Source organism: Ruegeria sp. CDSB136, assembly GCF_059610965.1.
Genome location: NZ_JBXWOP010000012.1, coordinates 1 through 174,074, shown reverse-complemented (window position 1 = coordinate 174,074; position 174,074 = coordinate 1). Strand labels below are relative to the sequence as shown.

145 protein-coding genes, 1 tRNA gene and 2 pseudogenes are annotated in these 174,074 nt (G+C 57.6%); 72 read left to right on the top strand and 76 right to left on the bottom strand.

The genetic code is table 11. The features are described from left to right. Positions 1-31: 31 nt before the first annotated feature. The 3 genes from AC2FIR_RS14365 to AC2FIR_RS14355 form a co-directional block, all read right to left on the bottom strand. Positions 32-394: a hypothetical protein gene (locus tag AC2FIR_RS14365; protein ID WP_496762591.1), complete on the bottom strand. Its 363-nt coding sequence runs from the start codon at positions 392-394 to the stop codon at positions 32-34. A 66-nt stretch (positions 395-460) separates the two neighbouring features. Continuing rightward, on the bottom strand, positions 461-760 hold the full coding sequence (locus tag AC2FIR_RS14360) for a helix-turn-helix transcriptional regulator (RefSeq protein WP_496762589.1): 300 nt from the start codon (positions 758-760) through the stop codon (positions 461-463). Then, complete coding sequence (locus AC2FIR_RS14355) at positions 753-1,082, bottom strand: type II toxin-antitoxin system RelE/ParE family toxin (protein ID WP_496762587.1); 330 nt, start codon at positions 1,080-1,082, stop codon at positions 753-755. The genes AC2FIR_RS14360 and AC2FIR_RS14355 overlap by 8 nt, the downstream gene beginning before the upstream one ends. 96 nt (positions 1,083-1,178) lie before the next feature. On the opposite strand from AC2FIR_RS14355, the gene AC2FIR_RS14350 reads away from it, so the two are divergent. Next, positions 1,179-2,036, top strand: a complete 858-nt coding sequence (locus tag AC2FIR_RS14350; RefSeq protein WP_496762585.1) for a site-specific integrase — start codon at positions 1,179-1,181, stop codon at positions 2,034-2,036. 114 nt (positions 2,037-2,150) lie between these two features. On the opposite strand, the gene AC2FIR_RS14345 is transcribed toward AC2FIR_RS14350, so the two are convergent. Continuing rightward, a tRNA-Leu gene (locus tag AC2FIR_RS14345) sits at positions 2,151-2,235 on the bottom strand. A gap of 422 nt (positions 2,236-2,657) precedes the next feature. Then, positions 2,658-4,154 (bottom strand): trimethylamine methyltransferase family protein, encoded by a 1,497-nt coding sequence (locus AC2FIR_RS14340; RefSeq protein WP_496746339.1) that lies wholly within the window; start codon positions 4,152-4,154, stop codon positions 2,658-2,660. A 303-nt stretch (positions 4,155-4,457) separates the two neighbouring features. On the opposite strand from AC2FIR_RS14340, the gene AC2FIR_RS14335 reads away from it, so the two are divergent. From AC2FIR_RS14335 to AC2FIR_RS14280, 12 genes are all read left to right on the top strand, one after another. Next, complete coding sequence (locus AC2FIR_RS14335) at positions 4,458-4,949, top strand: hypothetical protein (protein WP_480441549.1); 492 nt, start codon at positions 4,458-4,460, stop codon at positions 4,947-4,949. Between the two features lie 3 nt (positions 4,950-4,952). Next, the gene (locus tag AC2FIR_RS14330) at positions 4,953-6,965 is read left to right on the top strand and encodes a dynamin family protein (protein ID WP_480912942.1); all 2,013 of its coding nucleotides are present in this window, start codon (positions 4,953-4,955) and stop codon (positions 6,963-6,965) included. 8 nt (positions 6,966-6,973) lie between these two features. Next, positions 6,974-8,701, top strand: coding sequence for a dynamin family protein (locus AC2FIR_RS14325; RefSeq protein WP_496746337.1), 1,728 nt, complete (start codon positions 6,974-6,976; stop codon positions 8,699-8,701). A 52-nt stretch (positions 8,702-8,753) separates the two neighbouring features. After that, the gene (locus AC2FIR_RS14320) at positions 8,754-9,155 is read left to right on the top strand and encodes a hypothetical protein (protein WP_496746335.1); all 402 of its coding nucleotides are present in this window, start codon (positions 8,754-8,756) and stop codon (positions 9,153-9,155) included. Positions 9,156-9,177: 22 nt separating this feature from the next. Next, positions 9,178-10,032 carry a hypothetical protein gene (locus AC2FIR_RS14315; RefSeq protein WP_170611161.1) on the top strand — a complete coding sequence of 285 codons (855 nt, stop codon included), beginning with the start codon at positions 9,178-9,180 and terminating at the stop codon, positions 10,030-10,032. 67 nt (positions 10,033-10,099) lie between these two features. After that, the gene (locus tag AC2FIR_RS14310) at positions 10,100-12,142 is read left to right on the top strand and encodes a dynamin family protein (RefSeq protein WP_496746333.1); all 2,043 of its coding nucleotides are present in this window, start codon (positions 10,100-10,102) and stop codon (positions 12,140-12,142) included. Further along, complete coding sequence (locus AC2FIR_RS14305) at positions 12,139-13,431, top strand: dynamin family protein (protein WP_170681371.1); 1,293 nt, start codon at positions 12,139-12,141, stop codon at positions 13,429-13,431. The genes AC2FIR_RS14310 and AC2FIR_RS14305 overlap by 4 nt, the downstream gene beginning before the upstream one ends. Positions 13,432-13,769: 338 nt before the next feature. After that, positions 13,770-15,989 carry a protein kinase domain-containing protein gene (locus AC2FIR_RS14300; RefSeq protein WP_496746332.1) on the top strand — a complete coding sequence of 740 codons (2,220 nt, stop codon included), beginning with the start codon at positions 13,770-13,772 and terminating at the stop codon, positions 15,987-15,989. A 209-nt stretch (positions 15,990-16,198) separates the two neighbouring features. Continuing rightward, positions 16,199-17,248, top strand: a complete 1,050-nt coding sequence (locus AC2FIR_RS14295) for an FHA domain-containing protein (RefSeq protein WP_496746330.1) — start codon at positions 16,199-16,201, stop codon at positions 17,246-17,248. A gap of 3 nt (positions 17,249-17,251) precedes the next feature. After that, positions 17,252-18,037, top strand: a complete 786-nt coding sequence (locus AC2FIR_RS14290; RefSeq protein WP_170611173.1) for a PP2C family protein-serine/threonine phosphatase — start codon at positions 17,252-17,254, stop codon at positions 18,035-18,037. Between the two features lie 22 nt (positions 18,038-18,059). Beyond that, positions 18,060-19,322, top strand: a complete 1,263-nt coding sequence (locus AC2FIR_RS14285; RefSeq protein WP_496746328.1) for a type 2 periplasmic-binding domain-containing protein — start codon at positions 18,060-18,062, stop codon at positions 19,320-19,322. A gap of 45 nt (positions 19,323-19,367) precedes the next feature. Continuing rightward, the gene (locus tag AC2FIR_RS14280) at positions 19,368-20,477 is read left to right on the top strand and encodes a transporter substrate-binding domain-containing protein (RefSeq protein ID WP_170611179.1); all 1,110 of its coding nucleotides are present in this window, start codon (positions 19,368-19,370) and stop codon (positions 20,475-20,477) included. A 470-nt stretch (positions 20,478-20,947) separates the two neighbouring features. Here AC2FIR_RS14280 and AC2FIR_RS14275 read toward each other — a convergent pair whose 3' ends face one another. From AC2FIR_RS14275 to AC2FIR_RS14245, 7 genes are all read right to left on the bottom strand, one after another. Beyond that, entirely contained in the window at positions 20,948-23,161 is a 2,214-nt protein-coding gene (locus tag AC2FIR_RS14275; protein WP_496746326.1) for an NADP-dependent isocitrate dehydrogenase, read from the bottom strand. Between the two features lie 231 nt (positions 23,162-23,392). Further along, on the bottom strand, positions 23,393-24,418 hold the full coding sequence (locus AC2FIR_RS14270; protein WP_496762583.1) for a trans-3-hydroxy-L-proline dehydratase: 1,026 nt from the start codon (positions 24,416-24,418) through the stop codon (positions 23,393-23,395). 9 nt (positions 24,419-24,427) lie between these two features. After that, positions 24,428-25,669 carry an NAD(P)/FAD-dependent oxidoreductase gene (locus AC2FIR_RS14265; RefSeq protein WP_496746322.1) on the bottom strand — a complete coding sequence of 414 codons (1,242 nt, stop codon included), beginning with the start codon at positions 25,667-25,669 and terminating at the stop codon, positions 24,428-24,430. Beyond that, positions 25,666-26,598, bottom strand: a complete 933-nt coding sequence (locus AC2FIR_RS14260) for a 4-hydroxyproline epimerase (RefSeq protein ID WP_170807606.1) — start codon at positions 26,596-26,598, stop codon at positions 25,666-25,668. The genes AC2FIR_RS14265 and AC2FIR_RS14260 overlap by 4 nt, the downstream gene beginning before the upstream one ends. Then, the gene (locus AC2FIR_RS14255; RefSeq protein WP_170807605.1) at positions 26,589-27,548 is read right to left on the bottom strand and encodes a dihydrodipicolinate synthase family protein; all 960 of its coding nucleotides are present in this window, start codon (positions 27,546-27,548) and stop codon (positions 26,589-26,591) included. Before AC2FIR_RS14255 ends, AC2FIR_RS14260 begins: the two co-directional genes overlap by 10 nt. Positions 27,549-27,721: 173 nt before the next feature. Next, on the bottom strand, positions 27,722-28,780 hold the full coding sequence (locus AC2FIR_RS14250) for an ABC transporter ATP-binding protein (protein ID WP_496746319.1): 1,059 nt from the start codon (positions 28,778-28,780) through the stop codon (positions 27,722-27,724). After that, on the bottom strand, positions 28,777-29,583 hold the full coding sequence (locus AC2FIR_RS14245; protein WP_170611200.1) for an IclR family transcriptional regulator: 807 nt from the start codon (positions 29,581-29,583) through the stop codon (positions 28,777-28,779). Before AC2FIR_RS14245 ends, AC2FIR_RS14250 begins: the two co-directional genes overlap by 4 nt. A gap of 140 nt (positions 29,584-29,723) precedes the next feature. Between AC2FIR_RS14245 and AC2FIR_RS14240 the strand changes: the two genes are divergently transcribed. The 10 genes from AC2FIR_RS14240 to AC2FIR_RS14195 all read left to right on the top strand — a co-directional run bounded on the left by AC2FIR_RS14240 (position 29,724) and on the right by AC2FIR_RS14195 (position 40,999). Beyond that, a complete protein-coding gene (locus tag AC2FIR_RS14240) occupies positions 29,724-30,983 on the top strand; it encodes an ABC transporter substrate-binding protein (protein ID WP_170611203.1) in 1,260 nt (419 codons plus the stop codon). A 100-nt stretch (positions 30,984-31,083) separates the two neighbouring features. Next, positions 31,084-32,007 (top strand): carbohydrate ABC transporter permease, encoded by a 924-nt coding sequence (locus AC2FIR_RS14235; RefSeq protein WP_170611206.1) that lies wholly within the window; start codon positions 31,084-31,086, stop codon positions 32,005-32,007. A 1-nt stretch (position 32,008) separates the two neighbouring features. After that, positions 32,009-32,857 carry a carbohydrate ABC transporter permease gene (locus AC2FIR_RS14230; RefSeq protein WP_170619379.1) on the top strand — a complete coding sequence of 283 codons (849 nt, stop codon included), beginning with the start codon at positions 32,009-32,011 and terminating at the stop codon, positions 32,855-32,857. After that, entirely contained in the window at positions 32,854-34,194 is a 1,341-nt protein-coding gene (locus AC2FIR_RS14225; protein WP_496746317.1) for an alpha-glucosidase/alpha-galactosidase, read from the top strand. The genes AC2FIR_RS14230 and AC2FIR_RS14225 overlap by 4 nt, the downstream gene beginning before the upstream one ends. A 58-nt stretch (positions 34,195-34,252) precedes the next feature. Next, on the top strand, positions 34,253-35,959 hold the full coding sequence (locus AC2FIR_RS14220; RefSeq protein WP_496762578.1) for an IlvD/Edd family dehydratase: 1,707 nt from the start codon (positions 34,253-34,255) through the stop codon (positions 35,957-35,959). After that, on the top strand, positions 35,959-36,726 hold the full coding sequence (locus tag AC2FIR_RS14215; RefSeq protein ID WP_496746314.1) for an SDR family NAD(P)-dependent oxidoreductase: 768 nt from the start codon (positions 35,959-35,961) through the stop codon (positions 36,724-36,726). The genes AC2FIR_RS14220 and AC2FIR_RS14215 overlap by 1 nt, the downstream gene beginning before the upstream one ends. 4 nt (positions 36,727-36,730) lie before the next feature. After that, a complete protein-coding gene (locus tag AC2FIR_RS14210) occupies positions 36,731-37,624 on the top strand; it encodes a 2-dehydro-3-deoxygalactonokinase (protein ID WP_496746312.1) in 894 nt (297 codons plus the stop codon). After that, positions 37,621-38,226 (top strand): 2-dehydro-3-deoxy-6-phosphogalactonate aldolase, encoded by a 606-nt coding sequence (locus AC2FIR_RS14205; RefSeq protein WP_170681339.1) that lies wholly within the window; start codon positions 37,621-37,623, stop codon positions 38,224-38,226. The genes AC2FIR_RS14210 and AC2FIR_RS14205 overlap by 4 nt, the downstream gene beginning before the upstream one ends. Further along, entirely contained in the window at positions 38,223-39,083 is an 861-nt protein-coding gene (locus AC2FIR_RS14200; protein ID WP_496746311.1) for an SMP-30/gluconolactonase/LRE family protein, read from the top strand. Before AC2FIR_RS14205 ends, AC2FIR_RS14200 begins: the two co-directional genes overlap by 4 nt. Then, on the top strand, positions 39,080-40,999 hold the full coding sequence (locus tag AC2FIR_RS14195) for a beta-galactosidase (protein WP_496746309.1): 1,920 nt from the start codon (positions 39,080-39,082) through the stop codon (positions 40,997-40,999). Before AC2FIR_RS14200 ends, AC2FIR_RS14195 begins: the two co-directional genes overlap by 4 nt. A gap of 38 nt (positions 41,000-41,037) precedes the next feature. Here the strand turns inward: AC2FIR_RS14195 and AC2FIR_RS14190 are convergent, their stop codons facing one another. From AC2FIR_RS14190 to AC2FIR_RS14150, 9 genes are all read right to left on the bottom strand, one after another. Further along, a complete protein-coding gene (locus AC2FIR_RS14190; RefSeq protein WP_496746308.1) occupies positions 41,038-42,315 on the bottom strand; it encodes an ABC transporter permease in 1,278 nt (425 codons plus the stop codon). After that, entirely contained in the window at positions 42,312-43,232 is a 921-nt protein-coding gene (locus AC2FIR_RS14185; protein ID WP_170611235.1) for an ABC transporter permease, read from the bottom strand. Before AC2FIR_RS14185 ends, AC2FIR_RS14190 begins: the two co-directional genes overlap by 4 nt. A 12-nt stretch (positions 43,233-43,244) precedes the next feature. After that, entirely contained in the window at positions 43,245-44,357 is a 1,113-nt protein-coding gene (locus AC2FIR_RS14180) for an ABC transporter ATP-binding protein (RefSeq protein WP_170611238.1), read from the bottom strand. Between the two features lie 116 nt (positions 44,358-44,473). After that, a complete protein-coding gene (locus AC2FIR_RS14175) occupies positions 44,474-45,598 on the bottom strand; it encodes an extracellular solute-binding protein (RefSeq protein WP_170611241.1) in 1,125 nt (374 codons plus the stop codon). A 142-nt stretch (positions 45,599-45,740) separates the two neighbouring features. Next, the gene (locus AC2FIR_RS14170; RefSeq protein ID WP_496762576.1) at positions 45,741-47,714 is read right to left on the bottom strand and encodes a beta-galactosidase; all 1,974 of its coding nucleotides are present in this window, start codon (positions 47,712-47,714) and stop codon (positions 45,741-45,743) included. Next, positions 47,711-49,357 (bottom strand): amino acid ABC transporter permease, encoded by a 1,647-nt coding sequence (locus AC2FIR_RS14165; protein ID WP_496746304.1) that lies wholly within the window; start codon positions 49,355-49,357, stop codon positions 47,711-47,713. Before AC2FIR_RS14165 ends, AC2FIR_RS14170 begins: the two co-directional genes overlap by 4 nt. A 74-nt stretch (positions 49,358-49,431) precedes the next feature. Beyond that, positions 49,432-50,181 carry a basic amino acid ABC transporter substrate-binding protein gene (locus tag AC2FIR_RS14160; RefSeq protein WP_170611251.1) on the bottom strand — a complete coding sequence of 250 codons (750 nt, stop codon included), beginning with the start codon at positions 50,179-50,181 and terminating at the stop codon, positions 49,432-49,434. Positions 50,182-50,203: 22 nt separating this feature from the next. Next, entirely contained in the window at positions 50,204-51,250 is a 1,047-nt protein-coding gene (locus AC2FIR_RS14155) for a LacI family DNA-binding transcriptional regulator (RefSeq protein ID WP_170611254.1), read from the bottom strand. Next, complete coding sequence (locus AC2FIR_RS14150; RefSeq protein WP_496762574.1) at positions 51,250-52,002, bottom strand: sugar phosphate isomerase/epimerase family protein; 753 nt, start codon at positions 52,000-52,002, stop codon at positions 51,250-51,252. The genes AC2FIR_RS14155 and AC2FIR_RS14150 overlap by 1 nt, the downstream gene beginning before the upstream one ends. Positions 52,003-52,215: 213 nt before the next feature. Between AC2FIR_RS14150 and AC2FIR_RS14145 the strand changes: the two genes are divergently transcribed. Genes AC2FIR_RS14145 through AC2FIR_RS14135 form a run of 3 tightly spaced genes read left to right on the top strand, consistent with a single transcriptional unit; the run spans position 52,216 to position 56,049 of the window. Then, positions 52,216-54,414, top strand: a complete 2,199-nt coding sequence (locus AC2FIR_RS14145; RefSeq protein ID WP_496746301.1) for a family 1 glycosylhydrolase — start codon at positions 52,216-52,218, stop codon at positions 54,412-54,414. A 25-nt stretch (positions 54,415-54,439) separates the two neighbouring features. Beyond that, positions 54,440-55,366, top strand: a complete 927-nt coding sequence (locus AC2FIR_RS14140) for a carbohydrate kinase family protein (RefSeq protein WP_480912914.1) — start codon at positions 54,440-54,442, stop codon at positions 55,364-55,366. A gap of 17 nt (positions 55,367-55,383) precedes the next feature. Beyond that, positions 55,384-56,049: a D-lyxose/D-mannose family sugar isomerase gene (locus tag AC2FIR_RS14135; RefSeq protein WP_480912913.1), complete on the top strand. Its 666-nt coding sequence runs from the start codon at positions 55,384-55,386 to the stop codon at positions 56,047-56,049. 1 nt (position 56,050) lies between these two features. On the opposite strand, the gene AC2FIR_RS14130 is transcribed toward AC2FIR_RS14135, so the two are convergent. Then, positions 56,051-56,599: a tetratricopeptide repeat protein gene (locus AC2FIR_RS14130; RefSeq protein ID WP_496746298.1), complete on the bottom strand. Its 549-nt coding sequence runs from the start codon at positions 56,597-56,599 to the stop codon at positions 56,051-56,053. A 54-nt stretch (positions 56,600-56,653) separates the two neighbouring features. Next, positions 56,654-57,751 (bottom strand): hypothetical protein, encoded by a 1,098-nt coding sequence (locus AC2FIR_RS14125; RefSeq protein ID WP_496746297.1) that lies wholly within the window; start codon positions 57,749-57,751, stop codon positions 56,654-56,656. A 261-nt stretch (positions 57,752-58,012) separates the two neighbouring features. Between AC2FIR_RS14125 and AC2FIR_RS14120 the strand changes: the two genes are divergently transcribed. Continuing rightward, positions 58,013-60,067, top strand: coding sequence for an alkyl/aryl-sulfatase (locus tag AC2FIR_RS14120; protein ID WP_496746296.1), 2,055 nt, complete (start codon positions 58,013-58,015; stop codon positions 60,065-60,067). 256 nt (positions 60,068-60,323) lie between these two features. Here the strand turns inward: AC2FIR_RS14120 and AC2FIR_RS14115 are convergent, their stop codons facing one another. Continuing rightward, positions 60,324-61,376, bottom strand: a complete 1,053-nt coding sequence (locus tag AC2FIR_RS14115; RefSeq protein ID WP_496746295.1) for a Hint domain-containing protein — start codon at positions 61,374-61,376, stop codon at positions 60,324-60,326. 216 nt (positions 61,377-61,592) lie between these two features. Between AC2FIR_RS14115 and AC2FIR_RS14110 the strand changes: the two genes are divergently transcribed. Next, a complete protein-coding gene (locus AC2FIR_RS14110; RefSeq protein WP_496746293.1) occupies positions 61,593-61,871 on the top strand; it encodes a hypothetical protein in 279 nt (92 codons plus the stop codon). Positions 61,872-61,880: 9 nt separating this feature from the next. After that, positions 61,881-62,357, top strand: a complete 477-nt coding sequence (locus AC2FIR_RS14105; RefSeq protein ID WP_480912907.1) for a phage holin family protein — start codon at positions 61,881-61,883, stop codon at positions 62,355-62,357. A 161-nt stretch (positions 62,358-62,518) separates the two neighbouring features. Here AC2FIR_RS14105 and AC2FIR_RS14100 read toward each other — a convergent pair whose 3' ends face one another. The 9 genes from AC2FIR_RS14100 to AC2FIR_RS14060 all read right to left on the bottom strand — a co-directional run bounded on the left by AC2FIR_RS14100 (position 62,519) and on the right by AC2FIR_RS14060 (position 73,012). Then, on the bottom strand, positions 62,519-63,766 hold the full coding sequence (locus AC2FIR_RS14100; protein ID WP_480912906.1) for a Tm-1-like ATP-binding domain-containing protein: 1,248 nt from the start codon (positions 63,764-63,766) through the stop codon (positions 62,519-62,521). A 78-nt stretch (positions 63,767-63,844) separates the two neighbouring features. Continuing rightward, positions 63,845-66,307 (bottom strand): FAD-dependent oxidoreductase, encoded by a 2,463-nt coding sequence (locus tag AC2FIR_RS14095; RefSeq protein ID WP_496762570.1) that lies wholly within the window; start codon positions 66,305-66,307, stop codon positions 63,845-63,847. A gap of 172 nt (positions 66,308-66,479) precedes the next feature. Next, on the bottom strand, positions 66,480-67,232 hold the full coding sequence (locus AC2FIR_RS14090) for an IclR family transcriptional regulator (RefSeq protein ID WP_480912904.1): 753 nt from the start codon (positions 67,230-67,232) through the stop codon (positions 66,480-66,482). Positions 67,233-67,313: 81 nt separating this feature from the next. Further along, positions 67,314-68,369, bottom strand: a complete 1,056-nt coding sequence (locus AC2FIR_RS14085; protein WP_480813550.1) for an aldolase/citrate lyase family protein — start codon at positions 68,367-68,369, stop codon at positions 67,314-67,316. A gap of 12 nt (positions 68,370-68,381) precedes the next feature. Next, a complete protein-coding gene (gene hpaH / locus AC2FIR_RS14080) occupies positions 68,382-69,182 on the bottom strand; it encodes a 2-oxo-hept-4-ene-1,7-dioate hydratase (protein WP_496762565.1) in 801 nt (266 codons plus the stop codon). Then, positions 69,179-70,033, bottom strand: a complete 855-nt coding sequence (locus AC2FIR_RS14075; RefSeq protein ID WP_496746288.1) for a fumarylacetoacetate hydrolase family protein — start codon at positions 70,031-70,033, stop codon at positions 69,179-69,181. Before AC2FIR_RS14075 ends, hpaH begins: the two co-directional genes overlap by 4 nt. A gap of 69 nt (positions 70,034-70,102) precedes the next feature. Beyond that, on the bottom strand, positions 70,103-70,945 hold the full coding sequence (hpaD, locus tag AC2FIR_RS14070; protein ID WP_170807578.1) for a 3,4-dihydroxyphenylacetate 2,3-dioxygenase: 843 nt from the start codon (positions 70,943-70,945) through the stop codon (positions 70,103-70,105). A gap of 141 nt (positions 70,946-71,086) precedes the next feature. Beyond that, positions 71,087-72,595: a 5-carboxymethyl-2-hydroxymuconate semialdehyde dehydrogenase gene (gene hpaE, locus AC2FIR_RS14065; RefSeq protein ID WP_496746286.1), complete on the bottom strand. Its 1,509-nt coding sequence runs from the start codon at positions 72,593-72,595 to the stop codon at positions 71,087-71,089. A gap of 3 nt (positions 72,596-72,598) precedes the next feature. Beyond that, a complete protein-coding gene (locus AC2FIR_RS14060) occupies positions 72,599-73,012 on the bottom strand; it encodes a 5-carboxymethyl-2-hydroxymuconate Delta-isomerase (protein WP_496746284.1) in 414 nt (137 codons plus the stop codon). A 109-nt stretch (positions 73,013-73,121) separates the two neighbouring features. On the opposite strand from AC2FIR_RS14060, the gene hpaR reads away from it, so the two are divergent. Beyond that, complete coding sequence (gene hpaR / locus AC2FIR_RS14055; RefSeq protein ID WP_170807576.1) at positions 73,122-73,562, top strand: homoprotocatechuate degradation operon regulator HpaR; 441 nt, start codon at positions 73,122-73,124, stop codon at positions 73,560-73,562. 33 nt (positions 73,563-73,595) lie between these two features. Here the strand turns inward: hpaR and AC2FIR_RS14050 are convergent, their stop codons facing one another. Together AC2FIR_RS14050 and AC2FIR_RS14045 are read right to left on the bottom strand one after the other, a co-directional pair. Continuing rightward, the gene (locus AC2FIR_RS14050) at positions 73,596-74,948 is read right to left on the bottom strand and encodes an aminotransferase class III-fold pyridoxal phosphate-dependent enzyme (protein ID WP_496762560.1); all 1,353 of its coding nucleotides are present in this window, start codon (positions 74,946-74,948) and stop codon (positions 73,596-73,598) included. Positions 74,949-74,983: 35 nt separating this feature from the next. Further along, a complete protein-coding gene (locus tag AC2FIR_RS14045) occupies positions 74,984-75,763 on the bottom strand; it encodes an IclR family transcriptional regulator (RefSeq protein WP_170807574.1) in 780 nt (259 codons plus the stop codon). A 106-nt stretch (positions 75,764-75,869) separates the two neighbouring features. On the opposite strand from AC2FIR_RS14045, the gene AC2FIR_RS14040 reads away from it, so the two are divergent. The 8 genes from AC2FIR_RS14040 to AC2FIR_RS14005 all read left to right on the top strand — a co-directional run bounded on the left by AC2FIR_RS14040 (position 75,870) and on the right by AC2FIR_RS14005 (position 84,643). Next, entirely contained in the window at positions 75,870-76,799 is a 930-nt protein-coding gene (locus tag AC2FIR_RS14040; protein WP_496746280.1) for a tripartite tricarboxylate transporter substrate binding protein, read from the top strand. 56 nt (positions 76,800-76,855) lie between these two features. Then, a complete protein-coding gene (locus AC2FIR_RS14035) occupies positions 76,856-77,395 on the top strand; it encodes a tripartite tricarboxylate transporter TctB family protein (protein ID WP_496746279.1) in 540 nt (179 codons plus the stop codon). Between the two features lie 7 nt (positions 77,396-77,402). After that, positions 77,403-78,923 (top strand): tripartite tricarboxylate transporter permease, encoded by a 1,521-nt coding sequence (locus tag AC2FIR_RS14030; protein ID WP_496746277.1) that lies wholly within the window; start codon positions 77,403-77,405, stop codon positions 78,921-78,923. Positions 78,924-78,928: 5 nt separating this feature from the next. Beyond that, positions 78,929-80,413, top strand: coding sequence for an aldehyde dehydrogenase (locus tag AC2FIR_RS14025; protein WP_480912895.1), 1,485 nt, complete (start codon positions 78,929-78,931; stop codon positions 80,411-80,413). Between the two features lies 1 nt (position 80,414). Further along, positions 80,415-81,707 (top strand): aspartate aminotransferase family protein, encoded by a 1,293-nt coding sequence (locus AC2FIR_RS14020; protein WP_480912894.1) that lies wholly within the window; start codon positions 80,415-80,417, stop codon positions 81,705-81,707. Continuing rightward, positions 81,704-82,645, top strand: coding sequence for a phosphotransferase enzyme family protein (locus AC2FIR_RS14015; protein ID WP_480492058.1), 942 nt, complete (start codon positions 81,704-81,706; stop codon positions 82,643-82,645). Before AC2FIR_RS14020 ends, AC2FIR_RS14015 begins: the two co-directional genes overlap by 4 nt. Before the next feature lie 271 nt (positions 82,646-82,916). Continuing rightward, positions 82,917-83,810: a tryptophan 2,3-dioxygenase gene (locus AC2FIR_RS14010; RefSeq protein WP_480492060.1), complete on the top strand. Its 894-nt coding sequence runs from the start codon at positions 82,917-82,919 to the stop codon at positions 83,808-83,810. Further along, complete coding sequence (locus AC2FIR_RS14005; protein ID WP_496746275.1) at positions 83,807-84,643, top strand: alpha/beta hydrolase; 837 nt, start codon at positions 83,807-83,809, stop codon at positions 84,641-84,643. The genes AC2FIR_RS14010 and AC2FIR_RS14005 overlap by 4 nt, the downstream gene beginning before the upstream one ends. Here AC2FIR_RS14005 and AC2FIR_RS14000 read toward each other — a convergent pair. The 4 genes from AC2FIR_RS14000 to AC2FIR_RS13985 form a co-directional block, all read right to left on the bottom strand. Then, a complete protein-coding gene (locus AC2FIR_RS14000) occupies positions 84,634-84,945 on the bottom strand; it encodes a hypothetical protein (RefSeq protein WP_480912891.1) in 312 nt (103 codons plus the stop codon). The two genes, AC2FIR_RS14005 and AC2FIR_RS14000, sit on opposite strands and share 10 nt — an antisense overlap. A gap of 485 nt (positions 84,946-85,430) precedes the next feature. Next, positions 85,431-87,113, bottom strand: a complete 1,683-nt coding sequence (gene dld / locus AC2FIR_RS13995) for a D-lactate dehydrogenase (RefSeq protein WP_496746274.1) — start codon at positions 87,111-87,113, stop codon at positions 85,431-85,433. Positions 87,114-87,123: 10 nt separating this feature from the next. After that, positions 87,124-89,190 carry a TRAP transporter large permease subunit gene (locus AC2FIR_RS13990; RefSeq protein WP_496746272.1) on the bottom strand — a complete coding sequence of 689 codons (2,067 nt, stop codon included), beginning with the start codon at positions 89,188-89,190 and terminating at the stop codon, positions 87,124-87,126. A 124-nt stretch (positions 89,191-89,314) separates the two neighbouring features. Next, positions 89,315-90,367 (bottom strand): TRAP transporter substrate-binding protein, encoded by a 1,053-nt coding sequence (locus AC2FIR_RS13985; protein WP_496746270.1) that lies wholly within the window; start codon positions 90,365-90,367, stop codon positions 89,315-89,317. Positions 90,368-90,695: 328 nt separating this feature from the next. Between AC2FIR_RS13985 and AC2FIR_RS13980 the strand changes: the two genes are divergently transcribed. The 4 genes from AC2FIR_RS13980 (at position 90,696) to AC2FIR_RS13965 (ending at position 93,633) form a co-directional block, all read left to right on the top strand. Continuing rightward, complete coding sequence (locus AC2FIR_RS13980) at positions 90,696-91,469, top strand: FadR/GntR family transcriptional regulator (RefSeq protein ID WP_480492070.1); 774 nt, start codon at positions 90,696-90,698, stop codon at positions 91,467-91,469. 21 nt (positions 91,470-91,490) lie between these two features. Then, on the top strand, positions 91,491-92,150 hold the full coding sequence (locus AC2FIR_RS13975) for a class II aldolase/adducin family protein (RefSeq protein ID WP_496762554.1): 660 nt from the start codon (positions 91,491-91,493) through the stop codon (positions 92,148-92,150). After that, entirely contained in the window at positions 92,147-92,773 is a 627-nt protein-coding gene (locus AC2FIR_RS13970; RefSeq protein WP_480492074.1) for a class II aldolase/adducin family protein, read from the top strand. Before AC2FIR_RS13975 ends, AC2FIR_RS13970 begins: the two co-directional genes overlap by 4 nt. Before the next feature lie 179 nt (positions 92,774-92,952). After that, positions 92,953-93,633 (top strand): GntR family transcriptional regulator, encoded by a 681-nt coding sequence (locus AC2FIR_RS13965; protein WP_496746266.1) that lies wholly within the window; start codon positions 92,953-92,955, stop codon positions 93,631-93,633. 4 nt (positions 93,634-93,637) lie between these two features. Here the strand turns inward: AC2FIR_RS13965 and AC2FIR_RS13960 are convergent, their stop codons facing one another. The 7 genes and pseudogenes from AC2FIR_RS13960 to AC2FIR_RS13930 all read right to left on the bottom strand — a co-directional run bounded on the left by AC2FIR_RS13960 (position 93,638) and on the right by AC2FIR_RS13930 (position 101,074). Beyond that, a complete protein-coding gene (locus AC2FIR_RS13960) occupies positions 93,638-94,594 on the bottom strand; it encodes a dipeptide ABC transporter ATP-binding protein (RefSeq protein WP_170807560.1) in 957 nt (318 codons plus the stop codon). After that, positions 94,591-95,568, bottom strand: coding sequence for an ABC transporter ATP-binding protein (locus tag AC2FIR_RS13955; protein WP_170807559.1), 978 nt, complete (start codon positions 95,566-95,568; stop codon positions 94,591-94,593). Before AC2FIR_RS13955 ends, AC2FIR_RS13960 begins: the two co-directional genes overlap by 4 nt. 4 nt (positions 95,569-95,572) lie before the next feature. Beyond that, entirely contained in the window at positions 95,573-96,475 is a 903-nt protein-coding gene (locus AC2FIR_RS13950) for an ABC transporter permease subunit (RefSeq protein ID WP_496746263.1), read from the bottom strand. After that, positions 96,475-97,421, bottom strand: a pseudogene (locus AC2FIR_RS13945) (ABC transporter permease subunit). The gene AC2FIR_RS13950 and the pseudogene AC2FIR_RS13945 overlap by 1 nt, the downstream one beginning before the upstream one ends. Then, complete coding sequence (locus AC2FIR_RS13940; protein ID WP_496746261.1) at positions 97,421-98,515, bottom strand: M24 family metallopeptidase; 1,095 nt, start codon at positions 98,513-98,515, stop codon at positions 97,421-97,423. The pseudogene AC2FIR_RS13945 and the gene AC2FIR_RS13940 overlap by 1 nt, the downstream one beginning before the upstream one ends. Positions 98,516-98,585: 70 nt before the next feature. Further along, complete coding sequence (locus AC2FIR_RS13935) at positions 98,586-100,169, bottom strand: ABC transporter substrate-binding protein (protein ID WP_496746259.1); 1,584 nt, start codon at positions 100,167-100,169, stop codon at positions 98,586-98,588. Between the two features lie 287 nt (positions 100,170-100,456). Further along, the gene (locus AC2FIR_RS13930) at positions 100,457-101,074 is read right to left on the bottom strand and encodes a TetR/AcrR family transcriptional regulator (RefSeq protein ID WP_170611340.1); all 618 of its coding nucleotides are present in this window, start codon (positions 101,072-101,074) and stop codon (positions 100,457-100,459) included. A 206-nt stretch (positions 101,075-101,280) separates the two neighbouring features. Here AC2FIR_RS13930 and AC2FIR_RS13925 point away from each other — a divergent pair, with 206 nt between their 5' ends. The 8 genes from AC2FIR_RS13925 to AC2FIR_RS13890 all read left to right on the top strand — a co-directional run bounded on the left by AC2FIR_RS13925 (position 101,281) and on the right by AC2FIR_RS13890 (position 109,172). Beyond that, positions 101,281-102,210: an AEC family transporter gene (locus AC2FIR_RS13925; protein ID WP_496746257.1), complete on the top strand. Its 930-nt coding sequence runs from the start codon at positions 101,281-101,283 to the stop codon at positions 102,208-102,210. Positions 102,211-102,313: 103 nt separating this feature from the next. Further along, positions 102,314-103,147, top strand: coding sequence for an S-formylglutathione hydrolase (gene fghA, locus AC2FIR_RS13920; RefSeq protein WP_496746256.1), 834 nt, complete (start codon positions 102,314-102,316; stop codon positions 103,145-103,147). Between the two features lie 3 nt (positions 103,148-103,150). Beyond that, on the top strand, positions 103,151-104,608 hold the full coding sequence (sthA, locus tag AC2FIR_RS13915; protein WP_170681244.1) for a Si-specific NAD(P)(+) transhydrogenase: 1,458 nt from the start codon (positions 103,151-103,153) through the stop codon (positions 104,606-104,608). Next, complete coding sequence (locus AC2FIR_RS13910; protein ID WP_170807551.1) at positions 104,605-105,060, top strand: YaiI/YqxD family protein; 456 nt, start codon at positions 104,605-104,607, stop codon at positions 105,058-105,060. The genes sthA and AC2FIR_RS13910 overlap by 4 nt, the downstream gene beginning before the upstream one ends. A 201-nt stretch (positions 105,061-105,261) precedes the next feature. Next, positions 105,262-106,386, top strand: coding sequence for an ABC transporter permease (locus AC2FIR_RS13905; protein ID WP_170681241.1), 1,125 nt, complete (start codon positions 105,262-105,264; stop codon positions 106,384-106,386). A gap of 1 nt (position 106,387) precedes the next feature. Beyond that, positions 106,388-107,203 carry an ABC transporter ATP-binding protein gene (locus tag AC2FIR_RS13900; protein WP_480912880.1) on the top strand — a complete coding sequence of 272 codons (816 nt, stop codon included), beginning with the start codon at positions 106,388-106,390 and terminating at the stop codon, positions 107,201-107,203. A 5-nt stretch (positions 107,204-107,208) separates the two neighbouring features. Next, on the top strand, positions 107,209-108,525 hold the full coding sequence (locus AC2FIR_RS13895) for an MlaD family protein (RefSeq protein ID WP_170611354.1): 1,317 nt from the start codon (positions 107,209-107,211) through the stop codon (positions 108,523-108,525). Next, positions 108,522-109,172 (top strand): ABC-type transport auxiliary lipoprotein family protein, encoded by a 651-nt coding sequence (locus tag AC2FIR_RS13890; RefSeq protein WP_170611356.1) that lies wholly within the window; start codon positions 108,522-108,524, stop codon positions 109,170-109,172. The genes AC2FIR_RS13895 and AC2FIR_RS13890 overlap by 4 nt, the downstream gene beginning before the upstream one ends. A gap of 14 nt (positions 109,173-109,186) precedes the next feature. On the opposite strand, the gene AC2FIR_RS13885 is transcribed toward AC2FIR_RS13890, so the two are convergent. From AC2FIR_RS13885 to AC2FIR_RS13875, 3 genes are read right to left on the bottom strand one after another with little or no spacing between them, the layout of a single operon-like run. Beyond that, positions 109,187-111,133, bottom strand: a complete 1,947-nt coding sequence (locus tag AC2FIR_RS13885) for a vWA domain-containing protein (RefSeq protein WP_496746250.1) — start codon at positions 111,131-111,133, stop codon at positions 109,187-109,189. Continuing rightward, positions 111,130-111,669, bottom strand: a complete 540-nt coding sequence (locus tag AC2FIR_RS13880; RefSeq protein ID WP_496746249.1) for an RNA polymerase sigma factor — start codon at positions 111,667-111,669, stop codon at positions 111,130-111,132. Before AC2FIR_RS13880 ends, AC2FIR_RS13885 begins: the two co-directional genes overlap by 4 nt. 60 nt (positions 111,670-111,729) lie before the next feature. Then, entirely contained in the window at positions 111,730-113,310 is a 1,581-nt protein-coding gene (locus AC2FIR_RS13875) for an FMN-binding glutamate synthase family protein (RefSeq protein ID WP_496746247.1), read from the bottom strand. Positions 113,311-113,391: 81 nt separating this feature from the next. Here AC2FIR_RS13875 and AC2FIR_RS13870 point away from each other — a divergent pair, with 81 nt between their 5' ends. Together AC2FIR_RS13870 and AC2FIR_RS13865 are read left to right on the top strand one after the other, a co-directional pair. Next, positions 113,392-113,919 (top strand): fluoride efflux transporter FluC, encoded by a 528-nt coding sequence (locus tag AC2FIR_RS13870; RefSeq protein ID WP_496746245.1) that lies wholly within the window; start codon positions 113,392-113,394, stop codon positions 113,917-113,919. Next, positions 113,916-114,278 (top strand): fluoride efflux transporter FluC, encoded by a 363-nt coding sequence (locus AC2FIR_RS13865; RefSeq protein WP_496746243.1) that lies wholly within the window; start codon positions 113,916-113,918, stop codon positions 114,276-114,278. Before AC2FIR_RS13870 ends, AC2FIR_RS13865 begins: the two co-directional genes overlap by 4 nt. Here AC2FIR_RS13865 and AC2FIR_RS13860 read toward each other — a convergent pair. From AC2FIR_RS13860 to AC2FIR_RS13835, 6 genes are read right to left on the bottom strand one after another with little or no spacing between them, the layout of a single operon-like run. Continuing rightward, positions 114,275-115,798 (bottom strand): DHA2 family efflux MFS transporter permease subunit, encoded by a 1,524-nt coding sequence (locus tag AC2FIR_RS13860; protein WP_496746241.1) that lies wholly within the window; start codon positions 115,796-115,798, stop codon positions 114,275-114,277. The two genes, AC2FIR_RS13865 and AC2FIR_RS13860, sit on opposite strands and share 4 nt — an antisense overlap. Then, entirely contained in the window at positions 115,795-116,778 is a 984-nt protein-coding gene (locus tag AC2FIR_RS13855; RefSeq protein WP_170611370.1) for an HlyD family secretion protein, read from the bottom strand. The genes AC2FIR_RS13860 and AC2FIR_RS13855 overlap by 4 nt, the downstream gene beginning before the upstream one ends. A 38-nt stretch (positions 116,779-116,816) precedes the next feature. Next, on the bottom strand, positions 116,817-117,143 hold the full coding sequence (locus AC2FIR_RS13850) for a cytochrome o ubiquinol oxidase subunit IV (protein ID WP_480441590.1): 327 nt from the start codon (positions 117,141-117,143) through the stop codon (positions 116,817-116,819). Beyond that, positions 117,136-117,768 carry a cytochrome c oxidase subunit 3 gene (locus AC2FIR_RS13845; protein WP_170611372.1) on the bottom strand — a complete coding sequence of 211 codons (633 nt, stop codon included), beginning with the start codon at positions 117,766-117,768 and terminating at the stop codon, positions 117,136-117,138. Before AC2FIR_RS13845 ends, AC2FIR_RS13850 begins: the two co-directional genes overlap by 8 nt. Next, a complete protein-coding gene (locus AC2FIR_RS13840; RefSeq protein ID WP_496746237.1) occupies positions 117,765-119,855 on the bottom strand; it encodes a cbb3-type cytochrome c oxidase subunit I in 2,091 nt (696 codons plus the stop codon). Before AC2FIR_RS13840 ends, AC2FIR_RS13845 begins: the two co-directional genes overlap by 4 nt. Beyond that, complete coding sequence (locus AC2FIR_RS13835) at positions 119,852-120,814, bottom strand: cytochrome ubiquinol oxidase subunit II family protein (RefSeq protein WP_496746235.1); 963 nt, start codon at positions 120,812-120,814, stop codon at positions 119,852-119,854. Before AC2FIR_RS13835 ends, AC2FIR_RS13840 begins: the two co-directional genes overlap by 4 nt. 177 nt (positions 120,815-120,991) lie before the next feature. Between AC2FIR_RS13835 and AC2FIR_RS13830 the strand changes: the two genes are divergently transcribed. From AC2FIR_RS13830 to AC2FIR_RS13795, 8 genes are all read left to right on the top strand, one after another. Next, a complete protein-coding gene (locus AC2FIR_RS13830; RefSeq protein WP_496746351.1) occupies positions 120,992-122,227 on the top strand; it encodes a lytic murein transglycosylase in 1,236 nt (411 codons plus the stop codon). A gap of 429 nt (positions 122,228-122,656) precedes the next feature. Continuing rightward, positions 122,657-124,285, top strand: a complete 1,629-nt coding sequence (locus AC2FIR_RS13825; protein WP_496762547.1) for a peptide ABC transporter substrate-binding protein — start codon at positions 122,657-122,659, stop codon at positions 124,283-124,285. A gap of 66 nt (positions 124,286-124,351) precedes the next feature. Beyond that, positions 124,352-125,275, top strand: a complete 924-nt coding sequence (gene oppB / locus AC2FIR_RS13820) for an oligopeptide ABC transporter permease OppB (protein ID WP_039543927.1) — start codon at positions 124,352-124,354, stop codon at positions 125,273-125,275. A 10-nt stretch (positions 125,276-125,285) separates the two neighbouring features. After that, positions 125,286-126,215 carry an ABC transporter permease subunit gene (locus tag AC2FIR_RS13815; protein ID WP_170611380.1) on the top strand — a complete coding sequence of 310 codons (930 nt, stop codon included), beginning with the start codon at positions 125,286-125,288 and terminating at the stop codon, positions 126,213-126,215. 1 nt (position 126,216) lies between these two features. After that, the gene (locus AC2FIR_RS13810; protein ID WP_170807537.1) at positions 126,217-128,022 is read left to right on the top strand and encodes an ABC transporter ATP-binding protein; all 1,806 of its coding nucleotides are present in this window, start codon (positions 126,217-126,219) and stop codon (positions 128,020-128,022) included. A gap of 215 nt (positions 128,023-128,237) precedes the next feature. Beyond that, positions 128,238-129,131: a UTP--glucose-1-phosphate uridylyltransferase GalU gene (galU, locus tag AC2FIR_RS13805; RefSeq protein ID WP_170611383.1), complete on the top strand. Its 894-nt coding sequence runs from the start codon at positions 128,238-128,240 to the stop codon at positions 129,129-129,131. A gap of 57 nt (positions 129,132-129,188) precedes the next feature. Further along, a complete protein-coding gene (locus AC2FIR_RS13800) occupies positions 129,189-130,622 on the top strand; it encodes a mannose-1-phosphate guanylyltransferase/mannose-6-phosphate isomerase (protein WP_496746231.1) in 1,434 nt (477 codons plus the stop codon). A gap of 163 nt (positions 130,623-130,785) precedes the next feature. Further along, entirely contained in the window at positions 130,786-131,862 is a 1,077-nt protein-coding gene (locus AC2FIR_RS13795) for a DUF2793 domain-containing protein (RefSeq protein WP_496762543.1), read from the top strand. 32 nt (positions 131,863-131,894) lie between these two features. Here AC2FIR_RS13795 and fcl read toward each other — a convergent pair whose 3' ends face one another. Both fcl and gmd read right to left on the bottom strand, forming a co-directional pair. After that, positions 131,895-132,872: a GDP-L-fucose synthase gene (gene fcl, locus AC2FIR_RS13790; protein WP_170825029.1), complete on the bottom strand. Its 978-nt coding sequence runs from the start codon at positions 132,870-132,872 to the stop codon at positions 131,895-131,897. Positions 132,873-132,883: 11 nt separating this feature from the next. Further along, on the bottom strand, positions 132,884-134,008 hold the full coding sequence (gene gmd / locus AC2FIR_RS13785; RefSeq protein ID WP_480523321.1) for a GDP-mannose 4,6-dehydratase: 1,125 nt from the start codon (positions 134,006-134,008) through the stop codon (positions 132,884-132,886). Positions 134,009-134,168: 160 nt separating this feature from the next. Here gmd and AC2FIR_RS13780 point away from each other — a divergent pair, with 160 nt between their 5' ends. Beyond that, the gene (locus AC2FIR_RS13780) at positions 134,169-135,473 is read left to right on the top strand and encodes a UDP-glucose dehydrogenase family protein (RefSeq protein ID WP_496762539.1); all 1,305 of its coding nucleotides are present in this window, start codon (positions 134,169-134,171) and stop codon (positions 135,471-135,473) included. An 18-nt stretch (positions 135,474-135,491) separates the two neighbouring features. Here AC2FIR_RS13780 and AC2FIR_RS13775 read toward each other — a convergent pair whose 3' ends face one another. Continuing rightward, positions 135,492-136,316 (bottom strand): 3-methyl-2-oxobutanoate hydroxymethyltransferase, encoded by an 825-nt coding sequence (locus tag AC2FIR_RS13775; RefSeq protein ID WP_170611395.1) that lies wholly within the window; start codon positions 136,314-136,316, stop codon positions 135,492-135,494. 69 nt (positions 136,317-136,385) lie between these two features. Beyond that, a complete protein-coding gene (locus tag AC2FIR_RS13770) occupies positions 136,386-137,387 on the bottom strand; it encodes a sterol desaturase family protein (RefSeq protein ID WP_496762533.1) in 1,002 nt (333 codons plus the stop codon). A gap of 108 nt (positions 137,388-137,495) precedes the next feature. On the opposite strand from AC2FIR_RS13770, the gene AC2FIR_RS13765 reads away from it, so the two are divergent. Then, entirely contained in the window at positions 137,496-138,386 is an 891-nt protein-coding gene (locus tag AC2FIR_RS13765; protein ID WP_496746222.1) for a LysR family transcriptional regulator, read from the top strand. Here AC2FIR_RS13765 and AC2FIR_RS13760 read toward each other — a convergent pair. Genes AC2FIR_RS13760 through AC2FIR_RS13750 form a run of 3 tightly spaced genes read right to left on the bottom strand, consistent with a single transcriptional unit; the run spans position 138,359 to position 140,804 of the window. After that, on the bottom strand, positions 138,359-139,438 hold the full coding sequence (locus AC2FIR_RS13760; RefSeq protein WP_496746220.1) for a helix-turn-helix domain-containing protein: 1,080 nt from the start codon (positions 139,436-139,438) through the stop codon (positions 138,359-138,361). The genes AC2FIR_RS13765 and AC2FIR_RS13760 overlap by 28 nt on opposite strands. Before the next feature lie 50 nt (positions 139,439-139,488). Beyond that, a complete protein-coding gene (locus tag AC2FIR_RS13755) occupies positions 139,489-140,235 on the bottom strand; it encodes an anti-sigma factor family protein (protein ID WP_496746218.1) in 747 nt (248 codons plus the stop codon). Then, positions 140,232-140,804, bottom strand: coding sequence for an RNA polymerase sigma factor (locus AC2FIR_RS13750; RefSeq protein WP_480714123.1), 573 nt, complete (start codon positions 140,802-140,804; stop codon positions 140,232-140,234). Before AC2FIR_RS13750 ends, AC2FIR_RS13755 begins: the two co-directional genes overlap by 4 nt. Before the next feature lie 48 nt (positions 140,805-140,852). Here AC2FIR_RS13750 and AC2FIR_RS13745 point away from each other — a divergent pair, with 48 nt between their 5' ends. The 3 genes from AC2FIR_RS13745 to AC2FIR_RS13735 all read left to right on the top strand — a co-directional run bounded on the left by AC2FIR_RS13745 (position 140,853) and on the right by AC2FIR_RS13735 (position 145,271). After that, positions 140,853-141,791, top strand: coding sequence for a c-type cytochrome (locus AC2FIR_RS13745; protein WP_496746216.1), 939 nt, complete (start codon positions 140,853-140,855; stop codon positions 141,789-141,791). 74 nt (positions 141,792-141,865) lie between these two features. Next, positions 141,866-142,879 carry an Ldh family oxidoreductase gene (locus AC2FIR_RS13740; RefSeq protein ID WP_496746215.1) on the top strand — a complete coding sequence of 338 codons (1,014 nt, stop codon included), beginning with the start codon at positions 141,866-141,868 and terminating at the stop codon, positions 142,877-142,879. Between the two features lie 85 nt (positions 142,880-142,964). Further along, the gene (locus AC2FIR_RS13735) at positions 142,965-145,271 is read left to right on the top strand and encodes a Tex family protein (RefSeq protein ID WP_496746213.1); all 2,307 of its coding nucleotides are present in this window, start codon (positions 142,965-142,967) and stop codon (positions 145,269-145,271) included. A gap of 378 nt (positions 145,272-145,649) precedes the next feature. Here the strand turns inward: AC2FIR_RS13735 and AC2FIR_RS13730 are convergent, their stop codons facing one another. The 10 genes from AC2FIR_RS13730 to AC2FIR_RS13685 form a co-directional block, all read right to left on the bottom strand. Further along, a complete protein-coding gene (locus AC2FIR_RS13730; protein WP_496746211.1) occupies positions 145,650-146,576 on the bottom strand; it encodes a 3-hydroxyacyl-CoA dehydrogenase NAD-binding domain-containing protein in 927 nt (308 codons plus the stop codon). Then, positions 146,576-147,349, bottom strand: coding sequence for an SDR family NAD(P)-dependent oxidoreductase (locus AC2FIR_RS13725; protein ID WP_496746209.1), 774 nt, complete (start codon positions 147,347-147,349; stop codon positions 146,576-146,578). The genes AC2FIR_RS13730 and AC2FIR_RS13725 overlap by 1 nt, the downstream gene beginning before the upstream one ends. Positions 147,350-147,503: 154 nt before the next feature. Next, positions 147,504-148,298 (bottom strand): SDR family NAD(P)-dependent oxidoreductase, encoded by a 795-nt coding sequence (locus AC2FIR_RS13720; protein ID WP_496746207.1) that lies wholly within the window; start codon positions 148,296-148,298, stop codon positions 147,504-147,506. Then, entirely contained in the window at positions 148,295-149,830 is a 1,536-nt protein-coding gene (gene betC, locus AC2FIR_RS13715; RefSeq protein WP_496762531.1) for a choline-sulfatase, read from the bottom strand. Before betC ends, AC2FIR_RS13720 begins: the two co-directional genes overlap by 4 nt. Continuing rightward, positions 149,827-150,966 (bottom strand): aromatic ring-hydroxylating oxygenase subunit alpha, encoded by a 1,140-nt coding sequence (locus AC2FIR_RS13710; protein WP_480813605.1) that lies wholly within the window; start codon positions 150,964-150,966, stop codon positions 149,827-149,829. The genes betC and AC2FIR_RS13710 overlap by 4 nt, the downstream gene beginning before the upstream one ends. Positions 150,967-151,101: 135 nt before the next feature. After that, the gene (locus AC2FIR_RS13705) at positions 151,102-152,109 is read right to left on the bottom strand and encodes a GlxA family transcriptional regulator (RefSeq protein WP_480813623.1); all 1,008 of its coding nucleotides are present in this window, start codon (positions 152,107-152,109) and stop codon (positions 151,102-151,104) included. Positions 152,110-152,273: 164 nt separating this feature from the next. Beyond that, entirely contained in the window at positions 152,274-155,321 is a 3,048-nt protein-coding gene (locus AC2FIR_RS13700) for an efflux RND transporter permease subunit (protein WP_170611420.1), read from the bottom strand. Between the two features lie 11 nt (positions 155,322-155,332). Further along, positions 155,333-156,370, bottom strand: a complete 1,038-nt coding sequence (locus tag AC2FIR_RS13695; protein WP_496746202.1) for an efflux RND transporter periplasmic adaptor subunit — start codon at positions 156,368-156,370, stop codon at positions 155,333-155,335. After that, on the bottom strand, positions 156,367-156,834 hold the full coding sequence (locus AC2FIR_RS13690) for a MarR family winged helix-turn-helix transcriptional regulator (protein WP_480441606.1): 468 nt from the start codon (positions 156,832-156,834) through the stop codon (positions 156,367-156,369). Before AC2FIR_RS13690 ends, AC2FIR_RS13695 begins: the two co-directional genes overlap by 4 nt. Positions 156,835-157,003: 169 nt before the next feature. Next, positions 157,004-158,599 (bottom strand): GMC family oxidoreductase, encoded by a 1,596-nt coding sequence (locus AC2FIR_RS13685; protein ID WP_496746200.1) that lies wholly within the window; start codon positions 158,597-158,599, stop codon positions 157,004-157,006. A 108-nt stretch (positions 158,600-158,707) separates the two neighbouring features. On the opposite strand from AC2FIR_RS13685, the gene AC2FIR_RS13680 reads away from it, so the two are divergent. The 7 genes and pseudogenes from AC2FIR_RS13680 to AC2FIR_RS13650 all read left to right on the top strand — a co-directional run bounded on the left by AC2FIR_RS13680 (position 158,708) and on the right by AC2FIR_RS13650 (position 167,927). Continuing rightward, a complete protein-coding gene (locus AC2FIR_RS13680; protein ID WP_170611426.1) occupies positions 158,708-159,946 on the top strand; it encodes a TRAP transporter substrate-binding protein in 1,239 nt (412 codons plus the stop codon). A gap of 65 nt (positions 159,947-160,011) precedes the next feature. Continuing rightward, positions 160,012-160,677, top strand: a complete 666-nt coding sequence (locus AC2FIR_RS13675) for a TRAP transporter small permease (RefSeq protein ID WP_170681178.1) — start codon at positions 160,012-160,014, stop codon at positions 160,675-160,677. Next, the gene (locus AC2FIR_RS13670) at positions 160,677-162,035 is read left to right on the top strand and encodes a TRAP transporter large permease (protein WP_170611430.1); all 1,359 of its coding nucleotides are present in this window, start codon (positions 160,677-160,679) and stop codon (positions 162,033-162,035) included. Before AC2FIR_RS13675 ends, AC2FIR_RS13670 begins: the two co-directional genes overlap by 1 nt. 11 nt (positions 162,036-162,046) lie before the next feature. Then, a complete protein-coding gene (locus AC2FIR_RS13665; RefSeq protein ID WP_170807516.1) occupies positions 162,047-162,826 on the top strand; it encodes an IclR family transcriptional regulator in 780 nt (259 codons plus the stop codon). Further along, a pseudogene (locus tag AC2FIR_RS13660) lies at positions 162,789-163,658 on the top strand (tetratricopeptide repeat protein); the annotation flags it as partial. The gene AC2FIR_RS13665 and the pseudogene AC2FIR_RS13660, both read left to right, overlap by 38 nt. Before the next feature lie 25 nt (positions 163,659-163,683). Further along, on the top strand, positions 163,684-165,825 hold the full coding sequence (locus tag AC2FIR_RS13655; RefSeq protein ID WP_496762526.1) for a GcvT family protein: 2,142 nt from the start codon (positions 163,684-163,686) through the stop codon (positions 165,823-165,825). A gap of 125 nt (positions 165,826-165,950) precedes the next feature. Then, complete coding sequence (locus AC2FIR_RS13650; RefSeq protein WP_496746186.1) at positions 165,951-167,927, top strand: CocE/NonD family hydrolase; 1,977 nt, start codon at positions 165,951-165,953, stop codon at positions 167,925-167,927. Between the two features lie 164 nt (positions 167,928-168,091). Here AC2FIR_RS13650 and AC2FIR_RS13645 read toward each other — a convergent pair whose 3' ends face one another. The 4 genes from AC2FIR_RS13645 to AC2FIR_RS13630 form a co-directional block, all read right to left on the bottom strand. Next, positions 168,092-169,333: a TylF/MycF/NovP-related O-methyltransferase gene (locus AC2FIR_RS13645; protein WP_170611457.1), complete on the bottom strand. Its 1,242-nt coding sequence runs from the start codon at positions 169,331-169,333 to the stop codon at positions 168,092-168,094. Positions 169,334-169,571: 238 nt separating this feature from the next. Next, on the bottom strand, positions 169,572-170,675 hold the full coding sequence (locus AC2FIR_RS13640; RefSeq protein WP_480912850.1) for an alginate O-acetyltransferase AlgX-related protein: 1,104 nt from the start codon (positions 170,673-170,675) through the stop codon (positions 169,572-169,574). 1 nt (position 170,676) lies between these two features. Then, positions 170,677-172,068, bottom strand: coding sequence for an MBOAT family O-acyltransferase (locus AC2FIR_RS13635; protein WP_496746184.1), 1,392 nt, complete (start codon positions 172,066-172,068; stop codon positions 170,677-170,679). 12 nt (positions 172,069-172,080) lie between these two features. Continuing rightward, entirely contained in the window at positions 172,081-173,940 is a 1,860-nt protein-coding gene (locus AC2FIR_RS13630; RefSeq protein ID WP_496746182.1) for a rhamnan synthesis F family protein, read from the bottom strand. Positions 173,941-174,074 lie beyond the last annotated feature (134 nt).

Genomic DNA, 174,074 nt, shown 5'->3' with positions numbered 1-174,074 from the left:
GGGCGGAAAAACGCTTGATCAGGTGGCGCAGTCAGGCGACCTTAACGTCAGAACCCAGGCCACTTGGGGAATGTCGGTTTAGATCGTACCAAGCGCTATTCTTCAGGAGTTGATCGGCGAAACCTATTAACGCTTGGGCGCGATCAGGCGTGAAGACCATTTGCGATCTAAGAACGCCAATAGCCCCTTCCGAATTCATAGTATCTCGCAAATTTCTAGTACGCACCTTCGGGACGTTGGCTTCAAAGACAAAGTCTTTTCCGATGCATATTGAGGCATGAGTGTAGGGGCTGTTCGATCTCTCGGAAATCTTCGCTTGGTGGATTTTTGGCTTTGTCGGTTGATGTAATAGTATGTCGCCGATCAGCAAATCTTCCAAATCAAGTTTTTTCATATTTGGATACTCAAGCTCGTTTAGGTTTGCTGCACCCTCACTCGACAAAATGAGAAATGAGGCACGCTATACGCGTGCAGGTTCAAAATCCACACGGATGGAATACCCCAGAACGCGCGCATAGTCCTCAATCGTTGCAAGGCGTGGTGAGTTACCCGAGTCCAAGCTTTCCAAACGAGAGATATTGCTGCGTTTCGTGCCCAGTTTTTCGGCCATCTGCTCTTGTGTGAGCCCCGCCTGCTTGCGCAGCGCAATCATCTGCCGTTTCATCTCGAAAGCAGACGACAACGCGTCATACTCAGCCTTTACCGCTGAGTCTTGCAGCGCCTTGTCACGCATGTTTTTCAAAGTTGGTCGCTCAGTCATTGTCCTGAACCTCCTTCATTCGTTTTTGTGCCGTTGCCATCTGTCGCTTCGGCAAGGTGTTTGTCTTCTTGATCACTGACAAGAGAATAATGATCTCCTGTCCCTTCACTGTGCAAAACACCGAGCGCGAAATCCCTTCTTTGCCTTTGGCGCGGATTTCAAACAGACCTTTGCCCAAAGGCGCGGTGTGAGGCCTGCCAAGGTCTGGGCCGAATTCTTCGATCAACTCGGTTATTCGCAAAAAATTGGCTAGGATGCCCGGCGGCAGTGCCAGCGTCTCCTTCTCAACCTTCTCGCTGTAAAACGTGATCTTCCAGTTCATTCACAATGTTATCAAATATGATACCTTTTTGTCAAGGCAGATCAAACAGATCGCCCTGTCTTGAGCGTTCAATGTGAGCTTTCCAGTGCTTCGAGCTTGCCTCCTCGTCCAGCCAAGCGCTCACTTGCCGCCGTACTCAGGCTGATCCAAAGCTATTACCAGACGCCCGAATACCTGACCAAGAAACCCGGCACCAAGGCAGAATACCGGCGCACATTAGAGTTGATCAGAGAGACAAACGGCAAGGCAGACTTCACAAAGCTGCGCCGTAAGAACGTCATCGCAGCCCGCGATAAATACGCCGACAAGTGGCGCAAGGCCAATTCCATGGTGGAAATGCTTTCCATACTTTCCCGCCATGCAATCGACCTTGAATGGATCACAGCCAACCCCGCCAGCGGGGTAAAGAAGCTGACTGGCGGGGAGTATGAGCCATGGCCAGACACAAAGCTACGCGCGTTTGAGAACTATTGCCGAAAGCACGACCTGGAATTGGAGTTGACCGCGTTCATGCTTTGCACCGGCACCGGCCAGAGGATCGGTGATGTCGTGAAAATGGAATGGGACCATTACGACAGAGAGTTCATAGCAGTTGTGCAGGACAAGACAGACAAGAGGCTGTGGGTCGCCTGCCCCACCTTCCTGAAATCCCACCTCGATTCCCTGCCGCGCAAGGGGAAGTTCATTATCGCGCAGTCACTTCACAAGGGCGTGGCCAAGAAAACGATACAAGAGCGGGTTCTAAAGGTCAGGCGAGCGAAAGAGGTGAACGGCGAGGACTACGTTATTCACGGTTGGCGATACAACGCAGCCGTTGCGCTGGCCGAGGCAGGATCGACGGACAGCGAGATTCAAGCCGTGACCGGACACAAGACTTTGGAGATGGTCCGGAAGTATCGCAGTCAGGCGAACCAGAAGCGGCTATCTAAGCGGGCGCAGGATCGGCGCAAATAGACCCCGGAACAGAACAAAAACGAAACAAGAAACCGGGAAACTAATTGGGAAACTTGAAAATGATCATCCAGAATACGCGAGGCGATGAGGGTGATTTATCTTTTAAAATCAAGCTGGTGCGGGTGGAGGGACTTGAACCCCCACGCCTTGCGGCGCCAGAACCTAAATCTGGTGCGTCTACCAATTTCGCCACACCCGCATTCCGGCATTTGCGCGCCGGATTGACGGGGTCAATATCAAAGCTTGAAACCAAGTGCGAGAGGGAATTGCAGGCGACGCCAAAGTTTATTCCCGTTCGCAATATTACGCCTGATCAAGGTACTGATCCAAATTCTTTCATGGCAACCGTCAGCTGAACGAACTCCTGTTCAATGTCGTGTAGAAACAATGACATAGCGATACAATTGAACAGGCCCTGCTGAGTTTATTCGTCTCTACTGAGATGATCGGCAATATAGGTGCGCAATCGGATGAGGTGTTCATGAAGTCATCTGCGCGAGCATTTCTGCTTCGCAAATTCCGCTGGGTCCAATCAATCAGAACTCTGCGCACCAAAGCAGAAAAACCAATGCGAGTCCGCCCACTACCGGCAATCCCGATTTCTGCTGACGCGTGGGGTGCTCAAATCTTCAGGCGAATAGGCAGCCGCGCACGCAAAGCCTCCTCGGCCTTAGCGGGCAGATGGTCGGGCGCGGGTTGTGCCTCGATCTGGGCAACGCGGGCGATGGCGCGATCCCATACTGTCTGTGCACCGCTTTCCAGCCAATCATTGACGCTTTGTCGATCACCCAGAGAGGGGTAGACATATTCGCGGGTCATCAGGTTCAGTGTTTGAGCGGTGCCAAGATAGTGCCCGTCGCCTGTGACGACCTCTTCGATCAGGTCAAGATCAATCGAGGTGTCACACATCTCGACCCCGCGAACCGACCGCAGGATCGCACCGCACATGTCGTTGTCGATTACCAGCGCCTCTTTACTGGCAGCCATGATCGATCCCAGCATGCCGACCGAAAGGTTGATCATGTCCGCCCCGGACTGCGCGGCCAGGGCGATGGTATAGCCCTTCTCGTATCCTGACTGCGCGTCAGCCGTCTTGGCGTCAGTCATCCCGGCGGAAACAGTCGATGGCAAGCCGAGATTCAGCAACAGCTGCGCGGCGGCGGCATTGGCGATTGCGGCTTCACCCGATCCACCGGTCATGGCCCCGGTGCGCAAATCCGAGATGAATGGCAGAAAGGCAAGGATGCAGGGAAAGCCGGACCTCATCATGTTGACTAGCACCAGACCCGCCATCGATTCTGCCAGACCTTGCGCCAGCGCTCCAGCAAGAGAGGCCGGGCTGGTTGCCCCCGCCTGAGCCGCCGAACAGATCTGGAGCGGCATCCCAAGACGCACGCATTCGCGCATGACACGACATGCTTCTTCGGCCAACGTCAACGGCGGCACCACATGACAAACCGAGGCAAAGCAAAACGGTTGCCTCCTGAAACCCCCTTCTGCCCCCAACGCTTGATCAAACATCTCGATCACTGGGGCGACGTGCGCCGGGTCAAAAAAGCTGGTGCCGATGGGCTTTGATGTCGCCTTCATTGCCGCAAAGGCGGTGTTGATATCCAACGTCAACGGGTCCTCCAGATCCCGCGCGACCACCGGGCGCAAAGAATAGTGAATCGCATCACAGGAATCGACGATCCGCATCAGACCATAAAGGTCCTTCAGCGTACTGTCGCGATATGTATTGGTTTCGGAATCAAGGATGTGTACGGCCGCGCCGCCAGTACCTATATGGACCTTTCCACCGCCTATCTCGATCCCACGATCCTTGATGAACCCGGGCAGTTCGACCCGCTTGCAGGCCTTAGAAATCACCTCTTCGACCAAAGCGCGGGGAAAGGTGATACGCCCGTCCACCCGCTGCAACGCACCGCTGTCAAGTGCAAGTTCACGAATATCACGGGACGCACCCGACACTCCTGTCCGTTCCAGAATATCAAACGCGGCGTTGGTAATTTGGGCAAGCTTGCCCTCGTCCAGCGGTCTGAACCGCCCACCGAAAGGTGGCGGCGTCACTTGGTGCGCAGAAAGTGCCAAGCCCCGACCGGATCGTGATCGCCGCATGTCTACATCCTATGTGGATCCCAGTGCGGAGGCATCTTAGGAAGCGCCACTTTCAAGCTCAATTCTATTAGTTGCATAATTTCGTGAAATTATTTCGCTCAAGGCAGGCCGGGCCCACCACCCGCCCTGAACGACGGGACGTCCTTTTTCTTGTTGCCGGGAAGGAAATCAAGCGAACTCTCCCATGGGTTGAGGCATTCTTATGCGCGCCTCACCACATTCGCGCCACAATTCAAACGTTAAAATATCTTATTCGCGTCAAAATAACACCGCCTTGAGGGTTCTTCTTGGGCACAGGAGTTAATGAGTCTTTTTGCGCATCTGCTGCGCTGTACCAGTGTTTCACTCAACTCCAGCACAAGGGTCTTTACCGTGACCGACATGATGAACTCCGCCGCTGCCGAGCAAGACGCTGTCGTTTTTGCACGTCAAAGTTTTCTTGGTGAACTCAAAACACTGAACCGCGATTACCCTGACACGGGATTTGGCATTGCGTTGCGAACCCATTCCGGCGACCACTATCTGCTTGCCAATGCTCGGATGCCTTTGCCTTCCGTCAAATCCGAAGGGTTTCCCACTGGACGCCAGGTTGCACGCCTGGAAAATGGTGATCATTTCAGTCTGATCGAAGTTCTGGCCGATGCCGGAGCATATGAAAACATTTCTCCGCGCGCCGAAGCCGAAATTCTGGGCAACGCTCTGGATTTGATTGCCCGGATCGACACCCTGACCCGCGCGCCTTCTGGCCGTATGCCGGAAACCCTGCAAATCGCCGCAACTGGAACCGGAGGCTGATCCATGGCGCGCAACGAACATCTTCTGTCCGTAGGTAATGAGGCCCTGTCACCTATGACGTCGGCCATGACGTCCCTGACGGCTCAGATCGACCAATTGACGGAAGTGGCCGATGCGCGCTCTTCGGCACGGCTGGCGACACTCAAGACGCGGATGGAGAACTTTACCGCGTCCGTGACGCTGGTCGGGCAGGTGAAGGCCGGTAAATCCTCGATCGTGAACATCCTTGCGGGCCGTCCAGCCCTGCTGCCGTCGGATGTGAACCCATGGACCTCGGTTGTCACCACCCTGAATATAAACACCCGTACGCAGGGCGGCACCAAGTCCAGGTTTACCTTCTTCGAGCAGGAGGAGTGGGACAATCTGATGGTTGGCGGCGGCCGGCTAGGCGAACTGGCCAACCGGGCTGGTGCGGACGACGAAATGGACGATATCCGGCGTCAGATCAATGAGATGAAGTCCAAGTCCGAAGCGCGGTTGGGAAAGCACTTCGACCTCATTCTCGGCCAGAGCCACCAGTATGACTATTTCGATGAGGAACTGATCCAGCGCTATGTGTGTCTGGGGGACGAAGACGACCCGGATATTAACCCAAAAACGGGGCGGTTCGCCGATGTCACCAAATCAGCGGAACTGTTCATGGATATTCCCCAGTATCCGATCTCGCTGAAGCTCTGCGACACGCCCGGTGTGAACGATACTTTCATGGTGCGCGAACAGATCACCTTGCGCAGCTTGCGCGGATCCGAGGTCTGTATTGTGGTTCTCGCGGCCAGCCAGGCGCTGACCACCATGGATATGGCGCTGATGCGGATCATCGCCCAGTTCGAACACCGTCAGATCATCCTGTTCGTGAACCGGATCGACGAGTTGGCCGATCCCGTCAATCAGGTTCCGGAAATCCGCGACCGGATTCAAGACACGCTGAAACAGAACAACATCGACACAAACACCAGCGTTGTATTTGGAAGCGCTTTGTGGGCCGAGGCCGCACTGACTGGCAACCCCGACATCCTGACAGAAGAATCTCGACAGGCGTTGAACACGTTCTATCTGGCGGCCGGATTTGGAGATCAGGCACCTTCGCTTGACAAAATCTGGGCGTTGTCCGGTCTGCCTGACCTTCTGCTGGCCATGAATGAACGCATTGCCGAAGGCGCGGGCACCCGTCTGCTGGATCGTGTGCGCCACCGGGCCCGAAACATTGCCAGCCAGATTCGGGCCACGGCCGTCGCCAAGACACTGTCTGGTGACGAAGGAGTGGTTCGGGATCTGGACGGAGTATCGCCAGAAGACGCCATTTCCACCGTAGCCGCCGAATACGAAAAGAAGGTCGCTGACCTGACCACGTCGCTGCGCGACAAGGTGCTTGAACGGTTGGCCTCGGCTGAGGCAAATTTTGTCAAACGGGCGACGGATTCCCTGATTTCCCATCTGGAACAGAACGGCGAACAAGGCACCTGGCAGTATGATCCGGCCGGGCTGCGCACCCTGCAGAAGGCCGCCTATTTCAGCTTCGCCCGAACCATGCGCAAGGAAGCCGGAGCGCTTTACGCAACCGCCGCAACGGACGTGGAGGCGCTGTATCACAGTTTGCTGGGCAACCATTTGGGTGAATTCAAGATCGAAGCCCCGATTGTACCGCGCGTCCCGCCGCCATTGGGCATCGGGCGAACCATTGCGCTTGATTTGCAAAGCACCTGGTGGCGCCGCTGGTGGAAACGCCGCAAAGGATTCGAGGCTTATGCGGCGGATTACACCCGCCTGATCGCCTCCGAAGCGAACTCGATCACCAAGGATATCGAAGAAAACCAGATCGCAGCCGTTCTGGAAAACGTCAGGGCTACTCTGTCCGATTTCATGCGTGAACAGAATGAGACCCTGCTGAACATCTCGGCTACGGCGGAGCAGGATCCCGGACGCAACACCGCATTGATGGCAGGCATCCAACTGCAGAAATCGCGGGACGAAATCCTGGGTAGCATCCTTAAAGATCTAAGTAACGAGGCAGCATAAGTAGAGATATGACAAAAGACTCACAAAACCGCTTCGTGTCACCTAAGGCCTGGGAACGCATCGAGCAGTGGTCCCGCCGCAAGCCGGTCTTTGCGCTAATGGGGGAATTCAGCGCCGGGAAATCGACGCTGATGAATTTTCTCCTGCGCACGCAGGCACTGCCGACACAGGTCACGGCGACGCAATTGCCGCCCATCTGGTTCAGTTGGGGCAACAAACCTGCCTTCGTAAAACGGCATGATGGCAGCACGGAAAGTATCACGCTGGATCAGCTTGAAAGTGTTGGCGTGAATGATGCGCAGTTCATTCGCATCTATCTCGAGGCCGACATTCTGGAAGCTGTCGACCTGATCGATACCCCGGGCATTTCGGATCCCAAGATTTCGACCGATGTGTGGCGGCGCGCAATCGGTCAGGCCAATGGCGTTCTGTGGTGTACCCATGCAACGCAGGCCTGGCGCGAGACTGAACGCGCAACCTGGGTATCCCTGCCCGAGCGTTTGCAGAACAACTCCCTGTTGCTGGTCACCCGCGTCGATGCACTTGATGTCAAAGACCGCCAGAAAGTGCTGCGACGGGTCAATCGGGAAGCCGGACATCTGTTCAACAGGTCGATCCTGTTTTCTGCGCGCGATGCCATTACGGCACGGGACAAAACCGGTGATGCCGAGCTTTGGTCGCGCAGTGGTGGCGGCAAGATGGTCGACAGCTTTCTGGAGATCACTGAGCACATTATGGACAACCGGGCAGAACAGCTGTCCCGTTATCAGATCGACAAGACGCTTTCCAACGAACCCAGGGTTCAGCCGCTGCGTCCGTCGCGTAAGGCTGATGGCGAGGGGGACAAACGGCCCGAAAGTGAAGCGGTGCCCCTCCAGCTGATAAACCCCCTTGCCGACGAAAGCGACGAACCCAAGGTCGTCACCAGCTTTCCAGTGCGTCCTGCACGTGTGGAGCGGCAAGGCGAGGATTCGGAACGACCGAGAATTGACGCGGCTGAAGCCGAGCGACTGCGGGCTGAGATGGTGCCCGATACCGTAGACTCGAGCAAAGACGGCGTAGACGACGACGATTTACGGACCTTTTTCCGCAAAACGTCGGAGGGCCCGCTGGACCTGACGGCACTGGCCAGATCCACTTCGGATGAAGACGAGTTCGATCTGCTGGACGAAGACGAACTGGATGAAGAGGCTCGCGATCCCGCGATTGCAACCAGTGAACCCGAAGATTGGGACGAGTCTGAAACCCTGATCGCGGCGACTGAAGACAATCCAGCGGATGCGCCTGAAGTCTCGGTCGAGGACGAGGCTGAAAAAGAAGAGGGAATTGAGGTTTCGGTCTCGTCGATCACCGCTTTGCTGGCCCAGCAATCGGACAAGTCAGACCAGGAATACGAACCCGAGCCTGAAGACCTTAGCCCGGCCGAAGCCGAGATTCTGTCCATGCCGGGCGGAAATGCCGAAGCGCAAAGCCGCGATTCCGAGAACATAGATGCGATAGCTGGTCAGATGTCGGCGCCTAAGGAAAGCTCGCTCAGCGCATCCGCCATGTGGCGCGAGGTTGCGAAGGACGAAGACCTGCCGGAAGATGTCGAAGGCTTAAAGAACGTATTTACGGCGTTTCTGGCTGAGTTTGACAAGATCGCCATTGAGCACAACGAGCAGCAGACCAAAGAGGCGTTGCGCCCAATGGCAAAAACCAGTGAAAACAGCAGGGCGGAATGGCATGTGCTTTAGCCCCGGAAACATTGTCCTGACGGACAGTTTCGACAGAATTGCCAGGTGTTAGATGTCGATCGAAGCTGCGTTGACCACTGCAATGGAATCAATACCCGACTGCATCGCAGCCGGGTATATCGATATGGAAACCGGGATGTTGCTGGGGACAAAAGTCGCTGACCCGGAAGGTGGCGACGCATTGGACACACTTGCAGTTGCTGTCGCCAACCTGTTTCAGGGCCGGGGAGTACGGGCCTTTGAGCAGCTTCTGCGGCAGGCAGAACCAGAAACCCCAAACGGTTCCAGCTTTGGCGAGATTGCAGTGTTTTCCAATGATCGGCTCAATATTTTTCTGCGGACCCGGGAATATCCCGATCATGTTGTCTGCTACGTCTGTCACAACAGCGCGAATGTCGGGTTGGCGCTGGCGAAATCACATCTCAGTCTGGGCTCGGTGGCGGCTGCAGTCTAGTTGGACCTGAGGGGGTCAAGGCATGATGGATACTGACATACTTGACATGCTCGAAGACATCGGGCGGTCATCAGTTGCTCGGCTTTCTCCGGCTGTGACGCTGGCGGGTGACACGCCCGTAACACGTCGCGCTGAAGTATTGCGCGCCATTCGCCGCACCGTGTTGCCGCGCCGCCTGGAATTTACGGCCGCCAATGGGGATTGCCTTGCAATTGAGGTCAACAGTTCAAGGGTCACGGATGTCTTTCGCGTCCGGTCCGGTTTGGTGCCGGATTTTGAAACCGAACCGCGGGATGCGTTGACTGACAGGCTGGCCCATCTGGTGTCGGACATTGCCGCTGCCCCTGCCCCGCTGGAACTGACGTCATTGCAGCCGGATACCGCGCTGGAAGCAGATGATGTCGGGATAACCCTCAGCGAAATCCAGGTTGCCTGCCAGAGTATAGAGTTTCCAACCGAACCAATTGTTTCGATTGTGCCCAATGTCGAACCGGACCTGCAACCGCCCGTACCCCAATCGGATACGCTGGCGGCAAGATACTTTGACGCGGCCGACAAATTTGCGCTGGGACGCATTCTGGCGGAAAGCTCAGATGGGCGCGAATTGCAATCCGATGGTATTTGCGCACCCGGCCAAAGCGCTGGGCCAGATCAGGAACTTCTTGCACAATTTGCGAAGGATTTGAGCGGTTGGAACGCCGATCTGGCTATCGATTCCGAAAAGCCGCAACTAATTGTCATGCGTCCGTCCGGCGGTAAAGGAGCCGGCCTGGCGGTACTGCAGCATGGTGATCAATTCGCGGTCGCCTTGCATGAGGCGCGCAAGCTGGGTTCAGCGGTCAATCTGTGGACCACTCTGAAGGGAACAGAGGAATGACTGCGCCCAAAACAATCAAATTTTCGAATAATTCAATCCGTGAGTACGAGTAAACAGGTAAAATGTTATGAGTGAAAATAATCGTCGCGAGTTAATTCGCATCGCAGAAGACATGAATGAAGTGAGCAATGACGAAACCCGTCAGTTCATTTCGCGCATTGTCAGAGACCTTACAAATCTGAGGCCCTCCATCGCTTTTGTCGGTCAGATCAAGGCCGGTAAGTCTCGTCTGATCAATGGCTTCACCGGGCAGGCCGAGTTCCTTCCGTCGGATGTAAACCCCTGGACCACCGTAATCACCGATATGCATTTCGGGCATCCTTCGGGCCGGACGGACGGGGCCGAGTTTCATTTCTTCGACAATCGCCAATGGCAGGCGCTGATCGCCGAAGGTGAAGAATTGCGCAACATGTTCCCCGACGACGAGGACAGCTATAAGCGCGAGATGATCGAGGAACAGGTCGAGGCGATGAAAACCCGCGCCCGGCTGCGTCTGGGCGAAAGCTATGAACAACTGCTGGGTCAGCACCACGATCTGGAGCATCTCAATACGGACGATCTGGCGCGCTATGTCTGCGCCGGGGATGATCCAACCGATACTGAAACGCACGACCCCGGTTCTGACCGGGGCCTCTACAGTGACATTACCCGCAAGGCCGAAGTCTATTTTGATATCGGCCACTTTCCGTTCCCGCTGACCGTCACGGACACACCCGGTGTCAACGACCCGCTGCTGATCCGCGAGGAAATCTCGCGCCAGTATCTGAAGGAATCCGACTTTTTTGTTGTGGTTCTGTCGGCGCATCAGGCCCTGTCCCGGGCTGACCTGAAACTCTTCCGTTTGATGCAGGCGTTGGAGTTGGGCCAGATCGTCGTGTTTATCAACCGCGTGGACGAACTGGGCGGTGGTGCCGAAGATGCCACGAAAGTGCGTGCGGATGTTCGCGACGGACTTGAGAAAGCCCTTGGAAACTCGGATATCGACGTTTTGATGGGCAGTGCCCAATGGGCACATTATGCCCTCACCGGAGATGACACCGGGATCAATCACGATCACGTTCTTGCCTGGTTGCGAGCCCATCCCGAACAGATGAAGCAATATCTGAAAGGTGTTGAGGAGATCAAACAGGGGCCCGGTCCCATCAGTCGCGAAGGTGTCCTGCGCTTTGCGGCCATGATCGCCTCGGGCCTTCCGGATCTGCGCCGGCATGTGACCCGCGCCCTCACCGAGGGCCCCCGGAACGAACAGATGCGCATGGCGTGGCAGCACCTGAACAGTTTCGCCAAGGGCGAGGTTGAACGCTCTGGCGCGCATCTTCGCGCTTTGGAAGCCGATTCCGGCAAAGACACTTCAAGTGCGGATGAAAACGACAAGACGCTGGGCGATCTTCGCGCCTTGGTGGTCGAAAAAACCAGCGAAATCGCAAATGATATGGACGACGTTCTGGCCAATCTGCGAGGTGTCATGGATGACACGGTGGCTGAATCCGTATCGGGCGTGGTGCGCGGACCGAACGGGCAATCGCCGCTGCTGATCAGGGGCGGCGATACCGAATTGAACTTTACCCCGCTGCGCGATCGGATGCGGGAGCTTGTTCAGGGGGCGACGCAGGTCGTCCGTCAACGGATGCTGAGCGAGCTTTACGCCATCGACATGCAATGCAACGCGGCACTGCGTACACTGGCAGGCTGGCATGATCCGGCTGACAACCGCATGAACACCAGTGCCGTGCGGTGGTACCGGCCGGACACAACCGCCCTGACACGCGGAATCACGGTAGAGTTGCGTGTGAACTGGCTCTCTCGCCTGATATCGCGTAATAGTGTGGTATCCAGGGCCGAACGAATGATCGTTCAGGAATTCGAGATGATCGGAGATGATCTGGTCGACACCGCGCGCGGGGATTTACTGGAACGTCTGAATACTGTTCTGGATCACTACATGGCTCTGTTGGCCGGACATCTTGAACATCGCGCCGGTAGCGGTGAGGCAAATGCGAGAACACAGGCGCAGACCGCATATGATCGCGCCCGGCGGATTGCCGATGAACTGGGTTCCGTTTTCGGACCGAATTTGGCGGAAAACACACAAGCAGAGGCTGCTGAATGATTGAATTTCCCGGAACCGAAAAGGAAGTGCGCCAGCTTGAGCGCTTTCTGACCGCGACGGAGGCATTGCCTTCCGATACGGCGCTGGACAAAATGCGCGAGCGTGCGCTGGCCCACGCCGAACGGTTGTCCAATGCTGTCAATATCGGTTTCGCGGGCGAGTTCGGGGCTGGCAAATCCAGTCTGGCCAACATGCTGGCCGGGGCCGACATACTGCCGACCGGGCCGCAACATCTGAAACTGCCTTTGGTGATTGTTGCCTATGCCGATACACCGGAAACAACCGTCGGATGGTGGGATAAAGAGCCAAGGGTGTACTCTGGCATAGCGCTTGAGAAGGCGGCTGCGGACAATCCAGATTTCATCTCAGTCGGGCTGAATACACCTGCACTCAAGGAAATCTCGCTGTTCGATCTGCCGGGGTCAGGTGCGCTTGACGATACGTACAAGCAAACGCTGGACCTTCTGAAGTTTGTCGACTGCGCGATCTGGTGCACAAACGGAACCAATGCTTGGCGCGAAACCGAACGCCATCTGTGGGCCCGGGTTCCGGAAGAACTGCGGGCAAACAGCCTGCTGGCCGTTACTCATACCGATCTGCCGCCGGTCCGCGATGCGCTGGATCGTGTTCTGGCTCGGTTGAACAAGGAAAAGGGCAACCTGTTCCGTGCGGTTGTCCCTATCGGCACACCGATAGCGGTCAAGGCAATGGCGCAAGAGCCCGAGCCCGATTTCGACCTATGGGAAACATGCGGCGGGCAAAATTTGGCGGAACAGGTATTGCAGGTCGCATCCGACCGACGCCTGAAGGATCTGGAGGCTGCTCGCACCGACCTGCGGCAACAATTTCTGCCCTATCTGGAAAGCCTGCCCGGTGAGGAACCGGCGCCGGAGCCAGAAAGCACCGATGCGTCGGCAATGCACACGGCGTTGGGGACTGCACTGCCCCCATTGGACAACCCCATCCTGGAAGACTGGCTGGCCGCAATCACCAGCATCTACGAGGACCTGCGGGAATCGTCCAGTATCGAACCCGCAGCCTTCCTTCAAAGCTGTCAGGATATTGTCGAAGACTTCGCCGAACGTCTGGAACAGGGGGATGAAATCGACCCCGAGGCAGACTGGATACCGGGTGAGTTCGAAAAGGCCACCGACCTGCTGCTGTTGCTTCAGTTCGAAAGTGGCGATGCGCCGCTCAAGGACGCGATCAGCATCTTGGCGCAACTGGGCGACAACCTGGCCTGGGCCGGAAGCAAGGTTTCCTCACCACAACCGAAAACCGGCACCTGACAATTTTCTCTTTAAAATTGATCTTGGATATCGCGAATCGAGCTCGGCAGAATCGGGCTTTTATTGTTTCTAATTCGTGGACCAAGAGCGTTTAGCGGACGATCAGTTCACACGCTTGACGAGCTGGAACACAACATATAGCTACAACACCCGCCTCTGTTACTGTATGTAGTTTTTGATCAAAAACGATCCTTAGTGAAGCCATCAGGTGGCCCCAATAAAGTCAAATTTGAAACGTCTAACCGTTCTCAAGTGTTCTGCGGTTGTTTCTGGTTGTGAGTTCGAGGGCCATTTGCCCGGTTGTCATTACGCCGCAAAGTTTAGAACGGGTGGAAAGAATGAGCCGCAACCAGGCAGTCGGTGCATCGCACGACGAACCGAAAATTGAAGGATTGGAACCGGGCGCAAAGCTGTTGCGCGGCCAGTATGAAATCCTTCGCTATCTCAGCAACGGCGGATTTGGGATTACCTATCTGGCGCGCGACAGCCTGGAGCGCGATGTGGTGATCAAGGAATGCTATCCCGGTGCCCTTTGCCGCCGGAATGGCGATCTGGTGGAACCCAACGACCCCTCGTATCAAGAAGACCTGCGCGCGATCATCGACCTGTTCATTCAGGAAGCCCGCAACCACGCGCGGCTTGTCCACCCCAATATCGTCGATGTGCATCAGGTGTTCGAAGACAATGACACCGCGTATATCGCCATGGACCTGATCCGGGGTTGCGACCTGCTGGATTACGTCGAGAACCCTGAAAATGATGGTGGGCCCGACTTCATCGTTCAGGTCACGGAAAAAATGCTGTCGGCCGTGTCCTTCATTCACCAAAGCGGCATGTTGCACCGTGACATCTCGCCCGACAACATTCTGATCGACGAAAATGGCGATCCTGTTCTGATCGATTTTGGTGCAGCCCGGGAACAGGCAGCACATCAGAGCGCGGCTCTTCTGACGCTTCGGGTGATCAAGGACGGCTATTCCCCCCACGAATTCTATGTGCGCGGGGCCGAGCAAGGCCCAAGCAGCGACCTGTATGTTCTTGCGGCGACCCTGTACCACGCGATCAGTGGCGAACGCCCCATAGATGGCCAGACCCGCCTGAACGCCTTCAACAGCAGCCAGGATGACCCTTACACTCCGTTGTCAGGGCAATTTGAAGGTTATCCCGAGGGATTTCTGGAAGCGATTGACAAGGCGATGGAAGTTCACGCCACGGACCGGTTGCAAAACGCGCTGGAGTGGTTGCGGATGTTCCGTGGCCCGAGCGTGATGTTCGACAGCTTTGCCTATCGCCCTGTGTCGGTCATCGTCGGCATGGACCGCAAAGATGACGAGGAAGAAAAAGCCCGCATCAAGGCCGAAAGCGAAAATGCCGAGGCGGTGGTTACCGCCCTGCTCGCGGGCAACCAGGACATCGTCATCGGCAATGACGATGACAAAGATCTGGCCAAATTCGCGCCCAAGGCCGACGAGCCGGTTGCGGTAGACACCGTTGTACAAAACCGGTCAGGCGGCAGCGGCAAAATGATTGCCGGCCTTGCCGTAGTCGCAGCACTTGCGGCAGGTGGTTACATCTTTATGGAGAGCAACAAAGGCACCGATATCTCCAGCACCACGGAAATAGCCACACCTGCGGCCGAAACGGCGGAACCTGCGGTAATTGCCGCGGAACCCGCCGAAGAAAAGACCGAAGTTGCAGCCGCCCCAGTCGAAGAACCCCCAGAGGTTGCGGCGCCGGTCAGTGCAGACACCACCGCAGTCGAGACCGTTCAGACCGAAACGGAAACAGCAGTTGTCACACCTGCCGAACCCGTCACCATACAGGAAGAAGACCCCCAGGAGCAGCCTGTCGAGCAGACACAGGCCAAACCGGCGGCCCTGAACGAGGCCGAAGCAAAGACCGCCGAGGGAACAGCGGAAACAGAAACACCCGCGGCCCCGGCGGCACCGGTTAACCTCGCTGAAACGCAAGTTGCATTCGCTCATTGGGACGTAGAAATTCCTTTTGCGACCGCCAAACGCCGCGCCTCAACCGGTAACGTGATCGCCGTTACCGAGGTTGATCCGTCGCTTGACATGGGCGTCATCGGTGAATGGGTCCAACGCGGTGCCGCGATTTTCACACTGAATGGCAATCCAGTGCGCTCGGATGTGACGTTTGCCGCCCAAGTTCTGGATGACCTAAAGGTCGATCCGGATGGCTATATCCGGGTATCTGCACGCTATCGCCCATTGGGCAAGACCCGCGCTCAGAACGGATTGCTGGCGTTGCCTGCTCATCGCAAGCTCGGGCTGGAGAATGGGTTTGCCTTTGATATCCGTCACAACGGTGACGGCTGGCAGACGGTTGTCACCAGTGCCCCTGCAGGTAAAGCAGGCGGCCTTCGGCAAGGGGATGTTCTGCGGAATGAAACGCATACCGGTCTGGCCATTGACGGCCCGGAAAGCCTGGATGCTGTACTGGCCGATCTGGTCTCGGAAAATCAGCCCCAGGCACGGCTGACTGTGTTGCGCAACGGTGCGGACACGTCTGCCACCATGCCTTTGGCGAGGGAGTGATCGGACAGTTTGAAATGTGATCTGCCAGTGTGTGTTTGCTGAGGGTCGCGGGTCAAACCCGCAACCCTGACGGGAACCGGCCCGTCGCGGAAAGTTAAGTTAGTTCTCTGGTTTCTCAAATCGTAGGTGCCGCTGCGCATGTTGCGCGGAGGTGAGTAGCAGCCGCGCGGGACAGTCGTCCTGTGCCCAAAGTCAAAGGTGTCGACACCATGTTCAAATATAAAAGCCCTCTCAGCCGGCTTCTCGAAGGTGCCGGCAAAGCAAGAGAAACCGAAACCGAAGACGTTGCCGCCCCGGCGGAAGAAAGCCCGGATAACAAGCAGCCGATCGCGGACTTCAACGCACTGCGCGCAGCGTTGGGCGGTGGAAACCTCTCGGCCGAAAGCTACGAAGAAGCCGACGAACTGATCCCTGAAGAAAAAATGCCAGACTTCGCTGAAGGCGAAACTGAAGTGGACTCCTCGGATGACGAAGCGCAGGTCGAAGTAGAAGACGCGGTCGCAGAACCGGAAGCCCCACAGCCCGAAGAGGCACAGGATGATCAAGTTGTAACTCTGCACTTGACGACTGAAGTTACCAAAGTTGAGGCGGTTGAAGAAACCCCTGAGGCCGACGAAGCCGCAGTTGAAGTAATCGAAGACCCTGAAGAGCCGGAAACTCAGCCGGAACCGGAAGCCGTGCAGTCACACGAACCTCAAGTGATGCAGGTCGCCGAACCGGAAATCGTCCAGGTGCCTGAAACGGAAGTTGCACAGGCCCCGGAGGTCGAGGAAACCCCGGCAGCGCCCGTTGCCGCCGATGATCGCCGCAGCCGCGTGAAGACAACCTTCCTGGGGTTTGAGCGTGCCGACACACATGTGCAGGATCTGATGGAAACGGCCGAACCGGTCGCCAAATCCGAAGCTGCACAGGAGACCTTTCCTGTTGGCTGGCTGGTTGTCACATCCGGCCCAGGTCGTGGTGCGTGCATCACGCTGACTGAAGGCCTGATGCAGATCGGCCGCAATGACGATCAGGCCATTCAGCTGGACTTCGGCGACACAGGTATTTCGCGCAGCAACCACGCCGTGATCGCCTATGACCCCGAAGATCGCAAATGCTACCTGGGGCACGGCGGCAAGGCCAATCTTGTGCGCCTGAACGGCAAGCCGGTGCTCAGCACTGTGGCTCTGTCCAGCGGCGACCTGATCCGGATCAGCGAAACTTCGATCCGTTTCGCTGCTTTCTGTGATGACGGCTTTGACTGGCGGGATTCCTGATAGATGCTGGCGACCCCGGCATATGATATTGCACTGATCCTGGATCAGGGTCAGCGCGACACGCAGGAAGATGCGATTGCATCGCGCATGTTTGACGCGTGCAACGCAGGTTACGTGATCGTGGCCGACGGAATGGGCGGTCACGCTGCAGGTGAAATAGCTTCGGAGTTGGTGATCGCCGCCTGGCGCGGGGCACTGGACGCCGAGCTTGAGGCGGACACTCCAAGCGAAGCTGACCTGATCGACGCCCTGCCTCTGGCCGCCATGCAGGCCAATGCCGCTATCGCCAACCACAGCGAAGAACAGGGCGACGGATTCAACATGGGCTCGACCCTGCTTGGTCTTCTGCTGCTGGGCCAACGCGCGTTCTGGATTTCGATCGGTGACAGTCCGCTTTATTTGTTCCGGAATGGCCAGCTGACCCAGATAAATGAAGATCACTCGATGGCGCCCGTGATTGACGCACAAGCTGCCGAAGGTGCTCTGACCCTGGCCGAAGCGCAGGCTCACCCTGACCGCAATCAACTGACTTCGGTGGTCATGGGCGCCGCTATTCCCAAAGTCGATTGCCCTGAACAGCCTTTGAAGCTGGAAGCCGCTGATATCCTGATATTGGGCAGCGATGGGCTGCAATACCTCAACGACGCGGAAATTCGGTCCATCGTGACCGACAATGCGCAGGCCTTGGCACAGGATCTGGCGGATGCGTTGCTTCGCGCCCTGCAAGCCAAAAACGACCCCGATCAGGACAACGTATCAATCGCCGTGGTGAAACCGGCAATACCCTAACACAGGCAAAGCAACAGGACCCATGAGAAACCATCTGATCATATCAAGTCTGGCTCTCGCAGCCGCGACGGGCGCGGCCTCGGCGCAAGAGGCGTGCAGTACCTATGAGATTCAGCGAGGCGACAGCCTGCGGGAACTAGCGATACAGGTCTATTCGACTGAAGACTATCGGTTTATCTACGACGCGAACCGGGATGTCATCGGCTCGAACCCGAACATCATTCGGGTCGGCGATATTCTGACTTTCCCCTGCCTTGAAGAGGTCGGACGCGAGGCAGCAGTGCCGGATACCGAAGCCGGACGCATCGCCGCGGAAATGGCTGCTGAGTTGGTGAAAGCCGCAGAAGAGCGGGCCGAAAAAGCCATTGCCGACGCCGAAGCCCGCGTTGCAGCAGCCGAAGCCGAGGCCAAGAAGGCCAGCGAAGACGCTGTGATCGAGGCCAAAGCAGCGGCCAAAGAAGAAATTGAAGCCGCTCGCGCCGAAGCTGCAGCGCTGATCCGCAACGCTGGCGACAATAAGCAGCCCGAGGTTCGGGATCGCCAGATTTTGCTGATCACCGGCGGAAATTATGCACCCTTCACGGATGAGGCGCTGCCGAACCGCGGGCTATATACCTATCTGGTCGAAACCGCGATGCTGCGGGCCGCGCCCGAGCAATCCTACAAGATCCAGTTCGTCAACGACTGGTCGTCGCATCTGGATCTGCTGATGCCGACGCTGGCGTTCGACGCGACATTCCCCTGGTCGCGCCCCAATTGCGAAGAGGCCGAAGCCCTTTCGGACAAGGACCGTTCGCGGTGTGAGACCTACAATTTTTCCAACCCATTCTACGAGGTTGTTGACACCTTCTTCGCCCGCGAAGGTTCGGGCTATGAACAGACACTGACCTACGCGGATTTCGCGGGCACCACGATCTGCCGCCCCGAAGGCTGGTCTCTGTCGCACATGGATACGGTCGGCCTTTACGAGCCGGCGATCAAGTTGATGCGTCCGGTTTCGCCGGATGACTGCTTTCACGCCGTCATGGAAGGCACCGCCGACATCGTCGCCATCGAGGCACACCTGGCGGTCGAGGCAATCGGTCGGCTGGGTTACGAACACCGCATCATCGAAAACCCCAATCTGGCGGCGATCAAGTCGCTTAACATCATGACCCACAAGGACAATCCTGACGGGGAGGCAATCCTTGAGACGCTGAACCAGGGTCTGGCAATCATGCAGCAATCGGGCGAATGGCGCGACATCGTGTCGACCGCCCTGCGTCACCAAATGGAAAATGGCTAAGGCCGCAATCGGCCTGACACACAAGAAAGTCTGGAGGAAGTGGACATGTTTAATATTGATCTGAAGAAAGTGGTAATGTCGGCCACCGCCGTCACAGCACTGAGCGCAACCGCGGCGGCGGCACAGGAAGCCTGTACCAACTACACCGTCGAGGATGGCGATACGATGGCAACCATCGCCATCGCGGCTTATGGAACGTCGAACTATCAGCCGATCTTCAACGCGAACCGCAACGTTATTACGAACCCGAACGCACTGGAGCCGGGCCTGGTTCTGGCCCTGCCCTGTGAGGACGGCAGCCTGCCCAACGGTCAGACCGCACAGGAAATCATCGCGGCGGAAGAACAGCGCGCGGCCAGCGTAAAGCGGTCGAGCGTCTACCAACCGCCGATCAAACTGGTCACCGGCAATGGCTGGGCACCGTTTGCCGATGAATCGCTGAACGGCGGCGGTGCAATCACCCGCCTGGGCACCACTGCCCTGCAGCGTGGCGGCAACGCCCGCGACTATTCGGTCAGCTTCGTGGACGACTGGAACTCGCACCTGGAAACGCTGCTGCCTTTGGGGGCGTTTGACGTATCCATGGCGTGGAACATGCCCGACTGCACCAACCGCACCTACGAATGGTCGTGGGAAACTGAAGTGCGCTGCACCCAGTTCGACTCGTCCGTTCCGGTTTATGACATCGTGGTCGGGTTCTACACCCTGCCGGAAAGCAGCTATGCAAGCGCGACAACTTTCGAAGAGCTGAAAGGGTCCACCATCTGCCGCATGGACGGCTGGTTCATCCACGATCTGGAACAGGAAGGCCTGCACAACGGCGAATCCATGACCCTGATGCAACCCATCACCGCGCGCGAATGCCTCGACGCTGTTCTGACAGGTACCGCCGACGTCGCGACGTTCGAAGTTCAGTTGTTCTCGGACACCATGGTCGAAATGGGCCTGAACCAGAACGACATGGTGGAAAACCCCTTCGTGACCTCGCTGTCTTCGCTGCGCTTCATCAGCCACCGGAGCAACCCGTTCGGCAAGCAGTATCTGGCGATGCTGAACAAGGGCCTGAACGAAATGCGTGAATCCGGCGAATGGTACGCCATCGTTTCTGACACGCTGCGCGAGCACAACGAGAAACTTATGGCAGCTTCGAACTGATCCCTCGGTTCAGCTGATACACTGGGGCCGGTTCCGCAACCGGCCCCTTTTTTGTTCGTGATAACCCAGTGCCCTGGCCTGGACATGGTGGTTGGGCGCCGCATCACGGAACTGAAAGAAGCCTAAGCTGATCGCCTTTTTGTCCTTTGTATCCGGGATTATTCTGGACACGGTGACCGTCGGACGGCGGGAAATGAAGCGGCTGCATTATCTCAGCCTGCCAGCGCCAATATCCAAATAACGGCACTCGGTCTGCTTTCGGACGGGCAAAAAACACCCCAACTACGGGAAACCCCCAATATCGGAAGCTGCCGGGTTTGATATTCTGACCCCAACAGCACCGGTGAGGCCTGAGCCTCTCCACTCACTTGAAAAGGGACTGACTTTGGGGGTCAGTCCCTTTTTACTTGGCTCATTGGATATTTACTATCCGTAAAGGGCCGCACAGGTACGCGCGGCCCTGGATAATTTTACCCGATAATGGCGTTCAACGTCGCGCTGGGGCGCATGACCGCGGCTGCCTTCGTCGGATCTGCGTGATAGTATCCACCCAGATCGGCGGGCGCGCCTTGCGCCGCAGCCAGTTCGGACAGGATTTGCTCTTCCTTGTCGGCAAGTTCTTTGGCAACCGGGGCAAATTCGGCGGCCAGATCGGCGTCATCGGATTGCGCAGCCAGCGCCTCGGCCCAATATCGTGCAAACCAGTAGTGGCTGTCGCGGTTGTCGGGCTGGCCAACCTTGCGGCTGGGCGATTTGTTGTTGTCCAGAATGCCTTGCGTCGCGGCTTCGGCTGCAGCACCCAGAACCCCGGCCTTAGTATTGCCCTTGCTGTCGGCCAGGAAGTTCAGCGATTCACCCAGCGCACAGAACTCACCCATCGAGTCCCAGCGCAGGTGGTTTTCCTCCACCAACTGCTGCACGTGTTTGGGCGCCGAGCCACCCGCACCGGTCTCAAACAGACCGCCGCCATTCATCAGTTTGACGATCGACAGCATCTTGGCCGACGTGCCCAGTTCAAGGATCGGGAACAGGTCGGTCAGGTAGTCACGCAGGACGTTGCCGGTGATCGCGATGCTATCCTTGCCTGCTGTAATGGTCTCCAGCGACTGACGGGTCGCCTCACGCGGGGCCATGATCAGGAACTTGTCCGCGACGCCAGCCGCCTCAAGCGCCGGTTTGACGTATTTGATCAGCTCTGCGTCATGGGCGCGGTTTGCGTCCAGCCAGAAGATCGCCTCGGAACCGGTCAGGCGCTGACGGTCCATCGCCAGCTCAATCCAGTTTTCGATCGGAGCCATTTTGACGGTGCAGGACCGCCATATATCGCCCTTTTCGACCTCATGCGAATGCAGCGTCTCACCATTGGCCAATACGATACGGATCGTGCCATCGGCGGGTGCTTGGAAGGTGGTCGGGTGCGAGCCGTATTCTTCCGCCTTCTGCGCCATCAAGCCCACATTGGCCACGGCACCGGCAGTTGCCGGGTTCAGCGCGCCGTTGGCTTGGAAGAAGTTGATGGCCTCATCATAGACGGGCGCATAACAGCGGTCGGGAATCACGCAGTTGGTGTCACCCTTCGCGCCGGTTTCGTCCCAGCCCTTGCCGCCTGCACGGATCACGGCGGGCATCGACGCGTCGATAATCACGTCCGACGGGACGTGCAAGTTGGTGATGCCCTTGTCGCTATCAACCATGTACATGGACGGACGATCCGCCTTGATCGCGTCGATCGCGGCCATGATGTCGGCATTGTCTTTCACGCGATCCAACAGATCACCCAGACCCGAGTTCGGGTTCACGCCCAATGCGTCCAGTTCCGCGCCAAACTTCTCGAACACCGGTGCCAGCCACGCTTTGACCGCATAGCCAAAGATGATCGGGTCACTGACCTTCATCATCGTCGCCTTCATGTGCAGCGAGAACATGGTGCCATCTTTTTTAGTGTCCTCGATGGCGTCCGCCAGGAACGAAGACAGCGCCTTGACCGACATGAAGGTCGCGTCGGCAACAGTGCCTTCGGCCAGAGGCCAGGCATCTTTCAGAACGATCACGCTGCCGTCCTTGCCAACAAATTCGATCTTGGCATCACCCGCCTGAGCAGCCGTGATAGTTGCCGATTTCTCATTCGCATAGAAATCGTTGCCAGACATGGAAGACACTTTGGTTTTGCTATCCGACACCCACTCACCCATCGAATGCGGGTTCTTCTGAGCGTAGTTCTTGACCGCACGGGCCGCGCGACGATCCGAGTTGCCCTCACGCAGAACCGGGTTAACAGCCGAACCTTTGATGGCATCATAACGTGCGCGGATCGCCTTTTCCTCGACAGTCGAAGGCTCTTCGGGGTAGTTCGGAATATTGTAGCCCTGCGATTGAAGCTCTTCGATGGCTGCAACCAACTGCGGGACCGACGCCGAGATATTCGGCAGCTTGATCACATTGGCATCCGGCGTCTTCACCAGCTCACCCAGAGCGGCCAGATCGTCTGTGATGCGCTGATCTTCGGTCAGGTTCTCGGGGAAGGTTGCCAGAATGCGGCCCGCCAGCGAAATATCCTTGGTGCCGACACTCACGCCAGCGGCCGAAGCGAACTTGCGAATGATGGGCAGGAACGATGCGCTCGCCAGCTCCGGCGCTTCGTCTACAATGGTATACAATATATCGAAGTTCGATTTTTCTGCCATATTCCCTTACCTTTTTTAAGCCTTTCAGGGGCGTGCGATCCAAGAGTTGATGCCACATCAACGTGGCGCGGCAGGGGCACGATCAGGATGCTGCCCCTTGGTTACTCTGATTTGACAGGGCCTCCCATAAAACAGGATGGCCCCGGGATCAATCACCGGAACGCGCGCAAATTGACACGGGGTTGGGTGAACCAGATGAAACGGCGCAGAAAAAGGGTCGACCTTGCTGCCTCAGACGCCCCAGGTGTCGCTCAGACGATAGCCGCCCGGCCAAGGGTCATCGGGATCCAGCATGTGTTGGTGAATGCCGGTAATCCAGCCCTGGCCGCTGATCTCCGGGACAATAGCCGCGCGATCGCCCAGCCGTGTTGCCTCGACGATTCGACCGGTAAAACGCGAACTGATGATGGAAATGGCTTCGAACGTTTGGCCGACCTGCATCTGTCCTTTGGCGGCCATCAACGCCATGCGTGCCGAGACCGCCGTGCCGGTGGGTGAGCGATCGACTTTACCCGGTTGAATGGCCACGGCGGACTTGCCGCGCACCCCTTCGGGAGTTTCCTCCAAGGGACCGCAGAAGGCACAGAAGGAGATGTGATCCCAATCCGGGTTTTCGGGATGGAAAAAACCAATCTGTTCATTCGCCGCATTTGTGATTGCAACACCCATACGCGCGATGTCACGCGCCTCGTCTTCGGTGATCTCAAAGCCCAGAGCGGCGGTATCGACGACAACGAAACTGTCGCCTCCAAAGGCCGTATCGACCTGCAACGTTCCGACGCCCGGAACTTCGAGTGGAACGCCGAGCTTGTCGGCAAAGCTGGGCAGGTTCTGCACAAAGATACGTCTGGCCTTGCCGCCCTCGCACTCGGCCCGGACACGGACCAGGCCGCCGGGCGCCTCCAGCGTCAGATGGGTTTCGGGCTCCTGCATCGGGATGATGCCGCCATCCAGCAACACGGTCGATACGCAGATCGAATTCGATCCGGACATCGGCGGCGTATCTTCAGGTTCCATGATGATAAAACCCGCATCAGCGTCAGGATGTTTGGGCGGCACCAGCAGGTTTACATGCCGAAATACTCCGCCCCGCGGTTCGTTCAGGACAAAATTTCGTAAGGTCTGATCATTTGCGATGAATGAACGCTGGTCCCACAGCGTGTCGCCCGGGGGCGGCGCGACACCGCCAACGATCACATCCCCGACCTCGCCTTCGGCATGGGCTGAAATCACATGAATTGTCTTCACGCTGCGCATGAGGGCTCCTTAAAACCGGGTGGCAGAAAAGGGATCAGGGGAAATCTCAGGAGTATTATCGACAAGGATGTCGGCAACCATTTCAGCGGTCCCTGCTGACTGGGTCAAACCCAGATGACCATGGCCAAACGCATAGATCACATTGCGTGAACGGCGTGCAGGGCCAATCACCGGAATACTGTCGGGCAGCGACGGGCGGAATCCCATCCATTGCGTACCACCTTCGGTCCTGAGCCCCGGCAGGAACTGCGTCGCCTTTTGCAAAAGGGTTTCCGCCCTCCGGTAATTCGGTGGCAGTTTCAGCCCACCAAGCTCGACAGCACCCCCGATGCGCACGCCGCCGTTGATGCGACTGGCCACGAATCCGTGGCGGGAAAAGGTCAGATGCATCCGCAGATCGAAGGTGCCCTCGGGCAGGGTCGTGTTATACCCGCGCTCGGTCTCCAGAGGGATGTGATCGCCCAGAGTGCGCGCCAGTTCATGCGACCACGCACCGGAAGCGACGACAACCTTGTCGGCCTCAACCGTTCCACCGGCATGGCTCAGTTGCACCGATGTGTCCCGGGGAGTAACGGCGCGAATCTCCATTTGCTCGATCCGGCCGCCGCGATCCAGAAACGCTTGCGCCAGATGGCCTACCCAAGTTTTTGGATCGACCGTGTTCATCCAACCCGGTGTGAAACCGGCATGAGTAAAGCGGGGGCTGAGACCAGGCTGCAACTCGGCAATGGCTTCACGGTTTTCCAGCAGTTCAAACGCGATCCCGTGACGGCGGCGTGTTTCCCATCCGGGCAGGCTGGCACGAAACTCTGCCTCGCCTTCGTAAAGCTGCATCTGACCATCCCGCTGAATCAGCGCCTCGCCATCGACGTCCGAAATCAGACGCTCCAGCGCAGCGCCCGACAGGCGCATGAGGCCCGCCTGTGCGGCCAGAAGCTCGTGATACCGGCGCGGACGGCTGGCCTGCCAGAACCGCATCATCCAAGGAATGATCTGCAGGGCATAGGCAGGGGGAATTGACAAAGGCCCCAGCGGATCCAGCAACCATTTAGGTGCCTTGCGCATGATGCCCGGCGTCGCCAGCGGCTCGACCTCGGTCAGGGCAAACGCTCCGGCATTGCCGGCAGAAGCCTGCGCCGCGACGCCTTCGCGGTCCAGCACGCGGACATTATGACCCCGACGCTGCAGCTCAAGCGCAGTTGTTATGCCGATGACACCGGCACCGATTATCACCACGTCCGAATGCGTCACGTCGCAATCCCGTCTTTGAACGGATCATTTTCGGCAAAGATCAGCTTCGCCTCGGCCATGACATGGGCCTGCCCGGTAATCGAGGGTATGACACCTCCATTCGGGCCCGGCTGATAAGACAGGCGATAGGTGCTTCCGATCACAGATTCCTGCACGATCTCCTCGCCCGGGGCCAGTTTTCCATCCGCCGCCAAACAGGCCAGCCGTGCCGAACTACCGGTGCCGCAGGGCGAGCGGTCGTAATTGTCATCCGGACACAGGACAAAGTTGCGGCTGTACACACCATCCGTCGAGGACGTTCCCTGAAAGATTACATGATCAACCGGTTCACCCCGTTCGCCGCCAATACCCTGCGCGATCGAAGCCTCGCGGATGGCGACGGCCATGTTCGTCAGCTTTGCGATATTCCCGACACAAACCGGAATTGGACTGGGATCGACAATGAAGAACCAGTTGCCACCATAAGCCAGATCGCCCGTCACTGGCCCGTTGTCCGGCACGTCCAGGGTGGCTGAGCGCTGTACCCGGCGGCTTTCGATGTTTGTGACGGTCACCGTGTTTGCGTCATGCAATTCGACCGTCACCACCCCCGCAGGAGTTTCGATGCGATGGGTGCCCTGCCCGATCCGACCCAAGTGGGCCAATGTCACGGTCAGACCAATGGTGCCATGACCACACATGCCAAGCACCGCGTCTACGTCAAAATAAATCACGCCGGTCACACAAGTCGGATCAACCGGTTCGACCAGCAATGCGCCAACCATGGCCGGTTGCCCGCGCGGCTCGAGCATGATGGAGCGGTAAAACTCCTCATGCTCGGTCGCCAGTCGCCGGGCTCGTTCGGCCATGGGGCCATTGCCCAGATCAGGTGCGCCATCCAGGATCACCCGCGTGGGCTCGCCCCCGGTATGGCTGTCGATCACATGCATTCAGCGATCACCCCGCCCTGCGCTGACCAGTCGGCGAACCAGCTTTTGAACAGTTCATACTGCTGTTCACAATAGTTGCGCTGTGCATCATTCAACTCATCGCTTTCGTTAAAGTGCAGGCGGTATTCCGGTTCACCGTTCAGCACTAACAGATGCTTGTAATAGAGCACCAGATCGGGGCCTTCGTCAAAGCTGGAAAGAACATGGAACGCCTCGGTCAATTCCTGAGCGCGCAAACGGGCCTCGGCGCTTCCGGTGGCGGCTTTTTGCGACAACGCCGCCAGCAACAGCGCCTCGCGCGGCAGCGCATTGCCGATTCCGGTAATCGAACCGGTCGCGCCACAGTTTACAAAGCCATGAAAGACTTCGGTATCGACGCCTACCATCAGGGTCACATTGTCATCCTGACTGGTGATGTTCTCTGCTGCGTAGCGCAGATCGTCCTTGCCACCGAATTCCTTGAACCCGATCAGATTGGAGTGTTCGGCCCGCAGCGCAAAGAACAACTCGGCGCGGGTGGCGAATCCGTAATAGGGGCTGTTGTAGATCACGGCAGGAATGTCGGGCGCCGCAGTAAGAATATCTCTAAAATGGTTCTTCTGCGCCGCCGGCGAACTGCCACGTGACAGAACGCGCGGGATCACCATCAGGCCGGCGGCGCCCACTTTTTGCGCGTGGGCGGCATGGGCCACGGCGGATTTTGTGTTAATGGCCCCGGTGCCCACGACAACCGGAAGTCCGGCGGCTACCAGACGCTCGACCCCCTCCATCCGCTGTTCATCGGTCAGCAGGGGCCAATCCCCCATCGAACCGCAATAGACAACCGCCGACATCCCTGCATCGATCATCTCCTGACCCTTGCGGACCAGTGCGTCATAATCCGGTTTGCGGTCCGGTGTACAGGGCGTCATGAGGGCGGGCATGGTGCCGGTGAAGACATTTTTTGGCATGGGGCAAATCCTTTGGAAGCAGCGTTTCGTACGGCAGGAGGAAATCAGGTCAGAGCCGTTTCGAATCGAAATAACGGATATTGGATACAAAATCCATAAAAATTCTGCACCAAAGCAAAACGCGCCGAACCGGTGGCTCGACGCGCTGTTTGATCAGGGTTCGGGTGTCAGATTCAGCGCAGGCGCTGCCCGGTTTCCGGGTCGAACAGTAATGCGCGGTCAGGTCGGACCGATATGCCAATTCGTTCGCCCTGCGTGCTGCGTTGATCGTCGCGTTCTTCGACAATCAACCGGTCGCCATTTGGCGTTTCCAGGTAAGAATACGACACCCCGCCAAGCGCTTCGGTCAGGTCAACGGTGCAGGTCTCGCTGCCGCGATCAATCTGGATATGCTCTGGCCGAATGCCCAGTGTGACCTTGTCGGCCCCCGAAGGCACGGACGCTGTAACCGGAATCGACTGATTGAGTGCAGGATGACTGACCTGACCATCAACGACATCGCATTCCAGAAAATTCATCGCAGGCGAGCCAATGAAACCGGCCACAAACCGATTGTCCGGATCACGGTACAAATCCATCGGAGCGCCGACCTGTTCGATCCGCCCGTCCCGCAGCACAACGATCTTGTCGGCCATGGTCATCGCTTCGACCTGATCGTGCGTGACATAAATCATCGTCGCGCCGATTTCGTTGTGCAGTCGCGCAATCTCGACCCGCATCTCGACCCGCAACTCGGCATCGAGGTTCGAAAGCGGCTCATCAAACAGGAACACTTCGGGCCCGCGAACAATGGCGCGCCCGATGGCCACCCTTTGCCGCTGGCCACCCGACAAAGCCTTCGGCTTGCGTTTCAGGTACTGGTCCAGCTTCAGAATTTCCGATGCTTCGTGCACCTTCTTGTCGATTTCGGTTTTCGAGACGCCATTCATGCGCAAACCGAAGCCCATGTTTTCCGCCACCGACATGTGCGGGTAGAGAGCATAGGTCTGAAACACCATTGCCACGCCACGTTTTGCCGGGTCCATATGGGTTACATCCCGCGAACCGATGTTGATTTGCCCTTCGGTCGTTTCCTCAAGCCCGGCGATCATGCGAAGAAGGGTGGACTTGCCGCAACCTGACGGACCCACAAATACGCAGAATTCACCATCTTCGATCTCAAGATCTATGCCGTGAATGACCTGTGTCTGGCCGTAGCGCTTGATCGCGCCGTTTAGAGTTACTCCGGTCATGTCGCATGCATCCTGTCTTTGCGGGTGGTCCTACGGGATTCTGGGAATTGCCATGCCTGAGCTTCCGCGCCGATCTGATCGGCCACATGGCGGACACGGGGAATCCAGGCTTCGAGCTGGGTGAAATCCATCCGTTCCGTGAAACCGGTTACGGAAATTGCGCCCAACATGCGCCCGCCCGAAGTCAGGATCGGGCATGCGATGCAGATGATGCCGGGCTCGTGCTCTTCATCGTCGATCGCATATCCGCGCTGCCGGATCAGTTCCAGATCCGCGCGCAGCGCCTGTTCCGAGGTCAGTGTCTTGTCGGTAAACCGGTGATAGCTTTGTTGCGACACCGCCTTGGTCAACGCCTCGTCATCCAGATGCGCCAACATCGCCTTGCCGACGCCTGTGCAGTATGCGGGGCCGACTTTGCCAGCTTGCGAGAACATTTCGACCGGCTGCGCTGCGTTACGTTTGTCGACATACAAAACCTGACTGGAATCAAGCTGTGCAAGGTGAACTGTTTCCCCTGTTTCCTGACTTAGCGCGTCGAGAAACGGGCGGGCAATCGGGGCCAGTGAGCTTTGGGTCCAGGCATCATGCGCCAACCGCACCAACCTCAGGCCAGGTGCATAGGTCTGACGGTCGGGATCGTAGGACAACATCCTTTGGTGGGTCAGCGATTGCAGAAACCGGTACAACGTCGCCTTGGGGAAACTGCTGTTGTCCAGCAGCTCCGCGAAACGGACCGGGCGTCCGAATGCAGCCACCTGATCCAGCACATCGCATGCTTTCCCAATTGTTCCTTCACCTGCCACGGGCGCTTTTCTCCTCCGTTTGCCCACGGCCGACAGCACGTGGGTCTTGACAAGACTAACCGAGTCGATGTGTAGTTTTCAATATATAAAACTAAGTTTCACTATGTGGAACCTAAATGTGGAAGCTAAGGGAGGAAACCATGCATTCCATCTACAAGCGCACAACGGCCGCGCTGGCCATGAGCGTTGCACTTGCCGTTCCGGCCTATGCCGAACTCACTGGTGAGCTGCGGATTTTCCTGGACACATCCAACCCGGCGCCGCGCGCGACGATGGAAGCGATGATCGGCCGCTTCGCTGAAAAGCACCCGGGGCTGGAAATCGAAACCACAGTGATCGACCGCGAGGCGTATAAGACGCAAATCCGCAACTTCCTGACCGCCGACACGCCGGACGTTGCCACGTGGTATGCCGCCAACCGCATGAAGCCTTACGTCGAAGCAGGCCTGTTCGAGGATGTTTCGGACCTATGGGCCGAGCCTGAGATTGCTGAAAACCTCGCCTCGACCAAGGGCGCGATGACCATCGATGACAAGCAATGGGGTGTACCCTACACCTACTACCAGTGGGGAGTTTATTACCGCAAAGACATCTTTGATGAGTTGGGCCTTAGCGAACCCACCACCTGGGAAGAGGAACTGGCCAACTGCCAGAAAATCGTCGACTCAGGCCGCGCCTGCTATACCATCGGCACCAAATTCCTGTGGACCGCAGGCGGCTGGTTCGACTACCTGAATATGCGCACCAACGGCTTCGACTTCCACAACCAGCTTGCCAATGGCGAAATCAGCTGGGAAGACGACCGGGTCAAGCAAACCTTCGCCAACTGGAAACAGTTGATCGACATGGGCGCGTTCATCGACAATCACCAGACCTACAGCTGGCAAGAGGCCCTGCCCTTCATGGTAAACGGCGAAGCGGCTGCATATCTGATGGGGAATTTCGCTGTCGCGCCGCTAAGGGATGGCGGCCTGACCGACGATCAGTTGGACTTCTACCAGTTCGTGTCCATCAACCCTGATGTCGAAATGGCTGAAGATGCCCCGACAGATACATTCCACATTCCTGCGAATGCATCGAACAAGGAAGCAGCGCGTGAGTTCCTGCGCTTTGTGGTCTCTGCGGAAGAGCAGACTGAAATCAACAATGGCTCGAACCTTGGGCAATTGCCGGTGAACGCACAATCCTCGGTGGATGATGACAAGTTCCTCCAGCAGGGCTTCCAGATGTTGTCGTCGAACAGCCCGGGCGGCGTGGCGCAATTCTGGGACCGGGATGCACCGGCGGAAATGGCAAAAGTGTCTATGGAAGGCTTCCAGGAATTCATGGTCAAACCGGACAATCTGGACCGTATCCTGGCCAAGCTGGAACGCGCACGTGAGCGCATTTACGAAAACTAATCCGGTCGTCGGGCCGGGCACACGCCCGGCCTGCACCTGAACCTGTGTAAGGCGGGTGCCAACTCGCCTTGCTCCTTCCACCTAAACCATGAGTATCCGCATGTCTGCCGTCGACGTCCCCGAACAGGAAAGCTGGTTTCACAGAAATCAGCAGCGCATCGCGCCCTGGCTGTTTCTGGCCCCCGGCCTGCTGTTCTTTATGGTCTATGTGATCATTCCGGTGTTTCAGTCCTTTAACCTGTCGCTTTATGAATGGGACGGTCTTGGTGCGGCTGAATATGTCGGGTTCCGCAACTACGAGGATTTGTACTGGGAATGGGTTGACCGGGATGCATTTTACATCTCTCTCAAAAACAACCTGATCTGGCTGATCCTGTATCTGGCTGCAATTCCCGCCGGCTTGTTCATTGCGCTGTTCCTGAACCAGACGGTCTGGGGCATTCGCCTCTACAAGTCGCTTTTCTTCTTCCCGTTCGTCATCTCTCAGGTAGTTGTGGGCCTCGTCTTTACATGGTTCTACGATCCGACTTTCGGACTTCTCAACGAGTTCCTGGGCTTTTTCGGCGCCGGACCCCTGAATGTCCTGGGAGACGAACGTTTTGTCACCTATGGCATCATCTTGGCGGGCCTCTGGCCTCAAACCGCGTATTGCATGATCTTGTACCTCACCGGCCTGAATGCCGTTGACCCCGAACAGATCGAAGCCGGGCGTCTTGATGGGGCCAAAGGCATGCGGATGCTCTGGCACATCATCCTGCCGCAACTGCGGCCCGCTACTTTCATCGCCTTCGTTGTCACCATCATCGGTGCTCTGCGCAGCTTTGACCTTATCTCAATCATGACTCAGGGCGGCCCCTTCGGCTCCTCCCGCGTCTTGGCTTACTACATGTTCGAGGTCGCCCTGTCCGAATATGGCTTCCGCATGGGGTACGGCGCGGCCATCGCGGTCATCCTGTTCCTGATCATGCTGTGCTTCATCGCTTATTTCCTCTGGTCAATGTACCGCGAAGAGAAGGGGCACTGAGATGTTTCCCAAACCCATCGAAAAACAACCCCGCTCGGCGCAGATTACCTATCAGGCCATGCTGCCACTGGCGCTACTTCTGTGGTTGGGACCATTGCTGGCCGTCGCGCTGTTCTCCGTCAAACCGGCAGCGGATTTCACCAACGCAAACTACTGGGGCATGCCCTCCAGCTTTGAAGGCGCGTTCAACTACGGTCAGGTATTCTTCAACTCGGACATGCCGCGCTATCTGCTGAACTCGTTCATGATCACCATCCCAACGGTGATCGGAGCGGTCGCGCTCAGCTGCATGACGGGGTTTGCGCTGGGGATCTACAAATTCAAGTCAAACATCTGGATCTTCTTCATGTTCGTTGCGGGCAACTTCGTGCCGTTCCAGATCCTGATGGTTCCCGTGCGCGACCTGACGCTGCAACTGGGTCTCTACAATACAAAAACGGGGCTGGTCCTGTTCCACATCGCCTTCCAGACCGGGTTCTGCACACTGTTCATGCGCAACTTCATCCGCGCCCTGCCCTTTGAACTGATCGAGGCCGCCCGTGTCGAAGGTATCAGCGAATGGCGCATCTTCTGGTACGTCGTCCTACCGCTGATGAAACCCGCTATCGCTGCCCTCAGCGTCCTTATCTTCACGTTCATCTGGAACGACTACTTCTGGGCCGTGGTACTGACCCAAGGCGCAGAAAGCCAGCCCGTGACAGCCGGTATCACAAGTTTCAACGCTCAGTTCCGGGCCGCCTACCAGTTGATGAGCGCAGGCTCGATCGTCGCCGCTTTGCCGCCTGTGGCCATGTTCTTCCTCATGCAGAAACACTTCATCGCGGGTCTGACCCTCGGAGCTGTCAAATGACCAAAATTACCTTTATCGGCGCGGGTTCCACGATCTTCATGCAAAACATCGTGGGCGACGCGCTGCTGACCCCCGCGCTTGCCGACAGCCATTTTGCACTGATGGATATCAACCCGGTGCGCCTGGCGGAAAGCGAGGCCGTAGCAAGGGCGATGATCCGTTCGGTTGGAACCGGCGCGACCGTTTCCACCCACACCGACCGCCGGTCGGCCCTGGATGGGGCGGATTTCGTGATCACCGCGTTCCAGGTCGGGGGATACCAGCCCTGCACTGTCACCGATTTCGAGATTCCCAAGCAATACGGCTTGCGTCAGACCATCGCCGACACGCTGGGGGTTGGCGGCATCATGCGCGGGTTACGGACCGTTCCGGTTCTCTTGGACGTGGCGCAGGACATGATGCAGCTTTGTCCCGACGCGACGCTGCTGCAATACGTCAACCCGATGGCGATCAATACATGGGCCCTGGCGGAAAGATTCCCGACGCTGAAACACGTTGGCCTCTGCCATTCGGTCCAGAACACGGTCGAGGAACTGGCCCACGATCTGGACTTGCCCAAAAGCGATATCCGCTACCGGGTGGCCGGCGTCAATCACGTCGCCTTCTTCCTGCGGCTCGAGTACGAGGGGCGCGATCTCTACCCAGCTCTGCGGCAAGGCTACGCCACCGGGAAGCTTCCCAAAGCCCCTCTTTTGATGCCGCGTTGCCCCAACAAGGTACGCTACGAGGTGATGGACCATTTGGGCTATTTCTGCACGGAAAGCTCCGAGCATCTGGCCGAATACGTTCCGTGGTTCATCAAGGACGGGCGCGACGATCTGATCGAGCAGTTCTCGATTCCGCTGGACGAATACCCGACCCGGTGCGAGGAACAGATCGCCGATTGGCAGCAGAAGGCAAAAACTCTGACTGATGGGGGCAACATAGACGTGATCCGCAGTCACGAATTCGCCGCCGACCTCATGAACGCCATCATCACAGACGAACCTTATACGGCCTACGGCAACCTGCCAAACACCGGCCAGATTCCGCAACTTCCATTGGGCGCGGCGGTGGAAACGCCATGTCTGGTGGACAGCAACGGTGTTCAGCCTTCGATTGTGGCTGATATTCCGCCACAACTGATCGCCATGATGCGCACTCAGATCAACGTGCAGGAATTGACCGTCCGCGCCCTGACCGAGCAGAACCCGGAACATATCTATCACGCGGCCATGATGGACCCACACACCGCAGCGGAACTGGACCTGCGGCAGATCCGCAGCCTGGTCACCGATCTGCTGACTGCCCATTCCGACTGGCTTCCCGAATGGTGCCGCCCGGCCCGCGCGGCCTGACCTTCATCTTTTCACAAATACTCAAACCCAACCCGAACCACGAAAAGCAAAACAAGAAATGAAAAAGCGCCGCTCACAACACTGGTACGGAAAACTCGACAAAGATGGGTTCATCCATCGCTCCTGGATGAAAAACCAGGGATTTCCTGATCATGCCTTTGACGGGCGCCCAATCATCGGCATTTGCAACACCTGGTCTGAATTGACACCCTGCAATTCAGGCCTGCGCGATCTGGCCGAGGGCGTGAAACGCGGCGTTTGGGAGGCCGGTGGCTTTCCCGTCGAATTCCCGGTGATGTCGCTGGGCGAAACCCAGATGAAGCCCACCGCCATGCTGTTCCGCAATCTGCTGGCGATGGATGTCGAGGAATCTATCCGCGCCTATGGCATCGACGGCGTCGTGTTGCTGGGCGGTTGCGACAAGACCACGCCGGGCCAGTTGATGGGTGCGGCCTCGGTTGATCTGCCCTCGATCGTCGTCAGTTCGGGCCCGATGCTGAACGGCAAGTATCGCGGGCAGGATATCGGTTCCGGCACCGACGTGTGGAAATTCTCCGAGGCTGTACGCGCGGGGGAAATGACCCTGCAGGATTTCATGAACGCAGAATCCGGCATGTCCCGCAGTGCCGGCGTCTGCATGACCATGGGCACGGCGTCGACCATGGCGTCTCTGGTCGAGGCTATGGGCATGTCGCTGCCCACCAACGCCGCCCTGCCCGCCGTGGATGCCCGCCGCATGGCGCTGGCGCATCTGACCGGCAAGCGGATCGTCGAGATGGTCGACGAAGACCTCAAACCCTCGGACATCCTGACCAAAGAGGCGTTCGAGAACGCCATTCTTGCCAATGCCGCCGTGGGCGGCTCGACCAACGCGGTGGTTCACCTGCTGGCGCTGGCGGGTCGCGTCGGTGTGGACCTGGGCCTTAAGGATTTCGAAATCGGATCCGAGATTCCGCTGTTGGTGAACTGTATGCCGTCGGGTAAATACCTGATGGAGGATTTCTGCTATGCGGGTGGCGTTCCCGTCGTTCTGTCCGAACTGAAACCCTTCCTCCGCCCGGCGAAAACGGTGCTGAACAAAGACATCTCAGCCCACTACGAAGGGGCCGAATGTTTCAACACAGACGTCATCCGCCCCTTTGACGATCCGGTGAAACCCGCCGCGGGCCTGCGCGTTCTGCGCGGCAACCTTGCGCCGAACGGGGCCATCGTGAAACCTTCGGCGGCGACCGATGCGCTGTTGGAAACCGAGGCCGAGGCATACGTTTTCGAAAATATCGAAGACCTGAAAGCCAATATTGACCGCGACGATCTGCCGGTGACGCTCGAAACTATTCTGGTCCTCAAAGGATGCGGCCCCAAAGGTTATCCGGGGATGCCCGAGGTCGGCAACATGCCGATCCCCGCCAGGCTGGTGAAAGAGGGCGTGCGCGACATGATCCGCATTTCCGACGCCCGCATGTCCGGCACCGCATATGGCACTGTCATCCTGCATGTCAGCCCCGAGGCGCAGGCCGGAGGCACGCTGGCCTTGGTCAAAACCGGTGATCGCATCCGGGTTTCCGCCAGCAAAGGCGAACTGGAACTGTTGGTCGATGAAAAGGAACTGGACGCCCGCCACGCCGCGTGGCAACCGGACGACCCCCAGTATTCCCGCGGCTACGCGAAACTCTATATCGACCACGTGCTACAGGCTGATCAGGGGGCAGACCTTGATTTCCTTGTCGGCAAAGACACCCGCCTTGTGACCCGAGAGAGCCACTGATGACCCAAGCCGCCACATTCCACGACCTCAACGGCGCGTCCGTTTTCATCACCGGCGGCGGATCGGGCGTCGGAGCATCCCTGACCGACGGATTCCTCGCACAGGGCGCAAATGTTGCCTTCATTGGCCGCTCGGACGCCAGCGCTTTTGTCGACGAGATGCACCAGAAGCACGGGCGCGCACCGCTGTTTTTGCAAGGTGACATCACCGATACAGAGTTGCTGCACGCGACCATGGCAAAAGCCGCCGAGGCTTACGGGCCGATCAAGGTGCTGGTCAATAACGCCGCGAACGACAAACGGCACGGACTGTCCGAAACCACCACGGAGTTCTGGGACTGGATGATCGAGGTGAACCTCAAGGCTTATTACTTCGCCTGTCAGGAGGCCGCGCGGCAAATGCAGGATGCCGGCGGGTCGATCATCAATTTCTCTTCAATCAGCTACATGATGGGCAACGCGGGATATCCGATCTACACAACATCGAACGCCGGGATCACCGGGATGACAAGGTCGCTTGCGCGCGAGTTGGGTCCGCAGAAAATCCGCGTGAACGCGCTGGCCCCCGGTTGGGTTCTGACGCAGAAACAGCTGGACATGTGGGCCACGCCCGAGGATTTGGCGGCACATATGGAGCGCCAATGTCTGAAAGAACACCTGACACCGGACGACATGATTGCGCCGACACTGTTTCTGGCTTCGGACGCCAGCCGCGCGATGACGGGGCAGTGCATGGTGGTCGATGGCGGCGTCGTTGTTACGGGGTGAGAACATGAACACAGAATGGATCGCGGTTGATTGGGGAACCTCCCATCTGCGCGCCTGGGCAATGCAAGGCGATTCCGTACTGGATCACGCCCAATCCGACCGGGGCATGTCACGTGTTGCGGGGCGCGATTTTCAGCAGGCCCTGCTGGACCTGATTGGAGGCTGGCTTGGCGCTGGTCCGACCGATGTGGTTGCCTGCGGCATGGTTGGCGCCAGGCAGGGTTGGGTCGAGGCCCCCTACTCTGCGGTTCCGTCCGCGCCGCTTCCGGAAATGCCAATCCGTGTGCCGGACACTGATCCGAGTATTCGCGCGTTTGTGGTGCCGGGACTAAAACAGAGCGATCCCGCCGATGTCATGCGCGGCGAAGAAACCCAGATCGCAGGATTTCTGGCAACACGTCCAAACTGGGACGGTGTGATTTGCTTGCCCGGGACACACACGAAATGGGTTCAGGTCAGCTCTGGCGAGGTCGTCAGTTTCCGCACGTTCATGACCGGCGAAATGTTTGATCTGCTTCAGGGGCAATCGGTCCTGCAACACTCGGTTGGCACCGGCTGGGATGAGGCCGCTTTTGCGGAAGCCTTATCAGACACCCTTTCAAAGCCGGAGCAGATGGCGGCCCGTCTATTCGGCCTGCGCGCGGCTGACCTACTGCATGGCCAGGGCAAGGACGGGGCGCGCGCGCGCCTTTCCGGTATTTTGATCGGTGCGGAACTTGCAGCCACGCGCCCCTACTGGCTGGGCCAACAACTGGCCATCATTGGCGCGGAAGGACCATCAGAGGTTTACGCCAAGGCGCTACAGCTACAAGGTGCGTTTGTGGAAACGGCGGACGCCACTTTAGTAACACTGGCAGGTCTGGCTCAAGCGCTTCAACTCACGAGGCAAACCGCATGAGCCGTCCGATCATAGCCATTTTGCGCGGATTGCGCCCGGATGAGGCAGTCCCAGTTGGTCAAGCGCTGCTTGAGGCCGGTATCGACCGGATCGAAGTCCCCCTGAACTCTCCTGACCCGCTGGAGAGCATCCGCATTTTGTCCGCCACCTTCGGCGGTCGCGCTCTTATCGGTGCAGGAACCGTGCTGACACCTGAACAGGCCGAGGCAGTTGCAGCCGCAGGCGGGAGACTGATCGTTTCCCCGAATTGCGATGTGGATGTCATCAGCAAATCCGTTGCGCTGAACATGCAAAGCTGGCCGGGCGTCTACACACCAACCGAGGCATTCGCTGCACTTCGCGCCGGCGCCACCGGGTTGAAACTGTTTCCCGGCATTCTTGCCGGTCCCACAGGACTGGCAGCGTTGCGCCCTGTCCTTCCCGACGGAACACTGGTATTTGCCGTCGGCGGAGCGGGCCCGGACAACTTCCGGGACTGGATCAGGGCAGGCGCGGACGGTTTCGGAATCGGATCAGCCCTGTTCAAACCCGGAATGAGCGTCACGGAGATTGCCGACCGCGCCGGAAAGATCGTGGCGGCGTATGATGAGGCCGTGGAATGACCGAAATCTATGACGAGCGTCCCTGCGCGTTGGGCGAAGGGCCGCTCTGGCATCCGGAACGGCAGCAGTTGTTCTGGTTTGACATCCTTAACCGATGCCTGATGACAAGGGATCAATCCGGGCAAAAAAGCTGGGATCTTGCCGAACATGTTTCTGCAGCTGGCTGGGTGGATCTTGACACGTTACTGATTGCGTCGGAAACGGGATTGTGGCGCTTTGGCCTGAGCAATGGCAGAAAGGAACTGGTCACACCGCTTGAAACCGATAACCCGGTGACACGTTCGAATGACGGGCGGGCTGACCCATGGGGCGGGTTCTGGATCGGGACCATGGGCAAAAACGCTGAACACGGCGCCGGGGCGATCTACAGATATTGGCGGGGTGAATTGCGGCAACTGGTCCCGGACGTGACAATCTCGAACGCGATTTGCTTCGCACCTGACAGGTCCTGCGCCTATTTCGCGGACACCGCTGCCGGGCAGGTGCGTCGTTGGAAACTGGAGGGCAAAACCGGTTGGCCCATTGGCGACAGCTCGGTGTTTCTGGACTTTCGCGAAGCCGGGCTGAACCCTGACGGAGCCGTAACGGATGCCGCAGGCAACATCTGGATCGCGCAATGGGGGGCTGGCCGTGTCGCTGTTTACAGTCCCGAGGGCAGTTTTCTCCGCGCGGTTTCCGTTCCGGCCGCCCACACCTCGTGCCCCGCATTCGGTGGTCAAGACCTGACCACTTTGTTCTGCACAACGGCCCGCCAGGGTCTGGATACGAACGCAATCGAAGCACAACCCACCAATGGCATGACCTTCGCCGCCCGCGGCGCTGGTCAGGGTAGGGCAGAATATCGGGTCATCCTATGAAGCCGGAATTGGGCGTTTGCTATTATCCCGAACATTGGCCCGAAGAGATGTGGCGAGAAGACGCCAGAAGCATGATCGAGGCCGGCCTGCATTGGGTTCGGATCGGGGAATTCGCCTGGAGTAGGATGGAACCCCGCCCGGGAGAATTGCAGTTCGACTGGCTGGACCGGGCGATTGAAACGCTTGGCTCGGCCGGTCTGAAGATTGTTCTGGGTACGCCAACGGCAACACCACCACGCTGGATGCTGGACCGTCATCCGGACATGCTGGCAGTGGACGCTGTGGGGAACCCTCGAAAGTTTGGATCAAGGCGTCACTATTGCTTCAGTCACAAGGGTTACGCGAACGAATGCGGCCGCATCGCCCGGATCATGGGTGAGCGGTACGGGCGCAATCCTCATGTCGTGGCCTGGCAAATCGACAACGAATACGGCTGTCATGACACCACAATCAGCTACAGTCCGGCGGCCTTGCAGGCGTTCCGCCTTTGGCTCGCCGCCGAATACACGAGCATAGACGCGCTGAATGAAGCCTGGGGTAACGTGTTCTGGTCAATGGAATACAGTGAATTCGACCAGATCGACCTTCCAAACCTGACGGTGACCGAGCCGAACCCGGCGCATGTGCTGGCCTTTCGTCGCTTCAGTTCTGATCAGGTCGCGGCTTTCAATAAGGTGCAGGTAGATGAACTGCGTCCGCTGACGGATGCACCATTGCTGCACAACTACATGGGCCGCGTGTTGGAGTTCGACCATTTCGCGGTGGGCAAAGACCTCGATATCGCCACGTGGGACAGCTATCCCATCGGTTTTCTGTCTGACAGGCTTGAAGCGGATGAGGATCATAAATCTGCGTTTCTGCAGCAGGGTGATCCGGACATGCAGGCCTTTCACCATGATCTTTATCGTGCCGTTGGGCGCGGGCGCTGGTGGGTGATGGAACAACAACCCGGACCGGTGAACTGGGCCCCCTATAATCCGGCCCCCCTGCCCGGAATGGTTCGGCTTTGGTCCCTTGAGGCCGTTGCCCATGGTGCCGAAGTTATCAGCTACTTTCGTTGGCGGCAGGCCCCCTTCGGGCAGGAACAGATGCATGCCGGTCTGTTGACACCTGACAATCGCCCCGCTCCTGCATTGGATGAAGTCAGGCGGACGGCAGACATTTTGGCCGGGTTGGGGGAAGTGCGGCAATCGCCTGCCCCAGTTGCAATCGTGTTCGACTACGCCTCGGACTGGGCTTGGAAAACACAGCCGCAAGGTGCCGGTTTCGATTACTTTCGGCTGGTTTTTTCGGCCTATTGCGCCCTTCGCCGTGCTGGGTTGTCTGTTGATTTCATATCTTCAGCGGACAAGGTCGCGGAAAAGTACAGGCTGATCCTTGCGCCCGGTCTGGCAGCGCTGGATGACGGGTTTGAAAGCAGGCTGTCGGAAAGCTGTGATCTTGCCATCCTCGGGCCCCGAACAGGGGCAATCACATCTGAATTTCAAATACCCCAGACAGGCCGTCCCGGCCTGAAGGCACTTAGTTGCAATGTTGACCTTGTGGAAACGCTACCCCCCAACGTTGACCGCGCGGTCGTCGGCGGCGGAGCTGCGAAACACTGGGTCGACCGCGTGTCAGGGGACGCCCCCAATCTGCTTCTGTTTCAGGACAAGTCCCCGGCGCTGAAAGGCGCTGATGGGCTTTGGTATCTGGCGGGGTTTCCGGACGAGGCCCTTTGGGACCGCGTGATTGCTTTGGCCGCTCAAGAGATTGGCCTGTCCTTGCAACCAATGCCACGTGGCCTGCGCCGCCGCCAAACTGCGGATCACGAGATCCTGATCAACTACAACGCTGATCCCGTGGATTGGAACGGCCATGTAATTGATGGATGCGATGTGATCATCCTAAATCGCAAACCGCCCGAACAAGACTGACTTGTCCGGGCGGCGGTCTGGTGTTGGGCGAGTTACGTCTAGTCGCCGCTGTTCAGGCTGTTGGGGTCAAACGCCCCGCCGAAACCCCCGCTTCCACCGTTCGAATCCGAGGGCTGTTCTTCGGGTTCCGAAGCACCGTCGCTCTCATCTCCGCCCAGTGCATTTGGCGCGAACACGTTTCCAAAGCCGCTGTTGTTCGACGGTTTCGGAGCCGATTGCTGGGCGTCGCCCTGTTCGGCCTGTTCCGCCTCGCGCTTTTTGCGCTGTTCTTCGCGCTGCTTGCGCAGCTCCTGAATCCGCTGTTCTGCCTCAAGGCGCTTCTCTTCTTTCACGTTGGCAATGCACTGCGCGGGGTTATATGCCGTAGCAGTACCCACAACGGTGATCGTTGCGACCGAGAATATAACAAGCAATACGGCGGCGGTGTTGCCGGAAAAGAAGCTGGGCAGTTTGATCTTGCCAGCCAATTCCTCAACCGTGGCCTGTTTGCGGGCCGCCGCGACCAGTTCCTGACGCTTCAGCTTTGCTTCGTTCAGCAAGGCAAAGAACACGGTCAGCGCCACGATGATGAAGGCCAGGGCCGAGATCGCAGGCGTGATACCATAGCGGACCTTCTGCGCCAGTTCGATTGTCAGGGTCGGGTATTCGCCGAAGGTGAAGGTGGTCGTGTTGTAGTTCTCGAACGAAGCGAGGAACGCCAACACTGCCGCCGACGCAATCGCGGGGCGCATGAAGGGCAACAGAATTTTGCGGAACGCCTGGGCATGGCTTGCCCCGAGATCCAGCGCCGCTTCGGTCAATGCCACATCATAGCGCTGCAAACGCGCCACCAGCACCAGCATGCAATAGCTGGCAATAAAGGTGGACTGGCCGATCACCGTCAGGAAGATACCGTTGGACAGGAAGCTGTCGGCCCCCAGGCCCAGAAACCGGTTGATCCTGTCCCAAAAAACCAGGGTCGAGATACCCAGAACAACACCGGGGATCAGGATCGGTGCGATGATGACAGTATAGTAGGTCGCCCGAAGCTTAGGCCAGATCTGGGTCAGCATCAGCGCCCCGGCCAGACCCATCGCCACCGACAGGACAACCGTTCCGGCACCGATGATCAGCGAGTTCTTGATGCCGTTCAGAATACGCTGATCCTGAAACAGCTCGCCGAACCACTGGAAGGTTAGGCATTCCCACGGACTCATCCTCGGGAACCCGGACGAGTTGAAAGCGGTGATCGACATGATCACCAGCGGGCCCAGCAGGTACAGGAAAAAGATGACCAGATAGACCCAGATGCTTATGCGGAGGAAGGAATTATTCATTTCCCGATGTCCCCCATGTTCACTTTGAACACACGCATCATCGCCAGAACGAACAGGATACAGGTCACCAGCAGCACGATGGCGTAGGCGGCCCCCTGCGGCCAGTCATTGTTGTCGTTGAACTGCTGATAGATCAGCTGCGTGAACCACAGCGACGATGGACCGCCCAGAATCTGTGGCGCGGCCAGCGCACCGGCGGACAGCATGAACACCATGGTACACCCAGAACTGATACCCGGCTTGGCATATGGAATGACCACGCGCCAGTGAATCCGCCACCAGGGCGCACCCAGATCCCGCGCCGCTTCGATCTGGTTTTTGTCCAGACTTTCAATGACGTTATACATCGGGAAGATCATCAGCAGGATGTAGGCATAGCCCAGACCCGCATAAAGCGCGATATCGTTGCGGATGAAGTCGAACGGCGTATCCCAGATCCCCAGTCCCACGAACAGCGTATTCAGAACACCGGTCTCGCCAAAGATAATCCGCAGGGCAAAGGCGCGCAGGATTTCATTGATCCAGTATGGAATGATCAACATGATCGCGAAAATACGGATTTGATTGCCCTCGGTCTGGCCGAGGTAATAGGCAATCGGATAACAGATGATCAGGTTGAAGATCGTCACACAGACCGCCGCGACAAGCGTTCGAAAGAACACCCGCAGATCGACCACGTTATAATCCTGACTACCACCTTCGGGGCCATAGATCAGGTATTTGTAGTTCTCCAGCGTATAAACGTCCTTGGGCCCGCCGATTTCAGGCGGCGGAAGGTTTGGACGGAAAGAGAAGTCCAACATCGACAGCTGAGGCAAAATGATCAGGCCAATGGTCCAGAAGACCACCAAACCCAAAATTGCCAGTCCCATGCCGGTGCCGTTGCGATTGAAAAATTCTTTCAGAAACCGGGGCATAAGTTCTTCCCCTTATTCCGCTGCCAGCTCACCAGCAGGAACCAGAACCGCGTTGCGGGTCTCGTATTCCAGCGTGATGTTCCGACCGGTGTGATCCTCGAAAGACTGTCCGTTGTTCGGGATCGACACTTTGATCTCTTTGCCGCCTTCACCTTCGGTGAAAATGTTAAAGACGTTGCCCTCGAATTCTTCGTGGTTGACGCGGGCAGTGACGAAATGATTGCCCGTTGCACTGTCCGGCGCTATGGCGAAGGCTTCGGGACGAATGAACATCATCGCGTCGTCGCCTTCCTTCATCTTGCCCTGATTGGCGGTCGAAATCCGTGCAACCAGCTCACCCGAGCGGTTGGTCGAAATCAGGGCCTCATTGCCCATCACCTGCTTGATCTTGCCGCGGAAGACGTTGTTTTCGCCCACGAAAGAGGCTGCAAAAGCCGTATTGGGATCGTTGTAAATGGTTTTACCGTCGGCGATCTGGTCGATGACACCTGCTCGCATCACGGCGATGTTGTCCGACATGGTCAGCGCCTCACCCTGATCGTGCGTGATGTAGATGAACGTGATGCCCACACGCTGTTGAATTTCTCGCAGTTCGGTCCGCATGTGCTGGCGCAGCTTGAGGTCCAGGGCGGACAGTGGTTCGTCCAGCAACAGCACATCGGGTTCGGCACACAGGGCACGTGCGATTGCCACACGCTGACGCTGACCGCCCGACAATTCGCTGGGCAGTTTGTCGCCCTGCCCCGGCAGCGCGATCATGTCCAGCAGTTCGTCCGCACGTTTGCGACGTTCGGCAGCGCTGGCGCCCTTGATTTCCATCGAGAAGGTGATGTTTTCCCAGACCTTCATCAGCGGAAACAGGGCCAGGTTTTGAAAGATCAGCGCAGTAGGACGCTTGTTGGGCCCGATCCCCCGCATATTGTTGCCGCCGATCAGGACGTTCCCTTCACTCGGCTCCAGAAAACCCGACACAGCGCGCAGGATGGTTGTCTTGCCGCAGCCCGAGGGGCCGAGGAACGAAAAGAAGTCGCCCCCGTTGATATTTACGTTTGCATCTCGCACGGCGACAAAATCACCGAAACGGATCCACAGGTTTTCCAGATCGACTCCGACCCCTGCACTCATTTTTGGTATCTCCCTGGAGCACGGCCCGCGACCGTGTCACATTTCAGTCCGTCGCACCGGGGCGGCGTACGGAAACAGCCCCCCGCGCCAGCGCGAGGGGCCAGATTTCAAGGCGATCAGGCGCTCTTGAACTTGTTGACGAACTCGGTCCGGGTTTCCGCGTACCAAGGTGCTTCGGCCGGCCACGGATTGAGGTTGGCCAGCGAGTCGCCTGGATAGGCCTCGGCGAAGTTCTTCTTGTAGGTGTCGCCCGAATATTGGTCGGCACCCAGCACCGGCGAGTTGTAGCCGTGGCTGTCAATTGCAACACCGGCAGGCTTGGCCTGATAGGCAAAGTCGATGAATGCATAGACCTGGTCGATATTCGCCGCACCTGACGGCATCGAAATACCGTCAACCCAGGCCATTGCGCCTTCGACAGGTGCCTGATAGTGCACAGGCTCACCTGCGGACTTGAGCGCCAGCGGCGGGCCGTCCCAGGTTTGGCCGACAACAACGCCTTCATTTAAAAGACCGTTCTTCTGTGTGTCCGCGTCGTTCCAGATCAGCTTGATCCGGTCCTTGCGCGCGATGCACCAGTCGGCGATCTGACCCCAGACTTTGCGCATGGTCTCTTCGTCGCCATATGCGGCCCAGACCGAACCCGGCTCCATCTCACCGGAACGTTCCATATAAAGACCCGCACCCAGCATCATCGAGTGCGCGCGGCCCATGGTCTTGCCGGCGTTTTCCTCGGACCAGACGTCGCCATAAGACGGTGCGTCACCTTCAGGCAGCCACAGATCAGTGCGATATGCGATGCCTTCGGTGCCCCAGATATGCGGCAGCCAGTGCGCGCCACTATCGCCGAAGTTCCAGGCATCCGTACCGATCTTCGCCATCGCCGGGTTCACCAGATCAATCGGAACCTTGTTCATGTCAAACGGCTGCAGCAGTTCCAGCGGCTCCCACTGGAGCGAGCGGTTGTTGGTGGGCGAGATGATGTCAAAGCCCTGGCCTTTGGTGGCCTTCATCTTGTTGATGATTTCTTCGTTCGACCCGATACCGGTGTAGTTGACCTTGATACCAGTCAGGGTCTCGAACTCTTCGATGAAGGACGGCGGCAGGTAATCCGACCACATCAGGATGTTGATCTCACCCGAAGATGCCAAAGCGGACTTGCTGTATAGTGGCGCTGCCAGCGCCGCTGCACCGGCCCCTTTAAGGACTGTACGACGTGTTACAGTTTTACGGTTTTCCATTGAGTGTACTCCCATTGTTGGAACGTCTTGTTTTTGTTTTGTAGTCGCAGGCTAGAACTTTGCGGCAAGCCTGTCAGGCCAAAAGTGACAGTTGACAAAAATAATAGGTCCAGATCGTCGGCCAACCGATTGGAAAACCTGGTTAAGCCACTGAGCCATCACGCCAGATGGCCAGGTCACACGGGCCAATACTGGCTTGTCCGACCAAAAATCGGCGGTTTTTGTCTTCAGGCAATGTTACTGCGACGTCACCAAAATTGAATGCGAATGTCAGGTCGCCACGGCGGGTGATGCGCACGTCAGGCCCAAGATCACTGCCAATTACTCCTGCCCAGTCCAAAGTTTCGGCGACAATCGCGTGCAGCAGCCCTTTTAGCGGAATCATCGCCAGGTAAGTGGCACGCGCCGAACGCACGGCCGCCGGGCTTCCATCGCGGTAGGGGCTTTCGAATCGCGCGATAACGTCCTGATCCGTCTCCACGATCTCGCGCCAGCCTGTGAACCCATGCGTCTCTCCATTAGTCAGGCGAACGCGTTCCGCCGCCAAATCCGGCAGCGACTCCACCCGCAGGACACGCAGTCCGGTCAAATTTGACAAAAGTCCGGGTGCCAGCCCCTCGGGGGTATGCATGTCGGGCGTTTTGCTGCCAGACCGTGCGCCGATCAGCAATTTTGCCGTGCAGTTCTTCAGCTTCTCGGCAAGATCGGGTGTGATGATCATGCTTTGCGGCAATGCAACCAGCGCATAGCCTGACAAATCGCTGTCCGGCCCCACGAAATCCAGATCCACCCCATACCGCCGGAATGCGGCATACCATTCACGCACGATCTGCGCGTTTGGAAACGCATCGTCATGCGGAAGGATGTCCGCAGCCCAAATCGACTCGTAGTCCAGCAGCATGGCGACCTGCGCCCGTTCACGGACTTGTTCCGGCAGGTTATCACGTTCCGCTGCAACCTGCGCCAGCTCGACCGATGCCTGATCAGGGCTGCCATCCGATCTCTGCAAAGCAGTGTGGAATTGTTCCTGAGCGAACCTGGCCTGGCGCCACCGAAAAAACATCACTGCCTGCGCGCCATGCGCATAGGCCGCCCACGTCCATAGCCGCACCATTCCATCCGCTGGCGAGGGGTTTTTCTCTGCCCAATCCACCGGACCTGGCTGCTGTTCCAGCACCCACATCCGGCCATTTCCCTGGCTTCGGTAAAGATCGCAGTGAAACCCCTGATAATCCGGTGCCCCGGTGCGTAGGTACCGGTGCTTTTCCTCGTCCGTCAGCGTCGAACCCAGCAAGTTTCCCAGCGGGTAACTGTCGAAACCCACGATATCCAGATCAGCACCAACGGCGTGATGATCAAACTCGAAACTGCCCGCCATAAAGTTATGCGTGATGTCCCGTCCCGGTGAAAACTGCCGCAGGATATCCACCTGGGTCCGATTGAACAGCCGCACCCGGTCCGAAGAATACCGCGCGAAATCAAGCGAGTGGGTCGGGTTGGGCATGGCAACCAACCCGTTCGGCAGCCCGATCTGCTCAAAGTCCGAATAGACCGTGCTCCAGAAAACCGTTCCCCAAGTCCGGTTCAGGTTTTCAATCGTCGCGTACCGCTCGGCCAGCCAGCGCTGAAAACCGCGGCGCGCCGCGTCCGAATAGCTGAGAACGGTATCGTGGTCATTGTATTCATTGTCGATCTGCCAGGCGTGAACACAGGGGTTTTGCCCGTAACGGCGGGCATATTCGGTGGCGATCCGCCTGACTTCGGCCAGGTAGATGTCACTGGAGAAACAGTAGTGCCTGCGCGATCCGAACCCGCGCACCCGGCCATCCGGACCCACAGGAAGGATCTCAGGATGCTGATCAATCAACCATTTCGGCGGCGCGGCAGTGGGCGTGGACATCATCACGCGCAAGCCAGCCTCGCCCAGAATGCCAATCACCTCGTCCAGCCAGCCCCATTTGAACCGCCCGCGCTCAGGCTCGATCAGACCCCACGTGAACTCGGCAATGCGCACCCAGTCCAGCCCCATGTCCGCCATCCGCGCAGCATCGTCACGCCACTGCGACGCGTCCCATTGTTCCGGGTAATAGCAGACCCCAAGTTCCAGTTTACTCATCTGTTTTCTCTTGCGGTCCGCCGCTCGATCCATTTCAGGAAGCTGGCGCAGCCAAGGGTAATGACCACGTACAAAATGGCCGCAGTGTTGAACGGAGCGAAAGGCAGAAAGCTGGCGGCCTGAAACTCGCGCATGCGCTGAGTCATGTCGCGCACCGACAGAATTGACAGCAATGACGTATCTTTGATCATGGCGATGAATTCATTGCCCAATGGGGGGGTCACGATCCGCAGCGCTTGTGGCAGAATGATCAGCCGCGCAGTCTGCCAGCGCGACAGGCCCAATGACCCGCCCGCCTCGATCTGTCCTCGTGGGATGGCCTCGATGCCGGACCGGAAGATTTCGGCCATATAAGCCGAATAGCCCACCGAAATGGCGATGATACCACGGGTCATATTGGTCATGTCGATGCCGCCGCCAGTGGCATCCTTTACCGCGCCCGCCAGCGGCAGACCGATGTAAAGGATGATCACCAGCATCGGTATGCCCCGGATCGTGTCCACAAAGAACTCGGCCCCGACCGCAAGAGGATGCAGTTTGTGCTGCGCCCCACCTATCGTCAGGGTCAGAAGCAGAAAGCCGAAAACCGCAAAGGCCAGCGCCGGGTTTCGGTATTTGTCGGGCAGGAACGTGGTCTGCCAGATCACCGGGTACCCTTTGGTATTTGTCCCGGCGGGAACAAAGGCACCCGACACGCTGTCCACGGACTCGATCTGATCCAGCGCGCTGACGGCATCCGGTGCACTGCGAATGCGATATTGCTGACCTTCGCCGCCCTCGAATTCGCCAAACCGAATGATGTCTGCCTGCGCCTGCGGCGTACCGCGCACAATGGCAATGCGGGCCTCGGTTGTACCGATCAGTTCATAGCTGACCTGCGGCTGCATGAAGAAAAAGGCCGAGGCTGCCAGCAGGGCCAGACTGATCGAGCCATAGACCATCGTTGTTCTGGCCTTGGGCTTGAAAGACTGCAATCCGACCCAGATCAGCCCCAGGATCGCGGCAAAGATATAGGCAAATATTGCCGCCCGGAAGGTGATTGCGACACCGGTCGCAAACTGCCAGTGCGCCATGAACATCAGATAAAACAGTGCGGCACCGGTAAGAATCTCTAACCCCAACCGGACATAACCGCGCATGGCAGGTGGCAGGTTTGGCGAAATCAGGATCACGGCCACCAAAGCCGCATAGACGCAAAGCAGTACCTGCAAACCGCTCTGAACCTGTTGAACCACTTCCGGGAACAGAACCCATGTCTGCTCTGATCGGTCAATAAGCGCTGACGTATTTTCGCTGAGCACGTGAAAGAACACGGATTCGGCAAATGGCATCAAAATTTGTGGGGCCACGAAGCCCAGAACCGCCAGCGCTGCGGCCGCTGGCAATGCCGCCAAGGCCGCACCGCGCAACCACAAGGGCGCGACCGTCTGAAACCGGGCGTTGCGGGCGCAAAGATAACCCAGCGCGGCCACTGTCAGGATCAGCAGGAACCCGACAAAGATCGCGCCTGCATTGTTGCCAATACCCAGAATGGCAATCAGGGATCGCAGATATTTTGAAGACGTTGCAAAGAGATAGATGATAAACGGAGCCGCGGCGAGCAATACAAGATTGCTCGGCCGGATCGAGCTGAGGCGGGACATGGGATTTCTTCGACCTCTCTGCTGGGGTTGGATCCGGCGGTCAGAACCGCCGGACCATCTGTTCGTTCAGAGGATCACTCGGTACTCCAGTACTTGCCGACCAGGGCATCCAGCGTGCCATCTTCCTTGATCGCCGCCAGCCCTTCGTTGATCGCGTCAACGGTGGCGTCACCTTCCTGAAACACGATGCCCAGCGGATCGGACTGCAGACCGGTGATACCCACGGTCAGTTCACCTGCAAACTCCTGCTCGTACGCCGCAGCAGAAGTTCCGTCGATGATGACGCCCTGCACATCGGCGTTCTGCAGCGCCAAAATAGCGGCCGAGAAATTATCATACAGGCTGACATTCTCACGCCCGACCAGTTCTTCGGCCAGCTGCGCATTGGTGGTACCGGTTTGCGCCGCCAGTTTCTGGCCGCCAGCCTTGAAGTCATCCAGTGTCATGTCAGAGTTATCGACCTGCAGCAGGATGGCCTGGCTGACCACGATATAGGGGTCCGAGAAATCCATAGTTTCTTCGCGTTCCGGAGTGATCGACACGCCCGAGATCACCAGATCGAATTCGCCCTGTTGAAGCGCCGCAAAGATGCCGTCCCAGGCGGTGTTCACGAAGTTCGGAACGCAATTCACCTTTTCACAGATCGCGTTCATCACATCCACGTCAAAACCCACGATCTGGCCCGTGGATTCATCAACGGTTTCCATCGGTGGATAGGTGGCATCGGTTCCGATTTTGAGCACGCGCCCTTCCAGATCGGCGGCCATGGCCACGGGTGCGGTCAGCGCGGTCAGCGCCGCTGCGGCAAACAAGTTCTTGAACATTTTCATCTACTCCTCTGTTGGTTCAATTTGTGTGCGCCGTTTGCGGCGCGGCAGTGTCAGGTTGCCGCTCGATCAATCTGGCCCTGATCTTTTTTTGTGTCCTTGTGGGGTCGGCCCCCTCCAGCGTTTTCAGCATGTACTCGCCCAGCAATTGGCTGGTCTCTTCGATCGGCACATAATAGGTGCTGGGTGGCGGCACGAAGTACCGACTGAGTTGCAGGTCATCGGTCGAGATGACGACAAGATCCCGTCCAACCTTTACACCGGCGCGATGCGCGCCGGACAATACACCAAGCGTCATCGCTTCGTTTGCGCATATGCAGGCGCTGGGTCGGTTCGGCAAGCGCATCAGATCATCGAAAACCCGCTGCCCCGTTTTTGCAGTGACCGGACCGTTGAAGATCAGTTCCGGCTCTACCGGCAAGCCCCCGGCCAACAGTGCGGTGGCATAGCCTTGCTGTCGTTGCGTCGCATAAATCAGGTTCTTTGGCGGGTTGGCCAAGGCGATACGTCGGTGCCCAAGCCGGATCAGGCGCGCCGTTGCATCATGCGCAGCGGCCTGACTGTCCAGATCGACGTAGGCATGTGGGGCTTTGCTTTCGCTCATGCCCATGGTGACGAAGGGAAAGTCTTTTTTCTGCAGGAACGCGATGCGCGGATCGTCGTGTAATGTACCGGAAAAGATCACACCATCGGCCAGACCGTCCTGAACAATCCGGCCCAGTTTCGCCATTGCATCTGTGACGTCCGAGACGCTGAACACACTCAACTCATACCGCGACCCCTGAAGGGCACTGGAGATTCCAGCCACGATACGGGTGAATTCCACCCCTTCCCACTCATCGGCCGTGTCCGGGGATACGCTGACCAAAACCGCAATGCGATAGGATTTGTTGGTGCGCAGTTTCAGCCCGTCCAGATTGACCCGATAGCCCATTTTAGCTGCTGCGGCCTGGATCACTTCGCGCGTTTCCGCCTTGACCGACGCCGCCCCGCGCAGCGCATTGGAAACAGTTCCCACCGAATAGCCGGTTTGTCTGGCTATCGACTTGATCGTCGCCCGCGCCATTACCCGACTCCGGCCAAAAACCGATCGCACAGGAAACGACGACCGGAGTTGAGTACTTCGGCATGGTTTTGCGTGTCGTCATGTTCGACAAAAATGTCAGTGCAGGCACTGTCGGCCAAGGCCTGCAATACTGGAGCCCAATCAACCAACCCCTGCCCCGGCGCACACCAGAGATCATCCTCCGGCCCGATTCGGGGCTTCACGTCCTTTGCGTGCGCCGACGTTATCCGGTTGGAATATCGGTGCAGTAAATGGTGGGGTTCCGAAACGGCAGATGCCAGCCATCCGATATCCGGCTGCCAATACAACGCCTTTCTGGACAATAAGATATCCAGCGGCGTTTCGCCCCTGAGGCCGACCAGTTCAAAGTCATGGTTGTGATACGCCAGACATATGCTGTGCTCAGCCAGACGCGCAGCCCAGCTTGCCAACTGGCCCGACACTACCCACCATCCCTGGGCAGTGTCGGGCCTGGCCTCGGGCGCCAGCCAAGGCATGACGGCCACTCGGCATTCCAAACCCTTCAGCAAGGTGATGATTTCTTCGAACCGGCTTTCGAAATCTTCCCATTCAAAATGTGCCGACCGAACCTTCAATCCGGATTGCCGCACCTGCTTTGTCATTTCCGATACAGAGAGACCGTGAAACCCGACCGTCTCAACATCGGCAAATCCGCAGTGCGCGACCAGATCAAGCTGAGATCGCAGATCGCCAAGCTGGCGCACGGTATATAGCTGGGCTGATATCCGCATTTACACCGGTTAAAGTTCATTGAAACGTTTCAAACATCGTGAAACAACCCGCCATTCTTTGTCAAGCACCGAAAAAAGCTTGTATCCCGACCGGATTCCAAGACGGGTATTTGAGCAGAAGAAGTCATTTTTGACTGCGCATACATCTGGATTGCCGCAAAAGGACCTGATAAATGATAGCGCAATCATTCCCGACCCCGGCAGGTTCCGAGCATGAATTTCAAACGCAGCGACTTTCCCAAAGATTTCCTCTTTGGCGTGGCGTCACCTGCCTGCCAGGGCGAGGAAGCCAACAGGGATGATCCGCGTCAGGTCGGGCGGGAAACACTTCCGGCTTCGACCGAAAACTTGGCTGGTTCGGCGTATGACCCCCTCAGCAAGCTGGAACAGTGGCTCGATCCGGTAAGCGAAGCCGGGTTTGACGGCTTGGCTTTCACGGTCAGCTGGACGCGGGTGATGCCCGAAGGCCGCGGCGCGGCCAGCCCGGATGGTCTTGATTATTATGACCGGCTGGCAGACGCTTTGCTGGACCGTGGCATACGCCCCTGCGCCACCCTTTTTCACCAGGGCTTGCCCACGGCGCTTGCGGACCTGGGGGGTTGGCGAAATCGCGACATTGCCGGTTGGTTCGCTGACTTTACGGAAATCATAATGGGCCGTGTCGGCGACAGGATGTACAGCGTCGCGCCAATTTGTTCGCCACTGGACGTTATTGAATCAAATCGCCAAATCCCTGGACAGCGCTTTACACGAACTACGGCGCGTACCATGCACCATCTGCTTTTGGCGCATGGGCAGTCGATCCAGTCCATGCGCGGACTGGGCATGACAAATCTTGGCGTCATGCTGGATATCGATCAGACTGAGATTACGACTACTGATGACCAAGGAGAGCGCACAGTCGGGAATGGCTCCCGATCACACGTGCGCTACGTCAACAACGCCCTGTTCCGCAAAACCTATCCCGTAGACGAACCGAACAAGTTGGAGCAACTTCTGCCACATGGTTGGCAGGATGATTTCGAAACGATTGGCGCGCCGATAGACTGGTGTGCCCTCAACTGTATTTCGAGCGAAATCGCCGATCCGCCAGGCCGGCCGGAACAGAAGATCAGTCCTGAACTTCCGAAGCTTCTGTTACACATACAACAGGAATACACCGGCGACCTGCCCATCTATGTCACTGATGGCATTCAGCGGAACCTCGGTCAGCGCACAGTTGAACAAGGGACCGAACGCCTGAACCAAGCTCTTGGAACGGTTCAAACTGCAATGGATCAAGGCGTGCCGGTCGAAGGGTTTTTCGCCCGATCCTTGCCTGGCGATGATAAGTTTGCAGAAAACGGATCGTTCGAGGCAATAAAGAACGCGTTGTCAAAAGTAGAGGTTCTGGCGCGTCCCATGGCGCAGCCTGCCGGTCGGATGCACGAACATTGGAACCTGGTTGCCGATATCGGTGGGACCAACACCCGGCTCGGAGTGATTTCGAACGGGCAACTGACTGAATTGCGAAAACACCCGACCGGCAATCTTTCCCAATTGCTCACGGCCTTCCACGAGATGAGGGACGACATCGGAACCGACCCGCGCGCGGTGGTCGCGGCCGGGGCCGGGCCGGTAAAAAATGGAACGATCCGGTTGACCAACGCCCATCTGGACCTTTCCGAAACAGACATCGGGCGGGCAACGGGCGCGAAGAATACATTCGTCATTAACGACTTCACGGCGGCCGCCTGGTCGGTAGCGGATATCTCATCAAGTGATGTCGATGTCCTGCAAGGATCCGAAACACCTCCGCCCGGAACCCGGCTGGTGGTTGGACCGGGCACTGGTCTTGGCGTTGGCGCCTTGCTCTACTCGGAAGAGCGCTACCATACCGTGTCGGGCGAAGGCGGCCATATCGGCCTCTCTCCGCGCCATGATGACGAGGTCGAGGTCTTCCGCGCTGCCCGAAGTATCGCGCCCGATTGTTTCTTTGACGACAGTCTGGTGTTGGAAGCCGAGATGTTTCTGAGCGGAACGGGCCTACCGGTTCTGTATCAGGCTATTGGCTTGGCCGCAGGTTATGCCGACACGCCAAAACGCAACGCCCGGGACATCCTACAGGATGCACGTGCGCAAACTGATCCGTTCGCGGTGAAGGCGGCGCAAATGTTCACCACGCATCTTGGCGCCATGATGGGCGATCTGACGGTGACCCTCATGCCAATAGGTGGCGTTTATCTGGTTGGTGGTGTGGCAGAAAAGAACCGCTGGCTGTTTCGTGACGCATTCTGTGCGGCCTTCAATGCAGGTGGCCGCTTCAGTGAGTTGCGCCGGTCGATGAACCTCTATGTTTCAGAGCAGGCTGAATTCGGCATAATCGGAGCAAACAACTTCTGCAAAAACGCCCTGCGCGACAAGGGCATCTGATCTCCAATCCGAAAGGACCCCTATCTTGATCCTGTGTTGTGGCGAAGCTTTGATTGATATGATTGCCTCTCCGACGCTGTCCGGGGAACAGGGGTTTGTGCCCCATTCCGGCGGTGCCGTTTTCAATACGGCCATTGCACTGGGTCGTCTTGGGGCGCCGGCCGCGATGCTGACAGGTTTGTCTACGGACATGTTTGGCCGACAACTGGAAAAGGCGCTCAACGACAGTCATGTCGATACCACGCATCTGATAACATCAGACCGCCCAACAACGCTGGCCTTTGTGCAATTGCAGAACGGGCAAGCCACATACAGTTTCGTTGACGAGAACACCGCAGGACGCATGCTGCGCCCCGAAGACATGCCAGAACAGCTGACAACGGTATCAGCAATGTATTTCGGCGGGATAAGTCTGGCGTGTGAGCCTTGTGCTGATGCGTATGCCGCGTTGCTTGACCGCCACGGATCGGATCGCGCTGTCATGCTGGATCCGAATATCCGCCCGGGCTTTATCAAGGAACCGACCAGATACCGCACCCGCCTGAACCGCATGATTTCGCAAACCGATATCCTCAAGGTTTCGGACGAAGATTTGAACTGGATCATACCGGGCCCGGAACCTTTGGAAGAAAAGGTTCCTTTGCTGCTGCAGGCCGGTCCTGCCGTGGTTTTGGTCACTCGGGGCAGCAACGGCGCTTCCGGGTATCTTGCTGATGGATCGAACGTCTCGGTGCCAGTGAAACCGGCAGAGGTTGTCGACACGGTAGGCGCCGGCGACACATTCAATGCAGGAGTGTTGGCCCAGTTGAACGGGTCGGGTCATCTGACCAAACCGGGCTTGCGTAATCTGTCCGGCACCCAGTTGCGCGCGGCCCTTGAGATGGGGGCCGAAGTAGCCGCCGTTACCGTATCCCGCGCCGGGGCAAACCCGCCGTGGCAGCATGAGCTATAAGAGAAGGAAGGTCTTTCGTGAAACGATCCGAAATCAATCGCATCAAGGCAGAAGCTCAGGCCTTCATCCAGTCTTTCGGGGCGGTTCTGCCACCCTTTGCGAACTGGTCGCCCGACGAAATCCGCAGCCCGCAAGCTGCAGGTATCCGCGAACGAGGGTTGGGCTGGGATATTACCGATTACGGACAAGGTCGGTTTGATGAACTGGGCTTGTTTCTGTTCACCCTGCGCAATGGCGACGTGACCCAACTAAATCAGGGGCGTGGCATGCTGTATGCCGAGAAACTGCTGATTTCGCGGGACAAACAGCTCTCGCCCATGCACCGGCATATCATCAAGGCTGAAGACATCATCAACCGTGGCGGTGGCGATCTGGTTATGGAAATCTATGGATCTGACGCCGGGGGCGGCATCGACCACGATAATGCCGTGACCGTACCCAGTGACAGTTGCCCCGTGACAATCCAACCGGGCGAGCATCTGCGGCTGAAACCGGGCCAGAGTGTCACGCTTATGCCGGGCATCTGGCATGCTTTCTGGGCGGAACAGGGCGATTGTCTGATTGGTGAGGTGTCCACGGTTAACGATGACCGTACCGACAACGTGTTCGAAGATCCCATTCCCCGCTTCGCCTCAATCGAGGAAGATGTGGCACCCGACTTTTTGCTGGTTGCGGACTATTAAATCAGGTGTCGCCGGGCAGTCCGGCGTCGCTGAGACTGCGCAGCAGTTTCTGCTTGAATGCTTCATCCAGTTGCCAGATGGAGAGTGTTTTCAACGCGTTGGCGGGAAAATCCGGCTGAAGTCTCAGCAGGTCGCGGATTGCAGCCCTGGCCCGATCCGGCTGACCGGCTTCGTGACTGAGGGCTGCGCGCCACAGATGCGTCCAGAAAAAATCCGGCATCTCGATCTGGTTCAGCTCCGCCAGGGCCTGTTCGAATTCACCCTGATCAAACAGGTAGAAGACACGCGGGAACCGATACCAATGGGGGTAAACCGGATTCAGCGCAATCGCGCGATCCACCAGTGCCAACCCCTCATCCCAGTCTCCGCTGAAGGCCAGGCGCATACCGTATTGCGCCAAGATGGCCGCGTCATTTGGATTTAGGTCAATCGCTACTGCACCCGACTTCCGGAAACCATCCATATCACCCATGACAAACCTCAGGTTCGCCAGCATCAGATGGGCCGTCGGCAGGTTGGGATCGATCTGCAACGCCCGGCGCGCAGCCACGTTTGCAGATTGCAGTACCTGGGTACGATCGCCACTCAGATTAAACCGGACCTGCTACAGATAAAGGTTCGACAGAACCGCCCATGCCTCGGCGTAGTCAGGATTTTGGTCAACCGCTTTCAGAATGCAGGATTTGACCTCGGCGTGGCGACTGAGGTTCATGCGGATCTGATAGGCGTAATACTCGAGAACGCAGTCATAGGCGTCCCGGTTTCTGGGCGGTGTGCGGGCTGCGGACCGCATCGCGTCATGGTTCAGCAATCCGTATTTGCCGGCCAACTGCCCGGTAACGTCCCGGATGATCTGATCCTGAGCACGATAGATCTCGGTCGGGGACCGCCCGACAGAATAACTGCGCACCCAGACATACCGCGCCTCGGCCAGATTGATCAGCCGTGCTGACAAGCGCAGGGAATCTCTGGTTTCCAGAACGCTGCCTTCAAGCGCGTAGTCCGCTTTGAATTCAGTCCGGAGCGTCTGCGGATCGGTGTCGCCGCCCCGAAAACGGCCAACAGTCCCCAGTGGCAGAACCCACAAATCGTTGAACCTGATCAGTTCGGTCGTCAGTTGTTGCGCAATGCCATCAGCCAGAACCAAGGACGCCTCGCCCATTGAATCAAACGGCAAGACCGCAATGATTGGCCCCTTGGGCAACCCCGGGTCTCGTTCCGAGGGCGGGTCATACAAGACAGACCATCCCGTCCATATCACTGCACATACCACCCCAAGGCACGCACCCAGAAATATTCTGGTGGATCGCGACCGGCTTTCCTTTTTCATAGGCTCTGATGCGGGTTGAACAGAACTGGGTTCGGCGGACGTCATCCGTTCGAACCGCGGCGCATAACCGCCCTTGGGAATGCTGAGACGTATCGGATCGTCGCGACCAGGACCGGCATAGTAACCATCGATGTCCTGACGCAGACGGCGCGCTTCAAGCCGGACAACCGGATCGGATTGCTGATCGAAACTGGCATCGCGATCAAAGACCGACATGGCAATCGACACGCCCTTGATATGGCCAGCCCGCCCGGCCAGATACTCGTCGACCACATAAGCCAAAAAGGTTCTGCGCTGGGGCGTCGCTGAAAACTCCGGGTGGTCAAGAAGGCGCTGCAACTGCGCGCGGATATCCTGCTCTGATATGGCCAAATCCGGCATCCAGTTCTGAAAAATGGTTTTGTTATCGGCTCTTATGGCAAATGTTTCACCGCTTTTACATCCACTACCGCCCAGGTAGCAACATGTTCGCACTTCACGAGCGCGCGCGAATGCATAACAGCCTTTGCTTCAACAGGAGTTGCAGCAGGTGATCGGTTTGTCTTTCCAAACTTCCAAGAAAGCGGAACGGAACATCTGAACACGCTCCTGAAAACCACGATCGAGCATTTATCAATTGGAGCTGCCCAACCTATGGCACGTCGACACATTCTGGCCCATTCCACCGCTTTGCCGACTGTCTCCGCCAGTCTTGTAGCCGCACAGGAGCATTTTGATCCCAAGGGCAAACTGCCCTCGGAGTTCACGGTCAAGTTTCAGGAAAAATTGCGCAACACCCTGCCGTTCGAGGATCAGCGGGATTTTGAAGAAAGCCGTAAAGGCCTGATCGCCCTTCCCGATTATCGCCAGATCACGACCGAGGACGGAACTGTGGCCTGGGATATCGGCAGCTATGACTTCCTGCTGGAAGACGGACAGGAGTTCGATTCGATCCACCCGTCGCTGCAACGTCAGGCAGTTTTGAACATGAACTACGGCCTGTTTGAAATTCTGGAAGGCCAGATCTATCAGGTGCGTGGCTTTGACCTGTCGAATATTTCCTTTATTCGCGGCGAAAACGGCTGGATCATCTTTGACCCGCTGGCGTCGAAGGAAACCGCCGCGGCCGCATTGAAACTGCTGAACGACACGGTGGGTGAGTTGCCGGTCAAAGCGGTGGTTTATTCACACTCTCACGCCGACCACTATGGCGGTGTGCGCGGTGTCATTACCGACGAAGATGTCGCCAATGGCGTTGAAGTCATCGCGCCTGCCGGTTTCATGGAACATGCTGTTTCCGAGAACGTTTACGCAGGCAATGTGATGAACCGCCGGCTGTTCTTCCAATACGGCGTTCTGCTGCCGCGAAATCCTTACGGCCATGTGGACCAGTCGATCGGCAAGAACATCTCGGCCGGAACCACCGGCCTGATTGAACCGACCCGTTATGTCTCGGATGACTATGAAGAGATCACCATCGACGGCGTGCGCATGATCTTCCAGAACACACCGGGCACCGAGGCCCCGGCGGAGATGAATACCTACTTCCCCGACCTCAAAGCGTTCTGGGCGGCTGAAAACATCACCGGCACCATCCATAACATCTACACTCTGCGCGGTGCGCTGGTCCGTGATGCGCTGAGCTGGTCCAAGCATATCAACGATGCGCTTTACGAATTCGGGCAGGATGCCGAACTGATGTTCGCCTCGCACTCATGGCCGCGTTTCGGCAATGATCGTATTCAGGAGGTGATGCGGGCACAGCGCGACACCTATGCCAACCTCAACAACGGGGTTCTGAACCTGGCCAACAAGGGCGTGACCATCAATCAGGTCCACAACGTCTATGAGGTGCCGCAGAGCCTTCAAGATCAATGGGCGGCACGCAGCTATCATGGCTCGGTCGAGCATAACAGCCGCGCAGTGATTAACCGCTATCTGGGTTATTGGGATGCCAACCCGACGACGCTGACGCCCCTTTCGCCCGAAGACAGCGCACCATTGTTTGTCGAGATGATGGGCGGCGCCGAGCTGATCATGGCAAAAGGTCAGGAACTGGTGGCTGCCAGGAGATATCTCGAAGCGACAGAGATCCTCAACAAACTTGTCTACGCCGAGCCACAGAACCAGACCGCCAAGGACTTGCTGGCCGATGCCTTCGAACAGATTGAATATCAGAAGGAAAGCCCCTCGGTCCGCAACTCGTTTCTGGGGGCGGCCTATGAACTGCGCAATGGTATCCCTCAGGGCGCCACCATCGAAACCACCGGCCCGGATACGATCAAGGCCACGCCGACAAGCATGTGGTTGGACTTTCTTGGCATCCGCGTCAACAGCGCCAAAGCGGCAGGGATGGAGTTCACGATCAATCTGACGATCCCCGATCGGGACGAAAACATCGTGGTCGAGATGAGCAACGCCACGCTGACCCACATCGTGGGCCAAAAAGCTGATGACGCCGACCTTTCGATTGCTCTGAACCGTACCGACCTGGAACAGGTCATGACCGGAAAGCGGAAGCTGACAGATATGCTGGCGGACGGAACGGCGAAGTCCGAAGGCAATGCGGATCTGGTGGCGCAACTGGCCTCAACTCTGGACCAGTTCGATCTGGGGTTTGAGCTGATGCCCGGGACCGGCGCGCAGGACCTGACGGCCCCTGCCAACGATTTTGCTCAGCCACCCCTTGCGAACTCCAACGGCGGCTGATTCCCCGATCAGCCAACCGGTTCCTTATCAAAACGAACCGGAAACGTTGTGGAGGGCAGGTTTGTCCTGCCGAAAGACGGGCTGCCCCAGCGGCCCGTCTTTTTCTCCTTTCTTGTGAGGCTAGAATGTCTTTTTTGCCGCCGAACCCCACCACTGGGACGTGCATGAAATCAGACCTCATCCGCAAAACAATGGCGCTTCGTGAGCCTTCAGGCCCCCGCAATCAACGATCTTCAGGTTGTTTCCAGTCCGGAAGTCAGCCCACCATGATGCTGGCTTCGTGTTTTTTCAGAACCCGCGCCGCCGTCGGGCCGTAGTTCCTACAAACGCCATCGGCAATCTCGGGAAAAATCTCGACGATCTCGTTCCAGGACTCCTCTGAGAAGCCTCGCGCGGCGATGTCACCGGGATAAAGGCTTTCAGAAAACGCGCCATTTGAATGCACGATTTCATGCCTGTCGAAGATGAAATGGAAATAGGTTACCTGCGACACGTCCGCCGCGACTGACACGCCGGGTAGGCCCAGCAAATGCTTGGCCGCGACCAGCACCGCCTTGTCACCAAAGTGGATTTCATTGAAAGGCTTCGTCACCAGCATCCGGTGGTTTGGCGATACCATCAGATCCGACGACGGAGAGTTCGGCGCGAGTGCCCCTTGCGCTATCCGGAGCGGTGTCAGATGCCGCTGCGCGGACAAATCCAGGGTGCGTGATCCGATCCATCGAATTTTCCTGGCCTGCCCGTCCGCTGTATCAACCAGATCTCCGGCCATCAGGCTTTCGACAGGCCTTGAACCGTCTGGTGTGCCGATCAGGGTACCTTTCACGAAACAGGGTACATCGACAATTGCGTCGGGGTCAGTGGTATCCGGCGCGTTTCCTGGCGTTACATTTGAGATTGAGAACGGGTAGTTGGTGCCCGGAACAAGCGGTTCGGACGTGATATAACCGGCCAAGGTGCCGTCGACCTCGACCCGGAACACGTCGATCGTTCCGCCGCCCGGTTTGAAAAGCTGATAGGATTCTTCGAGGTAGATATTGCCACTCAGGAACGTGACAGACCCGTCCAGACTGGTCACGTCGCCTGTCTGCGTCAGGTCATCGCCAACTTCGTTGTTGAATCTGTCACCGTTGAAATCCGTGCCATTGTCCGGCGCGCCATTGACCAGCGTCCCTCCGGCGCCGTCAACCACCGAAAACAACACCCGGTCCGCATTCGGGTCATACGTATTGGACAGCGTGACACCGCCGCCAAAAAACGAGACGGTTATTACGCTGGGATCATACCCGATATACGAATAATTCGCCATAAAGTGACCTCACACTCGCGAAACACGCTTCATTTGTTATACTGAGTTAAGTTGGGCTTAAATAAGGAACTTTTGTGCAGCGGAACCGATCACACATGTCCACGAAGTTGCTACCTTGCACGCCAATCGATTAATTCTTGATGAACAGAGACCCCGGACACCAACCGCGAGGCTCAGGTAGCCAAACAGAACACCGGGGCAGAAGGGTCCAAAGGGATGGTCACAAAAGCAGAGCTTGAACAGCAGGTTGCTGAGTTAAAGCGCCAATTGGCGGAGTATTCCCGCAACGATAAGCCGATTGAACATCGCGAAACCAATGACCCACAGACACCTGATCACGAGATAATATCAGAAGCTTGGGCCGAAAATCTGCGACATCTTCCCGGGCAGATCGAAGATGTGCTGACCGAACTGGAAGATTTGCCCCACAAAAAGCCGATCCTGTTTGCCCTTGGTGTCTTTGCCCTTGGGTATTTGATTGGCCGGTCCCGGTAGGAGCGTATCATGAGCCGTATTTCCAGAAACTTGTCGATCGTCCTACGTTCAGAACGGCTGATTGCCCAGCGGCAATTTACCATCGCGGCGCGCCGCACCGGGCTATATGCCGCGGCCGGTCTGGCCGTGGGGCTGGCTGTGATCATGCTGAATGTCGCAGGCTATTTCGCATTGTCAGATACACTATCGAAACCGCTGTCGGCGCTTCTGGTTGCCGCAGCGAACCTTGTGTTGGCGGTTTTGCTGGCCCTCTTTGCCAAATCAATGTCCTCGCAGTCCGACAGTGAAACAGTGACTGAATTGCGCGACATGGCGCTGGCAGACATCGAAGAAGAAATCCGCGACGGGCTGACACAGGCGCAGGACGCGATTACGCATGTCAAAAAGATGTCACGGGACCCTTTTGGGACAATCGCGCCCGAACTGGCCGCCGTAATTGTGAAGATACTGGCGCGACGCGCTTCCGATCGCTCAAAAACGGACTAGAAAGCCTAAGAGTCAAAGACTGACGCCTAATCTAACTAAACGAACGGCCACTACAGAAGTCGAAATGTCCTTCACCGATGCCCTCGCGCCTACAGGCTGTGCGAGGGTCACAGTCGACAGGCCAAAGGTTCCCAAGCGAACTCCGGACGGAAGCAGCGCGCTTAGGCAGTAGGTTCGCCGGTGGGAACAATGCCCTGCGCGACCCATTGATCGAATATCTCCAGGGCGATTATGCAGAATTCCGGGTCATTGATATGGGCGTCCAGTTCGGTTGCATGAACCGAAGGCGCGACAGTAGTTGTCAGAGCCTCAATAAACGCGCTCAGGCCATCTGGGTCGTGACAATCTCCACCCGGGCGGTCCCATTCCTCGATGCCGCCGCGCGGTATGATCAGATGGGTGGGCGCGGGACTTTCGCCAAGGCGCTTGTTTAGTTCGTGGGCAATCTCGCGCCGCTCGTCAGCAGTGTAGTAGGTGTTCTTGACCAATTTGTTGTGGGTGTGGATCGGACGGTTCAAAAACCGTTCCGGGATGTCTTGCCAGCCCGCAAAATCGATCAGGTCCATACATCCCGGGGCCACGATCTGCGGAATGCCGGCCCGCCCTGCCCCGCGATGCCTGTCCTTGCCTGCGTTCACGACGGAACCGGCCAGCAGATTGCCCAATTCGCACCCGGCAAAGTCCATAACGCAGACAAAACCGTTTTGGCCTGCGATCTGTTCGAAGGCCATGCCGCCCATGCCCATGGCATGAAATACGGCAACTTCATAACCGCGCTCTTCCAACGCAGGTTTGAGTGTCTTGATGTATTTGAGGCATGAGGTCCCCAACGAGGTGACACCCACCATCGGACGCCCGCTTTTGGCCGGTTCTGCCGCGCGTGCGGCCCCCAAAACGGCGCCTGCCGCCTGTGACAGCGACGATTTGCAGATCGCGTTCAACCCATACAGCCCCCCGGCCCAGAGGATCATCTGGATGTCCGGCGAAAGACGCTCGGCCGGGATCAGGGCCGAGAAGGACACGGTCGAGACGACGTATTTGGGCACCCCGATGGGCAACGATTGACAGACATCCAGCGCAAGATCGGTACCCATGGTGCCGCCCAAAATGATCACACCATCAATCAGGCCCTGATCGTGCAAGCGGCGGGTCAGATCACTGGCACCGGCGGACATGATCTGCATAGCCACATGTTCGCTGCCACTGTCTATGGCGGCCTGGATCGAGCTGCCACCCGCCTTGGCCACATCATGTTTCGAATAGTCGGTGGGATTGGCGGGGTCGCCCAGAACACTGACGTCTAGGGTCAACACACCACCGCCCAAGGAACGGATCTTTGCCGCCATGAACTCCAACTCGTCGTTTTTGGTGTCATATGTCCCAACGACAAGGATCGTCTTGTCCACCATGAGGTCCTCCGCTGAATTTTAATTAACATATTAAGAACTAGGCTGCGCGATTGTCAATTGAGCTTCCCTGGTCTGGTGTCAGCCCCGCATCAACTCTCCTTTGGGGTCGTAGTACGGCGCAAACTGAACCCTTAGCGGGTACATTTCCCCGGCGATTTGAACGTCAAAGCCGCCCTCGTCGATCCAGGCCTTCGAGACACCTTCCTCATGGTGCAGGCTGGCCAAACCGACCATCGCCTGCAACCGGAAGCCCCAGTCGCCCGAGGTGACATGCCCCACAATCCTGCCGTTCTTCCACACTGGTTCGTTGTGAATCAGATACGGACCGGTTTCAGCATCCAGGTCGTCAACTTTGCAGGATACGATGCGGTGCGCAGTCGCGGCACCGCCAGCCTTCTGTTCAGTCAGAACGTCCTTGCCGAGGAAGTCGCCAGCCTTATCCAGCTCTACTGCAAAACCCAGCCCGGTTTCATAAGGCGTGTCATCCTCGGCGATGTCATGCCCGAAATGTCGGAAGCCCTTCTCGAGCCTACACGCGTTCATGGCGAACATTCCCATATGGAGCATTCCGTGCGGTTTGCCCGCCGCAATCAGCGCTTCATAGACACCAGCGACGAACTCCGTGGGTATCATCAGCTCGTACCCGAGTTCACCAATGAACGAGCGCCGAATGGCCCACCCTCGGGCATAAGCCATGTCGATTTCTCGCGCCGCGCCAAAGGGGAAGGCCTCGTTCGACAGGTCATCGCCCGAGATGGCAGACAGAATGTCGCGCGATCTTGGACCGTGGATCGTGATCAGGCCATAGCCCGAGGTCGCGTCGAGCACCTCGAACCGCCAGCCCGGTTCGACGTGATCCTTGATCCATGCCTGATCGCGCATCTGGCTGGGATGGCCTGTAATCACCATGAAACAGTTCTGTGCAGTTCTGGTCACGGTCACATCGGCCTCGATCCCGCCGCGCGCGTTCAGGAACTGGGTGTAGACCGAGGTGCCGACCGCGACATCCATCTGCGCGCCGCAGACCTTGTTCAGCGCTTTGACCGCGTCCGGACCCTGCACCTGAATTTTCGAATACATTGATTGATCGATCAGCACAGCAGCATCCCGGGCGGCCAGACATTCGGCGCTGACGTGCGGTGCCCAGTCTTTGCGCCGCAGACTCGGTTCTTCGTTCCAACCCTTTTTTTCGGGGTCGTAGTACATCGGCACCTCCCAGCCGATCCGCTCGGCAAATGTCGCGCCTGCCTCTTTCAGCCGATCATGCAACGGCACCCGACGCACTCCGCGTGCCGAATGGACCTGCCGTCCGACCCAGTTGACGCCATAGTGGAAGCCCACTGACTCGGCGCTGCGGTCATGATTGTATTTGGTATTGCGCTGGAATGGGTGCGCCCGGCGGGCCAGCATCGGGCCCATGCCCCGCGACGGCGCGCCGTCGGTCATCCATTCCGCCATTGTCAGGCCAACACCACCCGAGTTCAGGATTCCGTTCGAGTTCATGCCGGCTGCCACAAACAGGCCCTCGATCTCGCTGGTCGGACCCAGATAGGGACGTCCATCGGGTGTAAAACTCTCAGGCCCGTTGAAAAAAGTCTGAATGCCCATCTCGCCCAGTGCAGGCATGCGTTCGAACATCTTCTCAAGATTCGGTTCGACATGTTCCATGTCAAACGGTAGTTCGTCGAATTCGAAGTCTTCGGGGATGCCGTTCCTGCCATAGGGCTTGCCATGCTTTTCGAATGACCCGATCAGCAGCTTGCCAGTGTCTTCTTTCCAATAGGTCCGCTCTTCGGCGATGTTCAAAATCGGCTGGGTCCTGAGCAGGCCGTCCACAGGTTCGGTGACAATATAGAAATGTTCAGTCGCGTGCAGCGGCACGGTTACTCCGTGTGCCTTGGCAAACAGGTGGCTCCACATGCCGCCCGCCAGCACCACCTTGTTGGTCGCGATCACGCCCCATTCTGTGTCGACACCAACCACCTTGCCATCCCGGATGACAAGACGATCAACCCTGGTGTTTTCGAACACCTGTGCCCCCATGGCCCGCGCGCCCTTGCTAAGCGCGACCGTGACGTCAAGCGGGTTCACCTGGCCATTCGACGGAACAAAGAATGCGGATTTCACGTCATCGGTTTCGATCCATGGCCATTTCTCTTTCAACTCGTCGCGGGACAGCATGAAGGTCTCGATCCCCATGCGGGCTGCGTGGTCGTGGCTGCGCAGCAGTTGTTCGTGACGCACATCGCCGATTGCCAGATTGATCGTGCCGTTTGGCTTGTAGCCGGTCGCCTGTCCGGTTTCGATTTCCAGATCGCTGAAAAGGCGCGCTGTATATTTGCCCAGCTCGGTCTGTGCCGTGCTGTCGCGTAACTGCCCGACGATCCCGGCTGCATGCCAGGTTGTTCCGCTGGCGATCTTCCGTCGCTCGACCAGAACTGCGGGAACGCCGCGCTTTGCCAGATGATACAGGGTCGAGATGCCGATGATACCACCACCGATGATCACCACAGGTGCTTGTTCAGGAAAAGAGACGGGCATCAAAACAATCCTTCAGTCTGCAAGGCAGCCGATCTTCGGGGTTTCGGATCACAAACGCCGTGGGGTCAAGCTGTGCCGGATCCACCCTGCGCTGTCGGGTCTTGTGTGCCAAAGAATGGTCAGAAATCACAATTGTTCGCACCGTTGGTGCGAATAACGCACCATTTCTTCATCAAGGCCTTGGTGCGCCAGTCAGTGCGATTTCAAGCTTTTCCACTGCGGTTTGAAGAAGCACTGCAAGTTCCTCTGTTCGGGCTTCATCCAAACTCGCATCGGGAACGGCAATGGCAACGGTACCCGCTGGATCCTTGCCATCGATGAAGAACGGTCTCGCCACGCTGGCAACGCCGATGTCAACCGCATTGCGACTGCAGGCAAACCCTCGGGCTCGGGTCTCCGAGATCAGCTTCCTGAGCGTCTCCAAATCCGTCACGGTGTACGGCGTCAGCTTTTCCCGTTTGAGTGCCAACAATTGCTCGCGCGTCTGATCCGAACAGAACGACAAATACGCAAGACCCGAAGACGACGAATGAAATGGGTAGGAATCCGCGGGCCGCAGGTTGATCACATTCCCACGCGGCGGCAATGTGAAGGCCGCGGTCGCCATCCCCTTGTCGCCGGGAATACCGACATGCACCGTTTCATTTGCCTGGGCGGACAACCATTGCGATACGATTTGCGTTGCTTTCACCATCGGAACGGTGGCCTCTCTCAACCTGGCCAGCGAGAGAAATCCGTGGCCCAAACGGTATTTTCGGTTCTCAGGGTTCTGTTCGATGAACCCATGACTGATGAGTGAGACCAGCAGCCTGCGCGTGACCGCCTTGTCCTGCCCTGTTGCCCGCGCCAGGTCGTTCAAACCGATCTCGAGGCTTTCCAACGAAAACTGGCGCAGCAGCATCATGGCTTTGTCGACAGTTTTCATTTCGATCTCCTCTCAAAGGCATAATCCAGAAATGACAAGACAATCATGCCACCGCACCCTCGTCTGCATGTCAGAACGTGACTAAGACGCCCAGTCGATGCTGAACTCCTCACGAAAAGCAAACCGCGTCAGGTGGGCTTCGATCACCTCTTGCCACCGGGCAAGGTCGCCCCGGGGTCCGGTTGCGGCCGAGATGGTCAGGCTGGTTTCGTCCGCCGTCAGCGTGACAGCATTGCCGTTCTCGAAGGCCACACTCGCTTGGGTGTCGTCAAAGAAAACTTCGGCCTTGTGGGACCAATGCTTGCACAGCTGCTGTAGATATTTGCTGCCAGCACTTGTCTGTGCAACGCCCGTGACACTTTGGTCCGGCAACAACGCCAGCGCCGCGTCGGCAGCGCCGCGCATAGCCGAGGCAAACAGGGTTACATCAATACTTGTCGCCAGAAAGGTCACGCCCAGATCCAGGCATTTGCGTTGCATTCCGGGGTCGAGTGTCAGGATACCCGCGGCCTTGCCAGCGGCGGTGATCCGCGTCAGGGCATCAAAAATCGCCTCGACCACATCGGGATGACTGGCGTTACCCAGGTGGCCCATATCCGCGGCAAGATCGGCAGGGCCAATAAAAACACCGTCCACATCCGTTGTCAGTATGTCATCCAGAGCGGCCATGCCCAGTCGGTTCTCAACCTGAACCAGCAGGCACACCTGTTCGTCCGCTGTTGTCAGGTAGTCCGGAATTGCGCCAAATCGCGAAGCCCGCGCCATTGAAGAACCAACCCCCCGGACACCTTGCGGTGGGTATTGCACAGCCCGAACCAGTTCCCTCGCCTGATCACCGCTTTCGACCATCGGCACAAGAATGGTCTGCACCCCGGCATCCAGATATTGCTTGATCATCCAGGTCTCGCCAATCGGCAATCGGGCCACCGGATGGCTGCCCGAACCGTCGATAACGCGCACTTGCTCCAAAACCGTGCGCAGGTCGTTGGGCGCGTGCTCACCATCCACCAACAGCCAGTCGAACCGTGATGTGGCCGCTATTTCAGCGGCATAGGCATCGGCCATACCCAACCAGCAACCGATCTGAGGTTGCCCGGCCTTCAGTGCGGCTTTGAACGGGTTCTGTGGCGCGGACATTCTGAGCCTCCTTTAAGCGAATTGTATGTCGATCGAGCCGAACGAGCCGAAATCGGCGTGGATTTCGGTGCCCGAAGGACATTCGACAGGGCGAATGAAGCTACCCGACAGGATCACCTGGCCCGGCTCGATGCTCTGACCATATTGTGCCATGCGCCGGGCAAGCCAGACAACGCTTTCGACAGGATCATTCAGAACACCTGCACCCAGGCCGGTTTCTTCGATTTCGCCATTGCGGAATGTCAGTGCGCCAACCCAGCGCAGATCGAAAGTGTCGATGGCGTGGCGTTCTGCACCCAGTACGATGCCGGCATTGGCGGCGTTGTCGCTGATCGTATCAAACACGGTGCGTGCCTTGCTGGTCTTTGGATCGACCCGCTGAATACGAGTGTCGAGGATTTCGATAGACGGCGCGACATAATCAGTCGCAGCAATGACATCCGCGCGGGTGACATGTTCCCCAGCCAAGGCGGTTTTCATGACAAAGGCGATCTCGGCCTCGATCCGAGGCTGGATGAAACGGCCCGCAGGCACTGTGCCACCATTTTCAAAGGCCATGTCATCGAACAGGATGCCACTGTCGGGAATGTCGATATTCAGCGCGTATTGCATCGCCTTCGAGGTCAGCCCGATCTTCCAGCCAATCACCTTGCGCCCTTCGGCCAGTTTGGCGCGATGGATGGCGTTCTGCACCGCATAGGCATCGTCCATTCCCATGTCGGGATGCCGCAGTGTCAGCAGACCGATCTGTTCGCGCGTCTGCTCGGCCCGCAACAGATCGGCGGCGGCGCGAGCGTGATCTTCAGGGGTCATACCTGTTCATCCTCGACGGTGTTGCGCAGTGTGCCGATGCCGTCGACCGAAACCTCGATCACATCGCCGGGGACCAGGTATTTCGGCGGGTCAAACCGTGCACCTGCGCCGGTTGGCGTCCCGGTGACAATGATATCGCCGGGCTGTAGCGTCATGAAGGTCGAGATGTACTCGATCTCGCGCCGGATCGGGAACATCATCCGACTCAACGTATCGTCCTGACGCAACTCGCCGTTGACATGCGTCTGAATGCGGGCGTCGTCCAACTGGGCCGCCTCGGTGAAAGGCACCAGCCAAGGGCCGATCGCGCCGGTTCTGTCCCAGTTCTTGCCCTGTGTGACGTTGAACTTGGCGTGGCGCACCCAGTCGCGGATCGTACCCTCATTGCAAAGCGTCAGTGCCGCGATGTGATCATAGGCGTCGTCTTGCGAAATCCTGCGGCCCGCCTTGCCAATCACGATGGCCACCTCGCCTTCGTAATCCAGCGTGTGGTTCTCCGGCGGGCGGATCAGAGGGCGGTCATGTCCCGTAAAGCCACTGGCAAAACGCGGGAACAAAGACATGTATTTCGGTTGCGCGCTGCCATCCTTGTATTCCGCGTTGCGGTCAGGGAAGTTCACGCCGACGCAGAGGATACGGCGGGCGTCGGGCATCACCATTTCATAGGTGAAATCTTCGTGAGTTTCGGGTTTGCCGTTCGCTTTTTCGACCAGTTGGTCGAACGCTCCGGCGGCGATAACTTCGTACAGACTGCTGTGGTTTGGAAATTCGCCATTCAGCGCAATTGCGCCGTCCTTGGTAATGGCACCGAAAAAGGTTTCGCCATTGGCGGTGTAAGTTGCAAAGCGCATCAGGCCTCCTCGGCGGCCTTGCTGCCACCCATGCAGAGAAAACATACCATACGAACCCGCGTCCCGACCTCAGACCGAGAAGCTGATGTTGGCCTGCCCCGTGCCGGAGCTTCCGAAATACGGTGTGTAAACATCGATCTGGCCCTTGTAGCTGCCCCAACCCAGCGCGCCGAACAGCAATGCGGTGTCGTTCATCGCGCACTCACCCGTGCATTTCCTGGCGTAGTCGGGAAGCATTTCAAGGAACTCTTCAAACCGACCCTGTTCCCAAAGCTCCAGTACACGCATATCCATCTGACGATTGAACTCGCCATTCACGGCGTTCAGACCCTCGACCGAGCGTTCGTTGGGCGTAAAGTCATGGCTCAGTGAACCCGATGCAAGAATTGACACATTGCGGTCGGAACGGCGGATACCTTCGGCGATGGCCTCGCCCCAGACACGGTTTTCGGCAATCGACGAGAACTGGTTGACCGCGACGGGTAGCACCCGCGCATTTACACCGTCATTGATGAAATGCATGGGCAAAAGGGTGCCGTATTCCATGCCCATATCGGGATGTGAATGGCCAAGGGCCCTCTCCCCCCGCTCACGCAAGACGTCTAGGATGGTTTCCCCCAATTCGTGATCCCCGCGATAGTCAAACTCCATGTCCGCCAGCATGTGCGGCAACTCGTGGCTGATGAAACGGCCTTTGTGGTGTTCTTTTGTGTTCAGATGGAAACCCTGATTGGTGATCCAGTGGGTGTCGAACACAACAAACGTATCTACCTTGCGGTCAATTGCATCCTGTCGCAGGCGCGCATATCCGTCGATGGCAGGTTGCCGGATGCCTTTGTATTTCGGCATCGTGTGGGACATCCAGATGCTGGGCACATGCGTGATTTTCGCGGCCTGTACAATCTTTCCCATGACGGTTCCTCCTTATGATCGTGACGTCAGGCCTGACTGCCAGAACGTCCTATGGTCCGAGCGTTTGATGGACCAATGATGCGCAATTCCTGATTCAACTATAGTCAGCCAACCCCTGCCAAGGGATCAGGTTGCACGATATTATTTTCCAAGTTGCATGATCTTGTGCTGACCGGTGGCAAAGCCAACATGCTTTTGTTCCATGTAGAATTCAAAACTCCAGTCGCCGCCGTCCCGGCCGATACCCGACGCCTTGACCCCGCCGAAGGGCGTGGGCAGGTGGCGCACATTTTCCGAGTTCACCCAGATCATCCCTGCTTCCAGTTTATCCGTGAACCGCAGGGCACGCGTCAGGTCGTTGGTCCAGACGTAACCGGTAAGGCCGTAAGGCGTGTCATTTGCGATCTGTAGCGCCTCTTCTTCGGTCGAGAACGGGATGGACGTCAGAACCGGACCAAATATTTCCTCGCGCGCGATGCGCATCTGGTTGTTGGCATTTGTAAACAAGGTTGGCCGCACGAAATACCCTTCGTCCCCCACTTTGACGCCGCCGGCTGCGATAGTCGCGCCATCGTCTTTGGCGATGTCGAAATACGAGGTGACTTTATTGTAGTGCTCTTCCGTTACCAGCGGGCCGATCTCGGTCGCCGGGTCCAGTGGGTGACCGACCTTGATGTTGTTCACGCGTTCTACCAGCTTGGCCTCGAACTCGTTTTTGATGGTGTCTTGGACCAGCAAACGCGAAGACGATGTGCAACGTTCCCCATTGATCGAGTAGATCATGAAAATCACAGCATCCAGCGCGCGGTCCAGGTCGGCGTCATCGAAGACAATCACCGGGTTCTTGCCGCCCAGTTCCAGGTGCATTCGCTTGAGCGTATCCGCGCCCTGCTTGGTAATGATGCTGCCGGTGCGGCTTTCTCCGACAAAAGCAATGGCCTTGATCAGCGGATGTTCGGTCAACGCCTTACCGGCATCCGGTCCAAACCCGTTCACGGTGTTCAGAACACCCTTGGGCAGACCGGCCTCTTCCGAAATTTCGACCAGCAAACGCGCCGACAGCGGTGAATCTTCGGCCGGTTTGTGAACGACGGTACAACCCGCTGCCAGTGCCGGCGCGATCTTCCAGGTCGACAGCATGAACGGCGTGTTCCACGGAGTAATGACACCAACCGGGCCAATTGGAACGCGGGTGGTGATGTTCATCAAGGTTGGTGACTTAAGATGCTGTCCGTCCCTTGCCTGCACCACCTGATCAGCGAAATAACGGAAGTTCTCGGCACCGCGCAGCGCCGCCTTGGACATGAAACGCAGGGTCTGACCGGTGTCCCAGCACTCACACAGGGCAATTTCCTCGGCACGCGCCTCGATCGCGTCGGCCACGTTCAGCAGGATACGGCGGCGTTCAGTAGCGGGCATATCGCGCCACGCGGCGAATGCCGAGTGGGCTGCCTTGGCCGCCGCATCGATGTCATCCGCCGTCCCATGGGCAACATTGCAGATCACGGACTTGTCCACTGGCGAAGTGGATTGAAACACTCCGGCCGCCCCGTCGCGATCTTCGCCCGCAATGCGGTTCTTGATGCCTGTATCTTTGAACCGGGCCAGAAACCCCGCCAATTTTTCGATATTGGTGTCCAAGGCGCTCATGGTTCAGGTCTCCTGCTGGGTTGCAGCCGATTGGTCCCGGCCCAGATGCTCTCTGATAGTGCCGGTCTTGGGCGAAAGGTCCGGATCGATTTCACGCATCTCAAGCGACAGAGCGATGGAGTGCTTCGAAAGGGCCGGTTCAAGATACGCCCTTATTGCTTCGAATATGCGCTGCGTTGCATCCTGCTTGACGTCTTCGGGGCGACCGGCGCGCAGTCGGATCGAGATATCGACAAAACCATGCGCCGGGTTGCCGTCGGCAATGGAATAGTGATCGACCCGCGTGGCGCGTACGCGAATACCTGCCACCGGAAACGTGTCAATTGCGGCGGCCGTTGCGCGCACACACTCGCACAAACCATCCATATCGACCCAGTCTTCAAGGTTGCCAGAGTAATCGATGTGGAAATGCGGCATGGTTCCCTTCCCCTTAATTAGTAAACATGTTTAGTATTTTCGTCACCATGTGTCAAGAACTTGACTTGTTAATCTTTGCAATTCCGGAAGCAGCGCTCTAGAAAACGGCATGACCACACAAAGCCACACCAAAAGCACTTCCCGCGCGCTTCCGATTGCGCTGCTGCGTGCCCGCGAAACAGTCATGGCGCCCATTCGGGACATGTTGAACAACATTCAGCTTACAGAACAGAAGTGGCGCATTCTTCGCGTTCTGGATGAGTTTGGTGAAATGGAACAAAGCGCCATCTCGAAAGAGGCCTGTCTTCTGTTGCCCAGCCTCACCCGCATTCTGCGCGCCATGGAAGCAGACGGCCAGATTACACGCCGCCAGGACAGTCAGGACAAGCGCCGGTCGATGGTGAAGATCACGGATGCAGGCCGTCGAATCCTGACCGAGAATCTTCCGACATCCCTTGCAATTTATGATCGCATTGAAGAACAGATGGGTCAGGACAAGCTGGACGACCTTCTGGACCTGCTTGAGGAGTTGCAGGCCGTCAAGGTCTGACCCCGCCCAAACAGGACGGGGCCAGCCACGCATCTAAAGTGTCGACAATCCGGTATCCAGTGCCGACAGGATCTTAGCCACATCATCGGACGTAATGACCAGCGGCGGCGACAGAATGATGTTGTTGCCCGACACACGGACCATCACACCATCTTCGTATGCCGCCTTCTGCACCTGCAAGGGCAGATGCTTGGCAATCGGCGCCTTGGTTGCACGATCAGATACCAGTTCCAGCGCACACATCAGGCCCTCGCCTCCGCGCACATCTCCGATTGCGTCGTGTTTTTCAGCCAATTTTTTCAATCCGGTAAAAAGTTCTTCACCGCGGGCCGCGGCGTTTTCCCAAACACGCAGACGATTGATTTCAGACAGAGCCGCCAGCGCAGCCGCTGCGCCGACCGGATGGCCGGAATAGGTATAGCCCTGATCGACTGACGCCATACCTGTGGTGTCGCTTTCAAAAACCTCGGCGACCGCGCCCGAAATCATTGCCGCACCGAATGGGAAATAACCGTTGGTGATCGCCTTGGCTGTCGTCATGATGTCGGGCTGCACACCCCAATGCCGCGCGCCGCTTTCGCTGCCGGTACGACCAAAAGCAGTGATGATCTCATCCGAGATAAGAAGAATACCGTTTTTCGAACAGACCTCGCGCACCATTGGCATGAAGCTTTTGTGTGGTGGGATCACGCCGCCTGCGCCCAGAACCGGCTCCATGATGAATGCGGCGACGGTATTTGCACCCTGAAACGCGATCTCGGCCTCCAGCGCCTTGACGCAAAGTTGCGCCAGACGCTCGGGGTCTGTTTCGTCGAACGGATTGCGGTAGGTCCACGGCGCAGGCACGTGGAAACAGCCTGGCATCATCGGCTCGTAAGCCGCGCGGAACTTCTGGTTGCCATTGACCGAAGCGGCCGCGAAATGGGTGCCGTGGTATCCTTGCTTGAGGCTGATGAACTTTGTCCGGCCGGCCTCGCCCCGCACTTTGTGATACTGTCGCGCAAGCTTCAGCGCGATTTCAACTGAATCCGATCCGCCCGAAGTGAAAAAAGCTCGGGTCAGACCATCAGGCTTGAAAAACTGCGCCAACTCATAGGACAGCTCAATCGCCTTGTCGTTGCTGGTGCCCCGGAAGGTCGAGTAATACGGCAGCGCATTCAACTGATCGGTAATGGCCTGCTTAACCGGATCACAGGAATAGCCAAGATTGACGTTCCACAACCCGCCAACCGCGTCGACGGCCTTGTGGCCGTCTATATCGATGATGCTGACCCCTTCCCCTCCGGTCAGGATGGTGGGCGGATTGTTTTGACTGTCGGCAGGATGTGCCATCGGGTGCCAGAAATGGTGCGCGTTGTTTTCCTTCAGGAAATTGGAGTCTTTCATATCACGGGTCTCCGAGGATCTTGTCCGCCCATCGGTCAGGGCTGGAACGCGGTTGGGAAGTTTCGCGGAAACTGACCACCGAAATTCGCAGTCAGTTCGAGCGAAAGGGAATGCAATGTCGTCAGGATCAAAGGCAGGTGATCGCCGTTTGCACGAATTTCAGGCACCGCAATTGCGATTGTGCCTATCGCCACCTGATCAATTCCAAAGACAGGCGCGGCGTATCCATAAACGCCTGCTTCAAACCCGCCTGCGCTGTTTGACCAGCCCTTGCGCCTGATCTCAGAAACCCGTTCACGTATCAGGTCAGGGGACACAAGGGTTTCCGCTGTGTAGGACGTCAAGGCTTGAGCATCCAGATCTTCAAGCAGGTGAGTGGGGCCAAAACTCAGCAGGCACAGTCCGGAAGCCGTTGCATTGATCGGCAGAATTTCCGCCGGATCAAGGCTGACCCGCACGGTGTACCGTGTGGTTTCCAGCGCCAGAGCGGTTTGCAATTTGCCTTGTTGCAGCAGCGAAAGGTGCATGCTTTCGCCGATTACCTGCATGGCGGACTGCATCCTTGCGCGCGCGCCTTCAAGCCCCGGATTTGCGATTTCCCGCAGCGCGGCAAGACGCACCACAGCCGGTCCGATCGCGTAGGACTTGGAGTGCGGGTTTTGTTCGATCAGGCCAAACTCTTCCAATGCGCGAAGGTGGCGGAGAGTCGTTGCCTTGTTCATACCGGACAGCCTGGCAAGGTTGCTCAGGCCGATCTCCGGCTGAGCACTTGAAAACAACTCGAGCAATTTCAAAGCATTAAGAGCGGTGCCCATGCGTTTTTCTCTCCTTCGCACGTAATACTTGACAGAAAGCATTTAACAAAGCAACATTATTGTTGTTACTTCGGTTCAAATATTGAACCAAGCCAGGGAGGCGTCAATGAAAAAATTTCTAACCGCTGCCGTTTTTGCAGCCTCTACAACAGCAGCACTTGCTGAATACCCGGAAAAGCCGGTGACCTTTGTGGTTCCGTGGCCTCCGGGCGATCTGGAAGACGTGTTAACCCGGATGATCGCAGATGAATTCCAGGCCATGTACGGCGTTCCGGCCGCGGTTGTGAACAAGCCTGGCGGCGGAGGCGGCCCCTTCCCCGGCGCGGTTGAGGTCGCAACGGCTCCGGCAGATGGCTACACCATCGGGTCCTTCGTTATTGGCGTTCCTGTCATCGGGCCAGAGATCGGAATCCCGGAGCTGAACCCGAATCCATTCGATCCCATCGGAATTTTCCTGACCTATCCGTTCGTGATCGCATCCAGCAAAGATGCGCCATTCTCGAATTGGGACGAACTTGTAGCGCACGGTAAGGAAAACGATGTGGCGCTTGGCCATTTCGGCTCGGTCCTGCCGCCCACGCAGGTTACGTTTGCGGCTGCGGTCAGCAGCGGCTTCGACTTTGCAAGCGAAGCGGCGTTCGACGCGCTGGACTGCAACACATTGGCGTCAGGTGACGTGGACGTCATCAATACCACGCTGCAACTCGTGCTGCCCTGCCTCGACAACGTGAACATCCTGGCCAGCATCGGTGGCGAACGTATTTCGCTTGTACCGGACACACCAACGGTTGTCGAAATGAACCCGGATCTGCCGCTTGCGTTGTGGAACGGATTGTTCGTGCACAAGGATACTCCGGCAGATGCCCGTGAAAAGATCACTGCCGCCGCGCAAAAGGCGTTGGAATCCGACAAGGCCAAAAAGCTGGCTGAAGAGACCGGTGCGTTGATCTATTGGCAGGACCCTGACGCGTCAAATGCGCAGATCGAACAGGACAAAGCGTCGTTCGCGAAAATCGAAGAGATTCTGGGCGAATAAGCACCTAACAGGGCGCGGGTGGAAAGCCCGCGCCTTGTTGCATGTCGGGGAGGGACATGATGATTGCAAAAACGCTTCAGGACATGTTCAGAAGGTATCGCCGACCTGGCGACATCATCTTTGCCGTCTTTTTCCTTGCCTTCTCGTTGTTCCTGCTCAGCCAGTTGGGCACCGAGACAAAGTTGGTAAAGCGCACCAAGTGGTTTGCGCAGCCGTCGCTGTGGCCGACCATCGCCATATGGGGCATGGTGATTTTCAGCGCCCTGCATCTGATCGGCTCAGCCGTTTCCCCCCGTATTCCCGGGCGCTGGAGAGAGCTTACTTTCTGGCTCATGTCTCTTGAATATGTTGTCTATTTCCTGATCTACGTGGTGGCTGTGCCGTGGCTGGGGTACTTGCCCTCAACCATGCTGTTCGCCGCTTTTCTGGCCGTGCGCACCGGTTTTCGAACGCCCGGCGCAATCGGGATTTCACTGCTGTTCGGCGCCATCGTCGCCATTCTTTTCAGAGCATTTCTTCAGGTGAATATCCCGGCAGGTCGGGTTTACGAGTTCCTTCCGGGCTCCGTCCGCGTCTTTGCCCTGACCTATCTGTGAGGCCGCTATGGACAATCTGATTTCCGGCTTTGCAATTCTGGCCCAATGGCAGGTTTTGATCGCACTGCTCATCGGGTCGGTTGGCGGAGTCATCATCGGGGCACTACCCGGCGTCGGGGCGGCCGTCGCCATCGCCATTCTGCTGCCTGCTACGTTCGCCTTCGAGCCTATTGTTGGTCTGACCCTGCTGCTGGGTATCTACGGCTCATCCATGTACGGCGGCGCAATCCCTGCAATTCTGATCAACACGCCGGGCACGGCAGTGAATGCGCTGACAACCTATGACGGTTATCCAATGACAAAGCGGGGCGAGGGCCATCGCGCGCTGTCGCTGGCTTATTCCGCGTCGTTCTTTGGCGGCATCTTCTCGATCCTCTGCCTGATCGTCCTATCCCCGGTTCTGGCATGGGTCGCCCCGCATTTCGGCAGCCGCGAGATCTTTCTGGCCGCGTTTCTGGGCATCCTTCTGGTGATCCTGGCCCATCGTGGCCAGACATTTTCGGCGGCAATGCTGGCCTTCTTCGGTATTTTCCTGAACACGGTCGGGCTGGAGCCCGTCAAATACACCAAGCGTTTTACGTTTGACCAAAGCTGGTTGTCTTCGGGGATCGACCTTATTGTCGTTGTGCTGGGTTTGTTTGCCATCAGCCAAGCCCTATTGCTTCTGGTCGACAAAGAACACGCGCCCGGTGAGGCGCATGTTCGAGGCAACATCTTCGCCGGACTCAAAGAACTGTTGGGCATCAAGCGCATCGCGACGGTGTCGTCTTTGTTAGGTGTCCTAATGGGCATGATCCCCGGAACCGGCGAATTCACTTCGCAATTCCTGTCCTACACCTATGCGCAAAAAAGCTCGAAGACTCCGGAAGCTTTCGGCAATGGCTCTCCAGAAGGTCTGGTTGCCTCTGAGGCTGCGAACAACGCGGTTCCGGGTGCCGCAATGATCCCCTTGCTGGCGCTGGGTATTCCGGGTGAGGCGCTGACGGCGATGATGCTGTCGGTCTTTTATGTCCACAACGTGGTCCCCGGGCCGCAACTGTTTGCCGAGCAGATGGATTTTGTTCTGGCTCTGTACATGTCGCTGATCCTGCTGAACGTGATCGTTCTGGTCTTTCTGTTGTTTTCGACAAATCTGCTGCTGAAGATCATTCAGATCCCGACCCGGTTCCTGGGCATCATGATCCTGACCTTGTCTTTTGTCGGGGTGTTCAGCCTGCGCAATTCGGTCACCGACTGCGCCATTGCGGCAGGGTTCGGAGTGTTTGGTTTGATCCTCAAACGTCTGAACCTGCCGATCGTGCCGATCATTCTGGGCATGGTTCTGGGCGGCATCATGGAGGTCAAGCTGCGCAGCGCCATGGCGCGGGTCAAAACGCCGCTCGATTTCATTGACAGGCCAATCGCAGCGATCCTGTTCATCATGATCCTGGGCATCATTCTGCTGCATATCCGCACGCTGGTGAAGGAACACAAGGAACGGATCAAACCGCAACCGATTGGCGACGAAGACTCGACACAGCAAGGATAACCCTCATGGACCAGTCCTCGATTGATGCGCTGCGCGCGCAGGAAATCTCCCCTCGTGGTCATTTCATCAATGGTGCTTATCAGGCCGCAGAGAACGGCGCGCAGCAGGAAGTGTTGTCGCCCATCGACGGTCAGCCCCTGGCACGCATTGCCGAGGGAACGCTTTCGGACGTTGACACGGCGGTGCACGCCGCGCGCCTGGCGTTCGAAGATGGCCGCTGGTCCCGTATGTCGCCTGCCGGCCGCAAGAAAGTGCTGCTGAAGCTGGCCGATCTCATCGAAAGCCACGCACTCGAGATCGCCGTTATGGGCGTGCGTGACAACGGAACCGAGATAAACATGGCCTATAAGGCCGAGGCGCTCTCGGCCGCCGGCACCTTTCGCTATTATGCCGAGGCGATTGACAAGGTCTACGGTCAGGTCGCCCCGACCGGACATAACGTACTGGGACTGATCCACCACGCTCCGGTGGGTGTCGTGGGTGCAATCGTGCCTTGGAACTTTCCGCTGATGATCGGAAGCTGGAAGATAGCACCTGCTCTGGCTGCGGGCAATTCCATTGTTCTGAAACCGGCAGAGAGCGCCTCTCTCAGCCTGCTGAAAATCGCCGAACTTGCGGCTGCGGCAGGCGTTCCGGACGGCGTGTTCAACGTTGTTACGGGGCGCGGATCAGTCGTGGGCGAGGCGCTGGCACTGTCGATGGACGTGGACATCATGGTGTTCACAGGATCAGGCGCAACAGGCCGCCGTCTGCTGGAATATTCCGCACGCTCGAACCTGAAACGCTGCTATCTGGAACTTGGCGGAAAATCCGCCAACATCGTCTTCAACGATGCCCCCGATCTGGCCGAGGCCGCGAAGGTTTCGGCAGCGGGTATCTTCCGCAACTCGGGACAGGTCTGCGTTGCGGGGTCTCGCCTGCTGGTGCAGGAAGACATCTATGAAGACTTCGTGGCCGAAATCTCGCGCCACGCCGAGAGTTTCCTCGTGGGTGATCCGCTGGATCTGAACAGCCAGATCGGCGCCGTTCACAGCCTGCCCGAGCTGGAAGCCAATCTGGACTTCGTCACCAGGGCCGAAGCTGAAGGTGCCGTACGCCGCACCGGCGGTTACCGTATCCTGACCGAATCCGGCGGCTACTATATGGCGCCGACGGTGATGGCGGGTGTGAAAGAGACCGATAACCTGTTTCAGAACGAAGTATTCGGCCCGGTTCTTGCGGTGACACCCTTCAAGGACGAGGAAGAAGCGATCCGCCTGGCCAATGCCACTGTATACGGGCTTGCTGGAGGCGTATGGACGTCAAACCTCAGCCGGGCGCACCGCATGGTGGCAGGCGTGCGGGCGGGTGTCGTGCATGTGAACACTTATGGCGGTTCCGATCTGACGGTGCCGCTGGGCGGGGTACGTCAATCGGGCAACGGGCACGACAAATCACTGCACGCTCTTGAAAAATATGTGGACTTGAAAACAGCCTGGATAAAGCTCTGAAATGTTGTCTGAACAATCCGCAGAACTGATCGAACGCAGAACCAGGCTGCTGGGTCCCAACGTCTCGACCTTTTATGACGAGCCTATTCATTTCGTGAAAGGCGAAGGCGTCTGGCTGTGGGACGCCGAAGGGCGCAGATACCTGGATTGCTACAACAACGTTCCACATGTGGGCCACTGCAACCCGCGCGTGGTCGAGGCGATCTGCCGACAGGCAAGCACGCTCAATACGCACACGCGATACCTGCATGGCGGTATTCTTGATTATGTAGAAAGGCTGACCGGAACAATGGATGTCTCGCTGGACACGGCGATCCTGACCTGTACCGGATCCGAAGCCAATGACATCGCCCTGCGCATGGCCGAGGGCATGACTGGCAGGCGCGGCATCATCGCTACCGATGCGACCTATCACGGCAACACCTCACTGGTCAGTCAGTTGAGCAAATCGAACACCCCTGCCGTGGGTTTTGGACTGGGCCAGTATTTCCGCTTTGTCGAAGCGCCCGACAGCTTTCGCAACCCGGACCCGGACGGCACCAGGTTCGCGGATGCGGTGGCCGAACAAATCGCCGAACATGAGAAGTCCGGTCTTGGGTTTGCGGCCCTGATTGTCTGCCCGTATTTCCTGAACGAAGGGTTCCCGGACCATCCCGATGGCTGGCTGGAACCCGCCGCCGATATTGTCCGCAAGGCCGGCGGGCTACTGATTTGCGACGAGGTACAATCCGGTTTTGGCCGCACCGGCACCCATATGTGGGCGCATCAGAAAATGGGCGCGGTGCCGGATATCATGACACTTGGCAAGCCGATGGCCAATGGTCACCCGGTGGGTGGTGTCGTCACACGCACCGAAATACTGACCAAATTCCGCAAGGGCTATCGCTATTTCAATACATTTGGCGGCAACCCGGTCTCGTGCGCAGCGGCCATGGCCGTGCTGGAAGAGATCGAAGACAAGCAATTGCTGGAAAACGCCAGAACGGTCGGGAAACACGCCCGATCGCGCATGGGGGCTTTGGCCCGGAAGTACGAGTTCATCGGCGACGTGCGCGGCTCGGGCCTGATCTTCGGAGCGGAGATGGTGCTGGATCGGGACAGCAAGGAACCGGCCAGCGCCTTCACCGACCGGGTGATCAACGAAATGCGGCAGCGTGGGATCATTCATTCCAAGCTGGGACGTCACAAGAACACTCTGAAAATCCGCCCGCCGATGCCTTTCTCGGTCGAGAATGCCGACTTGCTGTTTGACACGCTGGACGACGTTCTGGCCGAAACACCGATTTGCTCATGATAGACGCGGCAGAAAAGGCACTGGCGCTTTGGGGGTTTCAAGACGCAGTTTGCACGTTGGCAGCGGCCCGCGAAAACCACGTTTATCAGGTACAGCTGGATGGGCGCAGCTTTGCGCTGCGATTGCATCGTCCCGGCTATCGCACAGATGCCGAACTGTGGTCGGAACTGGAATGGATGGGTGTGTTGGCCGCAGAACATGTCGGGGTACCCGAACCCATTGCCAGCATCCGGGGCAACTTTCTCGAGGTCATTGAGAACATGCAAGTCGATGTTCTGACCTGGTTGCCGGGGCGGCCATTGGGGTCCACAACAACCGGGATCGACCACGAAGACCGCATCGGCCTTTTCCATTCCTTGGGCCGGGAAATGGCCCGCCTGCACTCCATCAGCGACGAGTGGGAGCGCCCTGCAGGGTTTTCGCGCTGGTCCTGGGACCGACCGGGATTGGTCGGTCAGGAACCCGTTTGGGGCCGGTTCTGGGAAAACCCGACGCTTGGCGACGAAGATCGAGCGCTGTTCATGCGCTTCCGTGAAAGGGCAGAGCGGGATTTGAAACGCATTGAATCGGAACTGGACTATGGCCTGATCCATGCGGATCTGGTCCGTGAGAACGTAATGATTGCGAATGGTCAGGTCTCATTGATCGATTTTGACGATTCCGGTTTCGGTTTTCGCCTTTTTGACATCGCCACCAGTATGATCAAAAACCTCGCGGAGCCCGATTGTGATCGACTGCAAGCTGCGCTTTTGGCCGGATACCGATCACAGCGTCCGATTGACACGGACCATCTTGATCTGTTTCTGGCAGTGAGATCGGCAACTTATGTAGGCTGGGTTTCGACCCGGTTGCACGAAGATGGCTCAGAAGATCGGAACAGCCGATTTGTGGAAAACACCAGAAAACTGGCGCGCCGATACCTCAGGTTAAACGTTTGACATGGAGCCTCAATTTCGAGGTCGTCCACGCTTGCCAGCCGACTCCCAACTTTGAAGTGGCACCGCAAAATTCAGGCCTAGCCCACGTTCGGGTTCCTGTTTCATTTAGGCTTCGGATTGGACCGTCCCGTATAGGTCGTAATGACGCGGCCCAATCACGTCAATTAGGCAACGGAGCCTGCATGTCGCGGTAGCCTCACAGCCCAAGTCGGCATAGAGAGGTTAAGAATAGAAAACGCATAGCGTTAACGCCGCTTTCAGGAGATCAAAAATGGTAAGTGACGAAAAGGACCAGCGGCTTTTGAAGCGCGGCATCGAGGACACTCTGGTTACCGATTTCGCAACCAAGCACCGCAGCAGCTATGGAGACTTTCTGGAACTCAAGACCCTGCTGAGCATTCAGAAGACTTTTCAGGACCCTGCGGAACCGGATGAGCTGTTGTTTGTGATCATTCACCAAGTCAGCGAGCTTTGGCTGAAACTGATGCATCACCAACTTGTGGAAGTCCGACGTTTTCTGCGCCAGGACGCCTTTGGTCCCGCTCTCAAGAACATTGATCGGATCAAGGCAATCCAGCGTCAGCTGATTGCGGCCTGGGAAACGCTGCTGACCATGACCCCGGCAGACTACATGACGTTCCGCGATGCGCTGGGAAGTTCATCGGGTTTCCAGAGTTATGGCTATCGCCAGATCGAGTTCATTCTGGGCAACAAGGACACCTCAACGCTCAAGGTTCATGCACACGACCCCGAGGTCATGGAGGAGTTGACCGCAGCGTTGACCAAGCCGTCTTTGTACGACGAGGTCATCATGATGCTGGCGCGTCAGGGCTTCGATGTTCCGCAGGACCTTGTCGAACGTGATTTTTCCCAGCCATATGCGGGTGATCCGCGCATTGTGAAAATCTGGGTCGAAGTTTACAGGAACAAAGACAAGTATTGGGACTTATATGCCCTGGCTGAAAAGCTGATGGATGTGGAAACACTGTTCCAAAGATGGCGCTTTGACCACGCAACAGCCGTTGAGCGGGTCATCGGAATGCAACCGGGCACAGGCGGGTCCAGCGGTGTCGCCTTCCTGAAAAAGGCGCTGGAGCTCAAGTTCTTCCACGACTTGTACGACATGCGTTCCGAGCTTTTCTATGCGGGCGGAGAAAAGAAGTGACCTATCACGGGTTTTCCCCGGACGAGCTGGAAAGACAATACTCGCCAAGTGTCATGGTTGGCGGAGATATCTCTCATTATCTGGCGGCCTATGCGGATATGAGTGCAGCCGCACGTGTCGAGCTGGAAGTGCTGGAATACCAGAAATATGGGGACCTCGAGTCCAATGTTTTAGATTTCTTTCCCGCAAGCAAAGCCAACGCACCGCTGCACGTTTTCATCCACGGCGGGTATTGGCAGGCGCTCAGCCAGCGTGAGTCAGCTTTGGTCGCGAAGCCGCTGGTTCGCGCGGGTCAGGCCTTTGCAACACTGAATTATACACTGGCCCCCAAAGCGCGTCTGGACGAGATGATCACGGAATGCGGCCGGGCGCTGTTGTGGCTTGCAGAACGGGCCGAGAAACTGGGGTTTGACCCCGGCCGGATCACTTTGTCCGGCCACAGTGCCGGGGCGCATCTGGCAGCAATGGCACTGAACCGCTTTGGCGAAGAAATGAAGCAGGCGGGTTTGGTGATCCGAGACCTGGTTCTGATCAGCGGCATCTATGATCTGGAGCCGATCGCGCAGACATCGGTCAACAACCCCCTGCAGTTGACCGACGACGATATCCTCAGCCTGTCACCGATCCATCACCTGCCACCGGCGGATGTTCGCACCCGCGTCACAGTCGCCGAACGTGATACACGCGAATTTATCCGGCAAAGCCGGGATTTTGCTGCGCTACTACGCAAGGCCGGTCGGGATGTATCATTTGACGTGCAAAAGGGGATGCACCATTTCGATATTATTATGCATCCAAACAGCTTCTTCCCGGCACCCAGAACTCAGGTATAGCAGCAGGATAAAGGCATCTTAATCTCATAGACACCCACTGCCGGGACCCGTGAATTGCGTGGCAGCACTTCCGGCATGCCCTCGCCAAACATCCGTTCCAGCACGTTTTCGTGGCGGTTTTCCGACAATATGACGGTGCCGAAAGGCGAAGCAAAACGTTGTGACACGGTTGACTCTCGCGGAGTTGGCTTGGTTTGCGAGATGGGAATACGCACGTCGTTGCGGCCTTCCGGTTCGTCGGTCGGATAGTCTTCTTTCCGCCGCTTTGTCAGCGACATGGTCATCAGGACCAGCACCACCATCAGGGGCAGCGACAGCTTCCGCGCACCTTCTGTACCGCCCCGAAATTGACAGGTGTAAGACCATATTGTGCGTCTTACAGATCGGGCATCAGTCCGAGGCCAACCACCGCGACGAGGAGGACTTAAATCACGAACAATTATCGTGCCACTTCAGTTTCCTCTCTAAAGTTCAATGTCTCAACAAGTGAATAGTGATGGGTTTGTCCAACTTGCCTAAACGTCAGAACGACGTCTATTGCCTCTGTTGCGCCAGCATTTCCCGGGATGCTGACTGTTTCCGTGCCTTGTGAACCGGCAATTCACGTCAGTTCCTCCAGCGGACCAAAGACCACATTAGGACCTAAATCTCTTTGAAAACCGAAACCTGAGATTGAAGTCGAGTTGTCCAGAAACGCTCAGGGTCTGGTTTGACAGGCTTTACAGCACAGAAAGGCTGATACCCGAAACATTTAAGGGCATCTGTGTGCAGAACATTGGAAACTGGATCAGGAATAGTGCTTGTTCCTGGACATCCTGCCGATCCCCGGATTCATGCTGTTCGTGGGATCCACAGATTTGTAAAAATCAGCCAGATCGGGTTTGGCGGGGTACAGATGGCCAACATTGTGCTCGGCCGGGTATTCGGCGCCGCGGCGGTCGAGGATCTTAAGCATCTCGGCTTTGATCGCTTTGGGATCAGCACCTTTCTTCACAATATAGTCCTGGTGCAGAACGTGGCACATGAAGTGACCATAATAAAGCTTGCCCACAAGTTGCTTTGCCAGTTCCGGCGGCAATTCTTCGAACCAGTCAGTGTCATTGCGGCGTAACGCTATGTCGAGCGCAATGATGTCTTCAACTTCATGCGCATGTACCTTCATGTAACGAATGGCGGCGCCAGCCGCTGCAAAACGGTGCAAGCCCGCGATTTTCGCTTCACGCGGATCACACTCAAAAAAGTTCAGCTTTTTCTTACCCACCATATCACTGAGCAGAACACGGGCCTCGTCGATACCGCCGTCGCGCATTTTCAGGATCAGGTGGTGCGGGTATCGCTTGCGAAACCCGCGCATCCGCTGCGGAAGGATATCCGGCCAGAATCGCATCGCGAACTGCATGAATCGGTCGGTGAAATTTGCCAGTCCGGGAATACCTTCAAGTCGCGCATCAACGGCACCCTTGATGGCAAAGAAAGTCGGCAGCCGGTCCGTTCCCAGCTTGTCGATCATAACCATGGTATCCTTGCCGTATCGGTCCGAGATATCGAAAACCTCATGGTGCATGTATTCAGCGCTGACCGGCAAGGTCTTGAAGTCTGACAGGATATGGCGTCGCAGTTCGGTCAGAACATCGGTTTCCTCTGCACCAACATAGAACGTGCGCTCAATTTCGTTCTTCGGGTAGGTGTCCAGCCGGACTGCAAAGACAGCCAGTTTCCCCGCGCAACCGGACGCTTCGTAGAGCCGCGATTTATCGGCATTGAAGCGCGCCGGTGTATCCGCGTCGACATTCCTTACGCGCCGGGCATAGTCTGTGTCCGAGGCTTTTCGGTTGTCGGTTTCGGTATCGCCTGGCCCGAAGTCGCCCTGTTGCAAGCGGGTCAGAATCTCTTCGACCCTGTCGCCCAGGTGGATGCCCAGATGATTGACCAGCTCCAGCGTTCCATCCTGCGCAATACGCGCATATAGCGACAGTTCAGTATAGGATGGCCCACGTTCGACCAGCGACCCACCCGAGTTGTTGCACACGCCCCCGACAACCGACGCACCGATACAGGACGACCCGATCACCGAATGCGGTTGCCGTCCGATCGGGTCCAGCAACTTTTCCAGTGCGAAAAGGGTCGAGCCGGGTAAACTGATAACCTGTTTGCCTTCGTTTATCAGATGCAGGCCGTCCATCCGGCGGGTGTTGATCAGCACAACATCGCGATCATAGCGCCCCTTTGGAGTGGAGCCTTCGGTCAGCCCGGTGTTGGCCGCCTGCATGATGACGATCTTGTCCGCCTCAACACAGGCCTCAAGCACCTTCCATTGTTCCAGCAACGTGGCGGGCCGCACCACCGCCAGCGCGTCCCCTTCCCCCGATCTGAATCCCCGGCGAAAGCGGCGGGTGCTGCGGGCGGTTGTCAGCACATGACGCCGCCCGCAAATGGCCTGAAAGCGCTTGATCAGATCGGTATCGGTCATCCGGAACTCCTCAGTAAGCCACCGAAGGCAGCCACGTGGCCAGTTGCGGCCAGAGGAACACGAAGAACAGGCCGGTCAACTGCAGGATCACAAAAGGAACGATGCCTTTGTAAATGTCGGTCAACTTGATTTCAGGCGGGCACACGCCTTTCAGGTAGAACAGTGCAAACCCCACGGGCGGCGTCAGGAACGAGGTTTGCAGCGTGACCGCGACAAGGATCACAAACCATACCAGCGCCGGTTCGTCGATGACGCCAAAGCCTTCGATATCCAGACCCAGCCCGTTCACAATGGGGCGCATCAGGGGCAGAACGATCAGGGTGATCTCGATCCAATCCAGAACAAAGCCCAGAAGAAAAACGATGAACAGGATCATGAAGACAGTGCCGTTGGGGCCAAGACCCGTGCCGTGGATCATGTCTTCGATCAGTGCATCGCCACCCAGTTCCCGCAGGACATAGGAAAACACCGTCGCACCCAGGAAGATCGCAAAGATATAAGCGGTGGTGTTGAACGTAGCTTTCAGAACATTGATCAGTTTTGCCAGCGTCAGTTTGCGATATCCCAGCGCCAGCAGCGTCGCACCCAATGCGCCCACGCCCGAGGCTTCGGTCGGTGTGGTCAGGCCCGCAAAGATTGAACCCAGAACGGCAAGGATCAGGGCAAGGGTCGGCAGTACAGCAATCAGCACATCCTTGACCGCCGCCCAATCCGGGCGGGTCGCTCCTTCGGGCACTGGAGCGACTTCGCGTTTGATCAGGGCGATCACAAAAATATAAGTCAGATACAACACTCCGATGATCACGCCGGGGAACACCGCGGCCATGAACAGGTCGCCAACTGACAGGGCCATCTGGTCCGCCATGATCACCAGCATGATCGAGGGCGGGATCAGGATACCCAGCGTGCCTGATGCGCTAACCACACCGGCGGCCAGCGAGGGGCTGTATTTCTGCTCCATCATCGACGGCAGAGACAGCACGCCCAGCAAAACTACGGAGGCACCGATGATGCCTGTTGAGGCGGCAAGAATGATACCAATCATCGTCACCGTGATCGCCAGCCCGCCGCGCACCGTGCCGAACAGGCGCTGCATCGAAGACATCAGCCGTTCGGCCACGCCGGATTCGTCCAGCATCAGGCCCATGAAAATGAACATCGGCAAGGCCACCAGAACCGCGTTCGACATAGTGGCGTAGACACGGTTTACCACAGCGCCCAACGTCAGGTAATCCAGTCCGGTCAGAGTTTCCTCAAGACCTGTCCAGTTCATCATTCCGTTGTCGAACAGATAGGCCAGTCCGCAATACGCGACCCCGACGCCAGCCAGCGTCCACGCCACCGGGAAACCGGTGAACAGCAGCGCGATGAAGGTCAGGAACATGGCGATGACCAGCTTTTCCTCAGTCGTCTCGACCAGGAAGGTCAGCGCGGTCGCCACGACGGCGAAGCCCAAGAGCGCCCAGATGATCAGACGCAGGCCCTTGCCCTGACGCTCTTCATCGAGATTCATGAACAGAGCGTGGATGTCGTGGATAAGCCGCGCGCCTGCTGCCAGAGCCAGCAGAATGAAACTAGCCGGGATCACGCCCTTCAAGACCCAACGCGCAGGCAGACCAGTCGGACTGTCCGACGACTCGTTTACACGCCAGCTTTCATAGAAATAGTCATAGCCCTGATCGATCATCAGCCAGATGAACGGCACCAGCAGCGCGAAGATCCCGATGATCTCGATAATCCGGCGGGCACGCTGGCTGAGTTGCATGTGCAGCAGGTCCACGCGCACATGGCTGTCCGTGACCAGCGCATAAGAGATGCCGATCATCGTGACCAGACCGTAAAAATGCCACTGGATTTCATCCAGCTTCGGGTAGTTCTGGTTCAGCAGATAGCGCAGGGCTACCTGCGAAACGATGGCGGCAACAAGCAACAGGTTGGCCCACATGACCACGTGACCCACGGTCTTGACCACATCGTCAACGGCGACTGCCAGTTTCTGACGGTCAGGCTCATCGTGTTCAAGAATGTCCTCGTAGATTTCGATCGGGTCGTGATGTGTCCGCTTGGTCTCAGCCATGGTCTCCTCCTAAAGATGCAGGCTTCGGGGCGGGAATTCGCCCGTATCAGTTTGGAAATGACGAAAGTCGGGAAAGGTGGGGGCGGCGAAATAAGCCGCCCCCAGGGAGGCGCAAGTGCTCAGGTCACTTGCGAGGGAGGAACGCGTTTTCTTTCCATACGGCATAGCCATCCCGGAATTCGTTCATATCGGTCAGAACCTTGTTGAAGAACTCGTCATTAGCGGCCTGTTCGGCGGCAACCTCTTCCCAGGTGGTGCGGAAGGTGGCCAGCATCTCGTCGTTCCACTGTTTGATCTGCACGTCGTTGTTTTCGACGTTGTCGATCAGTGCTGCGTGCTGGATCGCCTCGCCTTCGGCAAAACTGTCCGCCATCGACGCCTTACATGCGTTTTTGATGATCGCTTTGTGCTGATCGCTGGCTTCGCTCCACACATCCTTGTTGATCATCAGTTCAAACACGGTCGCCTGCTGGTGCCAGCCGGGGAAGTAGTTGTACTTGACCAGTTTGTGGAACCCCAGACGCGCGTCGATGGCAGGCATCGAGAATTCAGTCGCGTCAATCGCGCCTTTTTCCAGTGCCGGGAAGATCTCACCACCAGGCAGCAGCGACGTGGCAACGCCCAGCTTCTGCATGACTTCACCGCCCAGACCGAAGAAGCGCATCTTTAGGCCATTCAGGTCTTCGGGGCTGTTGATTTCATTTGCGAACCAGCCCGAGGTTTCCGGTGCAATGATCGCGCAGGGGATGACATGGACGTTGAATCCGGCCTGATCATACATCTCCTGATACAGGCTCAGCCCGTTGCCATAGTAAAGCCATGCCATGTATTCGCCGGCTTCCGGGCCGAAAGGCACGGCCGAGAACAGCGGAGCGGCGGGGATTTTGCCAGCCCAGTACCCGGCCGTGGTGTAGCCCGAATTGATCTTACCCGAGGATACGGCGTCCAGAATTTCAAACGGCGGAACCAGCTTTCCCGGCTCATAAACTTTCATTTTCAAAGTGCCGCCGGACATCAGGTCCAGTTGCTCGGCCACGCGCGGGATCGGCGAGCCAAGGCCCGGAAGCGCCGTGGAAAACGCAATCGGGGTTTTCAGCAACATCTTGTCAGCGGCCTGAACGGCGGGTGCGGCCAGAAGCGAGGCCGCAACGGCGAGCGAGGTCAGGGTGGTTTTCATGTGTACTCCTCCAAAGTGCAGGTCAGCCATCAGATCTGACCGGTCTCACCGCAGTGGCGGCATATGAGGTAAATATTGTTGACCACTTTATTCAGTCAACAATTTTATTTACCTCTTGGCGCCACATTCTCCGTTTTCGAGCTCAGGCGATTATTCGCTTTCGAAAAGCCGCAATTAATCAAGAAAGTTTATTTTCTAAATTTTACAGAGATATACGCCGCTCACACCCATCCGTATTATTGGGTATTTTTCCTTGCATTACAGACGTACAGTGGTAAATTTTAAAGACAACTGGAATTTTGTGATTTCCGGCAAGCGAGGAAAAGAATTGAGCACCAGCGGGCCTTTTGAACCTGTCGGCCACGAATCAATCGCCGACGCGGTGGTCGAACAAATCGAGACGATGATCGTCGACGGCATCCTCAAGGAAGGGCGCAGATTACCATCGGAACGGGACCTTGCAGAAGCGATGGGCGTATCGCGCCCAAAACTGCGGGAAGCGTTGCAAACTCTGGAGCAACAGGGGCTGGTAACTGTCCGTCACGGCGAAGGGACATTTATCGCGCCTCTGACCGGACGGGCGATGTCGCCCGCACTGCTGTCGCTTTACGCCCGTCATGGCGGCGCATTTTATGACTATCTTGAGTACCGACGCGAACAGGAAGCCTTTGCCAGCCGGCTTGCGGCGCAGCGCGCGACACAATCCGACAAGGAACGCATCTCGGACATTATCGCGGAAATGCAGAAAGCCTGGGAGGAAGATGATACCGACGCCAGCCAGGAAGCTGATTTTCGCCTGCACACCGCCGTGGTCGACGCCAGCCAGAACACGACCCTTATTCATATGATGGCCTCGATCTACGATCTGACGCGCCAGGGCGTATTCTACAATCGAAGGTTTTTGCGCACGATGGACGGGACCGGAGAAGTGCTGTTGCAACAGCACAAGGACATTGCGCAGGCTATTCTGGATGGCGACCCGGACAGGGCCGAGGCCGCCGCGCGAAACCATATGGACTTTGTGGAAACGTCGTTTCGGACAGGGCAGGAACAACAGGCCCGGGAAATCAGGGCCGCGAAGCGCCGTCAGTTTTCCTCCTGAGCCTGCCAGTGGAGAGCGGATATGGTTGAGTTCGAGCAGCAACGCCAATCGGTAATCAAAACCTGTTTGCACCTAACCGGTGAAGGGTATCTTGCGGGCACCGGCGGCAATGCCTCCTTGCGTCTGAGTGATGAACTATTTGCAATCACACCGTCCGCTACGGAATATCCGTCGCTGACACCGGAAGACATCGCGGTGCTGAGGCTGGATACTTTGGAACAAGTGGATGGAACCAAACCGGCCTCCATTGAAAAAGCGATGCACGCGCAATTGCACCATGCATTCCCCGGCCGCCGAGCCTGCATTCACACGCATCAACCAGTGGCAAGTGCCGTTGCACTGCTGCATCAGCGACTTGAGTGGCCAGAAGGCACGGAAACAGATCTGCACGGGGATCACGTCGGGCTCGCGGAATACCAGTTCTCCGGCACCAAAGAACTGGTAAACGCCTTGAAACAGGCTTTGCGCCCGAATGTGTTTTGTTACCTTCTTGCCAGCCATGGTGTCATCGCTTCGGCCTCATCTCTGGAAAAAGGCGCGGAATTGGTGGCTGCGATCGAATTTGCCGCCGCGCAATACCTTGCTGCTTTGATCCGGAATTCCAATGAATTGCCTGAGATGACTCGTCAGTTGGTATCTGAAACACTGAGCATGGTCCACGAACAAGGGCTCACGTCATGACCCGCAATGTGGACGTCGAACATCAATTGCAGTTGGCTGCGTCTCGCTTGGCGGCCAAAGGCTTGCTGCAATCCGGCGACATGATGTCGATGCGGGTACCTGACGAGAATGCGACGGTCAGCGTACATACGGACGGCTCGTTCAGTCGCAGCGAAATCGAAGCATCCGGAACCACGCATGCGCGTATCTACGCGGCGCGTCCCGATGTCGGCGCGGTGTTGCAGTTCGATCTGATCTGGACCCGCGCCATGCATGAGATGCGCGCCACAATGCCCTCAGTTTTCGATGAACAGATGATCCGATTGGGACGCTCTGTTCCTTGTCTCGGCATCTCAAGCGACGATAACCTTCTGATCCCTGCTATCGCAGGACAAAACAACGCCTTTGTCTGCAACGATACTACGTTTTGCTTCGGAACAGGCCTTGAAAGGTTGTTGCTGAACGCCGAGTTGCTGGAAAAATGCGCTAAAGCCTTTTTACTGGCGCGCGCTTCGGGCCAGCCGGTGCACGAGATCCCCATCGCCGAGCAAGACATGGCCGCAGGCCGCCTGAAGAACGAAGAAGACGCCGCAGCCGCGCGACACCGTCAAGGGCTCTATTCCATTCTGACCAAAGGTTACTGAACCACCGGCAGCCCGCCAGCAAAGGTGAGGGTTTCAACCTTGTTGTTTGTGACCATCTTATCGTCCACCTCCAGTGGCCAACCAGTTGGCACCGGAACAACGGGCCGCAAAACCTCTTTGAAATTCAGCGCCCGTTTTTGTATTTTGGATACAAAGCCACCCAAGCTCGAGATCACTCAATGCCCAACACGCGCGCAATTTCAAGACAAAGCCTGCCGGATGTCATCACCAACGACTTGCGCGAAAGAATACTGAACGGGGAAATGGCCGAGGGTGAAACCATCAGGCAGGAAGCGCTGGCGGAAGAATATGACGTATCCCGCATGCCCATTCGCGAAGCACTGAAACGGTTGGATGCCGAAGGGCTGGTGCAGTTGACCAACAACCGGGGCGCGTCCGTTACAACGCACTCCCTGTCCGAGATCGGTGAAATCTTCGACCTGCGCGTTTTGATGGAGGTCGATTTGTTCAAGCGCGCGATTCCACATTTGACCGACGCTGATTTTTCAAAATGCGAAAAACTGCTGGATGAGATGGAAAAGTCTTATGACGCTTATGATGTCGGGCGGTGGGGCAGCCTGAACTATCAATATCATATGGCCCTTTACGCCGCCGCGGGGCGTGGGTTGACGAACGAAATTCTGCAACGGGTCAATCGTCAGTCAGACCGTTATGTCCGCCTGCATTTGAGCGTCATGAAACAGCGCGAGCCCGCCAAAAAGGACCATCAGCAGCTGTTGTCTCTTGCACGCGAAGGTCGCGCAGACGAAGCATGCGATCTGCTGACCAGACATATTCAGCGCACCAAGGATCAGCTATTGGAAATGGTCGTGGCCAGACGTGCAGCCGAAGACCGCTGACAGATCAGGACAAAGGATAAAGACAGGCGACCTGATGGTCAGTACCGCGCAGACCCGGTGGAGCCGCTCGGCACTGGTCAGTTGCCAGCCAGCATCGCTGGGCAAATGCGCAACCTTTTGGAACGTTCATCGGTGACGGCAGTTCCCCCTCCAGCTTGATCCTTTCCTTGCGGGCATCCGGGTCGGCCCGGGGTGTCGTGGACAACAGCGCCTTGGAATAGGGATGACGCGGGGCGGCGAACAGCTGCTCTTTGGGGGCTTTTTCGACCGCACGGCCCAGATACATGACAATCACGTCATCAGCAAAATGCCTGACAACCGAAAGGTCGTGAGAAATGAACAGGTAAGCCAGGTTCAGCCTCTGCTGCAAATCCACCAGAAGGTTCAGGATTTGCGACTGAATGGAAACGTCCAGTGCCGAAACCGGCTCATCCAGCACCAGAACCTTGGGGTTCAGCATCAATGCGCGGGCAATGGCGATCCGCTGACGCTGACCACCCGAGAACATGTGAGGATAACGATCATAGTGCTCTGGTCGCAGGCCAACCATCTCGATCATTTTCCGCGCGCTGGCTTCGCGATCCGCAGCGGACATATCGGGCCGGTTGATGATCAATGGCTCCTGAAGGATCTGACCGATCCTCTGACGCGGATTCAAGGAGCCGTATGGATCCTGAAACACGATCTGCACCGTTTCGCGCATTTGCGCCCATTTCGACGGTGTTATGTCGATCCCATCAATTGTCAGACTTCCCGAAGTCGGCTCTTCGATCATCGTTACCAGCCGGGCCAGAGTTGACTTGCCGCATCCCGATTCGCCGACAACGGCCAGTGTTTTTCCGGGTTTCAGATCAAAATCGACCCCAGACAAGGCTTTGACCGTTGCCGGTCTGGACAACAGCCCGCCCTTGACGGTGTAGAAACGCGCAAGCGCGGTCGCCCGTACGATAGGTGCAGTCATGCGATTTCTCCGGCTGCAATCTTTTCGACATGATGGCATCTCGCCTTGCCGAATGCGTCACTATGCGGTGTCGGGGGTGTCTGGACACAGGTTTCGTCGGCGAAACGGCAACGCGGGCCGAAAAGGCAACCCTTGGGCCGGTCGAACTGCCCCGGCACCACGCCGGGAATTGTTGGCAGCGTTTTGGACGTCGCCCGTTCAGGCAGAGCGCTCAGCAAAGCCGAAGTATAGGGGTGGCGCGGCGTGCGGAACAGATCGCCCACCGGCTGTTCTTCGACCTTCTGCCCGGCATATTGAACCTGAACCCGCTCGGCGGTTTCTGCCACCACACCCATGTCGTGGGTGATCAGGACCAGCCCCATGTCCTGCTCGTCCCGCAACCGGACCAGCAGATCGAGGATCTGCGCCTGAATGGTCACGTCCAGCGCCGTGGTCGGCTCATCCGCAATCAGAAGCTTGGGCTTACAAGCGATGGCCATCGCGATCATGACACGCTGATTCATACCACCGGACATCTGGTGCGGAAACGTGTTCAGACGGCTGGCCGGAGCGGGAATACCCACCTGATCGAACAGTTCGATCGCGCGTTCGTGCCGTTCCTTGCGATTCAGTCCAAGATGGATGCGCAGCGCTTCTTTGATCTGGAAGCCGACCGTGAAACAAGGATTCAGCGATGACATTGGCTCCTGAAAAATCATCGCCATATCCTTGCCGATGATCTTGCGCCGTTCGCGGGCCGAAATACCGACAAGATCGCGCCCTTCAAAGCTCATCTCATCAGCCGTGATTGTCGCTGTCCACGGCAACAGGCCCATCAGCGCCAGCATCGACACCGATTTGCCAGAACCGCTTTCACCCACGATGGCCAGCAACTCGCCCTTGTTGACCGACAGGTCGACACCGTCGACGGCACGGAACTTGCCCGAGGCGGTAGCGAATTCCACTGTCAGATTGCGGATCTGCAAAAGGCTCATGCGATCAGCTCCGTTTCAGTTTCGGGTCCAGCGCGTCGCGCAGCCCATCGCCCATAAGGTTGATGGCAAGTACCGTGATCAGGATGGCCAGACCCGGAAAAGTTACCACCCACCAAGCGCGCAGAATGAATTCGCGCGCTTCGGCAAGCATGGTGCCCCATTCCGGTGTTGGCGGCTGTGCGCCCATGCCCAGAAAGCCAAGAGCGGCCGCATCCAGTATGGCCGTTGAAAACGACAGCGCCGCCTGCACGATGATCGGCGCAAGGCAATTGGGCAGCACCGTGATGAACATCAGCCGCGCTTTTCCCGCTCCGGCCACCCGGGCGGAAGTGACATAGTCTTTCTGGCGTTCCGCCAAAACCGAAGCCCGGGTCAACCGCACGTAATGCGGCTGGAACACGATGGCGATGGCGATCATCGCGTTGGTCAGCGAAGGCCCGAGGATGGCAACCAGAACCAGAGCCAACAGCAATGACGGGAAGGCCAGAATGATGTCCATCACCCGCATGATCAGAGTGTCCACCCATTTCGGTGCGAACTCTGACAGCAATCCGATCATCACCCCGCCCGACACTGCGACACAGACCACGACAATCCCCACAAAGAAGGAATAACGTGACCCCATGATCAACCGTGACAGCATGTCCCGGCCGAGTGGGTCTGTACCCAACGGGAAAGCCCAACTACCGCCCTCTTGCCAGGCGGGAGGTTGCAGGATGTGTTCGCGGAATTGCTCGGTCGGGTCATACGGGGCCAACAGGGGCGCGAACGCTGCACAAAAGACAAAGACGGCAAAGACCCACAAACCGATGACCGCGCCTCGGTTTTCGCTAAAATAATACCAGAACTCACGCAGTGCGCTGGGGCGGCTTTCGGATTTGGGTTGGGGTGCGGGAAGCTCGGCCATCACCGCCTCCGGATCTTGGGGTTGATGATGCCGTAAAGGACATCGACCAGCAGGTTCACAAGCATCACGATCACCGCAATCATCAGCAGACCGCCCTGCACCACCGGATAATCACGGCGGAAAATGCTGTCGACCATCCACTTGCCGATACCCGGCCAGCTAAAGATCGTCTCGGTCAGGATCGCACCGGCCAACAAAGTGCCGACGGACAGACCGATCACCGTAACCACCGGAATCAATGCGTTGCGCAAGGCATGCAGCCCGTTGATCCGAGCCGGAGACAGACCCTTGGCACGAGCCGTTCGGATATAGTCTTCGCCCAGAACTTCCAGCATCGCGGAACCTGTCTGCCGGGCAATCACCGCCAGGGGGATCGTACCCAGAACGATCGTCGGCAGGATCAGGTGTCGCACGGCTGATCCAAACGCACCCGACTGACCGGACAACAGACTGTCGATCAGCATGAACCCCGTGACACTTGGGAAGTAATACAGCAGATCAATCCGCCCCGAGACCGGTGTCCAGCCCAGATTGCCGGAAAAAACGATGATCAGCAGCAGCGCCCACCAGAAGATGGGCATTGAATAACCCACCAGAGCCGAGGACATCAGTGCCCGGTCAAAGAACTTGCCCCGGTTTACCGCCGCAATAACGCCCGCCGGCAGCCCAAGGACAACCGCAAATATCATCGCGCAGAGCGACAATTCCAGAGTTGCCGGGAACAGGGCAAAGAACTCATCCCAGACTGGTTTTTTGGTGACAAAGCTTTCGCCCAGCCCAGCTTCTCGACCATTTCCTGATAGCGTTCCTCGGTCATGCCGCGTTCACCTGCCATGACAATGATGGGATCGCCCGGAAGAACCCGGATGAACATGAAGGAAATCAGCGTCACACCCAGAAAGGTTGGGATGAACATACCCAGACGGGTGAGAAGATAGCCAAACATCAGCGACCTATGATTCTGAGATCCTTGGGAAAGCTGGTCAATGACCGGCAACCGTCATCCGTCACCAGTACGTCATCTTCAATGCGCACACCGAAATTGTCCAGTTCATAAAGCCCCGGCTCATTGGTCCACACCATGCCAGCACGGATCACCTGATCGTTGCCGCGCATGATATAGGGGGCCTCATGCACATCGCGACCCAGCCCGTGGCCTGTCTTTGTGCGGATACGGTCGGCAAATGGCGAAGCCTCAAGCACGCCTATTACCGCGTCATCTATGTCATGAGCGGTCACGCCTGGACGGCACATTTCGAAACCCTTCAGATTTGCACGCAGCACAGTGTCATAAACCGCCCTGCCCTCGTCCGAGACCTCACCCACAAAAAAAGTACGTGAGATATCCGCTGCGAAGCCGCGCTTGCGGGCCCCGAAGTCGAACAGCAGCGCATCTCCTGACTGTATCTTGTAATCCGCACGCGCCTTGCCATGCGGACGGGCCGAATTGTCCCCGGCTGCCACGATTGGGTTGAATGCCAGCGACTCTGCCCCTTCGGCGAACAATGCCTGTATCAGCGCCTGCTCAACCTGCTTTTCGGTCTGGCCTATGCGCACATTCGCGATGACCTGCTCCAACGCGCGTTCGGAAACATCAATGGCCGCCTGCAAAGCCGCGATATCATCGTCGGTCTTGACGATCCGCAACCCTGAAATCTCACGCTCGCCATCCACGATCTTCAGGTTCGGCATTGCGCGGGTCAGCGCTTTGGACACAAACACTCGCATGACCTGACCTTCCACCGCCACGGACGACAGCGGCATGTGATCGGCCAGCGCCGCAAAAGCACCATCATAACCGGTCTGATCGAACCAGTCGTACACAGCGCCATCAAATCCGACCAGTTCCCACGAACCAAGTTCAAGGTTGGGTACGATAGCTGCCGGTTCACCGTTTGCGGGGATCACAACCAGAAAGGGGCGTTCGTGACTCATGAAAGCCTTGCCCAGCGCGCGGGTGAAATTCGGGCCGGGCACCAGCGCCACGGCATCAACTGACATATCGCGTGCCAGTTGGCTGTATTCGGACAAATCCGGCATTCCGGCCAGTCTCCAATAGCAAGAAAGCCAGAGCCGCCAAATCGGGCGGCTCTGACAAGTGAGTGGTGGTTTATTCGACGCTCACACCATAGAAGATGTGGCCGCCCAGCGGGTGCACCTTGTAACCCTGCACCTTGTTGCTCATCGGCATGTAGACAACCGAATGTGCGATGGTTGCCCACGGCGCCTGATCCTTGAAGACCACCTGCGCGTCTTCGTACAGTTTGGAACGCTCGGCCTGATCAGTGCTTTGCTTGGCTTTCTGGATCAGTTCTTCGAAGGGCTCGTGGCACCATTGTGCGCGGTTGGACGCTTCGCGACCGTCACAGCCCAGCAGCACGGCCAGGAAATTGTCCGGGTCGCCATTGTCACCTGTCCAACCCAGCAGAACCGCGCCATCCCGGTTCAGCTCTTTCGAGCGCGACAGGTACTCGCCCCATTCGTAGGACACGATTTCGACGTCCACACCGACCTTGGAAAAGTCTTCTTGGATCAGCTCGGCCATACGACGTGCATTCGGGTTGTAGGGACGCTGCACAGGCATCGCCCAGACCTTCATCGACAGATCAGACACGCCTTCAGCTTCCAGCATCGCCTTGGCCGCTTCCGGGTCATAGGCGTCGTCTTCGATGGCATCGTTATAGCCCCACATGGTTGGCGGGATCGGGTTCTTGGCCGCTTGGCCCGAGCCCTGGAAGACCACGTCGATGATCGCCTGCTTGTCGATCGCCATGTTCAGCGCCTTGCGCACCTTCGGATTGTCGAACGGCGCCATGGTGGTGTTGTAGGCCAGATAACCAACGTTCAGACCTTCCTGCTCCATCATGTTGATGTCGGCGTCATCCTTCATCGCCTGAATATCGGCAGGGTTCGGATACGGCATCACGTGGCATTCGCCCGCTTTCAGTTTCTGATAGCTTACCGACGCGTCCGGAGTGATTGCGAAAATCAGGTTTTCGACCTGAGCCGGGTCTTTCCAGTAATCGGCATTCTGAGCATAACGGATCACCGCGTCCTTCTGATGGGCCACGAACGAGAACGGTCCGGTGCCGATGGGCGCTGTGTTCAGCTTTTCAGGTGTCCCGGCCGCCATCATCGCGTCCGCATATTCCGCCGACAGGATCGAGGCGAAATCCATCGCCATGTTGGCCACAAACGGCGCTTCAGGCTTGGAGAGTGTAAATTTCACCGTATAGTCGTCGATCTTTTCCACCGACTCGACCAGATCCGGCATACCCATACCCTGGAAATACTCCCAGGTGCCGCCCGAGACCTGATTATAGGGGTGGCTTTCTTCTTTCTGGCGCATGAACGAGAATATCACGTCATCCGCGTTGAAATCACGGGTCGGGGTGAACTCGTCATTGGAATGGAATTTCACGCCCTGACGCAGTTTGAATGTATAGACCAGACCATCATCGCTGGCCTCGACACTTTCGGCCAGACCGGGGATCACATTTGTCGTGCCGGTTTCAAACTCGAGCAGTCGGTTATAGATCGGGTGCGAAGAGGCATCAAAGGTTGTTCCGGCAGTAAACAGCGCCGGGTCGAACCCCTCAGGTGATCCCTCAGAGCAATAGACCAGAGTGTTAGCCTGCGCCACGGCACCCGTCAGGGCAATCGCCGTGGCTGCGGCCAGCAATTTGAGTTTCATGAATTTCTCCCAGAAATGGACTTCTCAAGACAATCGCAGGGCTCATTGTCGTCAGAGCATTCAGTGACAGCACAGGTCGATGCGATCTGTCTCAGCAATGTATCCAAAATACAATATCCATTGTCAACTGGCAGGCTGCTGCAAACTTGGTTTTCCGGAAATGCCTTCCGGTTATCCCTATCGAGGAGTCCGATGTCTTTGCGCGACATCAAATGCAGTTTCAGTAAATTGGATTGCGGAATACACCTCCGCGTCGGCATCAGAATCTTTGTGAAATTGTGTGTAAGTCAGGCCCCGTAGCGCGCCATGAACATGTCAACGGCCTGCTGCGCGACTTCATCGATCTCGGCCCGGGTGAAGCTTTTCTGAAAACCAAAAATCGCCCGGGTCCAGATCCGCACCTTGCACAACTCCGAAAATTGTTCGGCGGCGATAAGGACATCGTCGATGGCCAATTCTCCCTTGGACACCGCTTTCTCAAGATACTCCGCCAACTGGCACTGACCATTTCGGGGACCCGCATCATAAAACGCCCGAACCAACTCAGGGAACCTGTCACGTTCAGCAACACAGATCCGAAACATTTGCTGGGCAATATCCGAAACCAGAAATTCGGTTAGCTGCGTCGCTGCGATAGTCAGCACTTCCCTTGCCGGTTTGCTGTCGTCCACCATCGCAACCACACGATCAGCCATGCGGGTACATTCGGTTTGGGCGACCTCCATGAACAGCAGCCTTTTGTCCGGGAAGTAGCTGTACAACGTTGCCTTCGAAACCCCGGCCACCCGAGCTATGTCGTCGACACTTGCACCCTCGAACCCATCCGCCAAAAAAACCTCTCGGGCGCCGCGCAGAACCTGATCGAATTTCCGGCCTGTGCGCAGAATTGTGGCGGCTTGGGTCATGTCTTCTCCTGAAGTGGTGCCTGACCTGAATTTATAAACCGTTCAGTTCAGATACAACGATTCTCGTATTTCCAAGCGGTTCAAACCGACAATTGTAACGAACCGAGTGCCATTTCCCCGCTAAAAGCACAACAAGCCTTTCCGAAAATTCGATCTTCATACGCCGAAGGCTTGCGACGCGGAAAATCCGTGCTACCAGTCTGCCCATGGTCGATATTTTCCTGCGCACGCTGCCCTTCTTCGCGATTATCGGCCTGGGATACTGGGCCGGGCGCAGTCGGTTTTTTTCCGAGGAAGCGACCGCATATCTAACCAAGTTCGTTTTCTACTTCGCGCTGTCGGCCATGTTGTTCCGATTTGCGGCCACATTGCCCTTTGCCGAGATTTTCAACGGACGGCTGGTACTGGGATATCTGATCGGCACTGTCACCGTTTACTTGCTGGCCACGTTTGTGGCGTGGCTGCGTGGTCTGGATGTTCCGACCGCCGCGGTCGAGGCGCAATGCGCAGCCATCGGAAATGTGGGCTTTCTGGGTTTACCTATGCTGGCGATGATGTTCGGGCAGGCCGCGATCGGCCCTGTCATGCTGGTCCTGACGGTCGACCTTGTGGTGTTTTCGTCGCTGATCGTAATCCTGATCAATGGCGGACGGGACGGTGCGCTGAAACCCGCAACCCTTCGACTGATCGGCATGGGTCTTCTGAAAAACCCGATGATCGTGTCGATCTCTGCCGGTTTGATATGGTCAGCCCTGCAGGTCCCCGTGCCTGCGCCGTTGAATGACTTCCTGACAATCCTCGGAGGTGCGGCGACACCGGGTGCGTTGTTTGCCATCGGCGCATCTTTGGCGGGCAAATCGGCCGAACGCGTGCAAATCGCCGCCTGGCTGAGCTTTTGCAAACTGATTGCGCATCCGATCTGCGTGGCCATTGCCCTGATCTGGCTGATCCCTGTCGCCGCCTTCCCCGCTTCGGTTGCAATCGCCGCTGGCGCCCTTCCTGTTGCAGGCAACGTGTATATGCTGGCAGCCCATTATGGGGTCGCACCGCATCGGGCCTCGGCCGCGATTTTGTTGTCGACGATTACCAGCATCCTGACGATACCGCTTGTCATTGCCTGGGTGGGCACTCTCTGATCTTCACCTTTTCGAAAAATACTCTCGCCGAAGGCACCTGCACTTTACGGCAGGGCCTGTGACCGTTAGCCATGGGTCGAACCCAATACGAGGACAATACCTGATGGAAACCCTTTCCGAGAATGCCTGTTTCGGCGGCGTACAGGGCGTTTATCGCCATGCCTCAGCCGCGTGCAAATGTGACATGACCTTTGGGCTGTTTTTGCCGGCCGAGGCCAAGGACGGCCCGGTTCCTGTCCTGTGGTATCTGTCTGGCCTGACCTGCACCCACGAAAACGCCATGACCAAGGCCGGTGCGCAGGCCTGGGCCGCGGAACAGGGCATTGCCGTGGTATTTCCTGACACATCACCCCGGGGCGAAGGCGTCGCAGATCACGAAGACTATGATCTGGGCCAAGGCGCGGGTTTCTACGTGAACGCAACCCAGACCCCATGGGCACCGCATTTCAACATGTGGGACTACGTTGCCGAGGAACTACCCGCCCTGCTGGTTGAAAACTTCGCCATCGACAGCGGCCGGCAAGCCATCACCGGACACTCTATGGGCGGGCATGGCGCATTGACGCTGGCGATGAATCTGCCCGGCCGGTTCCGGTCGGTTTCGGCTTTTGCACCGATCTCCAACCCGACTGGCGCAGATTGGGGCCGCAAGCAGCTTGGCGCTTATCTGGGCGATGACGAAGCGGTATGGGCCAAACATGACGCGTCCTTGCTGATGAAGGAAAAGGGCTTTGACGGCCCAATCCTGATCGATACCGGAACCGATGATCAGTTCATCGATCTTCTGCGCCCGGAAACGCTGGCGCAAGCCATCGCCGAGCGCCGTCAACAGGCGATCTGCCGCCTGCAGCCTGGTTATGATCATTCGTATTTCTTCGTGTCCACATTCATGGAAGACCACATCACCTTCCATGCCGAGGCCCTGTACGGAGACTGAGGAATGAGCAAGTTTGACTATGACCTGATCATCATCGGGTCCGGCCCTTCGGGTCGTGCTGCGGCAATTCAGGCGGGCAAACTGCAACGCCGTGTTCTGGTGATCGACCGCAAGGACCGGTTGGGAGGTGTTTCCGTTCACACTGGAACAATCCCGTCAAAGACCTTGCGCGAAACTGTTCTGAACCTGTCCGGCTGGCGCGAGCGCAGCTTTTACGGGCGCTCCTACCGGGTCAAGGACCAGATCCGCGCCGAGGATCTGAAGGCGCGGCTGCACATGACACTGGACCACGAGGTCGATGTGCTGGAGCACCAGTTCAACCGCAATCACGTGGAGACCCTGAACGGTCTGGCGAAATTCATCGGCCCGCACGAGCTTGAAGTTGCGACCGACGCGGGTGAAACAACGCGACTGACCGCCGCAAAATTTCTGATTGCCACAGGCACCAAAACATATCGCCCCGATTACGTTCCCTTCAACGGCAGAACGGTTGTCGATGGCGACGAGTTTCTGGAGATGGCCGAAATTCCACGTTCACTCTGCGTGATCGGCGCCGGGGTGATCGGTGTGGAATACGCCACCATGTTTTCGGCTCTGGACGTGCGTGTCACGCTGATCGAACCGCGCGAGACGTTCCTCGACTTCATCGACAAGCGCCTGATTCACGACTTCACCCATCAGATTCGCGAAAACGGTGTCGATCTTCGTCTTGGTTCGGCGGTCGAAAAGATCGAGGATGCCGGCGGGCATGTCGAGATCACGCTGGACAATGGACGCCACGTCCGGGCCGAGATGCTGCTGTTTGCCGCCGGTCGCATGGGCGCGACCTCGGCCCTTAATCTGGACGCGGTTGGGCTGGCAACCGACCATCGCAACCGGATTGAAGTGGATCGGAAAACCTATCAGACCGCTGTGCCCCATATCTATGCCACCGGCGATGTGATCGGGCATCCGTCGCTGGCCTCAACCTCGTTGCAACAGGGCCGCGTCGCCGCCTGTCACGCACTCGAGACGCCCACACTGCCGGAAAGCCCCTGGTATCCTTACGGCATCTATTCTGTTCCCGAGATTTCCACCTGCGGCATGTCCGAGGAAGAGTTGCAGGAACGCGGTATTCCCTACGAAGTCGGCGTGGCCCGATTCCGAGAGACTTCGCGCGGGCATATCATGGGGCTCGAGCATGGCATGTTGAAAATGCTGTTCTCGTTGAAAACCCGCCGGGTTCTGGGGGTTCAGATCGTCGGGGAAGGTGCGACCGAACTGATCCACATCGCACAGGCGGTGCTGAACCTGAAAGGCACGGTGGACTACTTTGTTCAGAACACGTTCAACTATCCGACGCTGGCCGAGGCCTACAAGATCGCCGGTCTGGACGCGTTCAACCGGATGCCCATCCCCGAAGAGTTCAAGGTCCGTAAGAAATCTACTGAACCCTCCAAGAAAGAGGCAACAAAGGCGTGACGACCCTTTACGTCGATGGCGATGCCTGCCCCGTAAAGGCTGAGGCTGAACGAGTGGCCACGCGGCACAAGGTGCCCATGGCGCTGGTGTCGAACGGCGGACTTCGTCCATCGGCGAACCCCTTGGTGCAGATCGTCATCGTCGCCGAAGGGGCCGACGAGGCAGACAAGTGGATCGCCGAACGGTGCGGGCCGGGGGATGTGGTGATCACTTCAGACATTCCTTTGGCTGCGAAATGCGTTGAAGCAGGCGCACGGGTTCTGCGCCCCAATGGCGAAGCGCTCACTGCCGCCAATATCGGGCAGCAACTTGCCATGCGGGACCTGATGGCGGATCTGCGGGCCGCCAATCCCCTGGGTTCGGGAGGCGGCGGAAAACCGTTTGGAAAAGCGGACCGGTCGCGGTTTCTGGACGCGCTGGAACGTGAGTTGCGTGCAGCACTCAGGAGTTAGTGCCCTTGCTGGGTGCGGCCACGTTGCAAACGCGCTTCTCTCTGTGGTGTCAGGCGGCACGACGTGCTGGATTTGGGCGGACCGACTGCGTGACACAATGGAATCCCAAACTGTCACTCTGACGCAATTGCGCCGCGCGAAAACCGGAAGACCCTGCACATTGCCGTTGCAGCGACCGCGCAATTACAATCACATACGCCCATGACTCTGCCAACGATCACATCAGAGCAAAACGGCGACGGCCTGCGCATATCAGTGGCCGGTGATCTGGTGACTCAGTCGTTGGAACACATCGAGCGCGCCTTTGCCGCGATGCCCCCGTCAGGCAAAGACGTGACCTTGGACCTGTCAGCCGTTGACTCTCTGGATACCGGCGGCGCATGGCTGGTGGCCGATCTCGCGCGCCGATACAAGGCTGCGGGGGCTGAAACGCAGTTTTTGGGCGCTTCTCCCGCTCATTCCGCGCTGATCGATACCGTATCCCGAAACATGCCGGAAAAGTCCAGCACGGTGGAGGGGCGCCGCAGCTTTGTCGACTGGGTCGGTCATCTGGGCGAGAAAACCGTTGGCGCAGGAAGAGATGCCCTGTCGATTCTGGAATTCACGGGGCTGACTTTGCACCGCCTGACCCGGACACTGGTGAAACCATGGCGCCTGCGCCGCGCGGCGTTGGTCACCCATATGGAGGAGACCGGCTTCAAAGCCCTGCCAATTGTTGGATTGATGGGTTTCCTGATCGGCGTGGTTCTGGCGTTTCAGGGGGCGACGCAGCTCAAACAGTTCGGCGCCGAGATTTTTGTGGTCGAACTGATCTCGATCTCGGTTCTGCGGGAACTGGGCATCCTGCTGACGGCCATCATCGTTGCGGGCCGGTCCGGCTCGGCCTTTACCGCGTCTATCGGGTCAATGAAGGTACAGGAAGAAATCGACGCCATGCGCACGTTGGGCCTGGATCCGATTGAGGTACTCGTGGTACCGCGTGTGCTGGCGCTGTTGATCATGTTGCCGATCCTCGGCTTCGTCGCCGACATGGCCGGCCTGATCGGCGGCGCGTTGATGAGCTGGATCGACCTTGGTGTCAGCCCGGGAATGTTTCTGACGCGCCTGAAGGAAAACACAGGTGTCTGGCAACTGGCGGTCGGACTGATCAAGGCCCCGTTTTTCGCCTTTGTGATCGGCATCATTTCCTGCTGGCAGGCAATGCAGGTGAAAGGATCAGCCCAAAGCGTGGGCCAGAGAACAACCGCGTCCGTCGTGCAGTCCATTTTCTTGGTGATCGCCATCGACGCCCTGTTTTCGATCTTCTTCTCCGAGATCGGGGTCTGACATGGACGGTACGGCCCCTCAGAAATCCCAACAGACGAATACGCAGCGCGAAGCGGTAATCCGAGTGCGCGGATTGAGAAACCAGTTCGGACCGCAGGTTGTGCATGACGGCCTGGATCTTGATGTTTGGCGCGGTGAGGTACTGGGCATCGTCGGTGGTTCGGGCACCGGGAAATCGGTGCTGTTGCGAACCATTGTGGGGCTGAACAGACCCGCCGCTGGTAGTATCGAGGTTCTGGGTGTCGATGTACTGAACGCGCCCGATGAAGAACGTCAACGGATCGAAAAACGCTGGGGGGTGGCCTTTCAGGATGGGGCTTTGTTTTCGTCGCTCAGCGTGCTGCAGAATGTCATGACCCCGCTGCGTGAACACACCGGGATCAGCGAAAAGCTGATGGAAGCACTGGGAAGCCTGAAGATAAGTCTTGTCGGGTTGCCACAACTGAGCTGCGGCAAGTTTCCGTCCGAGTTATCAGGCGGTATGCGCAAACGCGCGGCTTTGGCACGGGCTCTGGCACTGGACCCCGAGATCGTGTTTCTGGATGAGCCGACCGCCGGGCTGGACCCGATCGGGGCTGCTGCCTATGACGATCTGATCGGTGAATTGCAGCAGGCGCTTGGGCTGACGGTCTTCATGGTAACGCATGATCTGGACAGCCTTTATGCGATTTGCGACCGCATTGCCGTGCTTGCAGAAAAACGCGTGCTGGTTGAAGGTCCGATTGAGGATATGGTCAAAGTAGATCATCCTTGGGTGCAGGAGTATTTCACAGGCCCCCGCGCGCGTGCAGCGCAACAGAAGGGGCAGGACAGGTAGAGGCGATGGAAACTCGGGCGAACTATATCCTGATCGGAGCGTTTACCCTGGCGGGCATACTGGGCGTGTTTGGGTTTTTCCTGTGGCTGGCCAAGTTCGAGGTCAATCGCCAATACGCCTATTACGACGTTCTGTTCGAAAACGTGTCAGGTCTGTCAGCAGCTGGCGGCGTCAGTTTCAATGGTCTGCCCGTTGGTCAGGTGGTTTCACTCAGGCTGGATGAGGGTGACCCCTCAAAAGTCCGCGTTAAGCTCGAGGTGGACGCCGACATTCCCGTAACATCGGAAACCGTCGCCCAGCTTCAGTCGCTTGGCGTCACGGGTGTTGGCTATGTCGAACTGACCGGGGGATCGGTCAATGCGCAGCGGCTGCCGGAAAACAGCGTCATCAAAAGCAAGCGCAGCACGATACAGTCACTGTTCGAAGGAGCCCCGAAGGTTCTGGATCAGGCGATCGTGCTTTTGGAAGACCTGAGCGCCGTGGTGGACGAAAAAAACCGCAAGGCAGTCTCGGATATTCTGAACAATCTGGCGTCAGCGTCCGGGCGGCTGGATAACACTTTGTCGGATTTCGAAAGCCTTTCAAAAGACATCAGCGGAGCCGCAAAGAACATCGGCGCGTTTACCGATCGGCTGGACCAGTTGGCAGACACCGCGGACACCACCCTGAAGGCGGGCACGGACACGCTGCAAAGCATAAAAACCGCCTCAGACTCAGCTGTCGGCGCATTGGATGAGGCCAAGACAACTCTGGCCACGGCCGATCAGGTGTTGAAGCAGGACATCAAGCCGTTCCTGGATCGTGGCTCACAACTGGCCGAACGTCTGATCGGCCTGTCTGACGAGGGCAGCGTGGCACTGGGCGTAATTTCGGAAACGGTGCTGAACGCAAATTCGACCTTGGCCACGATCTCATCGACAATGGACACGGCCAATGGGGCGCTCGCTTCGGCCGAGCGTGCTTTTGATTCAGCCAACCGTGTCATGGACGAAGATGTTTCGGTCGTCGTGGAAGACATTCGGAACGCAGCCAATCAGGTGGCGGAGACAGTTTCAAATGTCACGGAGCGGATCGACAAGATATCTGACGACATTCTCAATGCCTCGAAATCCGCATCCGAATTGCTGGAAACGATCGATGGCATCGTGCAGGACAACCGCCGGCAGGTCTCGGATTTCCTGCGGGTCGGATTGCCGCAATTCGTCCGCTTCATCGAGGAATCCCAGCGTCTGGTCATCAGTCTGGATCGCCTGGTCGACAAGGTCGAGCGTGACCCGGCGCGCTTCCTGCTGGGCACACAAGCTTCGGAGTTTCGCCAATGATTAAACGCCTCTCTCTGGCTCTGATGATCGGGGCGCTTGGCGGTTGCACGGGGTTGGGCACGCTGAAACAGGCGTCGAAGCCGAACGATCTGTATCTGCTGACGCCCAAAAGCACGTTTTCGTCATCGCTGCCGCGCATCAGCAAGCAGATCGTCGTCGAGGAGCCAACGGCAACGGCGGCCGTCAACACCGACCAGATTGCGGTGCAGCCTAACCCGTTGCAGGTCCAATACCTTCCACGTGCCAGATGGGTCGACCGTGCGCCGTTGATCGTTCAGGCCCTTTTGGTGGAGAGCTTTGAAAACAGCAACAAGGTAGCCGCAGTGGGTCGGTCCACAGTCGGTCTGCGCGCTGATTATGTGATTGTGCCTGATCTGCGCGAGTTTCAGGGGATCGTGGTCGCCGATACCGAAAACACCAAAACCGTGCGTGTCGAAGTGCGGATGAACATCAAGATCATCGATGATTTCGACGACAAGATCATCGCTTCGAACTCGTTCCAGGAATTTGTCGTCTCAGCCAGCGACCAGACGCCAGATCTGGTCGAGGCTTTTGACGTCGCACTGGGAAAAACCATGCGCGACGCCGTGGAATGGAGTGTCCGCAGGATCAACAATCACGCGGCCAGCAACCCCCGCGCATTCTGATCCTGCACCAAAGACTACTCGGACAGCGACTCGGACAGCCGCATCAGCGTCACGGCTTCCGCACGGTAGCCGAACGGGTCATCGCCTTTGGCTGCATTTGCCAGTGAAATGGCGTCGTCGTAGGACCAGGTGCCCAAATATTCACCGCCGCGCAACAACTGGCCAAACCCGGCAATCGCAGTTGAAAAGCGTGCATCATCGGTCGGCACCCCCTGCCCCGGCAGGATAGGTTGCTCGATCATCTGGCTTTGGCTGGCACCGGGGACCTTGTAACGCAACTTGAAGAACCCGATCTCATCCAAGCCGTCCGGTGCGGTTTCATTTGCATAGCGCAGCGGTCCGTTTCGAATGGCGTCCGAGCCTGTGGGCGTCACCTCGTAGATGGCGGTCACGCTATGGCCCGCACCGATATCTCCGGCGTCCACCTTATCGTTTGAAAAGTCCTCGCGCCGCAGGGCACGGGTTTCATAGCCGATCAGACGGTATTCAGCGATTTGTGCAGGATTGAACTCGACCTGTATCTTGACGTCATTGGCAATGGGGAACAGCGCCCCGGTCAGTTGATCGACCAGAACTTTACGCGCCTCGCCCAGCGTATCGATATAGGCCGCCTGGCCGTTTCCATATTGCGCCAGCGCCTGCATGGTCGCGTCATCCAGATTACCCCGGCCAAAACCAAGCACGCTGAGATAGGTTCCGCTGTCCCGTTTGCGGGCAATGAAATCCTTCAGCGCGTCCGGGTCGGACAAACCGACATTGAAATCCCCATCCGTCGCCAGGATCACGCGCGTGACGTCCCCGTCATCTGCCATGGCCTCGGCAACCTGATAAGCCTGCTGCAACCCCGCCTGACCGGCCGTCGATCCACCCGCCTGCAACTGATCAAGGGCGTTCATGATCTTGGTCCGATCCGCCGCTGTGGTCGGCTCCAGAACCTGACCCGCACTGCCGGCATATGTCACGATCGAGACCTGATCTTCGGGACGAAGCTCGGACAACAACAGGCGGAAGGATTGCTTGAGCAGTGGCAACTTGTTCGGCTGCTGCATGGACCCCGACGTATCGATCAGAAAAACAAGGTTCAGCGGCGGCCGATCTTCAATCTGCGGCAACGCGCCCTGAATACCGATATGCACAAGCTGAGTACCCTCGTTCCAGGGCGTCGGTGTCACCGTGATTGTCGGCCGGAAAGGCGCATCCCCTTCGGGAGCGGGATAAGTGTAGGGGAAATAGTTCACCATCTCTTCGACCCGCACCGCATCTTTGGACGGCAACCGACCGTTCATCAGAGAGGATCGGACAATGCCATAGGACGCAGTATCCACATCAATTGAGAACGTAGAGACCGGATCGTCGGTGGTGATCTTCAACGGGTTGGTTTCGGTGTTGGAAAAGGTTTCTGTGTTTTGTTCTTGTTCGGCAACCGGTGCAAGCATGCGTTTCGCAGAATGTTCGGACTCGCCGGTCGCATATCCCAGGACGACACCGCCAACGAGCGCCTCAGCCATGCCCCTCTCGGGTTTTGCAGGCGGCACGATAGCCTCTGCTGCAGGAACATCGGCAATCGGCTCCTCCAGCAGGGACTGGGGCACAGCATGGGCAATATCCGCCTCCGGTTTTGAACCCACTTGTGGAGATGACGCGTTGCTTTCGCTGCGGGACAATGGATTGACCACGAGGTCCTGCGCCTGCGGTACGATCAGGATCAGGGCAACAGCGGCTATCGCAGTGGTCGCGGTCAGCACGCCACGGTGGGAGAGGGCATTCAACATCGATTTCGCTCCTTCAGTCATGCGGGCCAAGAGGCCTCGCTTGACAGTGGGACGCGCCCCGTTGCCCGATCCTTGGGCGCGGGAGAAATTTTTTTGCGCCATGGCCAGGTTTTCAGCCCGGCGCCGGGCATCCGGTGCGGGGGTTGCCGCATCCATCAGCGCCTTGAGATCATCCAGATCGTCGGTCATTGCGCCAACTCCTCTTGCCGCATTGCCTTCAGGCGTTTGCGGACATCCGACATCCGCCAGGATATCGTACCTTCCGAGACACCCAGGACCTGAGCCGCCTCGGCATGGGTCATTTCATCCTCAAGCGTCAGTGCCAATGTGTCCTGCAGCTCCTGCGGCAGCGACCGCATAGCCCGTTGCAGCCAATCCATGGCTTTTGTGGTTTCTGCCGCCTCCGCGCGGCGCATTTGTTCGACATCGCCCCACCCCGCCGCGGCTTTTTCATGGCTTGCCCGGCGCCGTCGCGCATCTTCTGCCGCGTTGACCACGACGCGGTACAGCCACGTGGTGAACTTTGCCTGTGCCCGAAACCCCTTGATCTTGGCCGGTAGAGCGGCACAGATATCCTGCGTCAGATCCTCGGCCCTGTCCGCGTGACCGGTCAGCCGAAATGCCAATCGGAAGACGAGATCATAGTGGCGCGCCAACAAGGTGGCGAACGCGTTCGCGTCGCCTTTGGCTGCCGCCTTTGCCAGGTTTTCGTCAGACGTCGTCATCCGCATCACGTTGATAAGACGGATACCAGGCGTCAATCCTTGGCGCGTTCGGAAAAAGAATCAAAAATGATCGGCCGAGGCTGTTTTCCAGTCTTCTGCAAACATCTCGGGTATCGCTTCAGTCAGCAGAGCACCGTCGTCGATTAACGAATACAGTTCGGCATATGTCCGCTCGCACTCATCCGCCGTGCGGCGGTGAATATCCGACGGACGCAGGTCGGCAACCTTTTCTTTACCCATCGCGCCAAGCAATTCGCGAAAGCTTTCCAACGTGGCGTCGTGATACCGGTGAACGCGCTGACGCTTCTGCGGGACGTTCACGGCCCGACCCCGGACCGGATCCTGTGTCGCCACGCCCGAAGGACAGCGGTTGGTGTTGCAGTGCAAGGCCTGGATACAGCCCACCGCGAACATCATGGCCCGCGCCGCGTTACACATATCCGCCCCCAAAGCGAACTTCTCGATCATGTCATAGCCAGTCGCTACCTTGCCCGAGCAGATGACGCGTATCTGGTCGCGTAAACCTACGCCGCGCAGGCAGTTGTTCACAAAGATCAGAGCCTCATTCAGAGGCATGCCCAACCGGTTGGTAAACTCGACCGGGGCCGCCCCGGTGCCACCCTCCGCACCGTCAACGGTAATGAAATCGGGCAGAATACCGGTCTCCAGCATGGCCTTGCAGATCGCCATGAATTCGGACGGTTTGCCGATGCACAGCTTGAACCCCACCGGTTTGCCACCCGACATTTCCCGCAGGTGCTGAACGAAATGCATTAGGCCCGTCGGGCCTTCAAACGCAGAATGCGTGGGGGGTGAGATGACATCCTGGTGCACCGGCACACCACGAATCTCGGCAATCTCTTCATCAACCTTGGCCGCGGGCAGAACGCCACCATGCGAAGGCTTTGCCCCCTGTGACAGCTTGATTTCGATGGCCTTGACCACCTCCTTTTTTGCTTTTTCGGCAAAGAGATCCTTGTCAAAACCGCCCTCCGGGGTACGGCATCCGAAATAACCGGTCCCGATCTGCCAGATGATATCCCCACCTTCGGCCAGATGGTGCGGCGACAGCCCGCCTTCGCCTGTGTTGTGTGCAAACCCACCATCCTTGGCGCCGCCGTTCAGCGCCCGGATCGCGTTGGCGCTGAGGGCCCCAAAGCTCATGGCAGAAACATTCAGTCGGGACGCGCTGTAGGGTTGGTCACATTGCGGCCCGCCAAGCGTTACCCTTTCTTCGCTTTCGGGCACGTGTTTGGGTGCAAGTGAATGGGCAGCGCGTGTGTAGCCAACGGTGAGGATATCGTATTGTGTTCCGAAGGCCTGGGTATCCACATGTCCCTTGGCGCGGGAATAGACCAACGATCGGACGATCCGGTTGTAAGGCCGACCGCTTTCATTGGTTTCCACGAAATATTGGCGGATTTCTGGGCTTACAAATTCCAGCATATAGCGGAAGTGCCCAAGGACCGGATAGTTGTTCAGCACATTGTGCCGGGTTGTCATCAAGTCATATGCCCCAACCACGGCATAGGGCACCAGCAGGACCAGCAGCCAATGGATCGGACACCAGAAAAATCCCAGCAGCAGGGTCAACGGCAAAACGACGCAACTGAGCACGAAATAAAGCCTGCGAACGATCATTTTCGGTCTCCTTGCGCTTGGCCGGCCGGGGTTTTCTTGGCTTAACGAGAGGCTTTTTGGTTATGGATTGCAAGCCCTTGTATGTCCTGCATTCTGATCAGACGGAAATGTGATGATCTGCGATGGGTCCCGACTTTGGTTGATCCCACACCTGCCAGTCTGTATGCCAAACAGACACCAGAACAGGCCCGATCCTTGGCAGAGCGAGCAAAACAGGCAACTTACCGGCACCACGCGCTTATGTTCACTGCCGTATTCGTAGGCGGAGCGGCAGGGTCACTGCTGCGCGAGGTGTTTGCCGTCAACTTACCCGGGTTGCCCTACCTAACCTCGACCTTCGGGATCAACGTGGTCGCGTGCTTTGTTCTGGGCTGGCTGTATTCCGTCCGCCACCGTGTCCACGCGCATGTGCTGCATCTGGGTGCAGTCGGGTTTTGCGGGGGGCTTTCGACCTTTTCCTCCTTCGTCGCCGATCTTGAAGTCATGGCAATGTCCAGCGGCTGGATGGCCGCTGTCGCCGCCGTGGCGGAAATTGCTATCGGTCTGGGTGCCGCAATTCTGGGTGAGATGACGGGGCGGCGGTTCCAATCAGGTGGTTTCCGGACATGACCGACCTGTATCTGCACGCAATGTTTGGCCTGGGCGGGGGTCTTGGCGCCGTGATGCGACATTGGCTTGCGCTCAAAGTCACGCACCAACTGCCATTTTCCACACTGATCGTGAATATTCTGGGCAGTCTTTTTTTGGGCCTGTGGATAGGGTATCTGGGCGGCGCCGCAGACATGGGCGAAGAAGAAAAACGGCTGGTTTTTGGGTTTTGCGGCGGGTTCACGACCTTTTCCAGCTTCGCCTATCAGTCGCTGGAACTGCACCGCGAACGGACAATCGCTTTGGCAGCCGGGAATATCCTGCTCAGCCTTGTTTTGTGCTGGGCGAGCTTGTGGCTGGGTCTGACGGTCATGCGCTAATGTGCGTGAACACTGACTTCCGTTCCCGGTTTCGGCGCCCGACAAAAGAATACCAGTGGGATCGTCGCCAATGCCAGAAGCCCAAGGTTGTTGAACACAGTCAGATAAGAGATCATCTCAGCCTGCCGCGCGATCTCCTGCCCCAGAATTGCCGCCCCTTGCGGGCTGTCCGGTGTCAGGCCAAGCGGCTTCAGATATGCCTGTGCGGCGGGATTGTACGGCGTCACGTTCTGGCTGAGGGTCGCGGTATTCGTCTGCAGACCACGCACGACCCAAGTACCGACCAGCGATATGCCAACTGATGATCCCAACTGCCGGGTCACGTTGAACAGCCCCGAGGCTTCATCCTGGCGGGCCTTGCTGATGCTTTCGAAGGCAAGAATGGACATGGGTACAAAAACCAGTCCCATGCCCAATCCGCTGACCGCACCTGGCCAGGCCAATTGCCAGAAACCAGCATTCAGATTGAGCGCGCCCAGCATGAAGTTCCCGATGGCTGTCAGCAATAAGCCCAGACCGGTCAAAAGCCGGGGATCGAACCGTGTAACCAGCACGGAACCCGTCAACACCATCGAAAGTCCCGCCGCAATCCCGCGCGGGATGAACAAATGCCCGGACTCGATGACCGGAAAGTCCAGAAGGTTCTGGACAAAGGTCGGCAGGATCGCGATCCCTCCGAACAGGGAAATCGCAAAACCTGCGATGATCAGATTGCACAGCGCGAAATTGCGATCCGCAAACAGCCGCAGGTCGACAACCGCGTTTTTGGCGGACAGGGCATGAACAATAAAACCCAGCGCGCCCAGAACCGAGGCGATCAACGCGACCTGAATGACCCGAGAGGACAGCCAATCCTTGGTCTCGCCCTGATCGAGTATGAATTGAAGGCATCCGATCCCGACCGCCAGCAGCGCAAGACCTTTCCAGTCAATCCGGACGTCTTCGGTCTTGTCATCAGGCAGTTCCCCGGCCAGCAGCAACAGTGCCATGGCCGCCACGGGAAGGTTGACGAAGAACACCATGCGCCACGAGAAATACTCGGTCAGGATTGCACCGACTGTAGGCCCAAGAACCGGCGCGACGACCACACCCAACCCGAATACAGCCATTGCATTTCCGCGTTTTTCCTTTGGAAACGCATCAAACAGGATGGATTGCGATAGGGGGATCAGGAACGCTCCGAACATGCCTTGCGCCAGACGGAACGCGACAATGGTCTCAAGGCTCCAGGACAGGCCACACATCACCGACATGGTGGCGAACCCGGTAACAGCGGTCAGGATCAGGCGGCGGCGGCCCACTCGCCGCGCAACAAACCCGGTCAAGGGCATAACCACAACAGCCGAGACGATATAGCTGGTCAATATCCATGTCGCCTGATCGGTGGTCGCTCCGAATGCCGCCTGAATATGAGGCAGAGCGACGTTGACGATCGTGCTGTCCAGCACCTCAAGGATGGCGCTCAGCAATACGGCGATAACGATCACCGGATTCACATGGCTGGCGACCTTAGATGTCACTTTTCAGCCTGATCAGTCGTTGTGTCCACGGTCACTTTACTGCTGCCACCGACGCGCAAGGGTGCGTCGGTCGGATCCAGCGCGATGCGCACGGGAAATCGACGTGTAACCTTGACCCAGTTCCCGCTGGAATTCTCGGACGGCAATAGAGAGAATGTATCCCCCGACCCCCGACCGATCGAGGCGACCTTGCCGGTCAGCGACACGCCCGGCAACATATCGATCCTGACGGTCACGGGCTGACCCGGACGAATGCGCGGCAATTCAGTTTCCTTGAAATTGGCATCCACCCACCAATCAGAAGACTCGACAATAGAAAATTGCGGGGCGTTGGCAGATACAGCTGAGCCGGGCCGTAGGGTCAGATTGGCGATCCAGCCGTCTGCCGCAGCGTAAACTTTGGTCCAGTTCAGGTTCGCCTTCGCAATTTCAAGCTGCGCCTGTGCCGCCAGCACATCGTCCTTTTTCGCCGCCAATCCGCTGCGCAATGCCAGAAGGCTGGACTGGCTTGTCGTCAGCCGTGCCGAGGCCTGCGCGGCATCGGTCGTGGCCTGATCCAGCGAGACCTGCGCGACATCCCCGCTGGCGAACAACGCCTTTGAGCGCTCGAAATTCTTTTGTGCAGTATCAAATGCGGATTGCGCCGACTTCACTGATGCTTCGGCTGCCGCGATCTGGGTTGAATAGGACTGGGCCTGCTGCCTGGCACTGTCCAGATCGGCCTGGGCCTGATCGACCGACGCGCTAAATTGTGTGGCATCGATTTCAAACAAAAGATCGCCCGCTTTGACCTTTTGGTTTTCTACTACAGAAAGGCCGGACACCTGCCCTGTGACCTGCGCAGCAACATAAATGATGTTGGCACCGATATAGGCGTCCTTGGTCGACGGGTAACGCTCCTCATGGCGCCAGTACAGAAGAAGTCCGGCGGCAATCGTGCCCAGCATGGCAATTACAGCCACGGTCTTCAGGGATTTCATGTGATCCGTTCCAAATGAGTGTTGAAGTTAAGGATCCGTCACATCGGGATCGTGTGCATCCGCACAGACAGATTTCCCAGAATCCAGACAGTTCCAAGGATGATGATGAGCAGGACCAATGTCGAAAACAGGACCAGATCCAGATCCTCGCGGCTGCTGCGGCGACGGTCGATGTGCAGAAAATAGACCAGTTGAACAATCAACTGCACCAGACCCAGAAGGCCAATGGTCAGATAGACCCCGGGTGTTTCGATACCGTACCGATAGGCGATCATGAATACGGCCAGGGTCAGCACCAGCGACCCGCCATACCCTATCAGATATCGGCGCCGTTCGCGGCGGAACATCTCGGTCTGCTTATCCATAAGTCAGCCCTCCGAAGTAGACGATGGTGATGATGCCGATCCAGATCAGGTCAAGGAAATGCCAGAACAGCGCCAGCCTTATGACGCGCGAGATCACCTTGTCGGTCATCCCCATCACCCGAAGCTGAATGCCCAGCACGACGAGCCAGACACAGCCAGCGGCCACATGCAACCCGTGCAACGGGACCAACCCGAAGAAGGCAGACAGAAACCCGCTGCGCTGTGGCACCCCACCCTTTTCCGCCATGGCCATGAAGTCGCGAACCTCAAGCACCAGAAAGCTGATGCCCAGCAGCAATGTCAGGCAGAACCAGAATATGACACGCACGCGCGGCCGGTTGTATTTCAACGCCAGCATGGCCAGACCAACCGTCAGACTGCTGGTCAGCAGGATCATGGTCTGGGCGAAGATGCTGTAAAGGTCGAACAGTTCATGCGGTCCGGGGCCACCCGCCTGCGCGTCGATCATCGTGATATAGATCGCGAACATCAGGCCGAAATAGACCAGATCGCTCATCAGGAAGACCCAGAATCCGAATGTTACGACCTCGCTCGATTTATCGGCGCTGGCGTGGTTTTCACCCAGATTCAGACCCGGATAGCTGTGTGAGGGTGCGCGTCTCATGTCGCAGCCTCCAGATCGGGGCCGGCAAGACCGCGGTTTTCCGAGGCGGTTTCCAGATCACGGTTCACGGGTTGGGATTTGCGCACCAGATTCAGCCAGGCTTCGTGCTGTTTGCGGACCTCTTCGGCCGGGATCACCTCCTCGGTGTCGGTGTTAAAAGTCCAGATGACGACCGACAGGATCATCAGAACGGTCATCAGGATGGCCAGCCACCAGATCCACCAGACCAAAGCGAACATCCAAACACCGCTGAGCACGCAAAGCACAAAACCGATGGCTGTATTGCGGGGCATCTCGATGTCTTCATAGGCATCCGCGGACGGGTAGGCCGTTCCGTTTTCCTTGGCTGCGGCAAAGTCATCCCGGTCGGACACCTGCGGAATGATCGCAAAATTGTATGCCGGCGGCGGTGCCGGTGTCGCCCATTCCAGCGTTCGCGCGTCCCACGGGTCGCCAACCGGTACACGTGTCTTTTCGCGATCCCTGATACTGACCCAAAGTTGCACCAGCACCGACAGAAGCGCCATCAGAATGACGAGCGAGCCGACAACCGCGACGATCATGTAGGGGTGGAAGCTCGGATCCTCCCAACTGAAGGACCGGCGCGGCATACCCATCAGGCCAACAAAGTAAAGCGGCAGGAAAGTCAGCATGAAGCCAACGGTCCACAGGGCCACAGACACCCTGCCCCAAAACTCGCTTAGCCGAAAGCCAAACGCCTTGGGGAACCAGTAATTGTATCCGGCCAACAGGCCAAACAGCACACCCGGCAACAGCACGTTGTGGAAGTGAGCCACCAGAAACAGGGTGTTGTGTACCTGGTAATCCACGGTGGGATTGGCCAGTATCACGCCGCTAAGCCCGCCGATGACAAACAGCATCAGAAACGACAGGCCATACAGCATAGGCACCGAGAACCGGATACGGCCACGGTACAGAGTCGCCATCCAGTCATAGACCTTTACGCCGGTCGGGATGGCAATCAGCATGGTCGCGATGCCGAAAACCGCGTTGATCAGGGCGCTTTGGCCCATGGTGAAGAAGTGGTGCAACCAGACGGTAAAGGACAGCACCGCAATCGACATCGTGGCGATGACCAGTGAGTTATATCCATACAACCGTTTGGCCGAAAAGGTCGCGAAGATCTCGGAATAGATACCATAGGCGGGCAGAACCAAAAGGTAGACCTCGGGGTGGCCGAACAGCCAGAACAGGTTGGCATAGTTCATCATGTTGCCGCCAAGGTCGTTGGTGAAAAAGTGGAAGTCGAGATAGCGATCCGCCGCCAGCAACAGCGCGGCGACCCCAAGCGGCGGCATGGCGAAGATGATCAGGATCGAACTGCAGATGATCGTCCAGCAGTACATCGGAAGCCGCATGAACGTCATTCCGGGCGCGCGTAGTTTGTAAATCGTGACGGCGAAGTTGATGCCCGTCAGCGTTGTGCCGACGCCCGAGACGACAATGGCCCAGATCCAGTAATCCGGTCCAACGCCCGGATTGAAGGCCGCACCCGTATAGGGCGGATAGGCCGTCCAGCCGCCCGTCGAGAACTCACCCACGACCAACGACACCATTAGCATCATGCCAGCCGAAACGGTCAGTCCCAGCCCGATCTGGTTCATCACCGGAAACGCCACATCCCGCGCGCCAATCATCAACGGGACCAGATAATTTGCGACCCCAAAGACGAACGGAACGGCGACAAAAAACACCATGATCGTACCATGGGTGCTGAACAGTTCTGCGAAATGTTCAGCCTCAAGAAATCCGTCGCCCGGTCCCGCCGCTTGCTGGGCGCGCATGACCACACCCTCCAATACGCCGCGCGCCAACATGACGATGGCGAAGACGATATACATGATACCGATCTTCTTGTGATCCGCACTGGTCAGCCAGTCCCGCCACAACGGCCCCCAAAGGCGGAACCATGTCAGCAGGCCCAAAACCGCAATGGCTCCGACGATCACGATGCCCGCCGCCACATTGGCAACGATTTCATTGGCGTTGGGATCCCGGATCAGTCCGCTGATCGGAAAGGCATCCCAGTCGAGGCGGCCAAAGAACCCTGATCCGACCGTCGTCATTGACTGACCTCCTGCCCGAACTGCGCGGTTCCCGGCTGTTGATCCCGAGGCAACGGTTCGCCGCTGTGGTATAGGTGAAGAATGGACATGAACAGATCTTTGTCATCCAGAGTAAAATAGAGCGCGTTTTCCGGCATTTTCGCCGTGCCAAGCGCCGCCTGAACCTCATCCCGGTCAGTTCGCTTGGCCAAAGTCCGATAGGTTTCAGGGTCAAGCGGGATACCATTGGAACGCACACTTTCCACCCATGCATTGAAATCGTCAGGCTGCATCGCCAGCGTCTGAAACTTCTGTTTTGTAAAACCCCGACCATTGTACTGAGTGTTTTCCCCCTGCATCCGTTCAGGATGGTCAGCAACAAGGTGCAGTTTGGTTGTCATCCCCGGCATGGCATAGATCTGACCCGCCAAGGCCGGGATCATGAAGGACTGCATTACAGTGTCGGTTGTCAGCGTCATCGCCACCTGCTGCTTGACCGGGATGCCCAGCTCTCCGACACTTGCAATGCCCAGGTCGGGGTAGATGAACAGCCATTTCCAGTCGAGCCCGACAACCTGCACCTCCAACGCGGGCGCATCACCGAAAGGCGCGGCATAAGGGTCAAGACGATGGGTCGCCTTCCACAGGTAGAAGGACAGTATCGCCACTATGACAACAGGCACCCCCCACATCAGGAATTCCAGCCTGGACGAAAAGTCCCAGTTTGGTCGATACTCGGCAGTGCTGCCCTTGTGGCGGCGGTAACGCAGGGCGATCAAGGGAACCAGCACGAGGACAGGAATAACCGCGACCATGATCAATATTGTTGCGCGCAGCAGATGGGTTTTCTGAACCGCCGCAATTGGCCCTTGCGGGTTCATGAAACTGTCGCTTGCGCCAGCCAATTGGGCCGAGGCAAACAAAACCACCAATGCCGCCAGTATTGGAACTGGCGCAGGAGAGATCCTGAAACTGGTCACGCCTGCCCGTCCTCTCATGCCGTTGTTTTCCGCCCAACTATCGACACTGTCACAGATTTTCTCAAGGTTTTTTACCGTACCGGAGATTGATCGGCGCGCTGGCGGCTCAACCAAAGCCGACAGACGGAGGCCATGGCTGTTGACTTGGACTGCGCCAGAGTCGAAACCGGAGTGGTGATGAAACTGGTTGTTTTTGTTCTTTCCCTTCTATGCCTGCCAGCCGCAACGCTGGCGCAGGATCGTGCCACGGTTGAAAAACAGTTTCAAACCTGGCTGAACACCACGGTCTGGCCTCAGGCCCGCGCCAAGGGCGTTTCGCGTCGCACGATGGAAGCGGCTTTCGAGGGCGTGACCCTGAATTGGGACCTGCCCGACCTCGTCCCTCCCGGTACGAAGGCAAAAACCCCCAGACAGCAAAAACAGGCCGAGTTCGGGTCCCCGGGGCGTTACTTCAACGCTGGTTCCGTAAACGGCGCCACATCGGAAGGGCGAAGAATGGCGGCCCGCCATTCCACCACACTGGACCAGGTCGAAAGACAGACGGGTGTGCCCGGCCGGATCATTCTGGCGATATGGGGTCGTGAAAGCGGGTATGGGCAGGTGCCGATCCGGTACGACGTGTTCGAGGTTCTTGGCACCAAGGGGTTCATGAGCACACGCGCCGAGTACTTCACAGCCGAACTGGTCGCCGCCCTGCAGATCGCGCAGGCCGGCCACATGCCTGCGCGCACCATGAAAAGCAGTTGGGCCGGGGCGCTTGGGCAGCCACAATTCATGCCATCGAACTTCCTGACCTATGCAGCTGATGGAAACGGCGACGGACGCGCCGACATCTGGGGCTCGGCGGAAGACACCATAGCGTCAATCGGGAACTATCTGCACCGTCATGGCTGGATCTCTGGTCGGGACTGGGGGTTCGAGGTTGATGTTCCCGGGTCGGTCTCCTGTGCGCTTGAAGGCCCCGATCAGGGTCGCCCCATCCATGAATGGGAGGCGATGGGGATCACGCGCGTCTCCGGCAAACCGTTTCCGGCCCACGAAAGGGACGGCGTTGGGTATCTGATGATGCCGGCGGGACGGTTCGGGCCTGCCTTTGTCGTGACACCCAATTTCTATGTGCTCAAAGAGTACAACAAAAGCGACCTCTACGCCCTGTTCGTGGGCCACGTCGGCGACCGTATTCAATATGGTGTCGGCGATTTCACCGGGCGCTGGGGCAAGGTCGGCGGGCTTTATCGATCAGACGTTGCTACGATGCAAAGGGCGCTGGAGAAACAAGGGCACGATGTCGGGGGAGCGGACGGATTGCCGGGGTTCAAAACGCGCCGATCAATCGGGCGCTGGCAGTCTTCGACAGGTCAGTCCCCCACCTGCTTTCCGCAAGCGCACATGAAAGCGGACCTGAGGGGCTGAGCGTCATTCGATCGGCACCAAGGGTATAGCGATTCGCTGTCTCCCGGCCTTGGAAGCGCAGGTCTTGGCGGTTTTCCAAAGACACATTCTGGATGCAGGTTCACGAAAATGTCACGGACCCCCCGGGGTTCCTTCCTAAAATTTCCGACGCACCCACGGTTTAGGAAGTAGTCCACCTTTGGCTGTTCAAACGAACGACCAAGGCTTTAACCTTTTCGAAAACAATGTCACCTTCTGCCGCAGTGAAAGGCGACTTTCGCAAACAGTTCCCGACTGCATACCGAAAGACTGCGACGCGGTGTTCATTGCGATCAGTAACAAGACATATGGACCCCTCCCGGTTTTGTTCGGAGTCGGACAACCAAGGCAGGCGCGCGCCAACCCTATTTGGGTTTTGCGCCTTTGCTTCAAAAAACGGGAGTACATAACATGAAAAAGACTATTCGGATGTCGCTGGCGGGGCTGTTGTCCTCGACCATTATCGCAGGCGCGGCCTCTGCCGCCGGAACCCATCCTGTAACCGGTGAGGCACTGGCCGACGACCAGACCTTTACCTATCGCATTCTGGACGAACACAGCTCGGTCGATCCGCAGGTTGTCGAAGATGTCTCGGGCGCGGAAATCGTTCGCGACCTGTTCGAGGGTCTGATGAACCAGGACGAAGACGGCAACCTGGTGCCCGGTGTGGCTACGGAATTTTCCGTCAATGACACCAAGGACGTCTACACCTTCACACTGCGTGACAATGCAAAGTGGTCGAACGGCGATCCGGTCACGGCGGGTGATTTCGTTTATGCCTGGAAGCGCGCGGTCGATCCCGAACTGTCCTCGCCCTACGCCTGGTTCATGGAACTGATGTCGATCGAGAACGCCGCTGCAATTATTGCCGGTGAAAAGCCCGTGGATGAACTGGGCGTCAAGGCAATCGACGACAAGACTCTGGAAGTCCGCCTGAGCGCCCCACTGCCATATTTCCCGCAGATGACCACACATTCGACCACCTTCCCTGCCCCGCAGAAAGTGATCGAAGAGTTCGGCGATGCATGGACCAAACCCGGAAACATCGTATCGAACGGCGCTTATGTCCTGACCGAGCATTTGCCGCAGGAACGTTCGGTTCGCGAACGCAATGAAATGTACTGGGACAACGACAACACCATCATCGACAAGGTTGTGTCGCTGGTGATCAACGACGAAAACGTCGCCCTGACCCGGTATCTGGCTGGTGAACTTGACCGCACCGAAATTCCCGCCGGTCAGTACCCGCGCCTGAAAGAGGAACACCCTGAAGAAGCCATCAGCTTCCCGCGTCTTTGCAACTACTATTACACCTTCAACCTGTCCGAGGGTGGCCCTGAGGCATTCAAGGACCCCAACGTCCGTCAAGCCTTGTCTCTTGCCGTCGACCGCGCAATCATCACTGAAAAGGTCATGGCGGGCGGACAGCCGCAGGCATACACCTTTGCGCCCGAGGCAACTGCCGGCTTCACAGTCCCGGCTGTAGAAATGGCTTCGATGACCCAGCCAGAACGGGACGAGCTGGCCAAGGAACTGCTGGCCGAAGCAGGTTTTGGCCCCGACAATCCGCTGAGCTTCGAGATGGTCTACAACACCTCGGAAGACCACAAAAAGGTTGCCGTGGCACTGAGCCAGATGTGGAAACAGAAACTGGGTGTTCAGGTCGAACTCGCCAACATGGAGTGGAAAGTCTTCCTGGAAGAGCGCGGCAACCAGAACTTTGATCTGGCTCGTGGCGCATGGTGTGGCGACTATAACGAAGCGTCCACTTTCCTTGACCTGCTGCAATCCGATTCCGGTTATAACGACGGCAAGTACAATAACGCGCGCGTCGACGAGTTGCTGGCCGAGGCCAAAACCTCGAACGATCCGGCACCGCTTTACACGGAAGTCGAGCGCATTATCGCGCAGGAAACCCCTGTGATCCCGATCTACCACTACGCCGGTGTCTACATGATGGACAGCGACGTCGGGAACTGGCCGGTGAACAATGTCGAGCAGAACTGGTATTCAAGAAACCTCTACAAGCTCGCTGAATAATCGTTTTTGAACCGCGCCCTGTCCCGGTCACATCCGGGGCAGGGCCAATAAAAATGGGGGCATGAAATGCTTGCCTATAGTTTGCGGCGATTGCTCGTCGCCATTCCGACGATCCTGTTGCTGATCGTCGCCTGTTTCTTTCTGATGCACTTCGCGCCCGGCGGGCCCTTCACCTCGGAACGGCCGCTGCCGCCGCAGGTTCTGGCCAATATCGAGGCGCGGTACGGGTTGGACCAGCCGCTGTGGAAGCAGCTGTGGGACTACCTTTACAACATCGTCGTTCATTTTGACTTCGGCCCGTCCTTCAAGTTCAAGGACCGGGACGTCAACGACATCATCGCGCAGGGTTTCCCGATCTCGCTGACCTATGGTTCGCTGTCGTTTCTTGTGGCGACCGCAGTCGGTGTGAGCCTTGGGATTGCCGCCGCGATCAAGCACAATAGCTGGATCGATTATTTCGCGGTTGGTCTGGGTATCGCGGCGCAAGCGCTGCCCAACTTCATCATGGGCCCGATCCTTATCCTGACCTTTACCCTGTGGCTGGGCTGGCTGCCGGGCGGCGGCTGGAATGGCGGTCAGTGGCAGTACCTGATCATGCCGGTCATCGCGCTGGCGACGTCCTATATGGGCTCGATCGCGCGGATTACCCGGTCATCGATGCTGGAGGTTCTGAACTCGAACTTCATCCGAACCGCCCGCGCCAAGGGGCTGCCGACCAGAACCGTGATCTGGCGCCATGCGCTGAAACCCACGCTGCTGCCGGTCGTGTCCTATCTGGGACCGGTCTTCGTTTACGTGCTGACCGGCTCGGTCTTTGTCGACATCTATTTTTCGACCGGCGGTCTGGGTCAGGCCTATGTCGGCTCGGCCCTGTCGCGTGACTATGCCGTGCTGCTGGGGGTTACGATCCTGTACGGCGCGCTGACCGTTGTCGTGAACCTGCTTACCGACCTGGCCTATGCCTGGTTCGATCCGAAAATCCGTTACTGAGGGGCAGGCAATGCTTGGAAAATCTCAAAAAGCCGCCCATCTGGCCGAGGAAATCACCGATTACACGGTCATTCAGGGGCGCTCACTCTGGCAGGACGCGCGGATGCGTTTTGTCCGCAACAAGGCCGCGATGGCCAGTGTCTTCATTCTGGGGATGATCGTCCTGTTCACGATTATCGGACCCTATTTCGCAGCCTGGAACAACGAAGAGATCGACTGGAACGTCATGGGTGACGTGCGCGGCATGGGAATGCCGTCCATCGAGACCGGACACTATTTCGGCGTCGATGATCTGGGGCGCGATCTGTACAGCCGTGTCATTCAGGCAACCACGACGTCCCTGCTGGTGGGTCTGATCGGGGCGGCAACGGCGCTGATCGTGGGCACCTGCTACGGCATCGCTGCAGGTTATATCGGCGGCCGTACCGACAGTGTCATGATGCGCTTTGTCGACATCCTGCTGGCGATCCCGGCTACGCTGGTCATCATCCTTCTGCTTGTCGTGGCGGGACGGTCATTCTTCATGCTGTTCATCGCCCTTGGAGCGGTCGGTTGGCTGACCATGGCGCGGATCGTGCGGGGACAAACTCTGACTCTTAAAAACCGCGAGTTTATCGAGGCCGCCCGCGCCGCCGGGGTCAGTGAGTTTACCATCATGTACCGACACATCCTGCCCAACCTGCTGGGCGTGGTGATCGTCTATGCCTCGCTACTGGTGCCCGAGATGATCCTGACCGAAAGCTTCATCTCGTTCCTGGGTCTCGGGATTTCGGAACCTTACACCTCATTGGGCCGTCTGATTGCCGAAGGGGCCGGCACGATGAGCTATGGCACGCTGTGGCAGTTGATGTACCCCCTGACATTCTATGTCGCAATCATCATCACCATGTTCTTCATCGGTGACGGTCTGCGTGACGCTCTGGACCCGAAGGATCGCTGATATGAGCCTGTTTTCCGTAAAAGACCTGAGCGTCCGGTTCGACACTCCAGATGGCGTGGTCGAAGCCGTCAACGGCATCAGCTTCGACATAAATCCGGGTGAGTGCCTGGGCATTGTTGGCGAAAGTGGTTCGGGCAAAAGCCAGACCTTTATGGCCGCGATGGGGCTGTTGCCATCTGCAGGCCACGCGAGCGGGTCGGCAATGCTGAACGGCAAGGAAATCCTGAACCTGCCGGTACAAAAGCTCAATCAGATCCGTGGTGCCGATGTGGGAATGATCTTTCAGGATCCCCTTACGGCCCTGACGCCGCATTTGCGGGTCGGCCAGCAAATGCGCGAAGTGCTGCAGGTTCACGAAGGCTTGCAAGGTTCGGCTGCTCGTGCCCGGTGTCTGGACTGGCTGGACCGCGTGCGCATCCCCGAAGCCGCGCGCCGGTTGGATCAATACCCGCACGAGTTGTCCGGCGGGATGCGCCAGCGGGTCATGATCGCCATGTCGATGCTATGCAATCCCAAGCTGCTGATCGCGGACGAACCAACGACCGCCCTTGATGTAACGGTACAGGCCGACATTCTGGACCTGATGGTTCGACTGCAAAAGGACGAGGGTACGGCGATCGCGCTCATCACCCATGACATGGGCGTCGTGGCGCGGATGTGCGACCGCATTCAGGTCATGCGGCTTGGTCAATTCGTCGAGGCCGGTGACACCCGGGAAATTTTCCGCGCGCCTCAGCATGAATATACCCGCACATTGCTTGAGGCGATGCCGCGCATCGACGCCGGTGATGCCCCCAAAGCTTTGGCCAAGGTCGAAGAGCCGCTGCTCAAGGTCGATAACGTCAAGGTTCACTTCCCGATCCACGTCAAGGGCGGTTTGTTCGGGCGCAAGGTTCCACTAAAGGCGGTCGACGGTGTCAGCTTCGATATCCGCAAGGGTGAAACGCTGGGCGTTGTTGGCGAGTCGGGTTGCGGAAAATCCACGCTGGCACGGGCCGTACTTCAACTGATCGAGCCCAGTGCGGGCAATGTCAGCTGGCTGGGGCATCCGATCGTCGGACTGAGACGGGCAGAGCTGAACAAGTATCGCAAGGACCTGCAGATCGTGTTCCAGGATCCGCTGGCCAGTCTGGATCCGCGCATGACGATCTCGGCCTCGATTGCCGAGCCGCTGAAAACCTACCGCCCCGACTTGACCGAGCGGGAACGCAAGGAACTGGTCGCCGAGATGATGGAGCGGGTCGGCCTCAAGGCGAACATGATCAACCGTTATCCGCACGAATTGTCTGGCGGACAAAACCAGCGTGTGGGAATCGCCCGGGCGATGATCAACAAGCCAAAGCTGATCATCTGCGATGAAGCGGTTTCGGCTCTGGATGTGTCCATTCAAGCTCAGATCGTGGAATTGTTGCGAGAATTGCAACAGGAATTTGGCCTGTCGATGATCTTCATCAGCCATGATCTGTCCGTAGTGCGCGCGGTGTCGAACCGGATCATGGTCCTGTATCTTGGCCGTATCGTCGAACTGGGCGATGGCGAAGTGATTTGTTCCGATCCGGTTCACCCATACACAAAGTCGCTGATTTCGGCGGTACCGATACCAGACCCCGATGTGGAGCGGACACGCCAACGTCTGAAATTACCGGGAGAATTGCCGTCGCCCATGGATCCGAAGGCGGCCCTGCGGTTTCTGCCCAGTCGCCTGTCGGCCGGTCATTCGGACTATGTTCCGCAACTTAGCGAGATCGCACCCGATCACTACGTGGCCGAACATGATCCGCTGGAGATTATCATGAAGGCGTCCTGATACTGCTTCCGGCGCCTGATTGCAGGCGCCGGGGGTACGTTTTTCTGAACTGGGTTTGGACCGGATGTTTTGACTCCTCCGCATCGAGATGGCACCTTTCCGATCACTTCTAGCCTGGGAATCCGGGCGACGTTGATTGTTCAGGCATTGCAGCCTAAGAGGAGAGACCGGCCTCACCACACTCTGTCGGGCTCGTATTGAATTTGAGAGGTAACATGGCACGTAAGGTCACAAAGGCGATTTTCCCGGTTGCAGGGCTGGGTACGCGATTTTTGCCCGCAACAAAATCAGTTCCGAAAGAGATCATGACTTTGGTTGACCGGCCGCTGGTTCAATACGCCATCGACGAAGCCCGTGCCGCAGGAATTACCGAATTCATCTTTGTCACCTCGCGCGGGAAATCCGCGCTTGAGGATTATTTCGATCACAATCTCGTGCTCGAACAGGAACTCAAAGCCAAGGGCAAGGACGACCTGCTGGAAACCCTGAGCGCAACCAACATGGAAAGCGGCGCCATCGCCTATATCCGCCAGCACAAGGCACTGGGCCTTGGCCACGCGGTTTGGTGCGCCCGGCGTCTGATCGGGGACGAGCCCTTTGCCGTCATGCTGCCCGACGATGTGATCGCGGCGGACAAACCCTGCCTGCAGCAAATGGTCGAGGCCTATGAAGAAACCGGTGGCAACATGGTTGCCGCGATGGAAATTCCCAAGGACAAAACCAGTTCCTACGGTGTTCTCGATGTTGGCGAGAATATCGGTACGGTTGTCCGGACCAAGGGCATGGTCGAAAAGCCAGACCCCGATGATGCCCCGTCCAACCTGGCGGTGATCGGGCGTTATATTCTGGGGCCGTCGGTCCTGTATAACCTCAATCAGAAAAAGAAGGGCAGCGGCGGTGAGATCCAGCTGACTGACGCGATTGCCGAAGACATTGTGAACGGTGTCCCTGTTTTTGGATACAAGTTCAACGGTCAGAGGTTCGATTGCGGTTCCAAATCCGGGTTCCTGCAAGCCACAGTGGCCTTTGCGTTGGCACGCAAAGATTTGCGCGACGATCTGAGCCAGTATCTCCATGATGTCGTTGTTGCGGGAAAGGCGGCGCAATAGACCTTTGCGCAACCCGAACCCCTCTTTCAGGGCAACTGAAATCCAAAGGCAAACGTCATGACAACTGTCCATCCCGTCATTCTCTGCGGTGGCTCCGGGACCCGGCTGTGGCCCTTATCCCGCAAGAGCTATCCCAAGCAATTTGTGCCGCTGCTTGGCGAAACCAGCCTGTTGCAGGATTGTGCCGCGCGGATGTGCGGACCGTCTGACGCGCCTTATGCCAAACCGCTGATCCTGACCAATGAAGCGTTTCGGTTCGTTGTACCCGAGCAGCTAAACGGCATTGGCATCGATCCCGGCCCGGTCCTGATCGAACCCGAGGGCCGCAATACTGCCCCAGCCGTATTGGCGGCTGCGCTATACCTGGCTGCTGAAAACCCGGACGCCATCATGCTTGTCGCCCCTTCCGATCACGTGATCCCGGACAAAGCCGCGTTCCACGCGGCTGTTGCCAAAGGTGTCGAAGCCATCCACGAACGCGGTGATCTGGTGACCTTCGGCATCACTCCGGACCGGCCGGAAACGGGGTATGGGTATCTGAAACTCAGCCACGCCCCGAACGCAGACACTGCAGTTCCGCTGGACCGGTTTGTTGAAAAGCCCGATCTCGAAAACGCCCAGGCAATGGTCGCCGATGGCAGCTATCTCTGGAACTCGGGTATTTTCCTGTTTGCGGTGAAAGACATCATTGCAAGTTTCGAACAACACGCCCCGGACCTGATCCCGCCGGTGCAAAAAGCGGTTACCGATGCGCAGGCCGACCTTGGATTTCTGCGTCTCGATGTGACCGCTTGGAGCGAGGTCAACGATATCTCGATCGACTACGCGGTCATGGAAAAAGCAACTAACCTGAGCGTCGTGCCCTATGCCGCTGGCTGGTCTGACGTCGGAAGCTGGTCCGCCGTGCAGGAGTTGAGCAATCCTGACGCCGATGGCGTCGCCACAACCGGAGAAGTGACTGCAATCGATTGCCGCAATGTCCTGATCCGGTCGGAATCCCCGACGCAGGAAGTTGTGGCCATGGGGCTGGAAAACGTGATCACGGTTGCCATGCCCGATGCGGTACTTGTGGCCAGCATGGACAAGGCGCAGGACGTAAAACTGGCCGTCGCTGCACTTAAAGCGAAAGGCGCGAAGCAGGCGGAATCTCTGCCGGTGGATCATCGCCCGTGGGGCTGGTTCGAAAGCCTTGTGATCGGGGACCGGTTTCAGGTGAAGCGTATCCATGTCCATCCCGGTGCCGCGCTGAGCCTTCAGTCACACCACCATCGCTCGGAGCACTGGATCGTTGTGGAAGGCACGGCCAAAGTCACGATTGACGACGACGTGCGCCTCGTGTCCGAGAACCAGTCGGTCTACATCCCGCTGGGTGCCACGCACCGGATGGAAAACCCCGGAAAGGTGCCGATGGTTCTGATCGAGGTGCAGACCGGAACATATCTGGGTGAGGATGACATCATCCGTTACGAGGATATCTACGCGCGCGACTAGGCGACCGATTCTCGCACGCGGTTCCTGGCCCTGTGTCAGGCAACCAGCAGTTAATTAGCAAATCGTTTCGCGGGCGTTCGGCCCGGTCGGACAGGATTCATGTGTGCCACGGCAGGGTGGCGCGCAATGCAATTGTCGGACCGACAGCCACAGGAGGACGCCCGTGTCACAGACCTCACCCCGATTGGACCTGCCATTTCTTCAACCTTCGCAGGCCCAGAAACACGTCACCCATAACGAGGCCCTGCGCCGGCTGGATCTCGTGGTGCAGCTCAGCGTGGTGGCCACCAACGCGACCACGCCTCCCCCGGTTCCGGAGCAGGGCGAGGTTCATGCGCTGGGATCTGCGCCAACCGATGAATGGGCGGGTCAGGCAGGTAACCTTGCAGCCTGGCTGGACAACGCCTGGCACTTCCTTTCCCCCGGCATCGGATGGCGCGCCTGGGATCAGACCGCTGGCCAGATCAGGATTTGGGACGGATCTGCCTGGATTGATCCGCCGGTGGCGACACAGAATCTGAACGGTGTCGGCATCGCCACCAGCTATGACGACACAAATCACCTTTCAGTGCGCGGCCCTGCTACGCTGTTCAGCCATGATTGCGGCGGACATCAGGTCAAGATCAACAAGGCCGGTTCCGGTGATACCGCATCGCTTTTGTTCCAGTCCAACTGGACCGGCCATGCGGAAATGGGGTTGGCTGGAAACACAGGGTTTTCCATCAAGGTCTCTCCTGATGGGGGCAGCTGGACCGAAGCGCTGCGCCTTGATCCGACCACCGGTATCGTGGATGGCGCCGCCGTTCAGGCCAGTGCCGACGACACAACGACAGGCCGCCTGATGCGGGCGGATTACGGATATGGTCCAGGCAATTTGCTGGGGTCTGTATCCGAATCCGGCGGCGTTCCAACTGGTGCGGTGATCGAACGGGGCAGTACAGCAAATTGTGACTATGTTCGTTTTGCCGATGGAACGCAGATCTGCAACGCCGCATTGAATGCCGTTGCGTGTACCACCGCCGAAGGGACGATGTTTGCAAGCAATACAGACACCTGGACCTTCCCTGTAAGCTTCGCCCCGGGGTCGGCTCCAGTCATCAGTGGCTCAGGGGGTGCGGCATCCCGGTTTGTGGGCTTCGCTTCGCCTTCAAAAACGCAGGTGACCTACAAGGTATTGTCTGCATCCTCGGATGCAGCCACGCACGCGCCAACGGCCATTGCAATTGGTCGCTGGTTCTGAACATCAGGCTGCCCGGGCCTTAGTCCGGGCAATCACTTTGAACGCAGATCTGCGTCGTTCTGTTCAAGAAACCACGCATAAGTCTCGCGCAAACCATCCTCAAGCTCTACGCTTGCGCGCCAGCCCATATCCGCCAGGCGGGTCACATCCATTAGCTTGCGCATCGTGCCGTCGGGTTTGGACACATCCTGTGTGATCCGCCCCTCAAACCCGGTGACTTCAGCCACCAGCACCGCCAGTTCAGCAATCGAGATGTCCGAGCCGGTGCCAACATTGATGTGGCTCAGCATCGGTTGCGTGTTTGCCTCATATTTGTCGCGCGGCAGGTCGAGGACGAACAGCGACGCCTCGGCCATGTCATCCACATGCAGGAACTCGCGTCTCGGTTTTCCGGTTCCCCATATCACAACCTCGTCCAGCCCGTCGCGCTTTGCCTCGTGAAACCGCCGGATCAGGGCAGGCAGAACATGGCTGTTTTCGGGGTGGAAATTGTCCCCCGGACCATAGAGGTTCGTGGGCATGACCGAGCGGTAGTCGACACCGTGTTGACGGTTGTAGCTTTCGCACAGCTTGATCCCCGCGATCTTGGCAATCGCATACGGTTCGTTTGTCGGCTCTAACACGCCCGTCAGCAATGCATCTTCCCGCATCGGCTGCGGAACTGCGCGTGGATAGATGCAGGAACTGCCCAGTTGCAGCAGGCTTGTGACCCCGGCCGAAAAGGCTTGATGAATCACATTGCATTCAATCATCAGGTTTTCATAAATGAAATCAGCGGGGTACGTATTGTTGGCGTGAATGCCGCCAACCTTGGCCGCCGCCAAAATGACCACATCGGGTCGTTCAACCTGCATGAATTCCCGCACAGCTGTCTGGTCCGTCAGATTGAGCTCGGCTGACGTTCGGGTCACAAGCTCAATCGCTTCACCCCCAGCCTGACGATCCTGCAACCGGCGCAGGATGGCACCGCCGACCATGCCGCGATGCCCTGCTACGTAGATCTTGCGCATGGCGTCCCCCCTCAGCCGTTTTCCAGGCTGACCGGCAGCTCGAACCCGTGCTCTTTCAACAGCGCATGGCGTTTGGCTGTTTTCAGGTCTTCCAGAACCATCTCGGCGCACATTTCCTGCACAGTCAACTCCGGCTCCCACCCGAGCTTCTGTTTCGCCTTTGACGGATCACCCAACAGCGTCTCCACCTCGGCCGGGCGGAAATAACGGGGGTTGATCCGCAGGATGACATCACCGGGTTTCAAAGCCGGCGCATCGTTGCCTTCAATGGCGGTGACCGTAGCAACCTCATCCACCCCTTCGCCCGAAAACTTCAGCGAAATGCCGAGTTCAGCCGCTGACCATTCAACGAATTGACGCACAGAATACTGCTTGCCGGTTGCAATCACGAAATCCTCGGGATTGTCCTGTTGCAACATCATCCACTGCATACGGACATAATCCTTGGCATGTCCCCAGTCGCGCAAACTGTCGATGTTGCCCATATAAAGGCAATCCTCAAGCCCCTGCGCGATGTTGGCCAGACCGCGGGTGATCTTGCGCGTCACGAAGGTTTCGCCTCGGCGTGGGCTTTCATGATTGAACAGAATTCCGTTGCAGGCATAAAGACCATAAGCCTCGCGGTAGTTCACCGTGATCCAGTAGGAATACAGCTTGGCCACCGCATAGGGCGATCTGGGGTGAAACGGCGTCGTTTCCCGCTGCGGTGTTTCCTGAACCAGGCCATACAATTCCGACGTCGAGGCCTGATAGAACCGCGTCTTGTCCTCGAGCCCGAGAAACCGGATCGCTTCAAGCAGGCGCAGGGTGCCAATTGCATCCACATCGGCGGTGTATTCCGGAGCTTCAAAACTGACGGCAACATGAGACTGTGCACCAAGGTTGTAGACCTCGTCAGGCTGCACCTCCTGCATGATCCGGGTCAGATTCGAGGTGTCGCTCAGGTCCCCGTAATGCAAATGCAGCTTCGGGTTCGGTACATGCGGATCCTGATAAATGTGATCGATGCGCTGCGTGTTGAAGGACGAAGCCCGCCGTTTGATTCCGTGAACCTCATAGCCCTTTTCCAACAGAAACTCGGCCAGATACGACCCATCCTGGCCCGTGATACCGGTAATCAATGCCTTTTTGGTCATATCTGCGCCTCACAAATATCAATGTGTCAGTTTAGCGTCTCAAAAACAGCAAGAAACCATGGAATGCAAGCCAAGGTCACAGTCAGGCATTGAATCCGGCGGAAGATTCTTCGAATGTGCGGTCGCCAGACTTGGTAATTGGTAAGAAGGATTTTAACGAATGCGTATTGCAATGATCGGAGCTGGCTATGTCGGTTTGGTATCCGGTGTCTGTTTCTCGGATTTTGGCCATGACGTGATCTGCGTCGACAAGGCCCGGGAAAAAATCGAGATGCTGCAGGCCGGAAAGGTTCCGATTTATGAGCCGGGCCTTGATGTGCTTATGGCCAAGAACGTGGCGGCCGGCCGGCTGAGCTTTACCACTGATTTGACTTCAGCTGTCGATGGCGCGGATGCCGTTTTCATAGCTGTCGGGACACCCACCCGCCGGGGCGACGGACACGCGGACCTGACTTATGTGATGGCCGCCGCAGAAGAGATCGCACAGGCCATAACCGGCTACACCGTTGTTGTCACCAAATCGACCGTTCCGGTCGGAACCAATCGCCGGGTGCATCAGGTCGTTTCTGCCGCAAATCCCCAAGCCGATTTCGACGTCGCCTCGAACCCCGAGTTTTTGCGCGAGGGTGCCGCAATTGACGACTTCATGCGCCCCGACCGTGTGGTTGTCGGCGTCGAAAGCGACCGCGCGGCAGACGTGATGGCCGAAATCTACCGCCCGCTCTATTTGCGCGATTTCCCGATCCTGACCACCGATCTGGAAAGCGCCGAGATGATCAAATACGCGGCGAACGCCTTTCTTGCGACCAAAATCACCTTCATGAACGAAATCGCGGGCCTGTGTGAAAAGGCGGGGGGCGACGTCAAGGAAGTGGCGCGCGGCATTGGCCTGGATGGCCGGATCGGCAACAAGTTCCTGCACGCAGGCCCCGGCTATGGCGGTTCGTGTTTTCCCAAGGACACCGCTGCGCTGGCCCGGATCGGGCAGGAGCATGCGCACCCGATGCAGATCACCGAAACCGTCATTCGCGTGAACGACGAGGTCAAGAAACGCATGATCGGCAAGATCCGGGACGCCTGTGACGACAGTTTCAACGGCAAGACCATCGCCGTTCTGGGCGTGACGTTCAAACCAAATACCGACGACATGCGGGATGCTCCGTCACTGACCATTGTCCCTGCCCTGATCGGCGGTGGTGCAAAGGTCCGCGTTGTTGATCCTCAGGGCCGATCCGAGGGTGAAGCACTGTTGCCCGGCGTCGAATGGTCTGACGATCCGTATACCGCGGCAAAGGATGCGGATGCGGTGGTTATCCTGACGGAATGGAACGAATTTCGCGCACTGAACCTGACGGAACTGGCCGGGACCATGAAAACCGCAAGGATGGTCGATTTGCGCAACGTCTATTCCGGCAGCACCGCGTTGAAATCCGGTTTTGATACCTATGTAGGTGTCGGGCGCTGAACGCGCCCGACTTATCCATCAGACCTTATCCAACTGTTCCTGCAGTTTTGCCATCTCACCTTCGTGCATCCCAATGGACTGCGCCGGATATGGAAAGGCTTTGGCCTGCACCTCGGATTGAAATTCCTTCAGCGCCGCGACCCGCTCGTGATACATCTGCTTGTGCAGACGGCCCAGATTGCCAAAGGCATGGGCGTGACGCGGAGGATTTTCCGCTTCGCCGCAAATATCGGCCATGAACAGGAAAATCACGTCACCCGCATTGCCCGACCCCAATGAAACCGTGACGATCGAAGTTTTGTCGTTCAGCAGGTTCAACGTGTCTTCGGCGACACATTCGATTTCGCAGGCCATCGCGCCTGCGTCCTCATAGCGCTTGAAGGTCTTGTAGATCTGCATCGCCTCATCGGCGGTACGGCCAAAGGCTCGCAATCCCCCGGCCCAATGGCTGAGCGACGGAACCAGCCCCATATGAACCTGAACCGGAATGCTTTCACGCGCCAGCATTTCCACCACGTCGTACGAGCGGTTGGTGAAATACATGTCCGCGCCCTTTTCCATACACTCGATGGCATGGCGCATGATCTCGTCATTGGTGGCGAACTGGCCCCAGTTCATGGCAGTACCTGCAAAATGGTTCGGTGCAATCTCACGCGCCATGTCCAGGTGCACATCCCACAGCGTCAGCAGGTCGATCCCCGCATCGACGCAGGCCTGTATCTCGGCCTCGTTCGCCGGGTTGCACATCGTCAGGCGCCGGCCGGTTTTCTTCAGGTCCAGCAGATCCTTGACGGTATAGTTTCGCCGGGCCGGGCGGCGGCCGAAAGTATAGATGTTTTTCATGATCTTTCCTGTTTTCAGATAGCAGTTGCCGGGCCCAATAAGACCCGGCAATACCCGTTTTCGGTTGGCTTACTCGGCTGCCCAGATCTTACGGCGGCGTTCCTTGACCATCTCGTTGCCCTGGTCGGTTCCGTCATGGAAAGTATTGAACCACTCATCCCACGGCGTTTCCCAGGTGCCGTAATTGCAGTCAAAGAACCTGTGGTGCAGCTGATGAAAAAAGTCGCCGACCAGGAATTTACCCTTGTTGCCGAACTTCACGTGCTCGAACCCGGCATGAGAGGTCGGCGCGCCAATCCCGTGGTGAAACAGCAGAAAGATGGCGTGGATCGGGTGAGACGGCAGCAGGAAGAAAATCATCGTGTCGAACATGAGAAAGAAGCTTTCGACCGGATGCATCGCCAGACCTGACCATGGTCCGGTATTGATGTTGCGGTGATGCCAGGCGTGCACCTTGGTATAAAGCGGGCCGACATGCAGCAGCCGGTGCAGCCAGTAGAAATGGAAACCTGCCCAGATCGGAATGAACACAACCATGGCAATGAACCAGATCGGATTGCCATCAAGGGAAATCATCGTCACCCACCCATTGGCGTAGGCATACAGAATGAAGCATTCCCAGAACGTCCAGAATGTCAGCGCCGGACCCAGGGTCCAGAACATGTTGTCCCAGACCTGGTTTTTGAAGGTAAAGACCTTGGCGCCTTTCATCATCGGGCGCATGTCATATCGGTATTCGTCCTGCTGGGTGCGGAATTTCCACAAGGCCAAATGCAAGCCGCCCGCAACCACCATAAGGATGCAGAAATTGCGGAACCAGATCTCGGCCACCCAATCCCAGCTCAGCGTTTCGACCCGGGCCAGAGACGGGGTCAGATAGGTCCACGTGATGATCGCGAAGACCAAAAGCAACGCGCGCAGCGCCAAGGGATTCCAGCTTTGCAGCAGGTATCGCAAGGTGGCCAGAGGCTTCATCGGCCAGTCCCAATAGGGCGAGGTCTGAATTGGCAATTGCGGGGTATAGTTCCAGATCTTGCGCTTTGGGCGCGGCTGGAGTGATGAATCCGACATGATGTGGCTCGTCTGTTCAATTTGCTGATCGCCACCTTAGGATCTGTGAGGGAAAGCTCAGAACTTATTGTCTTGCCGGTCAGCCTAAGTTTTGCTTAGCCTGATTTCATGGCAACCCGAATTCCCTCGCTGAACTGGCTGCGCGTTTTCGAAGCAGCAGCACGCACCGAAAGCTTTTCCCGCGCGGCCGCACAGCTGAACATGTCCGCCGCCGCCGTCAGCCAGCAGGTCAAGGCGCTGGAAACCCGCCTTGGAACGCCACTGTTTCACCGCCACCCCCACGCAGTGACACTGACCGAGGCAGGCCGCGCCTATCTGCCATCGGTTCAGCAATCGCTGCTGATGTTGGAAACAGCAACGACGGGGCTGTTCGGGGAAACACGGGAACAACGGCTTTATGTTCAATCCGTTCTGCTGTTTGCACATGGGGTTCTTGCCAGTGGTCTGCCCGCCTTTCAGGCAGAGCAACCTCGCATCAACTTGTCACTGTCCACAGGCAACATGATCACGGATTTCGCAAACCAGTTTTCTGATCTGCAAATCGTGTTCGGCAATCCGGCCCTATTGAACACCGAATGGGACGAGTTGCTGAAAGAGCGCCTTTTCCCGATCGCTCCGCCAGAGACAGCCGCGCAGATCAGATCGCCCCAGGACCTGTTCAAGTTCACCTTGATCGAGGTCTCAACACACCGCGCAAGCTGGCCGCACCTGTTCGAGGCCTTGCGCCTGCCCGCCGGTCAAGCCCGCTATTTCTTCGCCGACAATTCCCTGATGGCGGCCGAGTTGTCGGCCAGTGGCGGCGGCATTGCGCTGGCCCGCGCGCCCGCATCGGACAGGATAATGCAACTGTCGGGACTTGTCCCCTGCCTGCCCGGTATCAGTGTTCCGGGACAGGAAGCCTATCATTTGATCTATCCATCGCGCACCGCGCTGCGTCCTCCGGCTCGTATGTTTCGCGATTGGCTGCTGGACTATAGTGCAGCCGTCCAGACGCGGTAACGTCCTTGCCCCGTGACCTCCCGGATCAGGCCGCGACGCGTGAAACGGTCGAGGTTTCTCTGAACCGCCGCACGCGAGGCTTGGGTCAGTTCCTCCGCCAAAGGTGCCGATATCATGGGCCAGGCCGTCAACGCGTCAAGCAATAGCGGAGGCGTCCGGCCGCTCAGATCCTGCGTGGCGTCACGCGCGCGCTGTTCCCACGCGCTGACACGATCCAGATGCAGCAGTGCGGCCAGAACCGCCTGCCCTGCTCCGCTCAGCCATGCCTCCAGTTTTTCTCTCGGCTCGCCAGTCCCGCGCAACGCGCCCGGGCCGGACAGCGCAAGTGGAAGAAACAGTGCCCCGCCCCGCCCCATCTTCGCGGCAAGGCGCGCGGCTATGATTGCCGCCTCGGTATCCTGTCCGATGCCCTGCGCCAGACTGCGCCATGCGTGAAACCCAACTGCTGCCTGCGTTATCGGGTGCAAACTGTCCGTGTTGCGCATGACGTCAGCCAGATCGGCCACTGCTTCGGGTACTTCTTCGACCCCCTGACCCATTCGGTCCAGAAACGCGGTCAATCCGGACTCCCACCCGCCTTCTGACGGGTCGGCACCTGTCGTCAGGCGGCGCACGGCCCAGCCCGCGCGAAACAGGGCCTGAATGTCATCGCCGGTCGAGCCCAGCCGCAAACCCGTCCACAGCGCCAGACGATCGGCGCTGATCCGGTCCCCCGTCCACCAACCCAGGTCAGACACTTCCATCAAGGCCAGACGATGGCCCCATCCTTTGGGCCCCGCCCGCAGACGCTCGTCCAACGCGCCGAAGGTGACCGCGACATCGGCCAGTTCATTGGACAACTCCGACTGCCCTTCATACCAGTCGCGTGGATCGAACAGCAGGCGTTCCTGCATCCGCGTTCCGGGCGGCAGATAGTCCGGAAGCGCTTCATCTTCGTCCGGAGGCAGGAACCAAAGGTCTTCGTCCTCGGACGGGTCCGCGTCATAGATACTTGGCGGGCCGAGCGGATCGGCCTCATCATCCGGGTCAGGAAGGACGGTTCGGGGCTTCATGCCCGCTATTCTTCGGGCAAATTCGCGGGTTCACAAGGCTATTTCGCGGCTCAGCCAGCAAACAGCGCAGTCAACGTGTCCAACTGCCCACCAAGGTCAGTTTGCGTGTCGCTGCCCAGCAGCATGTAACCATAGCCACCCTGCGCCCATGTGGCCGTGGCCAACCCGCTGAGAACCGCCTGTTTTACGTCCTTGTTCGGGGCCCCCGGGCCCTGCCGAATGACACAAAAGGCCAAAGGCTGCCCCTGCGCATCCGCAAATACAATCTGGATCAGAGGTTTGCCCTTGAACGACAGGACCTGCGCCCGCTTCAGATCAAGGCCCGGCAGCGCCTCGAGCGCATTACGGTTCAGGGACCGTCCAAGCTGTTCCTCGGCCTGTGCGAATTGCACATCCAGCGCGGCAGGAGAGTTGTCCAGCGTTGCAATCGTATCCGGCACGTATAGCGACTGATAGATCGCGGCCTGTTCCGCCCAGCCCATCTCGGCCGGGCGCGTTGCCCAGAACGTCGCCGACACCGCAATGACAGCAACCGAAGCCGCAACGGCAAGCAGACGCCATGAGCCAGCGACCGAGCTTGCAGATGTTGATGCGTAGGTATCCGGCAAATCGACGTGCGGCGTTTGGGCAGGCATCGCCTCGAACACCTGCTTCACCACCGGTGCAAACGGGTCCAGCGCCATCAGACGTTGTTCCAATGCAGGGTCATCCGCAACCGCTTCTTCGATCGCGCGGGCCTCACCCTCGTCCAGGGTGCCTTCCAGATACGCCATTAGCGTCTCGTCGGAAAACTTCATTTGCCACTCCGTCGAACGACATCCGCTGCGTCTTGCTGCATCACGTTTTTCAGTTTCTGCCGGGCATTGGAAAGCCGGCTCATGATTGTCCCTATCGGCACCTCCAGCAACGCGGCAGCCTCGCGGTAGCTATAGCCTTCGACAAACACAAGCATTACCGTCTCGCGCTGCGCTTCTGGCAGTTGCATCACCTGTGTAAACACTTCAGTGGCGAAAATATTCGTCTCAGAATCGTTTCCGGGTGCAATTAAATCCGCCTCAGGCGTGACGGACAGCGCCTGCGCCTTGCGGACCGAGCGCGCTCGTACCTCATTCAGCCAGATCGAGCGGCAGATCGTCATCAGCCAACTGTCCAGCCGGTCATGCGAGGTAACCTGATGGTGCCGTTCCAACGCGCGCAGACATGTGGATTGCAGAAGGTCGTCGGCCACGTCAGATGCACCGGACAACGCCAGACCAAACCGCCAGACACGTTTCGAATGTATCTGGATCGCGCCGCGCACAGCCTGTTCAGAACTGATCTCACCACTCATCGAATAATTTGCGACCTGTGTGTGTTTGTTTTTCACGGACCGGGCCCGCGGGGTCAGGATTGACACAGACTCAGGAGGAAAGAAATGAAACTTCTGCCTGCAGCAGTCACGATTGCGTCGGCAATTGTTGCAGGCCCGGCGCTGGCGGACAGCTGGACACTGGCCCCGGAAGGCTCGCACCTGGCATATGGCTCGATCAAGAAAGACACGGTGGGCGAGGTCAACAGCTTTACCCGTCTCAGCGGTCACGTCAGCCCCGATGGCAAGGCTGACATTAAGATCGACCTGTCTTCAGTCGAAACGAATATCGACATTCGAAATGAACGGATGATCGAATACGTGTTTCGCAAAGCCGGAAGCGCAACGCTGACGGCCCAGTTCGATATGGATGAGGTCTCGAGTCTTGGCGTGGGCGAAACCACCACCATCGATGCCGAGGCCATCTTGTCGCTGGCAGGCACGGACGTCGCGTTCGATGCCGAAATGTTCGTAGCGCGCCTGTCCGAAACTTCGGTCATGGTCTCAACCAACGATATGGTTTTCCTCAGCACGGAAGATGCAGGCGTCAACGCCGGGATCGATACGCTGATGGAACTGGCGGACCTGCCGGGCATTACCCGAACCGTGCCGATCACCGCGCGACTGATCTTCAACAAGGACGACAAAAAGGCCGAGGCAGGACCCTCGGCCCCGATCACCCTCGCCGCCATCGAGGGCGACATTAAGGCTGGCAAAAAGGTCTATCGCAAATGCAAGGCCTGTCATCAGTTGCAAGAGGGCCGCCACGGGGTCGGCCCCTCGCTGCACGGGATCATCGGCGCGACAGCGGGTCGGAGCGACGGTTTCAAATACTCCGGCCCCTTGCAGACCTCTGAAATTGTCTGGACGGCAGGCGCGCTCAGCGCGTTTCTGTCCGATCCGAAAAACACCGTTCCCGGCAACCGGATGCAGTTTCCCGGACTGAAGAACCAGACAGAGATCACCGATCTCATCGCCTATCTGCAATCTGAATCGCAGGGCTGAACCGAAATCCCGCTTTTCAATCGTTGGGTTGCCACGCTATCCCTTGTGCTGAACTACTGGCACAGGGGACAGGCATGAGCGATACGGTCAAACTAAATCTGGACGAAATCCGGCAGCTAAGCCTGAGCGTACTCATAAAATCCGGGTTTGGATCAGCCCACTCAGCGGCCATCGCAGACATGCTTACCACTTGCCAGATCGATGATTGCCAGTCACACGGACTGTTTCGCCTGTTCATGTGTACCGAGACAATGCAGGCGGGCAAGATCGATGGCCATGCCGCGCCGGTTTTGGTCCCGTCAGACAACGCGATCGTTCGCGTGGATGCCCAGGGCGGCATGTCGCTGCTGGCGTTTCAGCAGGCCTTGCCGGTTCTGTTTGAAAAGACCCGGACCCACGGTATCGCCGCGATGGCGATCAATCGGTGCTTTCACTTCTCTGCGCTCTGGCCCGAAGTAGAACGCCTGTCATCGGCCGGGCTTGCCGCGATGGCAATGGTTCCCAGCCATTCGTGGGTGGCCCCCGCAGGCGGAACACGCGGCAGTCTGGGCACCAACCCGCTCGCCTTCAGCTGGCCCCTGTCAGGAAAAGATCCGTTCACCTTCGATTTCGCCACCAGCGCCTTTGCCCGCGGTGAGATCGAACTCTATAGAAGGGCAGGAAAACCGCTGCCCGAGGGCGTTGCCATCGACAAAAACGGCAATCCGACTACTGATCCTAAGGCGGCCATGGACGGTGCCATGCTGACCTTCGGCAGCTACAAGGGGTCAGCCTTGTCGATCATGATCGAGTTGCTGGCCGGCCCCCTGATCGACGACCTGACCAGTCTGGAAAGCATGGCGTTTGCCGAGGGCGCGGGCGGTGCGCCCTATCACGGCGAGATCATTCTGGCATTTGACCCCGATCAGTTCAGCGGCGGCAAAACGCAGGAGAACGACGCAAGGGCCGAACGGCTTTTTGCCGACATTCTGGATCAGGGCGCGCGGTTGCCGTCGCAGCGGCGATTTGCGGCCCGCGCCCGCAATACTGCACGCGGGTATGTCGAAATCTCCAAAAACCTGTACGACGATTTGCAGGCTTTGTTGTAACTGTAGAGGCGGGTCGTTTTCACCTCTTCCCCTCTTGGGCGGCGCTGGATAAGAAGTCCTTCCAACCGTAGTTCAGGAGGCCTCATTGGACCGCATCGCCCGCACTATCGCTACCGAGATCAACGCGCGTCCCGAACAGGTGGGCGCAGCGGTCAAGCTGTTGGACGAAGGGGCCACCGTGCCTTTTGTCGCCCGTTACCGGAAAGAGGCGACGGGCGGGCTGGATGATACGCAGTTGCGGGTTCTGTCGGACCGCCTGACCTATCTGCGCGAACTGGATACCCGCCGCGACAGCATCCTGAACTCAATCAAGGATCAGGGAAAGCTGACCGAAGACCTGGCCAAATCCATCGCGCAAGCCGACACCAAAGCGCAGCTGGAAGACATCTATCTGCCGTACAAACCCAAACGTCGGACCAAGGCGATGATCGCCCGCGAAAACGGGCTGGAGCCGCTGGCCGATGCCATTCTGGCCGACCGTTCTGCCGACCCTGAAGCCCTGGCCCAAGGTTTTGTGAGCGATGCGGTACCTACAACCAGGGACGCGCTGAACGGTGCCCGCGACATCATCACTGAACGCCTGACCGAAAATGCTTCGCTGCTGGGTGAACTGCGCAGCTTCATGCAACGCGAGGCAGTGCTGAGCGCAAAGGTGATTGAAGGCAAGCAGCAGGAAGGCGCGAAATTCAGCGATTACTTCGACCATTCCGAGCTGTGGTCCAAAGTGCCCTCGCATCGCGCGCTGGCAATGCTACGCGCCTCGAAAGAGGGGATCGTGACGCTGGACATCGCGCCCGAACCCGAAACCGGCGCAACACGGGCCGAAGCGATTGTGGCCGCACATCTGCAGACACGCAGCGATGGGCCGGCAGATAAATGGCTTCGCAAGGTGGCGGGCTGGACCTGGCGGGTGAAACTGTCACTGTCGATGATGGTCGAACTGATGGCGGACCTGCGCGGCCGGGCGCAGGAAGAGGCCATTCAGGTGTTCTCCCGCAACCTCAAGGACCTTCTGTTCGCGGCGCCTGCCGGCGCACGCGCAACGCTGGGTCTGGACCCCGGAATTCGTACCGGCGTTAAGGCGGCTGTGGTGGATGCAACCGGGAAAGTGGTAGCCACGGATACCTTGTATCCGTTCCAGCCCAAAAACGATCTGCGCGGGGCGCAGGCTGCAATCCTGAACCTGATCTCGGCCCACAAGATCGAACTGATTGCGATCGGCAACGGCACCGCCAGCCGCGAGACCGAGCGATTGGTAGCTGACACGCTGAACCTTTTGCCTAAGACGGTGAAGGCCCCGACAAAGGTTGTGGTCTCGGAAGCCGGTGCCTCGGTCTATTCGGCATCGGAACTGGCCGCGCGGGAGTTTCCCGACCTCGATGTGTCACTACGCGGCGCGGTGTCGATCGCCCGGCGACTGCAGGACCCCTTGGCCGAATTGGTCAAGATCGAGCCGAAATCGATCGGTGTCGGGCAGTACCAGCACGACGTCGACCAGCACCGCCTTTCCCAATCGCTTGATTCCGTGATCGAGGATGTGGTGAACGCCGTGGGCGTCGACCTGAACACGGCCTCGGCCCCGTTGCTGTCGCATGTTTCCGGTCTGGGGCCTGGGCTGGCCGAAGCGATTGTGATGCATCGCGACCTGCATGGCGCGTTTCAATCCCGCAAAGAGCTGCTGGATGTCGCCCGTCTTGGTCCGCGGGCCTTCGAACAAAGTGCGGGCTTCCTGCGTATCCGCGACGGGGCCGACCCGCTGGACGCGTCCTCGGTCCACCCCGAGGCCTATGACGTCGCGCGCCGCGTCGTGGCGGCATGTGGACGTGACATTCGGCAAATCATGGGACATGACGGCGCCCTGAAAGGTCTGCGGGCCGAGCAGTTCGTCGACGACCGCTTTGGTCTGCCGACGGTACGGGACATTTTTTCCGAGCTGGAAAAGCCCGGACGCGACCCGCGCCCAAGCTTTGTGACCGCCTCATTCACCGACGGGGTGGAAGACATCACTGATCTCAAACCCGGCATGATGCTGGAAGGGACCGTCACCAACGTTGCGGCCTTTGGGGCATTCGTGGATATCGGCGTTCATCAAGATGGGCTGGTGCATGTCAGCCAGCTGGCCGACCGGTTTGTCAAAGACCCGCACGAGATCGTCAAGACCGGTCAGGTCGTCAGGGTTCGTGTGGTGGAGGTCGACGTGCCCCGTAAAAGGATCGGTCTGACCATGCGCAAGGACGGAGGCGCCTCTGCGCGTCAGGAGCAAACCTCGCGCGGCGCGGGAAAGGCCAGCGGTCAACCAAAAAACCGCAACACGCAGCGAGCGGGCTCAGGCGGAAACGCGCAAAACGGCGCACTGGGTGACGCTCTGCGCTCCGCGCTCAAAAACCGTTAAACGTCGCTGGCCAGCGTTTCGTGACAAGCTGGTCGCACTGCCATTTCGTGGGCGGGACTTGCCGTTGGTTCTGGGTCGAGTCCTGGCACTCAAATTTGATTTTTTTCGAAAATTTATGGCACGCGGAATGACGTTTGGTTACGGAAACAGTTTCGGGTGCCAACAGACAGATCGTCCAGATATACGCGCGGGTATGATGGTGCAATCTACCAACAGGCCAGCGCAATTAATTGTTTAACGAAGGTTTGTTATGAGGTTTCCTGTGACTTCTGCGCTTTCTGCTGGCCAGTTGTAAAACCGTTGGATTTGACTCGACAAGGCCCCGCACCTTCACCGGTTCGGCGGTCACATGACATCGGCGCGAAACGACCCGTTTCCTCAACGCATCCCCGCAATTGACTTTTGCATGGCTACAATCAACGCATCGCGTTTTTGCGACAACTCGCCCGGTGTCATGCCCCTTGCTTCGGCCTGAACGCCCTCGGTCAATTGTTGAGCGACCTGATCGGACAGATGGATCTGACCCAGATCGTCCCACCAGCCGTTGAACGTATCGGCGAAGTGATCGCAAAACGCCTTCAGCCCACCTTCACCCGCCCCAAGATTGAACAGCATGGTCGGCCCCATAGCCGCCCACCTGAGCCCGGGACCGGCCCAGACGGCCTTGTCGACATCCTCGACAGAAGCCACACCCGAGACAACCAGACTGACGGCCTCGCGCCAAATGGCCGCCTGCAGACGGTTGGCCACGTGACCGGGCACTTCCTTGCGCAAACGGATCGTTGTTTTTCCAACGCTTTCGTAGAATCCCTGCGCCGTCTCGACCACCCCGGGGGCCGTTTTGTCGTTTCCCAACACCTCGACCAAGGGGATCAGGTGCGGCGGATTGAACGGATGGCCCAGCACAAAACGCGAGGGATCCTTCCAGCCGGGCTGCATCTGGCCCAGAGTCAGGCCGGACGCCGAACTGGCGACAATTGCACCGGGGGCCAGGGCGGGCTCGATCACGGAAAAGGTTTCATGCTTGACCGGCAGCCGCTCAGGCACGTTTTCCTGCACGAATCCGGCGCCTTCGACCGCGCTGGTCGCGTTTGTATGGAAGGTGATCGCGTCGGGCGTGCCATCTTTGGTCAACCCAAGCTCGGTCATCGTGGGCCACGCCGTTTCGATGTAGTCGCGCACCTTACGCTCAACATCGGAGGCCGGGTCGAACATCGCGACCGAACGGCCGGATGCCAGAAACAAGGCCGCCCAACTGGCGCCGATCACCCCGCCGCCAAGGCAGGCCGTGTGTTTGAACTCCATCAGAACAATCCCGGATTGAGAGGGGATGCGGCGGTCATGCCGCCATCCACAGTAAACAACTGGCCTGTGGCGAAACTCGCTTCGTCCGAGGCAAGCCAGACCGCCATGCTGGCGATGTCTTCGGGCTTGCCGAAACGGCGCATCGCATGTCGGGCAAGCGCATCCTGCCGCGCGGCCTCGGGGTTTGATGCAAGGTCGAAACCTGCATCCAACATGCCCGTTTCGATCCAGCCCGGGCAGATTGCGTTACAGCGTATTCGGGGACCATGATCCACGGCAATCGACCGGGTCAGCCCATGCACAAAGGCCTTGGACGCATTGTAAAGCGCCATCGAAGGATCCGCGACCTGCCCCGAGATCGAGCCGATGTTGATGATCGACCCGCCTTGGGGCATTCGGGGGATATATGCGCGACACATATTGAACACGCCCCGGCAATTGGTCCCGATCACGGTTTCCCAGTCAGCGTCGGTGCTGTCAGCCACCGTTCTTTCGACCTGAACGCCGGCATTGTTGACCAGAATATCCATCCCGTCCGTCGCAATGGCCAATTCCTCGACGGCAGCGGCGTCCGTGACGTCCAGCGGGTACCAAGTGACACTGTCTGGCAGCCCTTCGGGCCTCGGGCCACGCCCGCAGGTCGAAACCGTCGCATCCTCGCGCAGAAAGGCCTCGACAATCCCGCGCCCGATGCCTTGGCGGCCACCGGTCACAAGTGCTCTTTTTCCAGCCAGCCGCATCAGTTCGCCACCATTGCCTTGCCACGCGGACATTTTCCGACAGGCCCTAACATTGCGCTGCGCACGATCTCGGCGCCGTCCCGGTTGATATCCAGTTTAGCCGATGGAGCGGTCCGGATGATTACACAGCTTTGCCGCTTCCTGGCACCAAAGAACGGGTATCTCGTTTCGTATCCCAACGCTTCACTCATAGCTTCATCTGCTGGACCTGCGCGCTCAGCCCTCCGTCAAGAACCCAAAGCTGGCCGCTGGCATAGCGCGCCTCATCCGATGCCAGCCAGTTGACCAGGTTGGCGATGTCGTCCGGCGTGCCATAGGTGCGCATCGGATGCACATCCCGGACCGCCTTCTGCAATTGGTCGATAGTTTTGCCGCCGCCACCCGAACCGTCGCCGGTAAAAAAGCTTTGCAGCATGGGTGTGTCGACATAGCCCGGGCAGATTGCGTTGACCCGAATACCTTCGGGCCCGTGGTCGCAGGCCATTGCCCTGGTCAGGGCGTGAACCGCGCCTTTGGTTGCGCAATAGGCAGCCAGTCCCGGGTCGGCGATGAAGCCGTCGTAGCTGCCAAAATTGATGATCGATGCCGTCGTGCCGGCGGCAGTGGCTTTTCGCATCAAGGGCAGGGCATGTTTTGACATCAGGAAGGTGCCGGTCACGTTGACGGCAAAGGACAGGTTCCATTCTTCCAGAGTGGTCTGTTCGATGGTCTTTTCGATCTCGATCCCGGCCGCGTTGACCAGAATGTCCAACTGGCCCGCGTTTTCGGCGACCTGCTCCATAGCCGCAACGGCATCCGCTTCCTGCGTGATGTCGAGTTTGACGAACACGCTGCCGTCGTCGTCATGCGTGGCCAACGATCCCTCGGGCGTCAGGTCAGCCGCATAGACCCGTGCACCTTCTCGCAGAAAACGGGCGACGATGGCGCGCCCGATGCCGCCTCGGCCGCCTGTGACCAGCGCGGTTTTGCCCTTCAGCATCATTCTTGGTTCTCCTTCAAAGGTGAAAAGCGGTATCTGGCCGCGGCTACAGTCCAGTCCATGTGATTGCGCACATATTCCTGAGAAGCGTCGCGCGGCGGATTGTAATCCCAGGCCTCACCCGCCCCGGCTTCCATCGCAGCATGAAGCGCATGACGGGATTTTTGTGTTGCGATGATATCCGCACGCAGCTTTTCACTATCCCAGCGCTGGTCAGTTTCGGCGGCGAAGGCAGCAGAATGGGCGGCATAAGCCGGATCGTCCGCGACATTCACCGTTTCCAGTGGATCAACGGACAGGTCGTAAAGTTGAGGCGGGTCGAGGTCACAATGGATGTATTTCAGCGACCCGCGCCGGATCATGAAGACCGGGTAAGGGGTCATCTCTGCACAATACTCACCGATCGCTTCGTCGACGATGTCAGCTTCGCCGCGGGCCAGCGGCATGAGTGAACGACCATCCACCGGTTCGCCAAACATCTCCGCTTGCCCCCCAGCAATTTCAACGAAAGTCGGCAGCAGGTCCAGCAGTGAACAGGCGTTGAGAGCTGTCCCTTGCGCAACACCCGGCCCGGCCATAATCAGTGGGACGCGGGCAGAATGCTCGAAGAAGTTCATCTTGTACCACAACCCCCGCTCGCCCAGCATATCCCCGTGATCGGCGGTCACGACGACGATAGTGTTTTCCAGCTCTCGGATATCTTCGAGCGCCTTCACAATCGCCCCGACCTTGCTGTCGAAATAGCTGACATTGGCCAGATAGGCGCGGCGGGCGCGGCGCACCTCCTCATCCGTCAGAGAGACATAGCTCGCCTCGATTCCGTCCATTACCCTGCGCGAGAACGGGTCCTGTTCCTCGGGCGTCAGTGAGGTGTCCGGCATCGGAACATCCGCATCCGTATACAGGTTCCACCATTCAGGCTTGGCCACGTAGGGGTCATGAGGGTGGATGAAGCTGGCGACCAGGCAGAACGGCACTTTGTCCCCGGCCGCCCGATCGCGGCCCCGGTCAATCAGCCAGCGGCGGGCTGCGAACTCGACCTCATCATCGTAATCGGTCTGGAACGTCGCGATGGCTTCGCCGCTTTCCTTGACCGTTTGCATATTGTGATACCACTTGTCGATCCGCTCGTCAGGGGCTTCCCAATCTGGTGTCCAGGCGAAATCGGCAGGGTAGATGTCGGTTGTAATGCGGTCCTGAAATCCGTGTTTCTGATCCGGTCCGACAAAATGCATCTTGCCTGACAGGCAGGTTCGGTATCCCAGCGCCTTAAGGTAATGTGCAAACGTCGGGACCGAAGCGCGAAACTCACTGGCATTGTCATAGGCCGCAATCCGGCTGATCAACTGCCCAGACATGAAGGCAAAGCGGGACGGCGCACACAGAGGAGAGTTGCAGTAAGCCGCATCAAACCGCATACCGCGTGCCGCCAGCGCATCGATGTTCGGTGTCCTGACCGTCGGGTGGCCGTAAGCCCCGCAGAAATGCGGGGCAAGTTGATCGGCCATGACCACAACGATGTTGGGCCGTGTCACGGCGCGGCCCTTGCGTAAGCGTCCAGAACCAGCCCATGGAAGTGATGCACCGCATGTTCGGACTTGCCCGAGCCGCTCGGGTCATGAACGATACGCCCTTGCGTGAAGGCAGGCGTACCCATCCCGCGCTGAACGCTTTCGACGATATCGATGTCTTCGCGCTGCAGAACCTCGTCGAGATAGCGGATCGCCTCCTGCTCTGCCTCGTCCGGTTCCGGAGTTTCGAGGAAGAAGTCATAGGTCTCAAGCGTGCGGTCAGGTCCCACGGGGATGATGTTTAGCACGATCATCGATGACCGGCCCGGGTAACGCATCAGGCAGGTGGTGGGCCACAACCACCAGACGGCATGAGTACGCACAGACGCATTCGACACGTCATAGGCAGAGTTTGCGCTTTTGCCTGCGTCGGCCATATGGCTGGAATAGATGCCGTAGGTTGTAACCTTATAGGTGTCCATATCCACCAGATCGCAAAAATCCTTATGCGCGGTCGGGCAGTGATAACACTCAAGGAAATTGTCGACGACGTTCTTCCAGTTCGACTTGATGTCATAGGTCAGGCGATGGCCAAAAGTCAGCTGTTCAATATCCGGGGCCCAATGGCGAATTTCCGTTTCAAGGTTGCCCGACACTTCGCGCAGGGGGCGCGCTTGGGGGTCCAGGTTGACATAAACGAAACCTGCAAATTCTTCGACTTGCACTTGATCAAGGCAAATGTCCCGGGTGCTGAACCCGGTCAGGCTTTCCGTTTCGGGCGCGCGCACCAATTGGCCGTCCAGCTTGTAAACCCAGGCGTGGTAGGGGCACATAATGCGGGTCGTTTCCCCCTCACCCGACAGCAGGTGATGCGCGCGGTGCTTGCAGACATTGTAGAATGCCCGCAATTCCCCCTCGCGGTCGCGCACGACGGCAATGGGCCGACCGGCGATTTCAACCGTCACATAAGATCCTGGCGCGCGCAGCTTTTCGACGTGACAAACCCATTGCCATGTCTTGGCAAGGATTTCATTCAAATCCACCTGATGCCAAACCGGATCAACATAGGCCTCGGCCTTCAACGAGCTTGTGTTGAATGGATCTGGACTGAAGCCATCGGAAATCCGCTGGAATTGTTCTTGGGTTGGCAGCTCGTTCATTGGTAACTCCAAGATTTCGGACCCGCGCGGTCCGGTGGACTGGCTTGCGAAGCGTATGATCCTTTGAAATCAACTCACGCTGTTGATTTTTTTCGCCTCTCAAATGACTATTTTCGCCATCCGCAGAGTTGTGCATCAAGACTGCCTGGGCTTGCGATGCATCGGCCAAGCCCGGTATTCAAACGGGACCCGCCCCTCGATCCGATCCTGACTGGGCGGCAAGCCAAACCTGTCTCTGTACGAGCGGCTGAAATGCACCGGGCTGGAAAACCCCGATGCCATTGCAATCTCGGAAATCGGCATTTCTGTTTGCGTCACAAGCCCCCGCGCCCGGTCCAGCCGGATATCGCGATAATAAAGCGCCGGAGTTTTCTTGATAAAGGTGGCAAACATCCGATCAAGTTGACGGTGCGAGACACCCGCGCGCCTGCATATCTCGGGGATAGACACCGTTTCTTCCAGATGTGCCTCCATGATCTGGATCGCAGATTTCAACGTCGCCGGAACAACCGCTCCTAAAGGCTCGCTGCCTTCAGGTTGCTGCATCGAAGCGGGGCCCCGCAAGCGGTCGTGAAAAATGTATCTGGCGGCCGCGTTGGCCAGCGCGCTGCCGTGAATACCCTGCAGTATCTGCAGCGCAAAATCCACCGAAGCACTGCCGCCGCAGCACGTGATTCGGTTGCCGTCTAAAACGTAAAGGTTCTCAACCACTTCCACGCCTGGAAACAGTTCCTGAAATGCGTCGATATGTTCATAGTGAACAGTCGCCCGACGACCGGAAAGCAATCCGGCCTGCGCCAGAATGAACGCACCCGTATCCAGTGCGCCCAGCGTTACGCCACCTCGCGCCCAACCGCGCAACGTATTGCCGATCTTGGGCGTCAGATGTTTTTCCGGGGTCCAGCTGGTCGAAACGATCACGATATCCCGCTGACCTGCAGCGCTTTGATCGATCGCCTTGGTTTCAATCCCTGCACCATTGCTTGAGGTGCAATATCCACCGGATTCTGAGACAAATTCCCAACTGAAATAAGACCGTCCGTCCAGGTAATTTGCCGCACGAAACGGGTCAATAAAGCTCATGGTTGCGGACAAATTGAAATTTGGCGCAACAATCACCAACAATCGGGTTTTGCCATCCATAGTCTTCACGGTCGCGTTTTCCGGCCACAAATCTCAATCGAAGTACGATCGCTCTACCTTCGACCTGCGGGTGTGGATTTGCAACGCTGCCCACCCCAAAACCTATGGATTTGGGGTGGGCGACGTGTACAAAACGGCGCGGTCAACCTGGCTGATATCTCAACCTAGGCAGCGACCGCGGCAACCTCTTGCCGTTCATCCCTTGCGAAGAACACTGCGTAGAGGACCGGCGCGGCGACCATTGTCAGGATTGTGGCAAAGGCTAAACCTCCCATGATCGTGACAGCCATCGATACAAAGAACGCATCCGTCAACAAGGGCGCCATTCCCAGAATGGTGGTGATCGCGGCCAGAATGACAGGACGCAAGCGCGAAATCGACGCTTCGATGATCGAGTCTTTCAACGGCTTTCCGGTCGCGCGGACCAGATCGATTTCTTCGACCAGCACAATCCCGTTCTTGATAAGCATCCCGGACAGGCTGAGCAGCCCCAGCAACGCGGTAAACGTAAAGGGCAACCCGGTACCCAGAAGGCCGATCACCACTCCGTTCACGGACATGGGCACCAGCAGCCATATGATCAGAGGCTGGCGGATGGCGTTGAACAGCAACACCGATATCAGCACCATAATCAGCAGGCTCAGCGGTAATTGTTTTCCAAGGCTTTCCTGAGCATCGCGCGAGTTCTCGTATTCACCGCCCCACTCCATTTTGTATCCGGGTGGAATTTCCATTGCCTCGATCGCTTCGCGCACCTCGGCGTGCACTTGCGCGGCTGTCATGTCCGGCGGAATGTCGGCACCGACTGTAATCGTCAGGACACGATTTCGGCGATGTACACGGGTATTTTGGGTTTTGTACTCAAATCCATCGACCATCTGTTCGATTGGCACCCACTTTTCGGCCTGCGTTGAATAGACAACCTGATCGACCACGGAATAGTCGCCATCAACCGGTCTGCGCAGGATGATCGGGATCAGGCGGTCGCGTTCACGGAACACTCCGCCGGTGATGCCATCGGTGGAAAACAAAAGTGTCGCCGCAACGTCTTCGCGCGTAACGCCCGCGGTTTGCGCCCGTTCGGTTGCGTAGATTGGCTGAAGCGCCAGTTCCTTCTCGCGCCAGTCGTGACGAACGCCGATGACATTGTCCGAAGCATCAGCCATGCGCCGCTTGGCCTCTTCGGCGAGTTGGCGGAGCACCATCGGATCGCTGCCGGAAAACCGGGCCTGAATCGGATCACCACCGCCGGGGCCGAAGACCAGCCGCTTGGTGCGGAACTCTCCTTCGGGGTACAACGCCATGCCATACTCTTCCAGGTCAGCCTGAAGCTGCGGGATATCGTCCAGAGTTTCCGTACGTATGATCATATGCCCGTAACTGGGATTGGGCTTTTCAGCGGAATAGGTCAGCATGAAACGGGTCGCCCCCTGCCCCACAAAGGTCGCCACCGAGACCACATCGTCGCGCTTGCTTAGCCAGTCCTCGATCTGCGCCAGATCCTCGGACGTCCGCGCAATCGGGGTGCCTTGCGGCAGCTTGTAATGGACAAAGAAAAGCGGGGTGTTCGAGTTCGGGAAAAACTGCTGCTTCATCAGACCGAAGCCCGCAAAACAGGCCGCCGTCACCGCGACCAGTGCGATGATTACCAGCCAGCGGAACCTGAGCGCTGCTCTGAGGATCGTGCCATAGATCCGAAACAGCAAACCGCCATAGGCGTCGATTTCGCCTTCCTTACCCTGCTTGAAAAAGTAGTGGCCCAACAGCGGAGTGACGGTCAGCGCCAGAACCCAGCTCAGCAGCAGCGAAATTCCGATCACTGCGAACAGCGAGAACAGAAATTCACCTGTAGCATCGGGGCTCAGGCCGATGCCGGCAAAGGCCATGATTCCGATCACAGTCGCGCCAAGCAATGGTATCTGGGTTTTGGAGGCCGCGTCGTCTGCGGCATCGCGCGAGTTTTTACCGCGCAGCATGGCAATCTGCATGCCTTCGGCGACAACGATGGCGTTGTCGACAAGCATTCCCATCGCAATGATCAGCGCGCCAAGCGAAATCCGCTCCATCTCGATCGAGAACATCGACATGAACAGAACCGTGCCCACAACGGTCAGCAACAGCGTGCTGCCGACAACGATTGCGGCGCGCCACCCCATGAACAGGCCAAGCACCGCAACCACGATCGCAACCGACATCGCCAGATTCACCAGAAAGTCGTTGGACGCCTGTTCAACCACGACGTGCTGCTGGTAGATTGGCAGAATATCGACACCAAAGGGGATATTCGGATCCAGCTCTGCCATCTTGGTGTCAACGCGTTTGCCGACTTCGACAATGTTCTCGGTCGCCAGACCCGCAATCCCAAGCGTGAATGCCTCGACGCCGTCAAAACGGACGATCAGGTCAGGATCGTTCTGGCGGCCGCGATAGACATCTGACATGTCGAACAGGTTGATCACGTGGCCCTGAGAGCCGACCGACAAACCGGCGATTGCGGATACACTGTCCGAGCCTTCGGCCGTCAGCAGCGTCGTCAGATTGTTCTCGGATCGAAGTGAACCAGAAGCGTTGACCGAGTTGGCGTTGGCAATCGCTTCGTTGATCGCCTGCAGCGGTACGTTCTGGTTTACGGAAATGGCGAGGTCCGGTTCAATAAAGATTGCTTCCTCGGGAAGGCCCTGAACCTCGACATCGGCAACCCCGTCAACGGTCAGCAACTCCCGTCGAAGGTAAGTGGCCAATTCGTGCTTTTCGGCGTCGGAAAAACCTTCGGCGGTTACTGCATAGAACAGGCCGAACACATCGCCGAAGCCATCGTTCACATATGGCTGGTCCACGCCCTGCGGCAATCCGCGGGCGGCGTCCCTGACCTTGGCCCGAAGCTGGGTCCAGATATCCGGCAGCTCGCTGCCGTCATAGGTCGACTTGATCTCGACCTCGATCAGAGACTGTCCTGGGCGGTTGACCGAGGTGATGGTGTCCACCTCGCCCATTTGCTGGATGGCCGATTCCAGCGGTTCGGACACTTCCAGTGCCACCTGTTCGGCGGTGGCGCCGGGATAGGTTGTAACAATGACGGCCTGTTTGATGGTAAAGGCCGGGTCCTCCAGCCTTCCGAGCGAGAAGAAGCCCCAGATACCGCCAAACAGTGCGACGAGAATGATGAGCCACGTATAAAGCGGCCTGTCGATGGATGCGCGCGCGATGTTCATCGGTCCGCCCTTCAGTTCGCAAACCCGGCAAAGCGGCGCACCGCCTGTCCGTCACTCAGCGCGTTACCGCCGGCCACAACGATTTCGTCCCCGTCGGAAAGACCGGACACGACACGCACATCCCCCGATTGGGTCGGCTCGATCTCGACCGGCACGCGCTGCACGGTTCCTTCGTCCGCGCCCGCCGGGGAAAACAGCATGACACCCAGACGACCTTCGGCATCCGCAACAATGGCGGTCGGCGGGACGACGATGCCGGTTTCATTATCCTGAACCTGTACGTTTACCGTTACCGACGAGCCGGGAAGAACCTGAATGCCTTCCGGCGGTGTCAATCCGAAGTTGATCCGGAACGTCTGACCGACGCTGGACGTTTCAGCATCGAATTCGCGAATTTGCAGCGGAAAAACTTCATCGCTGGCGGGAAATTTGGCAGTGATCGTCACGTCATCCTGACTGCCCCGGCGCTGAAACAGGATTTCGGGCACATCGACTTCGATCCGCAATTCAGACATGTCGTGGATACGTACGATGGGCGTTCCGGCGGAAACGGTGGTGAATGCCTCGACCGTGCGGCTGGAAACTAGCGCGTCGAAGGGGGCCGTGAGGGTCGCATGTTCAAGCGCGTATTCCGCGTCACGTGTGGCAATTGCCGCCAGCTGGGCGTTTGTATCCGCATCATCCAGGGCCACCTGACTGACCGTGGTCCCCCTGAGCCGGGACAGGCGTGCAACCGTGCGGTCGGCCTGATCCTTTTGCAGTCGGGCGCGGTTGAGCTGCAGCTCGAACGGTTCCTGATCGAGTCTGGCGATCAGCCCGCCTTTCGGAATAACCAGACCTTCGGTGACGGGCATCTCGATAATCTGTCCGGCCACCTGAAAGGCCAGATCGACCGTTTGGCGGGCCGCGACCCGGCCAAAGAACTGTCGCGAAAAGCCGGGTGACGTTTCGCTGACCATCAGCAGTTTCACCGGTTTCGGGGCTTGCTGTGCGGTCAGCGATGTCGCCAGCACGATCAGGCCAAGAGCCAAAGTTGACAGGATCTTCATTTCTTCAAACCTTCGGGTATGCCTGTTTTCAGGACGGTTTCGCGGATCTTCTGCGCCAATCGCGCGAATTCAGCGGTTTCTTCATCATTGAGCCCCGAGGCACGGCGAAACAGTTCCCCGGCTTCGGTCACAAGTTGTTTTCGGGCGTCTTCGCCCTGCCCGGTCAGAACCAGCAGCCACGCGCGGCGGTCTTCGGGATCGCGCTGTCGAACCAGGTACCCGGCCTTGGCCAGCGAATCCGCAGTCGCGGTTATCGTAGAGGGCAAAGATAACATGTCATGTGCCAGAACGCCCATCCGCTTGGGCTGTTCCAGCTTGATCAGCATGTGGCATTCCTGATGGCTCAGATCGGTCCGCAACAGATCGATGCTTTCCTCCAACTTCCAATACAGCGCGTAGACGCCCATCATCGATTGAATTTCAGGACTGTACTTCTGCGTTGATGGTTCGACCGTCTCGGTCATTTCGGTGCCCTCGGATAGGTTGGGCGCGGTATACTTCAAAAAATGAAATATTCAAGATGCGAAGTGAAGATTACTCAGGATCGCGCCGGATCACTCTTGGAACCGAACGTCCTTACTCGGCGCGTTTGGGAATGCGCAAACACGAGTGGGTTTCGTCGAGGGCCGGGATTCACCTTGCCGCGGAAAGCAGATCGCTGGCCTTTTCGCCGATCATGATCGCAGGTGCGTTTGTGTTTCCGCTGACAATTTCGGGCATGATGGAACAGTCAGCCACCCGCAGGCTTTCAATGCCTCTGACCTTGAGCTGCGGATCAACGACGGCGTCATCCGATACTCCCATCGCGCAAGTGCCTGTCGGATGGTAAATCGATGCCGAGTTGGACCTGACCCAATCCAGCGTTCCGTCATAATCGTCCATGGCCAGATCGGCAGATGGCCGGAACTCTTCGGAAATCTTGGACGCCAGCGGGTTTGCCTTTGCGATGGCGCGCGCAATGTTGACGCCATCGACAATGGTTCGGCAATCCGTCTCGGTCGACAGGTAGTTCGGGAAAATCTTGACATAGCTCGACGGGTCGGGGCCATTCAGACGCAGCTCTCCCCGGCTTTCGGGGCGCAGTTGGCAGACCGACATGGTAAATGCCGAGAACGGGTGAACGCCCTCGCCAGGGCTGTCGGCCGACCAGGGTTGAACATGGAACTGAATATCGGGCGTCTGAACTTCTGGTCGCGTTTTCAGAAAGCCTGTCGCCAAACTGGCGGCCATTGTCATCGGGCCGGCACGGAACAACGCGTATTTCAAGGCTATTCGCGCCTGATTGAACAGGTTCCTCACCTCGTCGTTCAAAGTGGGTTCGTTACATTTGAACACAAGCCGCGCCTGCAGGTGATCCTGCAGACCTTTCCCCACTTTGGGCAGCGCGTGTCGCGGTTCGATACCGTTTTCCCTCAGATGATCCGGATCGCCGATACCTGACAACATCAGAATCTGAGGGGAATTGATCGCGCCGCCAGACAGAATAATCTCACGCCGTACGGTCAACGTCTGTTCGACACCTGAACGGTCCCGATACACCACACCGACCGCGCGTTTTCCTTCCAGCTTGATGCGCGTTACAAGGGCGCGCGTTATGATCTTCAGATTCTGTCGGTTCCGGATCGGCTTCAGATACGCAACCGCCGAACTGCACCTGCGTCCGTTGCGCGTTGTCAGCTGAAAATAGCCGACACCTTCCTGCTGCGCGCCATTGTAGTCCGGATTGAACGGGTAGCCCGCTTCTTGCGCGGCAGCGACCCAGGCATCACAAATCGGGCGCTGGATACGCATGTTGGATACGGCAAGCGGGCCTCCGACCCCATGAAAATCGTCTTCTCCGCGCTCCTGGTCCTCGCTGCGCCTGAACAATGGCAGGACATCATCCCAGCCCCAGCCGATATTCCCCATCTGCCGCCAGCGGTCGTAGTCCTCTTTCTGACCGCGCACATAGAGAAGACCGTTCAACGAGGACGACCCCCCAAGAACCTTGCCGCGCGGCCAGTCGATTGACCGACCGTTCAGACCCGCGTCTGGCTCGGTCCGGTAGCACCAGTCCACCGACGGGTTATGCATGGTTTTGAAATAGCCGACCGGAATATGAATCCACGGATTTGTGTCTGGCCCACCGGCTTCGAGCAGCGCAACGGACGTACCGGAATCGGCGCTCAGACGGTTGGCGATGACACAGCCGGAAGAGCCAGCCCCGACAACTGCATAATCCACCTCCATAACCGTCTCCTCTTAGCGAAATTAAAAAAAGTCTATGCAAGTTGCATCAAATATACTAGCATTTTTTGATACAAAACGTCTCAATAATTTTTCATCGGGAGGAAAAAGATGGAGATTGGTCGGAAACTAAGCGGAATATCACGGAGGGATTTCTTCCGCGTGGCGGGCCGATACGGCATGAGCTCAACACTGCTGGCTGCAGGAGGGTTCGGTGGCGCGATGAGCCTGGCGAATCTGGCGCAGGCCGCTGAATCGAATTATGAAAAACGGTTCTCGAAAGAACCCAAGCACACCCTGAAATTCGGCGCTGCCGGGTTCAACACCCGCAACCTTTTGATCGAGCGCGCAGGCGCCATCGAGTTTGCACGCGACCTTGAAGAACGGACCGATGGCGAGATTCGTGTTGAGTTCATCGGCGACAACCAGATCTGCGGTCAGCTGAGCTGTGTCGAAAAAACCCAACAGGGCATTGTCGACATCTACGCGGCTTCAACGCAGAACTCGGCAGGCGGCGCACCTTATCTGAACGTGCTGGACTATGCCTATATGTTCCCCAGCCGCGCGGCGCAGTATCATTTCTTCTACAGCCCGGCCAGTCAGCGCATTCTGCGGGACCCGCTGGAAAAACGGCACGGTCTGAAGTTCCTGTTCACCCACTGTGAACTGCGCGGACTGCAAATGGGTTCGACATTCTCGGACAAGCCGACAGTCACCAAGCTTGAGGAACTGTTCGGAACCAAGAACCGTGTTACCGGGACTCAGTTGGGCCGCATTGCGATGCAGTTGCTGAACCTGAACCCAGTGCCGGTGGCATGGGAAGAGACGCTGGACGCGCTCAAGACCGGGCTGATCGACGGCGCCGAAACCTGGGCTTCGGCGGTGGCTTACGCCAACATGTCGCCAGTGGTGTCACAGTCCGTGAACCTCAAGTTCTTCTGCGGCACCGAACATACTTCGATGTCCGCAAAGGTCTTTGACAGCCTCGGCGGCGAACTGCAGGACGCGGTCATGGAATCGTCCTACTTCACCCAGGCACTGATTCAGGGCGCAAACGAAGCCGCGCTGCTGAACACCGTCGGGTTCTCGGACCCGCAATTGCCGGGGACGATCTTTGCCGAAAACGGGGTCCGCCCCGCATTCCTGCCGGACGATCAGATCAAACTGGCCGAAGAGATGTGCGCTCCGAACTTCAACCCCGATCCATGGGCACAATGGCGCGAGCGGTTGGACAAATGGGCTGGCGGCATCGACACATATCAGGAAATCTACGACATCGCGCGTGAGATTCCGGCGGACATGTTGCCGGAAAATGTCGAGCCACGCCGTTGGTGGAAAGGCGAAGCCTGATAAGACTACCGAACCGGCCCCACGCGGGCCGGTTCCACTAAACACCGACTGGGAGGACGGGGTTCATGTCATTTTGGACCGATGTTGGCGCAATATTCAGCGCCATTCTAAGCCAGGATTCGTTCGAGATTCAGTCTGCGCTGCAGTCTGACGCGACATGGGTGGTAGGGACTGTGGTCGCTGCCCTGGGCGGTCTTATCGTTATGGCGATCTATCGAAAGGTTCCCTTCATTGAACGCCAACTGGAACGGTCGGTCATGGTCTATTCCTATCTGGCCATTGCGCTGATCATTTTCTGGGGCGTGATCGACCGCTTTGTGTTCAACGATCAGGAGCCGTGGTCCACAACCATTCCGCCGCTGCTGTTCATGGTGATGGCGTGGTTCGGCGCGTCCTACAACGTTCGCCTGCGCACGCATCTGAGTTTCAGCGAATTCCGCACCTCGATGCCGCGCGGTGGGCAACTGGCCTGTCTGATCCTGGATGCGATCCTGTGGTTCATCTTTGCCGTGATCGTCATTGTAACAACATCTCGGCTGGTGGCGCTGTCGGCTTCGAACTTCCAGATCGTGCTTGGCACCGACAACGTGATGCAGTGGTGGTTCCTGCTTGCAGCGCCACTGTCGTTCTTTCTGATGGTCGGCCGCGTGTTTCAGAATCTGGCAGACGATTTACACAACTGGAAAACCGGCGAGCCCTTGATCAAGCAAGCCGTGATTGGGGCGGACTGATGGCAGACGGAACCTGGGTTACATTGATTTCACTGGGCGTGACGTTCTTGTTCATGCTGGGCGTGCCGGTTCTTCTGGTAATCGGCTATTGGGTCATAGGCTGTTCATTTGTTCTGGGTCTGACACTCGACAACATGGGGGCCGAGCTTCTGAATGTGTTCAACAAGGGCTTTGCCTTGCTGGCGATGCCGCTGTTCATTCTCACCGGCGATCTGATCAACAAATCGGGCATCGCACGACGGCTGAGCGATTTCGCATATGCCTGTCTGGGCTGGATACGCGGGGGGCTGGCGATGGCCTCGCTTGGCGCATGCGGGCTGTTCGCCGCGATTTCGGGCTCGAACTCGGCGACGACGGCAACAATCGGATCGATGCTGCACCCCGAGATGGTCAAGGGCGGGTATGACGAACGATTCAGCGCCGCCACGGCGGCGGCAGGCGGCACGGTCGGGATCATCATTCCGCCGTCGATCATTTTCATTGTCTATGGCTTCCTTATGAACCTGCCCATTTCCGAACTGTTTGTGGCCGGCATCCTGCCCGGTGCACTGATGGTTATCGGAATGCAGGTCGCATGCTGGATCATCTGCCGTATCAACGGCTGGGGCCATCTGATCCCGCTGCAACTGAACCGCGTTCTGAAAACCGCCTTTGGTGCCTGGCTGGGTTTCTTTGCAATCGGGCTGGTGCTGTGGGGCATCTACACCGGCAAATTCTCTCCGACCGAAGCGGCGGGTGTGACCGTCGGCTTCTGCGTCATCGCCGGTCTGGTGAGTTATCCGATCAACCGCATCATGGGTGCGCGCGACGACATTTCCCCGACGGACAAGAGTTATGCGGAAATGATGGTCGTCGAAGGGTTCACGATCCCGGAAATCCCATCGATCGTAATCCGTTCCGCGCAAATTACAGGGATACTTGCACCGCTGATCGCCATTTCGGTCGTCATGCAACAAATCCTGTCGCTGCTCGGCGCTCAGCAAACCATCGGGGACTTCGTGACTTCGATGGGCGGGTACCATGCGGTGCTGTTTACCTCGATGGTCATCGTCTTTTTCTCGGGCATGGTGCTGGAGAGCCTTCCGGTGACAATCATCCTCGCGCCGATTCTGGCCCCCATTGCGGCGTCGGTCGGCGTAGATCCGATCCATTTCTCGGTGATCTTCCTTGTGGGCGCATCAATCGGGTTCATTACGCCGCCATATGGCCTGAACCTTTATGTCGCGTCAGGCGTAACGGGCGTGCCCTATTTCCGGCTGCTGCGTTACACCGTGCCCTATCTGGTCGCGCTGCTGTCCGTCTGGATATTGGTGTCTCTGGTACCTGATCTGGCCTTGATCCTGCTGCCAAACAAATAGAATGTAAGGGGATGGTCGACACGGACACTTCGGAACGAGAAACTCAGATACCGACAAATCTGCGATTGCTTCTCATCCTGGAAGAAGTCGCAAAACGCGGCGTTGCTGTTAAACCGGCCGACCTGATCGACACCCTGGGGCTTGCGAAACCAACGGTTCACAGGCTGCTGCAAACAGCCGAAGCGGAGGGGTTCCTGCAACGCGATCTGGACGGACGCTCGTTCGGGCCCGGTCCACGTCTGCGCAGGCTGTCCGTCAACACAATGTCTGCTGAACACCTGCGCACCGCGCGTCTAGCAATCCTGCGCGGGGTTGCGGACGAAATTGGAGAGACCTGCAACCTTGCGATCCCGGATCGCGAGGGGATGATCTATCTGGATCGGGTCGAAACCAAATGGCCGCTGCGCATTCAGTTGCCGATCGGCACCCAGGTTCCGTTCCATTGTACCGCCAGCGGAAAGATGTATCTGTCCACCCTGCGCAAGGCCACGCTGGACGGTTTTCTTTCAGCGCGGAAACTTCTTCCGCAAACCGAGCGGACATTGACGGACCCCGAGACCCTGCGCACCGAGATCGGGCACATTGCGGAAAACGGGTATTCCACCGACAACGAGGAATTCATGCCGGGAATGGCCGCCGTCGCCGTGCCTGTTACCGACGATCAGGACAGGCTGGCCGCGACACTGTCCGTTCACGCACCCACCCAACGCCACGATCTTGAAAGCTTGAAGAAATTCCTGAACACCTTGCAGGATGGGGCGGACAAGCTCAGAAGGCTGCTCTTGTCCTGACCAGTCCGCCGCGGGGCAATGGACTAATCATTTCAAACCGCTACACTCTCTGTCCATGTTGCGTTTTAGGTTCGTTGTTTCATTTGTCATTGCATTTTCCGTTGTGTGGTCCGGGCCACTGATTTCACAGTCATATGCAACCGACCGACCGCAAGATGCACTGACCGTACAACTGGCAAATCAGGGACGTTATGCCGAGGCCGAAGCGCTTTTGCGCAGAACTCTGGCGCAGGACCGTGCGAACCTTGGGCCAACCCATCCGAATACGGTCGACACAACCGAAAACCTGGCCGTTGTGCTGGATATTCTAGGGCAACCCGATGAAGCGGAACCGTTGCATCGCTTGGTTCTTCAGACGCGCCGCAAGCATCTTGGCCCAAACTCACCCGCCACACTTCGGGCCATGAGCAATCTGGGAACCACCCTTCGGGATCTCAACAGGTTTCAAGAAGCGGTCGAAATACTCGACGCGTCAATCGCAGGGTCAAACATTACCCACGGCGAGACGGCGCCCGAGACATTGGCCCGCATGAACATGCTGAGCCATACCCTGTTGCGCGCCAATCAGCCAGAGCGGGCCGAGCAGGTTCTGAGACGCGCGGTGGAACTAGGCGGCCAAACGCTTGGTGAAGACAATGCCGAGGTCCTGTCCTGGTCCGTCAATCTGGCTCTGGCACTGGACACAATGGCGCGTTTTGAAGATGTAAACGCCTTGAACCCGAGAATTATCGCTGGCCTCAGTCGCCGGCAGGGTCCGACTTCACCCAGAGTTCTGACGGCCAAGAACAATTTTGGTTTCAGCCTGATGAGTCAGGGCCGGATGCTTGAGGCTGTTCCGTTGTTTACCGAGGTTCTGAATGCGTATGAGCAAACCCTGGGGCCTCAGCCTGTCCATCGCCACCTCGGACGGGCGTATGACACATATCCGACGGCAAGAGGCGCTGGCCAGAGCCTATGGGGTCACCGCGCAATCCATCAGCGCAGGCGAGGCCAAGGAACGCTGGCCGCTGATGAATGCCGAAGATGTCATCGGCGCTGTCTGGTCTCCGGACGACGGCCGAGTCAGCCCTTCGGACGTGTGCGCCGCACTGATCAAGGCTGCGAAAGGTTTGGGCGCAAGGATTTTCGAGGATACCGGGGTCACTGGCATCCTGACTGAAAATGGCCGCATCAAGGGCGTTGAAACAACGGCCGGCACGATCACATGCGATGCCATTGCCTTGTGCACCGGGCTTTGGTCACGCCAAGTGGGCGCCATGGCCGGCGCCGCCGTGCCTGCGCTTGCCTGCGAACATTTCTACCTGCTGACCAAGCCAATCGACGGAATTGTCGGAAATACTCCAACGCTCAGCGACCACGACAGCCATCTGTACATCCGCGACGATTCAGGCGGCTTGCTGGTGGGTTGTTTTGAACCCATGGGCAAACCGGTGAAACCCGGCATTCTGGATGAAAACTTTGAATTCAGCCTACTGCCCGAGGACTGGGACCATTTCGAGCCGATGATGATGAACGCGCTGCACCGGTTACCGGCGCTTGAGACGGCCGAGGTCAAAATGCTGCTCAACGGGCCCGAGAGCTTTACCCCGGACGGCATGTTCATGCTGGGCGAGACGGCGGAGACACGCGGGCTCTATCTGGGCTGTGGCCTGAATTCGGTCGGGATTGCTTCGGGTGGCGGCGCCGGGATGAACCTGGCCCATTGCATCGTTCATGGACACACGGCGTATGATTTAGGCGAAGCGGATGCCAAACGTTTTGCGCCTGTGTTCAACTCGCTGGATCATCTGATGGCCCGGGCGCCGGAAATTCTGGGAACCCACTACGAAATCGCATATCCCGACCGTCAGCTCACAACCGCGCGGAACCTGCGTGCCCTGCCACTGGAGGCGGAATACAAGGCTGCGGGCGCGCATTTTGGCCAGTTTTATGGCTGGGAGCGCCCGCTCTACTTCGGAAAAACCGCCGAGCCCGCAATGAGTTTCGGCAAACCCGACTGGTTCGAAAACGTGGCGAATGAAGTCAAAGCCGCGCACGAGCAAGCGGCTGTCTTCGATGCGTCATCCTTCGGCAAGATCGAGGTTGAAGGCCCGGATGCCGAGGCGTTCCTGCAACATACATGCGCGTCCAACATGGCCAAGCCGCCGGGCAGTGCCGTCTATGCTGCGGTACTGAATGAACGCGGCACCTATGAAAGCGATATTACCGCCCATCGGATTGCCGATAACCACTATCGCCTGTTCGTCGGCACCAATGCGATCAAACGGGACCTCGCCTGGTTCTGCCGCCACTCGGAAGGGTTTGATGTGACCCTGAACGACAGCACCGAGGACTACGCCGTTCTGGGCCTGATGGGTCCTGACGCCGCACGGATCATCACCGAGGCCGGTGCGCCCGAACTGACCAGACTGGGCTATTTCAAGGTCGGTCCCGCGCACATCGCCGGATGCCATGTTCGGGCCGTGCGCATGTCATATGTCGGGGAACCGGGCTGGGAAATCACCATGCGCGCCGAAAACGCCCCCTCAGTTTATGCAGTGCTGACGGCAGCGGGCGCAAAACCGGCGGGCCTGTACGCCCAGACCGCCATGCGGATCGAAAAAGGATTTGCCGCCATGGGTCATGAACTGGACAGCGACACGTCCCCTGTCGAGGCCGGGCTGGACAGTCTGGTGCCGAAGAAGAAGCCCTTTATCGGCTCCGAAGCGCTGGCGCAGCGGCGCGAAACGAGTTCACGCCATCTGGTCACGGTGATCATAGACGACGAGGCGGCGGTGCCACTGGGACATGAGCCCATCTACACCGGAGACAAGATTGTGGGTCATACGACGTCCGCCGCTTTTGGCTATCGTATCGGCAAGCCGGTTGCACTCGCCCATGTCAAACTGAAAGACGCTGATGGCGTCAGGGTCCAGCTTGACATAGCCGGCAGCCGGTTTGCGGCGAAACTTCAATATGCGTGTGCGTTTGATCCGGAAGGCGCACGGATGCGCAGCTAAGACGCCACCGCGCCGTGGTGAAAAAATCCGGCGCGGTGGAACCGAAACATGTAAAACGTCGCCAAGTTCCGAATTCACTGGTATCCGGGTATGCAAGCCGGTCGCAGAAAGGGTGACGTCCGAAAATGCCAGTCGAAATCATCGAAAACACATGGATACCACTACCGGAAGGGCGAAAACTTGCCGCAAGGATCTGGTTGCCGGAAACAGGGCCTTCCCCTGCGATTCTGGAGTACCTTCCATACCGAAAGCGTGATGGGACTGCGCCGCGGGATGAAACTACCCATCCTGTGTTTGCCAAGGCCGGGTATGCCTGCATCCGGGTGGACATCGCCGGAACCGGCGACAGTGACGGCCAGTTCGATGATGAATATTCCGAGCAGGAACTCAGCGATGGCGAAGCCGTTCTGAACTGGATCGCAGCACAGGACTGGTGCGACGGAAACGTCGGCATGATCGGAATTTCCTGGGGCGGGTTCAACGGATTGCAACTGGCTTTCCGCCGTCCTGCCGCGTTGAAAGCGGTCGTCAGTGTCGCCTCGACAGTCGATCGTTACGCCGACGACATTCACTTCATGGGCGGGTGCCTGCTCAGCGACAACGTCAACTGGGGGTGCCAGATGTTTGCCTACCTGACGCGCCCGGCTGATCCCTCTTTGCGACCTGATTGGCGCGAGGACTGGCTGAAACGGCTTGAAAACGTGCCATTTTCAGCCGCCGACTGGCTGCGCCATCCCACCCGAGATGGGTTTTGGAAACATGGCTCGGTCTGTGAAGACTGGTCAGCCATTCGGGCCCCCGTTCTGGCAATCACCGGCTGGGCGGACGCCTATGTCAACGCACCACCCACGCTGGCCGCCAATCTTGAAGTACCCGCAAAGGCTATAATCGGGCCCTGGGAACACCGCTATCCGCATATTGCCAAACTGGATGCCGGGGACTTCCACTCGGAAGTCATCAGGTGGTTCGATCGATGGCTGAAAGGGCAACAGAACGGGGCCGAGAACCTGCCCGCCTATCGGACGTATATGCAGCAACACTTCAATCCGACCAAGGAAAACAAGCCAAGACAGGGCCACTGGATCGCCGAAAGCCAATGGCCCTCACCCAATGTAGGTACCCAGCACTGGCACCTGCGACCGGGTGGATTTGCGGACGCTCCTTTCGCCGAAAAAGCGATGGTGGCCAGCCCCTCGCATATCGGACAGGCAAGCGGGTATTTCTGTCCTGGCATGCGGATAGATAACGAGTTGTCCGAGGATCAATCTCAGGATGATGCACTGTCACTTTGCTTCGACAGCACAGCAATGCAAAAACCGCTGGACCTGTTGGGGCGCGCCCGGCTGAAACTGTCCTTCACCGCGGACAAGCCGGTGGCGCAACTGGTCGCGCGTTTGTGTGACGTTGCCCCCGACGGAACGTCGCAGCGGATTACCTACCGCGCGCTGAACCTGACGCATTGCAACAGCCATGAGACACCAGAAGTATTGGTGCCCGGAAAGGTCTATGAAGCGGAAATCGTATTGAACGAATGCGCCCACCGCCTGCTACCGGGACACATCCTGCGTCTGGCGCTGTCCACCTCATATTGGCCAATAGTCTGGCCTGCACCCGACGCTGCACAAGTGACGCTGCTGCTGGAACACTCAGCCCTGCTGTTGCCCGTGCGGGACGTACACGAGGAAATCGCACCATCAAATCCCGGGTCGGTTCAGGATTATCCGACACTTCAGGCCAGTCAACTGCGGCCACCTTCTGGACGTTCGGAGCGCTCAGTGGAAGACGACGGAACCGTGGTCCTTACGACATTTGACGATTACGGCAAGGCCACCGATCCTTATCATGGTATGACAGTTGGCAGCCATGTGGCCATGCGTTACGCGATCCACCCGGACGATCCGACAACGGCACAGTACAAAGCCAACTGGTCATTTACGTTCGCACGAGGCGATTGGCAGGTTGAGATACATACGGAAGGCCAAATGACCTGTGATGAGCAGAATTTTTACCTGGAAAGAAAATTGCGCGCGACCGAAGGCTCCGAAAAATCCGAAGTCCTGACAAAGGAATGGCGCGAGACAATCCCGCGTGGACTTCTTTGACAATACTGGTCACGGCAAGGCGACGGCCGCGGAACCTCGCCGGTCCTTCTGCAGGGTCTGCTTCAAAAGACTGCACCCTATGGCAACAACAAGACCGGTTCTGACACCGTTTGCATGCAGAAAGTACCGGACACGTGACGCGCCACGTGTCCGGCATACAAATCTCAGGTTTTCAGGATCAAGCCCTGACCTGTCGGCAGAGACAAAATGTGAAAGTTCATCTCCCGGCTCAGCTCATCCATCGCCTGTTTCTGCAGTTCGAACCCTTTCTGAGCATAGTCATCCAGAAGCACAATTCCACCGGGCACGATTCTGTCCCAAACGAACCGCAAGGCGTCTATTTCCGGTGCAGGGTTATTCAGGTCGATATGAACAAATGCCAGTTGTTCGCTCGTCAACTGATCCAGCGTGTCAGGAATAAAGCCAACCACAATCTTGGTGTTTTTGAATTCCGCAAAATTCGCGCGAACTTCATCGGCACTGATCGCATAGAAGCCATTAGACAACGCGGCGGTGTTGTATTCGGACAGGTGCTCTTTGCCTTCTTCCGCGCCTTCAATATGTTCGGGCTTCATCCCGGCAAATGAGTCGAAGAGGAAGATGGTTTTGTTCTGGTTGTTCCAATCCAGATCAAGCATGGCGCCGGATGCCAACATGCCGTAATTCACTCCGAACTCGGCAAAATCGCCCGGAAGCGCCATGGCGGTTCGCATGCACCACAGACCGACATGGAACCGCCAGTACCAGTGATGGTCGATGCCACGGGCGGCTTTCGAACCCCGTTCATACGCTTTTTTGAAGGCGGGATCCTGCATGAAATCAGAGCTGTGAATGGTGCTGAGCCCGTCAAAATCATACACACCCTTTAGTTCGGATGGACGACGTTTTTCCTGATAGCCATAGTTGACGAAATGGGTCCAGGGATCCTGACCGCTTGCGCCAATTTCCGGGTAGGCTTTCACGTAATACTCGGGGTCGAACCAATCAGGATGGGCTGGCGTTGCCGATGGTTTAAGTCCTTCCTGATAACCGTGCTTCAGGTAATGAGACCACGCGTCCATTCCCGTCTCACGGACGGCCGGATTAGTACTCAGGTAGAACTCGGGATCAAACCAGTCAGGATGGGCTGACGTCGCCGACGGCTTGAGCCCTTCCTGATAACCGTGCTTCAGGTAATGAGCCCATGCGTCCATTCCTGTCTCGCGGACGGCCGGATTGGTACTCAGGTAGAACTCAGGATCAAACCAGTCAGGATGGGTTGGCGCAGCTGACGGCTTAAGTCCTTCCTGATAACCGTGCTTCAAGTAATGAGACCATGGATCTATGCCTTTCTCGCGAATCTGAGGGTTGCTGTTCAGGTAGTATTCGGGGTCGAACCAGTCAGGATGCGTCAAGGTGCCGTTCACTTATCGTTTCTCGTATGAGTGGGTGGATATTTCAGATAGGATGTTATTCCTACAAACTTCTCCGGTTTTTTCCATAGGCGGAGTTCGGGACCATCTCCAAAACGGCATAACAACTGCTACTTTGTGATCCGGCCGCTTCGTTAAGCGATCTGTTCCGCCTTGTCGGCGAGAATGCTGGCCTTTCCGCCGTAAACTTCAAAGATTGTTGCCATGACAATCTGGTGACCAAAGACCCGCATCAGTTCAACGCCTTGAGTGTTTCATGCAGGTGCCAGCCCGGTATTTCCCAGTCGACAAACTCAAAGATGAGATAGTCAGGCTGAAACGCTTCGACTGCGTTTCTATCGTAGGCGCCGTGCGCATGATGCGACCACCGTACTTCACTGAAAACTGCACCCAGGAAAGGTCGAAAGAACCCAAACGTGAAGCTGTCCCCGATAATCTGCAGTTTGGGTTTGCCCGAGCTACCGTCATCGAATTTGACAATGTACGAATTCATCGAAACATGGTCTTCGAAGTCCTCAACGCTTTGTTCTTCGACGGCCCGCAACATGGTCATGTCCAATTCGGGAATTGCCTCACTATCAGCGGCTTCGCTGAGCCCCATAAACTGGTCGAGAACACCGAAATACGTGCCTTCATTGTAGCCGATCAACAGAGCCTGCGGGGGTGGAAGATTTTCGGCCAGGCCCAGTCGGCTCATCGCGTCATAGAAGACGACATAGGCACCGAAACTGTTCCAGTGGGTATCCCGTTTGTAATAAAGAGGCGTTTCGTCAAGATCATAGTCCTGATAAACGACATAGGGATCCGTCAGGGGTATGTTCTGGTCTGCCAAATTCTTGATGATGGCCCGTTGTTCAGATTTCTCGAACTCGTCTGTTTGCGCCCAGGACGGCATATACTTGTTGTAGACAGCGTGCTTGGTCGGAACCGGAATAGCCAGAAATTCGGCCCCAACCTTGTCTGCCAGGTCCTGCGCCTCGAGCACATAGTTTGTGATACTGGTGACGCGCCAAGGCAAGAATTCCAACCCGCTTGTTCGTTCAATGACCGACGGCGCGTTGTAGTACATCCAGCCTTCCCGCCCCACGATGACCTTCGCGTTGCCCTGGCGGTTCACTTTTTTATCCAAGGACTTCTTGGCCAAAATCATCTGATTGCGAAGGCCGATATTGTCGGAGACAAAGTCATCGACCCCTGCAAAAAAGTCGTCCAGTCCGGACAGTGAATCCGGGAACGCAGGAAACTCAGTTTGTGCGCGGTTTTCAAGATTGAGATCACTGCTGAAAAACCCGGCCAGGACGGGTATGAGCAGGCATATGAGCAGTATTTTGTCCATGTCAGAACCGGAAATACAGGAATGGGCTATACGTGCTGTTGGCCACGAACATCAAACATACCAACAGCAGGAAAGTGAACCACATATTAGAGAGCCAGCCAATTCTGTTGGGGCGTTTCCAGATGCGGTCGCGAACCGGCCGTGGAACCAAGCCGAAGAAAAGACCAATCGCGAAGATCGCCATGACTTCATTGCTGACCGTCAGAAAGAACTCGGGGGATATCACGCCATCCCCCGAGGCGCCGAACATGTGGCCAAGGTAGTCAACCGCGTCACCCAACGTCTCGGCCCGGAAGAACACCCACCCGATCAGCACGACCAACAACGTGTAGACTCGTGCAAAAACAATCTGACGGGGTTTGCCAAAGAACCGCTCAAGCGTCAGAAAACTACCGTGCCACAGGCCCCAGATGACAAAGTTCCACGCGGCACCATGCCAGATACCGGTCGCAAGAAAGACAATCAGCAGATTGATGACCGTACGGACCTGACCGTGACGGTTTCCGCCCAGTGGAATGTACAGATAGTCGCGAAACCAGCTGGACAATGACATATGCCAACGCCGCCAGAACTCGGTCATGGACTTGGACACATATGGGTCGCGGAAGTTGGTTGGAAATTTGAACCCGAAAAACAGACCCAGTCCGATCGCCATGTTCGAATATCCGGCAAAATCGAAGAAGATCTGAAGGGCATAGGCCACAGCGCCCAGCCACGCTTCCCCCATGTCCAACGCTGGCCCGAGTGAAAAAGCGTGGTCTGCAATTGGTGCGACCTTATCTGCGATGATGACCTTTGACGCCAGGCCCAGGACGAAGAGCTTGGCCCCAACCGAGCGCCTGCTGCCGGTATCAAGCCGCTTTCCCATCTGCGTTACAACGGACCCAAAGCGCACAATTGGGCCGGCAATCAGCTGCGGGAAAAGAATGATATACAGCGCAGTGCGCAACAACGTCGGGGACTGGTATTTTTCTTCGTCGCTATGACGATACACGTCGACCAGTTGCGAGATTGCCTGGAACGTAAAGAACGATATACCCAGCGGAAGGGCAATGGTCAGTTCGGGCAGGAATCCGACCCCGACCGAGCGCAAGTTTTCGGCTACAAAGCCGTAGTATTTGAAGAACCCGAGCAGCGATAGCAGGGCCGCGATACACAGCGAAACTACCAGCCGCTTATGCGTTGTTCCCTTGATCTGATAGACCGTGCCAGCATGCGTGATCGCAATGGCCGTAAAGATGAGCGGAAGGTACTTCAGCTCTCCCCAGCTATAAAAGATCACGGAACCGCACAGCAGAAGGATATTCCGCGTGTGGGCCGTTCTGGTCAGATAGCATCCTGCCAATATCAGCGGTAGGAACGCATACAAAAAGGTCGGGCTGCTGAATAACATCCGTCAGGCTGCTCACTTCTGGAATTGCGACAAGTCGCGATGCTTGTTCTTTTTCTGGCGTTTGATACCAAGCGCTGCACCGACCGATTTGAGCGCCGGCCTGCAAAACCTTTCGAACTGCCGCAATGTGCTGGGTGTTCGGCTGCGGTGAGTTTCACCATTGACGTAGGAAATCAGGTGCCCGTGCGGTGCGACGTGCTCCATCGGGAAATAGGAATACAGGCTGTCCATCTTGTATTCCATCAACGTCGTGCTCTGGGCGGCCACATAGTCCGGCCAGACGGTCGCCGACATGTAACCCCGGGCCTGTGCGACATAGGTCATGGCCCGTTCCTGGCCGTGCGCCAACCCGCCATCCACATGATTGGGTTCCTGATTGTATTGCGAATACTGGTACTGATCGTCAAACATCGGCCGCAGGGCGTCCGGACGGAACCAATACACAGTGCCGTATGCGGCCAAAGGCGAATAGGGTTCTTCCGGGACCGAGCAGTTCAGGTCCTCCAGGATTTCAGCAAAGATCGGCCGGTTGTCGTACCAGGCGTGCCCCATCGACCGGTAACCGGTATGAATCATGGGCGCAAATGCCATGCCCACATGAGGGTGGGTGGCAAAGAAATCCAACAGATGAGACACGTATTCCCTGTTCGCCAAGACCGAGTCAAAAATGAAGTTTTTGAAGTATTTCCCGGTCGTTGGATGCACCTGAGGTGACTTTTTGGAATGCAGGCGGCAAACCAGGTCATAGTCCTTTTCCATCACCACGTCTTTGAGGTCGATATACAGCGAGGACATATCCCGCCCGCGATTTTCGCCCACGACACGCACATCTGCCTCAATTCCAGCGGCTGCGCATTTTTCTTCCAGGATCGCTTTCTTCTCGTCCGACGCGGTGGTGATATAGAAAGCAAACGGGTGTGGAATATTGCTGACCCGGTCAAAAATCTCTTCAAACGCTTCGGTGTAGTAGAGATGCGCACAGGCCGCGATTTTGAGCGAAGGATCCCATTTTGGCGTTCCTTCGTATGATTTGCTGTCAAACGTAAATTGATAGGCCAGATTGGTGTGTAGCGACCGCAATGAAGTCGTCTTCAACAGAACCTGCCACATCAGGTTCGTCGGATAGTCGCTGTTTTCTTCCAGATAAGGAATGATCCGGTCCAGGTTGATCTGATATGCATCCTGAAGCGCCGGCGAGCTGTAGAACGGGTGCAGCAGGATAAAGGGGCACCGCGCGTCCTCCAGCGTTTCTTTTATTTCCAGCAGAAGCGGATGGTCCGTCTCATAGTCTTCAGGTTTGATAAACGCACCGCCTTGGAAGCCGTGCTTGATCAGATAGGCCGCCAGATCCGGCGTGGTACCCGGTTTGTTGCCAGGCGAACCTTTCCTTGGCGTGTGTTTTTGCAGGAACTTATGAAACGGCTCCGATTGCAGCACGTTCTGCCCCAAAGTCAGAAAGATGCTAACGAGTTGCCGATCGTTTTCTGACAACGCTTCGTCTTTTCTGCTGGCGATTGACCAGAAGTCCAGATCGCTTTGCGCCGCCATGCTGGCCCGCATGGCTTCATAGGGGTAGACGGGTCCGATCAGGTCACAATCCATAAGGGTCAATTCATCCAGCGCCTGGATCTGATCCAAACCCAATTGGCTGATGCAGCCCAGATACCCCCGGATGTGGTCCCGCGGTTGTTTCTCCAGAACGAAGACCTCGTCGCTGCATGCATTCAGCTCGGCCAGGCCATCGGAATCAGGCGTTCCGTTGGTTACAACCCAGATACGATCGAAATCCGGTCGCAGAGACGCAAGGCAATGCGTGGCGTACCCAAGGACTTCACCCTTTTGAAGCTCCAGATTGTAGATTAACCCGCGCATCACCCCTGCTCCTTTTTTGCCCATGTGCTGAATTGGTTGAGGCCGTCCCTGACGGAAACCTGTGGGGACCAGTTCAGCAGGCGGCGTGCCTTCGAGATATCGGCCAGAGCATAGCGAATGTCGCCGGCGCGGAA

What these genes read in the sequence shown, in the direction of transcription:
- AC2FIR_RS13780 (WP_496762539.1), top strand. Translation starts at nt 134,169, where the DNA reads ATGCGTATTGCAATGATCGGAGCTGGCTATGTCGGTTTGGTATCCGGT.
- AC2FIR_RS13800 (WP_496746231.1), top strand. Translation starts at nt 129,189, where the DNA reads ATGACAACTGTCCATCCCGTCATTCTCTGCGGTGGCTCCGGGACCCGG.
- AC2FIR_RS13680 (WP_170611426.1), top strand. Translation starts at nt 158,708, where the DNA reads ATGGAGATTGGTCGGAAACTAAGCGGAATATCACGGAGGGATTTCTTC.
- AC2FIR_RS13655 (WP_496762526.1), top strand. Translation starts at nt 163,684, where the DNA reads ATGCGTATGAGCAAACCCTGGGGCCTCAGCCTGTCCATCGCCACCTCG.
- dld (WP_496746274.1), bottom strand. Translation starts at nt 87,113, where the DNA reads ATGACCGATACCGATCTGATCAAGCGCTTTCAGGCCATTTGCGGGCGG.
- AC2FIR_RS13770 (WP_496762533.1), bottom strand. Translation starts at nt 137,387, where the DNA reads ATGTCGGATTCATCACTCCAGCCGCGCCCAAAGCGCAAGATCTGGAAC.
- AC2FIR_RS13970 (WP_480492074.1), top strand. Translation starts at nt 92,147, where the DNA reads ATGACCCGCAATGTGGACGTCGAACATCAATTGCAGTTGGCTGCGTCT.
- AC2FIR_RS13815 (WP_170611380.1), top strand. Translation starts at nt 125,286, where the DNA reads ATGCTTGGAAAATCTCAAAAAGCCGCCCATCTGGCCGAGGAAATCACC.
- AC2FIR_RS14365 (WP_496762591.1), bottom strand. Translation starts at nt 394, where the DNA reads ATGAAAAAACTTGATTTGGAAGATTTGCTGATCGGCGACATACTATTA.
- AC2FIR_RS14205 (WP_170681339.1), top strand. Translation starts at nt 37,621, where the DNA reads ATGAGCCGTCCGATCATAGCCATTTTGCGCGGATTGCGCCCGGATGAG.
- AC2FIR_RS14085 (WP_480813550.1), bottom strand. Translation starts at nt 68,369, where the DNA reads ATGTCCGCGCCACAGAACCCGTTCAAAGCCGCACTGAAGGCCGGGCAA.
- AC2FIR_RS13720 (WP_496746207.1), bottom strand. Translation starts at nt 148,298, where the DNA reads ATGATGCTGAAGGGCAAAACCGCGCTGGTCACAGGCGGCCGAGGCGGC.
- AC2FIR_RS14240 (WP_170611203.1), top strand. Translation starts at nt 29,724, where the DNA reads ATGCATTCCATCTACAAGCGCACAACGGCCGCGCTGGCCATGAGCGTT.
- AC2FIR_RS14030 (WP_496746277.1), top strand. Translation starts at nt 77,403, where the DNA reads ATGGACAATCTGATTTCCGGCTTTGCAATTCTGGCCCAATGGCAGGTT.
- fghA (WP_496746256.1), top strand. Translation starts at nt 102,314, where the DNA reads ATGGAAACCCTTTCCGAGAATGCCTGTTTCGGCGGCGTACAGGGCGTT.
- AC2FIR_RS13960 (WP_170807560.1), bottom strand. Translation starts at nt 94,594, where the DNA reads ATGACTGCACCTATCGTACGGGCGACCGCGCTTGCGCGTTTCTACACC.
- AC2FIR_RS13700 (WP_170611420.1), bottom strand. Translation starts at nt 155,321, where the DNA reads ATGAACATCGCGCGCGCATCCATCGACAGGCCGCTTTATACGTGGCTC.
- AC2FIR_RS14015 (WP_480492058.1), top strand. Translation starts at nt 81,704, where the DNA reads ATGATAGACGCGGCAGAAAAGGCACTGGCGCTTTGGGGGTTTCAAGAC.
- AC2FIR_RS14185 (WP_170611235.1), bottom strand. Translation starts at nt 43,232, where the DNA reads ATGCCCCGGTTTCTGAAAGAATTTTTCAATCGCAACGGCACCGGCATG.
- AC2FIR_RS14200 (WP_496746311.1), top strand. Translation starts at nt 38,223, where the DNA reads ATGACCGAAATCTATGACGAGCGTCCCTGCGCGTTGGGCGAAGGGCCG.
- AC2FIR_RS14355 (WP_496762587.1), bottom strand. Translation starts at nt 1,082, where the DNA reads ATGAACTGGAAGATCACGTTTTACAGCGAGAAGGTTGAGAAGGAGACG.
- AC2FIR_RS13675 (WP_170681178.1), top strand. Translation starts at nt 160,012, where the DNA reads ATGTCATTTTGGACCGATGTTGGCGCAATATTCAGCGCCATTCTAAGC.
- AC2FIR_RS14270 (WP_496762583.1), bottom strand. Translation starts at nt 24,418, where the DNA reads ATGCGCAGCGTGAAGACAATTCATGTGATTTCAGCCCATGCCGAAGGC.
- AC2FIR_RS14330 (WP_480912942.1), top strand. Translation starts at nt 4,953, where the DNA reads ATGGCGCGCAACGAACATCTTCTGTCCGTAGGTAATGAGGCCCTGTCA.
- oppB (WP_039543927.1), top strand. Translation starts at nt 124,352, where the DNA reads ATGCTTGCCTATAGTTTGCGGCGATTGCTCGTCGCCATTCCGACGATC.
- AC2FIR_RS13880 (WP_496746249.1), bottom strand. Translation starts at nt 111,669, where the DNA reads ATGACGACGTCTGACGAAAACCTGGCAAAGGCGGCAGCCAAAGGCGAC.
- hpaR (WP_170807576.1), top strand. Translation starts at nt 73,122, where the DNA reads ATGACCACACAAAGCCACACCAAAAGCACTTCCCGCGCGCTTCCGATT.
- AC2FIR_RS13690 (WP_480441606.1), bottom strand. Translation starts at nt 156,834, where the DNA reads ATGACCGAGACGGTCGAACCATCAACGCAGAAGTACAGTCCTGAAATT.
- AC2FIR_RS14325 (WP_496746337.1), top strand. Translation starts at nt 6,974, where the DNA reads ATGACAAAAGACTCACAAAACCGCTTCGTGTCACCTAAGGCCTGGGAA.
- AC2FIR_RS14060 (WP_496746284.1), bottom strand. Translation starts at nt 73,012, where the DNA reads ATGCCGCATTTCCACATCGATTACTCTGGCAACCTTGAAGACTGGGTC.
- AC2FIR_RS14090 (WP_480912904.1), bottom strand. Translation starts at nt 67,232, where the DNA reads ATGAAAACTGTCGACAAAGCCATGATGCTGCTGCGCCAGTTTTCGTTG.
- galU (WP_170611383.1), top strand. Translation starts at nt 128,238, where the DNA reads ATGGCACGTAAGGTCACAAAGGCGATTTTCCCGGTTGCAGGGCTGGGT.
- AC2FIR_RS13725 (WP_496746209.1), bottom strand. Translation starts at nt 147,349, where the DNA reads ATGTCCGCGTGGCAAGGCAATGGTGGCGAACTGATGCGGCTGGCTGGA.
- AC2FIR_RS13935 (WP_496746259.1), bottom strand. Translation starts at nt 100,169, where the DNA reads ATGAAACTCAAATTGCTGGCCGCAGCCACGGCGATTGCCCTGACGGGT.
- AC2FIR_RS14110 (WP_496746293.1), top strand. Translation starts at nt 61,593, where the DNA reads ATGGTCACAAAAGCAGAGCTTGAACAGCAGGTTGCTGAGTTAAAGCGC.
- AC2FIR_RS13760 (WP_496746220.1), bottom strand. Translation starts at nt 139,438, where the DNA reads ATGAAGCCCCGAACCGTCCTTCCTGACCCGGATGATGAGGCCGATCCG.
- AC2FIR_RS13710 (WP_480813605.1), bottom strand. Translation starts at nt 150,966, where the DNA reads ATGAACGAGCTGCCAACCCAAGAACAATTCCAGCGGATTTCCGATGGC.
- AC2FIR_RS14190 (WP_496746308.1), bottom strand. Translation starts at nt 42,315, where the DNA reads ATGAATAATTCCTTCCTCCGCATAAGCATCTGGGTCTATCTGGTCATC.
- AC2FIR_RS14300 (WP_496746332.1), top strand. Translation starts at nt 13,770, where the DNA reads ATGAGCCGCAACCAGGCAGTCGGTGCATCGCACGACGAACCGAAAATT.
- AC2FIR_RS13825 (WP_496762547.1), top strand. Translation starts at nt 122,657, where the DNA reads ATGAAAAAGACTATTCGGATGTCGCTGGCGGGGCTGTTGTCCTCGACC.
- AC2FIR_RS14045 (WP_170807574.1), bottom strand. Translation starts at nt 75,763, where the DNA reads ATGGGCACCGCTCTTAATGCTTTGAAATTGCTCGAGTTGTTTTCAAGT.
- AC2FIR_RS14215 (WP_496746314.1), top strand. Translation starts at nt 35,959, where the DNA reads ATGACCCAAGCCGCCACATTCCACGACCTCAACGGCGCGTCCGTTTTC.
- AC2FIR_RS14050 (WP_496762560.1), bottom strand. Translation starts at nt 74,948, where the DNA reads ATGAAAGACTCCAATTTCCTGAAGGAAAACAACGCGCACCATTTCTGG.
- AC2FIR_RS14120 (WP_496746296.1), top strand. Translation starts at nt 58,013, where the DNA reads ATGGCACGTCGACACATTCTGGCCCATTCCACCGCTTTGCCGACTGTC.
- AC2FIR_RS13635 (WP_496746184.1), bottom strand. Translation starts at nt 172,068, where the DNA reads ATGTTATTCAGCAGCCCGACCTTTTTGTATGCGTTCCTACCGCTGATA.
- AC2FIR_RS13900 (WP_480912880.1), top strand. Translation starts at nt 106,388, where the DNA reads ATGGACGGTACGGCCCCTCAGAAATCCCAACAGACGAATACGCAGCGC.
- AC2FIR_RS14220 (WP_496762578.1), top strand. Translation starts at nt 34,253, where the DNA reads ATGAAAAAGCGCCGCTCACAACACTGGTACGGAAAACTCGACAAAGAT.
- AC2FIR_RS13665 (WP_170807516.1), top strand. Translation starts at nt 162,047, where the DNA reads ATGGTCGACACGGACACTTCGGAACGAGAAACTCAGATACCGACAAAT.
- AC2FIR_RS13840 (WP_496746237.1), bottom strand. Translation starts at nt 119,855, where the DNA reads ATGACGACGGTCGGATCAGGGTTCTTTGGCCGCCTCGACTGGGATGCC.
- AC2FIR_RS14040 (WP_496746280.1), top strand. Translation starts at nt 75,870, where the DNA reads ATGAAAAAATTTCTAACCGCTGCCGTTTTTGCAGCCTCTACAACAGCA.
- AC2FIR_RS13950 (WP_496746263.1), bottom strand. Translation starts at nt 96,475, where the DNA reads ATGGCCGAGCTTCCCGCACCCCAACCCAAATCCGAAAGCCGCCCCAGC.
- AC2FIR_RS13895 (WP_170611354.1), top strand. Translation starts at nt 107,209, where the DNA reads ATGGAAACTCGGGCGAACTATATCCTGATCGGAGCGTTTACCCTGGCG.
- AC2FIR_RS13975 (WP_496762554.1), top strand. Translation starts at nt 91,491, where the DNA reads ATGGTTGAGTTCGAGCAGCAACGCCAATCGGTAATCAAAACCTGTTTG.
- AC2FIR_RS14175 (WP_170611241.1), bottom strand. Translation starts at nt 45,598, where the DNA reads ATGGAAAACCGTAAAACTGTAACACGTCGTACAGTCCTTAAAGGGGCC.
- AC2FIR_RS13930 (WP_170611340.1), bottom strand. Translation starts at nt 101,074, where the DNA reads ATGACCCAAGCCGCCACAATTCTGCGCACAGGCCGGAAATTCGATCAG.
- sthA (WP_170681244.1), top strand. Translation starts at nt 103,151, where the DNA reads ATGAGCAAGTTTGACTATGACCTGATCATCATCGGGTCCGGCCCTTCG.
- AC2FIR_RS14295 (WP_496746330.1), top strand. Translation starts at nt 16,199, where the DNA reads ATGTTCAAATATAAAAGCCCTCTCAGCCGGCTTCTCGAAGGTGCCGGC.
- AC2FIR_RS13705 (WP_480813623.1), bottom strand. Translation starts at nt 152,109, where the DNA reads ATGGATGGCAAAACCCGATTGTTGGTGATTGTTGCGCCAAATTTCAAT.
- hpaD (WP_170807578.1), bottom strand. Translation starts at nt 70,945, where the DNA reads ATGGGAAAGATTGTACAGGCCGCGAAAATCACGCATGTGCCCAGCATC.
- AC2FIR_RS13940 (WP_496746261.1), bottom strand. Translation starts at nt 98,515, where the DNA reads ATGCCGGATTTGTCCGAATACAGCCAACTGGCACGCGATATGTCAGTT.
- AC2FIR_RS14180 (WP_170611238.1), bottom strand. Translation starts at nt 44,357, where the DNA reads ATGAGTGCAGGGGTCGGAGTCGATCTGGAAAACCTGTGGATCCGTTTC.
- AC2FIR_RS13740 (WP_496746215.1), top strand. Translation starts at nt 141,866, where the DNA reads ATGAGCGATACGGTCAAACTAAATCTGGACGAAATCCGGCAGCTAAGC.
- AC2FIR_RS14235 (WP_170611206.1), top strand. Translation starts at nt 31,084, where the DNA reads ATGTCTGCCGTCGACGTCCCCGAACAGGAAAGCTGGTTTCACAGAAAT.
- AC2FIR_RS14025 (WP_480912895.1), top strand. Translation starts at nt 78,929, where the DNA reads ATGGACCAGTCCTCGATTGATGCGCTGCGCGCGCAGGAAATCTCCCCT.
- AC2FIR_RS14170 (WP_496762576.1), bottom strand. Translation starts at nt 47,714, where the DNA reads ATGAGTAAACTGGAACTTGGGGTCTGCTATTACCCGGAACAATGGGAC.
- AC2FIR_RS14310 (WP_496746333.1), top strand. Translation starts at nt 10,100, where the DNA reads ATGAGTGAAAATAATCGTCGCGAGTTAATTCGCATCGCAGAAGACATG.
- AC2FIR_RS13695 (WP_496746202.1), bottom strand. Translation starts at nt 156,370, where the DNA reads ATGAAGATCCTGTCAACTTTGGCTCTTGGCCTGATCGTGCTGGCGACA.
- AC2FIR_RS13630 (WP_496746182.1), bottom strand. Translation starts at nt 173,940, where the DNA reads ATGCGCGGGTTAATCTACAATCTGGAGCTTCAAAAGGGTGAAGTCCTT.
- AC2FIR_RS13865 (WP_496746243.1), top strand. Translation starts at nt 113,916, where the DNA reads ATGACCGACCTGTATCTGCACGCAATGTTTGGCCTGGGCGGGGGTCTT.
- AC2FIR_RS14360 (WP_496762589.1), bottom strand. Translation starts at nt 760, where the DNA reads ATGACTGAGCGACCAACTTTGAAAAACATGCGTGACAAGGCGCTGCAA.
- AC2FIR_RS14155 (WP_170611254.1), bottom strand. Translation starts at nt 51,250, where the DNA reads ATGGCGCGGGCGACGATCAAGTCGATAGCCAGACAAACCGGCTATTCG.
- AC2FIR_RS13650 (WP_496746186.1), top strand. Translation starts at nt 165,951, where the DNA reads ATGCCAGTCGAAATCATCGAAAACACATGGATACCACTACCGGAAGGG.
- gmd (WP_480523321.1), bottom strand. Translation starts at nt 134,008, where the DNA reads ATGACCAAAAAGGCATTGATTACCGGTATCACGGGCCAGGATGGGTCG.
- AC2FIR_RS14165 (WP_496746304.1), bottom strand. Translation starts at nt 49,357, where the DNA reads ATGTCCCGCCTCAGCTCGATCCGGCCGAGCAATCTTGTATTGCTCGCC.
- AC2FIR_RS14035 (WP_496746279.1), top strand. Translation starts at nt 76,856, where the DNA reads ATGATGATTGCAAAAACGCTTCAGGACATGTTCAGAAGGTATCGCCGA.
- AC2FIR_RS14275 (WP_496746326.1), bottom strand. Translation starts at nt 23,161, where the DNA reads ATGGCAGAAAAATCGAACTTCGATATATTGTATACCATTGTAGACGAA.
- AC2FIR_RS14210 (WP_496746312.1), top strand. Translation starts at nt 36,731, where the DNA reads ATGAACACAGAATGGATCGCGGTTGATTGGGGAACCTCCCATCTGCGC.
- AC2FIR_RS14150 (WP_496762574.1), bottom strand. Translation starts at nt 52,002, where the DNA reads ATGCGGATATCAGCCCAGCTATATACCGTGCGCCAGCTTGGCGATCTG.
- AC2FIR_RS13885 (WP_496746250.1), bottom strand. Translation starts at nt 111,133, where the DNA reads ATGACCGACGATCTGGATGATCTCAAGGCGCTGATGGATGCGGCAACC.
- AC2FIR_RS13745 (WP_496746216.1), top strand. Translation starts at nt 140,853, where the DNA reads ATGAAACTTCTGCCTGCAGCAGTCACGATTGCGTCGGCAATTGTTGCA.
- AC2FIR_RS13875 (WP_496746247.1), bottom strand. Translation starts at nt 113,310, where the DNA reads ATGATCGTTCGCAGGCTTTATTTCGTGCTCAGTTGCGTCGTTTTGCCG.
- AC2FIR_RS13985 (WP_496746270.1), bottom strand. Translation starts at nt 90,367, where the DNA reads ATGAAAACCACCCTGACCTCGCTCGCCGTTGCGGCCTCGCTTCTGGCC.
- AC2FIR_RS13925 (WP_496746257.1), top strand. Translation starts at nt 101,281, where the DNA reads ATGGTCGATATTTTCCTGCGCACGCTGCCCTTCTTCGCGATTATCGGC.
- hpaH (WP_496762565.1), bottom strand. Translation starts at nt 69,182, where the DNA reads ATGACCCCTGAAGATCACGCTCGCGCCGCCGCCGATCTGTTGCGGGCC.
- AC2FIR_RS13845 (WP_170611372.1), bottom strand. Translation starts at nt 117,768, where the DNA reads ATGAGACGCGCACCCTCACACAGCTATCCGGGTCTGAATCTGGGTGAA.
- AC2FIR_RS14340 (WP_496746339.1), bottom strand. Translation starts at nt 4,154, where the DNA reads ATGCGGCGATCACGATCCGGTCGGGGCTTGGCACTTTCTGCGCACCAA.
- AC2FIR_RS13965 (WP_496746266.1), top strand. Translation starts at nt 92,953, where the DNA reads ATGCCCAACACGCGCGCAATTTCAAGACAAAGCCTGCCGGATGTCATC.
- AC2FIR_RS14195 (WP_496746309.1), top strand. Translation starts at nt 39,080, where the DNA reads ATGAAGCCGGAATTGGGCGTTTGCTATTATCCCGAACATTGGCCCGAA.
- AC2FIR_RS13850 (WP_480441590.1), bottom strand. Translation starts at nt 117,143, where the DNA reads ATGGATAAGCAGACCGAGATGTTCCGCCGCGAACGGCGCCGATATCTG.
- AC2FIR_RS14255 (WP_170807605.1), bottom strand. Translation starts at nt 27,548, where the DNA reads ATGCCAAAAAATGTCTTCACCGGCACCATGCCCGCCCTCATGACGCCC.
- AC2FIR_RS13775 (WP_170611395.1), bottom strand. Translation starts at nt 136,316, where the DNA reads ATGAAAAACATCTATACTTTCGGCCGCCGCCCGGCCCGGCGAAACTAT.
- AC2FIR_RS14145 (WP_496746301.1), top strand. Translation starts at nt 52,216, where the DNA reads ATGAATTTCAAACGCAGCGACTTTCCCAAAGATTTCCTCTTTGGCGTG.
- AC2FIR_RS13905 (WP_170681241.1), top strand. Translation starts at nt 105,262, where the DNA reads ATGACTCTGCCAACGATCACATCAGAGCAAAACGGCGACGGCCTGCGC.
- AC2FIR_RS14095 (WP_496762570.1), bottom strand. Translation starts at nt 66,307, where the DNA reads ATGCCCGTCTCTTTTCCTGAACAAGCACCTGTGGTGATCATCGGTGGT.
- AC2FIR_RS13765 (WP_496746222.1), top strand. Translation starts at nt 137,496, where the DNA reads ATGGCAACCCGAATTCCCTCGCTGAACTGGCTGCGCGTTTTCGAAGCA.
- AC2FIR_RS14000 (WP_480912891.1), bottom strand. Translation starts at nt 84,945, where the DNA reads ATGGTGGTGCTGGTCCTGATGACCATGTCGCTGACAAAGCGGCGGAAA.
- AC2FIR_RS13870 (WP_496746245.1), top strand. Translation starts at nt 113,392, where the DNA reads ATGTCCTGCATTCTGATCAGACGGAAATGTGATGATCTGCGATGGGTC.
- AC2FIR_RS13685 (WP_496746200.1), bottom strand. Translation starts at nt 158,599, where the DNA reads ATGGAGGTGGATTATGCAGTTGTCGGGGCTGGCTCTTCCGGCTGTGTC.
- AC2FIR_RS14075 (WP_496746288.1), bottom strand. Translation starts at nt 70,033, where the DNA reads ATGCGCTTTGCAACTTACACCGCCAATGGCGAAACCTTTTTCGGTGCC.
- AC2FIR_RS14260 (WP_170807606.1), bottom strand. Translation starts at nt 26,598, where the DNA reads ATGCATGTGATCGACAGCCATACCGGGGGCGAGCCCACGCGGGTGATC.
- AC2FIR_RS14020 (WP_480912894.1), top strand. Translation starts at nt 80,415, where the DNA reads ATGTTGTCTGAACAATCCGCAGAACTGATCGAACGCAGAACCAGGCTG.
- AC2FIR_RS13640 (WP_480912850.1), bottom strand. Translation starts at nt 170,675, where the DNA reads ATGGACAAAATACTGCTCATATGCCTGCTCATACCCGTCCTGGCCGGG.
- AC2FIR_RS13955 (WP_170807559.1), bottom strand. Translation starts at nt 95,568, where the DNA reads ATGAGCCTTTTGCAGATCCGCAATCTGACAGTGGAATTCGCTACCGCC.
- AC2FIR_RS14160 (WP_170611251.1), bottom strand. Translation starts at nt 50,181, where the DNA reads ATGTTCAAGAACTTGTTTGCCGCAGCGGCGCTGACCGCGCTGACCGCA.
- hpaE (WP_496746286.1), bottom strand. Translation starts at nt 72,595, where the DNA reads ATGAGCGCCTTGGACACCAATATCGAAAAATTGGCGGGGTTTCTGGCC.
- AC2FIR_RS14230 (WP_170619379.1), top strand. Translation starts at nt 32,009, where the DNA reads ATGTTTCCCAAACCCATCGAAAAACAACCCCGCTCGGCGCAGATTACC.
- AC2FIR_RS14320 (WP_496746335.1), top strand. Translation starts at nt 8,754, where the DNA reads ATGTCGATCGAAGCTGCGTTGACCACTGCAATGGAATCAATACCCGAC.
- AC2FIR_RS14335 (WP_480441549.1), top strand. Translation starts at nt 4,458, where the DNA reads ATGAGTCTTTTTGCGCATCTGCTGCGCTGTACCAGTGTTTCACTCAAC.
- AC2FIR_RS13890 (WP_170611356.1), top strand. Translation starts at nt 108,522, where the DNA reads ATGATTAAACGCCTCTCTCTGGCTCTGATGATCGGGGCGCTTGGCGGT.
- AC2FIR_RS13855 (WP_170611370.1), bottom strand. Translation starts at nt 116,778, where the DNA reads ATGAAATCCCTGAAGACCGTGGCTGTAATTGCCATGCTGGGCACGATT.
- AC2FIR_RS14250 (WP_496746319.1), bottom strand. Translation starts at nt 28,780, where the DNA reads ATGACCGGAGTAACTCTAAACGGCGCGATCAAGCGCTACGGCCAGACA.
- fcl (WP_170825029.1), bottom strand. Translation starts at nt 132,872, where the DNA reads ATGCGCAAGATCTACGTAGCAGGGCATCGCGGCATGGTCGGCGGTGCC.
- AC2FIR_RS14105 (WP_480912907.1), top strand. Translation starts at nt 61,881, where the DNA reads ATGAGCCGTATTTCCAGAAACTTGTCGATCGTCCTACGTTCAGAACGG.
- AC2FIR_RS14305 (WP_170681371.1), top strand. Translation starts at nt 12,139, where the DNA reads ATGATTGAATTTCCCGGAACCGAAAAGGAAGTGCGCCAGCTTGAGCGC.
- AC2FIR_RS13810 (WP_170807537.1), top strand. Translation starts at nt 126,217, where the DNA reads ATGAGCCTGTTTTCCGTAAAAGACCTGAGCGTCCGGTTCGACACTCCA.
- AC2FIR_RS14010 (WP_480492060.1), top strand. Translation starts at nt 82,917, where the DNA reads ATGGTAAGTGACGAAAAGGACCAGCGGCTTTTGAAGCGCGGCATCGAG.
- AC2FIR_RS14115 (WP_496746295.1), bottom strand. Translation starts at nt 61,376, where the DNA reads ATGGCGAATTATTCGTATATCGGGTATGATCCCAGCGTAATAACCGTC.
- AC2FIR_RS13830 (WP_496746351.1), top strand. Translation starts at nt 120,992, where the DNA reads ATGAAACTGGTTGTTTTTGTTCTTTCCCTTCTATGCCTGCCAGCCGCA.
- AC2FIR_RS13755 (WP_496746218.1), bottom strand. Translation starts at nt 140,235, where the DNA reads ATGAAGTTTTCCGACGAGACGCTAATGGCGTATCTGGAAGGCACCCTG.
- AC2FIR_RS14290 (WP_170611173.1), top strand. Translation starts at nt 17,252, where the DNA reads ATGCTGGCGACCCCGGCATATGATATTGCACTGATCCTGGATCAGGGT.
- AC2FIR_RS13670 (WP_170611430.1), top strand. Translation starts at nt 160,677, where the DNA reads ATGGCAGACGGAACCTGGGTTACATTGATTTCACTGGGCGTGACGTTC.
- AC2FIR_RS14285 (WP_496746328.1), top strand. Translation starts at nt 18,060, where the DNA reads ATGAGAAACCATCTGATCATATCAAGTCTGGCTCTCGCAGCCGCGACG.
- AC2FIR_RS14100 (WP_480912906.1), bottom strand. Translation starts at nt 63,766, where the DNA reads ATGGTGGACAAGACGATCCTTGTCGTTGGGACATATGACACCAAAAAC.
- AC2FIR_RS13730 (WP_496746211.1), bottom strand. Translation starts at nt 146,576, where the DNA reads ATGGAGTTCAAACACACGGCCTGCCTTGGCGGCGGGGTGATCGGCGCC.
- AC2FIR_RS14315 (WP_170611161.1), top strand. Translation starts at nt 9,178, where the DNA reads ATGATGGATACTGACATACTTGACATGCTCGAAGACATCGGGCGGTCA.
- AC2FIR_RS14280 (WP_170611179.1), top strand. Translation starts at nt 19,368, where the DNA reads ATGTTTAATATTGATCTGAAGAAAGTGGTAATGTCGGCCACCGCCGTC.
- AC2FIR_RS14225 (WP_496746317.1), top strand. Translation starts at nt 32,854, where the DNA reads ATGACCAAAATTACCTTTATCGGCGCGGGTTCCACGATCTTCATGCAA.
- AC2FIR_RS13990 (WP_496746272.1), bottom strand. Translation starts at nt 89,190, where the DNA reads ATGGCTGAGACCAAGCGGACACATCACGACCCGATCGAAATCTACGAG.